This window comes from Aquabacterium sp. J223 (genome assembly GCF_024666615.1).
GTDB lineage: Bacteria > Pseudomonadota > Gammaproteobacteria > Burkholderiales > Burkholderiaceae_C > J223.
This window is the reverse complement of record NZ_CP088297.1, coordinates 833,471-1,059,145: the sequence shown is the minus strand read 5'-3', so window position 1 is coordinate 1,059,145 and position 225,675 is coordinate 833,471. Positions and strand designations below refer to the sequence as shown.

208 protein-coding genes, 4 tRNA genes, 3 rRNA genes and 13 pseudogenes (3 of these 228 cut by a window edge) are annotated in these 225,675 nt (G+C 68.6%); 92 read left to right on the top strand and 136 right to left on the bottom strand.

Annotated features, from left to right (window positions below):
- Nucleotides 1-5: the end of a DUF305 domain-containing protein gene (locus LRS07_RS05160; RefSeq protein WP_260500918.1), read on the top strand. The gene continues 694 nt to the left of window position 1, outside the view; only the last 5 of its 699 coding nucleotides appear in the window; its start codon lies off the left edge, out of view; its stop codon occupies nt 3-5.
- Nucleotides 1-384: the 3' portion of a DUF305 domain-containing protein gene (locus tag LRS07_RS05155; protein ID WP_260500917.1), read on the top strand. The gene continues 30 nt to the left of window position 1, outside the view; the window shows 384 of its 414 coding nt (coding positions 31-414); its start codon lies beyond the left edge, outside the window; it ends in the stop codon at nt 382-384. The genes LRS07_RS05160 and LRS07_RS05155 overlap by 35 nt, the downstream gene beginning before the upstream one ends.
- A 33-nt stretch (nt 385-417) precedes the next feature.
- Here LRS07_RS05155 and LRS07_RS05150 read toward each other — a convergent pair whose 3' ends face one another.
- The 4 genes from LRS07_RS05150 to LRS07_RS05135 form a co-directional block, all read right to left on the bottom strand.
- Nucleotides 418-1,323 carry a copper resistance protein B gene (locus tag LRS07_RS05150; protein ID WP_260500916.1) on the bottom strand — a complete coding sequence of 302 codons (906 nt, stop codon included), beginning with the start codon at nt 1,321-1,323 and terminating at the stop codon, nt 418-420.
- The gene (locus tag LRS07_RS05145) at nt 1,320-3,350 is read right to left on the bottom strand and encodes a copper resistance system multicopper oxidase (protein WP_260500915.1); all 2,031 of its coding nucleotides are present in this window, start codon (nt 3,348-3,350) and stop codon (nt 1,320-1,322) included. Before LRS07_RS05145 ends, LRS07_RS05150 begins: the two co-directional genes overlap by 4 nt.
- Before the next feature lie 76 nt (nt 3,351-3,426).
- Complete coding sequence (locus tag LRS07_RS05140; protein WP_260500914.1) at nt 3,427-4,854, bottom strand: heavy metal sensor histidine kinase; 1,428 nt, start codon at nt 4,852-4,854, stop codon at nt 3,427-3,429.
- Nucleotides 4,851-5,531 carry a heavy metal response regulator transcription factor gene (locus LRS07_RS05135; RefSeq protein WP_260500913.1) on the bottom strand — a complete coding sequence of 227 codons (681 nt, stop codon included), beginning with the start codon at nt 5,529-5,531 and terminating at the stop codon, nt 4,851-4,853. The genes LRS07_RS05140 and LRS07_RS05135 overlap by 4 nt, the downstream gene beginning before the upstream one ends.
- Before the next feature lie 169 nt (nt 5,532-5,700).
- On the opposite strand from LRS07_RS05135, the gene LRS07_RS05130 reads away from it, so the two are divergent.
- Entirely contained in the window at nt 5,701-5,994 is a 294-nt protein-coding gene (locus tag LRS07_RS05130; RefSeq protein WP_260500912.1) for a CopK family periplasmic copper-binding protein, read from the top strand.
- A 10-nt stretch (nt 5,995-6,004) separates the two neighbouring features.
- Here LRS07_RS05130 and fliE read toward each other — a convergent pair whose 3' ends face one another.
- Entirely contained in the window at nt 6,005-6,313 is a 309-nt protein-coding gene (gene fliE / locus LRS07_RS05125; protein ID WP_260500911.1) for a flagellar hook-basal body complex protein FliE, read from the bottom strand.
- Between the two features lie 373 nt (nt 6,314-6,686).
- On the opposite strand from fliE, the gene LRS07_RS05120 reads away from it, so the two are divergent.
- Nucleotides 6,687-7,193 (top strand): cupredoxin domain-containing protein, encoded by a 507-nt coding sequence (locus LRS07_RS05120; protein WP_409450601.1) that lies wholly within the window; start codon nt 6,687-6,689, stop codon nt 7,191-7,193.
- A 46-nt stretch (nt 7,194-7,239) separates the two neighbouring features.
- A complete protein-coding gene (locus tag LRS07_RS05115) occupies nt 7,240-7,605 on the top strand; it encodes a copper-binding protein (protein WP_409450600.1) in 366 nt (121 codons plus the stop codon).
- Nucleotides 7,606-7,759: 154 nt separating this feature from the next.
- On the opposite strand, the gene LRS07_RS05110 is transcribed toward LRS07_RS05115, so the two are convergent.
- The 15 genes and pseudogenes from LRS07_RS05110 to flgB all read right to left on the bottom strand — a co-directional run bounded on the left by LRS07_RS05110 (nt 7,760) and on the right by flgB (nt 22,522).
- Nucleotides 7,760-9,022: a type II restriction enzyme NmeDI-related protein gene (locus LRS07_RS05110; protein ID WP_260500910.1), complete on the bottom strand. Its 1,263-nt coding sequence runs from the start codon at nt 9,020-9,022 to the stop codon at nt 7,760-7,762.
- The gene (locus LRS07_RS05105) at nt 8,932-9,648 is read right to left on the bottom strand and encodes a class I SAM-dependent methyltransferase (RefSeq protein ID WP_312028358.1); all 717 of its coding nucleotides are present in this window, start codon (nt 9,646-9,648) and stop codon (nt 8,932-8,934) included. Before LRS07_RS05105 ends, LRS07_RS05110 begins: the two co-directional genes overlap by 91 nt.
- 41 nt (nt 9,649-9,689) lie before the next feature.
- Nucleotides 9,690-12,882: pseudogene (locus LRS07_RS05100) on the bottom strand (efflux RND transporter permease subunit).
- Nucleotides 12,879-13,061, bottom strand: a complete 183-nt coding sequence (locus LRS07_RS22420) for a copper-binding protein (RefSeq protein ID WP_509909128.1) — start codon at nt 13,059-13,061, stop codon at nt 12,879-12,881. Before LRS07_RS22420 ends, LRS07_RS05100 begins: the two are co-directional and overlap by 4 nt.
- Before the next feature lie 205 nt (nt 13,062-13,266).
- Nucleotides 13,267-14,169: pseudogene (locus LRS07_RS22415) on the bottom strand (efflux RND transporter periplasmic adaptor subunit); the annotation flags it as partial.
- Nucleotides 14,170-14,474: 305 nt separating this feature from the next.
- A complete protein-coding gene (locus tag LRS07_RS05090) occupies nt 14,475-15,764 on the bottom strand; it encodes a TolC family protein (protein WP_260500909.1) in 1,290 nt (429 codons plus the stop codon).
- 92 nt (nt 15,765-15,856) lie between these two features.
- Nucleotides 15,857-16,213, bottom strand: a complete 357-nt coding sequence (locus tag LRS07_RS05085) for a hypothetical protein (RefSeq protein WP_260500908.1) — start codon at nt 16,211-16,213, stop codon at nt 15,857-15,859.
- Between the two features lie 75 nt (nt 16,214-16,288).
- Nucleotides 16,289-16,636 (bottom strand): copper-binding protein, encoded by a 348-nt coding sequence (locus LRS07_RS05080; protein ID WP_260500907.1) that lies wholly within the window; start codon nt 16,634-16,636, stop codon nt 16,289-16,291.
- Nucleotides 16,637-16,647: 11 nt separating this feature from the next.
- On the bottom strand, nt 16,648-17,118 hold the full coding sequence (locus LRS07_RS05075; RefSeq protein ID WP_260500906.1) for a DUF411 domain-containing protein: 471 nt from the start codon (nt 17,116-17,118) through the stop codon (nt 16,648-16,650).
- A complete protein-coding gene (locus LRS07_RS05070) occupies nt 17,115-17,576 on the bottom strand; it encodes a cupredoxin domain-containing protein (RefSeq protein ID WP_260502043.1) in 462 nt (153 codons plus the stop codon). Before LRS07_RS05070 ends, LRS07_RS05075 begins: the two co-directional genes overlap by 4 nt.
- A 79-nt stretch (nt 17,577-17,655) precedes the next feature.
- Complete coding sequence (locus LRS07_RS05065; RefSeq protein WP_260500905.1) at nt 17,656-19,071, bottom strand: multicopper oxidase family protein; 1,416 nt, start codon at nt 19,069-19,071, stop codon at nt 17,656-17,658.
- A gap of 23 nt (nt 19,072-19,094) precedes the next feature.
- Nucleotides 19,095-20,468, bottom strand: coding sequence for a TolC family protein (locus LRS07_RS05060; RefSeq protein WP_260500904.1), 1,374 nt, complete (start codon nt 20,466-20,468; stop codon nt 19,095-19,097).
- A 72-nt stretch (nt 20,469-20,540) separates the two neighbouring features.
- Nucleotides 20,541-20,936, bottom strand: coding sequence for a hypothetical protein (locus LRS07_RS05055; RefSeq protein WP_260500903.1), 396 nt, complete (start codon nt 20,934-20,936; stop codon nt 20,541-20,543).
- A 583-nt stretch (nt 20,937-21,519) separates the two neighbouring features.
- The gene (locus tag LRS07_RS05050; protein WP_260500902.1) at nt 21,520-21,870 is read right to left on the bottom strand and encodes a CzcE family metal-binding protein; all 351 of its coding nucleotides are present in this window, start codon (nt 21,868-21,870) and stop codon (nt 21,520-21,522) included.
- Between the two features lie 184 nt (nt 21,871-22,054).
- The gene (gene flgB, locus LRS07_RS05045; RefSeq protein ID WP_260500901.1) at nt 22,055-22,522 is read right to left on the bottom strand and encodes a flagellar basal body rod protein FlgB; all 468 of its coding nucleotides are present in this window, start codon (nt 22,520-22,522) and stop codon (nt 22,055-22,057) included.
- Between the two features lie 204 nt (nt 22,523-22,726).
- On the opposite strand from flgB, the gene LRS07_RS05040 reads away from it, so the two are divergent.
- Entirely contained in the window at nt 22,727-23,086 is a 360-nt protein-coding gene (locus LRS07_RS05040; RefSeq protein WP_260500900.1) for a four-helix bundle copper-binding protein, read from the top strand.
- A gap of 73 nt (nt 23,087-23,159) precedes the next feature.
- On the opposite strand, the gene LRS07_RS05035 is transcribed toward LRS07_RS05040, so the two are convergent.
- The 16 genes from LRS07_RS05035 to cadR all read right to left on the bottom strand — a co-directional run bounded on the left by LRS07_RS05035 (nt 23,160) and on the right by cadR (nt 42,553).
- Nucleotides 23,160-23,486 (bottom strand): double zinc ribbon domain-containing protein, encoded by a 327-nt coding sequence (locus LRS07_RS05035; protein WP_260500899.1) that lies wholly within the window; start codon nt 23,484-23,486, stop codon nt 23,160-23,162.
- Between the two features lie 44 nt (nt 23,487-23,530).
- Nucleotides 23,531-24,040, bottom strand: coding sequence for a DUF6328 family protein (locus LRS07_RS05030; protein ID WP_260500898.1), 510 nt, complete (start codon nt 24,038-24,040; stop codon nt 23,531-23,533).
- Nucleotides 24,041-24,102: 62 nt separating this feature from the next.
- Nucleotides 24,103-25,587: an ArnT family glycosyltransferase gene (locus LRS07_RS05025; protein WP_260500897.1), complete on the bottom strand. Its 1,485-nt coding sequence runs from the start codon at nt 25,585-25,587 to the stop codon at nt 24,103-24,105.
- A 4-nt stretch (nt 25,588-25,591) separates the two neighbouring features.
- Nucleotides 25,592-26,593 (bottom strand): glycosyltransferase family 2 protein, encoded by a 1,002-nt coding sequence (locus LRS07_RS05020; protein ID WP_260500896.1) that lies wholly within the window; start codon nt 26,591-26,593, stop codon nt 25,592-25,594.
- Nucleotides 26,594-26,704: 111 nt separating this feature from the next.
- Nucleotides 26,705-27,055, bottom strand: a complete 351-nt coding sequence (locus LRS07_RS05015) for a CzcE family metal-binding protein (protein WP_260500895.1) — start codon at nt 27,053-27,055, stop codon at nt 26,705-26,707.
- Nucleotides 27,056-27,167: 112 nt separating this feature from the next.
- Nucleotides 27,168-29,744, bottom strand: a complete 2,577-nt coding sequence (locus tag LRS07_RS05010; RefSeq protein ID WP_260500894.1) for a heavy metal translocating P-type ATPase — start codon at nt 29,742-29,744, stop codon at nt 27,168-27,170.
- Nucleotides 29,741-31,144 (bottom strand): heavy metal sensor histidine kinase, encoded by a 1,404-nt coding sequence (locus LRS07_RS05005; RefSeq protein ID WP_260500893.1) that lies wholly within the window; start codon nt 31,142-31,144, stop codon nt 29,741-29,743. The genes LRS07_RS05010 and LRS07_RS05005 overlap by 4 nt, the downstream gene beginning before the upstream one ends.
- Entirely contained in the window at nt 31,141-31,821 is a 681-nt protein-coding gene (locus LRS07_RS05000; RefSeq protein ID WP_260502042.1) for a heavy metal response regulator transcription factor, read from the bottom strand. Before LRS07_RS05000 ends, LRS07_RS05005 begins: the two co-directional genes overlap by 4 nt.
- Before the next feature lie 31 nt (nt 31,822-31,852).
- Complete coding sequence (locus tag LRS07_RS04995) at nt 31,853-32,275, bottom strand: hypothetical protein (RefSeq protein ID WP_260500892.1); 423 nt, start codon at nt 32,273-32,275, stop codon at nt 31,853-31,855.
- A 37-nt stretch (nt 32,276-32,312) separates the two neighbouring features.
- Nucleotides 32,313-33,281, bottom strand: a complete 969-nt coding sequence (locus LRS07_RS04990; protein WP_260500891.1) for a cation diffusion facilitator family transporter — start codon at nt 33,279-33,281, stop codon at nt 32,313-32,315.
- A 10-nt stretch (nt 33,282-33,291) separates the two neighbouring features.
- The gene (locus LRS07_RS04985) at nt 33,292-34,959 is read right to left on the bottom strand and encodes a phosphoethanolamine transferase (RefSeq protein ID WP_260500890.1); all 1,668 of its coding nucleotides are present in this window, start codon (nt 34,957-34,959) and stop codon (nt 33,292-33,294) included.
- Nucleotides 34,956-38,135 (bottom strand): CusA/CzcA family heavy metal efflux RND transporter, encoded by a 3,180-nt coding sequence (locus LRS07_RS04980; protein WP_260500889.1) that lies wholly within the window; start codon nt 38,133-38,135, stop codon nt 34,956-34,958. The genes LRS07_RS04985 and LRS07_RS04980 overlap by 4 nt, the downstream gene beginning before the upstream one ends.
- A gap of 10 nt (nt 38,136-38,145) precedes the next feature.
- On the bottom strand, nt 38,146-39,747 hold the full coding sequence (locus LRS07_RS04975; protein WP_260500888.1) for an efflux RND transporter periplasmic adaptor subunit: 1,602 nt from the start codon (nt 39,745-39,747) through the stop codon (nt 38,146-38,148).
- Nucleotides 39,748-39,755: 8 nt separating this feature from the next.
- Nucleotides 39,756-41,063, bottom strand: a complete 1,308-nt coding sequence (locus tag LRS07_RS04970; protein ID WP_260500887.1) for a TolC family protein — start codon at nt 41,061-41,063, stop codon at nt 39,756-39,758.
- A 102-nt stretch (nt 41,064-41,165) separates the two neighbouring features.
- A complete protein-coding gene (gene czcI / locus LRS07_RS04965; RefSeq protein WP_260500886.1) occupies nt 41,166-41,534 on the bottom strand; it encodes a cation efflux protein, CzcI family in 369 nt (122 codons plus the stop codon).
- A gap of 530 nt (nt 41,535-42,064) precedes the next feature.
- The gene (gene cadR / locus LRS07_RS04960) at nt 42,065-42,553 is read right to left on the bottom strand and encodes a Cd(II)/Pb(II)-responsive transcriptional regulator (RefSeq protein ID WP_260500885.1); all 489 of its coding nucleotides are present in this window, start codon (nt 42,551-42,553) and stop codon (nt 42,065-42,067) included.
- 263 nt (nt 42,554-42,816) lie between these two features.
- Between cadR and LRS07_RS04955 the strand changes: the two genes are divergently transcribed.
- From LRS07_RS04955 to LRS07_RS04945, 3 genes are read left to right on the top strand one after another with little or no spacing between them, the layout of a single operon-like run.
- A complete protein-coding gene (locus LRS07_RS04955; RefSeq protein ID WP_260500884.1) occupies nt 42,817-43,422 on the top strand; it encodes a TlpA family protein disulfide reductase in 606 nt (201 codons plus the stop codon).
- A complete protein-coding gene (locus tag LRS07_RS04950) occupies nt 43,419-45,563 on the top strand; it encodes a protein-disulfide reductase DsbD family protein (protein WP_260500883.1) in 2,145 nt (714 codons plus the stop codon). The genes LRS07_RS04955 and LRS07_RS04950 overlap by 4 nt, the downstream gene beginning before the upstream one ends.
- On the top strand, nt 45,560-46,084 hold the full coding sequence (locus LRS07_RS04945) for a DsbE family thiol:disulfide interchange protein (protein WP_260500882.1): 525 nt from the start codon (nt 45,560-45,562) through the stop codon (nt 46,082-46,084). Before LRS07_RS04950 ends, LRS07_RS04945 begins: the two co-directional genes overlap by 4 nt.
- Nucleotides 46,085-46,209: 125 nt before the next feature.
- On the opposite strand, the gene LRS07_RS04940 is transcribed toward LRS07_RS04945, so the two are convergent.
- The 5 genes from LRS07_RS04940 to LRS07_RS04920 all read right to left on the bottom strand — a co-directional run bounded on the left by LRS07_RS04940 (nt 46,210) and on the right by LRS07_RS04920 (nt 52,056).
- Nucleotides 46,210-46,461: a hypothetical protein gene (locus LRS07_RS04940; RefSeq protein ID WP_260500881.1), complete on the bottom strand. Its 252-nt coding sequence runs from the start codon at nt 46,459-46,461 to the stop codon at nt 46,210-46,212.
- A gap of 62 nt (nt 46,462-46,523) precedes the next feature.
- On the bottom strand, nt 46,524-47,369 hold the full coding sequence (locus tag LRS07_RS04935; protein ID WP_260500880.1) for an undecaprenyl-diphosphate phosphatase: 846 nt from the start codon (nt 47,367-47,369) through the stop codon (nt 46,524-46,526).
- Between the two features lie 475 nt (nt 47,370-47,844).
- Nucleotides 47,845-48,339, bottom strand: a complete 495-nt coding sequence (lspA, locus tag LRS07_RS04930) for a signal peptidase II (RefSeq protein ID WP_260500879.1) — start codon at nt 48,337-48,339, stop codon at nt 47,845-47,847.
- Nucleotides 48,329-51,352, bottom strand: coding sequence for a heavy metal translocating P-type ATPase (locus tag LRS07_RS04925; RefSeq protein ID WP_509909127.1), 3,024 nt, complete (start codon nt 51,350-51,352; stop codon nt 48,329-48,331). Before LRS07_RS04925 ends, lspA begins: the two co-directional genes overlap by 11 nt.
- An 83-nt stretch (nt 51,353-51,435) precedes the next feature.
- Nucleotides 51,436-52,056, bottom strand: coding sequence for a cation efflux transmembrane domain-containing protein (locus tag LRS07_RS04920; RefSeq protein ID WP_260500878.1), 621 nt, complete (start codon nt 52,054-52,056; stop codon nt 51,436-51,438).
- A 460-nt stretch (nt 52,057-52,516) separates the two neighbouring features.
- Between LRS07_RS04920 and ccmA the strand changes: the two genes are divergently transcribed.
- The 11 genes and pseudogenes from ccmA (at nt 52,517) to LRS07_RS04865 (ending at nt 60,950) form a co-directional block, all read left to right on the top strand.
- Nucleotides 52,517-53,137, top strand: coding sequence for a cytochrome c biogenesis heme-transporting ATPase CcmA (ccmA, locus tag LRS07_RS04915; protein WP_260500877.1), 621 nt, complete (start codon nt 52,517-52,519; stop codon nt 53,135-53,137).
- On the top strand, nt 53,134-53,850 hold the full coding sequence (gene ccmB / locus LRS07_RS04910; protein ID WP_409450598.1) for a heme exporter protein CcmB: 717 nt from the start codon (nt 53,134-53,136) through the stop codon (nt 53,848-53,850). Before ccmA ends, ccmB begins: the two co-directional genes overlap by 4 nt.
- Before the next feature lie 27 nt (nt 53,851-53,877).
- Nucleotides 53,878-54,639, top strand: a complete 762-nt coding sequence (ccmC, locus tag LRS07_RS04905) for a heme ABC transporter permease CcmC (RefSeq protein ID WP_260500876.1) — start codon at nt 53,878-53,880, stop codon at nt 54,637-54,639.
- 1 nt (nt 54,640) lies between these two features.
- On the top strand, nt 54,641-54,802 hold the full coding sequence (ccmD, locus tag LRS07_RS04900) for a heme exporter protein CcmD (protein WP_260500875.1): 162 nt from the start codon (nt 54,641-54,643) through the stop codon (nt 54,800-54,802).
- A pseudogene (gene ccmE, locus LRS07_RS04895) lies at nt 54,799-55,212 on the top strand (cytochrome c maturation protein CcmE); the annotation flags it as partial. The gene ccmD and the pseudogene ccmE, both read left to right, overlap by 4 nt.
- A 52-nt stretch (nt 55,213-55,264) precedes the next feature.
- Entirely contained in the window at nt 55,265-57,259 is a 1,995-nt protein-coding gene (locus tag LRS07_RS04890) for a heme lyase CcmF/NrfE family subunit (RefSeq protein WP_260500874.1), read from the top strand.
- Nucleotides 57,256-57,777, top strand: coding sequence for a cytochrome c-type biogenesis protein (locus LRS07_RS04885; RefSeq protein WP_260500873.1), 522 nt, complete (start codon nt 57,256-57,258; stop codon nt 57,775-57,777). Before LRS07_RS04890 ends, LRS07_RS04885 begins: the two co-directional genes overlap by 4 nt.
- Nucleotides 57,774-59,051 carry a c-type cytochrome biogenesis protein CcmI gene (gene ccmI, locus LRS07_RS04880; protein ID WP_260500872.1) on the top strand — a complete coding sequence of 426 codons (1,278 nt, stop codon included), beginning with the start codon at nt 57,774-57,776 and terminating at the stop codon, nt 59,049-59,051. Before LRS07_RS04885 ends, ccmI begins: the two co-directional genes overlap by 4 nt.
- Nucleotides 59,052-59,189: 138 nt before the next feature.
- Nucleotides 59,190-59,828: a thiol:disulfide interchange protein DsbA/DsbL gene (locus tag LRS07_RS04875; protein ID WP_260500871.1), complete on the top strand. Its 639-nt coding sequence runs from the start codon at nt 59,190-59,192 to the stop codon at nt 59,826-59,828.
- A 414-nt stretch (nt 59,829-60,242) separates the two neighbouring features.
- Nucleotides 60,243-60,542: a hypothetical protein gene (locus LRS07_RS04870; RefSeq protein ID WP_260500870.1), complete on the top strand. Its 300-nt coding sequence runs from the start codon at nt 60,243-60,245 to the stop codon at nt 60,540-60,542.
- A gap of 177 nt (nt 60,543-60,719) precedes the next feature.
- On the top strand, nt 60,720-60,950 hold the full coding sequence (locus LRS07_RS04865; protein ID WP_312028355.1) for a helix-turn-helix transcriptional regulator: 231 nt from the start codon (nt 60,720-60,722) through the stop codon (nt 60,948-60,950).
- Between the two features lie 14 nt (nt 60,951-60,964).
- Here the strand turns inward: LRS07_RS04865 and LRS07_RS04860 are convergent, their stop codons facing one another.
- Nucleotides 60,965-61,264: a hypothetical protein gene (locus tag LRS07_RS04860; RefSeq protein WP_260500869.1), complete on the bottom strand. Its 300-nt coding sequence runs from the start codon at nt 61,262-61,264 to the stop codon at nt 60,965-60,967.
- An 858-nt stretch (nt 61,265-62,122) separates the two neighbouring features.
- Here LRS07_RS04860 and LRS07_RS04855 point away from each other — a divergent pair.
- Together LRS07_RS04855 and LRS07_RS04850 are read left to right on the top strand one after the other, a co-directional pair.
- Complete coding sequence (locus LRS07_RS04855; protein ID WP_260500868.1) at nt 62,123-62,866, top strand: helix-turn-helix transcriptional regulator; 744 nt, start codon at nt 62,123-62,125, stop codon at nt 62,864-62,866.
- A 27-nt stretch (nt 62,867-62,893) separates the two neighbouring features.
- The gene (locus tag LRS07_RS04850; protein ID WP_260500867.1) at nt 62,894-63,991 is read left to right on the top strand and encodes a fatty acid desaturase; all 1,098 of its coding nucleotides are present in this window, start codon (nt 62,894-62,896) and stop codon (nt 63,989-63,991) included.
- Here LRS07_RS04850 and mnmH read toward each other — a convergent pair.
- Complete coding sequence (gene mnmH / locus LRS07_RS04845; protein WP_260500866.1) at nt 63,981-65,057, bottom strand: tRNA 2-selenouridine(34) synthase MnmH; 1,077 nt, start codon at nt 65,055-65,057, stop codon at nt 63,981-63,983. The genes LRS07_RS04850 and mnmH overlap by 11 nt on opposite strands.
- 167 nt (nt 65,058-65,224) lie before the next feature.
- Here mnmH and LRS07_RS04840 point away from each other — a divergent pair, with 167 nt between their 5' ends.
- Genes LRS07_RS04840 through LRS07_RS04765 form a run of 16 tightly spaced genes read left to right on the top strand, consistent with a single transcriptional unit; the run spans nt 65,225 to nt 81,149 of the window.
- Nucleotides 65,225-65,869, top strand: a complete 645-nt coding sequence (locus LRS07_RS04840) for a hypothetical protein (RefSeq protein WP_260500865.1) — start codon at nt 65,225-65,227, stop codon at nt 65,867-65,869.
- 11 nt (nt 65,870-65,880) lie between these two features.
- Nucleotides 65,881-66,369 (top strand): lytic transglycosylase domain-containing protein, encoded by a 489-nt coding sequence (locus LRS07_RS04835; RefSeq protein WP_260500864.1) that lies wholly within the window; start codon nt 65,881-65,883, stop codon nt 66,367-66,369.
- Nucleotides 66,366-66,656, top strand: a complete 291-nt coding sequence (locus LRS07_RS04830; protein WP_260500863.1) for a TrbC/VirB2 family protein — start codon at nt 66,366-66,368, stop codon at nt 66,654-66,656. The genes LRS07_RS04835 and LRS07_RS04830 overlap by 4 nt, the downstream gene beginning before the upstream one ends.
- A gap of 15 nt (nt 66,657-66,671) precedes the next feature.
- Complete coding sequence (locus LRS07_RS04825; protein ID WP_260500862.1) at nt 66,672-67,004, top strand: VirB3 family type IV secretion system protein; 333 nt, start codon at nt 66,672-66,674, stop codon at nt 67,002-67,004.
- On the top strand, nt 66,988-69,471 hold the full coding sequence (locus tag LRS07_RS04820) for a VirB4 family type IV secretion/conjugal transfer ATPase (RefSeq protein ID WP_409450597.1): 2,484 nt from the start codon (nt 66,988-66,990) through the stop codon (nt 69,469-69,471). Before LRS07_RS04825 ends, LRS07_RS04820 begins: the two co-directional genes overlap by 17 nt.
- A complete protein-coding gene (locus LRS07_RS04815) occupies nt 69,468-69,875 on the top strand; it encodes a hypothetical protein (RefSeq protein WP_260500860.1) in 408 nt (135 codons plus the stop codon). Before LRS07_RS04820 ends, LRS07_RS04815 begins: the two co-directional genes overlap by 4 nt.
- A gap of 13 nt (nt 69,876-69,888) precedes the next feature.
- A complete protein-coding gene (locus tag LRS07_RS04810) occupies nt 69,889-70,989 on the top strand; it encodes a TrbL/VirB6 family protein (RefSeq protein ID WP_260500859.1) in 1,101 nt (366 codons plus the stop codon).
- 36 nt (nt 70,990-71,025) lie between these two features.
- Nucleotides 71,026-71,721: a TrbJ/VirB5 family protein gene (locus tag LRS07_RS04805; protein ID WP_260500858.1), complete on the top strand. Its 696-nt coding sequence runs from the start codon at nt 71,026-71,028 to the stop codon at nt 71,719-71,721.
- Nucleotides 71,722-71,777: 56 nt separating this feature from the next.
- The gene (locus tag LRS07_RS04800; protein ID WP_260500857.1) at nt 71,778-72,551 is read left to right on the top strand and encodes a VirB8 family type IV secretion system protein; all 774 of its coding nucleotides are present in this window, start codon (nt 71,778-71,780) and stop codon (nt 72,549-72,551) included.
- The gene (locus tag LRS07_RS04795) at nt 72,548-73,468 is read left to right on the top strand and encodes a TrbG/VirB9 family P-type conjugative transfer protein (protein WP_260500856.1); all 921 of its coding nucleotides are present in this window, start codon (nt 72,548-72,550) and stop codon (nt 73,466-73,468) included. The genes LRS07_RS04800 and LRS07_RS04795 overlap by 4 nt, the downstream gene beginning before the upstream one ends.
- Complete coding sequence (gene virB10 / locus LRS07_RS04790) at nt 73,465-74,919, top strand: type IV secretion system protein VirB10 (RefSeq protein WP_260500855.1); 1,455 nt, start codon at nt 73,465-73,467, stop codon at nt 74,917-74,919. The genes LRS07_RS04795 and virB10 overlap by 4 nt, the downstream gene beginning before the upstream one ends.
- Nucleotides 74,916-76,010, top strand: coding sequence for a P-type DNA transfer ATPase VirB11 (gene virB11, locus LRS07_RS04785; protein ID WP_260500854.1), 1,095 nt, complete (start codon nt 74,916-74,918; stop codon nt 76,008-76,010). The genes virB10 and virB11 overlap by 4 nt, the downstream gene beginning before the upstream one ends.
- On the top strand, nt 76,007-78,031 hold the full coding sequence (locus LRS07_RS04780; RefSeq protein WP_260500853.1) for a type IV secretory system conjugative DNA transfer family protein: 2,025 nt from the start codon (nt 76,007-76,009) through the stop codon (nt 78,029-78,031). Before virB11 ends, LRS07_RS04780 begins: the two co-directional genes overlap by 4 nt.
- Before the next feature lie 16 nt (nt 78,032-78,047).
- Nucleotides 78,048-78,701, top strand: coding sequence for an OmpA family protein (locus LRS07_RS04775; RefSeq protein WP_260500852.1), 654 nt, complete (start codon nt 78,048-78,050; stop codon nt 78,699-78,701).
- Between the two features lie 32 nt (nt 78,702-78,733).
- Entirely contained in the window at nt 78,734-79,876 is a 1,143-nt protein-coding gene (locus tag LRS07_RS04770) for an LPD7 domain-containing protein (RefSeq protein ID WP_260500851.1), read from the top strand.
- 10 nt (nt 79,877-79,886) lie between these two features.
- Nucleotides 79,887-81,149 carry a DUF1173 domain-containing protein gene (locus LRS07_RS04765; protein WP_260500850.1) on the top strand — a complete coding sequence of 421 codons (1,263 nt, stop codon included), beginning with the start codon at nt 79,887-79,889 and terminating at the stop codon, nt 81,147-81,149.
- Between the two features lie 222 nt (nt 81,150-81,371).
- Here LRS07_RS04765 and LRS07_RS04760 read toward each other — a convergent pair whose 3' ends face one another.
- The 3 genes from LRS07_RS04760 to LRS07_RS04750 form a co-directional block, all read right to left on the bottom strand.
- The gene (locus tag LRS07_RS04760) at nt 81,372-83,411 is read right to left on the bottom strand and encodes an ATP-binding protein (protein ID WP_260500849.1); all 2,040 of its coding nucleotides are present in this window, start codon (nt 83,409-83,411) and stop codon (nt 81,372-81,374) included.
- A 15-nt stretch (nt 83,412-83,426) separates the two neighbouring features.
- Nucleotides 83,427-85,220 carry a hypothetical protein gene (locus LRS07_RS04755; RefSeq protein WP_260500848.1) on the bottom strand — a complete coding sequence of 598 codons (1,794 nt, stop codon included), beginning with the start codon at nt 85,218-85,220 and terminating at the stop codon, nt 83,427-83,429.
- A gap of 728 nt (nt 85,221-85,948) precedes the next feature.
- Nucleotides 85,949-86,179, bottom strand: coding sequence for a hypothetical protein (locus tag LRS07_RS04750; protein ID WP_260500847.1), 231 nt, complete (start codon nt 86,177-86,179; stop codon nt 85,949-85,951).
- Nucleotides 86,180-86,444: 265 nt separating this feature from the next.
- On the opposite strand from LRS07_RS04750, the gene LRS07_RS04745 reads away from it, so the two are divergent.
- Entirely contained in the window at nt 86,445-86,645 is a 201-nt protein-coding gene (locus tag LRS07_RS04745) for a MerR family transcriptional regulator (RefSeq protein ID WP_260500846.1), read from the top strand.
- Complete coding sequence (locus LRS07_RS04740) at nt 86,642-87,979, top strand: DNA cytosine methyltransferase (RefSeq protein ID WP_260500845.1); 1,338 nt, start codon at nt 86,642-86,644, stop codon at nt 87,977-87,979. The genes LRS07_RS04745 and LRS07_RS04740 overlap by 4 nt, the downstream gene beginning before the upstream one ends.
- On the opposite strand, the gene LRS07_RS04735 is transcribed toward LRS07_RS04740, so the two are convergent.
- The 5 genes from LRS07_RS04735 to LRS07_RS04715 all read right to left on the bottom strand — a co-directional run bounded on the left by LRS07_RS04735 (nt 87,870) and on the right by LRS07_RS04715 (nt 91,296).
- On the bottom strand, nt 87,870-88,271 hold the full coding sequence (locus tag LRS07_RS04735) for a very short patch repair endonuclease (protein ID WP_260502038.1): 402 nt from the start codon (nt 88,269-88,271) through the stop codon (nt 87,870-87,872). The genes LRS07_RS04740 and LRS07_RS04735 overlap by 110 nt on opposite strands.
- A gap of 67 nt (nt 88,272-88,338) precedes the next feature.
- Nucleotides 88,339-88,623 (bottom strand): helix-turn-helix domain-containing transcriptional regulator, encoded by a 285-nt coding sequence (locus tag LRS07_RS04730; protein WP_260500844.1) that lies wholly within the window; start codon nt 88,621-88,623, stop codon nt 88,339-88,341.
- Nucleotides 88,624-88,644: 21 nt separating this feature from the next.
- Nucleotides 88,645-89,424 carry a restriction endonuclease gene (locus tag LRS07_RS04725; RefSeq protein WP_260500843.1) on the bottom strand — a complete coding sequence of 260 codons (780 nt, stop codon included), beginning with the start codon at nt 89,422-89,424 and terminating at the stop codon, nt 88,645-88,647.
- Between the two features lie 321 nt (nt 89,425-89,745).
- The gene (locus tag LRS07_RS04720; protein WP_260500842.1) at nt 89,746-90,705 is read right to left on the bottom strand and encodes a relaxase/mobilization nuclease domain-containing protein; all 960 of its coding nucleotides are present in this window, start codon (nt 90,703-90,705) and stop codon (nt 89,746-89,748) included.
- Nucleotides 90,706-90,720: 15 nt separating this feature from the next.
- Complete coding sequence (locus LRS07_RS04715; RefSeq protein ID WP_260500841.1) at nt 90,721-91,296, bottom strand: hypothetical protein; 576 nt, start codon at nt 91,294-91,296, stop codon at nt 90,721-90,723.
- Between the two features lie 419 nt (nt 91,297-91,715).
- On the opposite strand from LRS07_RS04715, the gene LRS07_RS04710 reads away from it, so the two are divergent.
- From LRS07_RS04710 to LRS07_RS04685, 6 genes are all read left to right on the top strand, one after another.
- The gene (locus tag LRS07_RS04710; protein WP_260500840.1) at nt 91,716-92,087 is read left to right on the top strand and encodes a hypothetical protein; all 372 of its coding nucleotides are present in this window, start codon (nt 91,716-91,718) and stop codon (nt 92,085-92,087) included.
- A 133-nt stretch (nt 92,088-92,220) separates the two neighbouring features.
- Nucleotides 92,221-92,463, top strand: a complete 243-nt coding sequence (locus tag LRS07_RS04705) for a phage protein Gp27 family protein (protein ID WP_260500839.1) — start codon at nt 92,221-92,223, stop codon at nt 92,461-92,463.
- Nucleotides 92,460-93,203 (top strand): StbB family protein, encoded by a 744-nt coding sequence (gene stbB, locus LRS07_RS04700; protein WP_260500838.1) that lies wholly within the window; start codon nt 92,460-92,462, stop codon nt 93,201-93,203. Before LRS07_RS04705 ends, stbB begins: the two co-directional genes overlap by 4 nt.
- Nucleotides 93,200-93,640, top strand: a complete 441-nt coding sequence (locus LRS07_RS04695) for a hypothetical protein (RefSeq protein ID WP_260500837.1) — start codon at nt 93,200-93,202, stop codon at nt 93,638-93,640. The genes stbB and LRS07_RS04695 overlap by 4 nt, the downstream gene beginning before the upstream one ends.
- Before the next feature lie 107 nt (nt 93,641-93,747).
- Entirely contained in the window at nt 93,748-94,032 is a 285-nt protein-coding gene (locus LRS07_RS04690; protein ID WP_260500836.1) for a ribbon-helix-helix protein, CopG family, read from the top strand.
- 6 nt (nt 94,033-94,038) lie between these two features.
- Nucleotides 94,039-94,338 carry a type II toxin-antitoxin system RelE/ParE family toxin gene (locus LRS07_RS04685; protein ID WP_260500835.1) on the top strand — a complete coding sequence of 100 codons (300 nt, stop codon included), beginning with the start codon at nt 94,039-94,041 and terminating at the stop codon, nt 94,336-94,338.
- Nucleotides 94,339-94,513: 175 nt separating this feature from the next.
- On the opposite strand, the gene LRS07_RS04680 is transcribed toward LRS07_RS04685, so the two are convergent.
- The 6 genes from LRS07_RS04680 to hrcA form a co-directional block, all read right to left on the bottom strand.
- Nucleotides 94,514-95,377 (bottom strand): DUF932 domain-containing protein, encoded by an 864-nt coding sequence (locus tag LRS07_RS04680; RefSeq protein WP_260500834.1) that lies wholly within the window; start codon nt 95,375-95,377, stop codon nt 94,514-94,516.
- 76 nt (nt 95,378-95,453) lie between these two features.
- A complete protein-coding gene (locus LRS07_RS04675; RefSeq protein ID WP_260500833.1) occupies nt 95,454-95,918 on the bottom strand; it encodes a single-stranded DNA-binding protein in 465 nt (154 codons plus the stop codon).
- Between the two features lie 581 nt (nt 95,919-96,499).
- Complete coding sequence (gene radC, locus LRS07_RS04670) at nt 96,500-97,015, bottom strand: RadC family protein (RefSeq protein ID WP_260500832.1); 516 nt, start codon at nt 97,013-97,015, stop codon at nt 96,500-96,502.
- Nucleotides 97,016-97,468: 453 nt separating this feature from the next.
- A tRNA-Ile gene (locus LRS07_RS04665) sits at nt 97,469-97,545 on the bottom strand.
- Nucleotides 97,546-97,577: 32 nt separating this feature from the next.
- A complete protein-coding gene (gene otnI, locus LRS07_RS04660) occupies nt 97,578-98,387 on the bottom strand; it encodes a 2-oxo-tetronate isomerase (protein WP_260500831.1) in 810 nt (269 codons plus the stop codon).
- 25 nt (nt 98,388-98,412) lie between these two features.
- Nucleotides 98,413-99,435 (bottom strand): heat-inducible transcriptional repressor HrcA, encoded by a 1,023-nt coding sequence (gene hrcA / locus LRS07_RS04655; RefSeq protein WP_260500830.1) that lies wholly within the window; start codon nt 99,433-99,435, stop codon nt 98,413-98,415.
- An 81-nt stretch (nt 99,436-99,516) separates the two neighbouring features.
- Between hrcA and LRS07_RS04650 the strand changes: the two genes are divergently transcribed.
- The 4 genes and pseudogenes from LRS07_RS04650 to LRS07_RS04635 all read left to right on the top strand — a co-directional run bounded on the left by LRS07_RS04650 (nt 99,517) and on the right by LRS07_RS04635 (nt 103,637).
- Nucleotides 99,517-100,392 carry an NAD kinase gene (locus tag LRS07_RS04650; RefSeq protein WP_260500829.1) on the top strand — a complete coding sequence of 292 codons (876 nt, stop codon included), beginning with the start codon at nt 99,517-99,519 and terminating at the stop codon, nt 100,390-100,392.
- A gap of 3 nt (nt 100,393-100,395) precedes the next feature.
- A pseudogene (gene recN, locus LRS07_RS04645) lies at nt 100,396-102,091 on the top strand (DNA repair protein RecN).
- Entirely contained in the window at nt 102,088-102,999 is a 912-nt protein-coding gene (rapZ, locus tag LRS07_RS04640) for an RNase adapter RapZ (RefSeq protein ID WP_260500828.1), read from the top strand. The pseudogene recN and the gene rapZ overlap by 4 nt, the downstream one beginning before the upstream one ends.
- The gene (locus LRS07_RS04635; RefSeq protein ID WP_260500827.1) at nt 102,996-103,637 is read left to right on the top strand and encodes an LON peptidase substrate-binding domain-containing protein; all 642 of its coding nucleotides are present in this window, start codon (nt 102,996-102,998) and stop codon (nt 103,635-103,637) included. The genes rapZ and LRS07_RS04635 overlap by 4 nt, the downstream gene beginning before the upstream one ends.
- 9 nt (nt 103,638-103,646) lie before the next feature.
- On the opposite strand, the gene mutY is transcribed toward LRS07_RS04635, so the two are convergent.
- From mutY to mutM, 3 genes are all read right to left on the bottom strand, one after another.
- Nucleotides 103,647-104,750, bottom strand: a complete 1,104-nt coding sequence (gene mutY / locus LRS07_RS04630) for an A/G-specific adenine glycosylase (protein WP_409450596.1) — start codon at nt 104,748-104,750, stop codon at nt 103,647-103,649.
- Nucleotides 104,747-106,747, bottom strand: a complete 2,001-nt coding sequence (locus tag LRS07_RS04625) for a dynamin family protein (RefSeq protein WP_260500826.1) — start codon at nt 106,745-106,747, stop codon at nt 104,747-104,749. The genes mutY and LRS07_RS04625 overlap by 4 nt, the downstream gene beginning before the upstream one ends.
- 152 nt (nt 106,748-106,899) lie before the next feature.
- Nucleotides 106,900-107,736 (bottom strand): bifunctional DNA-formamidopyrimidine glycosylase/DNA-(apurinic or apyrimidinic site) lyase, encoded by an 837-nt coding sequence (gene mutM / locus LRS07_RS04620; RefSeq protein WP_260500825.1) that lies wholly within the window; start codon nt 107,734-107,736, stop codon nt 106,900-106,902.
- 89 nt (nt 107,737-107,825) lie between these two features.
- Between mutM and LRS07_RS04615 the strand changes: the two genes are divergently transcribed.
- The 8 genes and pseudogenes from LRS07_RS04615 (at nt 107,826) to LRS07_RS04580 (ending at nt 114,266) form a co-directional block, all read left to right on the top strand.
- Complete coding sequence (locus tag LRS07_RS04615; RefSeq protein WP_260500824.1) at nt 107,826-109,619, top strand: tetratricopeptide repeat protein; 1,794 nt, start codon at nt 107,826-107,828, stop codon at nt 109,617-109,619.
- Nucleotides 109,616-110,152, top strand: a complete 537-nt coding sequence (locus LRS07_RS04610; protein WP_260500823.1) for a lipoprotein insertase outer membrane protein LolB — start codon at nt 109,616-109,618, stop codon at nt 110,150-110,152. Before LRS07_RS04615 ends, LRS07_RS04610 begins: the two co-directional genes overlap by 4 nt.
- An 8-nt stretch (nt 110,153-110,160) precedes the next feature.
- Nucleotides 110,161-111,066, top strand: a complete 906-nt coding sequence (gene ispE, locus LRS07_RS04605; RefSeq protein WP_260500822.1) for a 4-(cytidine 5'-diphospho)-2-C-methyl-D-erythritol kinase — start codon at nt 110,161-110,163, stop codon at nt 111,064-111,066.
- A gap of 40 nt (nt 111,067-111,106) precedes the next feature.
- Nucleotides 111,107-111,183: transfer RNA gene (locus tag LRS07_RS04600), tRNA-Gln, on the top strand.
- Between the two features lie 115 nt (nt 111,184-111,298).
- The gene (locus LRS07_RS04595; protein ID WP_312028354.1) at nt 111,299-112,261 is read left to right on the top strand and encodes a ribose-phosphate pyrophosphokinase; all 963 of its coding nucleotides are present in this window, start codon (nt 111,299-111,301) and stop codon (nt 112,259-112,261) included.
- A gap of 105 nt (nt 112,262-112,366) precedes the next feature.
- Nucleotides 112,367-112,996 (top strand): 50S ribosomal protein L25/general stress protein Ctc, encoded by a 630-nt coding sequence (locus tag LRS07_RS04590; protein WP_260500821.1) that lies wholly within the window; start codon nt 112,367-112,369, stop codon nt 112,994-112,996.
- A 101-nt stretch (nt 112,997-113,097) separates the two neighbouring features.
- Nucleotides 113,098-113,713, top strand: a pseudogene (gene pth / locus LRS07_RS04585) (aminoacyl-tRNA hydrolase); the annotation flags it as partial.
- Between the two features lie 82 nt (nt 113,714-113,795).
- Complete coding sequence (locus tag LRS07_RS04580) at nt 113,796-114,266, top strand: hypothetical protein (protein WP_260500820.1); 471 nt, start codon at nt 113,796-113,798, stop codon at nt 114,264-114,266.
- A gap of 8 nt (nt 114,267-114,274) precedes the next feature.
- Here the strand turns inward: LRS07_RS04580 and LRS07_RS04575 are convergent, their stop codons facing one another.
- The 17 genes and pseudogenes from LRS07_RS04575 to LRS07_RS04490 all read right to left on the bottom strand — a co-directional run bounded on the left by LRS07_RS04575 (nt 114,275) and on the right by LRS07_RS04490 (nt 127,278).
- On the bottom strand, nt 114,275-114,565 hold the full coding sequence (locus LRS07_RS04575; protein WP_260500819.1) for a YfhL family 4Fe-4S dicluster ferredoxin: 291 nt from the start codon (nt 114,563-114,565) through the stop codon (nt 114,275-114,277).
- Between the two features lie 51 nt (nt 114,566-114,616).
- A complete protein-coding gene (coaD, locus tag LRS07_RS04570; RefSeq protein ID WP_260500818.1) occupies nt 114,617-115,135 on the bottom strand; it encodes a pantetheine-phosphate adenylyltransferase in 519 nt (172 codons plus the stop codon).
- A gap of 14 nt (nt 115,136-115,149) precedes the next feature.
- A complete protein-coding gene (gene rsmD / locus LRS07_RS04565) occupies nt 115,150-115,731 on the bottom strand; it encodes a 16S rRNA (guanine(966)-N(2))-methyltransferase RsmD (RefSeq protein ID WP_260500817.1) in 582 nt (193 codons plus the stop codon).
- On the bottom strand, nt 115,728-116,507 hold the full coding sequence (hisF, locus tag LRS07_RS04560; RefSeq protein WP_260500816.1) for an imidazole glycerol phosphate synthase subunit HisF: 780 nt from the start codon (nt 116,505-116,507) through the stop codon (nt 115,728-115,730). The genes rsmD and hisF overlap by 4 nt, the downstream gene beginning before the upstream one ends.
- Before the next feature lie 66 nt (nt 116,508-116,573).
- The gene (gene hisA / locus LRS07_RS04555; RefSeq protein WP_260500815.1) at nt 116,574-117,320 is read right to left on the bottom strand and encodes a 1-(5-phosphoribosyl)-5-[(5-phosphoribosylamino)methylideneamino]imidazole-4-carboxamide isomerase; all 747 of its coding nucleotides are present in this window, start codon (nt 117,318-117,320) and stop codon (nt 116,574-116,576) included.
- 47 nt (nt 117,321-117,367) lie between these two features.
- A complete protein-coding gene (hisH, locus tag LRS07_RS04550) occupies nt 117,368-118,024 on the bottom strand; it encodes an imidazole glycerol phosphate synthase subunit HisH (protein ID WP_260500814.1) in 657 nt (218 codons plus the stop codon).
- 2 nt (nt 118,025-118,026) lie between these two features.
- A complete protein-coding gene (gene hisB, locus LRS07_RS04545) occupies nt 118,027-118,614 on the bottom strand; it encodes an imidazoleglycerol-phosphate dehydratase HisB (RefSeq protein ID WP_260500813.1) in 588 nt (195 codons plus the stop codon).
- Between the two features lie 26 nt (nt 118,615-118,640).
- Entirely contained in the window at nt 118,641-119,723 is a 1,083-nt protein-coding gene (gene hisC / locus LRS07_RS04540; RefSeq protein ID WP_260500812.1) for a histidinol-phosphate transaminase, read from the bottom strand.
- The gene (locus LRS07_RS04535; protein ID WP_260500811.1) at nt 119,720-120,181 is read right to left on the bottom strand and encodes a PIN domain-containing protein; all 462 of its coding nucleotides are present in this window, start codon (nt 120,179-120,181) and stop codon (nt 119,720-119,722) included. Before LRS07_RS04535 ends, hisC begins: the two co-directional genes overlap by 4 nt.
- A gap of 38 nt (nt 120,182-120,219) precedes the next feature.
- Entirely contained in the window at nt 120,220-120,456 is a 237-nt protein-coding gene (locus LRS07_RS04530) for a CopG family transcriptional regulator (protein ID WP_260500810.1), read from the bottom strand.
- 43 nt (nt 120,457-120,499) lie between these two features.
- Nucleotides 120,500-121,816, bottom strand: a complete 1,317-nt coding sequence (hisD, locus tag LRS07_RS04525; RefSeq protein WP_260500809.1) for a histidinol dehydrogenase — start codon at nt 121,814-121,816, stop codon at nt 120,500-120,502.
- The gene (gene hisG / locus LRS07_RS04520; protein WP_260500807.1) at nt 121,813-122,490 is read right to left on the bottom strand and encodes an ATP phosphoribosyltransferase; all 678 of its coding nucleotides are present in this window, start codon (nt 122,488-122,490) and stop codon (nt 121,813-121,815) included. The genes hisD and hisG overlap by 4 nt, the downstream gene beginning before the upstream one ends.
- Nucleotides 122,487-123,753: pseudogene (murA, locus tag LRS07_RS04515) on the bottom strand (UDP-N-acetylglucosamine 1-carboxyvinyltransferase). Before murA ends, hisG begins: the two are co-directional and overlap by 4 nt.
- A 100-nt stretch (nt 123,754-123,853) precedes the next feature.
- Nucleotides 123,854-124,123 carry a BolA family protein gene (locus LRS07_RS04510; protein ID WP_260500806.1) on the bottom strand — a complete coding sequence of 90 codons (270 nt, stop codon included), beginning with the start codon at nt 124,121-124,123 and terminating at the stop codon, nt 123,854-123,856.
- A 72-nt stretch (nt 124,124-124,195) separates the two neighbouring features.
- Nucleotides 124,196-125,352 (bottom strand): annotated as a pseudogene (locus LRS07_RS22180) (DUF3734 domain-containing protein).
- Nucleotides 125,353-125,443: 91 nt separating this feature from the next.
- Nucleotides 125,444-126,250: an ABC transporter permease gene (locus tag LRS07_RS04495; RefSeq protein WP_260500803.1), complete on the bottom strand. Its 807-nt coding sequence runs from the start codon at nt 126,248-126,250 to the stop codon at nt 125,444-125,446.
- Between the two features lie 76 nt (nt 126,251-126,326).
- Nucleotides 126,327-127,278: pseudogene (locus tag LRS07_RS04490) on the bottom strand (ABC transporter ATP-binding protein).
- Nucleotides 127,279-127,386: 108 nt separating this feature from the next.
- Here LRS07_RS04490 and LRS07_RS04485 point away from each other — a divergent pair.
- Together LRS07_RS04485 and LRS07_RS04480 are read left to right on the top strand one after the other, a co-directional pair.
- Nucleotides 127,387-128,049 (top strand): TetR/AcrR family transcriptional regulator, encoded by a 663-nt coding sequence (locus LRS07_RS04485; protein ID WP_260500801.1) that lies wholly within the window; start codon nt 127,387-127,389, stop codon nt 128,047-128,049.
- A complete protein-coding gene (locus LRS07_RS04480) occupies nt 128,046-128,300 on the top strand; it encodes an acyl-CoA-binding protein (protein WP_260500800.1) in 255 nt (84 codons plus the stop codon). The genes LRS07_RS04485 and LRS07_RS04480 overlap by 4 nt, the downstream gene beginning before the upstream one ends.
- Here the strand turns inward: LRS07_RS04480 and LRS07_RS04475 are convergent.
- Nucleotides 128,281-129,442 (bottom strand): annotated as a pseudogene (locus tag LRS07_RS04475) (aminopeptidase). The gene LRS07_RS04480 and the pseudogene LRS07_RS04475 sit on opposite strands and share 20 nt — an antisense overlap.
- A pseudogene (locus tag LRS07_RS04470) lies at nt 129,439-131,471 on the bottom strand (molybdopterin-containing oxidoreductase family protein). Before LRS07_RS04470 ends, LRS07_RS04475 begins: the two co-directional pseudogenes overlap by 4 nt.
- 139 nt (nt 131,472-131,610) lie before the next feature.
- On the opposite strand from LRS07_RS04470, the gene LRS07_RS04465 reads away from it, so the two are divergent.
- A complete protein-coding gene (locus LRS07_RS04465; protein ID WP_260500799.1) occupies nt 131,611-132,813 on the top strand; it encodes a M20 aminoacylase family protein in 1,203 nt (400 codons plus the stop codon).
- Nucleotides 132,814-132,830: 17 nt separating this feature from the next.
- Nucleotides 132,831-133,916, top strand: coding sequence for a M14 family metallopeptidase (locus LRS07_RS04460; RefSeq protein WP_260500798.1), 1,086 nt, complete (start codon nt 132,831-132,833; stop codon nt 133,914-133,916).
- A gap of 31 nt (nt 133,917-133,947) precedes the next feature.
- Here LRS07_RS04460 and LRS07_RS04455 read toward each other — a convergent pair whose 3' ends face one another.
- The 3 genes from LRS07_RS04455 to tal are packed head-to-tail and all read right to left on the bottom strand — an operon-like array spanning nt 133,948 to nt 137,121.
- A complete protein-coding gene (locus LRS07_RS04455) occupies nt 133,948-134,568 on the bottom strand; it encodes an HAD family hydrolase (protein WP_260500797.1) in 621 nt (206 codons plus the stop codon).
- A 4-nt stretch (nt 134,569-134,572) separates the two neighbouring features.
- Entirely contained in the window at nt 134,573-136,171 is a 1,599-nt protein-coding gene (gene pgi / locus LRS07_RS04450) for a glucose-6-phosphate isomerase (RefSeq protein WP_260500796.1), read from the bottom strand.
- Nucleotides 136,168-137,121: a transaldolase gene (gene tal / locus LRS07_RS04445; RefSeq protein ID WP_260500795.1), complete on the bottom strand. Its 954-nt coding sequence runs from the start codon at nt 137,119-137,121 to the stop codon at nt 136,168-136,170. Before tal ends, pgi begins: the two co-directional genes overlap by 4 nt.
- A gap of 181 nt (nt 137,122-137,302) precedes the next feature.
- Here tal and zwf point away from each other — a divergent pair, with 181 nt between their 5' ends.
- Nucleotides 137,303-138,751, top strand: a complete 1,449-nt coding sequence (gene zwf, locus LRS07_RS04440) for a glucose-6-phosphate dehydrogenase (protein ID WP_260500794.1) — start codon at nt 137,303-137,305, stop codon at nt 138,749-138,751.
- Here the strand turns inward: zwf and LRS07_RS04435 are convergent.
- The 25 genes and pseudogenes from LRS07_RS04435 to LRS07_RS04310 form a co-directional block, all read right to left on the bottom strand.
- Nucleotides 138,748-139,071: an STAS domain-containing protein gene (locus LRS07_RS04435; protein WP_260500793.1), complete on the bottom strand. Its 324-nt coding sequence runs from the start codon at nt 139,069-139,071 to the stop codon at nt 138,748-138,750. The two genes, zwf and LRS07_RS04435, sit on opposite strands and share 4 nt — an antisense overlap.
- A 91-nt stretch (nt 139,072-139,162) precedes the next feature.
- On the bottom strand, nt 139,163-139,792 hold the full coding sequence (locus LRS07_RS04430) for an MlaC/ttg2D family ABC transporter substrate-binding protein (RefSeq protein ID WP_260500792.1): 630 nt from the start codon (nt 139,790-139,792) through the stop codon (nt 139,163-139,165).
- A 95-nt stretch (nt 139,793-139,887) separates the two neighbouring features.
- Nucleotides 139,888-140,512: pseudogene (locus LRS07_RS04425) on the bottom strand (MlaA family lipoprotein).
- Between the two features lie 128 nt (nt 140,513-140,640).
- Nucleotides 140,641-141,138, bottom strand: a complete 498-nt coding sequence (gene mlaD / locus LRS07_RS04420; protein WP_260500791.1) for an outer membrane lipid asymmetry maintenance protein MlaD — start codon at nt 141,136-141,138, stop codon at nt 140,641-140,643.
- A gap of 16 nt (nt 141,139-141,154) precedes the next feature.
- On the bottom strand, nt 141,155-141,937 hold the full coding sequence (gene mlaE / locus LRS07_RS04415) for a lipid asymmetry maintenance ABC transporter permease subunit MlaE (protein WP_260500790.1): 783 nt from the start codon (nt 141,935-141,937) through the stop codon (nt 141,155-141,157).
- The gene (locus tag LRS07_RS04410) at nt 141,937-142,743 is read right to left on the bottom strand and encodes an ABC transporter ATP-binding protein (RefSeq protein WP_260500789.1); all 807 of its coding nucleotides are present in this window, start codon (nt 142,741-142,743) and stop codon (nt 141,937-141,939) included. The genes mlaE and LRS07_RS04410 overlap by 1 nt, the downstream gene beginning before the upstream one ends.
- Before the next feature lie 149 nt (nt 142,744-142,892).
- On the bottom strand, nt 142,893-143,297 hold the full coding sequence (locus LRS07_RS04405; protein WP_260500788.1) for an energy transducer TonB: 405 nt from the start codon (nt 143,295-143,297) through the stop codon (nt 142,893-142,895).
- 284 nt (nt 143,298-143,581) lie between these two features.
- Complete coding sequence (locus LRS07_RS04400) at nt 143,582-147,610, bottom strand: pilus assembly protein (RefSeq protein WP_260500787.1); 4,029 nt, start codon at nt 147,608-147,610, stop codon at nt 143,582-143,584.
- Nucleotides 147,611-147,633: 23 nt separating this feature from the next.
- On the bottom strand, nt 147,634-148,260 hold the full coding sequence (locus LRS07_RS04395; RefSeq protein WP_260500786.1) for a hypothetical protein: 627 nt from the start codon (nt 148,258-148,260) through the stop codon (nt 147,634-147,636).
- A 68-nt stretch (nt 148,261-148,328) separates the two neighbouring features.
- Entirely contained in the window at nt 148,329-149,471 is a 1,143-nt protein-coding gene (locus LRS07_RS04390) for a PilW family protein (protein WP_260500785.1), read from the bottom strand.
- Nucleotides 149,464-149,889, bottom strand: coding sequence for a type IV pilus modification PilV family protein (locus tag LRS07_RS04385; RefSeq protein ID WP_260500784.1), 426 nt, complete (start codon nt 149,887-149,889; stop codon nt 149,464-149,466). Before LRS07_RS04385 ends, LRS07_RS04390 begins: the two co-directional genes overlap by 8 nt.
- 11 nt (nt 149,890-149,900) lie before the next feature.
- Nucleotides 149,901-150,503: a GspH/FimT family pseudopilin gene (locus LRS07_RS04380; protein WP_260500783.1), complete on the bottom strand. Its 603-nt coding sequence runs from the start codon at nt 150,501-150,503 to the stop codon at nt 149,901-149,903.
- Nucleotides 150,504-150,515: 12 nt separating this feature from the next.
- Nucleotides 150,516-150,977, bottom strand: a complete 462-nt coding sequence (locus LRS07_RS04375; protein ID WP_312028353.1) for a type IV pilin protein — start codon at nt 150,975-150,977, stop codon at nt 150,516-150,518.
- 184 nt (nt 150,978-151,161) lie between these two features.
- The gene (locus LRS07_RS04365; RefSeq protein WP_260500782.1) at nt 151,162-152,628 is read right to left on the bottom strand and encodes a glutamate synthase subunit beta; all 1,467 of its coding nucleotides are present in this window, start codon (nt 152,626-152,628) and stop codon (nt 151,162-151,164) included.
- 78 nt (nt 152,629-152,706) lie between these two features.
- On the bottom strand, nt 152,707-157,461 hold the full coding sequence (locus tag LRS07_RS04360) for a glutamate synthase-related protein (protein WP_260500781.1): 4,755 nt from the start codon (nt 157,459-157,461) through the stop codon (nt 152,707-152,709).
- A 116-nt stretch (nt 157,462-157,577) separates the two neighbouring features.
- Entirely contained in the window at nt 157,578-158,276 is a 699-nt protein-coding gene (locus tag LRS07_RS04355; RefSeq protein ID WP_260500780.1) for a transposase, read from the bottom strand.
- A complete protein-coding gene (locus LRS07_RS04350; RefSeq protein WP_260500779.1) occupies nt 158,276-159,457 on the bottom strand; it encodes a deoxyguanosinetriphosphate triphosphohydrolase in 1,182 nt (393 codons plus the stop codon). Before LRS07_RS04350 ends, LRS07_RS04355 begins: the two co-directional genes overlap by 1 nt.
- Before the next feature lie 25 nt (nt 159,458-159,482).
- Nucleotides 159,483-160,546 (bottom strand): annotated as a pseudogene (gene aroB, locus LRS07_RS04345) (3-dehydroquinate synthase).
- Nucleotides 160,547-160,626: 80 nt separating this feature from the next.
- A pseudogene (locus tag LRS07_RS04340) lies at nt 160,627-161,141 on the bottom strand (shikimate kinase).
- Between the two features lie 39 nt (nt 161,142-161,180).
- Nucleotides 161,181-163,130, bottom strand: coding sequence for a beta strand repeat-containing protein (locus LRS07_RS04335; RefSeq protein WP_260500778.1), 1,950 nt, complete (start codon nt 163,128-163,130; stop codon nt 161,181-161,183).
- Between the two features lie 52 nt (nt 163,131-163,182).
- Nucleotides 163,183-165,363 carry a type IV pilus secretin PilQ gene (locus tag LRS07_RS04330; RefSeq protein WP_260500777.1) on the bottom strand — a complete coding sequence of 727 codons (2,181 nt, stop codon included), beginning with the start codon at nt 165,361-165,363 and terminating at the stop codon, nt 163,183-163,185.
- A gap of 17 nt (nt 165,364-165,380) precedes the next feature.
- A complete protein-coding gene (locus LRS07_RS04325; protein WP_260500776.1) occupies nt 165,381-165,929 on the bottom strand; it encodes a pilus assembly protein PilP in 549 nt (182 codons plus the stop codon).
- A complete protein-coding gene (locus LRS07_RS04320; RefSeq protein WP_260500775.1) occupies nt 165,926-166,621 on the bottom strand; it encodes a type IV pilus inner membrane component PilO in 696 nt (231 codons plus the stop codon). Before LRS07_RS04320 ends, LRS07_RS04325 begins: the two co-directional genes overlap by 4 nt.
- 15 nt (nt 166,622-166,636) lie before the next feature.
- Nucleotides 166,637-167,248 carry a PilN domain-containing protein gene (locus tag LRS07_RS04315; RefSeq protein ID WP_260500774.1) on the bottom strand — a complete coding sequence of 204 codons (612 nt, stop codon included), beginning with the start codon at nt 167,246-167,248 and terminating at the stop codon, nt 166,637-166,639.
- Entirely contained in the window at nt 167,245-168,282 is a 1,038-nt protein-coding gene (locus LRS07_RS04310; RefSeq protein WP_409450627.1) for a pilus assembly protein PilM, read from the bottom strand. Before LRS07_RS04310 ends, LRS07_RS04315 begins: the two co-directional genes overlap by 4 nt.
- 311 nt (nt 168,283-168,593) lie before the next feature.
- On the opposite strand from LRS07_RS04310, the gene LRS07_RS04305 reads away from it, so the two are divergent.
- Complete coding sequence (locus LRS07_RS04305; protein ID WP_509909126.1) at nt 168,594-170,942, top strand: penicillin-binding protein 1A; 2,349 nt, start codon at nt 168,594-168,596, stop codon at nt 170,940-170,942.
- A gap of 7 nt (nt 170,943-170,949) precedes the next feature.
- Here LRS07_RS04305 and cyaY read toward each other — a convergent pair whose 3' ends face one another.
- Nucleotides 170,950-171,303, bottom strand: coding sequence for an iron donor protein CyaY (cyaY, locus tag LRS07_RS04300; RefSeq protein ID WP_260500772.1), 354 nt, complete (start codon nt 171,301-171,303; stop codon nt 170,950-170,952).
- A 27-nt stretch (nt 171,304-171,330) separates the two neighbouring features.
- On the opposite strand from cyaY, the gene lptM reads away from it, so the two are divergent.
- Both lptM and lysA read left to right on the top strand, forming a co-directional pair.
- Nucleotides 171,331-171,561 carry an LPS translocon maturation chaperone LptM gene (gene lptM, locus LRS07_RS04295; RefSeq protein ID WP_260500771.1) on the top strand — a complete coding sequence of 77 codons (231 nt, stop codon included), beginning with the start codon at nt 171,331-171,333 and terminating at the stop codon, nt 171,559-171,561.
- Nucleotides 171,562-171,571: 10 nt separating this feature from the next.
- Nucleotides 171,572-172,861, top strand: a complete 1,290-nt coding sequence (gene lysA / locus LRS07_RS04290) for a diaminopimelate decarboxylase (RefSeq protein ID WP_260500770.1) — start codon at nt 171,572-171,574, stop codon at nt 172,859-172,861.
- A gap of 37 nt (nt 172,862-172,898) precedes the next feature.
- On the opposite strand, the gene LRS07_RS04285 is transcribed toward lysA, so the two are convergent.
- The 7 genes from LRS07_RS04285 to LRS07_RS04255 form a co-directional block, all read right to left on the bottom strand.
- Nucleotides 172,899-173,759, bottom strand: a complete 861-nt coding sequence (locus LRS07_RS04285) for an ATP-binding cassette domain-containing protein (RefSeq protein WP_260500769.1) — start codon at nt 173,757-173,759, stop codon at nt 172,899-172,901.
- Entirely contained in the window at nt 173,756-174,736 is a 981-nt protein-coding gene (locus LRS07_RS04280) for an ABC transporter ATP-binding protein (RefSeq protein ID WP_260500768.1), read from the bottom strand. Before LRS07_RS04280 ends, LRS07_RS04285 begins: the two co-directional genes overlap by 4 nt.
- Nucleotides 174,733-175,632, bottom strand: a complete 900-nt coding sequence (locus tag LRS07_RS04275) for an ABC transporter permease (protein ID WP_409450626.1) — start codon at nt 175,630-175,632, stop codon at nt 174,733-174,735. Before LRS07_RS04275 ends, LRS07_RS04280 begins: the two co-directional genes overlap by 4 nt.
- A 35-nt stretch (nt 175,633-175,667) precedes the next feature.
- Nucleotides 175,668-176,645 carry an ABC transporter permease gene (locus LRS07_RS04270; protein WP_260500767.1) on the bottom strand — a complete coding sequence of 326 codons (978 nt, stop codon included), beginning with the start codon at nt 176,643-176,645 and terminating at the stop codon, nt 175,668-175,670.
- Nucleotides 176,646-176,688: 43 nt separating this feature from the next.
- Nucleotides 176,689-176,922, bottom strand: coding sequence for a DUF3047 domain-containing protein (locus tag LRS07_RS04265; protein ID WP_409450595.1), 234 nt, complete (start codon nt 176,920-176,922; stop codon nt 176,689-176,691).
- A complete protein-coding gene (locus LRS07_RS04260; protein WP_260500765.1) occupies nt 176,828-177,331 on the bottom strand; it encodes a DUF3047 domain-containing protein in 504 nt (167 codons plus the stop codon). The genes LRS07_RS04265 and LRS07_RS04260 overlap by 95 nt, the downstream gene beginning before the upstream one ends.
- 151 nt (nt 177,332-177,482) lie before the next feature.
- Nucleotides 177,483-178,475: a porin gene (locus tag LRS07_RS04255; protein ID WP_260500764.1), complete on the bottom strand. Its 993-nt coding sequence runs from the start codon at nt 178,473-178,475 to the stop codon at nt 177,483-177,485.
- A 231-nt stretch (nt 178,476-178,706) separates the two neighbouring features.
- Between LRS07_RS04255 and coq7 the strand changes: the two genes are divergently transcribed.
- A complete protein-coding gene (gene coq7, locus LRS07_RS04250; protein WP_409450594.1) occupies nt 178,707-179,339 on the top strand; it encodes a 2-polyprenyl-3-methyl-6-methoxy-1,4-benzoquinone monooxygenase in 633 nt (210 codons plus the stop codon).
- A gap of 71 nt (nt 179,340-179,410) precedes the next feature.
- On the opposite strand, the gene LRS07_RS04245 is transcribed toward coq7, so the two are convergent.
- The gene (locus LRS07_RS04245) at nt 179,411-179,836 is read right to left on the bottom strand and encodes an OsmC family protein (protein ID WP_260500763.1); all 426 of its coding nucleotides are present in this window, start codon (nt 179,834-179,836) and stop codon (nt 179,411-179,413) included.
- A 275-nt stretch (nt 179,837-180,111) separates the two neighbouring features.
- Here LRS07_RS04245 and ilvA point away from each other — a divergent pair, with 275 nt between their 5' ends.
- The gene (gene ilvA, locus LRS07_RS04240; RefSeq protein WP_260500762.1) at nt 180,112-181,689 is read left to right on the top strand and encodes a threonine ammonia-lyase, biosynthetic; all 1,578 of its coding nucleotides are present in this window, start codon (nt 180,112-180,114) and stop codon (nt 181,687-181,689) included.
- 78 nt (nt 181,690-181,767) lie between these two features.
- Complete coding sequence (locus LRS07_RS04235; RefSeq protein ID WP_260500761.1) at nt 181,768-182,877, top strand: nicotinate-nucleotide--dimethylbenzimidazole phosphoribosyltransferase; 1,110 nt, start codon at nt 181,768-181,770, stop codon at nt 182,875-182,877.
- A gap of 16 nt (nt 182,878-182,893) precedes the next feature.
- Here the strand turns inward: LRS07_RS04235 and LRS07_RS04230 are convergent, their stop codons facing one another.
- A complete protein-coding gene (locus tag LRS07_RS04230) occupies nt 182,894-183,484 on the bottom strand; it encodes a type II secretion system protein N (RefSeq protein ID WP_260500760.1) in 591 nt (196 codons plus the stop codon).
- 167 nt (nt 183,485-183,651) lie between these two features.
- Between LRS07_RS04230 and gspG the strand changes: the two genes are divergently transcribed.
- The 15 genes from gspG to LRS07_RS04155 all read left to right on the top strand — a co-directional run bounded on the left by gspG (nt 183,652) and on the right by LRS07_RS04155 (nt 197,897).
- Nucleotides 183,652-184,098, top strand: a complete 447-nt coding sequence (gspG, locus tag LRS07_RS04225) for a type II secretion system major pseudopilin GspG (protein WP_260500759.1) — start codon at nt 183,652-183,654, stop codon at nt 184,096-184,098.
- A complete protein-coding gene (locus tag LRS07_RS04220) occupies nt 184,025-184,555 on the top strand; it encodes a pilus assembly FimT family protein (protein ID WP_260500758.1) in 531 nt (176 codons plus the stop codon). Before gspG ends, LRS07_RS04220 begins: the two co-directional genes overlap by 74 nt.
- Complete coding sequence (gspI, locus tag LRS07_RS04215) at nt 184,552-184,926, top strand: type II secretion system minor pseudopilin GspI (RefSeq protein ID WP_260500757.1); 375 nt, start codon at nt 184,552-184,554, stop codon at nt 184,924-184,926. The genes LRS07_RS04220 and gspI overlap by 4 nt, the downstream gene beginning before the upstream one ends.
- Entirely contained in the window at nt 184,923-185,600 is a 678-nt protein-coding gene (locus LRS07_RS04210; RefSeq protein ID WP_260500756.1) for a prepilin-type N-terminal cleavage/methylation domain-containing protein, read from the top strand. The genes gspI and LRS07_RS04210 overlap by 4 nt, the downstream gene beginning before the upstream one ends.
- Nucleotides 185,597-186,550 (top strand): type II secretion system minor pseudopilin GspK, encoded by a 954-nt coding sequence (gene gspK / locus LRS07_RS04205; RefSeq protein WP_260500755.1) that lies wholly within the window; start codon nt 185,597-185,599, stop codon nt 186,548-186,550. The genes LRS07_RS04210 and gspK overlap by 4 nt, the downstream gene beginning before the upstream one ends.
- Nucleotides 186,551-186,656: 106 nt before the next feature.
- On the top strand, nt 186,657-188,021 hold the full coding sequence (gene gspL, locus LRS07_RS04200) for a type II secretion system protein GspL (protein ID WP_260500754.1): 1,365 nt from the start codon (nt 186,657-186,659) through the stop codon (nt 188,019-188,021).
- A complete protein-coding gene (locus LRS07_RS04195; protein WP_260500753.1) occupies nt 187,951-188,421 on the top strand; it encodes a type II secretion system protein M in 471 nt (156 codons plus the stop codon). Before gspL ends, LRS07_RS04195 begins: the two co-directional genes overlap by 71 nt.
- 25 nt (nt 188,422-188,446) lie before the next feature.
- Complete coding sequence (gene gspN, locus LRS07_RS04190; protein ID WP_260500752.1) at nt 188,447-189,367, top strand: type II secretion system protein N; 921 nt, start codon at nt 188,447-188,449, stop codon at nt 189,365-189,367.
- Between the two features lie 4 nt (nt 189,368-189,371).
- On the top strand, nt 189,372-191,708 hold the full coding sequence (gene gspD, locus LRS07_RS04185; protein WP_260500751.1) for a type II secretion system secretin GspD: 2,337 nt from the start codon (nt 189,372-189,374) through the stop codon (nt 191,706-191,708).
- A 12-nt stretch (nt 191,709-191,720) separates the two neighbouring features.
- Nucleotides 191,721-193,142, top strand: a complete 1,422-nt coding sequence (gene gspE, locus LRS07_RS04180; RefSeq protein WP_260500750.1) for a type II secretion system ATPase GspE — start codon at nt 191,721-191,723, stop codon at nt 193,140-193,142.
- A 17-nt stretch (nt 193,143-193,159) separates the two neighbouring features.
- Nucleotides 193,160-194,380, top strand: a complete 1,221-nt coding sequence (gspF, locus tag LRS07_RS04175) for a type II secretion system inner membrane protein GspF (RefSeq protein ID WP_260500749.1) — start codon at nt 193,160-193,162, stop codon at nt 194,378-194,380.
- Between the two features lie 192 nt (nt 194,381-194,572).
- Nucleotides 194,573-195,544, top strand: coding sequence for an AAA family ATPase (locus LRS07_RS04170; RefSeq protein WP_409450593.1), 972 nt, complete (start codon nt 194,573-194,575; stop codon nt 195,542-195,544).
- Nucleotides 195,545-195,605: 61 nt separating this feature from the next.
- Nucleotides 195,606-196,526: a 5'-nucleotidase gene (locus tag LRS07_RS04165; protein WP_260500747.1), complete on the top strand. Its 921-nt coding sequence runs from the start codon at nt 195,606-195,608 to the stop codon at nt 196,524-196,526.
- On the top strand, nt 196,523-196,813 hold the full coding sequence (locus LRS07_RS04160) for a hypothetical protein (RefSeq protein ID WP_260500746.1): 291 nt from the start codon (nt 196,523-196,525) through the stop codon (nt 196,811-196,813). The genes LRS07_RS04165 and LRS07_RS04160 overlap by 4 nt, the downstream gene beginning before the upstream one ends.
- A gap of 112 nt (nt 196,814-196,925) precedes the next feature.
- Entirely contained in the window at nt 196,926-197,897 is a 972-nt protein-coding gene (locus LRS07_RS04155; RefSeq protein ID WP_260500745.1) for a tripartite tricarboxylate transporter substrate-binding protein, read from the top strand.
- Between the two features lie 158 nt (nt 197,898-198,055).
- Here LRS07_RS04155 and tyrS read toward each other — a convergent pair whose 3' ends face one another.
- Nucleotides 198,056-199,312: a tyrosine--tRNA ligase gene (tyrS, locus tag LRS07_RS04150; protein ID WP_260500744.1), complete on the bottom strand. Its 1,257-nt coding sequence runs from the start codon at nt 199,310-199,312 to the stop codon at nt 198,056-198,058.
- Between the two features lie 250 nt (nt 199,313-199,562).
- On the opposite strand from tyrS, the gene LRS07_RS04145 reads away from it, so the two are divergent.
- Together LRS07_RS04145 and LRS07_RS04140 are read left to right on the top strand one after the other, a co-directional pair.
- Complete coding sequence (locus tag LRS07_RS04145) at nt 199,563-200,939, top strand: peptidoglycan DD-metalloendopeptidase family protein (protein WP_260500743.1); 1,377 nt, start codon at nt 199,563-199,565, stop codon at nt 200,937-200,939.
- An 81-nt stretch (nt 200,940-201,020) separates the two neighbouring features.
- Nucleotides 201,021-202,142 (top strand): anhydro-N-acetylmuramic acid kinase, encoded by a 1,122-nt coding sequence (locus tag LRS07_RS04140; RefSeq protein ID WP_260500742.1) that lies wholly within the window; start codon nt 201,021-201,023, stop codon nt 202,140-202,142.
- Nucleotides 202,143-202,234: 92 nt separating this feature from the next.
- On the opposite strand, the gene erpA is transcribed toward LRS07_RS04140, so the two are convergent.
- From erpA to rplM, 3 genes are all read right to left on the bottom strand, one after another.
- The gene (gene erpA / locus LRS07_RS04135) at nt 202,235-202,606 is read right to left on the bottom strand and encodes an iron-sulfur cluster insertion protein ErpA (RefSeq protein ID WP_260500741.1); all 372 of its coding nucleotides are present in this window, start codon (nt 202,604-202,606) and stop codon (nt 202,235-202,237) included.
- 179 nt (nt 202,607-202,785) lie between these two features.
- Nucleotides 202,786-203,178, bottom strand: a complete 393-nt coding sequence (gene rpsI / locus LRS07_RS04130; protein WP_260500740.1) for a 30S ribosomal protein S9 — start codon at nt 203,176-203,178, stop codon at nt 202,786-202,788.
- A gap of 9 nt (nt 203,179-203,187) precedes the next feature.
- A complete protein-coding gene (rplM, locus tag LRS07_RS04125; protein ID WP_260500739.1) occupies nt 203,188-203,616 on the bottom strand; it encodes a 50S ribosomal protein L13 in 429 nt (142 codons plus the stop codon).
- Nucleotides 203,617-204,116: 500 nt separating this feature from the next.
- Between rplM and LRS07_RS04120 the strand changes: the two genes are divergently transcribed.
- Both LRS07_RS04120 and LRS07_RS04115 read left to right on the top strand, forming a co-directional pair.
- Nucleotides 204,117-204,899: a DUF2726 domain-containing protein gene (locus tag LRS07_RS04120; protein WP_260500738.1), complete on the top strand. Its 783-nt coding sequence runs from the start codon at nt 204,117-204,119 to the stop codon at nt 204,897-204,899.
- Between the two features lie 33 nt (nt 204,900-204,932).
- Nucleotides 204,933-205,964, top strand: coding sequence for a serine/threonine protein kinase (locus tag LRS07_RS04115; protein ID WP_260500737.1), 1,032 nt, complete (start codon nt 204,933-204,935; stop codon nt 205,962-205,964).
- 34 nt (nt 205,965-205,998) lie between these two features.
- On the opposite strand, the gene htpG is transcribed toward LRS07_RS04115, so the two are convergent.
- Nucleotides 205,999-207,885 (bottom strand): molecular chaperone HtpG, encoded by a 1,887-nt coding sequence (gene htpG, locus LRS07_RS04110; RefSeq protein WP_260500736.1) that lies wholly within the window; start codon nt 207,883-207,885, stop codon nt 205,999-206,001.
- Nucleotides 207,886-208,141: 256 nt separating this feature from the next.
- On the opposite strand from htpG, the gene LRS07_RS04105 reads away from it, so the two are divergent.
- A complete protein-coding gene (locus tag LRS07_RS04105) occupies nt 208,142-208,912 on the top strand; it encodes an HDOD domain-containing protein (RefSeq protein WP_260500735.1) in 771 nt (256 codons plus the stop codon).
- A gap of 21 nt (nt 208,913-208,933) precedes the next feature.
- On the opposite strand, the gene LRS07_RS04100 is transcribed toward LRS07_RS04105, so the two are convergent.
- The 10 genes from LRS07_RS04100 to LRS07_RS04055 all read right to left on the bottom strand — a co-directional run bounded on the left by LRS07_RS04100 (nt 208,934) and on the right by LRS07_RS04055 (nt 218,732).
- A complete protein-coding gene (locus tag LRS07_RS04100; protein ID WP_260500734.1) occupies nt 208,934-209,884 on the bottom strand; it encodes an esterase/lipase family protein in 951 nt (316 codons plus the stop codon).
- A gap of 147 nt (nt 209,885-210,031) precedes the next feature.
- Nucleotides 210,032-210,144, bottom strand: a 5S ribosomal RNA gene (gene rrf, locus LRS07_RS04095).
- 181 nt (nt 210,145-210,325) lie between these two features.
- Nucleotides 210,326-213,200, bottom strand: a 23S ribosomal RNA gene (locus LRS07_RS04090).
- 282 nt (nt 213,201-213,482) lie between these two features.
- Nucleotides 213,483-213,559: transfer RNA gene (locus LRS07_RS04085), tRNA-Ala, on the bottom strand.
- A 22-nt stretch (nt 213,560-213,581) separates the two neighbouring features.
- Nucleotides 213,582-213,658 (bottom strand) — tRNA-Ile (locus LRS07_RS04080).
- A gap of 118 nt (nt 213,659-213,776) precedes the next feature.
- Nucleotides 213,777-215,305, bottom strand: a 16S ribosomal RNA gene (locus LRS07_RS04075).
- Together the 16S, 23S and 5S rRNA genes with 2 tRNA genes alongside form the textbook arrangement of a ribosomal RNA operon.
- 549 nt (nt 215,306-215,854) lie before the next feature.
- Nucleotides 215,855-217,624: a phosphoenolpyruvate--protein phosphotransferase gene (ptsP, locus tag LRS07_RS04070; RefSeq protein ID WP_260500733.1), complete on the bottom strand. Its 1,770-nt coding sequence runs from the start codon at nt 217,622-217,624 to the stop codon at nt 215,855-215,857.
- A gap of 61 nt (nt 217,625-217,685) precedes the next feature.
- On the bottom strand, nt 217,686-217,955 hold the full coding sequence (locus LRS07_RS04065; RefSeq protein WP_260500732.1) for an HPr family phosphocarrier protein: 270 nt from the start codon (nt 217,953-217,955) through the stop codon (nt 217,686-217,688).
- Entirely contained in the window at nt 217,924-218,373 is a 450-nt protein-coding gene (locus LRS07_RS04060; RefSeq protein ID WP_260500731.1) for a PTS sugar transporter subunit IIA, read from the bottom strand. The genes LRS07_RS04065 and LRS07_RS04060 overlap by 32 nt, the downstream gene beginning before the upstream one ends.
- A 47-nt stretch (nt 218,374-218,420) precedes the next feature.
- Nucleotides 218,421-218,732, bottom strand: coding sequence for a hypothetical protein (locus LRS07_RS04055; protein ID WP_260500730.1), 312 nt, complete (start codon nt 218,730-218,732; stop codon nt 218,421-218,423).
- A 496-nt stretch (nt 218,733-219,228) separates the two neighbouring features.
- Between LRS07_RS04055 and LRS07_RS04050 the strand changes: the two genes are divergently transcribed.
- The 3 genes from LRS07_RS04050 to purT all read left to right on the top strand — a co-directional run bounded on the left by LRS07_RS04050 (nt 219,229) and on the right by purT (nt 222,267).
- The gene (locus LRS07_RS04050) at nt 219,229-220,410 is read left to right on the top strand and encodes a sensor histidine kinase family protein (RefSeq protein WP_260500729.1); all 1,182 of its coding nucleotides are present in this window, start codon (nt 219,229-219,231) and stop codon (nt 220,408-220,410) included.
- A 121-nt stretch (nt 220,411-220,531) separates the two neighbouring features.
- Nucleotides 220,532-221,050, top strand: a complete 519-nt coding sequence (locus LRS07_RS04045; RefSeq protein WP_260500728.1) for a TlpA family protein disulfide reductase — start codon at nt 220,532-220,534, stop codon at nt 221,048-221,050.
- The gene (gene purT, locus LRS07_RS04040; protein WP_260500727.1) at nt 221,050-222,267 is read left to right on the top strand and encodes a formate-dependent phosphoribosylglycinamide formyltransferase; all 1,218 of its coding nucleotides are present in this window, start codon (nt 221,050-221,052) and stop codon (nt 222,265-222,267) included. Before LRS07_RS04045 ends, purT begins: the two co-directional genes overlap by 1 nt.
- 24 nt (nt 222,268-222,291) lie before the next feature.
- On the opposite strand, the gene LRS07_RS04035 is transcribed toward purT, so the two are convergent.
- The 4 genes from LRS07_RS04035 to LRS07_RS04020 form a co-directional block, all read right to left on the bottom strand.
- Complete coding sequence (locus LRS07_RS04035) at nt 222,292-222,813, bottom strand: pyridoxamine 5'-phosphate oxidase family protein (protein ID WP_260500726.1); 522 nt, start codon at nt 222,811-222,813, stop codon at nt 222,292-222,294.
- Nucleotides 222,814-222,909: 96 nt separating this feature from the next.
- A complete protein-coding gene (glmS, locus tag LRS07_RS04030) occupies nt 222,910-224,736 on the bottom strand; it encodes a glutamine--fructose-6-phosphate transaminase (isomerizing) (RefSeq protein WP_260500725.1) in 1,827 nt (608 codons plus the stop codon).
- 71 nt (nt 224,737-224,807) lie between these two features.
- Entirely contained in the window at nt 224,808-225,275 is a 468-nt protein-coding gene (locus LRS07_RS04025; protein WP_260500724.1) for a cyanophycin metabolism-associated DUF1854 family protein, read from the bottom strand.
- Nucleotides 225,272-225,675, bottom strand: the 3' end of a protein-coding gene (locus tag LRS07_RS04020; protein WP_409450592.1) for a cyanophycin metabolism-associated ABC transporter. It continues 1,960 nt past the right edge of the window; 404 of the gene's 2,364 nt are visible here — the last part of the coding sequence; its start codon lies beyond the right edge, outside the window; it ends in the stop codon at nt 225,272-225,274. The genes LRS07_RS04025 and LRS07_RS04020 overlap by 4 nt, the downstream gene beginning before the upstream one ends.

Sequence of the window (225,675 nt, the reverse complement as noted above, 5' to 3'; positions counted from 1 at the left end):
GCTGATCGCGTCTTCGACGCTTCAACAGGACTGCTCATGAACCTCTTTTCACTTCCCTCTGTTGCCGGCCTGACGACGCTGTTGCTTTCCAGCAGCCTCGTGCTGGCTCAAAGCGCCGCGGCGCCGATGGGTTCGGGCTCGCGGCAGATGCACGAGCAGATGTTGGGCGGCATGCAAAAGATGCAGTCAATGCAGTTCAGCGGCGATACCGACAAGGACTTCGCTATGCTGATGCGCACGCATCACCAACTGGCAATCGACATGGCAAAGGCGGAAGTTGAGAACGGCAAATCGCCCGAGATGAAGGCAATGGCGCGCAAGACCATCGCCGAGCAGCAGAAGGAGATCGCGCAGATCGACAAGTGGCTGAGCGTGAACAAGTAGAGGGGCGGCGCTGACGCCGCGCTGCGGTCGCTTTCAGAACCAAATGCGCACCCCCGCAACCCAGCGCAGCTCTGAGGTGCGCTCGCCTGCGGCACGCGCCAGTTCAGCGGTATTGCCCGCGAGCCACGACCGCGACAGGCCGATGTACGGCGCGAACTCGCGGCGTATCTCGTAGCGCAGCCGCAGCCCAGTGTTCACGCTCGACAAGCCGCTGCCGATGCCGGCCGCCGGCTCCGAGCGGCTGTATAGGTCTGCCTCAATCTCGGGCGTCAGGAACATGCGCTGTGTGAGCACGAAGTCATACTGGGCCCGCAGGCGCGCGGCGGCCCGGCTGCGGGCGAAGTATGCCGTCGCCTCGATGTTGAAGAAGTAGGGCGCTAGGCCCTGCACGCCAAAGGCGCCCCAGGTGCGCTGCGACCCTTGCCCGAAATCGCGGCGAATGCCGGCCTGCAGGTCCCAGAACGTCGCGACCGGCTTGGACCACAACAGGTCCGCACTCGCGTCCTGGGTGCGGCCGTCCTGCCGCTCGCCCCGTGCCTTCAGCCAGACGCGGTTGTAATCGCGGCCGTACCAGGCTTGGGCGTTCCAAGAGAGCGCATTCGCTCCGCCCCGTGCGCGGCCGTACTCGAACTCGTCGATCAGCACCTGACCAAATGACATGTCATCGGACACCGGTGACGACATGGGGCCGCGGGTGTTGGTCGCCATGGGGACCTCGCCGTCGGCGCGTGACGCGGCCGGGGAGCTGGGCCGGCCGGGCGTGACCGCCGGGGTGTCGCGGCTCGGCATCGGCATGCCCCTCCCCATCCCGCCGCCCATGCCACCCATGCCGCCCATGCCAGCAGGCCCTTGCTGCGCAATGGCCGAAGCCGCTGTCAGCAGCGCCGCTGCGGCGATCGCGGGAACGAGGCCCCTTCCCTGCGCGCTGTGCGGGTTCATTCGACCACCACCTTCCTGAACATGCCGGACTCCATGTGATAGAGCAGATGGCAGTGGAATGCCCACTGGCCGGGCGCATCGACGCTCACGCGGTAGCTCAAGCGGCTGCCCGGGTTGACGTTGACGGTGTGCTTGCGCACCAGGAATTGGCCGTCGGCGTCCTCGACCTCGCTCCACATGCCGTGCAGGTGGATCGGGTGCGACATCATGGTGTCGTTGATCAGCGTGATGCGCACGCGCTCGCCGAAACGCAGCCGGATCGGCTCGGCCTCCGAGTACTTCTTGCCGTCGAATCCCCAGATGAAGCGGCGCATGTTGCCGGTCAGGCGAAGCACGATCTCGCGCCCTGGTGGCCGCGGATCGATCGGCCCGCCGACGGTGTGCAGGTCGGCGTAGACCAGCACGCGGCGGCCGTTGTCGCGCAGCCGCGGGCCTGGGTCGTTGACTGAAGGCCCGGGGTTCATCGCGCGGTTGTCGATGGCGACGCTGGGCTGCTCCATTTTCATCGCACCCATGTCGCTGCCTTGCATGCCCTGCATGCCCTGCATGCTGCCGCCTTGCATACCGGGCATAGACGACATGTCGTGTCCCGCGCGCGCCGCTGCCTGCTTTGACGCGGAAGCAGCAGAAGCCGCAGCGGCAGGGGCGAGGTTCTTTTCCTGCATGCCGTCCATGCGATGCCCGCCTGGCGCCGGCATGCCCCGCATGCCAGGCATCGACGACATGTCGTGCCCGGCACCAGCGCCGGAGTCGGGCGCAGCCGCAGTGGAAGCTGCCTTGTCAGCGCTGCGGACGGAGCCGCCGCCCATGCCCTGCATGCCTTGCATACCCTGCTTCCCGCCGCCTTGCATGTCGCTCATGCCCGGCATGCCGGCGTCCATCTTCATGCCGCCCATGCCCATGTCGGCCATCGTCAGCCAGGTGCGTGGGTCCAGCGGCGGCACCTCGGCCTGCAGGCCGGCGTGAGGCGCGAGCGTGGCCCGCGCATAGCCCATGCGGTCGATCGACTGCACGAAGACCGTGTACGCGCGCTCCTCGGGCAGTTGCACGATCACGTCATAGGTTTCGGCGGTCGAGATGCGGAACTCGTCCACCGTCACCGGCTGAACGTCCTGTCCGTCGGTGGCCACGACCGTCATCGGCAGCCCGGGGATGCGCACGTCGAAGATGCTCGACGCCGAGCCGTTGACGAAACGCAACCGCACGCGCTCGCCGGGGCGCGCAATGGCGGTCCAATTTGATGTCGGCGGATGGCCGTTGACGAGGTAGGTGTAGGCTGCCGATGACACATCGACGGTGTCGGTCGGGCTCATCCGCATCTGGTTCCATTCCTTGCGCCGAGCCCATGCCGCTTTCCAGCCCATCTGCGACATGTCGCGCATGAAGTCGCCGACTGTCGGCACCTGGAAGTTGTAGTAATCGGACTGGATCTTCAGCTTCGCGAACAGCCGCTCCGGCGTCTCGTCCGTCCAGTCACTCAGAAACATCACATGCTCGCGGTCACTTGTCACCGGGTTAGCGCCTTCGGGGTCGATGACGATAGGCCCGTACAGCCCGAGCTGCTCCTGAAACGCGCTGTGGCTGTGATACCAGTAGGTACCGCTCTGCACCACCGGAAAGCGGTAGACAAAGGTCTCCCCAGGCCGGATGCCATCGAAGCTGATGCCCGGCACGCCATCCATGCGGAACGGCAGCAGCAGGCCATGCCAATGAATCGACGTCGCCTCAGCCAGCGTGTTGGTGACACGCATCGTCACCGTGGTGCCCTGCTTCCAGCGCAGCACCGGCGCAGGCAACGAGCCGTTGACCGTGATCGCTGTGCGTTGGGCACCGGTAAAGTTGACAGCAGTGGTCCCAATGCTCAGGTCGAACTCGGTGCCCGAGAGCATGGGCGGGGCGCCGCTCGCGGGCCGGCCATCAGGCGCTTGGGCCGCAGCGCGTTGTGCAGCGAACCCGCCCGCGGCCACCCCGCAGGTCGCAAGGCCCACTCCGATCGAGAAGCGGCGCCGTTGATGGTCGATCGTCATGTCGGCTAATCCTGAAGGCCAGGCGGGTCTGTCAGCAACGACCGTGCCTAACTTCTAGTTGTACTGAACATAGTCGTCAGCCAGTGCCTGCCCTGGATTGAAGAGGGAACACAAGTGAGAAGGTCGTCGTCCCGTTCAGCTCGCTTGTGACTTCGACGTCCCCGCCATGGAGGCGCATGATTGACTTGACGATCGCCAAGCCCAGCCCAGTGCCGGCCCCCCCGCTTCGGTCGCGCCCAGTGTCCAGCCTAACAAAGCGGTCGAATATGCACGTGAGCTGGTGCGCTGGAATGCCCGGGCCACCGTTCGACACATCGACGACGACGCTATCACCGTTCATTCGGGTATTGATGGTCACGGTACTGTGCGCGTCAGCGTGTCGTATCGCGTTTGTCAGTAGATTGGTGATCGCCCGCTCCACCAGGAGTTGATCGGCTCGGACAGTCGCGCTGCCGGTCACTTCCACTCGGACGTCTCTCTCGTCGGCCACGACGGACAGGAACTCGGCCACCTTGGCGGCCTCGCCTGCCAAGTCAACATCCGCGCGCGTAGACGCCAGATCCCCTTCTTCGGCGCGCGCCAGGAACAGCATGTCGGCAATCAACCGCGTCAGCCTGTCCAGTTCTTCGACGTTGCCGGCCAGCACTTCACGCAAGTCGTCGATCGAACGCGATTGCGACAGCGCGACTTGCGTGCGACCAAGCAAGGTGGCCACGGGCGTGCGCATCTCGTGCGCCAGGTCGGCAGAAAACTCCGATAGGCGATGCACACCCGCATCGATTCGGTCGAGCATGGCATTGAGGCCAAGCGCCAGCATCCTGAGTTCTGCCGGCAGACCCCGCGGTTCGATGCGTTGCCGGAGGTTGTGCGTCGTGACGTGAGAGGCGACGGAGGTCAGCCGGTTCAAGGGGGCTAGGCTGGTCCGGGCGACTACCCAGGTGCCGAGCACGACCAGGGCCAGCAGCACTGGCAACGTCAGCAATGTAGCGCCGACGATTCCGCTCTTGAGTTGTTGATCTTCATCCAAGTCCAGCGACAACACGACCCGAACTGCCTGCCCGTCGCCAACCGCGGCAGGACCGGAAACAGACACGTAGCGCTTTTTGTCGGGGCCTTGCCAACGAAGCGTCGCGGTGCTCACAGCATCCTTTATTCGGGACAAGGACTCCGCGGCGGTCGCCGAAAAGGTTGCCAGCAGGTGGTCCGTGCGGGGATCGACGACCGCAAGGTGAAGGCCCTTGTGCCCGATCAGCAGATCCCCAAACCGATGTCCGTTCGCAGGAATCTGCTCTACGCTCGGAATCTCGGACAGAACATGCTGCAGCAAGCTTTGTTTGCCCGCCAGTTCAGCGTCCAGACGGGCGTCCAGTTGACGCGACAGACCCCAGTAACCCAGGCCTGCAGCTGCGCCCGCAACGACCACGCCGAACACTCCAACAGCCAGCGCGAAGCGCACAGCGAGCGGCGCCTCGGCGAGTCGCAATTGCCAGGCGGCGATGGTCATGCTTCCGGGCGCTCTTCGAGCACATAACCGACACCACGCACCGTGTGGATCAGCCTGGTCTTGAATGGCTCATCCACTTTGGCACGCAGGCGCCGGATCGCCACGTCTACGACGTTCGTCTCGGAATCGAAATGGATGTCCCAGACGAGAGACGCGATCTCGGTGCGCGACAGCACCTCGCCTGTGCGCTGCACGAGCAGCGCGAGCAGCGCAAACTCCTTGGCCGTGAGTTCGATGCGATGGCCTGCACGAACGGCGCGGTGGCGAATCGGGTCGACTTCAAGGTCGGCGATGCGCTGTACGAGATCGACTTGCTCCGGCCTACCGCGCTTGAGCAGTGCCCTTATCCGGGCCAGCAACTCGGGGAACTGGAAGGGCTTGACCAGGTAGTCGTCGGCACCGAGGTCGAAGCCACGCACCTTGTCATCCGTCTGTCCACGGGCGGTGAGCATCAGAACCGGCATCTGCTTGGCCGTGCGCACCGCGGACAGAACCGCGAAACCGTCCACGCCGGGCAGCATCACGTCGAGGATGACCAGGTCGTGGTCACCCGTCATCGCCGCGTGGAGGCCATCAGCACCGTTCCGCGCTACATCGACGGCATAGCCGCTCTCGGTCAGCCCTTGCCGCAGGTAGTCCGCAGCGCGCCGTTCGTCTTCAACCACAAGGATCTTCATGCCCGGATTCTCCATGGGCGCGATGGGCGCAGATCGATCAAGCGGCGAGGTTGCAGGATTGTCATGAAGTGGAAAGCCGACTGACCGCCGCCCATCCCTAAAGTACATCCCATGCCCTTCGGCATCGCATCGGCAAACAGGCCCATGCGACACTCTTTAAGGACCGACCATGAAACTCAATCTCATCGCAATCGCCCTGACCGCCGCGCTCGCTGGAGCGGCGCTCCCCACTTTCGCCCGCGACGCGCTGCAGCAGTCCGCACCGCAAGCCGTCAGCCTCAAGGACGGGTCGACCGTGTACATCTTCAAGGACGGCAAGATGGCGCGAGAGGACAAGCTCGGCCAGCCGCGGGTCTTCAAGAAGAACGAAGTACTGGAAACCGCAGACGGCCGCAAGCTGACGCCCGTCGGCAACGAGGTGGCGCGCCTGGACAGCCTGCTGCGGGACGGCCACGGGAATTGAGTGACATGACTCACACCTGCATGTTCATGATGTCCGTGTAGGCTTGAACGACTTTGTTGCGCACCTGCAGAGTAGTCTGGAAGGCAATGCTCGACTTGACGCCGGCGATCATGGTCTCTTCGAGGCTGACGGTCGGATTGTCGAGCGAGAACTCCTTGCTCAACCGTCCCGATTCGGTCTGCAGGGCGCTGGTCGCCTGCAAGGCTTTAAGCATCGCGTTCTTGAAGTTGCCGCCTTGGGTCGCGGACGCCTTTTCGCCGGGTGGTGCAATGCCCGCGGCCGGCTTGGTCAGATCGAGCGCCTTGATCGAGAAGTCCATAGCCACCGCCTTCATTGATCTGTTCAACCGCTCCCTTCGGCAATGTCTCGGCATTGGACAGGGGTCCGGAGCAGCATGCGCGATCGGCGGCACTGCGAGCCCTTGAAGTGGCAGTCGTTTCCCGTCCCGTTCTCAGCTTCTAGCGTGGCGCTCACTACGCCGTGCAGTGGTGGAGGGTGTCTACCAGAGGTCAACACCCTCCGCTCCGTCGGAGGCTCGAACTCAAGACATGGAGCCCCGCGGCGCTTGGTTAAACCAGATGGCAGATGACGGGCTTGTAATGTGTTCGTCCATGCTGTGTCGGCCGGCATTCAACACACTTGGGCATATGCCGCTGCTTTGGTTGGCATCCCAACGCTATAAGGAGTTTCCGATGACCCCGAAATCCCTTCGTCCGCTGCTGCTCGTCCCGATGCTGCTTGCAGCATCCGTGGCAATGGCAGCCCCCGGCCACGGTAGCAGCCCGGTCGGTGAGCCGGGCAAGGCCGCACAGGCCACCCGCACGGTGCAGGTAGACATGACCGACAACATGCGCTTCACGCCCGCTGAAATCACGGTACAGCAGGGCGAGACGGTACGCTTCGTCGTGAAGAACTCCGGCGCCGTCAAGCACGAACTGGTGCTCGGCACCCCGCAGGAACTGAAGGAGCACTACGAGATGATGATGAAGATGCCAGGCATGGAACATGCCGACGATAACATGGTCGCCGTGGCACCGGGCAAGACTGGCGAGGTCGTTTGGCGCTTCACCAAGGCAGGCAAAGTCGACTTTGCCTGTCTGCAGCCCGGCCATTACGATGCCGGCATGAAGGGCCTGGTCAACGTTGCGCAGAATGGCGGCGCGCCCAAGACCCCCAGCCAGGGCGGACACAAGCATTGAGTGACCGTTGGCAGAGTTTTTTCACAACCCTTACGGAGCAATCCCCATGAAGACTCTCAGACCTTTCCTCGTTGCCCTGGCCTTCGCCGCCTCGGTGCCGTTTGCCATCAGCGCTCACGCGCAGGCGATGGATCACAGCAAGATGGGCGGCATGAACATGCCCGGCATGAAGATGGACGGCATGCCCGCCTCGATGACCGACGGCGAAGTTCGCAAGATCGACAAGGAAGCGAAGAAGATCACCCTCAGGCACGGCGACATCAAGAACCTGGACATGCCCGGCATGACCATGGTCTTCCAGGTCAAGGACGCTGCACTGCTGGACAAGGTCAAGGCCGGCGACAAAGTGATGTTCACGGCAGAAAAGGCCGACGGCGCGATCGTTGTCACCGCGATCGAAACTGCGAAGTAAAGGAATCGTGCTGCCTTGCTTGGGTGCAGTCGGCGCAGCGTTGACCGACGGCATCGGCTGACGCTGAGAAGTAGGCCACGCCGGTGGCGTCGGAGTAGGACGGAAAGGCCAGTGCAGTCCGATCAAATGGAGCCGAGCTGAAGAAGCGCGCCTGCTACAGCCGTTCGGACACATCGAGCACCGGCTTCAAGCCGCTGCCGAAACGCGCCATCGACTCGCGGTGCTTCGACAGCTCGCCATAGGGTAGATAGCGGATGCCAAGCGACGCCACGCGTGAGAAGGCAGGGCGTCGCAACTGCTGCGCCACCTCATCGCGCCGCTCGTCGGGCGCCACCAGGAACAAGGCGGTCCGCTCGCCAATCGGGCTGCCAAGCGCGAGGTCGAGCATGCGCACGATGCCCGAGTGGATTGAGGTCGAATGCTCGACCTCGAACGCCGCCGCGGCATGGCCGTCGTCCCGCTCGAACCACACCACGTCGATCAGGCGCACCCCACCGGCGGCGCCGTCGAGCGCGGCTGGCAGCCGTTCCAGACAGCCGTGCGCGAGCGCCGCACCGTCATAGACGCGGCTGCGGTCGTTGGCCGCAATCCACACGTCGAAACCCAGCGCGTGCCCCAGATCGCGCAGCCAGCCCTGAATCTCGGTGTGCGTGGTGTCGCTGTCGCGGGCCTCGGCCGCCCGCCGCGCTTGCACCGCCGATTCTTCGCGCACCCGCGCCAAGTCGGCCAACCAGGCCGCCTGCGCCGCAGCATCGTCGGCGCGCGGCGGCGCCTCGAAGCGGCCGCTGCCCACATCAAACAGCAGCCCGGCGACCGCACGCAAGTCGTTGGACAGCTGCTCGCGGTGCCTGGCGTTGAGCTGCAGGGCACCTTCGCGCATGGACAGGTAGTGCTCCCAGCGCCCAAGCTTGACGTTGCTACCGGTGATTGCGTTGTAGCCCCTCACGATGGCGGTGTTGAACGGCAGCACCAAGGTCGGGTGGATGAAGTACAGCAGGTTGGCCACCGCAGGCCCCAGGCCCTTGATCGCGTGCGAGTCAAGGCGACGGATGGCGTCGATCACGGCATCGGCGGTGTCGCAGCAATCACAGGCGTGAAGCAGCCGCGCGAAGGCGCGCTGGTTGTCCGCGTTCTCGTAGATGTCCGGAATGCGCAGCTTAGGCTTCCAGAGGAAGGCGTGGTCGGCGCCCCTGAAGATCTGGCGCTGCTCGGCCACCGACTCGACCACCGTCTCCAGCGCCGAGCCGCGATAGGCGTTGCCGAAGGTGCCGCGGTCGATCTCCTCGACCACCTGGTTCAGCCCTCGCCTGATCGAGCGGAAGTTTTTCAGCCGCTCGGGCCACAGAAACCAGCTGCGGTAGGTTGCGTGGGGGTCGGATTTCCAATGGTCGATGAGGACCTCGAGCGCGGCAGGCATGCGACCTCGCTCAATGCACCAGGCAGTGGCAATACACGAACTTCTGCACGGCGCCGCTCGGCGTCACATGCGATTCGCTGAGGTGGTCGAGCAACTCGAAGGCACCGCCGAACTCCGCGTGCAGCGCCTCGGGGGGCGAAGCGCACGACGGGCAGGCCGCTGCAGCGCAGGGGTCCGTCCGGACCGAACGCGGCGACGATGACGTGGCCACCCGGTCGGACCGCTCGGCGCACCTGCGCAACATAGGCTTCGCGTTGTGAACGCTCGGTGAGGAAGTGGAACACCGCGCGGTCGTGCCAGATGTCGAACGATTGCTCCGGCAACGCGACGTTGGTAATGTCGCCGACCAGCCATTGAACGCTGCGCGAGCGTGCACCCAGCCGGCGCTTGGCGACGTCGAGCGCCGCCGACGAAAGGTCCAGGACGCTGACCTGGAATGTCCTGCGGTCCAGCAGGTCGTCGACCAAGGTGGAGGCACCGCCGCCGACATCGATCACGCGGCTGGATTGCCCGTTGCAGATGCGGCCGATCAGGTCGAGCGACTGCTGCGCGTGGGGCTGGAACCAGCTCACATCTTCTGCAGACTGGTTTTGGTAGACGCGATCCCAGTGGGTCTTGTCGCTCATCGTTCGGCTCCTCAAGGGTTTGCACTTTTGATGCCATGCGATCAGGCCATGTCGCCAACCGGCGCGCCTTCGCCAGCCGGGTGTGGCGCTTCGGGCTTCGCCGCCCGCCGACGGCGCATCAAGCGGTAGGCCGCCGGGATCACGAGCATCGACAGCAGCGGCGCCGTGATCATGCCGCCGACCATCGGCGCGGCAATGCGCTGCATCACTTCCGATCCGGTGCCCGCGCCCCACATGATCGGCAGCAGGCCGCCCAGGATGACGGCCACCGTCATGGCCTTCGGCCGCACGCGCAGCACCGCGCCTTCGCGGATGGCATCGAGCAGGTCGGCATCGCTGGCCTGGCCCGCCTTCGTGCGGTCGTCCCACGCGTGCTTCAGGTACAGCAGCATGATGACGCCGAACTCCGCCGCCACGCCGGCCAGCGCGATGAAGCCCACCGCACCGGCCACCGACAGGTTGTAGCCCAGCAGCCAGAGCAGCCAGATGCCGCCGACCAGCGCGAACGGCAGCGTCGCCATGATGAGCAGCGCCTCGTCGAGGCGCTTGAACGTCAGGTACAGCAGCACGAAGATGATCAGCAGCGTGAACGGCACGACAACCTTCAGCTTCGCGGTCGCACGTTCCAGGAATTCGAACTGGCCCGACCAGGAGACCGAATAACCGGGCGGAAGCTTCACCCGCTCGCCGACGACGCGCTGCATGTCCTGCACCGCCGAGCGCATGTCGCGCCCGCGGATGTCGACATACACCCAGCCGGACAGGCGCGCGTTCTCGCTGCGCAGCATCGGCGGCCCGTCGGTGATGCGGATGGCGGCCACGTCGCCCAGCACCAGGCGCGCGCCGCGCTCGCTGACGATGGGCAGCCGGCGCAGCTTGTCCAGCGAGTCGCGCGTCTCCCTTGGATACCGCAGGTTGATCGGAAAGCGCTGCAGGCCCTCGACCACCTCGCCTCCCGCTCCGCCGACGTTGTCGCCGCCGACCGCTGAGCTGATGACGGACTGCACGTCGGCGATGCTCATGCCGAAGCGCGCCGCTGCGTCGCGGTCGATGGTGACGTCCACATAGCGCCCGCCGGTCAGCCGCTCGGCCAGCGCGCTGCTGACGCCGGGCACGTCCTTCAGCGCCCTCTCAATCTCGCCGGTCAGGCGGTCGATCGTCGGCAGGTCGGTGCCCGCCACCTTCACGCCCACCGGGCTCTTGATGCCGGTGGCCAGCATGTCGATGCGGTTGCGGATCGGCGGCACCCAGATGTTGGCCAGGCCGGGCACCTTGACGATGCGGTCGAGCTCCTCGACCAGCCGGTCGGGCGTCATGCCGACGCGCCACTGGTCCTTCGGCTTGAACTGGATCGTCGTCTCGAACATCTCCAGCGGCGCCGGGTCGGTGGCAGTCTCGGCGCGGCCGGCCTTGCCGTAGACGCTGGCGACCTCGGGCACGGTCTTGATCAGGCGGTCGGTCTGCTGCAGCAACTCGACGGCCTTGCCGGCGGACAAGCCCGGCAGCGCCGAGGGCATGTACAGCAGGTCGCCCTCGTCGAGCGGTGGCATGAACTCGCCGCCGATGTGCTGCAGGGGCCACAGGCTCGCGACGAGCAGCACGCCGGCCATGGCCAGCGTGAGCTTCGGCGCCCGCAGCACCCCGTCCAGCAGCGGCCGGTAGATCGCGATCAGCAGCCGGTTCAACGGGTTCTTCGTCTCGGCGGGGATGCGCCCGCGGATGAGGTAGCCCATCAGCACCGGGATCAGTGTCACCGCCAGGCCCGCCGACGCCGCCATCGCGTAGGTCTTCGTGAACGCCAGCGGCGAGAACAGGCGTCCCTCCTGGGCCTCGAGCGTGAACACCGGAACGAACGACAGCGTGATGATGAGCAGCGAGAAGAACAGTGCCGGCCCGACCTCCGCTGCGGAGTCCCCGATCACCTTCCAGCGCGCCTCGCCTTCCAGCGTCGCGTCGGGGTTGGCGTGCGCCCAGCGTTCGAGGTGCTTGTGCGCGTTCTCGATCATCACCACCGCTGCGTCGACCATGGCGCCGATGGCGATGGCGATGCCGCCGAGCGACATGATGTTGGCATTGACGCCCTGCCACTGCATCACGATGAAGGCGGCCAGGATGCCCAGTGGCAACGAAACGATGGCGACGAAGGCGCTGCGCAGGTGGAACAGAAAGGCGAAGCACACCAGCGCGACGACGATGAACTCTTCGACCAGCTTGTCGCGCAGGTTGGCCACCGCGCGTTCGATCAGGCCCGAGCGGTCGTAGGTCGGGACGATTTCCACGCCTTGCGGCAGGCTGCCCTGCAACTCGCTGAGCTTGACCTTCACCGCCTCGATGGTCGCCAGCGCATTGCGGCCCGAGCGCATCACGATCACGCCCCCCCACCGCCTCGCCCTGCCCGTCGAGTTCGCCGATGCCGCGCCGCATCTCGGGGCCGACCTGGATGCGCGCCACGTCGCCCAGGCGCACCGAGACGCCGGCGTCGGTGGTGACCAGCGGCACCTTGCGGAAGTCGTCGAGCGACTGCAGGTAGCCGCTTGCGCGCACCATGTACTCGGCCTCGCCCAGTTCGAGCACCGAGCCGCCGGCTTCCTGGTTGTTCCTGCGGATCGCCTCGGCCACCCGTGTGTGCGGCAGGTTGTACGCGGCCAGCTTGTCCGGGTCGAGCAGCACCTGGTACTGGCGCACCATGCCGCCCACCGTCGCCACCTCGGCCACGTCGGGCACGGTCTTCAGCTCGTACTTCAGGAACCAGTCCTGCAGCGCGCGCAACTGTCCCACGTCCATGCGCCCGCTGCGGTCTACCAATGCGTACTGGTAGATCCAGCCGACGCCGGTGGCATCGGGCCCGAGCGATGCGGTGGCCCCCGCCGGCAACCGCGACTGCACCTGGTTCAGATACTCCAGCACCCGTGACCGCGCCCAGTACAGGTCGGTGCCGTCCTCGAACAGCACGTAGACGAAGCTGTCGCCAAAGAACGAGTAGCCGCGCACCGTCTTCGCGCCCGGCACCGACAGCATGGTCGTCGTCAGCGGGTAGGTGACCTGGTTCTCGACGAGGCGCGGCGCCTGGCCCGGCCAGGGGGTGCGGATGATCACCTGCACGTCGGAGAGGTCGGGCAGCGCGTCGAGCGGCGTGCGCTGCACCGACAGCACGCCCCAGGCGGCAACCAGCGCCGTCGCGATCAGCACGAGAAAGCGGTTCGCAATCGACCAGCGGATCAGCCTAGCGATCACTTGCCGCCCCCGCTGCGCCGCACCGCGGTGAGCTGCGGCAGTCCGTCGCTGTCCATGAAGAACTCGAAGCTCACCGTCTCACCCGCCTTCAGGCCGGCCGGCAGATCGCGCGCGGGCGGCTTGAACTCCATCATCATCGGCCCCCACTTCAAGGACGGGATCGGGCCGTGCGACAGCATCAACCCGTCGCGGCCGACGCTCTCGACCTTGCCCTCGCCCTGGTGGCGGGGGTGCGGTGGCCGCAGCTTCCGGTTTCGGTTGGGGCTGGGGCTGGGGCTCGACGTTCAGCCTTGCCTCCACCCCGCGCAGGCTGGCCTCGGAGTCGATCAGGAACTGCGACGACACCACGACCCGCTGACCGGCCTGCAAGCCCCGCCTGATCTCCGTCTGCCCGCCGGACTCGGTGCCGATCTCAATGTCCACCGGTCGGAAGCGGCCGTCGGCCTCCGCGACGATTGCGACGGTGCGCCGGCCGGTCTGGATGACGGCCTCGGTCGGCATCAGCAGCACCTTGCCGGCGCCCATGTCGACGAACTGCATGCGAACGAACATGCCGGGCACGAGCGCGCCGCGCGCATTCGCCAGCTCCATCCTCGCTTTCACGGTTCGCGTCGTCGGGTTCACCTCGGGCAGCAGCGCCTGAACGCGGCCCTCGAACGTGGCGCCCGACAGCGCCGGGCTTTGTGCCTGCACCTTTGCACCGGGCCGCAGCAGCGCGGCCTGGCTCTCGGGCACTTCCGCATGGGCCCAGACGGTGCCCAGACCGTTGATGCGCAGCAGCGTCGCACCGGCCGTCACCGTCATGCCTTCGCGCAGCGCCAGCTCGGTGACCACGCCGCCAATCGGCGCGACCAGGGTGAAGCGCGCCTGCGGCTGGCCGCTGTGCTCGACCAACGCCATCTGCGCCTCGCTCATGCCGGCCTGGCGCATGCGCTGACGCGCGCCATCGACCAGCGGGGCGAGCTCGCTGCCGTGCATGCGCCGCACCGAAAGAAACTCTTCCTGCGCCGCCACCCATTCGGGCACGTAGAGCTCGGCCAGCGCCTGGCCCTTGGCGACCCGGTCGAGCGTTGCCCGCACCAGCAGCCGCTCGACGTAACCCGTCGCGCGCGATTGCACGATCACCTGGTCGCGTTCGTTGAAGGCGATGGTGCCGACCGCGGACAGATCCGGCGCGAGGCGGCCCTCGGTCACCTCTGCCGTGCGCACGCCCAGGTTCTGCTGCACACGCGGGCTCACCGTCACCTGGCCGGCATCCCTGTCGCCGCCGGCATAGACCGGCGACATCATCATGTCCATGAAGGGCGACTTGGCCGGCTTGTCGAAGCGGTTGGCCGGCACCATCGGGTCGTGGTAGTAGAGGATGCGCTGGCCGTTTGCCGGGTCGACATCGCCGGCCTTCAGGCCCGCGGCCATGTGGCGCCGCGTGGCGTCCTCGCCTGACTCGCGGCTACCCGCCGCGCGGGCCGCGGGCGCCGCGCCGGGGCCGCCGGTCACCTGCATGCCTTCGCGCTTGCCAAGCGAATACGCGCCCCAGCCGCCTGCGGCCGCGAGCAGGACGAGCCCGACGCCCGCCGCCATCCAAGTTTTCTTCATGGCCGTGTCTCCCCTTGGCTCGGCACCAGGTACGCCAGCTGCGCCCACAGCGCCGCGGCTTCCATCTCCAGCTTCAATCGATCCATGCGCGCGTCGAGCTCGGCCGCGCGGGCTTCAAGCACCGCGGCCAGGTTCGCGCCGCCGCCCCGATAGGCGGTCAACGCGGCGCGGGTGCGTTCGGCCGCCAGCGGAATGAGCGTGTCGCCGTGCAGGGCGATGCGCTGCCGGCGACTTTGCCACTGGCGCAGCGCCACGCGCGCATCGGCCAGCGCCGACCGCGCAGCGTCTTCGCGCTGGGCCTTCATCTGGTCGGCCTGCGCCAGGCGCGCGGCCAGTTCGCGGTCCTGCCGGCCGGCGCGGTCGATCTGCAACGGCACCGACACGCCCACCGACACCATGTTCGAGTACGCCGGCCCGCGCTGGCTGAACATCAGCTCGACGCTCCAGTCGGCCCGGCGAGCCGCTCGCGCCACGTCCGCATCGGCGAGCGCGGCGGCCTCCTGGCTGGCCGCGAGTGCCACCAACGGCTGGCGGTCGATGCCGGCCGCGAGCAGCGCTTCGTCGGTCGGCGCCCGAGCCAGGTCCGGCATGTCGTCCAGCGGGCTTTCGGCCGCCTGACCGATCAAGCGCGACAGGCGCGCTGTCGCGGTCTCGATCTGCGCCTCGACCTCGCGTGCACGGTCGTCGATGCGCGCGACCGACGACCGCGCCGCGAACACGTCGGCCTGCGAGCCGCGCCCGGTGCGGTAGGCCGACTCGGCGGCATCGATCTGCAGCGCCGCCTCGGCCCGCTGTTGCGCCACCAGCTCACGCATCTGCTCGTACAGCCGCCGCTCAAGCCACGCCGCCGCGGTCTCGCGCTGCAGCGCCGCCAGGGCTTGCTCACGGCCGGCACGCGCCAGGTCGATCTCGCGCTCGGCTCGCGCGGCACGGGCGCGCAGCTTGTCGTCGTTCGTCCACTCCTGCATCACGCCGACCGAGCGCATCGTCATGAAGTCCCGCGTCAGGCTGAAGCGCTCGCCTCCGTCGATCGGCAGGTTGGTGATGCCGGCCTTGAGCACCGGATCGGGCCGCTGGCCGGCGGCGACCGCCAACTCGCCCGCTGCCTGTGCCTGCGCTTGACCCGCGGCCAGCAGGCGCGACTGCTCAGCCGCCATGCGCACCGCGGCGGCGAGGGACAGCGGGCCCTGTGACCACGCGGTGATGGGGATGAAAGCTGCGGCGACCACCGCAAGCCGAATGGCCGACGGACACAGCCGCCGCAGCGGCGACAAAGAAGCGTGCATGGGAACTCCTGAAAGCTGGAAGACCAGGTCCGTCCACCGCGATTCACCGTGGGATCGCCGACGGCCCTGCTCAGGCCGGAAGCTTCAGTCGTTCAAATGCGCCAGCAGCAGTGCAGGACGCTGAGGGGCTGGGGCGGCGCTCGTTCGCGCACCTGCTGGTGCTTCGTCCAGTTCGGCACCACTCCGGTGGAGTGGTCGGTTGGCGCCAGGACAAACAGCAGCGCCAGCGCCGGCATGAAGGCGGCCGCTGAGGGCGTGGCGTCCGCTGAGGGCTGCGCCGCATCGTGTTGGCAGTGCTCGGCGCAGAGCGCCGGCTGCTGCGAGTCCATGTCGGCACCGGGCGCCATCATCTCTGCACAAGGCATGTCGGCGCTGGACGCCATGGTGGCCTGCACGGGGCAGGCATAGGCGGCGACCGCCAGCTGCGCGAACAGCAGGCAGGCGGCCACGAGGGCCGCCAGCCATCGCCGAGGTGATGCCGAGCGCTTCATGGCGCCAGGTTAGCCGATGCCGCCCAAGTCTGTTCAGGGAGCGACCTGAAGCTCGGTGACGGTGAACTTCCCGGCGTCGCTCACCGCCTTGAACTTGACCTTGTCGCCGGCCTTCACCTTGTCGAGCAGTGCCTTGTCCTTGACGTTGAACACCATCGTCATGCCAGGCATGTCGAGGTTCTTGATCTCGCCGTGCTTGAGGGTGATCTTCGCTGCGTCCTTGTCGACCTTGCGCACCTCACCGTCGGTCATGTCGCCGGCTGTTGCGGCCTGGGCCAGCAGCGTCGGGGCGCCATGACCGCCAGCGGCAAGGAGCTGCGGCGTTGCCAAGGCACTTGCGACGGCGGCAAGGGCGACGGCGACGGATTTGAGGCTGTTCATTTCGGTTCCTTTCACTTGAAGTAGCTTGAAAAAACGCGGGTACCGCCATCGGCGGTGACCAGCAGCACGTCGTAGGGGTCACGGCTGTCGCCGTAGTCGGGCCCATCCATGCCGGGCGAGCCCACCGGCATTCCCGCAACGGCAAGGCCCACGGCGCGCGGGCGCTCGCGCAGCAGCCGCAGCACGTGCTGAGCCGGCACATGGCCTTCGATCGCATAGCCTGCGACCAATGCGGTGTGGCAGGAGCCCAGCCGCGCCGGGATGCGCAGCTTCGCGCGCATGGCGGTGTTGCCCACGTCGTGGACCTTGACGCGAAAGCCGCTGGCCTCGAGGTGGGTGACCCATTCCTTGCAGCAACCACACGTGGGGCTCTTCCACACCTCGGCCAGGACCGCTGGGCGTTGCTGCGCCTTCAGAAAGGCCGGCACCAAGAGCAGCGCGGCGGCGCCGAACACCGAGCCCAGCGCGCGGCGGCGGCTCATCCCTTGCCACCTGCCAAGACGTTGATCGTGCCAACCATGCCGGCCTGGTAGTGCCCGGCAATCAGGCAGGCGAACTCGAACTCGCCGGCCCGGTTGAAGTGCCACACGATCTCGCCCGTCTTTCCCGGCGACACATGGGCCATGTACGGCTCGTCGTGCTCCATGCCCGGGAACTTGACCATCATCTCGGCGTGCTTCACGTTCTCGGCCTTGGTGCCGATGACGAACTCGTGCATCACCTTGCCCCTGTTGCGCACGACGAATCGCACCGTCTCGCCCTGCCGCACCTCGATGCGGTCGGGCGTGAAGCGCATGGTGTCGGTCATGCCGACCTCGATGGTGCGTTTGGTGGCCTTGGCGTCGCCGGCAATGCCCCAGTCCTTCTGCTCCTTCTTGACCGCCGCGCCCTTTGCATGCGGCTTGTCGCTGTGCGCGCGGGCCACGCCCTGCAAACCCATCAGGCCCGCGACGGCGCCAAGGAAAAGCTGTCTCTTGCGTTGCTGCATAAAAGTCTCTCTTTCTGAAGTGGTGAATCGGTCAGTGGCCCGAATGGCCACCGGCCGGCTTGCGCACCTTGACCTCGGTGGGCGTGGTGGGCCGCTTCAGCGCCGGCATGGAGCCCGGGCCTTCGGCTTTGAAGCGCGCGGGCTCGGGCAGCGCGCCGCCGAACTCGTAGGCCACGGTGCCCGGCGGGTGCTGGTACCAGCCTGGGTCGGTGTAGTCGCCGGGCTTCTGGTCCTTGCGCACCTTGACGACGCTGAACATGCCGCCCATGCCCACCGAGCCGAACGGCCCGCGGCCGGCCATCATGGCCGCGGTGTTGTCGGGCAGCGGCATCTCCATCTCGGTCATGTCCTTCATCCCGCGCTCGCCCATCACCATGTAGTCGGGGATCAGCTTGGTGATCTGGCGCGCAACGCCCCGGTGGTCGACGCCGATCATCGTGGGCACGTCATGGCCCATCGCGTTCATCGTGTGGTGGCTCTTGTGGCAGTGGAAGGCCCAGTCGCCCTCCTCGTCCGCAAGGAAGTCGATCTGCCGCATCTGGCCGACCGCGATGTCGGTGGTCACCTCGTACTGGCGTGTGCTCTTGGGTGTCGGCCCACCATCGGTACCCGTGACCAGGAACTCATGCCCGTGCAGGTGGATCGGGTGGTTCGTCATCGTCAGGTTGCCGATGCGGATGCGCACCTTGTCGTTCTTTCGCACGACCAGCGGGTCGATGCCCGGGAAGATGCGGCTGTTCCAGCTCCACAGGTTGAAGTCGAGCATCGTCATGATCTTGGGCGTGTAGCTGCCCGGATCGATGTCGTAGGCGTTTAGCAGGAATACGAAGTCACGGTCCACCTCGTCGATGAGCGGGTGCTTCGCTTTCGGATGCGTGATCCAGAAGCCCATCATTCCCATCGCCATCTGCACCATCTCGTCGGCATGCGGGTGGTACATGAAGGTGCCGGGGCGGCGCGCGACGAATTCGTAGACGAAGGTCTTGCCGGGCGGAATGCCGGGCTGGTTGAGGCCGGTCACACCGTCCATGCCGTTGGGCAGGCGCTGGCCGTGCCAGTGGATGCTCGTCAGCTCGCCGAGCTTGTTGGTCACGAAGATGCGCACCCGGTCGCCTTCGACCACCTCGATGGTCGGCCCGGGGCTCTGGCCGTTGTAGCCCCACAGGTGCGCCTTGAAGTCGGCGCTCATCTCGCGCACGACGGGCTCGGCAACGAGGTGGAACTCCTTGACGCCGTTGTTCATGCGCCAGGGCAACGTCCAGCCGTTGAGCGTGACGCAGGGGTTGTAGGGGCGGCCGGTGCTGGGCACCAGCGGCGGCATGGTGTCGGGCCGGGTCTGCAGCACGGGTTCGGGCAAGGCGGCCATCGCCACCCGGCTCACCGCTGCGGCACTGGCGGCGGCGGTGATGGCACCGGCGCCGCGAAGAAAGTTTCGTCGCGAGGACATCGTGGGTTTCCTTGAAAGGGTGTTCAGTGGGCAGCGCCGCCTCCGGCCATGCCGCCGGCCACCGGGCCGGTCGGCAGCGAGAGCGAAGCCCTGCCGACGAGCGCCATGTCCAGCTCGGCCTGCGCGAGCCAGAAGTCGCGCAGTGAATTGATGTAGCCGTTGACGCCGGCGACCTGCGCGCGCGCATCGGCCAGCAGCTCGAACACGCCGATGATCATTCCGTTGTAGCGAAGCTGCTGCTCTTCAGAGATGCGCTTGCGCACCGGCACCACCTCGTCGCGCTGGTGGAGTGCAATGTCGTAGGCCGTGCGGTAGTTGCCGTAGGCCTCGCGCACTTCGCTGCGTGCGTCGATGGCGGCCCATGCCGTCAGCTGCACCGCCTGCATGTAGATGGCCTCGGCCCGCGCCACCCGCGCGCCGCCCCAGTCGAACAGCGGCAACTCCAGCGCGATGTCGTAGCCGGTCTGCCGCGCGCCGTCTTCGAGCTTGTTGCGCGCCAGCCCGAGTTCGAGCACGTTGATGAAGCGCGTCGTGCGCGTCAGGCCCAGGTTGCGTGCCGTCTGCTCGGCGGCAAGTCTGGCCGCCTGCACGTCGAGGCGCTGGCTCATCGCCAGGCGCTCGATGTCGGGCTGGTCCTTCGGCTGTGCAGGCAGGTCGGGCAACCGTTCGGGCAGGCGGAACTGGGTCTGCGCGCCCCACAGGCCGAGCAGCCGCGTCAGGCGCTCGCGCGTCGCGCGTTGTGCCCGGTCTGCGCGTGCCAGCCCGAGTGCAGCATCGGCGTAGAAGCTCTGTTCACGGGCGCGGGTGAGCTTGTTGAAGTTGCCGGCCTGTTCCATGCGCCGCGCCAGTTCGGCGCTGGCGTCAGCCGCTTCCTTGACCTGCTGCATGTAGCGCAGCGTCTCGTTGGCCGCCACGGCCTGCACCCACGCCCGGCGCGTCTCGGCGGCGAGCGCCAGCATGTCCATGGTGACCTCGCGCTTGACCCGCTCGAAGCGGCGCGCCTCGGCCCCGTAGATCAGCGGCATGGCAATCAGCCGCGCCAGGCTGAGGTGGATGCCGCGTTCGATCTCCACGCCATCCACGCTCTTCAGACGCCCGAACGTGAAGCCGGGATTGGCCATGCGGCCGGCCTGCACCAGCTCGGCCTCGGTGATGCCGAGCTCGGTGAAGCGGGCCTGCAGGCCGCGGTTGTTGAACAGCGCGAGCTGCACCGCATCGTCCGGCGAGAGCGCGGGCTGCGCCAGCAACTCCGCCACACGCTGCGCCATCATTTCACCGTCGGCCGCAGTGCGCGCCCAGCGCACGTCCTTGCCAAGCCGGTCCTTCGCCGCCGCCTCGACCGGAGCGAAGCCTCCGTCCGGCGAAAAGCTGGCGCAGCCGGCAAGGCCTGCGGTCAACAGCAGTGCGGCCCAGGCTGCCGGGCGCTTTGGGAACAGTCGGGGTTTGTGGGTCATTTGCGCCACCATCCCTTAGTTCGCCTTGTGGCCGCCGTGAGCGGCCGGCCTACCGGGCGTCGTCGGGGCGGAGCTCGCACCCGCTGGGCTGGGTGCACCGGCCGCGGCAGGAGCGGCCTCGGGGGCGGCCGCTTCGCGTGCATAGACCCGCCAGCCGCCGATCTGCCGCACCTGGTCGTTGAGGGCGGACCAATCACCCACCGGCTGTTCGGTGTGTTTGCGGTATGGCCCCAGGGCCGATCGGTACTGCATGGCGGGTACCGGCGCGTTGGCGTCGGTCGGGTCCGCGGTGGGACGTTGCGCGGGCGCGGCGTGCGCCTGCGCCTGCGCCTGCGCCTGCGCCTGCGCTGTGGCCAAAGCCAGCGCCATGGCCGCGATGGAACGCGCGGCCGTCGTAGAGAAACTGAACATGAGATCCTCGCTGCTTCGTCATGACCCCGGGCATGCCGAGGCCACTACCGTTGCGCGTGTCACCTCGGTTCGCCAGCGAACCGCACGGCGACACGGGCGCCGTTCGTCAGGCGAGGAAGGTTCGAGGGGGGCGTTCGGGCCCGTCGAGGGCGAGAGTCGCAACTCGGGCCGTCAGAAGGGGCCTCAGCGTCTCTGCGGAAAGCGCGGCAGAGACCAAGGAGCCGTCACCAGCAGGCAGCGCGGTGCCGACGCAGCACGCTGCACATGCGCTGCATTTGAACCGTGCCGGTTGATCCGACTTTTCCACCGCGGCATCGTCCGCCGGGACATCGGCGTTGGTCGCCGCAGCCGCATGGGACGAGTCGCCGTGCGACGAGTGGGGCTGCACCAACGACGACGCCATCCGCTCATGACTCGGTCCGCACCCGACCATGGACGAGGCCGCGTAACCCTGCACAGGCAGGGCCGCGACCAGCAGCCAAAGGACGAAGGTTTTCAGGGCTCGAAGCATGAGGCCCGGTATCGTAGCACAGGGGGGCACCAACCCGGTTCGCCGGCCCCACGCGACCTCAGCCAAGCAACGTCAATTGATGTAGAGCGGATTGGCCTGCACGTTGACCATCACCCCCGCTGCGGGGAAGTCCGCTGGGGCGACCTTGGCGAGGCTCACGGCGGTGCGGCCCAAGCCGTTGAAGGTCCACTTGAACTGCTTGCCTCCTAATGCCTGGAACGTGATGGTGTCACCTTGCTCGACCGCCACCCACTTGGTTCGGGACACATCGACGACCTGCGTCGAAGGCGCGCCCGCCACGGCCGGCTGGCCATACATCGACTGGCCGTTGCGGAAGACATCAGTGCCCATGGCCATGCCGTGCAAGGGCAGCGCCGCGGCGATGGTCAGCGCGGCAACACGAAAGATTCGAGAGGTGTTCATGACAGTCCTTTGGGGTAAGGGGTTGGCTCTACAAGCCCGCATTGATCGGGTGGAAGAAATGTAGAAACCGGGCCCTGACGGCACATGAACGCGCAGATGACCGTTGTGTCATTCAGGCAGACAACGGGCTGAGGGGCACACCCTCCAGTCGGCTCGTTTTGAGGAGCGCGACAGGCGAAGGGTCTCAGCGTCGTGGATCGGACGATGCGAGCTTGAACTCCTTGGCTTCATCGTCCAACATGGCGGAAGCTAGTTGGTACAAGATGGCGTTGCGAGCGAATTCGCCGCGCTCGCGATCCATGTCGACCGAGTTGCCATCCAGGCTGGACTGCGCAGGCAGCGAAAACTCAGCCAGCGCGGCAGTGCTCATCTGAAAAGACGCACCGCTCAGGTGGCTGGCGTTCGTGCCGGCCAAAGGGACCTGAGCCTCCATTGCGCTTTGGAGCGCATCTCGAAAGTTGATGTCGGTGGCGTTGTAGCCAGGCGTATCGGTATTGGCAATATTGGAAGCGAGCATGACCTGCCTGCTCGCTCGCAACATCAACGCGCGGGCCTTGAAGTCGCCATCGTCTCTGGGGGCCCCCCGAGACGGGCCGCTCCGGTTGTCAAGCTCAACGTATCCATCGTTCCTCCTGCCGATGCAGGGCACCATCGCCGAAGTGTGGGTGGTGCGCTATCTGCGGTCTGAAGAATCAGCACCGCAAACCGCCTGCTTGTCTGAGGATCTGGCGTTGCAAGGCAGGCACTGGCTTTGCCCCCGACGGCCCTACGGGATGCAAAGGTGCCGACGCCTTCGACACGAGCCCCCGTCGAGGCATCGCCGATGCCTCTGCCCACAATTCGCAGGAGAAATGTGATGTCCTCCACCAGCGAACGACACTTTGACGACTGCATTGAGGCCTGCGAGGAGGCGCTGCATGCCTGTCAGAACTGCGCCGCGCATGACATACGCGACGGAAATCATGGCGACCAGGGGGCGTGCGCGCTTCTGAACCTGGACTGCGCCGACATCTGCGCCGCCACGCTGAACCTGCTTGCGCGTGGATCACCGCACCATGGTGAGATGTGTGCTCTGTGTGCGCACGTCTGCCGACTTTGCGCTGAGGAATGCGCGAAGCATGCAGATCAGCACGAGCATTGCGCACGTTGCCAAGCCGCCTGCGAAGCCTGCGCCACCGCTTGCAGCAAGCATTCCGCCGAGCGGCATGATCTGTAGTTGCCGGGCCGACAAAAATGGACTCAGAGCGCCCCTGCAGAGCTCCACTGCGCTCCCGCCCTGCTGAAAGCCATCAGGTTGCCGGCTGTCCGCACTGAGCGCAAAACTTCGCATCAGGGGCAAGCGCTGTCGCGCATTTTGCGCATGCGCGCGGTGCAATAGGGGTTCCGCATTGCTGACAAAAGCGCGCAGACCCAATGTTTGAAGCCTGACATGCGGGGCACACCACAAGCCCGGCGCCGGCGCGTGAGCCGGGTGGTGTCTGAGCCCCAACGCCCGACGTCTCACCGTGGGTCGGCCAATACGGGCTGTCATGCCGGGTCTCGCGGTAGGGATTGCCATGGTGACCGCCTCGGCCGTGCCTGCCATGTCCACCAAAGATTTTTTCGAGGAAGCCCATCGCACCACTCCTTTCGTTGACAAGCTCGTTTGATCCACCAGTCTCTACAGAATTCCCCGGCGGCGCCAACCTTGCGGAACCATCCACCAGACGCCGCCAGCAAACAACGCTATTCCCGCAGCAGCGATGTTGCCGACAAGATGCCCGAGGACGGCAGAGAGCACAAGCTGGGTGGCCAGCACCAATGCCAGTGCCATGGCTGAAGCGCCGAGCACGATCTGCCGCGTCGCCAAGGTCTTGAAGGAAGCCCGGTTGGCGAGCGGACGCAGCAACCGATGCTGGACCGCCGGTGCGGAAAGCAGTACCAGGCTCGTGATTGACAGCAAGAACGTCGCCAAGAATACGCCCTTTTCTGCCCCAACCAGATCGTTGAATCCTGGCGCAAATGGCACCGCGATGAGAAAGGCGGACAACAACTGCGCTGTGGGCAGCAATATTCGCAACTCGCCCAGCATCTCTGCAAGATCTCCATCTTCGGTTTGGCGGTTGCTGCGCATCGACTCATCTGTCCAAGGCATAGTCGCGTTGCGCTCCAGCCGCTCGTGTTCTCCCATTTATTGACTCCTTTGACGCAATTTTTCAGTACAGGCGCGCAAAGCGAATAGCGGGGCCGCAGTCACCGTTGTGCTGCTGCATAAATTGGGCGGAAGAAAAGCCGGTAGTTCCCCGCGTCGCCTATGGTCTGCAGGCATTCAGCAGCCGCGGCGGGCAATTGCCCCAGTGTGGGATGGGGTACCGCAACGAACATTTCGGACTGTTGATGTTCGGTCAGCAATTGCCGTGGATCGGTCACTTGCATTGCTTGCCCTCGGGAGTAGAAGGCTGCCGAGAACATGCGATGCTGAACGAAGATAAGCGGAATCTCTGGACGCTGTTGTGCTTGGTACAGCCGCTGCACAGCGCGTGCTGACCTTGCCTCCGCGCGGCCGCCAACCGTCAGGTTCAGCAGGACGCCGCCGAACAGCAGCGTCGCCGCGAGCGTCCCGGCAAAGAGCGTTCGGCGCGCCGCGGTGTCGTTGCCGGCGCCCAGCCAGACGGCAGCCAAGAGCGCCAGCGGTGGCAGCCCGGGAAGCACGTAGGTCCACAAGATGTTTCCCGACCCCGTGAAGAACACACCAGGCGCAAGACCGCAGATGAGCAAGTACTTGACGAAGGGGCGTTGAGATGCGGGAGCACCTTCTGGTGACGTCGGACGGTCAAGGCGACGTGCACGCCAAGCTGCGATTGGCAGCACCACGCTCCAAGGGAAAATCGCTCCTGCAAAAAAAAGCCAGATCGCACCGCGTGGAAACGCATGCGCAGAGCCGTACCGATCGCCCTGCCAACCGCTTTCGGCGAACCGCTTCCAGTGCTCGCCGACAAGGAAGTAATCAAGGAAACCGGGCGTGCGGACCTCGGCAATTGCATACCACGGCGATGCCGTGGCGACGAGCAGCGCGCCGCCACGCAGCCATGGCACAGCGTGCCAAGCCTCGCCCATTTTTCCTGTCCACAAGGCCCAGATGCCAACCGGCACAAGGATGAGGACCAACCCCACCGGGCCCTTCGCCAGAAGAACGATCCACAGGCCGGCGAAGATCAGCCACGCCTCGCGTCGCCGGTGTTCGACCGGTCCATGTAGCGCGAGCCAAAAACATCGCATCGACAGGACTGTGCCCAGAGACAACGCCATGTCGGTCGTCATTGCGCCGGACACCACAATGAAGAGGACGGTGCCCGAGAGCAACGGCAGCACGTAGGCAGGGCGGCGCATGCCAGCCCGCCGCGCCCAGTCGAATGTCAGGGCGAGGATTGCCATCGCCGCCAGAAAGTGCGGCAAGCGCACTGCAAACTCGTTGAAGCCCAGCACCCGCATGCTTCCCGCGGAAAGCCAGAACGCCAGCGGTGGCTTTCCCCAGAATGGCAGGCCGTCGGTGAACCATGGCGTCACCCAGTCGCCAAGCACGGCCATCTTTCGCGCGATCTCGCCATAGCGTCCTTCCGTGGTATCCATAAGCGGATAGGCGGCCAAGGACACCAGCCTCATCAGCACCAGCAGGAGTAACGTGTAGGTGGCAGCGCCGCCAAGTGTCCTCTGCGCTTCTTTCCAAAGACGGATCATCTTGTCAGTCGGTCTGGCGGGCCAGGGCTGTTGCAGGGCGGTAGGTGTCGATCAAGTAGATCGGACGCCGCTTGGTCTCCGTGAAGATTCGCGCCACATATTCCCCCAGCACGCCGATGCAGAGCAGTTGCAACCCGCCCAGGAACAACAGGCTGACGATCAAGGTCGGGAAGCCCTGGACCGTATCGCCCACCCACAAGGCCTTGGCCAAGAAGAACATCGCGTAAGCGAAAGCGCCGCCCGCGCTGGTCAGGCCGAGCCATGTGGCCAGCCTCAGCGGTGCAGCCGAGAACGCGGTGACCCCATCAAAGGCAAGACCGACGAGCTTGAAGAGAGGCCACTTGGTCTTGCCGGCGGCGCGACCGGGACGGTCGTATTCGATCGTCACCTGGGGAAAGCCGATCCAGGAAAATAGGCCTTTCATGAACCGGCCGCGTTCCGGCAACTCGTTCAGCGCGTCAACGGCACGGCGGCTGAACAGACGGAAATCACCCACGTTGCGTGCAATCGGTACGTCGCTGACGCGCTCCATGAGGCGGTAGAAGGTGACGGCGGTCGTGCGTTTCCACCAAGGTTCGCCCGATCGTTGCCGGCGCCTCATGTTCACCACGTCTGCGCCACTGCCCCATGCAGAAATCATGGCCGGAATCAGTTCAGGCGGGTCCTGCAAGTCAGCATCAATGATGACCACGGCCTTCCCGCCAGCGAGCCGCAACCCGGCACTCATTGCAGCCTCCTTGCCGAAATTTCGGGTCAGGCGCACGTACCCCGTCCTCGGGTCTTTCGCCTGGAGCTGCTGCAGCAGCTGCGGCGTGTGGTCGGTACTGCCGTCGTCGACGTAAATTACTTCGTAGCTCACGTCGGCACCCGTCAGTACCGCGCTCAATCGACGCTGGAACTCATCCAATACCGCCTGCTCATTGAACACAGGAACCACGACACTCAACGTCACGGTGGACAGCGAACCGGCCGTCAGAATGCTGAAGTGACTCACCGACTGGTCCATCAGCGACGGGCCGGTGAAGCGAACTGCGTTGAATCCGGGGCCCAAGGGGCACACAGAGCGCGTCGTGTCCGCTTCACAAGCTGACGACCGCGGGCCCTTGCAAACCGGAGATCAATTGACTGCCAGTGGATTTGCTTGCACATGGATGGTCGCCTTCGTCGAGGGAAAGCCGCCGGGGGCGATCTTGGTCACGGGAACCGATAATCCATCCAAGCCATTGAAAGTCCACGAGAACTGCATCCCACTGGGTACTTGGAAGGTCACCGTGTCGCCATAGGCCACCGTCAGGCTCTTCAAGGTGGACACATCCACGACCCGAGCCGAAGGCGCGCCAGCCGCGGCCGGTTGACCGTACTTCGACTGGCCGTTGCGGAAGACATCAGTGCCCATGGCCATGCCGTGAAAGGGCAGCGCAGTGGCAAGGGTCAGCGCGGCAACACGAAAGATTCGAGAGGTGTTCATGACAGTCCTTTGGGGTAAGGGGTTGGCTCTACAAGCCCGCATTGATCGGGTGGAAGAAATGTAGAAACCGGGCCCTGACGGCACATGAACGCACAGATGACCGTTGTGTCATTCAGATGGACGACGTGCTGATCCCCGCTGACGGCCCCTCCTCCAGTCGGCGCTCCTCGAACGCCAACAGCCGCAGCGCATTGACCACCACCAGCAGCGTCGAGCCTTCGTGGAAGAGCACCGCCACGCCGATGTTGAGACCGAGGATGGTGGCCGGTATCAGTAGCGCGACCACGCCCAGGCTGACCCACAGGTTCTGCTTGATGACGCGGCTGGTGGCGCGGGAAAGGCCCACCGCCAGCGGCAGTTGCGCCAGGTCGTCGGCCATCAGCGCGACATCGGCCGTCTCCAGCGCGACGTCGGATCCGGCAGCCCCCATCGCGATGCCCACGGTGGCGTTGGCCATGGCCGGGGCGTCGTTGACGCCGTCGCCGACCATGGCCACCTTGCGCTGGGCGCCGCGCAGTTTCTTGATCGCGTCGACCTTGTCGTCGGGCATGAGGTCGCCCCGCGCCTCGGTCAACCCGACCGACTGGGCCACTGCATCGGCCACGCGTTGGTTGTCACCGGAGATCATGATCAAGCGCTCGATGCCCAGCCCCTTGAGTGCTCGCATCACCTGCGGTGCGGAGGACCGCGGCGTGTCCATCACGCCGAGGATGCCCAGGTAACGGCTGCCGTGGCGAACCAGCATCGTGCTGCGCCCCTCCGAGACAAGGCGGTCGTTCGCCGCCATCATGTCCGGCGGAATCGGCGGCCCGGCGACCTCTCCAAACAGCGCGGCCTTGCCGATGTGGACCACCTCGTCGTCAAGCCGTGCCTGGACGCCCCGGCCGGTGATGCTCTGCACAGCGCGCACTTCGAGCGCAGGTCGATCGGCGCCAAGCCGCTCCTGCGCCCCCGTCACGATGGCCGCGGCCAGCGGGTGGTCGCTGTGCTGCTCCACGGAAAGCGCCACGGACAGCAGTTCCGCTTCACTCGACTGGCCGGACGCCACGACGTCAGTGAGGCGAGGCCTGCCCTCGGTGAGCGTGCCGGTCTTGTCGAAGGCGATGGCGGTCAACGTGCCCAGGTTCTCCAGTGGTGCGCCGCCCTTGACCAGCACGCCGCTTCGTGCCGCGCGCGCCACACCGCTCAGCACGGCGCTCGGCACCGAGATCGCCAGGGCGCAGGGGCTGGCCGCCACCAGCACGGCCATGGCCCGGTAGAAGGTGGCGCTGAAGGGCTCGTCCACCACCAGCCCGGCCCCGAGCAGCAGCACAACCAGGATGAGCACGGCCGGAACGAAGACCTTCTCGAATCTGTCGGTGAAGTTTTGGGTCGGCGAGCGTTGCGTCTGAGCCTCGGTCACGAGTCGGACCACCCGCGCCATGGTGGATTCGCCCGAGCGCTTGGCGACCATCATCTCCAGGGCACCTGAGCCGTTGACGGTGCCGGCGAAGACCCGGTGCTCCGGCGCCAGTCGATCGAACGAGGCCAACGCGGCTTCGGGGTCAGCAACAGGTTGCTTGTCCACCGGCAGGCTTTCGCCGGTCACCGGCGCCTGATTGACGCTGCTGGTCCCGAGCACCACGATGCCGTCGGCCGGCAGCCTTTCGTTCGGCTTCACCAGCACCACATCGCCCGGGTTCAGCGAGGCGACACCCACCTCCACGACTTGGCCGTTACTGCGCACCAGCGCCCGCTCGGGCGCCAGCTTCGCCAGCGCCTCGATGGCCCGCTTGGCACGGCCCATTGCATAGTGTTCGAGCGAATGGCCCAGGCTGAAAAGGAAGAGCAGCAGCGCGCCTTCCGCCCATTGACCCAGCGCCGCGGCGCCGGCCGCTGCCACCACCATCAACGTGTCGATCTCGAAACGGCGGGCGCGCAGGTTCTCCAGCGCCTCGCGCACCGTGTAGAAGCCGCCGAAGCCGTAAGCCGCAACAAAGAAGCCCAGGGCGATCGAGCCGGAGATCAGCTGCGTGCGCTCCAGCAGCCAGCCCGCCAGCAGCAGGGTACCGGACAGCAGCGAAAAGATGAGCTCGGAGTTGGCACCGAACACCCCGCCGTGGTGGTGGTCGTGGTCCTGGTGGGACGGCTCGTCCGCATGCGAGTGGTCGTGTTCGTGTCCGTGTCCGTGCTCGCCCTCGGCGTGGTTGTGTGCGGATGCGCGGTGTTCTGGCCTCGTTGGCATCGGGCTCGCCATCGCGCCGGCATCCACCAGCCGCAAGTCGAAGGCACGCAGGCGCTTGTGCAGTTCCCCGTCGGGCAGAACGGTTCGGTCGTACTCCAGCCGTGCGGCGCCCGCCGGCGAGGCATCGGCTTCCAGCACCCCAGGCATTGCGCGCAACTGGTCTGCGAGACGCCTCGCGCCGCGGGCGTGCGTGGGCCCGTGCTCCGCCGTCACATGCCCATAGCGCTCGGTCAGCCCCGCGCCGGTGTTCAGCGCCAGTTCCCGCACCTTGCGAAGCGGCACCTGCGCGGGGTCATAGTGGATGCACAAGCGAGGCTGGTCGCCCTCGACCTTGACATGCGCCTTGTCGATGCCGGGCTGGCCCTGGAGCGCCGTGGTCAGGCGCTGCACACAACCGTCGCGCTCATCCGAGACTGAAGGCAACACGATGGAGAGCTCGAGGCTCAGTCGCTGCGGATCGCTCATACTGCGACCTCCTGGTTGGTTCGGGAGTCGGACCATTCGGCCGGAATCGGCTGGCCGGCTGCGTCGGATGGCGCTGCCGACCGCCGAAGACTGAAACCGACCACGGTGCGGCCTTGCGCGGACCGCGCGAAGCCGCCGCCACCGTGCATCCGCGCAATCGCCGCCACGATGGACAGTCCCAGACCATGGTGGCGATCAGCGTTCTCGCGGGAGTGTTCTGCCCGGTAGAAACGATCGAAGATGCGATCCAGTCGGTCGGCCGGAACGGTGTCCCCCTCGTTCTCCACCTCGACGTGGATTTCGTCCCGACGCGTGGACACCACCAGCTTCACCACCGACCCGGGCCATGCATACCGGGTGGCGTTGGACAGGAGGTTCGACACGGCACGCTCGATCAACGATGCGTCAACCGCCGCTGCCGATTCTCCTTGTATCTCAAGCGTCAGCGACCGCTCGGCCAGCGGAGCTTCGTGCAACGACGCCACACGCACCAGCAGTCGCGACAGGCTGGCAACGGGCGCCCTGCGCGCCTGGGTGCCATGGTCCGCATGAGCGAGGAACAGCATGTCCTGCACGATGCTGGCAAGCCGCTGCAGTTCCTCGAGGTTGCACTCCAGCGCCCGGCGCAGTTCCTCCGCCGGCCGCTCCCGGCGCAGCGTGATCTCCGTTCCGCCGATCAGCGTGGACAGAGGCGTCGCCAGTTCATGGGCGACGTCGGCGTTGAAGGCCTCGAGCCGGTCGAAGGCGAGCTGCAGCCGATCCAGCAGTTGGTTGAACTGCTGCACCAGCGGTGCCAGCTCTTTCGGCTGGGCCGATCCATCCAGACGACGATCCCGCGTCTGCGCCGACAACGCACGCGTCTGGTCGGCCAGCCGGCTCACCGGCTGCAATCCCCGACGCACCAACACCGACCCGCCCGCCGTGATCAGCAAAGTGCCGACTCCCGCCGCGGCCGCCAGTGCCGCGGCCAGCAGGTTCAGCGTGGCCATGTCGGCGCTCACGTCCAGCGCCAGCTGAATCGGCCAGGCCGCAGCGCTGACGTTCGGTGCCGGCAATCTGAAGTCGAGCAGCCGTTGCGTCTTCCCCAGGCCATTGCCCGACCACCGAAAGAACAGACTCGCGTCGTCGCGCAGCACCTCGACCGACAGCAGGGTCTGGCCGACCAGCATGTCGCCGAGCTTGTGGGTCAGCAGACGCTCGTCGCCTGCTTCGCGCGCCTCGCCGAACAGGTGTTCAAGCTGAACCCGCTGGCGCTCGAGCCGATCGCGCTGCTGCACGCTCAGCCCGTGGTGCGCCCAACTGTAGACGGCAGTGCAGACTACCGCCAGCACCGTCAGGCTCAACAGTGCAAGCCGCACCGACAGCCGCCGGGCCAGCGACCGGGGCGCGACCTCCTTCACCCTCGGTCCTCCAGCACGTAGCCAAAACCACGCACGGTGTGCAGCATGGGACGCTCGAAGGGAGCGTCCAGCTTGTGGCGCAGGCGGCGCACCGCCACGTCGATCACGTTAGTCCCGCCGTCGAAGTTCATGTCCCACACCTTCTCGGCAATCTCAGTGCGCGACAGCACTTCGCCTTGCCGGCGCATCAGCAACTCCAGCAGCTGCAACTCCTTGGTGGTCAGGTCCAGCCGATGCCCGGCACGGACAGCCCTGCGCTTGAGCAGGTCGAGCTCCAGGTCGGAGAGCCGTAACGTGGTGTCGGTGACCGCCTGCGTCGGACGGGTTCTCCTGAGCAACGCCTGCAGCCGCGCCACGAGCTCGGAGAACGCGAACGGCTTGACGAGGTAGTCGTCCGCGCCGGCCCGCAGCCCTTCGACGCGGTCGTCGGTGTGCTGCCGTGCCGACAGCATCAGCACAGGAATGGGCTTGACCTTGCGGAGCGCCGCCAGCAGCGTCAGGCCGTCGATGCCGGGCAGCATGCGGTCGAGCAGCAGCAGGTCGTAGTCGCCTTCGGTGGCGAGGTGCAGGCCGTCGATGCCGTTGTTTGCGACGTCAACGACGAAGCCCTCCTCGCTCAAACCCTTGCGCAGGTAGGCGGCGAGCTTGCTTTCGTCTTCGACCACAAGAATCTTCATGGGTGGCAAGACGGGTGCGGCCGGCGATGGATCACTTGAGGGTGAAGCGAACGTTCGTTGGCGCGCCACCAGGCAAGGTCACCTGCCCAGCCACCTTCGTGCCCGGGGCAACCTTGAAGCTGCCCTTGGCCTCCAGTCGCTCGCCGACAGGGCCGAGGGTCACGTCGGCCTTGTCGCTGGCCGACAGCAGCGTGAGCCTGGCGCTGGCGCCCTTCAGGTCCACCGGCTTGCCATGGTCGCTGACATAGAGCGTGAGGCTGTCCGATTTGGCCACCAACTCATAGTTGATGTCCTTGACCACAGTGACCACACCGCCGTAAGCCGGCTTGATCTGATCCGAATGGCTTGCGGCCTTGCCGCCGTGGTCGTGACCCTTATGATTGTCAGCGGCCACGGCGGGCGCACTGCCGGCGCCGAGGCAGGCGAAGAGGAGGGGAAGAAGCAAGGTTTTCATGGAGTTCCTTTCCTAGTTTGAAGAGCGTCGCGAGCGATCAGCCTTGACGTGCGGGCGGATTGCCCGAGGCCGCCTCGGCCCGGGCCGCCAGGGCGGTGCGCGGCTCGGTCCAATGCGGGTTGTCCAGCGCGTCCGGGCAGGGGGTCACCTCGCATTGGAGCGTGACGTGCTGGAGCGTGAAGCGGTCGTGGAGCAGCGTGCGGAGGATCGTGATCAGCTCCTGGGGCACGACCGTGTCCCGGTGCACCACATGCGCGCTCATGCTGGCCTTGCCGCTGGTCAATGCCCAGATGTGGAGGTCGTGGATGCCCGTCACACCCGGAACGTCCAGCATCGCCTGGGAGACGGCTTGCGGGTCGATGCCCTCGGGCACACCCTCCAGCAGGATGTTCAAACTTTCCTTGAGCAGCACCCAGGTCCTCGGCAACACCCACAGGCCGATGGCCACCGCCACCAGACTGTCGACCCACGACCAGCCGGTGTAGCGGATGACCACCGCCGCAACGATGACCCCGATCGAGCCCAGCAGGTCGCTCCACACCTCGAGGTAGGCGCCCTTGATGTTGAGGCTCGCGTCCTTGCCGCTGGCCAATAGGCGCATGCTGATCAGGTTGACGATCAGGCCCAGCGACGCCACCACCAGCATGCCGGTCGACTCGATGGCCGCCGGCCGTTGGAAGCGTTGCCACGCCTCCACCAGGATGTAGATCGCCACGCCGAACAGCAGCAGCGCATTGAAGGCCGCCGCGAGGATCTCGAACCGGTGGTAGCCGAAGCTGCGCTTGAGGTCGGTCGGCCGCCTCGCCACGCGGATAGCGGCCAGCGCGATGGCCAATGCCGCCGCATCGGTGAACATGTGGGCCGCGTCGGAAATCAGCGCCAGGCTGCGCGTCAGGACACCGGCGACCACTTCGGCGATCAAGAAGCCGAAGGTCAGCGTGAAGGCCAGCCACAAGGCCTTCTCGTTGTTGAAGCCGGACGGTGCGTGTTGGTGATTCGAGCCCATGTCGTTGGTCCTATGGTCGGCGGTGTGGGAGCGCCAGCGCGGAAGCCGCCGGGCATTCGGCTTCGCCCCGCGGCGCCGCCAACAGGTCGAGCGCGGCTTGGTAAGCAGAGGAGCGGACGCCGAAGGTGCCCAGCAGCGTGTGGAACAGCGCGTCATGCGTCGCCGGCGACTGCGCCACCTTGCCGAGGCAGGCTGAGTCAGGTGCCAGCCGGGATTGAGCGCCCGCGTTCATCCACATCAGCAGCGGCACATGGAGTTGCTCGTGGGGTGCGATCCAGCGCGGCAGGCCGTGAAGGAAGACGCCGCGTTCGCCGAGCGATTCGCCGTGATCGGACACATACAACAGAAGCACATCGCGCTCTGCAGTCAACCCGTCCAGCCGATCGATCGCACGGGCCAGGGTACGGCTGGTGTAGGCGATGGAGTTGTCGTAGGTGTTGACCAGGCTTTTCGGATCGCACTCCTGCAGGCGGTTGGTCTCGCAGGTGGGCTGGTAGGGCCCGGGGTTGGGGTATCGCTTGAAGTAGGCTGGACCGTGGCTGCCCTGCTGATGCAGCACCACCAGCGCATCGCGTTCGGGAGCTGGCCACTGGGAGGCCGCCACCTCGATCAAGGACTCGTCGAAGCAGACATCGCCTTCCGTGCAGAAGGCGCTGCCGCGCACCGAGCCCGTGGGGACGCGGTCGCACACCCCTTTGCAGCCCGAGTTGTTCTCGATCCAACGCACCTGAACCCCCATGCGCTGCAGGACGTCGAGCACGTTCTCGCGCTGGGCGGCCTGCTGCAGATCGAACCGATCGGCGCCCAGGTCGGAGAACATGCATGGCAGGGAAGTGGCGGTGTCGGTCCCGCAGGACATCACCGATGAGAAGTACACCACCGGTTTGCCGTCCAGCGCCGCATTGGTGGGTCGCGGGTAGCCGCCAAGAGAGAAGTTGTCCGCCCTGGCGGTCTCGCCCACCACGAGGACGACGAGCAATGGGCGTTGGGCGGAGGACTCCCGATACGCATCCGGCGCGATGCGCTCCATCGTCTGGTTGGCGCGAGGCTTCAATGCGCCATACAGTCCTCCCACTAGGTTGGACGGCACCAACTGCAGCCGCAGTTCACGGTGGTTGCGAAATGTCGACGCGTAGACCGGGTAGAACGCGGCCAGTGCGGCCGCCAGTACCAGCACGGTGACCAGCGTCAGGCCGAGCACAGAGCGAAAGCCGCCCACCACCGTCGCCGGTTGAACCGGCAGCCGCCAGAGAAGCGCTGCCGGCAACACGCCTCGGACAAGCACGTCGAGCAACAGACCGGCGCTGAGCAGGTCGGCGGCCTCGGCAGCGTCGGTCTGCAGCACGTTGCGCATCATCGACTTGTCGAGAAGCACGCCCCAGGTGTCGATGAAATGCGCAGCCACGGCCGACACCAGCAGCACCACGGTCCAGACCGGCTTGGCCAGCCGGCCCACCCCCAGCAGGCACAGCACCGCCGTGGCGCAGAGCCACAGGACCAGCGCAAGCGCGATGGTGGCGCCCGCCGCCGATGCAGAGGGGCTTTGGGCGCTCAGAAAGGTGCGCCAGAAGCTCACGTTGTCGGCTACCACGACAAGCAGCCCGACGCCTGCAGCAGCGACGGTCGGCGATGCACCGGCACGCGGCAGGCGGGACCAGTGCCCCAGGCTTGCGTTCATGCAGGTACATCCAACACGGCAGGCGCAGGCGCGCCATTCGCGTCGTCCTCGTCCTCGTCGCGCCGGTGCGCGATCCGGTACAGCACGGGCAACACCAGCAGCGTGAGCGCGGTCGAGGACAGGATGCCGCCGATAACCACCGTGGCCAATGGCCGCTGCACCTCGGCGCCGGTGCCGGTGGCAAGGGCCATCGGCACGAAGCCGAGTGACGCCACCAGCGCCGTCATCAGGACCGGACGCAAGCGGGTGACGGCACCTTCATGGATCGCGTCGTCCAGGCGATGGCCGTTCTCACGCAGGCTGCGGATGAAGGACAGCATCACCAGGCCGTTCAGCACTGCCACGCCGGACAGCGCAATAAAGCCCACCGCGGCCGAGATCGACAGTGGAATGCCGCGTAGCCACAGCGCCACGATGCCGCCGGTCAAGGCGAAGGGAATGCCGGTGAACACCAGCAGGCCGTCCTTGAGGTTGCCGAACATCATGAAGAGCAGCACGAAGACCAGCAGCAGCGAGACCGGCACCACCACCTTCAGGCGCTGGGTGGCCGACTGCAGGTTCTCGAACTGACCGCCCCAGGTCATCCAGTAGCCGCTCTGCAGCTTGACCTGTTGGCCGATGGCCTGCTCGGCTTCCGTCACGAAGCTGCCGATGTCGCGGTCGGCCACGTTGGTGCTGACCACGATCCGGCGCTTGCCATTTTCACGACTGACCTGGTTCGGCCCCGGCGCCAGCGACAGCGTCGCCACCTCGCTCAGCGGGATGAAGCGTTGTGCGTTGTCGGCGCCCTTGGGCAGCGCAATCGGCAGGCGGCGAATCGCCTCCTGGTTGGACCGCAGGTGATCGGGCAGCCGAACCAGGATGTCGAAGCGGCGGTCGCCTTCGAAGAGCGTGCCGGCTTCGCGACCGCCGATGGCGGTGGCCAGCGTATCCTGCACATCCTGCACGTTGAGCCCATAGCGCGCGGTCTTGCTGCGGTCGATCTGCACCGTGAGCATGGGCAGACCGGTGGTCTGTTCGATGTTGACTGCGGCCGCGCCCGAAATGCCCTGCAGCACCCCGGCGATCTGGGTCGCCGTTTCGTTGAGGACGTCCATGTCGTCGCCGAACACCTTGACCGCAACGTCCGCCCGAACGCCCGAGATCAGTTCGTTGAAGCGAAGCTGGATCGGCTGCGAAAACTCGTAGTTCTGTCCCGGCAGCTTGGCCACCTCGGCCTTCACCGCGGCGACCAGTTCCTCGCGGGTCTTGCGGGGCTCAGGCCAGTCGCTCTCCGGCTTGAGCATCACATAGCCGTCGGAGATGTTGGGCGGCATCGGGTCGGCCGCGATCTCGGCCGTCCCGGTGCGCGCGAACACGCGCTCGATCTCGGGGAACTTGGCCTTCAGCGTGTTTTCAAGCTGCTGCTGCATGGTCACCGACTGCGACAGGCTGGTGCCGGGAATGCGCAGCGCCTGGATCGCGAAGTCGCCTTCGTTCAGGCTGGGCACGAACTCGCTGCCCAGGCGCGTCGCCAGCAGTCCGGTGAGCACGATGGTGATGGCCGCAAAGGTCAGCACCAGCGGCTTGGCGTGCATCACCCGCTCCAACAGCGGCTCATAGGCGCGGCGCGCCCAGCCCATCAGGCGGTTTTCCTTCTCGCCGACCTTGTTGCCGATGAAGAGCGCCACCGCGGCGGGCACGAAGGTGACCGACAGGATCATGGCGCCGACCAGCGCGATGACCACCGTGAAGGCCATGGGGTGGAACATCTTCCCCTCGACCCCGGCCAGCGCAAAGATCGGCAGGTAGACGATCATGATGATCAGCTGGCCGAAGATCAGCGGCCGGCGTGCCTCCTGCGACGCAAGGAACACCTCTTTGAAGCGTTCGGCTCGCGTCAACGCACGTCCGTGGTGGGCCTGTGCATGGGCCAGTCGACGCACACAGTTCTCGACGATGACGACGGCCCCATCGATGATGATCCCGAAGTCGAGCGCGCCAAGGCTCAGCAGGTTGGCGCTGATCTTCTGCTGGACCATGCCGGTGAAGGTGAACAGCATGGCCAGCGGAATCACCATCGCCGTCAGCACGGCCGCGCGGATGTTGCCAAGGAACAGGAACAGGATCACGATGACCAGCACTGCGCCTTCGAGCAGGTTCTTCCTGACGGTGCTGATGGCCTTGTCGACCAGCACGGTGCGGTCATACGCCGTCACCGCCTGCACGCCGGCCGGCAAGTTGCGGTTGATCTCCGCCAACCGCTTGTCCACCGCCTGCGACACGGTGCGGCTGTTCTCGCCGATCAGCATGAAGACGGTGCCCAGCACCACCTCGCGACCGTTGTCGGTGGCCGCGCCGGTGCGCAGCTCGCGGCCGATCTCGACAGTGGCCACATCGCGGATGCGCACCGGCACGCCGGCCTCGTTGCGCAGCACCACGTCCAGGATGTCGTCGATGGAGCGCACCTGGCCCGGTGCGCGGATCAGGTACTGCTCACCCTTGCGCTCGATGTAGCCGGCGCCGACGCTGGCGTTGTTGCGCTCCAGCGCGTTCACCAGATCGCCCAGCGTGAGCCCATAGGCCGACAGCTTGATCGGGTCCGGCGCGACGTGGTACTCCTTGGCGAAGCCGCCGATGGAGTTGATCTCCGTCACCCCCGGCACCGTGCGCATCTGCGGCCTGATGATCCAGTCCTGGATGACACGCAGGTCGGTCGGCGTGTAGGGGTTGCCATCCGGCCGCTTGGCGCCCTCCTGCGCCTCCACCGTCCAGTGGTAGATCTCGCCCAGGCCGGTGGAGATGGGGCCGATGGCGGGCGTCACGCCTTGCGGCAATTGGTCGCGGGCGGTCTGGATTCGCTCGTTGACAAGCTGGCGGGCGAAATAGATGTCCGTGCCGTCTTCGAAGATCACCGTCACCTGCGACAGCCCGTAACGGGACAGCGAACGGGTCTGCTGCAGACCCGGCAGGCCGGCCATCACGGTCTCGATCGGGTAGGTGACGCGCTGTTCGGTCTCCAGCGGCGAGTAGCCGGGCGCCTCGGTGTTGATCTGCACCTGCACGTTGGTGATGTCGGGCACGGCGTCGATCGGCAGCCTCTGGTAGCTGAAGACGCCGAGGGCCGCCATGCCCAGCACGCCAAGCAGCACCAGCCATCGTTGCTCGATGGCGAATCGGATGATGCGTTCGAACATGCGGCGCCCTTCAGTGACCGTGGCTGGCCGAGGACTTGCCGGCCTCGGCCTTGACAACGAAGCTGCCGGCGCTGGCGTGGCGCGCCCCGGCCTGCAGCCCCTTCAAGATTTCCACCCGCTTGCCATCACTGCGGCCGGTCTGCACCGGCTGTGCGACGAAGCCGTTTGGCGTCTGCAGGAAGACCACGGTCTTGTCGCCTTGCGTCTGGACTGCATCGGCTGAGACGGTGACGGGCGCCGTGGCATCGTTGGCGGTGAGTTCCACGGTGACGAAAAGTCCCGGGCGCCAGACGGCGTCCGGGTTCTGCACCACCATCCGCGCCGGCGCGGTTCGGGTCTGCTCGCCGATCAGCGAGCCGACATAAGCCACCGTGCCACTGGCCGTCTGGTCGAACGCGGTGGAGCGGATGGTGACCCGCTCCCCCACCCGCACCTGGGGCAGTGCATTGGCCGGCACGTTGATCTGCGCCCAGACGGTGCGCAGGTCGGACAAGGTGAAGACCTGAGCGTCTTCCTTCACTTGCTCCCCTAGCGCGATGTGCTTCTCGACGACGGTGCCGTCGAACGGGGCGCGTAGCTCGAACCGGTTGAGGCTTCCCACGCCGGTCCCGGCCCCTACGGCCTGCAGCTTCTGCCGCGCGTTGTTGATGGCGATCTCGGCTTCACGCAGTGCCTGCTCCGCCTGCAGCACGTCCTGCTGCGGGGAGATCTTCTCTTCGAATAGCTTCTTTTCGCGCTCGTAGGTGGTCCGCGCCAGTTGCTGACGGGCAAGCGCCCCCTGCAGTTCGGCGCGCTGCTCGGAGACGGTCGGGCTGCTGATCACGGCCAGCACCTGGCCTTTGCGCACCGGCTGCCCCAGCGACACCAACACCGCTTCGACCACTCCAGCAACCCGGGGCACGACGTGCGCCGTGCGGTCTTCGTTGAAGCGGATCTCGCCGGGGAGCTGCAGCGTCGAACGAATGCTGGCCGGCCCCGCGGCTTCCAAGCCCACGCCGGCAGCCTTCAACTGCTCGGGCGAAAGGGCGATCACGCCTTCTCGCTCGGAGAAAGTGAAAAGGAACGGCTCCTTGGGCGTCTGCACGGCCAGCGTGCCTTCGAACACATGCGGTTCCGGGACCGGCTGGGCGCTGACGAGGGCGTCCTTCTCGAGGTTGAAGCTGAGCTTCTCGACCTCGCCGCCGGGGCGCGTGAGCTCGCCAGTGACCTTGCCCGCAGTGGGTGCAACGGCCTTGCCGCCCTGGGAGAGCCAGAGCTTCATGCGCGGCACGCCGCCTTGCTCCGTCAGCAGCAGTTCCACGCCGAAATCGCCCTCGGTCAACATCTGGCCGCCGTTCGGTCCCTTGGCCGCCTTTTCATGGTGCTCGGTGTCGGCATGGCCGGCCGAGTCGCCATGGCTGTCCTTGCCCTTGCCGCCGTGGTGTTCCCCGTCGGCATGTCCCTTTGCCTCGTTGTGGCCGCCGCTCTCTTCGCCAGCAGGCTTGGCGCCGCCCATGTTGAGGATCGCCACGGCGCCCGCGCCGCCCAGCGCCAGCAGCACCACGATGGCCGCAAGCTGCTTCTTGCCCACGCCGGCGCGCAGGCGCCGAGCAGGATTCATCTTGGTGTTCATGGTCGCTCTCAAGGTTGAGTGCCCGCGTCCGGGCGATCGTCGGGGTTGCCGAGGCGGCGTTCGAACTCCGCCGCAGCCCGGTTGAATTCAGCCAGGGACCGCAGGTACTGCGTGCGGGCCTGCAGTAGCGTGCGCTGTGCGTCCAGCACGTCCAGGAAGCCGAACTTGCCGAGTTCGAAGCCTCGGCTGGCCGCCTCGTAGGCGCTCTGTGCGCCAGGCAGCACCTCCTGCCGCAGCACCTGGGCCTCGCTGGCGCGCGCCTGCAGCATGTCAACGATCTGCTGCACTTCGGTGCGGACGCGTTGTTCCTCTGCTTCCGCGATGGCCTGGGCCGCATCACGACGGCGCAGCGCTTCGAGCTGAGCGCCTTGGTTGGTATTGAAAATCGGCAGCGGGATCGAGACACCGATCAGGGGTTGCGTGCGACCAACCTCCTGCGCCCGCGTGGCCCCCAGGCTCACCACGACGTCAGGGATGCGGCGTGCCCGTTCCAGCGCATAGGCTGCGTCGGCGCGCTGCACCTCGCGCTGTGCACGGCGCAGCATCGGCGCCTGCGACACACGCTGCGCCAGGCCATCGCCCGCAGGCGGCGCCGGCAGGGCATCGACGCTGCCGTCGAGCGGACCCAGGGCGGCTTCGGCCACGCCCATCACCAGGCTCAAGGCGCGTTGTGCGACCTGGCGGTCGGCCTGCGCCTGCCGCAGCTCGATGCGCGTCGTGGCCTCCGCCACGCGGGCGCGGGTCTCCTCCGTGGGCGAGACCTTGCCGGCGGCGACCCGGCGTGCGGCGGCAGCGGTGCCACGGGCGGCAATGCCCACAGACTCCTCGGCAGCCCGGACCCGCTCCTGCGCGATCAGGGCTTCGAAGAAGGCATAAATGGTGCCGGCGCGGACCTCGGCTCGGCGGATGGCGAGGTCGGCCAGCGCCACCTCTCGCCCTCGGCGGGCCAGCTCGACGCGAGCGGCACGCTTGCCGCCGAGCTCGAACGGCTGGCTGAGTACGACCGTGCTAGTACGGGTCTCGCGCCGGGTGTCTTCCTGATCGACCCCCAGGGTTGGGTTCGGACGAACCCCGGCCTGGTCGATCGTGCCGCGGCTGGCGGCGACTTCGGCTTCGGCCGCGCGCAACAGTGGGTTCTGGCGCAGCGCTGTCTGCAGCGCAGCATCAAGCGTCAGTGTTGCACCCGCAGTCGATGCCGACGCGGCCGGCGTGCTTGCGGGCGGGGCAGGGGGAACAGCCACAGGCGTGGCAGCCTGGCCGTGAGCAAGAGGGGAAATCAATGCCGCGCACAGCAGCGGCACGCAGGTTCTGCGCATCGAACACTCCAGAGGTTGCTAAGGCAGCCGGAGAGATTCGACGCGGGCAGCAGTGATCAGGTCAGAGGAGGGTCCTGCCTGGAGATGGGTGCGCGCGCCGAATCAGGCGCGGCGCCAATTGGGGCGTTCGTGGCGGTCCGGATCGCGCGTTGGCAGCGGCCCAACCGCGGCGTCCTGGATGGCAGGTCCCTTCAAGGTGGGAACCTCAAGCGACTGCACTTGCAACGTCTTGGCGACGCTCAAATGGCAGTAGCCGCAGTCATTGTCGACCGACAGTCCACCGCCCTTGGCAGGATCCTGGCCATCGGCATTGGTCCCGCAGGTGCCCGAAGCAGCCTTGTGTTCGTGCTGGTGGTGACCGAAGTGACGCGCCTCGGACGAAGTCTCATGCTGGCAGTACACCGCTGCCGACGCCCAGCTGAACTGGAGCGGCAGCATGGCGAGCAGACAGAGGATCAGCCAACGGCGCATGGGCCCGAGTATACGGGACTGCGTTTGGTCATTGCTCGTATTGGCAGCACCGCATCACGATCGACAATGCTTGTCCCTACCTCGACACATGCGCACAAGCACCTCCAGTGCGATGACGGAACGAAGCAAGCCTCTTTCGAGGCTCGAGCGCCAGATTCAGTTGCCCAGGGCTGTCGTCTGGACGCTGCTCGGCGGATGGGCTGTCCTCATTTGCTTGGTCGCAGTGCTTCTCTGGCTTCTTAAGCGCCGACAGAACACGGTCGGGAAGACCAAGTCCAAGCGGACACAGCGAGGAAAGCGAATACGAGGAGCCAAGCGCTGACTGCTCCAATGGCCAGAGCGCAATTCCGGCGCCGCCGCACGACCCGCAGCAGTGCCAACGCACTCCATTTGACCCCTCAGTCCTCAGGTATAACAGGCGGGGCTTCCGTATCACTCAGTACGTGCCGAGGAGCGGCGGCGCTGCCCTGTCGTCCCTGCCTGAGCCGTCTTAATGCCAAGCTGAACATGGCCGGGGCAGCGACTTCGACTCAAGGTGAAGCAACAAGTCGTCTAGGAGGCTGCTTCCTTTGCACTCGACCAGGCGGGCGGGAGGAAGCAGGCAGTGCTCGGCCCTCCACAGGACGAAGCGGGGTCGCGAGGCCCTCGAGGATCCCGCAATCTTTAGCCTGGCGCGAGCGGCCGCACTGGCCGCGAAGTTCCTTAAGCCCACGCTCCAGGGTTTTCAACTCTCGGACGCGGTAAGCGACGTGCGCGATGTGCGCCTCAAGCAATGCATTGACATCGTTGCAGTCCGCCTGCGGTGCGTCCTTGAACCGCAGGAGTGTGCGGATCTCGTCCAGAGTCATGTCCAACGACCTGCACTGCCGGATGAAAACCAGACGCTCGAGATGCTCGGGCGCGTAGACCCGGTAGTTCCCAGACGACCGTGCTGGAGCCGGTAACAGACCCTCCCGCTCGTAGAAGCGGATGGTTTCCACGCCGGTCGCTGTTGCTTGTGCCAGGGTGCCAATTTTCATGTCTATGCCGTCAGCTATCGCTGTGTTGACTCTAAACCAACTTCATGGTTTCCAATGCCGATCATGGCTCAGCGGCTCTGACCGAGTCTACGATTCCCATGCCGTTGATGCTCACGAAGCGTTGGCTCGTTGCGGCCGGCGGGCCGACCCAAAGACGCAACAGGTGGCGTCCTTCCGCGCCGCGATCCGTTGCTTGCGACGCTGTCCGGGTATGCCGTACGACCGAGGCAAACGCGCTTGCTCAGGAAAGCAAGGGAAGGACGATGAAGATCCAGCGCAGGAGTGAAGGACGCGTGGGTGCGACCACATGGCGCCACCGGTGGACCATTGTCGTGGTCGTGGTTGCTGCCATGGCCGCAGGCGCTGTCCTAAACAACCTTCGTCATGGGCCGGGCGGTGCCCTTATTGGCGCACAGCGCTTTGTCATGCTCCCTCAACCGAAGAAAACCGCCCCTGTCTCGTTCGTCAACAGCGACGGTGCGCCAATGCAACTTGACCACCTTCAGGGGAAGGTTTTGCTGCTGAACATTTGGGCAACGTGGTGTACCCCTTGCAGGCAGGAGATGCCCGCGCTCGACCGATTGCAGGCCAGCCTTGGCGGCCGCGACTTCGAGGTGGTGGCGTTGTCCATCGACAATGATGTCAAGGGCCTTACCAAGGTCAAGGCCTTCTACTCTCAGGTCGGCATCCGCCATCTCCGCGTCTTCCAGGATCCAACCGCGACCGCGGGCTTCAAGCTCGGAACGTCCGCCGTTCCGACAACCCTGTTGATTGATCGGCGAGGTCGCGAAGTCGGGCGGCTGACAGGCGCGGCGGAGTGGGACAGCGAGGAAGCGATGAACCTTGTCCGCAGCACCATTTCTCCATGACGCGTCGATCTCTGCTTCAGACGATTACCGCGATTGCCCTCGGTATCTGCGCAACCCTCGCCCAAGCGCAACTGTTTAAGAGTGCTGCGGACGGCCCGAGCGTCGTTACCACCGAGCGCACGCGCGCAGAGTTGCTGGTGCACGCTCCGGATGGGCTTGGACCGGACAAGCAAGTCTGGCTCGGACTTCGATTGACGCATCGGCCAGGCTGGAAGTCGTACTGGCTGAACCCCGGGGACGCCGGCTTGCCGACCCGCCTGCAGTGGAGCCTTCCTCGCGGCGTGTCGGCCGGCGAGGTTCGCTGGCCGGTGCCAAGCAAGTTTCTGTTGGGCTCGCTCGTCAACTACGGCTATGCCGGCACCGTGCTGCTGCAGGCGCCCGTGCGCTTCTCGCCCGAGTTCTCGCTCGCCGACTACGCGCATTCAGAACTGGAGGTGAAGCTCAAGGCCCAATGGCTTGTGTGCAAAGACGTGTGCATACCTGAAGAAGGCGAGCTCAGCTTGCGCATCGCTCCCTATAGCAGCCATGCATCCGATGTCACGGCGTTCCAGGGGAGTTGGGCCTTGCTGACGCGAGAGTTCACGGGCAGCAGTCGCATCGATATCGAAGGCACTTCGCTCGCTGTCCGTGTCACCGGGCTCCCGGCTTCTCTCGTCGGGCAAAAACTCGACCTTTTTCCAGAGACACCGGGTGTCATCGATGCCTCGGCGCCGTGGTCTCAGCGGTGGGACGGCAGCGAATGGACCGCGCGAGTGCCGTTGTCCGCGCAGCGCCTAGAGAGTCCGCGAACCCTGCCGATGGTTCTGACCAGCCCGCAAGGAGGGTGGCGGACAGAGGCTGCGGTCTTCGGCGCCTGGCCTGCGCCGGGGGCGGTCAGCACTGCAGTGCCTGCGTTCGGCGAAGCCGTAGGCACGCCGCAGTCCGCGGAGCAACGTCTGACTCTCGGCCTGGCGCTGCTCGGCGCCTTTGTCGGGGGGCTCATGCTTAACCTGATGCCCTGCGTCTTTCCCGTGCTTGCGATCAAGGTATTCGGCTTCGCCCGGCACGGCCAGGACGCCGCGGGAAGGCGCGTCGATGGTGCGGCCTATGCTGGGGGGGTCGTCACTTCTTTCGTCGCACTCGGTGTCGTCCTCGTCGCGCTGCGGGCGGCCGGCGAACAGGTGGGTTGGGGCTTCCAACTTCAGAGCCCTTCGATGGTCGCTGCTTTGGCCGTGCTGTTCACGATCATCGGCCTGAACCTGGCGGGCGTCGTTACGTTCGGGCGCCTGCTGCCAGCATCGTGGCTGGCCAATGAAGCCCGCCACAGGACGATGAACGCGTTCCTTTCCGGCGTCCTGGCCGTGGCCGTTGCGTCGCCGTGCACGGCGCCGTTCATGGGGGCGGCCCTCGGTTTTGCGGTGGCCATGCCCACGGAGCAAGCGCTCGCGACCTTTGCCGCGCTGGGGCTCGGAATGGCAATGCCCTATCTGGTCGCCAGTTGGACTCCAGCGGCGGCGAAGCTGCTGCCCCGGCCAGGGGCTTGGATGGATACGTTCCAGCGACTGCTGGCATTTCCGATGTTTGCAACCGTCGTGTGGCTGCTTTGGGTCCTGGGCAAGCAGACCGGCATCGATGCGCTGATCGCCACCTTGGCGCTGCTGGTCGCGACAAGCCTGCTGGCGTGGGCGGCCAGTCTGCGCGGCACCGCGCGCGCGACCGTCGGGCTGCTTGCCGTGGCGGCCCTCGCATCGACGGCGACAGTGGCGTTCCGCGAGATCCAGGCAGGCGTGGTCGCTCCGCCGGGAGACGCTCAAGTCGCCGGCTGGGAAGCCTGGAACGCCGGCAAGGTCGACTCGATCCTGGCCACGGGCAGGCCGGTGTTCGTCGATTTCACGGCAGCGTGGTGCGTCACCTGCCAGTACAACAAGAAGACAACGCTTTCCGACCCGGCCGTACAGGCGTCGTTTCAAGCGCGGAACGTCGCGCTATTGCGTGCCGACTGGACCCGGCGCGAAGCGAGCATCACGGCGGCGCTGGCCAGCTTCGGCAGGACCGGCGTGCCGCTGTACGTGCTGTACTCGCCTGGCAAGCCTCCGCAGGTACTGTCCGAGCTGCTGACCACCGCCGAGCTGACCTCCGCCCTCTCGGGCCTTCCGCAATGAAGCGCTACCTCGTTCCGCTGTTCATCTTCGTGGTGATGGCCGGCTTCCTCGCCGTGGGCCTCCAGCGCAATCCGCGTGAGGTGCCTTCGCCGCTCGTCGACAAGCCGGCACCGGCGTTCGACCTGCCGCAGTTGCACGACCCGGCGGCGAGGCTCACGGCCGAGCAGATGAAGGGCCGGGTCTGGGTGCTCAATGTCTTCGCGTCGTGGTGCACGCCCTGCCTGGCGGAGCACCCGTACGTGACGCAGCTGGCCAGGCAGCCGGGCGTCATGGTGATCGGGCTCAACTACAAGGACCGGCCGGAGGATGCCAAGGGCTGGCTGCGCAAGCACGGCGACCCCTACGCGAAGATCGCCGTCGATGCCGAAGGCCGCGTCGGCATCGACTACGGCGTCTACGGCGTGCCCGAAACCTACCTGATCGACAAGAAAGGCGTGATCCGCCACAAGCACATCGGCCCCATCACGCCGGAGGCGCTGAAGCAGACCTTTTTGCCCATGCTGGTCAAACTCAATGGGTAACTCCAACTGCGCCGATGCCCATCCTTCTTAGGTTTGGCTTGCAACCTGGTAAATCACCTAGCTTGGGCTATCGGTCATCGCGCGTTCGATCCGAGTGCCCGCCGCAAGGATCTGCCTGTCACGCCTTAAGGCTGTCCATAACGCTGGCGCAGGGCTGTCTTTAATGCTCCGACCTTGACCAAACCCTGTTCGCCTTCTGGACTTTGTTGCTCGATGAGGCTGATGCAATCCTCGACAAGCACACGTGCAAACGCGTCAAGATTGAGCTCGCTCCACGTTTCGCTTTGACCCGAACAATGATCGCTTGCTTGCTTGATCTCCGTAGCTTGAAATGCCAACGCTCTAATCTTTTCATTCGTGGGTTCAGTAGCTTGCATTGACGCCCTCCTGGGTTGTGAGTTTAGGATTTACTCTGGTGCGAAGTTTCATTGGCCTATATTCAGGTCGGCGAGGCGATCCAGCCTGCTTCAAAGGCGAACAGAATCAGTGCGCCGAAGGCAATCCGGTACCATCCGAAGGGGCTGAAGTCGTGCGTCGACACGTACCGTAGGAGCCAGCGAATGCAGGCCAGCGCACTGATGAAGGCCACCACGGTACCACTGACGAACAGCGCGACATCCTCAGCGCGCAACGTGTCGCGGTGCTGATACGTTGAATAGACAGCCGCCGCGAAGAGGGTGGGAATGCCGAGGTAGAAGCTGAACTCGGTGGCCACCTGCCTCGGCAGCCCGAGCAGCATCGAACCGATGATCGTCGCCCCGGATCGGCTGGTGCCCGGGATCAATGCCGCGCATTGCACGAGACCGATGCGCAATGCGTCTTTCGGAGTCAGATCGTCCACGGTGCCAATGTCCGCCCGTCGCGAGGTGCCGCGGGGACGCCTCCGCTGCGAACGCTCCACCAGCAGGATGACCACTCCGCCAAGCACAAACGCGATTCCAACCGTGGTCGGGTTGAACAAGTGGCCCTTGATGAACGAACCGAACAGCAGGCCCAGGACGGCCGCGGGAACGAAGGCAACCAACAGATTAAGCGCAAACCGCCGACGCGCCGGGTCGGAGGTCAGGCCGAAAGCGGTGGCCGCCAACGGCGCCCGGTAGTGCCAGACCACGGCGAGCATCGCGCCGGCCTGGATCGTGATCTCGAACACCTGCGCGGCATGGTGATCAAAGCGCAGCAATGACGCCGCGAGGATCAGATGACCGGTGGAAGAGATTGGAAGGAACTCAGTCAGACCTTCCACGATGCCCAGCACTGTCGCCTTGGCCAGCAGCATCAAGTCCATGCTCAGTTCGCCCGATGTTCAGGAGGCGTCTACAAGTGCCAGCCCGTGCGGCCTGAGCGGCGGCGTGACGTGGTCGGCGCAGACAATGCGTGCCCGCGCAATGGCGCCGGACGCACGCCGAACGTGGCACCGCCCGGTCGAGCGCCTGCTCGTGCCAAGCGAGGTCGGCGGCCCAGACAGCGCCGCGGCACCCGCCGCAAGGTGTCGGAAAGGCTCGTGCCTCCGCATGGTCGGATCACGGGACACCATGCGCAAGGGCTGAGCGGCCACGAGCAGGAGATGCGGCACGAAGGCAGGCAGGAAGTGGCCGGACTTGTCTAGCACGCCCCAGCCGCCTACAGCCTCAAGGTGCCGTGAGAACACCATGCCAGCTACGGTCGCCCGGTGCCGGTGCAGCCGGACGGGCTCCACCGGGCCGGCGTAGACGGCCCAACCTCGGCCCATGACCCACAACGGCCGGCCGGATGCGTCGAGTTCATCCATTCGCTTCGTGCAGCCGCTTCCTGCCGAAGACCTCGTGGACCACGATCAACACCGCGCCGATGCTGATGCCGACGTCCGCCATGTTGAACGCCGGCCAGTGATGCGGACCCCAGTGCACGTCGATCCAATCCACCACGGCGCCGCGCATGAGGCGGTCGACCATGTTCGCCAAGGCGCCGCCGAGGATTAGTCCGAAGCTCGTACGCTCGACAATCGACATCCCGGGGCGCCGGATCATGACGACCAGGAGGACCGACGCAGCCAGCGCGATCGCGATGAAGAAGTAGCGCTGCCAGCCGCCCGCGTCGTGCAGGAAGCTGAACGCCGCGCCGCGGTTGAGCACGTGCACGATGTTGAGAACCGGCAGCCACTCGTGCACCGAGCTGTACTCGACCCACGCGACGATCGCGGCTTTGGTCGCAACGTCGGCGGCCAGAATCAGGCCCGCCAGCAGGAAGCCCAGGCGCACGCCGCGCTCAGCCGGCATGGTGACGATCGGTGGGTGCCGAACGGCCCAGCAGGCGCAGCCCGTTGAAGACGACGACCAGACTCGCGCCCATGTCCGCCAGGATCGCCAGCCACAGACTGGCGTGACCCGTAAAGGCGAGCACCATGAAGACCGCCTTGGTACCGATCGCGAACGCGATGTTGGCCTTCAGGATGCCGCCGACCCGGCGCGACAGGGCGATGAACTCGGGCAGCTTGCGCAGGTCGTCCTGCATGAGCGCCACGTCGGCGGTCTCGATCGCGGTGTCGGTGCCGGCGGCGCCCATGGCGAACCCGATGTTCGACTTCGCCAGCGCCGGTGCGTCGTTGACCCCGTCTCCGACCATGCCCACAGGACCCCGGGCCGCTAGTTTCTCGATGGCCTCCAGCTTGTCCTGCGGCAGCAGGTCACCGCGCGCGTCCGTGATGCCGACCTGCGCCGCCACGGCTTGGGCCGTCTTGCTGTTGTCGCCGGTGAGCATGACCGGCTCGACGCCGAGCCGCTTCAGCTCGGCCACCGCCAGCTTGCTGCTGTCGCGCACCGTGTCGGCCACCGCCAGCACGGCCAGCGCCTGCTTGTCCGTGGCAAGGACCACGGCGGTCTTGGCCTGCGCTTCGAACTGCTCCAGCAGCGCGCGCACCGGCTCGCTCGCGATGCCCAGCTCGGTGGCCAGCCGCTGGTTGCCGATGTAGTAGGTCTGGCCGTCGATGTCGCCCTTGACGCCACGCCCGGCCAAGGCTTCGAAGCGCTGCACGGTGGCGTGCGGCCGGTCGCCGTAGCCGTTGACGATGGCGGTCGCAACCGGGTGCTCCGACAGGGCGTCGAGGCTCGCTGCGACCCGCAGAACCTCTTCGCGTGACATCGAGGCCACGGGCACCGTCTCGGTCAGTGCCGGTCGGCCGTGTGTCAAGGTGCCGGTTTTGTCCAGCGCCACCGCGCGCAGCAGGCGCCCCTGTTCCAGGTACAGGCCACCCTTGACGAGGATGCCGCGCCGCGCCGCTGCGGCCAGGCCGCTGACCACCGTGACCGGCGTCGAGATGACGAGCGCGCAGGGGCACGCGATCACCAGCATCACCAGCGCCTTGTAGACCCAGTCGAACCAGATGCCGCCGAAGAACAGCGGCGGGATCACGGCGACGGCAAGCGCGAGCGCGAAGACGGCCGGCGTATAGAAGCTGGCGAAGCGGTCCACGAAGCGCTGCGTCGGCGCGCGCTGGCCCTGCGCGTCCTGCACCGAGCGGGCGATGCGGTCGAGCGTGGTCTCGCCCTTGCGCGAGCGCACTTCGAACTCGAGCGTGCCGCGCTCGTTGATGGTGCCGGCAAAGACCGTGTCGCCTGAGTTCTTCTCCACCGGCATGCTTTCACCGGTGATGGGCGCTTGGTTGACCGCCGAGGCACCGGAGACGACGACGCCGTCGAGCGCGATGCGTTCGCCGGGCCGCACGCGGACCAGGGCGCCGAGCGGCACCGTCTCCGCCTTGACCTCGTCCCAGCGTCCGTCGGCCTGCTTCACGAGTGCCGTTTCCGGCGCCAGGTCCATCAGCTTGCGGATCGCGTTGCGGGCGCGGTCCAGGCTCAGCGCCTCGATCATCTCGGCGATGCCGAACAACCAGATCACCACCGCGGCTTCCGGCCATTGGCCGATCAGCGCGGCGCCGATGACGGCGACCGTCATCAGCAGGTTCATGTTGAGCGATCGGGTGCGCAGCGCGATCCAGCCCTTCTTCAGCGTGTCGATCCCGCCCAGGGCGATGGCCGCGAGCGAGGCGCCCACCACCGGCAACGACGATTCGCCCATGCCGGAAAACGCCATCACTTCGGCACCGATCGCCAGCACACCGGCGGCCGCCATGCGCAGCCACTGGCTCTTCGAGATGCCGCTGCCGAACTCACGCGTCACCGCCGGTGCGGGCTGGCTGCTGTCCCGAAGGACCGGCGCCATGCCCAGGCGCTCGATCGCCGCGGTGATCGGCGCCTCGTCTTGTAGCGAATGGCTGACGATCAGCGTGCGGCTCATCAAGTCGAACTGCAGCGCCGCGACGCCGGGCAGGCCCTCCAGGGCCTTGCGCAGCAGCGCCTCCTCGGTGGGGCAGTCCATCTTCTCGATCAGATAGGTGGCCTGTCCTTGGGGGCTGGCGCCGGCCTCGCGTTCGACGGTGGCCTCCATGCCGATCTCGCGCAGTGCATCGAGCACGGGTGCGGGGTCGACTAGCCGGTGCTGCACCGCCAGGCGGCGCTTCATCAGGTCGAAGTCGAGCCGGTCGATCGCGTCGAGCTTGCCCAGGCGCTTGCGGATCAGCGCTTCCTCGGTCGGGCAGTCCATGTTGGTGATCAGGAACTGCGTGGTATTGCCGCTCGCCGCAGGCACCAACGCGAGCGTTGGTGCGGGCTTGCCGCAGGGGCCGCAATCGGCGTCTGCATCGGGGCTCGAGGGCGGTGCCGCCTCCGTCGTGTTGCTCAGGTGTGCCCGCATGCCGATCGCCTGCAACTGCTGCAGGATCGGCTCGGCGGACGGCAAGGTGTGCACGACCGACAGCCGGTGCGCCCGAAGGTCGAATTCCAGCGAGTTGACCCCGTCGAGTGGCTCCAGCCGCGCTCGGATCGCCGCTTCTTCGTTGCGGCAGTCCATGTCCGGGACCGTGAAGAAGTGCGTCGAAGGCACGCTCACACTGCCGCCGCAGGCCGAAGAACAAGCCGAGCCGCATGCGTCGCCGTCAGCGACCGTCTCTTCCGCTTCCAACGATGCGGACATGCCGATCTCGGTCAAGGCGTGAAGCAAGGGCTGCGAATCGGGCAACCGGTGCTCGACCACGAGCCTGCGAGCCGGCAGGTCGAACGAGAGTGCCTCGACCTCGGGAAACTGGGCCAACCGGACCTGGATCGCTGCTTCCTCGTTGCGGCAGTCCATGTTCGCGACGCGGAAGGCCGTCCGCTGCGAGGTCAGCGTCGAGGCGGGATCGCGGTCGTCAGTGCGTGGTCGCGCACCTGTGTCGTGAGTGATACTTGTCTGCACGTTTCTGCCTTTGCGGTGTCAGGATTTGGCAACCTGTAGCGAGTACGGGGTCAAGCGTCGTCCCGTTACCAGCGCAGAAAAAGTCACTTTGGTTCGGAGTCCACCTTCTCCGCAGCCTCACGAGCCTCGGCCAGGATCTCCCGACCGCCGTTGCCGGCGATGGCGGCTACCACCAGGCCGAGCACGAGGTCCGGCAGGTTCGAGCCCCACAACATCACGAGCGCGCCCGACAGGACGATCGCCAGGTTCACGATCGAATCGTTGTTGGTGAAGATGGCAGATGCCTTAAAGTTGACGTCTTCCCCGCGGTGACGCTTGAGCAGGCGCAGACAGACGATGTTCAGCGCGGCGTTGATGGCAGCCATCCCCATCATGGCGGGACCGATCGGCGCTTCGCCGCCGAAGAAGCGGCGCAGCACTTCCACCACCAGCATCGCCGCCAGCCCGATCAGCAGCCAACCCGACAGGCGCGCGGCCCGCACCTTGATGGACGCTGCGCGGCCGACCGCGTAGAGACTGACTCCGTAGACCGACGCGTCGGCCAGGTTGTCCAGCGCGGCTCCGATCACAGCCGTGGAAGCCGCCCAGAGGCCCACGGCGACGCCAGCCAGGCATTGGCCGACGTTGATCAACAGGACCCACCACAGGATGCGGCGGTCAGCAGCCTGGTTGGCGTCGAGGCCGTGTTCGTCTTCGTCGCTCATTTCTGTGTCCAAAATCGCCTGCGGACGCAGGCCGTGTCCTGGTTCGTATTGCAAGCCCTGCAGCCGATACAGAGTCAAGGCGCGGCGATCGGCAGCATGTTTGTTCAAGCGCGACCGTGAGCGCTTCCCAACACTGGGGTCCATGAATAGCGGCGGAGAGGCAATGAGAGCACTTTCTATGGTCCGGTACAGGGCTTACCCGGGAGTGATGGCACTGGTGCTCACGGGCGTTGCATCGGCCTGTTGGTCTTGCATGCGGTGCTCGGCTTCGTCTTGCTGCGCGTTTGGGCGGGTTGGGAGGGACTGTAGTGGCCCAGCGACTGGCCCTTCCTGGCACAGGTGTTCCTGGCAGGCGTGCTGCTGGACCTGTCGCTGTACGCCGTGCATCGAATGAGCCACCGCTATGACTTCCTATGGCGGCTGGGGCTGGCCTGAAATGCGCCCGGTTACAGTGCAAACCATGTTGGAAGTGGAGGCTTTAGAGGCCCGTCGCGGCCGTCGCGCGCTGTTCACCGATCTCGCGTTCACAGCGCGGCCCGGGCAGTTGGTGCGTGTGACTGGCACCAATGGCGCGGGCAAGACCACGCTACTGCGCATGCTGGTGGGCCTCGCGACCCCCACTCAAGGCCAAGTGCGCTGGCGCGGTGCGCTGATCGCCGCGCAGCGCGAAGAGTTTCATCGCCAACTCGTCTGGTGCGGGCACGCCGCGTCGCTGAAGGACGACGCAAGCGCGATCGAGAACCTTCGCGTGGCCGCGGCGCTCGCGGGCGATGCGATCGAAGCGAGCGCCGCACGACAGGCGCTCGGCGAAGCGGGGCTCGCCGGGCGCGATCATCTGCCGGCGCGGGTGCTCTCCGCCGGCCAACGCCGTCGTGTCGGGCTCGCGCGCCTCTTGCTCGCTGCCCATCGGCCGCTGTGGGTGCTAGACGAGCCGTTAAACGCGCTCGACGCCGCCGCCACGCAGTGGCTGGGCGCGCTTCTGCTCGCGCATCTGGCGCGCGGCGGTATCGTCGTGCTGACAAGCCATCAGGCGCTCGCGCTCGACGACGGCGCAGCGCAGGCCGTGACGGTGGCGCTGTGAACGCTGAGACCGGCGTGGCTGGCGCCACGCTCGCTCGCGCGGGCACGTTGGCCGCGCTGATCGCCCTGTTCACGCGCGACGTGCGCCTGGCGCTGCGCCGCAAGGCCGACACGCTGGGCGCGGCGATCTTTTTCGTCATCGTCACCAGCTTGTTCCCGCTGGGCGTCGGGCCTGATTCCCAACTGCTCGCACGCATGGGGCCGGGCATTGTCTGGGTGGCAGCGCTGCTGGCGTCGATGCTGGCAATGCCGCGCCTCTTCGCCGAAGACGCAGCCGACGGCACGCTCGAGCAGTTGCTGCTGTCGGCGACGCCGTTCCCGCTCTTGGTGCTGGCCAAGGTAGCCGCGCATTGGCTGGTAAGCGGCTTGTTGCTGGCGGTGGTCGCGCCGCTGATTGCGCTGCAGTACGGTCTGCCAAGCTCGCAAGTCGGGGTGCTGGTGCTGTCGTTGCTATTGGGCACTCCCGTACTAAGCTTGGTCGGCTCCATCGGCGCTGCGCTTACCGTAGGCGTGCGGGGCGCTGCGGTGTTGCTTGCTCTGCTGGTCTTGCCTTTGATCACGCCTGTGCTGATTTTCGGTGCCGGTGCGGTCGAGGCCGTGGGTGCGGGTCTGTCGCCGAAGCCGCACCTGTCCCTGCTGGGTGCACTGCTGGCGCTCGCGCTGTTCGGCGCACCCTGGGCGGCGTCGACCGCGCTGCGCATCAGCGCCGATTGATAATCCGCGTTGACTCCTCACTTGCCGATGGCACGCTTCGTCTGGTCCTATTTCGCGGCGCCGCAACGCTTCTACAGCCTGGCCGGCCGGCTGGTGCCGTGGTGCGCAGCGGCCGCGGTCGCCCTTGCGGCCTACGGCCTTTATCTGGGCCTCGGCGTTGCGCCGGCGGACTTTCAGCAGGGCGACAGCTACCGCATCATCTTCATCCACGTGCCTGCGGCGTGGATGGCAATGGTGCTGTACGTGGCGATGGCGTTCTGGTCCGCGATCAGCCTGGTGTTCAATGCGCGCCTGGCGGCGATGCTCGCGCAGGCGATCGCGCCTACCGGCGCAATGATGGCGTTCCTCGCGCTGTGGACCGGCGCGCTGTGGGGCAAGCCGACCTGGGGCACCTGGTGGGTGTGGGACGCGCGGCTGACGTCGACGCTGATCCTCTTGTTCCTGTACATCGGTTATCTCTCGCTGCGCGCGGCGATCGACGACGAGCGCCGCGCCGACCGCGCATCGGCCGTGCTCGCGATCGTCGGCGTCATCAACGTGCCGATCATCTACTTCTCGGTCAAGTGGTGGAACACGCTGCACCAGGGCGCATCGGTTAGCTTGAACCAAGCGCCGTCGATGGCGGCGATCATGCTCGAAGGCATGCTGGTGATGGCGCTCGCGTTCTGGGCCTACTGCTTCGCGGTGGTGTTCGTGCGCGTGCGCCACGTCATCCTCGAACGCGAGCGTGGCGCGGGGTGGACGCGCGAGCATTTTCCGCAGATTCAAGGCCTGGGGCAGGGTGCTTGAGATGAACTTGTACTGGTCGAGTTGGTCGCAATTCCTGGGGATGGGCGGCTACGGGCCATATGTCTGGGGCTCGTTCGGTGTCGCGGCGCTGGCCATCGCGATCGAGTTGTGGAGCCTGCGCGCGCGGCGCAAGGCGCTGATGATGGAGAGCGATCACCCATGAAACCGCGGACCAAACGCGCGTTGGCCATCACGGCGGGCATCGCCACGCTCGGCATCGCCGCCGCGCTCGTGCTCAACGCCTTCCAGAGCAACCTCGTCTTCTTCTTCAGCCCGACGCAGGTGGCGCAGGCCGAGGCGCCGAAAGACCGCGCGTTTCGCATCGGCGGGCTGGTCGAAGCAGGCAGCGTCAAGCGCGACCCCAATGGCCTCACGGTCACCTTCGTCGTCACCGATACCGCGAAGACCGTGCCCGTCACCTATACCGGCATGCTGCCCGACCTGTTCTCCGAGGGCAAAGGCGTGGTCGCGCAAGGCAAGCTGCGCGCCGACGGCGTGTTCGTCGCCGACCAGGTCCTCGCCAAGCACGACGAGAACTATATGCCGCCCGAAGCGGCCGAGGCATTGAAAAGGCCAAGCACGGGCGGATGCCGTCGCTGGTCAAGCATAGTCAGGGCACGCCCAAATGATTCCAGAAATCGGCCATTTCGCATTGATCCTTGCGCTCGCGGTGGTGCTGTTCGCGCAAAGCGTGCTGCCGCTTGCGGGCTCGTTCAACGGCCAAGCCTCCTGGGTAGCGCTGGCGCGGCCCGCGGCGCTGGTGCACTTCGCGCTCGTGCTGCTGGCCTACGGCGCGCTGACCTCGGCCTTCATCGACAACGACTTCTCGGTTCAACTCGTCGCGGAGAACTCGAACACCGCGCTACCCCTGCCGCTGCGCGTGGCAGCGACCTGGGGCAACCACGAGGGCTCGATCCTGATGTGGACGTTGATCCTGGCGGGCTGGACGGTGGCGGTCGCGCTGTTCTCGCGCCAGTTGCCCACTGTGATGGTCGCCCGCGTGATCGCGGTGATGGGGTTCGTCTCCACCGGCTTTCTGCTGTTCACGCTGTTCACGAGCAACCCGTTCGAGCGGCTGCTGCCCGCGGCGGAGAACGGGCGTGACCTCAACCCGCTGCTTCAGGACCCAGGGATGATCTTCCACCCGCCGTTGCTCTACATGGGCTACGTCGGTTTCTCGGTCGCTTTCGCCTTCGCCATCGCCGCGCTTATCTCCGGTCGACTCGACAGCACGTGGGCCCGATGGTCCCGCCCGTGGACGACGGTGGCGTGGGTCTTTCTCACATTGGGCATCGCGCTGGGCAGCGCCTGGGCCTACTACGAACTCGGCTGGGGCGGCTGGTGGTTCTGGGATCCGGTGGAGAACGCGTCGTTCATGCCGTGGCTCGTCGGCACGGCGCTCATCCACTCGCTGGCGGTCACGGAGAAGCGCGGCGGCTTCAAGATGTGGACAGTGCTGCTGGCGATTCTGGCTTTCGCGTTGAGCCTGCTGGGCACCTTCCTCGTTCGCTCCGGCGTGCTGACCTCGGTGCACGCCTTTGCCACCGACCCGACGCGCGGTGTCTTCATTCTCGGCTTTCTCGTGCTCGTCGTCGGCGGCTCGCTCGCCCTGTTTGCCTGGCGCGGCCCACGCGTAGGCATCGGCGGCGCCTTCGAGCCGGTCTCGCGCGAAGGCATGCTCCTGGCCAACAACCTGCTGCTGATGGTGGCGACCGCGGCGGTGATGCTCGGCACGCTGTACCCGCTGGCGCTTGATGCGCTCAACCTGGGCAAGATCTCAGTCGGTCCGGCGTACTACAACGCCGTGTTCGTACCGTTGATGGTGCCGGCGCTGTTCCTGATGGGCGTCGGCCCGATCTCGCGCTGGAAGAAAGCGACGCTGCCTGAGTTGGCGGTGCAACTGCGCTGGGCGGCAGCGGCGGCGTTTGTCGCCGCAGTGATCGCGCCTTTCGTGCTCGGCAAGTTCACGCCGCTGATCGGCTTCTTCCTCTTCGTTGCCGCATGGATCCTGGCCACGACTGCGAACACGCTGTGGCTGCGTGTGCAGGGGCAGCCGCTGGCGCTGTGGGGCCAGCGGCTCGCCACGCAGACCGGGAGCTGGTACGGAATGCTGCTCGCTCATGCCGGCGTGGCGGTGTTCGTGATCGGCGTGACCATCGTCGGCGGCTTCCAGACCGAGCAGGATCTGCGCATGGAGGTGGGCAGCAGGGCGCGCGTCGGCGGCTACGACTTCAAGCTCGTCGGCTTGCGCGAGTTGCCCGGCCCGAACTACCAGGCGGTTCAGGCGACCTTCGAAGTGTCGAAGGACGGCCGGCTGGTCGACAAGCTGTACCCCGACAAGCGCCTTTACAGCGTGAGTCGCAGTCCGACGACCGAAGTGGCGATCGACCGCGGCGTCACGCGCGACCTCTATGTCTCGATGGGCGAGCCGCTCGACGACGGCCGTGCCTGGGTCGTGCGCCTGTACGTCAAGCCCTTCGTCAACTGGATCTGGGGCGGTTGCGTGCTGATGGCCTTGGGCGGGTTGCTCGCGGTGGCGGACCGTCGCTATCGCGTGACGAGCAGGCAGCATCAGAACGAAGGTGCGTCCGCCGGCGGCGCTCGCTCAGCCAGCGCATGACCATCGGATTCTTCATCCCCGGACTCTTGGCCGGCTCGACGCGCTCGATGGCTGGCTTATTCGTCAGCTTGGTCGCGGTGTTCGCGGCGGCATCGATACACGCCCAGGAAGCCCGCCTCTTGGCCGCCGACCCGGCGCTCGAGGCGCGCGTGCTGGCCGTCGCCGCCAACCTTCGCTGCCTGGTGTGCCAGAACGAAACCATCGCCGCGTCCAACGCCGACTTGGCAAAAGACCTGCGCAACCAGGTGCGCGAGCAGTTGCGCGCCGGCCGCAGCGAGCGCGAGATCCTCGACTTCATGGTGCAGCGCTACGGCGACTTCGTGCTGTACACGCCGCCGGTCAAGCCGACGACCTGGCTGCTGTGGGCCGGGCCGTTCGTGCTGCTGGCGGTGATGGCGTTTGTGCTGGCACGCGTGCTGCGGCAACGCCGAGCGCTACTCGCGCCCGCGCCGCTGACGGAGGCCGAGCACGAGCGCGCACGCAAGCTCCTGGGCGAGGATGGGGAGCCGCCGCGATGACCGGCCAACTTGCGGCGTTTGTCGTCGTCGCGGCGCTGCTCGTCGTCGTGGCACTCTGGGTGCTGCTGCGGTCGCTGTTGCGCGGCGGCGGTGCTGCGCCGCTGGCCGACGACACCGTGCAGAGCAATCTGCGCATCCTTCGCGCGCAGCTGCGCGAGCTCGACGACGAACTGGCGGCCGGCAGCCTCGACACGCCGCAGCATGCCGCGGCGCGCGCCGAGCTCGAGCGGCGCGTGCTCGACGAGACCGCCGCGCCTGCGACTGCGCAGCGCGCCACGCGTGGCCGCAAAAGCGCGATTGCGCTGGCGCTCGCGGTGCCGCTCGCGGCGACGGTGCTGTATGCGCATCTGGGCAGCCGCGACGCACTGAACCCCTCCATTGTTGCCGGGAGCGCCGCGCCGACGCCAGCGATTCCAGCCTCGCCGGTCGACATGGAGGCCGCGCTGAGAACCCTGGCTGAGCGCTTGAAGGCCGAGCCCGGCAACGTCGAGGGCTGGGCGCTGCTTGGCCGATCGCTGCTGCAGCTCGATCGCGCCGAGCCCGCGCGCGACGCATTCGCGCAAGCGCTGAAGCACCGCGGAGACGATGCCGGTCTGCTCGCCGACTATGCCGACGCGCTCGCGCGTGTGCAGGGCCGCAACCTCGCCGGTGAGCCGGAGACGCTGCTGCAGCGCGCGCTCGCGATCGACCCCGACCACGGCAAGGCCTTGGCCCTGGCCGGTGCGGCGGCCATGGCGCGGCAGGACCATGACGCCGCGCTCGCGCACTGGACCCGACTGCGTGCGCGCCTGCCGCCGGACACGCCAATGGTGAACGACCTCGATGCAGCGATCGACAGTGCTCGTGCGGCCAAGGGCTTGCCACCGCTGGCAGAACGGTCCGCGTCACGAGCGCCGGCGGCATCGGGCGCGGCCGCCGCCGGCAGCGGCGCGCTGCGCGTCACCGTCACCGTCGCGCCTGAACTCGCCGCCAAAGTGCGTAGCGGGGACACGCTGTTTGTTTTCGCGCGTGCCGCAGAAGGCCCACGCATGCCGCTGGCCGTGTCGCGCCAGACGCTCTCGGCAGCACCGACTGCGCCAATCGTCGTGCAACTCGACGATTCGCTGGCGATGACGCCGCAGGCGAAGCTGTCGGCGGCGAGCCGCGTCATTGTCGCGGCGCGCATCTCGCGTGGCGGCACTGCAGCGCCGGCCCCCGGTGATCTCGAAGCTCAAAACGTGCCGACCAAGCCGCGCGGCGAGCTCGCGCTCGTGATCGATCGCGAGCGAAACTGAGTTTCACGCAGCAGGCGCTGGGACAGCGGCATAGCGAAAGCGCGGTACCGGGGGAGGGGTCAACCTGCGATCGGCACTTGACTCCGTAGTTGGTACAGGCCCAAGAATGTCGGGCTTCTGCAACTTCCAACGCTGAGCATGGATCGCCGCCAGTTCGCCAAATCTGCCGCCGTGCCCCTTGCCACCATGCCGTTGCTTAGTTGGGCGCAGGAACGAATAGTGGAAGGAAAGCACTACCTGACGGTCTCGCCTCGTCAGCCCACCCGCGATCCGAAGCAGGTGGAGGTGCTCGAGTTCTTCGCTTACGGCTGCTCGCATTGCAACGCGTTCGAGCCGGCCATCGACGCTTGGCAAAAGAGGCTGCCCGCCGACGTCCTGTTCCGCCGCATCCCGGTGGCCTTCCGCGAAGTGCCCTATGTGCTGCATCAGAAGTTGTTTTTCGCGATCGAGATGCTCGGTTTGGTGGAGCAGCTGCATCGCAAGGTGTTTATAGCAGTTCATAACGAGCGCCAGCGTCTTGAGAAGCCGGAAGAGGTAGGTGACTTCGTAGCGAAACACGGCGTGAACCGCGCCCGCTTTTTAGACGCGCTAAATTCTTTCGCCGTCGCCACGAAAGCGAAGCAGGCCACTGCGCTGACTGCTGGGTACAGGATTCAAGGCACCCCGTCCCTCGGGATAGACGGCCGGTGGGTGACGACAGGATCGATGGCGGGAACGAATGAGCGCTCCTTGGCGGTCGCGGAGTATCTGGTCGGTGCGGCCAAGAAGAGTGGTTGAGATACGACGCTTGAGGAGCGTACTTGGCTTGCCTGTGGAACCGTCTACCGAACACAGTGAGCTGCATTGGCGGGACGGCACTGCTGGCGCTTAACTTGGCACACGGTTTCTCGCCGACAGCGCAAGGAATCTGAAGCTGCTGGCTTCGTTCATTGGACGAACGCCCCTACCATCGAGCGCGAGCGAAAGCACTTCATGACCTTCGAGCGGCACACTCGACGCACCCTCGTCCTCACTGCCGTACGTTGTCGTTTATGCCGTGCGACATCGCGACCTGCGCGACAGACGCGCCTGGCTCGCCGCATTGCGCCAGCACCATCGCCTTGAACTACTCGCCCTAGCGACGCCGCGTCTTGCCACTCTCGCTTGTCATGGTGCCCACGTATCCCTACGTAGACAGGATCCTTCAGGGCCGTGATTCGCTATTCAAGATGCCTTGGCTGGACGTATACCGGCCAGCAGCCGGACACCGCCAACGGCGTCATCTTCGTGTCGCTGGAGGGCGAGACCGGCACGGTGCAGGTGATCTGCTGGAAGCGCATCCGCGCGCAGCAGAGCACGCCACTGCTTGGGTCACGGCTACTGGCGGTGTACGGGACGTGGCAGCGCGCGGGCGAGGGGTGCAGCCGACGCGCGAACCGGCTGGAGAACCTGACGCCGCTGCTGGACGGGCTGCAAAGCGGGTCGATGGATTTTCACTTTGACTTTGCTTGAGGACCGCGCGGTGCCCTCCCCCGCTCACGGAGCCAGAAGTAAGTTCAACGGGCAACGCGTACGGGAGAGAAGTGGTGCAGCAGCAATTAGCCTCTTGCCAGTTTTTTCCTTGGAATCAGCAGTGCATCCGCTCGCATCCGGCTTAATCTATTCAGCATCGAGTGCACAGAGGTCCACATGCGCCGAGCCATAGCCCCCTCCACTGCATCGGTACTTGAAGTTCACGATGCCGAGTTTCTTCGCATGCCATCGGTGGTTAGACGTACCGGTTTGGGCCGCTCAACCATCTATCGCCTCGTGGCAGAACGCAAGTTTCCTTCGCCCGTCAAGCTAGCCGCTCGCGCGGTCGCTTGGCGCAGGAGTGACCTCGATCGGTGGAGCGAGTCTCGGTCTTCGGTCGAAGACTGATCGCACCAGGGGCATCAGATGCTGGCCTTCAAGATCATTCCGAAGAGCATGAGGGTGAGGGTGGGCCGACCCCAACGCCAGGTGGTGAAGGCGTACCACTCATTCAGCCATATCGCCCTATGAAGTCTCGGTACGATCGCAATGGCGCACAGCGAAATGGCCACCGAGCCGACGAACTCGGTCGGCCACGGCGCATTCAGCAAGGCGATGACCATGAGGACTGGCCAGGCCACCGCGTCGATGGCCGACAGCAGTCGCTGCCCAGGCCAGTACGGTGCATCTGGACGCGCCTGTCGCTGCAGCAGAACCAACATGGCATCCCTCCTAAAGCAGTTTCTCAGCCTATTCGTCGTCAAGGCGAAATGGGCAGCTCACAGTATCGGGATGTCACTGGACCGGCCTATCACAAAAGGGCCGGTGCGGCCCGCGGCCTGCTCTCCGTCCACTCGTCCTGCACCGCTTACCCATTGAAACTAGGCGCCGCTGGACAGTGCCCCACTTCTCTCGCTATCAATAGCGGTGTCGACCATGGGGCTGGGAAGCGACTCAGACGGTCCGGTCGACCACGGCGTCGCATAGAGCGGCAGTTCGAGCTTGGGGAACGCCATGGATCTAAGCCTCCCGCTGGAGTCGTCATTGGTCACTCACTGCCCGCACTGCGGGCACCACGAACCCGACGAGTTCGAGACGCTCATGACACGCGAGATCGCGGCAATGCGGTGCGCGGAGTGCAGGCGTTACTTCCCAGCCGTGTTGATGGAGTGCGATGTATGTGGCGAGGAGCATGTCTTCGCCTGGGAGCACGAGCCACCTGCGTTCGTTGTCGACCACCTTACCTGCCCTGCCTGCACGCGTAGCTATGTCTACTCCGAAGCAGACGGCTGCCGATCCGAACTCCACGGTTAGGCCGATGACACAGTCGATTCGCAGCGACGACGGCAATGTCAGCTTCACCCTCGCTCACTTTGCCGCACGCCTTTTCGTTGAGCGTGTCCAGCTTCACGGTGGCCGCCATCGAACGGTTCACGTCACTCTGTTCGAAGACGAGCGAAGCTTCGACAGCTGGTGCAACTCGGACCCGGTCCGGTTCGACTATCCGCTGGTCCATGTGAGGCTGAGGAGAGATGGCGTCAGGCTGCTCCGAGGAGAAGACTAGCGTCGCCTCAGCGCTCGTGGACTTCACCGGCCGCCCCGATTTCCTGTCGCTGGCCGGCGAGGTCATCCGCCGCATTCCAGAGGCTGCGGATGAGACGCAGGCGCTTACGCTGTTGTGCAAGGCCACCGAGCGGCTGGGCGCCGACGCGTCCGCGTTCGTCAGCTTCATCCGGGACGACGTGTCGCACGAGTCCTATCGATTTCTGCTCGCCTGTGATCCGACCTGGTGTCTGGAGTACGAACGCCAGTCCTGGTACGCGAACGATCCGTGGCTGGCGTACGCCCTGGGCCACAGCGAACCGGCGCGCGCCAGTGAGATCCCGGTCACTTCTCGGCAGCAGCGCGACGCGGTCGAACTGGCAGCACAGTTCGGCTTCCGGTCCGCTGCCATCATCCCAGCCCCGTCGAGTGGCGGTCTCTCCCGGCTGGGCGTGCTTTGCCTCGGATCGGCAACGCCCGGCTTCTACGAGGGGGAGGGGTTCACGATCCTCAAGCTCGCGGCCCGTCCTTTGGCCATGGAGTTGCACGAGTGGTGGATCGCCCGGATACGAGCCGAACTCATCGCCACCACCAGGATCACTGAGGAGGACGTGCTCCTCCTTCGTCTCGAACGACAGGGACGAAGCACCAAGTACATCGCCGCCGAATTGAACATGTCGAAGAGTGCGATTGACTCCCGCTTCCAGCGCTTGAACGTCAAGCTTGGGGTCCCGAACCGCCGGACGGCTGCCGCGCTTGCTGCCGAGTACGGACTGATCTGAAAGGCGCCGCCTCGGAGTGCACCACCCATGCTGCGACAGACGATTCAGGCGGGGGGATTCTTCTGCGTCCTTCTCGTGCCGGTCTTTCTGGGGATCGGCATCGCCGCCGACACGCCGATCCTTGCCTTCGCGGTCGTCATGCTCGGCCTGCCGCTGTTGCGGCCCGTCGTGGGTCCACTGCCCAGTAAACCGATTCCGTGGCGGGAGTCGATTGCCACTGCGCTGCACCTGCTTCCGATGGTCTACGGCGCCCTGCTGCTGGGGACGATCACCTTCGTACTCCACCATCTGCAAGCCCACGGCATCTCATCCTTCGGGTATGGCTTGGCCATGGCGCTCAGCTTGTGGATCACGCTCCTGCTGTCCACCTGCGTATCGCATGAGTTGATCCATCGTCGCGGTCGTCTCCACATGTCCCTTGGCACTTTGCTGGCCGGCATGGCCGGCTATCCGGTTCTGCTGCAGGAACACATCGCGCACCACGCGCAACCTGGTAACACCACGGGCGCAGCCTGGCCGCGGATGGACGAGTCGGCGTGGCGTTTCGCCCTGCGGCGCAGCAAGGTGGTTCTGGTGGCGGCCTATGGCAGGGACTCGCCCTTCTGGAGAGCAACGTCGTCGACCCGGGTCACCACTACTCTGCACCTGGGAACAGGGGCGTGCTTGGCTGCAGGCACCGCGTTCTGGTTTGCGGCCGGCTTGAGTGGCTTGGTGCTATATGCCTCTGTGGCCGTGTCCGTCTGGTTCGGTGTTCAACTCATCACCTACATCCAGCATTGGCGTTTGGGTGAAGATCGACAGGGCGAATCGGCGAGGCAGGGCCTGGGCTGGGAGGACGACTGCCGCCTGCAGGCCTGGTTGACGCTTGGCGTCAGCTTGCACCACCGCCATCATCAGCGAACTCATCAGCCGTACTACCACCTGACCCTTGCCGACGACTCGCCTCGGTTGCCCGCCAACTACGTGATCCTGCTCGTCCTGTGCCTCTTCCCTCCGCTGTGGAGGCGATCAATGCAGCCGGCACTCAGCCACTGGGAAGCGGACCCCTCGTCGCCGCGATCCTCGGGTCGCCGGATCACCTGCTTCTATCTCTACGAGAAGGGCAGCTCGCCCGTCAACGGCTGAAGCGATCCACAAGGTGTCGCACCGCACCGCTCAACGCTTCACGGTCCAGGCAGTTGAGCTCGACGGTCTGATCGTCGAGCTTCGCACCATAGTGCCCTCGGCTCGATCGCTCATAGCACGGGTCGTAGTGCTTGCGCATGACACTCTCAAAAAGCGCGTCGATGCGGCCCTGCGTAGCATGTGCCGTCCATTCTCCAAGCGTCTCCTTGCCGACCAGCGGCTTGAGCGGTTCCAGCTTGCGCACCATGGCCACGGGATCAGCCGCGAAATGCGGATAGTCCTCCCGCCACAGCTTGACGCGCTCGCTCATGGGAACGGCCAGGTTGATGACTGGCGAACGGTGCATTGCCTCGTACAAGCCATCGGGTAGCTGCAGGTTTCCAATCTTCTTGCTTTCTGCCTCGATCCATACCGGTTTCTCTGGGTCGAACGTTCTGAGCAGATCAACCAGGTGCGTGTCGAACAGCTTCTGTGTGGGTTGCGGCTGGCCTGGCAGGTCACCGAGCAGAGACCCCCGGTGGCTGGCGAGGCCCTCGAGTTCGAGAACTTGATGCCCTTGCCGCTGCAGCTCCTGCAACACGCGCGTCTTGCCACAACCAGTCGGGCCGCATAACACGCGAAAGCTGAAGGCCCTCGGCAGGGCATCCAGCCCAGAACGGACCCACCTGCGGTAGTTCTTCCAGCCGCCTGACAAGACGTCGACCTCGAATCCGATGGTCCTCAAATTGTCAGCCCAGAGCCGGCTCCGCTTGCCACCGCGGAAGCAGTACACGAGGAACCGGTCGTTCGGCGAGTACCTCGAGATCAGCGGCTTGATCTGGGCCGCAATGTTGCGCAGCGAGTACTCGACGCCGATCAGATAGGCCGCGTGCTTGTCCGTCTTGTGCTGCGTACCGACCACTGCGTACTCGTTGTCGTCCACCACAGGCAGGTTGACGGCGCCCGGGATGTGATCTTCCGCGTACTCGTGTGGAGACCGAGCGTCGATGATCAACGAGTAGGACGAGAACTCCTGCACCTCCAGCTGGTGCGGGTGAACAAGCGCGGCCGCGGATTCCAACTGCATCGGCAACTCCCTTGGCCGCGTCCATGGCCTGAATCAAGCAGAGCATGGTACGCCGCCCCACTGGGCAGAGGCGTCTTCCGACCCTTCGCGTCCATCCTGCACGGGAACACCTCCCTAGCCGTCAGCCGAACCAACCACTGCTGATTTCCGGTTCGAAGTCATCGGTCATGCCCCTGCGCTACAGCCCTAGAGTTCAAACATCAGCTCAAGCATGGCGTGTCAACGGCAAGACCAAGTCGGCTTCCTCCAGAACCATCATGAACAGCATTCGTCACCTCCAGACGGCACTGGTTGCTACCGCTTCCAGGCCAGCAGCCGCTGCCTGCGTCGCCATATTGGCCCTAGTAGGGCCTGCAAGGCCCGCAGGTGCGGCAGATGGCTGCCTCGTGCTGCTGTGCCTCGCTGCGCCAAGCTGGCGCGCCATCCCTCAATGCGTACCGCCGGTCAAGCAAGTGCTGCGCGACTTGGCACGCGGCAAGCCTTTCCCAGCTTGCGTGATGGCCGGCGCCGGAAACTCGGCAAGCCACGCGTGGGCCAGCGCCCCGGCCTCCTGTCCACCTCAGTACACACGGGTTTTCGAGGGAGAGGGCGGCCCGATCTACACCTGCGACTACACCGGTGCCGTGTCCGTCACCGTCAATGGCACCCCCTTCTCGCGCACCTGGTGGACGTTGTCTGGGGAGACGGTGACCGAATTCAGCCCAGCGGCCAAGGCCCAACTCGGCACCTGGGACACGCGCTTTGATGACGACTACGCAGCATGGCTCGCTGCGCTTCCACCGCCGGCCCCCACGATCAACTCGGGCTACTGAGGCTGCACACCATGGATGCATCCGTCTTCCTGGCGCTTGCGCTGGCGTGCGCGCCTCAGGTGCACCCCGGTACTGCGAGCGCACTGGTCAGTGTCGAGAGCGGCTTCAACCCCTGGGCGATCGGCGTTGTCGGTGGTGCGCTCCTGCGCCAGCCTCGGCATGGCGCAGAAGCGCTCGCCACGGCCAAGGCGTTGCGTGACGCCGGCTGGAACTTCAGTGTCGGCCTTGGGCAAATCAACGTCGGCAACTTCGAGCGGCTCGGCCTGACCCTTGAGTCCGCCTTCGAGCCCTGCGCGAACCTGGCTGCCATGCAGGCCGTGCTTGCCGAGTGCTTCGACCGGGCAAGCGCCTCAGCCTCAGGGCATCAGGAGACCCTGCGGCAGGCGCTCTCCTGCTACTACAGCGGCAACTTCACCACCGGCTTGCGCCACGGCTACGTGCGCAAGGTTGCGGTCGCGGCGCGTTCCTTTCCAAACCCTCAACCGAAGGAGAAATCATGAGACACCTCGCATCGACCCGGCGCATCGCGCCGGTCTTGGCAGCACTGACGCCCTCCCTGTTGTCGCAAGCAGCTTTCGCACAGGGCTTCGACAAGGTCAACACCACGGTTACGAACGTCAACGCCATCCTCGTGACGATCTCCATCGCAGTGGTAACGATCGCGATCATCTGGGCTGGCTTCAAGATGATCTTTCAGGGCGCCCGCCTCGCCGATGTCGCGAACGTGCTGATCGGCGGCACCTTGGTCGGTGGCGCCGCAGCCTTCGCCAGCTACATCGTGACCTGACCGGTGGGCGCGACCATGCAAGGCGAAGCCATCTACAAGGGCGCGACGCGCCCGGCCATGAAGCTGGGCATCCCGCTCGTGCCGCTGGTAGTGCTGTTTGGCGCGGGCATGCTGCTCATCATGTGGGGCGGCATCCTGGTCAGTTGGTGGATCGCCCTGGCCGTCCTGCTGACCTTCGTGCCAGCACTGCTGTGGATGCGCTTCGTCACCTCCAAGGACGACCAGCGCTTCCGCCAGATGTTCGTCGCCATGAAGCTGCGCCTGCACGACCGCAATCGCCGCTTCTGGCATGCGCGCAGCTACGCGCCCACCTTCTACCGGGGAGCCCGAGATGCTTGGCATGTCTAGGTCCAACGGCGCTGCCACGCGGCCGGGCCGAAGCGGCTTTAGGCCTCGGCACTGGGCCCAGGTCAAGGCGGAGAACCCGCTCGCCCGCTTCGTCCCGTTCTCGTCGCTGGTCAGCCCGCATGACGTGATCACGCGCGGTGGCGACTACCTCCGGGTTTGGCGGCTCGATGGTGTGGCCTTCGAGTGCGCCGACGAACACCAGATCGGTGAGCGGCACGAAGCGCTCTGCAGCCTGCTGCGCAACCTGGCCGGCGGGCAGTGGGCGGTGTGGACGCATCGCCTGCACCGCGTGGTCAGCGACAGCCTGCAGGACCCGGCGCAGCCCGGCTTTGCACGCGACCTGTCGCAGGCCTACCAGGCCAAGCTGGGCGAGCGCCGGATGATGAGCAACGAGCTCTTCCTGACGCTGGTCTACCGGCCTAATGTGTCCCGCGTGAGCCGTGCCTTGCAGTCGACGCAGCGCACGCGAGCCGCGATTGCGGAAGCCCAGGACGAGGCCCTGCGGGTGATGGAAGAGCGCACCGCCCTGGTCGGCCGGGTGCTGCGCGGCTTCGGCCCGGGCCTGCTCGGCACACGCCAGCGGCGCGGCCGGACCTACTCTGAGGTGGCCGAGTTCCTTGGCTACCTGGTCAACGGCTGCTGGCGGCCGGTTCCCATGACCGCCGGGCCGCTGTACCGGACGCTGCCGACCGCACGCCTGTCCTTCGGCGGCGACAAGCTGGAACTCCGCCAGGGCGACCAACGCCGCTACGCGGCCCTGGTGGACATCAAGGAGTACGCCGACGCGGCCGAGCCCGGCATCCTCAACGCGCTGCTCTACGAGGCCAGCGAGTTCATCGAGACGCAGAGCTTCTCGATCCTGCCGCGCCGCGAGGCCATGCGCGCCCTCGAACTGCAGCGCGACCAACTCATCGCCAGCGACGACGTGGTGGCCAGCCAGGTGGCCGAGATGGATGTGGCGCTGAACGAACTCGGCGATGGCCAGTTCTGCATGGGCGAGTACCACTACAGCCTGGTCGTCTTCGGCGAGGATGTGGCCGATGCCGGCCGCCGCGCGGCACAGGCCATCGGCGCCGTCGGCGAGGCCTCCAGCCTACAGATGTCCCCGGTGGACCTGGTGGCCGATGCCGCCTGGTTCGCGCAGATGCCGGGCAATTGGCAGTGGCGCCCGCGGGACGCCAAGCTCAGCTCGCGCGCCTACGCGGCACTGTCGAGCGGCCACAACTTCGCCCGCGGCAAGCGCGACGGCAACCCCTGGGGCGAGGCGCTGGCCTTGCTGCGCACGCCCTCGGGCCAGCCCTTCTACCTGAACCTGCACAGCAGCCCGGAAGGCGAGGACTCCGCCGACAAGAAGCTGCCGGGCAACACGCTGATCATCGGCTCGACCGGCGTCGGAAAGACGACGCTGGAGATGTTCCTGCTGACGCTGACGCGCAAGTGGGACCCAGCGCCGCGCCTGGTGCTGTTCGACCTGGACCGGGGCTGCGAGATCGCGATGCGCGCCCTGGGTGGCCGCTACTTCACCTTGGAGGCCGGCAAGCCGACCGGCTGCAACCCGCTGCAGCGCGAACCAACACCGGCGCGCATCCAGTTCTGGGAGCAGCTGATCCGCACCTGCATCGCGACGCCGGCCATGCCGCTGCTGCCGGCCGACGAGCGCGCCATCGCCGATGCCGTCAAGGCGGTGGCGATGATGCCCGCGCAGCTGCGCCGTTTCTCGACCGTGCGGCAGAACCTGCCCAAGGCGGGCGAGAACAGCCTCTTTGAGCGCCTGGGCCGCTGGTGCCAGGGTGGCGCACTCGGCTGGGTCTTCGACCAGGCCGACGACCGCCTGCTCGACCTGCACGCGGCCAACGTCATCGGCTTTGACACCACCGAGTTCCTCGACCTGCCGGAGGTCCGCACGCCGGTGATGATGTACCTGCTGCAGGTGATGGAAGAGCTCGTCAACGGCGATCGCCTGATCTACGTGATCTCAGAGTTCTGGAAGGCGCTGGACCACGAAATCTTCAGCGACTTCGCCAAGCAGAAGCAGAAGACGATCCGCAAGCAGAACGGCTTGGGCATCTTCGACACCCAGAGCCCGTCCGACGTGCTGCGCCACCCCATCGGCCGCACGATGGTCGAACAGAGCGTGACGAAGATCTTCCTCGCCAACCCGGAGGCGGTGCGCGAGGAATACGTCGACGGCTTCGGCCTGACGCAGGCCGAGTTCGACATCGTGCGCAGCCTCGGCGCTCAGGGCGGCCGGCGCTTCCTGGTCAAGCAGGGCCACGCCAGCGCGATTTGCGAGCTGGACCTGGCCGGGCTCGAGGACTTCATCACCGTGCTGTCGGCCACCACCGACAACGTGGCCCTGCTCGATGCCGTTCGCGAACGGCACGGCAACGATCCGTATCACTGGCTTCCAGTGCTGCTTCGCGAGGTTCAGGATCGGAGGTTTCGTACCTCCAGGAGAGCCGCATGAATGCTGTTCGTCATCTCCTCGCGCTGGGCGCACTGGCACTCGCCGCCACTTCCGCCAGCGCCCAGTTCGTCAAGGGCAACGAGGCCGTCAAGGTGTTGCCGGACGGGATCAAGAAGGTGGAGACACCGCCATTGCCCGCCGCGACGCTCGGTACGCCCTGCGCCGCAGACAAGCCGGCTTGTACAGCCAGCGGTTGGCGGATGGTCGAGACCCGGGATGGCCTTCGCGAGTGCACAGAGATTTACGCGCGTCCTGAGACCTGCCGCCCGTCGACCTTCGGCACCGAGAAGCGGCCGCGGCTGTGGATCGTCAAGACGCGAGGTCAGTGGATGCAGTGTCAGTTGCCCGAGATCGGCAGCAAGTGCGTGAGCACGAAGGCGCTGCCGTACAGCGCCATCCAGTGATCGAGGCGACGCAATGTTCTCCTGGGTTGGCTCTCAGTTCGACGGTGTGCTGAACACCTACGTGCTCAGTGTCGTCACCGCGTTGATGGCGAGCATCGCCCCCATCGCGCTGACCGCGATGACGCTCTGGGTGGCGCTGTACGGATGGGCGGTGCTGCGCAATGAGGTCTCGGAGACGTTGCCAATCTTCATGTGGAAGGTCTTCAAGATCGGCCTTGTGTTGGCCTTTGCGCTGCAATCGGGCTTCTATATCAGCAACGTCTCAGACACGGCGAATGCGCTTGCAACTGGCGTCGCTTCGACCTTCCTGCCCGCGGCCGCGAATCCGGCGACGATTGCGACGCCGTACGCCATCCTGGATGCCTTCAACGACAAGGCTGGCCAGCTCGTTCTTGACCTGCTGAAGGAGGCTGGGATCATGCGTCTCGACCTCGTCTTCGCGGCGGTCATCACGGCCATCGGAAACGTGATCTTCCTGTGCATCGCGTTGTTCGTCGTCACCCTTGCCAAGGTGTTCTTGACGTTCGTGATCGCCGTCGGCCCGCTGTTCGTTCTCTGCCTGGCTTGGCGACCCACCGCTCGGTTCTTCGACAGCTGGCTGTCGATGATCCTGAACGCTGTCGTGCTGGCGTGGTTTGCGTTCTTCGCGCTCGGCCTGAGCGCATACATGGGTGATGCACTGGTCCAGGCGATCCAGGACCAAGGCGGCTTCCTCGGCCCGACCTTCAACGTCGTCGGCGAGAGCCTGAAGTACTGCGTCGTCATGATCCTCATGGCCATCATCTGCTTTCAGGCGCCAAGCCTCGCCTCCGCACTCACTGGCGGCGCTGCGGTCCAGCAGGGCATCCAGATGATCCAGAACGCGATGATGGTCTCGGGCCTGCGCTCGGCCTCCTCCGCGCGCAGCGCCAGCGCCGCAGGCGCGGCCGGTGGCGTCGTCCGGGCCGGTGCCGGCCTGCCCTATGCGGCGGGCCAGGCCACCGGGGCTGCCGCGGTCGCGACCGGTCGCGCCGCGGGCGCCGTTGCCACCGGAGCCGGCGCCGTGGTCCGCCAGGGATACGGCGCGGTGCGCACCGCCGCCTACAAGCTCGCCGCGCTGCGCGGCCGGGCGTGAACGTCAACCAGCGTCAATCAGAACAGGAGCGTCAACATGCACACACGTCTCAAGGTCGCTGCCGCCGTCCTCATCGCCTTCGGCGCGAGCGACGCCCGTGCGCAGGGCATCCCAGTTATTGATGTCGCGAACCTGATCCAGACCGTCCAGCAGGTGCTGAACGACATCACCGAGATCAACAACCAGGTCCAGCAGATCACCCAGCTGCAGAACCAGCTCAACAGCATCAACGGCACCCGTAACCTCGGCAACGTCTTCAACAACCTGATGCTGCGGAACTACGTGCCGGCCGAGGCGTACACCTACCTCAACGCGATCAACACCACAGGCTACTCCGGCCTGAACGCCACAGCCAAGGCGCTGCGCGACGCGGGCATGGTCTACAACTGCATGGACCTCGGCGGCGACGCTCGCACCAGTTGCCAAGCGGCGCTGGCGCAGCCGTACCAGCAGAAGGGCCTACTGCAGGACGCGATGAAGTCGGCTGCGGGGCGCCTCTCGCAGATCCAGTCTCTGATGGGCCAGATCAACGCCACCACCGACCAGAAGGCGGTGCAAGAGGTCCAGGCCCGTATCGGCGCAGAGAACGCGCTGCTGGCCCACGAGATGTCCCAGTTGCAGATGCTGCAGGGCATGGCTGACAGCGAGGAGCGCATCGCCCGATCGCGGGAGCGCGAGCGCCAGTACCAGATGCTCACCCGCACGGGGAAGGTGGCCGACTACCTGCCCTGACGCCCGTTCCCTGAATCGCTGCGCCGGGCCACCGACGCAGTCCCACGGAGGTCCCCATGAGTGCCGTCCTGACGCCAGGAAGAGCCGCTGCATTGCCTGAACGCTTGAGAGACCGAGCGCAGACCGAGCCCGAAACGACGGCGATCGAAGCCAATCGCGCTTGGGAAGTCGACCGCGCGCTGATGCTCGAACGCTCGGAACGTCGGGCGTGGTGGGTCGCCATCGCCGGCCTGGTGCTGGGCCTGATCGGCATCGCCGCGGTGTTCGTCCAGGGTCCGCTTCGCCGCGTGGTGGAGGTTCCCATCGTGGTCGACCGGGTCACCGGCGAGGCCACGGTCCAGCAGCGGCTCTCCGTCGAGACCATCCCGCCAATGGAGGCACTGGACAAGCACAACCTCGCCACGTTCGTGCGGGCACGCGAGGGCTACAGCTGGATGTTCCTGCAGCGCGATTTCGATCAGGTGGCGCGCATGGCGGTGCCGGCCGTGTTCGCCGACTACAACCGTCAGTTCGAGGGTGATGGCGCGCTCCAGAAGAGGATCGGCGCCGCCGAAGACTGGCGCATCAACGTCATCGGCGTGCGCCTGGCTGCTTCCGGCCGCCCTGGCAACCAGGGCGAGGCCACGGTCACCTACGACAAGGTGGTCCGCCTGACGGACCGCAACCTGCCCGAGGTCACCACGCGGCACGTGGCCAGCGTCGTCTACGAGTACCAGCCCAAGGTGCTGGCCAAGGAGCGCGACCGGCTCGAGAACCCGTTCGGCTTCGTCGTCACCGCCTACCGGTCCGATCCGGAGATCAACACCGCCGCACCGGGGGCCAAGCCATGAAGTCGCGCGCCCGGCTGGCCTCCCTGGCCTGTGTCGCGGCATGCAGCTCCACGGCGGTCGCTGCGGAGCCTGCGGATCCGCGTCTGCGCGAGGTGGTCTACGACCCGCGCTCTGTCGTCACCGTCCCGGTCAAGCGCGGCGTCGTGACGCTGGTCGTGCTCGATGCCGACGAGGCGATCACCGAGGTCGCAGCCGGCCTGGGTGGCGACTGCACGAAGGCCGATGCCGCGTGGTGCATCGCGGCCCAGCCGGGAGGCCGGAACCTGTTCGTCAAGGCCAAGAGCTCGGCCAGCGCCGCGAACACCCTGGCCGTGGTAACCGACCGCCGAACGCACAGCTTCCGCTTCGTCGTTCTGGCAGACGGCGACCCGAAGCCGCCGGTCTACCGGCTCGTCGTGAAAGCACCGGCCCCAGTAGCACCTCCGGCGCGCCTCGCGCTGCGCGACGCGGCACCACTGGTGGCGATGCCTGTCGTCCCGTCACCCCCGTCACCGCACCAGGTCGTCGCCGAGCGCCTGCAAGCCAAGCCACAGGTGATGAACACCCAGTACTCGATCGCCGAGGGTGCCGGCTCGCAGGACATCGTGCCGACTCTGGTCTACGACGACGGCCGATTCACCTATCTGCGCTTCCCGGGCAACCGCGAGGTACCGGCCGTGTTCCATGTCCTGGGCGACGCCACCGAGACGCTGGTCAACGCCCGCATGGAGGACGACCTGTTGGTGGTCGATCGCGTCAGCCGGCGGCTGATGCTTCGGGCCGGCTCGGCCGTCGTCGGCCTGTGGAACGAAGCCTTCGATCTCGACGGCAGGCCACCAGGTGATGGCACCACGGTGCCAGGCGTGCAGCGCGTCCTGAAGGCCGACGTCAGTGGCAGCAACGCGCCTTCCGAAGCGCGCAAGGGAGCGGCACCATGACGCACGACCCGAACCATCCGCGGGACCGCGATCCAAACCTGGGCGCCGAGATCGAGCCCGACGGCAGTGGCATCTCGCCCCTGCCCGGCGAGCCCGGCATTCCCGATGTCGCTGCCCGGCAGCGCGCTTCGATGTCGAAGAAGGGGCTGCTGGCCGTGGCGCTGCTCGTCGGCTCCCTGGTCGCGGTGGCCGCCGTCACCATCCAGCGCTTCTCTGCCAGCGGCAAGAAGGCCGACGAGGCCGAGTCGAAGCTGGTCCGGGACAGGCCCACCGCCGCCACGGCCGAGCCCCGCAGGATCGAGATGCCACCCGCCTCGACCGCCAGCGCCGCAGTGGCGACCGCGCCGCGCATCCCCGCCCTGACGCCTACGAGCGAGGAGCTGGCCGAGCCCATCGGGGTGCGGCGCACCGGATCGGCGGCACCCGCACCGGGTGGCCCGAAGGTGGTCCCGCCGGAGGATGCCCCCGTCTTGCTGGTCACCACCCGGCCGGAGGCACTCCCTCCGCAAGTAGCGTCCACCCGAAGGATGGATGCTGGTGCACCGCCTGACGAGGGCCCGACGGCGGCCGAGCCCGCCGACGCGAACGATCCGCTCGCCGCAACCTCCCGCAACCTGCAGGGCTATCAGCGCCAGCTCCAGGGCCTGCTCGACAACCTCACCAGGACCGCGGCGCTGGCCACGGGCCAGGCCACCGGGCAGATGCCATCGGGGGCGCTTCTTGGTGGGCCCCCGGCCGCGGGCACCCCACCCGTCGGAACTCCCGCCGCCGGAGGGGGCCTGTTCGGGGGCCAGCTTCAGGGGTCCTCCACCCCGAAGGTGGCGGCCTCGATGCTTGGCAACCGCAGCCTCACGCTGCCCAAGGGCACGGCGTTCACCTGCGCGCTGAAGACCAAGGTCATCAGCGCCACCTCGGGCCTCGTCGGCTGCCAGGTGCAGCGCAACGTCTTCAGCGACGACGGCCGCGTACTGCTCATCGAGCGCGGCTCGCACCTCGACGGCGAGTATCGGATCGCCTCGGTCCGGCCCGGCACCGTCCGCATTCCCGTGCTCTGGACCCGCATCCGCACGCCGCTGGGCGTCACGGTGGACATCGACTCGCCCGGCACCGGCCAGCTTGGCGAGTCCGGCATCGACGGCTACGTGGACAACCGCTGGGGCGAGCGCATCGGCGCGGCGATGCTGCTGTCGCTGATCGACGACTCGGTGAAGCTGGTCATCCAGAACCAGGCCAGCGACAGGCAGGCCGACACCATCGTGCTGCCATCTACCACGGCCAACACCAGCAAGCTGGCCGAGAAGGTGCTCGACAGCACGATCAACATCCCGCCGCTGATCTACCAGAACCAGGGCGGCATCGTCGGCATCTATGTCGCCCGCGACGTGGACTTCTCGTCGGTCTACGAACTGAAGCCCACGGCCAGCGCGCCGGCTCGCGAGGGCACGCAATGAACCTGCACGCCTGCGAGCACGAGGACCTGGTGAACCTGGATGGGGGCTGGTGCGGCGACGCCACTTCGGTCGTCGAGTTCCTGCGCCCGCTGCGCGATCAGCTCGATGCGCCCGGTGTGCTCGAAGTCTGCGTCAATCGGCCCGGCGAACTGCTCGTCGAGACGGTGCGCGGCTGGCAGACCGTTCCGGCGCCGGAGATGACGCAGGAGCGCTGCCTGTCGCTGGCGACCGCGGTGGCCACCTTCTGCGACCAGCAGGTCAACCAGGAACGGCCACTGCTCTCGGCCACGCTGCCCAGCGGCGAGCGCATCCAGTTCGTCATCCCGCCAGCGGTGCCGCGCGGTACGGTGTCGATCACGGTGCGCAAGCCATCGCATCTGATCAAGCGGCTCGATGACTTCGAGCGCGAGGGCCTGTTCGAACGCACTGCCACGGTGACGCGCACCCCGAACGCGGAACTGCTGCCCTTCGAGCGCGAACTGGTAGACCTGAAGGACGCCGGCCGCTATGCCGAGTTTCTGCGCCTGGCGGTGCGTAAGCACCAGACCATCGTAGTCAGCGGCAAGACCGGGTCGGGCAAGACCACGTTCATGAAGGGCCTGGTCGAGGAAGTGCCGAAGCACGAGCGCCTCATCACGATCCAGGACACGGCCGAGCTGACGCTGCCCAACCACCCGAACGTGGTCCACCTGTTCTACAGCAAGGACGCCCAGGGAACGGCCCGCGTGACGGCCAAGTCGCTGCTCGAAGCCTGCCTGCGCATGAAACCCGATCGCATCTTCCTGGCCGAGGTGCGCGGCGACGAGTGCTTCTACTTCGTGCGCCTCGCGGCCTCGGGCCATCCCGGCAGTATCACGAGCGTTCACGCGGGCAGCTGTGCGCTGGCCTTCGAGCAGATGTCGCTGATGATCCGCGAGACCGGCGCCGGCGGTGGCCTGCGCATGGACGAAATCAAGTGGCTGCTGAGTGTCGTGGTCGACGTTATTGTGCAATTCGATCGTGACGAGCGCGGGCGCTTCATCTCCGAAATCCTCTACGAGCCCCGTCGCCAAAGGCTCGGGCGTTGGGATCAACAGGCAGCAGCGACATGAGCGGCGTCGCAGCCCTGCCGTTCTCGGCGTGGCCGATGAGCCGCAAGGTCGCGGCCGTCGCCTTCGCCGTCCTCGGCTACGCGGCGCTGGCCTGCGCAGCGGTCTACCTGGCCGGCGTTCTGTTCCTGGTGCTGAACAAGGCGAACCCGAAGCAGGCGCAGTTCACCAGCATCGTCCACTATTGGGCCCTGTACGCATACGACACCCAGCTGCGCAAGAAGCTGCAGTTGGCAATCGGCATCTCGGCGATCGGCCTGCTGGTCCTGCTGCCGGCCGGCCTCGTCGCCGCCGCGCGGCCGCGGCGGGCACTGCATGGCGATGCCCGCTTCGCCAGCTCAGCCGAAGTCGATCGCGCGGGACTAACCAGCGGCGACGAGCAGCCGGGCATCCTCATCGGTCGCCACCGGGGCAGGTTCCTCTCGCTGCCGGGCCAGCTCTCGGTGATGCTGTCGGCGCCCACACGCAGCGGCAAAGGGGTTGGGGTCGTGATCCCGAACCTTCTGAACTGGCCCGACTCGGTCGTGGTGCTCGACATCAAGGGCGAGAACTACGACATCACGGCAGGCTACCGCGCGGCTCACGGCCAGGCGGTCTACGCCTTCTCGCCCTTCGACGAGGATGCGCGCAGCCACCGCTGGAACCCACTGACCGCCGTTCGCTCCAGCCCGCTGCACCGCGTGGGCGACCTGCTCACCGTCGGCCAGGTCTTCTTCCCCAACGATGGCGGCGGCACCTCGTCGGAGGCCTTCTTCAACGACCAGGCGCGCAACCTGTTCCTGGGCCTGGGCCTCGTCCTCCTCGAAACCCCGTCCCTTCCCCGCACCATCGGTGAGATGCTGCGCCAATCCTCGGGCAAGGGCCGGTCACTGAAGGATCACCTGACCGGCCTGATCAAGCAGCGTCGCGAGGAAGGCAATCCTCTCTCGGACGAGTGCGCGGATGCCCTGCAGCGCCTGCTGTCGAACTCGGATAACACGTTGTCCAGCGTGGTCGCCACCTTCAATGCGCCGCTAACGATCTTTGCGGATGCGGTGGTGGATGCGGCGACCAGCGCCGATGACTTCCGGCTCGAGGACGTGCGCCGCCGCCGCATGTCGGTCTACGTGCGGATTCCGCCGAACCGGCTGGCCAACGCCCGGCCACTGCTGAACCTGTTCTTCTCGCAGCTCGTCAGCCTCAACACGCAGGCCATTCCCGAGCAGGACCCAACGCTGAAGGTGCAGTGCCTGCTGGTCAACGACGAGTTCACGGCGATGGGCCGCGTGGGCGTGATCACCACCGCTGCTGCCTTCCTGGCCGGCTACAACCTGCGCCTGCTGACCGTGGTGCAGGCCATGTCGCAGCTCGATGCGGTTTACGGCGACAAGGAAGCCCGCACCTTTGCCACCAACCACGGTCTGCAGATCCTCTATGCGCCGCGCGAACAGCGCGATGCCGACGAGTACAGCGCCATGCTCGGCCACTTCACCGAGCGCGCCACCTCGCGCGGGCGCAGCCGGTCGTTCAGCGGCCATGGGTCGAGCACCGTCAGCCGCAACGAAAGCGAACAGCGCCGCGCGCTGCTGCTGCCGCAGGAGTTCAAGGAACTCGGCAGCGAGCGCCTGGTGGTGATCTTCGAGAACTGCAAGCCGATCCTCGGCGAGAAGATCCGCTACTACCGCGACAAGGACTTCACGTCGCGCCTGCTGCCAGCGCCTTCGGTCCCGCGCATGAACATGGACCTTCACCTGGCCCGCGTGCAGGAGCGCTGGCGCTACGCCGACGACGAGTTCGGCGTCGGCGATGGCCTGGACTACGAGCAACTGGCCTACGACATGAGCCGGCTGCCCGCACTCGCCGACGGAGAGCCCGGCCAAGTCGCCGAAGGCATCCTCGATTTCATGGTCGGCCCTCGGCCAGGCGGAGCCTCGATCGGTGGCGCGATCGAAGCCGTCGCCGACGAGGACGGCGTCCTGCTCGGCGAAGACAGCGGCATGGTCATCGCCGATCCGTACGCCATCGAGCGCGCCGACATCACCTAGCCACGGAAGCAACGCCATGCGAACCCGCCTCGCCCTCACACCCTTCGTGCCCTGGCTCTTGGCGCTGGCCTCGTGCAGTTCGCCGCCGAAGCCGCCGACCGTGGACGAGTCGCAGAAGCGGCCCGTCAACTCCCAGATGGCCGTCGAACTGCAGGTCTGCAAGAACGACCTGCAGAACACGCGCATCCTTGCCGCGGAGTCAAGCCGGATCGCCGAAACCACCGCAGCCACGTTAGCGAACATGGCTGCGCGCCAGCAGCTCCTGGCCGCCATGCAGGCCCCGGCCATCCAGCAGGTCAAGGCCAACAGCGTTTTCACCGTGCGGTTCGACTTCGGCAGCACGCGCGTCGCCATCCCGCCCGATGTCACGGCCGCACTGGTCGAGGACGCGAAGAACTCGCCGCTGGTCCTGCTGCGCGGGCGCACCGATGGCACCGCCGACGCGCCGGCCGAGAGCCGCATCGCCCGCGAGCGGGCGGCGGCGGTGCGTGACTACCTGGTGGCCGCGGGCGTGGACCCGGCTCGCATCCGCGCCACCTACCAGCCTGCCGGCGACCACGTGGCCGACAACGCAAGCGCTGGCGGTCGCGGCCTGAACCGCCGCGTCGAGATCGAGCTGTACCGCGCGCTGCCTGTGGCACTCAGCGCGACAGCCGTCGCCCGGCCCTGAACTTCCACCTCACCCAACGTCGCGAGGTCACCATGGATGCAGACAACTCCCCTGTCCGCCAGGCTGTGCCGGCGCAGGGCGGCACCGTCGAGCCCGCGAACCGGGCCCCCGTGGCCATCACGAAGTTCCAAACGCCGGAGCCGGAGCCCGGCGAACGCTTCGAGCTGCGAGACCCGTTCGCCGAGGTGACCTACCGGGCGAACACCTTCCCTGAGATGGTCGCGAAGGCGGATCAGCTGGACAGCACGCGCTTCGTCGCGGTGGCCGAGGACGGCAAGCGCACGCCAATCCAGAAGGTCGATGGCGAGTGGCAACGCGGTGAGCAGCGTCCAGCGCCGCCCGAGCGCCCGGTGGACCCGGGTCCGGCGCGCGACGAGGTTCCAGAGGCCGCAAGCACGGCCTCAGCACGTGGTGCCAGCAAGGCCACGCCGCAGCCGGAACAGGACGTTGGCAAGTCTGTGGCGAAGATCGACGCCCAGGCCGAACGCGCGGCGCTCGTCGCGCGCCTTGAGGCCGTGCTGATGGACCGCTACATCATCAAGCGCGCACCAGTGACGATGGGCGACGTGACCATCGGTCGCACCGAGTACCGCTTCCGCGGCGACACCTCGCGCGTGGCCTTCACCGAGTCGACCTTCCGTCTGGCCACCGACACCAACAGCCCCTCGGTCGCCCGCTCCATGGTCGACGTGGCAGAAGCGCGCAACTGGAAGGCGCTGCGCGTTTCGGGCAACGAGGACTTCAAGCGCATGGTCTGGCTCGAGGCCTCGGTGCGCGGCGTGAAGACCCTGGGCTACGAGCCGAACCCCGGTGACCTGGAAGTGCTCAAGCGCGAGCGCGAGGCGCGCCAGGTCAATCGCATCGAGCCGGCCCGGGATGCGAGCAGCGGTGCTGCGGCAGCGCCAGCCGAGAAGGCATCCGCCCGCGGCAGCGGCGGCCGCAAGGTCGTACTCGCCGCCATCGAAGCAGTGCTGGTCGCCAAGAAGGTGCCTGAGAAGCAACGTGCCGCCGTGATGGCCGCTGCGACCGAGAAGCTGGCCCAGCGCATCCGCGACGGTCAGGTGCCCAAGGTGAAGGTCTACGACAAGGCGGCGCCGTCGCAGCGCCCGGTTCTCGTCCCGACGCCTGAGATGCAGCGCACTCGCGACCGCGCAACGCCGGTACCCGTGCGATGAGGCAAAACCCATGGAGACTTCGGCCCAGGGCATCACGCCGCCGGCTGCGGTCTACGAGATCGCCGGCCGTCGGTTCGAGGTCGGGGCGCGAGGGTTCGCAGATGCCGTCGCAGAAGCGCACGCGGCCCACCAACGCCCCCGCTGCATGTGCCTGGTCGTAGGCGTCGAGATGTACGTGGCGCGCCTTGGCGGTGGCTACATCGTCAAACGCATGCCGGGCACGGGAAGCCACCACGCGCCCGACTGCCCATCGTACGAACCACCGGCCGAGTTCTCCGGCCTGGGGCAGGTGCTGGGCAGCGCGATTATCGAAGACCCGGCCGCCGGCGAGACGACGCTGAAGCTGGACTTCCCGCTCACCAAGATGCCGGGCCGGTCGACAATCCCTCCTACTGGCAGCGAGGGCGACAGTGTTTCCTCCACCGGCACAAGGCTCTCGCTGCGCGGCCTGCTGCACTACCTCTGGGACCAGGCCGAGTTGACGCGCTGGCATCCCGGCTTCGCTGGCAAGCGAACCTGGGCGACAGTGCGAAGGCACCTACTTCACGCAGCCGAGCACAAGATCGCCCGCGGCGAAGCCCTGCTAGCCCGGCTCTACGTGCCGGAACCGTTCTCGATAGAAGAGCGCGACGCGATCAACTCCCGCCGCCTGGCTCAGTGGCAGTCCGCCGTGCCCTCTCCTGGGAAGCCGCAGCAACTGATGCTGCTCATCTGCGAGGTCAAGGAGATCGTGCCGGCACGCTACGGCTGCAAGGCAATCGTGAAGCACATTCCCGACCAGGCCTTCGCGATCGACGAGCGGCTCTACAGACGGCTCGGCCGTCGCTTTGAGGCTGAACTGGCGCTGTGGGGTGCCAGCGACGATGTGCACATGGTGATGATCGCCACCTTTGGCGTGTGTAGTGCCGGCCTGCCGGCAATCCATGAGTTGTCGCTCATGCCGGTAACGGCGCAGTGGTTGCCGATCAAGAACTCTTTCGAACACCAGCTGGTCGGGCAGCTCGTGGCAGACCGCCGAAGCTTCATCAAGGGAATCCGCTACCACCTGCAAGGTGGTCGGGGCCTTGCCACGGCCGTCCTGACAGATTCAGGCGACGCCGTGATGCCCATGTTCATTGGGCTGGCCGAGGAAGGGAAACTACCGAAGGCCGAGGCTGTTGCCAATGCGGTCGGCATGGGTGCAGCGGCGGCTTGGATATGGCGCCCTGGAGTAGGGCCAATGCCACCGTTCCCGCCGATGCAGCGCGCCCGCTCACTCATACGCTGCGCGTAGGCCGAGTCGATGCAATCGCCAGCGATCCTTGGCTGCCGTAGCGCGTGGACCATGAGGACCAGCAACAGACTGAATTCAGACGTTCAGACCAAATGGATTGAGTGACGGTCTGCGCGCACAGAGCAGACGAAGCGCGTGCGCTCTCACTTCGCCCTCGCTCGCGACGCTGCGGCTAATAACGTCGTTTATCCGTTACAGGCTAACAAAGGCGACTGGCTCCTTTCAGCCCTCGGTCTTCCCATCGGATGTCGTCGTCCCGCCTGTCGGCTCGGGGGCAGCTGGCGGCGGAAGCGCCAGCGATCGGACCCGTGCGTCGTCGGGCGAACGAGCCGCGAGCGCATCGAGGAATTCGGACCACTTCGCTTCCGCTTCTCCCAGCAATACCTCCCACTCGCGGCACACCATGCCGTCTGCCGCCATCCGATCGATTGCACCTTTGTCCTGCGGCCTGATGTGCAGCTTGTCGGCAACGAGCATGCCGCGAATCGAGCGAAATCCTAGGCCGGTATTCGCACCGACGCGGGCCCGCATAGTGTCCATGTAGAGCTGGAAGCGGTTAATGTGGTCTCGATCGACGGTGAGTCCGGGTCGCATGAATTCCAGTACGAGCAGCTGATCCCCGGACGACAGCGTGAGGTCTACACGGCCATCCCAGTCGTTGTCGGTATCGACGCCTGCCTCTGTGGCGACCTGCGCCGCCAGCTTGTCGATCCGACGTTCGACTGCGAAGGTCTCCCACTCCGGGGCGATGAGCCAGGGGTTCTTCGCGATGTAGTTGCGAATGGCGTTCTCAAGTTCGCGGGCTCGGATCCGGCGTTTCAATCCCTCGATCACGTCAGCCTTCAGCCGTACCGCCTCGCCGACGTGAAGCGTCGTCAGCACCTGCTGTTCCGCAAGCAGGCCCAACAGTGGCCCCGCTTCCATGCTCTCCAATCGAGCGACTTCCCGAATGATTTCCTGTAGGCGCCCGCCTTCCCACGCCGTCAAGATGGCGCGCGCGAGGTCTTGAAAGCGTTCGTCGTCGAGCTGACCGATGCGGGCCATCTGTCGCAGGGCCTGCTTCACGACCTTCGCTTCGGACGGCGGCAGCGCGGCGAGCCGTTCGCTGAAGCCTGCAAGCCGAGCATCGATGGCTGCGAGTTTGGCTTCGGCGCGGCGTGCTTGCCATAGCTGCAGAAGCTGCTTTACGCGCGTCTGACCCCATTCCAGGAGCGCCTTCGCCTGCGGGTCTTCCCAGTTGATTCGCTGCCGTTCGGTGGTGATCACGTCCGCGCCGAGCCTGTCGAGGTAGTCCGCGCGGACACGCCCCGTCATGTATTGCTGACCGTGCTGACCCGCCAGGCCCCCCGAGAGCTGGAAGAAGAAGGGCGTTTGCGCAACCTTGATGCCGCAGTAGATCGCGACACCGCGGAATTCTTCCTCTCCGATCGGCTTGCCGGTGAACTTGACCTGCCACTGGACCCGATGATCGCCGGACACCACTTCTTCGGCCCACCCGTCCGCGATCACGTTCAGGCCCTCGGGCTTTTCGTCCGCCGCGTAGTCTCTCGGGAAAACGAATTCGACGGGATTGCCGATGGGATCGGCGTCGGGCGGAAGAGCGTTTCCGTTGATGGCGACGGCGAATCCCGAGGATGCTTGCGCGAACACGAAGCGCCGGGCCATCGACTGATTGAACTGGGCTTGCGTAGGCCGTCGCGAAAGCGCCAACGTCTTGAGCTTGATCGTCGTTCCATGCTGCGGCTTTACGGCATCGTCCGGCCCCGTTGCCTGCAGAACATCGATCTCGCGCTTTTCGCTGCTCACAAACTCTTCGGATCGAAGTACATCCAGATCGAGCCGAAACACGGTGCGCTCGCCAGTCTCGACGCTGACCGTTTCGATCTCCATCACCCGCGCGATACCGAAGCCGGCGAACTTTCCGATGCCCTTGCGCCCGAGAAGCGGGCGACCGTTCCGCGAGGCTTCCCGCTCGAGGCGCCGGTTCCGGCCGACGTTGAGGTAGTGCTGTTGACACTCCAGGAAGGTCATGCCGCCGCCGTCGTCGCGCACGATGATCTCGGCGTCCGGACCAAGCTCGGTCGGTAGCGTGACGGCGACAGCCGTGGCGTCGGCGTCCCATGCGTTCGCGATCAGCTCGGCAATGGCGGCCACGGGGCTCTGATACATCTGAATCCCGAGGGAGTCGATGATCCGCCCGTGGAAATTCAGATAGAGCTTCCTTTCCCCGTCCGTCGTCACGTTTTCACTGTCCGTCGTCACGCGCTTGCTCCCGGGTTACTCGACTTCCGCCGTGACGGATGAGGTGTCCACAATCTTCGGCAGGTTCTCCGCAAGGGCCAGCACGGTCGAGGCCGCGCCGCGCGCCGCCATACGGCGGAACTCATCGAAAAACTCGGTCATGCCGTCCCCTGAAGCGTCGCGCATGGCGCGCAAGGCATGCTCATAGCCAAGCATCAGAATGCGCATGCCCAGGATGTACTTCTCGGTCACGACCTCGCGCGCAATATCGCCCCGCTGCTGTTGCCGGTAGCGCAGGTGGTACGCGTTGTCGTAGTTGATCTGGTAGATCAATCCATCGTCGCCAAGGTCGCTGATCGCTCCGCCGTCATGCTCCGAAAATCCGTCGGGCCACTTCTGCGTCTCCGCCTCGCCGACGTTTCGGCCGTCTTGGGTCAGAAGGACATAGCGGGGCAAGCCGTGCGTCGGCGCGTCGTTGCCGTTCCCCTTCTTGTTCTTGCCGTCGCCACCGTTCGGCGGGTTCGGGCCGGGCTTGGGCTTCACCTTTGTTTGTGGCAGTTCCTCATCGAGGATTTCGACCGTCAGCTTGTCTTCGACGGGAATCGCCATCGCCGGGTCCACCAGGCCGATCTTGAACGTGAATCGGTCTCCGATATGGTTCGCGCCCTCGACCGGGTCGAGATACATGGTGAGGCGGCCATCCATCAGCTGCACGCTGATGGTGAACCGCGCCGCGATGTCGCTCGGCACGACGAGACGCCCGCAGTTGTCGGCTCGATCGAGATAGCCGTTCGCAGCGTCGGTGCGGGCCGAAACCGGTCGCCGGCGATTGAGAGGTATGCCGACTGCCTTTGACTTCTCATCCACACGAAGGAACGACGGGCTGTACTTGCCCTGAAAGCTTCCTTCACCCTTGTCGTCGCCGCTCTTGCCTCCGGCCGAAGGCAGGCGGATCTCCGGATCGCGATCGGTCAGCAGAACGGCCAGGTTGCGGTCGGCATCGACCAACTTCTGAAACAGGTCATTGCGTCCGCTCTTGGCGGCCCGTTCCATCTCTTCGGCGGCAACCTGCTGCTGAAGCTTCTTCAGGGCTTCCGACTCCTTGATCTGCGCGGTCACCAGCTCGCGATAGCGCTCGCCAACGATCGTGTTGCGGATGTGCTCGCGGTCGCCCTTCCACACGTCGTTATGGGCGCCGAAGCTGAGGTTGCTCGCGTCGATGATGAGCACGACGCGGTCCTTCAGCGCAGGAAAGCCGCAGGAGGTGAGGTAGCCGCGCGTTTGCTTGAACTGGACTTGGCCATTAACCGCATGGAAGACCCGATTGTTGGTCTTGTCCAACCAATCGGGCAGCTTCCGCTTCAGCTTGATCGCGCTGATGAAGATTTCGCCGATCTCGGGGTCTTCGATCTTGCCGACCGAAAGCCGCGCCTCTCCCGAGACGACTTCGTCATCATCCGGATCGTCGGCTGCTTCGCGCTCTTCTTCCTTGTGCGAACGCAGCAGCAGGTACTCCATGCCGTAGAAGGGCCGAGGATCGATGCCCTCGGCTCGGTCGCCGCCGCGCTTCTTGTCGGGGGTCTGCCGAAAGTCAAGCAACCGGAACGGCAGGATCGTCTCGACCAGATTTTCGTTGAGCGCTTCGCGCGAACCCTTGAAGCTGAGGAATTTCGCGCCGATCTGGTAATCGAACAGCTTCACGACAGTGCCGGTGCGTAGATGCAGTCCGTCGTAGCGATTGCCGTCGCCCTTCGTGAACGGGTGCAGCACGTCGGCGTCGAATGACGGCATGGAGCCGTCGGGCAGCACGAAGTAGTCGGCGACGGGCATGCCGTCGCCAGGCCGCCTGCGCATCAGCGTCCACCCCCACGGGCTTTCGCCGTCGAACCGGCGCGACACGATCAGCTTGAACCACTTCCGACCGCAGTAACCGAGGACGCCGGACGAGCCCATGTTGTACTTGCCCTGCACGAAGGGGATGCTCTTCTTGTTGCCCTCGCTCAGCGAGAGGAACGTGCGCTCGAAGTCTTCCGGCCTCTGTCCCTCCCCCGTTGTCCACGAAGGTATAGCAGGGCAACCCCTCCTTCTTGTTCTTCGCGCCGGTCACGCCGATCACGAGGTTCTTCGACGCGAAATCGCGCAGCCACGGATCGTTCGGATCGAGGTTAACGAGCTTGCCGCCATGCAGAGGCTTGATGAGCTTGTCCACCGCCTCGTACATCGTCTTCGGCGCCTTGGAACCTTTCGGGTCGATGCCCCGCTGCAGCGCGTGCTTCATCAGCACCGCATCCACCATGTTGGTCATCAGCTCCGTGAGCGCCTTGCCGCCGTCCGACGCCTGGTTCGAAGTCACGTTGAAGTTGGTTTCGCGCTTGTCGAGAGGGCGCCAGTTCTTCGGATTGCGCAGTTCGGGTGACGTGTCGATCACATGCTGAACATCCACTTCCGACTTGCAGGCCAGCAGACGCAGGCAAAGCTCTCTGGTGTCGGTTGCTGCGGCCCGCTTGCGCGCAGGCGCAATTTCGATCGCTGCGTTTGCCATCCCCGTACTCTCCCCCTTAGTCGAGCGTGAATCGCGTACCACTTTGCCGCTTGTTTGCAAGCTCGAACTTCTTGCGGCACGCGCTGAGCTCGTCTTGGAGGGCGCGGAAGATTTTTTGGACGTCTTCTTCGGTGTAGTCATAGTTCGAGCGGTTGGACAGGTTGCCGATCAACTGGATCGATTTGAGGGCGCTAGACACCCGACTGTTGGCCAGCCTTACGAACTTCTCTCGGTCTTCCTGTCTCATGAAACCCGCCTAGTCCTCTCTCGCTTGGTTGGTACGCGTACATTCAGAATTTATACGCGTTTCTTCGGCCTTGCAAGAGGTTCGGAATGCAAGTCAACGCTCTCCGCCGCTTTGGTGGGCGCTTTGGGCCTCGTATGAGCGCTATGTACGAGTCTCCATCCGTTGGCTACGCGCCGATGCTGTGCCGGCCCTGTGGGCGCTCGAAAACGTTGTCTTGCCCTTTGGTCTGTATATACTTAAGCATACTCAGACGCACGCTGGAGCAATGCCGAAGGTCGTAGACGGGAAGCAGTTCTATCTGGCGCATGAGACCGCAAAGGTCGCTGGGGTCTCCAAGCAGACTCTGCTGCGCTGGATCACCGAGAACCGCATCAAGGACGCTGCGAAGCGGGACCGCAACGGCTGGCGTCTCTTCACCGAACCCGAGGTGAAGGCGATCACTCGGTTTGCGCAGGACGGATCATGACGAACAAGAAGACCTCGGCGGTTGCCAGCGCCGCATCCCTGCCCACGCCGAAATTCATCGCGGTCGATTTCTTTTGCGGCGCGGGCGGTACGACCCGCGGCCTGATCGATGCGGGCGGCTACGTTATCGCAGGGATCGATAAGGACACGCGCTGCGCGACGACCTACTCGAAGAACAACGTCAACAAGGCAATCGACGGCGCTGAGGCGCGCTTTCTGCACTACGACATTTTCCCGAAGACCCGTCTGTACAAGGACGGCCAGCAAGAGGACCTGCTTGCAGAACTGAAGAAGCTCGTCCCGAGCTATCGCGCCAAAGCGCCGAGGGCTCCTTTGCTTTTCGCGATTTGCGCGCCGTGCCAGCCGTTCACGACACTGTCCAAGAAAGAGTTGAGCGAAGAGCGCACCGCTGGTCGCCGTCGTGACAAGAACCTGTTGCGCGAGGCAACCAAGTTCGTCGCGCATTTCAATCCTGAGATGGTGCTGTCGGAGAACGTCCAGGGCATCGGCGATCAGCGCTACGGCGGCGTGTGGGATGCCTTCCGCAAAGGCCTGGATAAACTCGGGTATGCGACCGGCACGAAGGTAGTCTGCACATCCAAATTCGGCATCCCGCAGTATCGGAAGCGGTCCATCCTGATCGCCGTTCGCAAGGACATCGTCCTGCCGGAGCGCTACGCCGATCTGCTAGGCGATACCTTGCTGGTTCCCGAGAACGATCCTGACAGCGTGATGGTGAGCGTGAAGCAAGCTATCGGTCATCTTCCGCCGCTTCGCGCCGGAGAAGAGCACGCACGCATCCCGAACCATCGGGCGCGGCAGCTTCAAGAGATCAACTACAAGCGGCTTTCGGGCGCGCTGCCGGGCGAATCAAACGCCTATATGAGAGACCTACCTGACGGCGATCTCACACTCGATTGCCATCGCAAGGTCAATGCGAAGCTCAAGGACCAGTGCTTCGGTGATGTGTACACGCGCATGCACCCCGATCGTCCGTCGCCCACAATTACGACGAAGTGCCACAGCATTTCAAACGGACGCTTCGGTCACTACGACACTAAGCAGGTGAGAGCGATCACCCCGCGCGAAGCAGCGATCCTGCAGTCGTTTCCGGAGGACTACGTCTTCTTTCCGACCGACCAGCTGGAACCGGTCGCGCGAATGATCGGCAACGCAGTTCCGCCGCGTCTCGCGTCCTTCTATGCCGCGTACCTGGCTCGCTCTATCAAGGAAAAGGACTTCGTCCGCGCGTCCCGACACCAGGTTTCTCGGCCTTCAGCTTCCGCACTAGGCGCGAACTGGCCCTTTGAAGGTCGCACTGCCAGATCACGATAGAGCGCCACCCCGCGGCCTTTAGCGCGGCGCGGTTGCGTCGATCTCGGCGTATGTTTGCATCGAGCTTGGTGTTCCAAAAGTCCGTATTGGAGCCTGGGCGCTTGCCGCGCGCGCATGAGTGGCCGTGCCAGAAGCAGCCGTGAACGAAGACGACGGTCTTGTGGCGTGGCAAAACGATGTCGGGCTTGCCGGGCAGGCCAGCGACATGCAAGCGAAAGCGAAAGCCGGCGGCAAAAAGAAGCTTGCGTAGATACCGCTCGGGCGCGGTGTCTTTGCAGCCCACGGCCGCCATCATCCTGGATCGGTCTGACGGCGTGACGCGGTCCATCATCAGCTACCCATGCGACTGTTTAGCTAGCTCAGGCCGCAACGTGAAGGGTGAGGCCAGCGTGGCGTTGGAGATGGCGGATGACGCTGAACAGATTGCGCGTTTGCGGGTTGCCGGTCGGGCCCAACATGCGGATCAGGGTCGTCGTCGATAAACCAGTCTTGGCGGCGAGCTGCTCGAAGCCGACTGTCGCCTTATTACTGTAGTCACGCAAGATGGCCTTGCCGGTGTCCACTTCGCCAAAGAGCGCGGTCTCGATGCCTTCCTTGAGCAGTGAATCGTGGAATTTGGGGTCGACCTGGACGCGTGCCAGCACCGTTTCCTTGAGAGATTGCGGTCACAGGGATCGTCGATCGACAGTCCATATCCGGTCGGCACCGGCGATCAAATGCAACTCTACGGAACGTGTGCCGTTCATATCAGACTCGATCGAGGCCAGCCAGAACCATGGGAGCCGGCAACTGCAGGTCACACCGCAATCCTCGTCGGACTCGTAGGTCGGCGAGAACATGTCGCCGCAGGTCGTGCACTTGACGTGAAAGCGCCCGCAGCGGTCGCACTTACCGACGTAGTGCACGAAAGTGGCGCGGCGGGGGGCCGAGGTCGGTGCCTGGGCTGGCGCAAGCATCACATCAAAGGCAGGGTAACCGTCCCAGAACACCCGGCCATTTCGACAACTGGCTGTTAGACACCTTGGCCAAGTCGAGGGGTCAAAGTTTTCCAGGCGATCGAGGGGCAGCAGTCGGATGGAGACGGCTTCTTGCGCACGGCGTTCGGCTGCCGGTGTATAGCCATGCGGACAGACGAGATAGCCGTGGGTCGCTTCCACGTCTTCCATGAGACCGCGAAACGCCTCCACATGCGTCACATCGATCTGCCGGGCGCGCGCCTTTGCGTCGATGATGATCCGCTGCCGGTTGTCCGTGTCGTGGCGTGCGTCAATGAGCACGTCGATCTGCCGGCTGCGCTCGCTGATCTTGCCCTGAACCTTCGCGTTCAGCGTGACGCAGTAGACCGTAGAAAGCTGGTCGGCCACGAGCCGCGCAACGAGGCGTTCGTAGCGCTCCCACTCCGGCATCTTGCGCGCGCTGGCCCAGTCTTCGTGTTCTGTTCCCATGGCACCCGACTGTTGGCATGATCAGGTCGCTCGTGTCCATCGCCGAAGGACCTCAGCCTGACTTTGCCATGTTTGGGCCTTGGCGAGGCTGGGATGCGGGGTGGCAAGCGCCGCAGGCGGTTGGTTCATAAGACATCCGGGGCGGCGCCGAACGTCTCATAAGACTTCGGTCGTCGACGACTCTTGAGTGACCGGTGCTCTCGTGAGCAGTCCCCTGACACGTTGGGCCCGAGCGTCGCAACCGCTGCATAGCTTACGTCCCGGCGCCCTATCCCTAAACGCAAGGAAGCGGAATACTGTACTTATATACAGTATTGTGCGCTACCGGTGCCTGTCCGACGTCGATCCCTGCTGATCGCGGCTCCGCGCCTGCGTAGCGCCAGGCTGCCGGGTCATGGCCACGGCGAAGGCCTCGATCGAGCGCGCGAGTTGCTGGTCGGCTTCGCTACCTGTGGCCGCGAGGGCCTTGGCGAGCTCGCGCCACGACTGTTGCGCTTCCTCGCGGCTAGCCTGCCCGGCCACGCTGAGCTTCCCGGGCACCGGACGCTTGAGCAGCCGGCCGTCGTCGCGCGCCTTGACCTGCCAGAGCTCTGGATAGCGCCGCGCAGCGCCCCGAGTCGCCTGCCGCGTCGCCTCGGCTTCGATCCCGCGCTCGTGAAGCTTCGCCGCGAAGGTCTCGCGCCAGCGGTGCAGGTCGGTCTTGCGAGGGTTCAGGCGCCGGCCACGCACCGACTCGGCCCGCACGCTGATGTGCACGTGCGGGTTGGCCTGGTGGTCATGCAGCACCATGACGTACTTATGGTCGGACAACTCGGACTTCGCAAACTCCCGTGCCGCCCAATGCACACTGGCCGAGTCTGTACCTCGCGGCATCGACAGCATGATGTTAAAAGCCTCACGCCGGCGACCGGGTTCGCCTTCATCCGGGATCAGTGAGCCACCGAGCCGCCACTCGTCGGCCAAGTCGTGCAGCGTGTCCTTGCCCCGCATCGTCTCGCCGCGCTGGTCCTCAATCTCCAGCCTGCCGTTCTTGCTGATGTAGCGGAAGTGCGCCGCGATGGCCTTCATGCCCCGCCCGCCGCCCGTCACCTTGACCATGACCTGGGGCGCACGCCGCACCACAGTGGCCTCGATGCGTCGACGGATCGCTGCCGCCCGCTGCCGTGCAGCTGCACCACTGAGCCGCGGTTGAGGCTGGCCCTTGACGATACGGTTGCCCGGATAGAAGAGCCGATCGCCCCAGGTGATCAGGATGCCGTCGATGTTGGGGGCTTGAGTCATGGGGAACTCCATTTGTCACTGGCCTGATCGAGCCGTGGGCCGAGCCCTGCGGCTCTTCGGCTGCAGGTCGGACAAGACGCGGGCGGCCAGCTCAAGGTGGCGGCGCACGTCGCTGGCCAGCGTGTCCAACATTGCCCGATAGGGCCTGGCCGGCTCCACGTTGGCCTGGCGCAGCAGCGCCGTCAGACGGTGGACGTTGCGGCTGAGGGTCGAAAGTTCGGCGCAGGACGCCATCAAGGTGGCGATGTGCTCGGGCCGGCCGCCGCCGGCGGACAGTACAGGCACGTTGGCGATCAGGCCGGCCAGGTAGGCGCCACGCGACAGGCCCGCAGCGCGAGCCCCGGCTGCGAGCCGGCGAGCCTCCTCGGCGGACATTCGAATCGACAGCTTGACGGTCGTCGCGCTCGATGGACGCTCCGTTGCCTGATCCATTCGGCTGGCCACGCCATCCGCTGCAAGCCCGAGATCGCGCGCCACCGCGCCGCGGACCAGCACCGACACGCTGACCCGCTCCGCCTGCGCGCGCGCCACCAGCGCGGCCTTCAAGCCGCGCATATCGACCGTGACGAAGTCATGGGCAGTGGTGTTCATGAGCCGACGAATGGAGGGTCGCGAAGCGCTTGTGAAACCGGCGGCAAGTCGCCTATCTCTGCACTCACCAATGCCTTCAGTGTTGGCTCCGATCAAGGTCAGTAGACCGATGATTTCGGGCCGCAAATCATCGCGGTGCCAACACCTGGGCCGGCCTTGGCACTCCCCCGTGGCCCGTACGCGGCCGAGACTCGGCCGATCGGCGGCCAAGGCTCGGACCGAAGGCGGACCGAGGCCACTCGCTCAACCCCCGTAACCACCAAGCTGGCTCAAGTTCGGCCGAAGCCCCGGCCCTCATTCGGCCTGGACTCGGCGGCAATGCGACCCTTGTTTGGCAGCGTTCCCGGACCACGATCGATGATTCAACGGTCGAAATCGTCGGGGTCGAGACACACGACCGACACGACACTGCGCCCACGATGTCGACGTCGAACAGCAAGCCGTTGCAGCCGCCGTTGCCGCCTGGGCATGGCAATCGCAAAGCGCTGGCCTACACCAGCGAGATCCAGCGACTGCGCCGACTCGGCTACAGCTTCGACGCCATCCGTCTGGCCCTGCTGGATGTCGGAGTGGTGGTCGGCCTGAGCACTGTGAAGCGCGAAGCCGCTCGCGAACTCGGCGCAGTGCGCTTGACGCCGGGAGGGCGAACGCCCCCAAGCACCCGTGAGCCGGCATCAGCGGCATCCGCGCAGATCAACGTGGGCGCGCCGATGTCTTCTCGCCGAACCGGCAAGGAGATCGCTGAGGCGTTCGCGCAGTCCCACATCAGCCATCCGCTGGTGAAGGTCTGATCGGCGTTGACAACAGGCGATAAAGGTCCGCGCTGAAGTACATCGCGGTTGCCGATGATTCAGCGGCTGAAATCATCGCGCTGGAAGACCACTCCTGCTCCGAAACTGGTTCATCGCCCTTCGCAGCACCACCATGCAACTGACTCCCCGACTGCCCCCCGGCCGCAAGTCGCGCAAGGCGCTGGCCTATGCCAGCGAGATTCAGCGTCTGCGGGCGCAGGGCTATACCAACGAGGCCATCCGCGAGGCACTGGCCGACGCGGGCATCAAGGTCAGCAGAAGCACCGTCCACCGCGAGGCCAGCCGTCAGGCAGTCGCAGATGGTCCTACGCGGCCGAGCACGTCCATGGCCAACGCAGCAAAGGAGACATCATGAGGATCGCCGTCATCAACTTCTCCGGCAATGTAGGCAAGACGACTGTCGCTCGGCATCTGCTCCTGCCGCGCATTCCGGGCGCCGACTTCATTTCTGTCGAGAGCCTAAACGCCGGAGAGGATCAAGGCCCGGCCCTGCGCGGCAGCCAGTTCCGCGAGTTGCAGTCGTACCTGCAGACCGTCGGGAGTGCCGTGGTCGACATCGGCGCCAGCAACATCGAAGACCTCATCGACCGCATGCATCGCTATCAGCGAAGTCACGAAGACTTCGACTGCTTCGTGGTGCCGACGGTCCCGCCGCGGAAGCAACAGCAGGACACGATCGCGACAATCGCCGAATTGTCCGAGCTTGGCGTCTCACCGGCAAAGCTTCGCATCGTCTTCAACATGGTCGACTACCGCGCAGAGGTGCAGCAGTCATTCGGCATGCTGTTGGCCTTCCTGCAGGAGCGGCCCCTGGCAACGGCAGACCATCGCTGCCGGCTCGGACAGAACGAGTTGTACGAGCGCATCAAGGCATCCGGCACCGAGGTGGCTGAACTGGCGGCCGACACCACCGACTACCGACGCCGGATCGTCGAGGCCGGTTCGATGGCCGAGAAGTTGGCCTTGGCCGACCGGCTGGCGAACGCACGGCTCGCTGGCGGGGTGCTCAAGGAACTGGACGCGTGCTTCGCTGCGTTGGGCTTTGCGACCATGACCAGCGACGCGCTCGATGCGTCGACGCAGGAGAGGTCATGAACGAGATCGGGACGGTGAAAGGCGCATGGTTCGTCGAGGCGATGGGCGAGTTCTCGAGAACGCTGGATCGCGTCGATACGCTGATCGTCGCCCTGGCGGAGTGCACGGATGCGCAGAACGCCGCGGTGGATCGAATGAACGAACGGTTGGCTGCATTCGATCGGCACATGTCGGCCATCACGGAGAACGCGAAGACCAAGACCCTCAAACACATTGCCACCAGGACCGATGAAGCAGCGCGACGCCTCATCGAGCGACAGCGCGGGGAAATCGCCGAAATGGTGCGAGGTGCATTCGGCAGAGAACTGGAGGTCAAGCTCTCCCGCGTGGACGTCGCCCTTCAACGACTGTCCGAGCGCCAACCACGGAGTTGGGAGGATTGGCTGCTTTACGCTGCCGCTGTTGGCCTCGGATCAGCACTCACCCTGGCGATTTAGGAAAGGCCACCGGCATGACGACTTGGACAGTCGCCGCTGAGGGCCGCCTAGGTGACGACCGCTGTAGCACTCTTGTGCTACTCTGCTGTCTTGCCGAGGAGCACCGCATGAGCACCACCACCATCCGCCTGGAAGAGGAGCTCAAGGCCCGCATCGCAGCGGCGGCTGAACGAGAGGGGAAGACGGCTCACGCCTTCATCGTGGACGCCATCGCGCAGACGGTAGAGCAATCGGAACTCGACGACGAATTCCAGCGCATTGCCGAAGAGCGCTGGGTCAAGGTCCGGGCCACCGGCAAGTCGGTTCCCTTCGACAAGGCGCGCGCGTACCTGGAGGCCAGGGCGCAGGGTCAGCGCCCTGCCCGCCCCGCGGCGCGAAAGCTGACCGGCTGACGCTCTATGGCGCGCCTGGAACTCGCGCCCGAGGTCCTGGACGACTTCGACCGCTTCTTCGACCACCTGCAGGCGTTCGAGGTTGAGGACATCCCGCAGCGCATCCGTGAGATCCTGGACGCGCTGCAGATCCTGACGCACAGCCCGCTGATCGGGCGCAAGGTACGCGGCGGGCTGCGCGAACTCGTGATCGGCCAGGACGCGCGGGGCTACATCGCGCTGTACCGCTACATCCCCGGCATTGACACCGTCTTCGTGTTGGCCGTCAGAAGCGAGCGGGAAGAAGGCTTCAAGCGGTCACCCTGAACCGGCTCGGCGGTTCGGGTGCCTGTGCCGTTCGCTGCCGTCGACAATCGCGCCGGCATTCACGCGCGGCCGGCCATGGCCGACCGCGCGGTTCCTTCGCGGCCCGGCACACAAGCGGTCGGCCCTGCTGGCGCGTCGGCCTCGGCCGTTGACTTCGGCGACCCGGCCTGCCGCGTCACCCCTTCAACCTGCGCATCTCCTCGGCGAGCATCCACAGCGCGCGGTTCAGGCTCACGCCCCGGTCGATGCTGCCCACGGGTCGCGTCTGCAACCGCCGACCTTGTGCACTGCGGCCCGACTGGCCGCCACGCATCACGTTCTCCTGCACCCGCTGGAAGGTGCTCCACAGGCTGTGGCCGATGTCTTCATGCCGGCGCGCCTCGATCAGCTGCTCGGCCGTCACGGGCGCCGGCCGGTGCCCGCGGGTCTCCTCTACGCTGCGCTCACCAAAGCGCAGGGCCAGGGCGGCGGTGGCGAAGGCCATCTCCTCTGGCGGCCTGAGCTGCAGCGCCTTCATCGCCTCGGTGTGCTCCTCCACTGCTTCAAACTCCTCAAGGACGCGGAAGGCGCCATCGATCACCTTCCCTTGCACGTTGCCCCGGTGCGGGATACGGATGTCCTCCACCACGTCGCCCACCACGAGGCCGTTGCAGCAGACAAAGCGGAAGAGCCCGGCCAGCATCTGGTACGAGCTGGCACCGTCGTGGCTGTTGACAAGGATGATCTCGTTGGCCTCCGGTCGGGTCTGCACTTGCCCGGCGTGGCGCAGGCGGATCATGTGCTTGGTGAACTCCGCCTTGCCTTCCACCCGGCTGGCGCCTTGCGCGACCATGAAGGGCTCGAAGCCCTCCTGGCGCAGGCCGCGCAGGACCTCGATGGTGGGGATGTAGGTGTAGCGCTCGGAGCGGCTGGCGTGCTTGCCCTCAGCAAAGATGGACGGCGCCGCAGCGCGCATCTGGTCTTCGCTCAGGGGCTGGTCACCTCGCAACATCCGGGTGTTGCGGGCGAAGCGGGTCGACAGTGTCGGGGTCGAGTCCATGGTGGTTTCCTTCAATGCTTGGAAGAGGCTTGATGGGGTGGGCGTCGCTCAGTGGCTTCGCACCCACCCGTGGGGCTCAGGCGTGGGCCTGCCTGTGCTCCCGCAGCCGGGACGGCCTGCGGGGGCTGGCAGTCGGTGCAGAGACGTCATCACCGCTGCTGCCGCCCTGTGCGCCCGGGCCACCGTGGCGGCGCGCTTCGGATTCAACTCGGCTGTCGAGGTAGTCGATCTCCTCGACGGTGAACGTCAGGGCGTAGACGACGGAGCCGTCTTTCTCGTAGTTGTTGTTCTGCAGGCGCCCGACGACGTTGACGTGCGAGCCCTTGACCAGGTACGCCGCCGCGTTCTCGGCCTGCTTGCCCCACAGCGTCCACTGGATCGCGGTGGCCTCTTCGTCCTGCGCTTCGGCCGAACTCCGGCGGGTGTTGCTGATAGCGATCAGCACCGCCTTGGCGACCCTGCCTTCTCGCCCCTTGACGTAGCCCAACCGGACAGGACCGGCGAGGTGAGCGTTACGCTGGATGACTTGAACGTTGGCCATGGCCAATCTCCTTGCGTGAGTGACCAGCCGGCCCGGACGGGGGTCCTGAAAACTGATCCTCTCGCTCGGACTTCCTCGCTCCCGCCCACGGGCGGGCGGGGGGGGCAAGGCCCCTTTCCTCACGGGAAGGGGTGGGGGGATGGGTGGTGTTCCTCGCAGCCCGAAGCGGTGCGCCGGTTTCCCGGCCCACCGCTCGAAGATCCCCCCACAAGTCCCCCTCACGGGTTGACGGGGGCGCAGCTGGGGGAGCGCGGTGGGCCCACCGGCGCACGGGTTGCTACTTCGCAAAGACGACGCAGCGTCGCGGCCGATGTGCCAGCTGGCCTGGCGAAGCGGCTGCAGCGAAGGCGGCTCAAGGCACACGAGCTGCGGCGGCTCTGCGGACGGCGTGACACCAAGCGCAGCGACTGGCGCGACGGTCGAGCCGCGGCGAGCACTTCGAGAAGTGAGCATCCTGCCCAGCTTGACCAGTGCGGTTCTGATGGACCAGAGAGCTGCATAGCGCCGGGCACCAAGAACCGGCGCCAAGCCTCTGCAACTTGCCGCATGAAAAGAGCGGCTCCGAGGCCGCCCACCGTCACTTAGATCAGCCCGCGCTCGGCGAAGGACACCAGGTCCCCGGCGCCGACGACCATGTGATCAAGCACCCGCACATCGACCAACGCGAGTGCGGACTTGAGCGTCTGTGTCAGGACCTCATCGGCCCGGCTCGGCTCGGCCACACCGGACGGGTGGTTGTGCGCCAGGATCACTGCTGCTGCGTTGAGTGCCAGGGACTCCTTGACAACCTCGCGCGGGTACACAGACGTTTGCGCCACGGTGCCGCGAAACATCTGCCTGAACTCGATGACGCGATGCTGTGCGTCCAGGAAGAGAACGCAGAAGACCTCGTGTTCCAACAAGCCGATCTGCACCTGCAAGTAGTCCTTGACCGCTTTCGGTGAGGACATCGTGGAACCGCGTCGCACCTGCTGCGACAACACCCACCTCGCCTGCTGCAGCACCTCGTGGGCATTGGCCGGCCGGTACTGCCCATCGACCTCGCGCACCAGCAACGATGCAACTGCGTCAACGGTAGAAGTGGAAGACAGCGACATGATGAACTCCGGTCTGTGTCGGGCGGATTGCCCGAGACCGGAGCACCACGGCGCAGCGCAGCTGTCAGGGTTCGAAGACGGCCAAAGGCCGCAAGTGGTCGCGCAGCGAACGCGCAGACCTTGACGGCGAGAACGCCGTGGTAGCGTGGGTCAACAAGGCAACCCCCTCCACCCTCGCCACCTTCCCTCGGCCAAGGCGGCCGGCACTGCCGGCCTGACCGGGTTGCGTGAGGGATGGCCGTCCGGCAGGAGCGAGACGGCAGCGAAGCTGATGGCTCGACGCGAAGCGCAACAGCCCGGCCCCGCGTAGCGCGGACACGCTCGCGGCTCTGAGGCGATCAACATGCTCAACGCATGAGCAGAGCAGTGCAGCGACTCAACTATGGCGACCGGTATGGCGACCACTTTGTAACAACGACGATGCCACGTCCGTGGCATGCTGTCGAACTTCGCTGGTAGGCCGTGTTGGACTTGAACCAACGACCAAAGGATTATGAGTCCTCTGCTCTGACCAACTGAGCTAACGGCCCGCTTGTGAAGCGCCGCGGATTGTAGGCAGCGGTCAACCGACCGGGCGGTCGCGGGCGGCCCGCCAGCCCAGCCCGTCGGAGGTGCCGCCGGGCACCGCACCGCGCCGGGGGCGGTATTCGCAGCCGATCCAGCCGTCGTAGCCCAGGGCGTCGATGAGGTCGAAGAGGTACGGGTAGTGCACCTCGCCGACGTCGGGCTCGTGCCGCTCCGGCACCCCGGCGATCTGCAGGTGGCCGACGCGGCCGGTGGGCAGCCAGCGGCGCAGGTTCGTCGCCAGGTCGCCCTCGACGATCTGCGCGTGGTACAGGTCCATCTGCACCTTGAGGTTGGGCTCGCCGACCGCGTCGAGCACCGCATGCGCCTCCTCCTGCCGGCAGAGGAAGTAGCCCGGCATGTCGCGCCGGTTGATCGGCTCGATCAGCAGGTCCACGCCCAGCGGCCTTGCGGCCCGGGCGGCGCGGCGCAGGTTGTCGATGTACACCGATGTGGCGGCGTCCCGGTTTGCATCCGGCGGCAGGCGCCCCGCCATCACGTGCAACCGCGGGCAGCCGAGCACGGCCGCGTATGCCAGCGCCTGCGCGATGCCGGCGTCGAACTCGGCCTCGCGCCCGGGCAGGCAGGCCAGCCCGCGCTCGCCGGCGTCCCAGTCGCCGGGCGGCGCGTTGAAGAGCACCGTCTGCAGCCGGTGCGCCGCCAACCGCTCGGCGATGGCCTGGGCGGGCCAGGCATAGGGGAACAGGCACTCGACGGCGGCAAAGCCGTCGTGCGCGGCGGCGGCAACGCGGTCGAGGAAGCCGTGCTCGTTGTAGAGCAGCGTGAGGTTGGCCGCGAAGCGGGGCATGGCCGGGGTCGTGCGGCGGCCGTCGCTACTTCTGGCTCAGCGCGTTGGTCACCAGCCGGGCGGTGATGTCGACGATCTGGATCATGCGGTCGTAGGCCATGCGCGTGGGACCGATGACGCCCAGCGTGCCGACCACCTGACCGTCGACCTCGTAGGGCGCGCTCACCACCGACAGCTCCTCGTACGGCACGACGCCGCTCTCGCCGCCGATGTAGATGCGCACGCCCTCGGCACGGCTGGACCCCTCCAGCAGGCGCATCAGTTGGGTCTTCTGCTCGAAGAGGTCGAACAGCCGGCGCAGCGAGCCCATGTCGTGCCCGAAGTCCTGCACCGCCAGCAGGTTGCGCTCGCCGCTGACGACCACCTGCTCCTGGCTGTCGGCCGCTTCGGTGCCCGCGTCCACCGCGGCGCGCATCAGCGCCGCGATCTCGCCGCGCAGCGCCTCCACCTCGTGCTTCAGCCGCTCGCGCACCTCGTCGAGCGTCAGGCCGCCGTAGTGGGCGTTGACGTAGTTGGTGGCCTCGATCAGCTGTGACTGGCTGAGGTCCTGCGCGGTGAAGAGCACCCGGTTCTGCACGTCGCCCTCGGGCGTGACGAGGATGACCAGCACCCGCCGCTCGGCCAGGCGAAGGAACTCGATGTGGCGGAAGACGCCGCTCTTCTTCGGCGCCGTCACGACGCCGACGAAGCTGGACAGGCTGGACAGCAACTGCGCGGCGTTGGCGATCACCCGCTGCGGCTGGTCGGGGCGCAGCGCCTGGCGCGCCTCGGGCGGCGCGACGGCGCCGGCGAGGTCGGGGTTGCGCACCGTGAGCAGGGTGTCGACGAAGAGCCGGTAGCCGCGCGGCGTGGGAATGCGGCCGGCCGAGGTGTGCGGGCTGGCGATCAGGCCCAGCTCCTCCAGGTCGGCCATCACGTTGCGGATGGTGGCCGGCGACAGGTCGAGCCCGGAGGCACGCGACAGGGTGCGCGACCCCACCGGCTGGCCCTCGGCGATGTAGCGCTCGACCAGCGTCTTCAGCAGGGTTTTGGCGCGCTCGTCCAGCATGATCTTTCATTCTACGGAGAGGGCATCCCACCCGGTCCGCCGAGGGCGGCCGGCCGATACCCCTGTGGTGTAATCGTTCGCATGCCCGCCCGCTTCTCCCATGTCGCGCTCGTCGGCAAGTACCAGGCGCAGGGCATCCGCCCGCTGCTGCAGGAGATTGCGGACTTCATGATGCGCCAGGGCGTCCAGGTGTCGCTGGACGCGGGCACCGCGCAGGCCACCGGGATGGAGGGGCTCGGCGGCCTGACCATCGCCGACATCGGCGCGCAGTGCGACCTGGCGGTGGTCATCGGCGGCGACGGCACCATGCTCGGCGTCGCCCGGCAATTGGCCCGCCACCAGGTGCCGGTGGTCGGCATCAACCAGGGCCGGCTCGGCTTCATCACCGACATCGCGGCCAACGCCTGGCGCGAGGCGCTGGGACCCATCCTCGACGGCCACTTCGAGGATGAGTCGCGCACCATGCTCGACGGCAGCGTGTGGCGCGACGGGCAGCAGATCTTCGAGAGCGTCTCGCTCAACGACGTGGTGGTCAGCCGCGGCGCCACCGCCAGCATGGTGGAGCTGTCGGTGCAGATCGGCGAGGAGTTCATGGCCAACATCCGGGCCGATGGCCTGATCCTGGCCTCGCCCACCGGCTCCACCGCCTATGCGCTGTCGGCCGGCGGGCCGATCCTGCACCCGGCCATCGCCGGCTGGGTGCTGGTGCCCATCGCCTCGCACACGCTGTCCAACCGGCCGATCGTGCTGCCCGATGCGGCCGAGGTCACGATCGAGATCGTCGCCGGCCGCGACGCGTCGGCCAACTTCGACATGCAGAGCCTGGCCAGCCTGCTGCACGGCGACCGGGTGCGGGTGTGCCGCTCGGCGCACCGGGTGCGCTTCCTGCATCCCCGCGGCTGGAGCTACCACGCCACCCTGCGCCGAAAACTCCGCTGGTACGAAGGTGGGGTCTGACCGATGCTGCGCCGCCTCGCCCTGCGCGACTTCGTCATCGTCGACGAACTGGACCTGTCGCTGGAGTCCGGCTTCACCGTGCTCACCGGCGAGACCGGTGCCGGCAAGTCCATCCTGATCGACGCGCTGCAGCTGGCGCTCGGTGGCCGCGGCGACGCCGGTGTCGTGCGCGAGGGCGCGCCGCGCGCCGAGATCAGCGCCGAGTTCGACGCCCCCGCCTCGCTGGCCGGCTGGCTGGCCGACGCCGGCTTCGACGCCGACGACGGCAGCCTGCTGCTGCGGCGCAGCCTCGACGCGCAGGGCCGCAGCCGCGCCTGGATCAACGGCAGCGCGGCCACCGTCGGGCAGCTGCGCGAGGCGGCCGAGCACCTGGTCGACATCCACGGCCAGCACGCCTGGCAGGGCCTGACGCGGCCGGCCTCGGTGCGCGCGCTGCTGGACGCCCAGGCAGGCGTCGACACCGCCGCGCTGGCGGACCTGTGGCAGCGCTGGAAGGCCGCCGGCGACGCGCTGGCCGAGGCCGGCGCCCGCCAGGCCGAGCTGCAGCGCGAGCGCGACCGCCTGGCCTGGCAGATCGCCGAGCTGGACAAGCTGGCGCCCGGCACGGACGAATGGACCGAGCTCGATGCCGAGCACCGCCGGCTGGCGCACGGCCAGGCCCTGATCGACGCGGCCCAGGCGGCGCTGCAGCAGGTGAGCGAGGCCGACGTCAATGCGGAGTCCCTGGTCGCCCGCGCCGCCGACGCGCTGGACGCGGTGGCCGAGGTCGACCCGCGGCTGGGCGAGGTGGCCCGGGTGCTGCGCGACGCCGGCGTGGCGCTGCAGGACGCGGCGCACGACCTCAACGGCTACCTGCACCAGGTCGAACCGGACCCCGACCGTCTGGCCGCGGTCGAGGCCCGGCTGTCGGAATGGATGGGGCTGGCGCGGCGCTGGCGCCGGCCGCCGGCCGAGCTGCCCGCGCTGCTGCAGCAGTGGCGCGAGGAACTGGCCGCGCTGGACGCCTCGGCCGACCTGCCCGCGCTGGAACGGGCGCGCGACGACGCCGAGGCCGCGCTGATCGGCGAAGCCCGTCGTGTGTCCACGTTGCGGGCCGCGGCGGCGCCGCGGCTGGCCGAGGCCGTCACCACCGCCATGCAGCAGCTCGGCATGGCCGGCGGCCGTTTCGAGGTGGCGCTGCAGCCGCTGCCGGCGCCGCAGTCGCACGGGCTGGAGGCGGTCGAGTTCCTCATCGCCGGCCATGCCGGCGCCACCCCCGCGGCCGCTGGCCAAGGTGGCCTCCGGCGGTGAACTGTCGCGGCTGGCGCTGGCCATCGCCGTGGTCACCGCGCGGCAGGACGCCGACGGAGCCGGCACGCTGATCTTCGACGAGGTCGACGCCGGCGTCGGCGGCACGGTGGCGGACACCGTCGGACGGCTGATGAAGCAGCTCGGTCGCGAGCGCCAGGTGATGGCCGTCACCCACCTGCCGCAGGTGGCCGCCTGTGCCGACCACCACCTGGTCGTCGCCAAGCAGTCCGTTGGCGAGGCCACGCTCAGCCGGCTGGCGCCGGTGACGGGCGAGGCGCGCGTCGGCGAGATCGCCCGCATGCTGGGCGGCGGCGAACGCCTGTCCGGCGCCAGCCGCGCCCATGCCGAGGCCCTGCTGACCGAGGGCGCCGCCGGCACGCCGGCCAAGGCCAGGCGGAGCAAGGCATGACGGGGCCGGCCAGTGGCCTGCGCGAGTTGGTGCTCGTCACCGGCATCTCCGGCTCGGGCAAGTCCATCGCGCTGCACGCGCTGGAGGACGCCGGCTTCTTCTGCGTCGACAACCTGCCGCCCGAGCTGCTGCGCGAGTTCGTGCGGGTGGAGCGTCAGCGCGCCGCCGAGCAGCACCCGGACCGCCGGGTGGCGATCGCGGTGGACGTGCGCAGCGCCGGCTCGCTGCCGCACCTGCTGCCGCTGCTGGCCGAGCTGAAGGGCGAAGGCGTGGCGATCCGCTCGTTCTTCCTCGACGCCAGCACCGAAGCGCTGGTGCGCCGGTTCTCCGAGACGCGGCGGCCGCACCCGTTGTCGCAGACCGACGACGGGCCCGGCGCCGGCGACGGCCGGCGCGCGCTGGTCGACGCCATCGAGCTGGAGCGCGAGCTGCTGACCGACCTGCGCGAGGCCTCGTCGGTGCTGGACACCAGCCACCTGCGCCCGGCCCAGCTGCGCGCCTGGGTGCGCGACCTGGTGCAGGCCGACCGCTCGCGGCTGACGGTGGTCTTCGAGTCCTTCGCCTTCAAGCACGGCGTGCCGCGCGACGCCGACTTCGTCTACGACCTGCGCGTGCTGCCCAACCCGCACTACATCCGCGAGCTGCGCGCCCTCACCGGCCGCGACGCCGCGGTGGCCGCCTACCTGGAACAGCAGCCGGAGGTGGGCGAGATGCTGTCGCAGATCGAGACCTTCCTGCGCCGCTGGCTGCCGGCCTTCGCGCAGGACCAGCGCGGCTACCTCACGGTGGCCATCGGCTGCACCGGCGGCCAGCACCGCTCGGTCTACGCGGTCGAATGGCTGTGCCGGCGCTTCGGTGCCGAGGTGTCGGCCCTGGTGCGGCACCGCGAACTGGATGCGCGCGAGTGACACCGGACGTGCCCGACGACGCGCCGTCGCTGCCGCTGTTCCCGCTGCGCAGCGTGCTGTTCCCTGGCGGGCTGCTGCCGCTGAAGGTGTTCGAGGCACGCTACCTCGACCTCATCGGCCGCTGCCTGCGCGGCCAGGAGCCCTTCGGCGTCGTCTGCCTGCGCCAGGGCACCGAGGTGCAGCTGCCCGGCCGGCCGCCGGCGCGCTTCGAGGCCGTCGGCGTGCTGGCCGAGATCCTCGAGGTGGACAGCGAGCAGGCCGGCATCCTCAAGGTGCAGTGCCGCGGCGGGCAGCGTTTCCGCATCGGTGCGCCGACGCAGGCCGCCGATGGCCTCTGGCAGGCGCCGCACCGGCGGCTGCCCGCCGACGCCACGCTGGCGCCGCCGCCAGAACACCTGCCGACCGTGAAGGCGCTGGCGCAGGCCATCGCCTCGCTGAAGGGCCAGGGCGCGGCGCCCTTCCTGGAGCCCTACCGCTTCGACGATGCCGGCTGGGTGGCCAACCGCTGGTGCGAGCTGCTGCCCATCCCGATGAGCGCGCGGCAGCAGCTGATGGCGCTCGACGAACCGCTGGTGCGGCTGCGGCTGGTGGACGAGTTCCTGCGTTCGAAAGGCGTGCTGAGCGACCCCGAGCCCTGAGGTCGCGCGTCAACCGCCCAGCAGCTTGCGCACCGGCGCCGGCAGGCCCAGCGCCAGCGCGTCGTCGCACGACACCCAGCGGCCGGGCGGCAGCGCTGCCTCGACCTCGAGCACGGCGGCCGCCGGCACGTCGTCGGGCAGGCGGTGGCACCACGGCGCCAGCCGCCAGTCGAGGTGGGTCAGCACATGCTCGATCGCCGGCAGCGGCCGGCCCTCGCCGGGCCAGGTGCCGGTCAGCGCCTGCAGTTCGGCCTCGCTGGCGTAGTCGGGCAGGCTCCACAGCCCGGCCCACACCCCGGTGGCCGGGCGCTGCGACAGCCACAGCGTCGACCCCCGCTGCAGCCACAGCAGGCTGCTCTCGCGCCGGCCGCGCTTGAGCTTGCGCGTCTTCACCGGGTAACGCTCGGGCGCGCCCTCGCGGCGGGCGATGCAGCGCGCCTGCCAGGGGCACAACAGGCACTGCGGCCGCCGGGCCAGGCACACCGTGGCGCCCAGGTCCATCAGGCCCTGGGTGTAGGCGGGCATGTCGGCGGCCCATGGCGGCAGCAGCGCCTCGGCCTGCGCCCACAGCCGGCGCTCGGCCGCCGGCTGCGCCAGGTCCTCGCCGAAGCCGAGCAGCCGCGTCAGCACCCGCTTGACGTTGCCGTCGAGGATGGCCGCGCGCTCGCCGAAGCAGAAGGCGGCGATGGCCGCCGCGGTGGAACGGCCGATGCCGGGCAGCGTGGCCAAGGCCGCCGCCGTCGTCGGGAAGGCGCCGCCGTGCTGCTCGACCACGACCTGCGCGCAGCGGTGCAGGTTGCGCGCGCGGCTGTAGTAGCCGAGGCCGCTCCAGCGCGCCAGCACGTCGTCCAGCGGCGCGGCGGCCAGCGCCCGCACGTCGGGGAACCGCTCGAGGAAACGGTCGTAGTAGGCGAGCACCGTGCTCACCTGCGTCTGCTGCAGCATGACCTCGGACAGCCAGACCCGGTAGGGCTCGCGGCTGGCCTGCCACGGCAGGTGGTGGCGGCCCTGCCGGCGTTGCCAGTCGACCAGTTCCGCGGCCGGCGTTCCCGCCCGGGGCCGGGCGACCGGTTCGGCGGCCGGCGTCGCCGCCTCCGGCGTGACCCGGCTCACCGGCCGGCGCGGCCGGCGCTCACCAGCGTCAGCACCGGCGGCGCGGCCCAGGCGGGGTCGTCCTCGGCACCCTGCGGTGCCTGCGTCGCTTCGTCGATGGCGGCGGCGAGCGCGGTCAGGCGGGCCTGCAGCCGCTGCAAGTGCTGCTCCTCGGACTGCAGCTCGCCGATGCGCTGCTCCAGCTCGCCGGCGGCCTGGCGGATGCGCAGCAGCGCCTCGCGGCGGCGCTTGAAGCCGCGGCGGCGCTCACGCAGCTGCGCGTCGACCTGCGCCGCGGCGTTCTTGCTCCACAGCTCGAGCTCGGCGCTGGCGCTCTCGAAGACCATGCGCAGCTTGGACAGCAGCATGCGGCGGAACTGCTCGCGAAAGCGCGCATCGGCCAGGCGCAGGGCCTGGGTCGGGCCCAGGTAGTGGCCGTAGTTGCGGGCGATGAGGTCGAGCTCGCGGCGGTAGCGCTCCAGCCCCGGCGTGCTGCCGAGGGTCAGGGCGAAGCCGAACTCGCTGTTGAGCTGCTGGAAGGTGGCCTGCAGCATGGTGCCCACCTCCTGCGCGCCGACGCCGGCCTGTGCCAGCAGCGCGTGCAGCCGCTGGCACAGCGACTGGAAGGCCTTGCGGGCGCCCAGGCGCAGCAGGCCGCTGTCGAGGTCGGCCTGCAGCCGCACCACCTCCTCGCGCAGGCGTTCGCTGGCCAACGGCAGCAGCGCTTCCTTCAGCAGCCGGGCGTGCACCGAGCGCATCGCGGTCAGCCGAGCGGTGGAACGCTCGAAGTCGGCCGCCTCCTGCTCGACTCGGCGCAGCAGCGCCTCCGTGCGCACCGCGCTCTTGCCGCGCAGGCCCTTCAGCTCCAGCAACTGCTCGGCGTTCTGCCGGCGCTGGTCGGTCAGGCGGCGCAGCACGGCCGACTGCACCCGGTCGCGGCCTTCCACCACCGCCTGGGCCAGGATCTGCCGGCGCAGGGGCAGCAGCTGGCGGCCGATGGCGGCCTCGAGCGCCGGCACGCCGCTGGCGTGCAGCAGGAGCTCGTCGCCGGCGATGCGCGCGGCCAGCGCCTGCCGGGCCGACAGCGGGAACACCCGCTGCAGGTCCAGGCCCAACGCCTGCGCCGCCGCGGCGCGCTGGGCGGCGACCTGTTCGCGCACCTGCTCGGCGGTGGCCAGCGGGTCGGCCAGCGTGTCGACCTTGTTCAGCACCGCGTAGCGCACCAGCGACGGCGAACCGAGGTGCTCGCGCCAGACGGCCAGGTCGCTGCGGGTGACGCCGGTGTCGGCGCCGAGCAGGAAGATGGCGGCATGGGCGCTGGGCAGCAGGCCCAGCGTCAGCTCGGGCTCGGCGCCGATGGCGTTCAGGCCGGGCGTGTCCAGCACCACCAGCCCGCGCTTGAGCAGCGGGTGCGGGTAGACGATGCGGGCATGGCGCCACGCCGGCACCTCGACCAGGCCGTCGTCGCCCTGGGGCGGGTTGTCCTCGGGCCGCTCGTCGTCCCAGAAGCCGAGGGCCTTGGCGTCGGCGACCGGCACGCGCAGCGTGCGCGTCACCTCGCGCAGGGTGGTGGCCAGCCGGTCCGGCGAGCCGTCCAGTTCGTGCCGCGTCCACGCGTCGGGGCGATCGCGCAGCTCGGCCAGCGACAGGCCCTGCAGCCGCGTCTGCACCGGCAGCAGCGACAGGCCGGGCGCCTCGCCCTCCTCGTGGAGCAGCTCGACCGGGCACATGGTGGTCCGGCCGGGCGTGGCCGGCAGCACCCGCTGGCCGGTGTCGGCGAAGAAGATGGCGTTGATCAGCTCCGACTTGCCGCGCGAGAACTCGGCGACGAAGGCCAGCACCAGCTTGTCGCCGGCCAGCCGCTCCTGCAGCGCGGCAAGACCGGTCTCGGCGCCGTGTTCCAGCAGGCCGTGCTCGGCCAGCAGCCGGCCCCAGTCCGCCAGGTGCCGCTGCAGCCCGGCGCGCCAGTCGGCGAGGGCGTCGAGGCGGGCGGCGAAGGTGGGCAGGACGGCGGGCATCGGGCGGGTGGGAGACGGGGTCACCGGGAGGCGGGGCATGCTAGCGCAGGGGGTGGCGCGGGGTGTCACGCCTGGCAACACCGGGCGCCGCGGGTGGCCGGAAGCGGCAGTCCTGCACTGCAGACGCTGCCTGCAGCGCCCGTCAGCGCCGTTCAACGCTTCTGGCAGCCCGGGCAGAAGAAGCTGGACCGCTGCTGCTGGACGATGCGCCGCACCGGCGTCCCGCAGCGTGGGCAGGGCTGGCCTTCCCGCCCGTAGACGCCCGCCGACGACTGGAAGGCACCGGCCATGCCGTGGGCGTCGCGGAAGTCGCGCAGGGTGGAGCCGCCGAGCGCCAGCGCCCGGTCCAGCGTGGACCGCAGCGAGACCAGCAGCCGCTCGGCGCGGGGCCGGCTGAGCCGGTCGCTGCGGGTGCGCGGGTCGATGCCGGCCGCGTGCAGCGCCTCGCAGGCGTAGATGTTCCCGGCGCCGACGACGATGTCGCCCGCCAGCAGCGCCGCCTTCACCGCGCTGCGGCGGCGCCTCAGGCCGTCGTGCAGCAGGGCGGGCGTGAGGGCCGGGTCGAAGGGCTCATGGCCCAGGCGGGCCAGCAGCCCGGCGGCCGGCGGCTGGTCCAGCGCTGCCGACCACACCACCGCGCCGAAGCGCCGCGGGTCGGTCAGCGCCAGCAGCCCGCGGTCGGTGAGCAGCTCGAAGTGCACATGCCGCGGCCGCGGCTCGGGCAGCGCGCGGGCGGCCTCGTCGAGGTGCAGCGAGCCCGACATGCCCAGGTGCAGCAGCAGCCCGCCGGGCGCCGGGCCGTCCAGCGGCAGCCAGAGGTACTTGCCCCGGCGCTGCAGCGCACCGGCCAGATGGCCGGGCAGGCTGTCGACCTCACGGCCCAACGGCCACCGCAGCGGCGCGCCCAGCCGGGCGGCCAGCACCTGCGCGCCCTGCAGCCGGTCGGCCAGGCTTCGTCTCGTGACCTCGACCTCGGGCATCTCGGGCATGCCGTGCATTATCGAAGGGCCGTCCCGACCGCTGCCGCGGCCGGGACAACACGCTCCATAGAATGGTCCGGACCCTCCCAGGAGAGCCGATGTCCCCGCCTTCCCCGCGCCGACCGTTCCGCAACGCCGGCGCTTTCCGACCGACGACGCTGGCCGTGGCCCTGGCCCTGTGCCTCGGCGCCAGCGCGCCGCTGCGGGCGCAGGCCCCGGCCCCGGTGACCGAGGCCGCGCCGGCGGCCACCGCCGTGCAGCCGTCGGGCCTGGACGCGCCGCTGTTCTACCAGCTGCTGGTCGGCGAGATGGAGCTGCGCAGCGGGGAGCCCGGCACGGCGTTCCAGCTCCTGCTCGACGCCGCCCGGCGCACCCGTGACCCGGCGCTTTTTCGTCGCAGCGTCGAGATCGCGCTGCAGGCGCGGGCCGGCGCGCAGGCGCTGGAGGCCACCCGCGCCTGGCGCATCGCCCTGCCGGTCGATCCCGAGGCGATGCGCTTCGAGGCGCAGCTGCTGGTCGCGCTGAACCGGCCGGCCGAGGCGGTGGTGCCGCTGCGCGCGCTGCTGTCGGCCAGCACCGGCGACGAACGCGGCGGCCTGATCGCCTCGCTGCCCGGACTGCTGCTTCGCGGCAGCAACCGGCAGGAGGCCGCCACGCTGGTGCAGGACCTGCTCGGCCCCTACCTCGAGGCACCGCCCACGGCCGCCGCCGCCCGCACCGCGCTGGCGCGCGTGTGGCTCGGCGCCGGCGACAACGCCCGGGCGCTGGAGGAGGCCACCAAGGCGCAGGCGGCGGACCCCGGCGCACCGGGTCCCGCGCTGGTGGCGATGGACCTGCTGCCGGGCCTGCCGGCCGCCGAGGCGGTGGTGCAGCGCTACCTCACGCAGCCCGATGCGCAGGAAGCGGTGCGGCTGGCCTACGTGCGGTTGCTCGTCAACGCGCAGCGGCATGGCGAAGCCGCCGCGCAGCTGGAACGGCTGACGCGCAGCACGCCGGACCGCCCCGGGCCCTGGCTCAGCCTGGGCGCGCTGCAGGTGGAGCTGAAGCAGAGCCAGGCCGCGCAGCAGTCGCTGCAGCGCTACCTGCAGCTGGTCGAGTCGGCGCCGGACAGCGAGGATCTGCGTGCCGAACGCACGCAGGCCTGGCTGCTGATGGCCCAGGCCGCCGAGCAGCGCGGCGACCTGGCCGGCGCCGAGGGCTGGCTGTCGCGCATCGCCGACCCGCAACAGGCGCTGACGGTGCAGCTGCGCCGGGCGATGCTGAAGGCCCGGGAGGGCGACGTGCGGTCCGCCCGGGCGATGGTCCGGCAGGTGCCGGAACGCAACGACGACGACGTGCGCGCCAAGCTGCTGGCCGAGGCGCAGGTGCTGCGCGAGGTCAAGCGCTGGCGCGACGCGGCCGAGGTGCTGGCCGCGGCCAACAAGCGCTTCCCCGACAACCCGGACCTGCTGTACGAGCAGGCCATGATGGAAGAGAAGCTGGAGCGCAACGAGGCGATGGAGCGGCTGCTCAAGCGGGTGATCGAGCTCAAGCCCGACCACCAGCACGCCTACAACGCGCTGGGCTATTCGCTGGCCGATCGCAACCAGCGGCTGCCCGAGGCCAAGGCGCTGATCGAGAAGGCGCTGTCGATGGCGCCCGGCGATCCCTTCATCACCGACAGCCTGGGCTGGGTCGAGTTCCGGCTCGGCAACCGCCAGGAGGCGCTGCGCCTGCTGCGCCAGGCCTACACCGCCCGGCCCGACGTCGAGATCGCCGCCCACCTCGGCGAGGTGCTGTGGGTGGAGGGCCAGGCCGACGAGGCGCGCCGGGTGCTGCGCGACGCGCGGGCCAAGGAGCCCGACAACGAGGTGCTGCGAGAGGCCGTGCGGCGGCTGAAGATCGACCTGTGAACCTTGCACGTCGCCCGCTGCTGGCGCTGGCCGGCGTGTTGCTGCTGGCCGGCTGCACCAGCGTCCCGCGGCAGCAGGACGGTGCGCCCGTCGAGCCGCTGAACGGCCGGCTGTCGCTGGCGGTGGACGCCACCGGCGAGCAGCCGGCGCAACGCATGAGCGCCGCCTTCGAACTCCAGGGCGACGCCCGCAACGGCACGCTGCGCCTGGCGACACCTTTGGGCAACGTGCTGGCCGAGGCGCAATGGACCGAGCGCCGCGCGGTGCTGCGCGACGGCAGCGGCGAGCGGCAGTTCGAGTCGCTGGCCGCGCTGGCGCAGGCGCTGCTGGGCGAGCCGCTGCCGCTGCAGGCGCTGGTCGACTGGCTGCGCGGCATGCCGTGGCCGGGCGCCGCCAGCCGGCCGGTGGACGGCGGCTTCGAGCAGCTGGAGTGGCGGGTGGACACGCAGGGCCTGAGCGAAGGACGGCTCGACGCACGTCGGGAGCGGCCGCCGGCCGTGCAGCTGCGTGTGCGGCTGGACCGGTCGTCATGAGTGCCGCCATGAACTCGCCGCTCGGCCTGTACGAGCTGCCGGCGCCGGCCAAGCTCAACCTCTTCCTGCACGTGACCGGCCGGCGCGACGACGGCTACCACCTGCTGCAGTCGGTGTTCGTGCTCCTCGACTGGTGCGACACGGTGCACCTCGAACTGCGCCGCGACGGTGCCCTGCGGCGCCACGACCTCGCCGAGGCGGTGCCCGAGGACGACCTCTGCCTGCGCGCCGCCCGCGCATTGCAGCAGGCCAGCGGCTGCGCCCTCGGCGTGGACATCCACCTGCACAAGCGGCTGCCCAGCGGTGCCGGGCTGGGCGGCGGCAGTTCGGACGCGGCCACCGTGCTGCTCGGGCTGAACCGGCTGTGGGGCCTGCGCTGGCCGCGCGAGCGGCTGCTGGCGCTGGGCCTGACGCTGGGCGCCGACGTGCCCTTCTTCATCGGCGGCGACAGCGCTTTCGTCGAGGGCATCGGCGAACGGCTGACGCCGCTGCCCACGCTGGCGCCCATGCACTTCGCGGTGGTGAAGCCACCCGCGCACATCGCCACCGCGGACATCTTCCGCAGCCCGCAGTTGGTGCGGAACACCGAGCCTGTTATAGTCACGGGCTTTCCCGCAGACGCGAGTGGTTTCGGTCGAAACGACCTGGAGCCGGCCGCGAAGGCGCTCGAGCCGCAGGTCGGCCAGGCGCTGGAGTGGCTGACGGCGCGCTTCGGCAACGCCCGCATGACCGGTTCCGGCAGCGCGGTGTTCGCCAGGCTCCTGCCGACGGCGCGGTATGCGGGGGAAGGCGGCACAGCCGATGCTTCATCGGCGACCGGACCGGCAAAGCGGTTGCAAGACCTGCCGCCGGGCTGGGTGGGTCGGATGTGCCGCAGTCTGGACCGGCATCCCTTGCGGGACTGGTCGGACTGAAGGGTTGTGAAGGCGTGGGCTGCGAAGCCGGCGCCTGTGTAGGGGAGTCGCCAAGTTGGTTAAGGCATCGGATTTTGATTCCGACATGCGAGGGTTCGAGTCCTTCCTCCCCTGCCAAAGCTTCTCGACGTCGCCGGTCCGTTCCCGTTCCAGCATCCGCCGGCGCTGACCTTTCCCGGTGCGGGGCACCGCGTCGAGCGTCCCCTCCATCGCCTTGCCACGAGAGTCCACCGTGCTGTTCAACACCGTGCTGTTCACCGGCAATGCGAATCCGGCGCTGGCGCAGGAGATCGCCACCCACCTGGGTGTCGAACTGGGCCGGGCGCAGGTGGGCCGCTTCTCCGACGGCGAGGTGACGGTAGAGATCCAGCAGAACGTGCGGGCACGCGACGTCTTCGTCGTCCAGCCCACCTGCTGCCCGACCAACGAGAACCTGATGGAACTGCTCATCATGGTCGATGCGTTGAAGCGCGCCAGCGCCCGACGCATCACCGCGGTGATGCCGTACTTCGGCTACGCCCGCCAGGACCGCCGTCCGCGCTCGACGCGGGTGCCGATCAGCGCCAAGGTGGTGGCCAACCTGCTGGAGACCGTGGGCGTCGAGCGCGTGCTGACGATGGACCTGCACGCCGACCAGATCCAGGGCTTTTTCGACATCCCGGTGGACAACATCTACGCGTCCCCGGTGCTGCTGTCCGACCTCAAGAGCAAGGCCTACCCCGACCTGGTGGTGGTGAGCCCCGACGTCGGCGGCGTGGTGCGCGCCCGCGCGCTGGCCAAGCAGCTGGGCTGCGACCTGGCCATCATCGACAAGCGCCGGCCCAAGGCCAACGTCTCCGAGGTGATGCACGTCATTGGCGAGATCGAAGGCCGCAACTGCGTGGTCATGGACGACATGATCGACACCGCCGGCACGCTGGTGAAGGCGGCGGAGGTGCTGAAGGAACGCGGCGCCAAGCGCGTCTTCGCGTACTGCACCCATCCGGTGTTTTCCGGTCCGGCGATCGAGCGCATCAAGGCCTCGCAGCTCGACGAGGTGGTCATCACCAACACCATCCCGTTGAACGATGCCGGCCAGGCCTGCCCGAACATCCGCCAGCTGTCGGTGGCCTTCCTGTTCGCGGAGACCATCCGCCGCATCTCCGATGGCGAATCGGTGACGTCGCTGTTCGCGGAGCAGAACAGCAACTTCTGATGAGACAGCGGGCCCCGCGTTGCGAGGCCCTTTTCGGTGGGCGGGCCGTTGGCCCGCTTCTAACTAGGGCGCCTGGTCGCGGGCGCCCCAACATGGAGTTGAACCATGAAGTTCGTCGCTTTCGAGCGCACTCAGCAGGGGACCGGAGCGAGCCGCCGCCTGCGCCATGCGGGCAAGGTGCCCGGCATCGTCTATGGCGCCGGCGAGCCGCGCATGATCGAGCTCGACCACAACGCGCTGTTCCACGCGCTGAAGAAGGAGGCCTTCCACGCCTCCATCCTCGAGATGGAACTGGCCGGCGCGACCGAGAAGGTCCTGTTGCGCGACTTCCAGATGCACCCCTGGAAGCCCATCGTGCAGCACATCGACTTCCAGCGCGTGGACGCCACCACCCGCATCACCAAGAAGATCCCGCTGCACTTCACCAACGAGGAGAACTCCCCCGCGGTGAAGACCGACAAGTGCCTCGTCAACCACGTCGCCACCGAGCTGGAGATCCAGTGCCTGGCCTCGCAGCTGCCCGAGTTCCTCACCATCGACCTCGGTGAACTGCAGAAGGGCAGTTCGCTGCACGTCAACGACCTCAAGCTGCCCGCCGGCGTGAAGGTGGTGACGCACGGCAAGCCGAACCCGGTGATCGTGTCGGTCACCGAGCCGGTGGTCGAAGAGGAAGTGGCGCCCGCCGCCGCGGCGCCGGCGGCCGCCCCGGCGAAGAAGGCCAAGGGCAAGAAGTAAGCCCCGCCTCCGGTCTCCCTCCTGCAGGGGGGACCCTCCCGCCCCAAAGCCCCACCTCGGTGGGGCTTTGTCTTGTGGGCCGTCGCTGAATAATCCCCATCATGATTCGACTGCTGGTCGGCCTGGGCAACCCGGGCCCCGAATACGACGACACCCGCCACAACGCCGGCTTCTGGTGGGTCGATGCGGTGGCGCGCCGCCTCGACGCCCGGCTGGTTCCCGACCGCAGCTACCACGGCCTGGTGGCGAGGGTGAACCGGCCGGCCGGGCCGGTCTGGCTGCTGCAGCCGCAGACCTACATGAACCTGTCCGGCAAGTCGGTGGCGGCGCTGGCGCGCTTCTTCAAGATCGCCCCGCACGAGGTGCTGGTGGCCCACGACGAACTGGACCTGCTGCCCGGCCAGATGAAGCTCAAGCAGGGTGGGGGGCCACGCCGGACACAACGGGCTGAAGGACATCCACGCCCAGCTGGGCAGCGCCGACTTCTGGCGGCTGCGCCTCGGCATCGGCCACCCCGGTGTCAAGGCCGAGGTGATCCACTACGTGCTGCGCAAGCCGCCGCTGTCCGAGCGCGAGCTGATCGACGGCTGCATCGACCGCTCGTTGTCCTCGCTCGACGGCCTGCTGGCCGGCGAGATGGAACGCGTGGCCATGCAGCTCAACGCGCGCCCGGCGGCGCCGAAGCCACCGAAGCCGCCACGGCCCGCCCCCCGGCCCCCGTGCCGGTGGGCACCGACGCCGAGCCACCGCCGCCCACGCCCACGCCCTGACCGATCACCTTGCTCCGCAGGAGGCCGTCATGTTCCGTCTGCCCCTCTTCCTTGCGACAGCGGTCCTCGCCCTGGCCGGCGGCCCGGCGCTGGCCACGACGGTCTACCGCTGCGGCCCCGAAGGCCGCATCTACCAGCAGACGCCCTGCGCCGGCGGCGTCGGCGTGGATGCCGCCGACGCGCGCAGCGTGCAGCAACGGCAGGCGGCGGCCGAGACCCACCAGCGACTGGCGGCGACGGCGGACGCGCTGGCACGGGAGCGGCAGCAGCGGGAACGGCTGCAGTCCCGGCAGCTGGCGCTCGCCGCCTCCGCCGAGGCGCCCGGCATCCCCGCCCGCCTGCCGTTCGCGCAGGCACCCGCGGTCCGGCCGGGACCGGTGCTGCCCTGGCGGGCGCCGGGCGTTGGCCCCCGGGTGATCCGACCGCTGGACGGCGTTGCGCCGATGTCGGCCCCTTACCGGGCGACGCTGCCGGGGCAGGCGCCGGCCGCCGGGCGCTGAACGGCGCCTCAGCCGACTTCGGTCGTGCCGGTCGTCGCGTTGCTGGCGGCCACGCCGGACTGCAGCCGACGGTACTTCGCCCAGAGCACCGGCTGCGGCTCCACCCGCTGCGGGTTCAGCGGGATGCACTCCACCGGGCACACCTGCACGCACTGCGGCTCGTCGAAGTGGCCGACGCATTCGGTGCAGCGGTCGGGGTCGATGAGGTAGTGCTCCTCCCCCATGGCGATGGCCTGGTTGGGGCACTCGGGCTCACAGACGTCGCAGTTGATGCACTCGTCGGTGATCATCAAAGCCATGGTGGGCGGGTCCGGTCGGCGTGGAAGGGAAGAAGCGCGAAGCGGTCCGACTCAGGCGCGGCCGACTCGTTCCTTCAGCCGCTGCAACACGGTGGGCGCGACGAACTTGGAGACGTCGCCGCCCAGCGTGGCGATCTCGCGCACGAAGGTGCCGGAGACGAACTGGTACTGGTCGCTGGGCGTGAGGAACAGCGTCTCCACGTCGGGCATGAGCTGGCGGTTCATGCCCGCCATCTGGAACTCGTACTCGAAGTCGCTCACCGCCCGCAGGCCGCGCACCACCACGCTGGCGCCCTGCCCGACCACGAAGTCGCGCAGCAGCCCCTCGAAGGGGGTGACGTCGACGTTGCCATAGGGCCGGGCCAGCTCGCGCACGATGTCCAGCCGCTCGTCGAGGTTGAACATGGTGCGCTTGTGGTGGCCGGCGGCCACCGCGACGATGACCCGTTCGAACAGCCGGGCAGCGCGCCGCATGAGGTCGACGTGGCCGAGGGTGAAGGGGTCGAAGGTGCCGGGGTAGACGGCGGTGATGCGCACGGCGGTGGTCACGTTGGCGGCTCCGGCGGTCATGCGGCGAAGGCAGTTTAGCCCTCGCGTTGCAGCAGGTGGAAATGCACCGCCCCGGCGCGGCCGTCGCGGTGCAGGCGCCAGCCGGTCGCGCCGGGCGCCACGGTCGGCAGCGGCTCGGGCGCTTCGAGGTAGGCCCAGCCGCCCGGCGGCAGCAGCCGCGCGGCGGCGTCGAGCGCCGGAGCGAACAGCCCGGCGTCGAACGGCGGGTCGAGGAAGACCAGGTCGAAGCGGTGGGCGGGCTGGGCGGCCATCCACTTCAGGGCGTCGGCGCATTCGATGCGCACCGGCGGCCCGGCCTGCAGCCGCTCGCGCACCTGGCGCAGGCTGGCGGCGAGCGCCGCATCGCGCTCCAGCAGCACCACCTCCACCGCCCCGCGGGAGGCGGCCTCGAAGCCCAGCGCCCCGCTGCCGGCAAAGGCGTCCAGGCAGCGCCAGCCGGTGAGGTCCTGGCCCAGCCAGTTGAACAGCGTCTCGCGCACCCGGTCCGGGGTGGGCCGCAGGCCCGGCCGGTCGGCCACCGGCAGCTTGCGGCGCTTCCATCGCCCGCCGATCAGCCGCACCTCGCGCGGCACGGTGCGGCCGGCGGCCGGTGTCACTGGCGCACCGGCACGCCGCGTTCGGCCAGCAGCGCCTTGGCCTGGCCGACGGTGAACTCGCCGTAGTGGAAGATGCTCGCCGCCAGCACGGCATCGGCACCGCCGACCTGGATGCCCTCGGCCAGATGCTCCAGCGCGCCGACGCCACCGGAGGCGATCACCGGCACCGGCACCGCGTCGCTGACCGCGCGGGTGAGCTCGAGGTCGAAGCCGACCTTGGTGCCGTCGCGGTCCATGCTGGTGAGCAGGATCTCGCCGGCGCCGTGCTCGGCCATCTGCCGGGCCCAGGCCACCGCGTCCAGCCCGACGTTCTTGCGCCCGCCATGGGTGTAGACGTCCCAGCCCGGGCCACGGGCCGTGAGGTCGTCGGCCTGCCGGCGCTTGGCGTCGATGGCCACCACGATGCATTGCGCGCCGTAGCGGTCGGAGGCGTCGCGGATGACCTGCGGGTTGGCCACCGCCGCCGAGTTGAAGCTGACCTTGTCGGCACCGGCGTTGAGCAGCCGGCGCACGTCGTCCACCGTGCGCACGCCGCCGCCCACGGTGAGCGGGATGAACACCTGCGAGGCCACCGCCTCGATGATGTGCAGGATCAGGTCGCGGCCGTCGCTGGTGGCGGTGATGTCGAGGAAGGTCAGCTCGTCGGCGCCCTGCTCGTTGTAGCGGGCGGCGATCTCCACCGGGTCGCCGGCGTCGCGCAGTTCGACGAAGTTGACGCCCTTGACCACGCGGCCGCCGGTCACGTCGAGGCAGGGAATGATGCGTTTGGCCAGCACGGCGGGGCTTTCACCGGGCGCACCGGCCCGAAGGGAGAGGAGGCGGAGGACGCGTCGCGCGTGGCGTCAGGCGACGTCGCTCAGTTCGTCCGCGCGGGCCTGGGCCTCGGCGAAGTCGAGCGCACCGGTGTAGATGGAGCGGCCGCAGATGACGCCGGTCACGCCCTCGCCCTCCACCGCGCACAGGCGTTCGATGTCGGCCAGGTCGGACAGGCCGCCGGAGGCGATCACCGGGATGGTCAGCGCCTGCGCCAGCTTGACCGTCGCCTCGATGTTGATGCCCGAGAGCATGCCGTCGCGGCCGATGTCGGTGTAGATCACGCCCTCGACGCCGTAGTCCTCGAACTTCTTCGCCAGGTCGACCACCTCGTGGCCGGTGAGCTTGCTCCAGCCGTCGGTGGCCACCTTGCCGTCCTTGGCGTCGAGCCCGACGATGATGTGGCCGCCGAAGGCGGAGCAGGCGTCCTTGAGAAAGCCCGGGCTCTTCACCGCGGCGGTGCCGATGATGACGTAGCTCAGGCCGTCGTCGAGGTAGCGTTCGATGGTGTCCAGGTCGCGGATGCCGCCGCCCAGCTGCACCGGGATCTCGTCGCCCACCGCCTTGATGATGGCCTTGATGGCCGGCTCGTTGACCGGCTTGCCGGCGAAGGCGCCGTTCAGGTCCACCAGGTGCAGCCGGCGGGCACCGGCTTCGACCCAGCGCCGTGCCATGGCGGCGGGGTCCTCACCGAAGGTGGTGCTGTCGTTCATGTCGCCCTGTTTGAGGCGCACGCACTTGCCGTCTTTCAAATCGATCGCCGGGATCAGCAGCATGGCGGGGGTCGTTGGGACAGGGGCGCCGAGAAGGCGAGAAACTGTGCTCAGGGCTTCCAGAAAAGGAAGTTGCGATACAGGGCCAAACCGTGCGCCGCGCTTTTCTCGGGATGGAACTGGGTCGCAAAAATGTTATCCCGGGCCACCGCACTGGTAAAGCGCGCCCCGTAGTCGGTTTCCCCCGCGCTGTGACAGGTGTCCGCCGGGACCGCGTGATAACTGTGGACGAAGTAGAAATAGGCACCGTCGGGCACGCCGGCCCACATGGGGTGCGGGCCACCGCCATGGTCGCGCTGGAACACCCGGTTCCAGCCCATCTGCGGCACCTTGTAGCGGCTGCCATCCGGCTGGAGCTGTCCCTCGAGGCGGAAGCGTGCCACCACGCCGGGGATCAGGCCCAGGCCCGGCGTGTCCTGCTCCTCGCTGTGGTCGAGCAGCATCTGCATGCCGACGCACACACCCATCAGCGGCTTGCCGGCGGCGGCTTCCAGCACCGCCTCCTTCACGCCGGATTCGGCCAGACGCGCCATGCAGTCGCGCATCGCGCCCTGGCCGGGCAGCACCACACGTTCGGCGGCGCGCACCTCGTCGGGCCGGTCGGTGACGACCACCTTCGCGCCGGTGCCGGCCGCCGCATGCAGCACCGCCTGCGACACCGAGCGCAGGTTGCCCATGCCGTAGTCGACCACCGCCACGAAGCCCATGGCTACAGGCTGCCCTTGGTCGAGGGCACCACGTTGGCGGCGCGCGGGTCGATGGCCAGGGCCATGCGCAGCGCACGGGCGAAGGCCTTGAACACCGTTTCGCACTGGTGGTGCGCGTTCACGCCCTTGAGGTTGTCGATGTGCAGCGTCACCAGCGCGTGGTTGGCGAAGCCCTGGAAGAACTCGAAGGCCAGCTGCGTGTCGAAGCCGCCGATCATGCCGGCGGTGAAGGGCACGTCCATGTGCAGGCCGGGCCGGCCGCTGAAGTCGATCACCACCCGCGACAGCGCCTCGTCCAGCGGCACGTAGGCATGGCCGTAGCGCACCAGGCCCTTCTTGTCGCCGACGGCCTTGGCCACCGCCTGGCCCAGCGTGATGCCCACGTCCTCCACCGTGTGGTGTCCGTCGATGTGCAGGTCGCCTTCGACCTGGATGTCGAGATCGACCAGCCCGTGGCGCGCGATCTGGTCGAGCATGTGGTCGAAGAAGCCGATGCCGGTGTGCAACGTGGCCGCGCCGGTGCCGTCGAGGTTGACGGTGACGCTGATGCGCGTCTCTTGGGTGTTGCGGGAAACCTGGGCGGTGCGCATGGCGGATCTGTACCGGAGGGCGGGGGTCAGGAATCGGTGGGCGCGCCGAGCACCCGGTCCAGCGCGGCCAGCAGGGCGTCGGTCTGCTCGTCGGTGCCCACGGTGATGCGCAGGAAGGGAGCGATGCGCTGCGGGCGCGCGAAGTGTCTCACCAGCACCCGCTGTTCACGCAGGGCCGCGGCCAGCGCCGCCCCATCGTGCCCGGGAAAGCGGGCGAAGACGAAGTTCGCCGACGAAGGCAAGACCTCGGCGCCCCGCCGCGCCAGCGCGGCCGTCATGCGCTCGCGGGTGGCGATGACCCTGCGGCGGGTGGCGTCGAACCAGGCCTGGTCCTCGATCGCCGCCACACCCCCGGCGATCGCCAGCCGGTCGAGCGGGTAGGAGTTGAAGCTGTCCTTGACCCGCGTCAGCGCCTCGATGAGTGCCGCGTCGCCCAGCGCATAACCGACCCGCAGGCCGGCCAGCGCGCGCGACTTCGACAGCGTGCACACCACCAGCAGTTGCGGGAAGCGGTCGACCAGCGTGGCCGCCGACTCGGCGCCGAAATCGACGTACGCCTCGTCGATCACCACCACCGAGTCGCGGTTGCCCTCCAGCAGCCGCGTCACCTCGGACAGCGGCAGCGCCACGCCGGTGGGCGCGTTGGGGTTGGGCAGCACGATGCCGGCGTTGCGACCGGCCGCGAGGTAGTCGTCGACGCGCACCGAGAAGTCGCCGGCAAGCGGGATCTCGCGCGTGTCGATTCCGTACAGCCGGGCGTACACGGGGTAGAAGCTGTACGAGATGTCCGGGTACAGCAGGGGTGCGGCGTGGCGCAGCAGCGCCATGAAGGCATGCGCCAGCACCTCGTCCGAGCCGTTGCCGACGAACACCTGCGCCGGCTGCAGGCCGTGGTGGCGGGCGATGGCCTGCTTCAGCGCCAGCGCCTGCGGATCGGGGTACAGCCGCAGCGCTTCGGTGGCCTGCGCGGCGATGGCCTTCAGCACCAAGGGGCCGGGGCCGTAGGGGCATTCGTTGGTGTTGAGCTTGACCAGGCCCTCGATGCGCGGCTGCTCGCCCGGCACGTAGGGCGTCAGGGTGTGGACCACCTCGCTCCAGTAGCGGCTCATCGCAGGGCCTCCGGCTGGTCCAGCAACTCGGGGCCATGGCCGAACGGGCTGACGACCTGCACGGAGCCGTAGTCCTGGCCGTCGGCCATGTCCTCGCTCAACACGTAGCGGCAGCCCATGTGCTGGGCGGCGGCGATGACCAGGCTGTCCCAGAAGTGCAGGCCGAACCGGCTTTCCACCGCCCATGCCGATTCGAGCGTGGCCGCGTCGATCTGCCAGGGCTGCCAGGCGGCGAAGCGGCGCACCTTGGCGCGCGCCTCCCCGGCCGGCAGGGCCGGTCGGATCTTGCGCGTGGCGTTGACGTAGAACTCGCTCAAGGTCTGGCTGGACAGCCGGCCGCACTGGCGCTGCCACAGCGTGTCCAGCCACTTGAGGGCGGCCTGCTGCTTGACCGGGTCGCGCCCGTCCTCGCTGTAGAGCAGCACGTTGGCATCGACGAAGACGGACGCGGCGCTCACAGGGGCCCCCCGGTTTCGGCGCGACGGTGCGCAAACGCTCACTGCCCACTCCGTTCGTAGGTCTGCTCCCGGCTGGGGTAGGGGGTGCCGTCGCTGACCCAGGTGCGGGTGTCGGACTTCCAGGCCTCGTAGGCGCGCAGGTAGGCGTCGTCGCGTCGCCGCATCTCGGAGATGAAGCCACCGACCAGGCGAGAGACGCTGGTGCCCTGGCGGGCCGCCTGGATGCGCGCCCACTCCAGGTCGGGGTCGTCGACGGTGATGGTGAGGTTTTTCATGTCGTCTCCAAGGACACAATCTTCGTGTTGCACGAATTTCGTGTCAACCTTTGAGGCGAAGTTCCGCCGCCCGGGCGTGGGCCTGCAGGCCCTCGCCGTGGGCCAGTTCGGCCGCGATTGGCCCCAGCACCTGCGCGCCCGCCTCGCTGACGCCGATGAGGCTGCTGCGCTTCTGGAAGTCATAGACCCCCAGTGGCGAGGAGAACCGCGCGGTGCCCGACGTGGGCAGCACGTGGTTCGGTCCCGCGCAGTAGTCGCCCAGGCTTTCGCTGGTGTAGGCGCCGAGGAAGATGGCGCCGGCGTGGCGCAACAGTGGCTCCCAGCGCTCGGGTTGGGATGCGCTCACTTCGAGGTGCTCGGGCGCGATGCGGTTGCTGATCTCGCAGGCCTCGTCCATGTCGCGCGTGAGGATCAGCGCCCCGCGGCCTTCGAGCGATGCGCGGATGACGTCGCGCCGCGGCATGTCGGGCAGCAGGCGGTCGATGGCCCGCTGCACCGCGTCCAGGTAGGCGGCGTCGGGGCAGAGCAGGATGCTCTGCGCCAGTTCGTCGTGCTCGGCCTGGCTGAACAGGTCCATCGCCACCCAGTCGGCCGGTGTGCTGCCGTCGGCCAGCACCAGGATCTCGCTCGGGCCGGCGATCATGTCGATGCCCACCTGACCGAAGACCCGTCGCTTGGCGCTGGCGACGTACGCGTTGCCCGGTCCCGTGATCTTGTCCACCGCGGGAATGGTGGCGGTGCCGTAGGCCAGTGCGCCGACGGCCTGCGCGCCGCCGACGGTGAAGGCGCGGTGCACGCCGGCCACCGCGGCGGCGGCCAGCACCAGGGGGTTGCGCTCGCCTCGGGGGGTGGGCACCACCATCACGATGTCGGGCACCCCGGCCACGTGCGCCGGGATGGCGTTCATCAGCACCGACGACGGGTAGGCCGCCTTGCCGCCCGGCACGTAGATCCCCACCCGGTCCAGCGGCGTCACCTTCTGGCCGAGCAGCGTGCCGTCCTCGTCGCGGTACTGCCAGCTGCGGCCGCAGGCCTCGAGCTGCCGCTCGTGGTAGCGGCGCACCCGGTCGGCGGCCGCCTGCAGCGCGCGGCGCTGGGCGGGCGTGACGAGGTCGAGCGCCGCATGCAGTTCGGCCTGCGGGATCTCCAGCGCGGCCACCGACGCGGCCTGCACGCCGTCGAAGCGCGCGGTGTACGCCAGCACCGCCGCGTCGCCGCGGGTGCGCACGTCGGCCAGGATGTCGGCCACCCGCTGCTCGATCGCGGCGTCGTCTTCGGCCGACCAGTGCTTCAGCGCCTGCAGGTCGGCGTCGAAGCCGGCGTCCGCGGTGGACAGGCGGCGGACCTTCACGCCGTTCACGACGGCGCCCCTTCGCGCCTGGCGATGGTGGCCGCGAAGGCGTCGATCAACCGCCGGATCGGCTCGCGCTTCAGCTTCAGCGAGGCCGGGTTGACCACCAGCCGCGAGGAGATGTCCATCACCTTCTCCACCTCCACCAGGTGGTTGGCCTTCAAGGTGCTGCCGGTGGACACCAGGTCGACGATGGCGTCGGCCAGGCCGGTCAGCGGTGCCAGCTCCATCGAGCCGTAGAGCTTGATCAGGTCGACGTGCACGCCCTTGTCGGCGAAGTGCTGCCGCGCCGTGTGGGTGTATTTCGTCGCCACCCGCAGGCGCGAGCCCTGGCGCACCGCCCGCGCGTAGTCGAAGTCGGCGCGCACCGCCACGCTCATGCGGCAGCGGGCGATCTGCAGGTCCAGCGGCTGCACCAGCGCGATGGCGTCCGACGCCGCGGCGTGTTCCAGCAGCACGTCGCGCCCGGCCACACCCAGGTCGGCCCCGCCCTGCTGCACGTAGGTGGGCACGTCGGTGGCGCGCACCAGCACCACCCGCAGGTCGGGCCGGTTGGTCGGCAGGATGAGCTTGCGCGAGGTCTCGACGTCCTCGCCCACCTCGATGCCGGCGGCCGCCAGCAGCGGCAGCGTCTCGTCGAAGATGCGGCCCTTCGAGAGCGCGAGGGTCAGTTGTGGGCTCATTGGATGCGCTCGATGTCCGCGCCCAGCCGGCGCAGCTTGGCTTCCATGCGGTCGTAGCCGCGGTCCAGGTGGTAGATGCGGTCGACCACGGTCTCGCCCTCGGCCACCAGGCCGGCGATGACCAGGCTGGCGGAGGCCCGCAGGTCGGTGGCCATCACCGTCGCGCCGGACAGCTGTGGGATGCCGTGCACCACCGCCGTGTGGCCGTCGATCTCGATGCGGGCGCCCAGGCGGATCAGCTCGTTGACGTGCATGAAGCGGTTCTCGAAGATGGTTTCGTCGATGCGCGCCGTGCCGTCGGCGATGCAGTCGACCGCCATGAACTGCGCCTGCATGTCGGTGGGAAAGCCGGGGTACTCGCGGGTTCGCAGGCTCACCGCACGCGGCCGGCCGTCGGCGCGCACGCGCAGGCCCCCCGTCCACCGCCTCCACCTGCACGCCGGCCTCGACCAGCTTGTCGATCACCGCGCCCAGGTGCGCGGCGTTGGCGCCCAGCAGCCGCACGTCGCCGCCGGCCGCGGCGACCGCGCAGGCGAAGGTGCCGGTCTCGATGCGGTCCGGGATGATGCGGTGCGGTCGTTGCGGCGGGTGCAGCGCGTCCACGCCCTGCACATGGATGCGGCCGCTGCCGTGGCCCTCGATGCGCGCGCCCATGGCGATCAGCAGCTCCGCCAGGTCGGTCACCTCCGGCTCCTGGGCGGCGTTCTCCAGCACGGTCTCGCCGTCGGCCAGCACGGCGGCCATCAGCAGGTTCTCGGTGCCGGTGACGGTGACCATGTCGGTGGTGATGCGCGCGCCCTTCAGGCCCCGCGGCGCCTCGGCGACGATGTAGCCATGCTCCACGGCGATGGTCGCGCCCATCGCCTGCAGTCCCTTGATGTGCTGGTCCACCGGCCGCGAGCCGATGGCGCAGCCGCCGGGCAGCGACACCCGGGCGCGGCCATGGCGCGCGACCAGCGGGCCCAGCACCAGGATGGAGGCACGCATGGTCTTGACCAGGTCGTAGGGCGCCTCCGGCCGGTCCAGCGCCGCAGCGTCCAGCACCACCCGGTCGCCGTCGCCCTCGCGTTCGGCCTTGACGCCCATGTTGCGCAGCAGCTTCAGCGTGGTGGCCACGTCCTGCAGGCGCGGCACGTTGTCCAGCACCACCGGTGCGCCGACCAGCAGCGCCGCGCAGAGCTCGGGCAGGGCGGCGTTCTTGGCGCCGGAGATCGGCACCTCGCCTTGGAGGCGGCGGCCGCCTCGGATGAGCAGTTTGTCCATCGGTGCTGGTCGGTGGCGCCGAAACCGCAGGCCGGGAACCGTCAGGCGCTGGCAGCGCCGTGGCCGGTCACCCGCCGCGCGAGGCCGGCAGGTGATCGGGTCAGTGGGGGTGGTGGCTGGGGGCGACGGCCTCGGCCGACCATTCGGCGGGGGTCAGCGTCTTCATCGACAGCGCATGGATCTGCTCGCGCATGCGGTCGCCGAGCGCCGCGTAGACGCGCTGGTGGCGACGCACACGCGACAGCCCGTCGAACTCGGCCGAGACGATGGTGGCGAAGAAGTGCCGGCCGTCGCCCTCCACCGCCAGGTGCGTGCAGGCCAGGCCCTGCGCGATGAAGCGCTGCACGTCGTCGGCGGTGGGGTCGGCCATGGGCCCGATTCTAGTGGCGCGGGCGGCCGCGGCCCGGGGCGAGGGGCATGCGGGGCCGTCCGCCGCGGGGCGTCACCCGCCCTCGCTGCGCCGGCGGTGGACGTCGTGGGTGACGAAGGGCTGGTGCTCGGGCGGCAACTGCAGCCAGTCCTGGTGGGCCAGGGTGCGCCTCACGTCCTCCAGCCCGCTGTCCCAGTGGTTGCGCATGGTCAGGGCGCCGAACTCGTAGTCCTTGGCCAGGCCGTCCCACTCCTTGTCCTGGTAGATCAGGTGCAGCACCGCCACGCGGGCCACCTGCAGGCGGCGCTGCAGTTCCCGGCAGGTGGCGTCGTGCTCGCGGCGTTCGGGCGGGATCAGCTCGATCAGCCGCTTCAGCAGTTCGCGCTCCTCGTGCTCGGTGCGCAGCCGGTCGGTGATCTGCCGGGTGCGGCTGGAGTACTGGATGTCCTTCGCCCGCTCCTGCGCGTCCAGCAGGTGGCGCGGCATCGCGCCCTTGGCGCTCCACAGGTCGACCTGGAAGACCAGCGTGTCGCGCCGCGGCTCGTCGTCCAGCACCAGCGACAGCGGGGTGTTGGACAGCAGCCCGCCGTCCCAGAACCAGCGCAGCCCGATGCGCACCGGCGGGAAGCCCGGCGGCAACGCGCCGGAGGCCAGGATGTGCTCCGGCCCCAGCCGCTGGCGGGCGCTGTCGAAGACCTCCAGGTTGCCGCTCTCGACGTCCACCGCCAGCACCGACACCCGGGTCGGCCCGCGGTTGAGCAGGTCGAAGTCGACCAGCCGCTCCAGCGTGGCCTTCAGCGGCGCGGTGTCGTACAGGCTCACCTGCGACGGGTCGTCCGACGGCCACCAGGCCACCGGCCCGCGCGGGGTGAAGAAGCCGCGCTGGCCCTCGGTGACCGCCCGCCACGCGTGCAGCCCGTTGAACCACAGCCGGGCGATGCCCCCAGCGGCTCGACCGCGGCCTCCAGCGTCGACGAGGTGGGCTGGCCGTAGGCCGGGCGGCAGATCGTCTCCCAGAACTCGCGCAGCCGGGCCAGCCGGCGCTCGGGCGGGTTGCCGGCGATCAGCGCCGCGTTGATGGCGCCGATCGACACGCCGGCGACCCAGTCGAGGTGCAGGCCGGCCTCCAGCAGTCCCTGCGCGACGCCGCCCTGGTAGGCCCCCAGCGCGCCCCCGCCCTGCAGCACCAGCGCCACACGCTGGAACGGCAGGCCGTCCTGACGGTTCATGACAGCCCCCCGTCCGTCGGGTGCGCCGGCCGATCCCCCATGGGGATGCGGGCCGGCTTGGGAGCGGCCCGGCGCTCGGCCCGTGACGCCCTCATGCCCGCAGCTTGTACCCGCGCCGCAGCAGCGACAGCGCGAGCGACGCCACCAGCAGGAAGCTGCCGCCGACGATGGCCAGGCTGAGCCAGGGGGAGACGTCGCTGGCGCCGAAGAAGCCGCGTCGGAAGCCGTCGATCATGTAGAAGAAGGGGTTGAGGTGGCTCAGGCCCTGCCAGAACGCGGGCAGCGAGTGCACCGAGTAGAAGACGCCGGCCAAGAAGGTCATCGGCATGATGATGAAGTTCTGGAAGGCGGCCATCTGGTCGAACTTCTCCGCCCACAGCCCAGCCACCAGCCCGAGCGATCCCAGCATGGCGGCGCCGAGCACCGCGAAGGTCAGCGTCCACCACGGCTCGGCGAAGGGTGGCGGGCCGAACCACAGCGTGACCGCCAGCACGCCCAGGCCGACCATCAACCCGCGCACCACCGCCGCGCCGACGTAGGCGGCGTACCAGGCCCAGTGCGACAGCGGGCTGACCAGCAGGAACACCAGGTTGCCGGTGATCTTGCTCTGGATCAGCGACGACGAGCTGTTGGCGAAGGCGTTCTGCAGCACGCTCATCATCACCAGCCCCGGGATCAGGAAGGCGGTGTAGCTGACGCCGGGGAACACCTCCACCCGGTCCTCCAGCACATGGCCGAAGATGAGCAGGTAGAGCACTGCGGTGAGCACCGGCGCGGCCACCGTCTGGAAGCTGACCTTCCAGAAGCGCAGCACCTCCTTGCGGAACAGCGTCGAGACGCCGGCAAAGGGACCCGACACCCGGTCGAGCGCGTCCGCCGCTTCGGTCTTCACGCTCATGGGCGCCCCCCATCGCTTCGCTGCGTCCCGCCAAGGGCGACGCAGCGCTCCTCTTGGAGCGGCCGTGCGGGAGCGCTCATACCGCCATCTCCATCGGCGGCGTCGGCTGCGGCGCCACGGCGGGCGGCGTGCCGCCCTGCATGATCTGCAGGAACACGTCCTCCAGGTCGGCGCGGCCGATCTCCAGGTCCTCGACGCGCACCTCGTGTTCGCGCAGCAGGCGCAGCACCGCCTCCACCTCGGACGCGTCGTGCGCCGTGATCTGCACGATGCGCCCGGTGACGCGGGCCTGCGCCTGCAGGGCGACGGGCAGCGGCTGGTCGGTCTTGAAGGTCAGCATGGTGCTGGCGGTGCCGGCGAGCAGGTTGGCGGTGCGGTCCAGCGCCACGATGCGGCCCCTGCTTGAGCATGGCGATGCGGCTGCACAGCGCCTCCGCTTCTTCCAGGTAGTGCGTGGTCAGCAGCACGGTGTGGCCTTCGCGGTGCAGGCGGGCGATGAACTGCCACAGCGTCTGCCGCAGCTCGACGTCCACGCCGGCGGTGGGCTCGTCGAGCACGATCACCGGTGGCCGGTGCACCAGCGCCTGCGCCACCAGCACCCGCCGCTTCATGCCGCCGGAAAGCTGGCGCATGTTGGCGTTGGCCTTGTCGGCCAGGCCGAGGTGGGTGAGCAGCTCGTCGATCCAGTCGTCGTTGCGCTTGACGCCGAAGTAGCCGCTCTGGATGCGCAGCGTCTCGCGCACGCTGAAGAAGGGGTCGAACACCAGCTCCTGCGGCACGATGCCCAGCCGGCGGCGGGCGCGCGCGTAGTCGGTGCGCACGTCGTGGCCCATGACGCTGACGCGGCCGCTGGTGGCGCGGGTCAGCCCGGCCAGGATCCCGATCAGCGTGGTCTTGCCGGCGCCGTTGGGGCCGAGGAGGCCGAAGAACTCGCCCTCCTCGATGCGCAGGGTGACGTCCTGGAGGGCAATCACCGGCCGGCCGCCGCTGTCGTAGCGCTTGCCGACCTGCTCGAAGGAGACGGTCATAAGCGGTCGATTCTAGGAGGCCGGCCCTGCCCCTGCGCCCGGAAGCGCCTTGTCGACATAGTGCAGGCCCCATGGCGGGGCCCGGGGCGCTCCACTAGTGTCCGGCCGGTGACCCCGAAGCCGCCCCGCCGCACCGCCGAACGCATCCTGCTGGTCACGCTGGACCTGTTCAACCGCTTCGGCGAGCCGAACGTCTCCACCACGCTGATCTCGGCGGAGCTGAACATCAGCCCCGGCAACCTGTACTACCACTACCGCTCGAAGGACGAGCTGATCGACGCCCTGGCCGCGCGCTACGAGCAGGCACTGGCCCCGGTGCTGGCGCAGGCGCCGGCGGTGGAGGACGAGGCCGGCGCCCGGCGCTTCGTCGCCGCGCTGCTGCAGCAGGTGTGGGCGCACCGCTTCCTCTACCGCGACCTGAACGACCTGCTCGGCCGCAGCCGCGGGCTGGAGCAGCGGGTGCAGGCGCTGGTGCAGCGCCAGCAGTGCGCGCTGCGCACGCTGCTCGACCGGCTGGCCGACGCCGGCGTGCTGGCCCTGCCCCAGGCCCGCCGCGAGCCGCTGGCGGAGGCGATGCTGGTGCTGCTCAGCCACTGGCTGAGCCATGCGTACGTGCTACAGCCGCGCCAGGCGCTGGAGCCGGCGCATGCGGCCGACACGCTGGAGCGCGGCACCGACCAGGTGATGGGGCTGCTCGAACCCTGGCAGGCGATGCTGCCGGGCGGGCCTGCCACACTGGCGCACCTGTCCCAACCCTCGACCCCACGATGAGCGATCTGCAACGCCGTTTCGAGCAGGCCTTCGCCGAGTCCAAGCAACTGCCCGAGAAGCCGGACAACATGACGCTGCTCAAGCTGTACGCGCTGTACAAGCAGGCCACCCAGGGCGACGCCCAGGGCGAGCGGCCGGGTTTGACCGACTTCGTCGCCCGCGCCAAGTTCGACGCCTGGTCGCAGCTCGGCGGCACCGTCCGCGAGCAGGCGATGCAGGACTACGTCGACCTCATCGAATCGTTGAAATGAGGCCCCCACGCTCACGCTGTTCGCTGCCCCCCGCGGGGGCGCTCAGTGCCTTCGGGCGGCCGGGCGGCACTGAAGTGACGTTCGCCTCGTCCAGCGCCTGCATCGCCTTGTCACGCGCCGGCCGCGGCAGGTCGGCCAGGCGCTTGACCTCGGCGTAGAAGCGCCTGAAGTCGCCGCCCTCGCGGGCGAACAGCCGCTCGAAGCGCGGCACCTGGTCGTCGTAGGCGCCCAGCACCGCCAGGGAGGCGTTGTTGGCGCGCTCGAACCAGGCGTCGTAGCCGGCGAAGCCGCGCCATTCCCCAGCCTTCAGCGCCTGGTGCTGCGCCCGCAGCCGCGCGAAGACCGCGGCCTTGGCGGCGAGCTTGTCCGCCTCCGGCCGATCGCTGTCGTACACCGCCTGCAGCGCCTCGCGGGCCTCGCGGGCCAGCGCGCGGAACTGGCGGCGCCGGCCGTCGTAGCGGGCGTAGTCCTCGCGCGCCGGCTCGCCGGCCCGGCTGCGCAGCCAGCGCTCGCCGCCGAGGCGCTCCACCGTGGTGGCGAAGGACTCGTTGAAGGGCGTGTCGCCGGCCGCGTAGACGACCTGGTGCGCCAGCTCGTGGAACAGCAGCCGCGCCAGTTCGCCCTCGGGCAGGCCGAGGAAGGTGTTGAGCAGCGGGTCGCCGCCGAACCAGTTGGTCCAGCCCAGGGTGGAATAGGCCGGGACCGGATACACCGCCACCTCGAGGCCCTTGGCGCGCAGGCGCTCGGCCTCGGCCTGCGCGTCGGCCAGTGCGTAGTAGCCGCGGTAGCCGACGCAGCCGACCACCGGGAAGCAGTGGTTCTCCAGCTTCAGCGACAGCGGCGGCGCGGCGACCACGTTCCACACCGCGGCCGGCCGCTTCAGGTCGGCGTAGCGCCGGTAGCTGTTGTTGTCGGGCAGGTGCAGCTCGGCGATGGCGTATTCGCGCAGGCGCTGGGTCAACTGCAGCCGCTCGCGCAGGGCCGCCGGGGGTGGCGGGGTCGTCCAGCCAGTCCTGCACCGGCCGGGCGGCCTGCATCAGCGCCAGGTGGCCCTGCACCGACTGCGCCAGGTAGCCGACGGTGCTGCAGCCCGCGCTGCCGAGCACGGCGGCCGCCGCGGCCGCCCAGACCAGGCGCCTCATGTCGCGGTCCGCACCTCGACCAGGCAGTCGTAGAAGGCCGGCGCGCGGCCCAGGTCGGTCAGCCGCTGGTGCGTCAGCTCGTTGACGTTGCGGCCGTCCAGACCCAGCTTGCGCCACCACACGCCCAGGCCGACCACCAGCCCGGCGCGGGTGCGGTCGGTGACCTGGGCGACGCAGCGCAGGCGTCCGCGGTCGTTGAAGGCCTCGACCGCGTCGCCGTCGGCGATGCCGCGGGCGCGGGCGTCGTCGGGGTGGATCTCCAGCCGCGGCTCGCCCTCGATGCCGCGCAGGCTGGCCACGTTGACGAAGGTGGAGTTGAGGAAGTGCCGCGCCGGCGGCGAGATCATGGCCAGCGGGTAGCGCGCGGCCAGCGCCGGGTCGGACTCGGCGCTTTCATGGTTGGGCAGGTGGGTCGGCACGCCCAGGCCGGGCGCCGTGACCCGCGCCTTGCCCGACGGCGTGGGAAAACCGCCCTCGGCGAACGGCAGCGCGGGCAGCGCCAGCGGCTGCCAGCCCTGCGCGCGCAGCCGCTGGAGGTCCACCGTGCCGGGGCGGAAGGCCTGTTGGGCGAGCTGCTCGTCGGTGTCGGCGAAGCAGGGCTCCTGGAAGCCCAGGCGCGCGGCCAGTTCACGAAAGATCTGGCTGTTCGGCTTGCACTGCCCGGCCGGCGGCACCACCGGCTCGTTCCACACCACGTCGGTGTGGCCGTAGGTGGTGTGCACGTCCAGGTGCTCGGGCTGCATGGTGGCCGGCAGCAGCCAGTCGGCGAAGTCGGCGGTGTCGGTCTGGAACTGCTCCAGCACCACGGTGAACAGGTCCTCGCGGGCCAGGCCGCGCGCCACCTTGGCCGACTCCGGCGCCACCGCCAGCGGGTTGCTGTTGTAGACGACCAGCGCCTCGATGCGCGGGCCGAAGTCGGGCGACGCCTCGCGCAGCAGGTCGTTGCCCAGCGTGCTCATGTTGACCGTGCGCGGCTGGCGGCCGGCCAGCAGGTCGGGCCGCTGCAGCGCGGCGTCGTCGCGCGGGAACCAGCCGCTGCTGGACATCAGCAGGCCGCCCCCGGCGCCCGCCAGGCGCCGGTCAGGCAGGGCAGCAGCGCGACCAGCCGGGTGGCGTTGCCGCCGCCGCGCGCGCGCTGCATGCCGTAGTTCAGGCGGATCGCCGCCGCGCGCGTGGCGCCGTAGTCGTGCGCCAGGTCGCGCACCTGCTCGGGCGCCAGGCCGCAGACCTGCGCGGCGCGCTCGGGCGGCCACTGCAGCGCCTCGGTGCGCAGCGCGTCGAAGCCCTCGACGTGGCGGTCCAGGTAGTCGTGGTCCAGCCGGTCGTGGGCGATCAGCTCGTGCATCAGGCCGAGCGCCAGCGCGCCGTCGGTGCCGGGCTTCAGCGCCAGGTGGCGGTCGCAGTGGGCGGCGGTCTCGCTGCGCCGCGGGTCGATGCAGACCAGCTTGGCGCCCTGGCGCTTCGCCTGCTGCGCCAGCCGCCAGAAGTGCACGCTGGAGGTGATCGGGTTGCTGCCCCAGATCAGGATCAGCCGGGCGTGCACGACGTCGCCCACGTGCATGCCCACCTTGCCGCCGTAGGTGGCCGTCATCCCGGCGCCGCCGGCGCTGGCGCAGATGGTGCGGTCGAGCTTGGACGCGCCCAGCCGGTGGAAGAAGCGTCCAGCCATCGCCTCGCCCTGGATCAGCCCCATGGTGCCGGCGTAGCTGTAGGGCACGATGGCCTGCGCGTCGCGCGCGGCGATCGCCTTGAGCCGGGCGGCGATGTCGTCCAGCGCCTCGTCCCAGGTGGCCGCCTCGAAGCGGCCCTCGCCCTTGCGGCCGATGCGTTTCAACGGCGTGAGCAGCCGGTCCGGGTGGTTCACCCGCTCGGCGTAGCGGCTGACCTTGGTGCACAGCACGCCGGCGGTGTGCGGGTGGTCCGCCGCGCCCTGCACCTTCACCACCCGGTCGCCGTCGGCGGTGACGATGAGCGCGCAGGTGTCGGGGCAGTCGTGCGGACAGGCGCCACGGGCGGTGCGAAGGCTCATGCCGGCGACTATTGCACAGGCCTCCCGCCGCCGCCCACGGCCACCCCCCAACAGCCGCTTTTCCCTCGCCCCGATCGGGCACGGGCCGCCGCGTAAACTGGTCCGCCCAGGGGGAGACCTCAGTCCCAGAGGATTGGCAATGGAACTGCTCGAACCCATCGTGAACGACAGCGCCGAGATCGCCTGCCTGCGGCGCGACCTGCACGCCCACCCGGAGCTGTGCTTCCAGGAACACCGCACCGCCGACGTCGTCGCGCGGCAGTTGCAGGCCTGGGACATCGAGGTGGTGCGCGGCCTGGGCCGCACCGGCGTGCTGGGCATCGTGCGGGGCCGGCCGTCGCCGCGCACCGTGGGCCTGCGCGCCGACATGGACGCGCTGCCCATCACCGAGGGCAACACCTTCGCCCACGCCAGCCGCCACCCGGGGAAGATGCACGCCTGCGGCCACGACGGCCACACCGCCATGCTGCTGGCGGCGGCCCGCCACCTGGCGCGCACCCGCGACTTCGACGGCACCGTCTACCTCATCTTCCAGCCGGCCGAGGAGGGCGGCGGCGGCGCCCGAGAGATGATTGCCGACGGCCTGTTCGACCGCTTCCCGATGGAGGCGGTGTTCGGCGCCCACAACTGGCCGGGCCTGCCGGCGGGCGACTTCGCGGTGGCGCCGGGGCCGGTGTTCGCCTCCAGCAACGAGTTCAGGATCACGGTGCACGGCAAGGGCTCGCACGGCGCCATGCCGCACCTGGGCATCGACCCGGTGCCCGTCGCCTGCCAGCTGGTGCAGGGCCTGCAGACCATCATCAGCCGCAACAAGCGGCCGATCGACACCGGCGTCATCTCGGTGACGATGATCCACGCCGGCGAGGCGACCAACGTGGTGCCCGAGCGCTGCGAGCTGCAGGGCACGGTGCGCACCTTCACCACCGAGGTGCTGGACCTGATCGAGCAGCGCATGCGCACCATGGCCGATGCGACCTGCGCCGCCTTCGGCGCCACCTGCAGCCTCGAGTTCAGGCGCAACTACCCGCCCACCATCAACCACCCCGCCGAGAGCGAGTTCGTGCGCCGGGTGATGACCGGGGTGGTGGGTGCCCATCGGGTGCACGCCTTCGAGCCGACGATGGGCGCCGAGGACTTCAGCTTCTTCCTGCAGCAGGTGCCGGGCTGCTACTTCGTCATCGGCAACGGCGACGGCGACCACCGCGACGGCGGCCACGGGCTGGGACCCTGCATGCTGCACAACCCGGCCTACGACTTCAACGACGCGCTGATTCCCGTCGGCGCCACGCTGTGGGTGAGGCTGGCCGAGGCCTGGCTGGCCGCGCCGCGGCCCGGCCCCTGACGCCCGCGGGCGCCGGGATGGACCGCTTCTTCTGCCATCGCTACGCGCAGGCGCGCGAGCGCTTCCTGGTCGAGGCGCAGATCGCGGGCGCCGAGCTGCAGTCCATCACCCACCCGCTGCCCGGGCGCGACGGCGAGGTGCTGGCGCTGGACGTGGCCCGGCTGGGGCCGGCCGACGCCAGGCGCCGGCTGGTCGTCTCCAGCGGCTGCCACGGCGTCGAGGGCCCGGCCGGCGGGGCGGTGCAGCTGGCGCTGCTGGCCGAGGCAGCGCCGCTGCGCGAGGCGCTGGACGGCCGGGGGGTGCGGCTGCTGCTGCTGCACGGGCTGAACCCGTGGGGCTGGTCGCACGGCCGGCGCCAGGACCACGAGAACATCGACCTCAACCGCAACTTCGTCGACTTCGAGGCCGCCGTGCCGCCCAACGGCGGTTACGACGCGCTGGCCGCGCTGCTGGTGCCGGGGCAGTGGCCGCCGCCGCCGGACCGCGAAGCGCAGCTCTTCGGCCGCATCGCCGAACAGGGCGAGCGCGCGGTGCAGCAGGCGGTGAGCGCCGGCCAGTACGACCACCCGGGCGGCCTGTTCTACGGCGGCCGGGCGCCGAGCTGGGGCCGGCTGGCGCTGCAGGCGCTGCTGGACGCCGAGCTGCGGGGCGTGGACGAATGCCGCTGGGTCGACCTGCACACCGGGCTGGGCCCGCGCGGCAGCGGCGAGCGCATCCACGCCGGGCCCGACACGGCCGAGGCGCTGGCCCGTGCGCGGGCGGTGTGGGGGCCGTCCATCACCTCCACCGCCGACGGCAGCTCGGTGTCGGCCCTGCTGCACGGCGAGCTGCAGCCCTGGTTCGCCGTCCGCCACCCGGGCCTGCGCTTCGCCGGCCTCACGCTGGAGTTCGGCACCCTGCCGCTGCTGCAGGTGGTGCAGGCGCTGCGCGGCGAGGCGTGGCTGCGCCAGCATGGCGACGCGCCGGCCGCGGTGCGGGAGGAGGCCATCGACGGCGCCCTGCGCGACGCCTTTGCGCCGGCCGACGGACAGTGGCAGGACGACGTGCTGCGGCAGGGCCTGGACGTGCTGCAGCAGGCGCTGCACGCCCGCTGGGGGCGCTGACGGCGGCCGGGCCCTGGCGGGCCCGCCGACGCTACAGCCAGCCGGTCTCGACGAGGATCCGCTGCGCCGCGGCGGCGTCGCTGAAGTGCACCGCCTGCCAGCCGGCACGACGCGCCGCCTCGACGTTGGCCAGCACGTCGTCGAGGAACACCGTGCGCGCGCCGTCGAGCGCGAAGCGCTCGGTCATGTGATCGAAGATCTGCGGCTCCGGCTTCAGCCAGCCCACCCGCGACGAGAAGACGCCGCCCTCGAAGCGGCGCAGCACCGGGCTGTCGCGCTCCAGCGCCTCGGCATAGGGCTTGGGCATGTTGGACAGGAAGAGCAGCCGGTGGCCGGCCGCCGCCAACCGGTCGATCAGTGCCACCGTGTCGGGCAGCGGCTGCAGTTCGGCCATCACCGCCCGTTCGACCAGCGCCAGCACGCCGTCGCGCGGCAGGCCGGTGCGCCGGGCCAGCCGGTCGATGAGGTCCGGCACCTCCACCGTGCCGCGGTCGAACTCGCCCCAGTCGCCGCCGAAGCCGAGGAAGAAGCGCTGCGCCCACTCGACGGCGAGTTCGGGCGTGCTCGCATGGTCCGGGAAGCACTGCGCCATCAGCACCGCAGGGCGGAAGCGGTAGACGACGGCCCCGAGGTCGAAGACGACGGTCCGCATCGACTCACTCACCTCGCAGGCGCTTCAGCAGCCCGGCGGTCGAGGCGTCGAGACCGGCCACGTCACCCGAGGCCAGCCGCGGCAGCAGGTCGCCGGCCAGCGCCTTGCCCAGCTCCACGCCCCATTGGTCGAAGGAGTTGATGCCCCACAGCGCGCCGCTGGTGAAGACGCGGTGCTCGTACAGCGCGATGAGCGCGCCCAGCGCCGCGGGCGTCAGCTGCTCGGTCAGCAGCGTGGTGCTCGGCCGGTTGCCGGGGAAGCTGCGGTGGCGGGCCAGCACCTGCGGGTCCAGACCCGGCGCGGCGGTGGGCGCCTTCTCGGCCAGCGCCTGGTCGGCCGTCTTGCCCAGCATCAGCGCCTGCGCCTGCGCCAGGCCGTTGGCCATCAGCTTGGCCTGCAGGTCGGCATGGCCGTGGGTGGGCCGGCGGGCCAGGATGAACTCCACCGGGATGACGTCGGTGCCCTGGTGCAGCATCTGGAAGAAGGCGTGCTGGCCGTTGGTGCCCGGCTCGCCCCACACCACCGGGCTGGTGGCGAAGGGCAGCGGCCGGCCGTCGGCGTCCACGCACTTGCCGTTGGACTCCATCTCCAGCTGCTGCAGGTAGGCCGGCAGGCGCTTCAGGCCCTGGTGGTAGGGCGCGACGCAGCGGCTGCCGAAGCCGTGGAAGTTGCGGTACCAGACGTCGAGCAGGCCGAGCTGGGCCGGCAGGTTGGCCTCCAGCGGCGCCTCGGCGAAGTGGCGGTCCATGGCATGGGCGCCGGCCAGCAGGTCGCGGAAGTGGTTCTCGCCGATGGCGATGGCGATGGGCAGGCCGATGGCCGACCACAGCGAGTAGCGGCCGCCCACCCAGTCCCAGAAGCCGAAGGTGCGGTCGATGCCGAAGGCCGCGGCCGCCTTCACGTTGGTGGTGGTGGCCACGAAGTGCCGGGCCACATCGTCGCCGCCCTGCTGCAGGAACCAGTCGCGTGCCACCTGCGCGTTGGCCATGGTCTCCTGCGTGGTGAAGGTCTTGGAGGCGACGATGAACAGCGTGCGCGCCGGCACCAGCCGCCGCAGCACCGGCTCGATGTCGTGGCCGTCGACGTTGGAGACGAAGTGCAGCCTCAGGCCCGGGTGCACGAACGCGTCGAGCGCCGGCACCACCATCTGCGGCCCGAGGTCGGAGCCGCCGATGCCGATGTTGACGACGTCGGTGATGCCGCTGGCCGCGGTGTCGCGCACCTCTTCGGCAAAGGCCAGCAGCGGCGTCAGCACGCCCTGCACCTCGGTGCTGAACAGGCCCTGCCCGGCCGGCGCGCGCAGCGCGGTGTGCAGCACGGCGCGGCCCTCGGTGCTGTTGATGGGCTCGCCGCGCAGCATGGCGTCGCGCCGGGCTTCCAGGCCGCACTCGCGCGCCAGCTCCAGCAGCAGCCGGCGGGTGGCGATGTCCCAGCGGTTCTTCGACAGGTCGGCGAACCAGTGCGGCGCCTCCAGTCCGAAAGCGTCGAAGCGGCCCGGGTCGCGGGCGAAGGCTTCGCGCAGGTCGAGCTCGCGGCCATGGGCCTCGAAGTGGCCCTGCAGCGCGGTCCACGCGACGGTTTCGTCACAGCGACGGAAGCTCATTGCAGGCCCTCGATCAGCTTGTCCAGCTTCACCGCATCGGCGGCGAAGGCGCGGATGCCCTCGGCCAGCTTGTCGCTGGCCATGGCGTCCTCGTTCAGCGCCCAGCGGAAGCCGGCCTCGTTGAACAGCACGGCGTGCAGGTCGCCGTCGGCCTGGGCCTCGGCCGCGTCGAGCTGGCGCGGCACCGGCCCCTCGGCCTGCTGCAGCCTGGCCAGCAGGTCCGGGCTGATGGTGAGCAGGTCGCAGCCGGCCAGGGCCAGGATCTGCCCGGTGTTGCGGAAGCTGGCGCCCATGACCTCGGTCTCGACGCCGAACTTCTTGAAGTAGCGCCAGATGCGGCGCACCGACTGCACGCCGGGATCGTTCGGTCCGGCGTGGGCCGCCTCGTCCCACGCCGCGCCGGCGGCCTTCTTGTGCCAGTCGTAGATGCGGCCGACGAAGGGCGAGATCAGCTTCACGCCGGCCTCGCCGCAGGCCAGCGCCTGCACGAAGGCGAAGACGAGCGTCAGGTTGCAGTGGATGCCCTCGTGCTCCAGCGCCTTGGCCGCCTGGATGCCTTCCCAGGTGGCGGCGATCTTGATCAGCACCCGGCCGCGGTCGGTGCCGGCGCGTTCGTACAGCTCGATCAACCGGTGCGCCCGCGCCACCGTGGCGGCGGTGTCGAAGGACAGACGTGCGTCGACCTCGGTGCTCACCCGACCGGGCACCACCTTCAGGATCTCGCTGCCGAAGCGCACCAGCACCTCGTCGACCACGCGGTCCAGCGGCTCGCCGCGGTGGGCGGCGACGGCCTCGGCCAGCAGCGGCGCGTAGTCCGGCTGCTGCACCGCCTTCAGGATGAGCGACGGGTTGGTGGTGGCGTCCTGCGGCGCGAAGGCCGCGAGCTCCTTGAAGTTGCCGGTGTCGGCGACGACGGTGGTGTGCTGCTTGAGCTGTTCGAGCTGGTTCATGGCGTTGGGCGGTGCTTCAAGGGTCGCGCGGCGCGCAACCGCGATTAGAGCAAGCCGGTGGCGGTGCCGTCGGCCCGCTGGCAAGCGGAAGTCGTGCCCGCGTCGGCGCCGGCGTCGCCGGGCGGGCATCGGGCTTGCGGCATGATGACCGCTCCCACCCACGCCCCTCGCCTGCACCCGCATGTCCTTCGACCTCGTCCTCTTCGGCGGCACCGGCGACCTGGCCTGGCGCAAGCTCATGCCGGCGCTGTTCCAGGCCCACCGCCACGGCAAGCTGCCGCCCGGCGGGCGCATCCTCGGCGTGGCGCGCGACGACCGCGACGACGAGCACTACCGCCGGCTGATGGGCGAGCGGCTGCAGGAGGTGGACCCGGGCAAGCGGCCGTCGGCCGAGGAGTGGTCGCGCTTCGCCGAGCGGCTGCACTACCGCCCGATGGACCTGTCGCAGCCCAAGGACTACGCCAAGCTGCGCGCCTGGCTGGCCGAACGCGACGCCGACACGGTGGTGTTCTACCTGGCGACGGCGCCGCACCTCTTCCCGGTGGTGTGCGAGCAGCTCGGCCGCGCCGGGCTCAACGGCGACCGGGTGCGGGTGGTGCTCGAGAAGCCGCTCGGCCACGACCTGGCCAGCGCGCAGGAGATCAACCGGGTGGTGCGCTCGGTGTTCAACGAGCGGCAGGCGCTGCGCATCGACCACTACCTGGGCAAGCCGGCGGTTCAGAACCTGATGGCGCTGCGCTTCGGCAACGCGCTGTTCGAGCCGCTGTGGCGGCGCGAGGCCATCGCCAACATCCAGATCACGCTGGCCGAGAGCCTGGGCGTGGGCACCCGCGGCGACTTCTACGACCGCACGGGGGCGCTGCGCGACATGATCCAGAACCACGCGCTGCAGCTGCTGACCATGATCGCGATGGAGCCGCCGCCCAGCTCCGACGCCTTCGCGGTGCGCGACGAGAAACTCAAGGTGCTGCGCTCGCTCAAGCCCTTCACCCGCGAAAGCGTGCTGCGCGACGTGGTGCGCGGCCAGTACCGCGCCGGCAGCATCGACGGCACCAAGGTGCCCGGCTACCTCGAAGAAGAGAAGGTGCCCGCGGGCAGCCGCTGCGAGACCTTCGTCGCCCTGCGCACCGAGGTCGACAACTGGCGCTGGGCCGGCGTGCCCTTCTACCTGCGCACCGGCAAGCGGCTGGCGGCGCGCGACGCGCACATCGTCGTCAACTTCCGGCCGGTGCCGCATGCCATCTTCCCCGGCGCGCTGCCGGCCAACAAGCTGGTCATCAAGCTGCAGCCGGAGGACGGGCTGGAGCTGCACCTGATGGCGGCCAAGGGCGGTGCGGCGGGCGAGGCGCTGGCGCCGGTGCAGCTCGACCTGGACTTCGACAAGGCCTTCCCCACCGAGCGGGTGGGCGCCTACGAGCGGCTGCTGCTGGACGCCATCGCCGGCCGGCTGAACCTGTTCGTGCGCAGCGACGAGCAGGAACAGGCCTGGCGCTGGGTGGAGCCCATCCTGGACGCCTGGCGGCAGGACGACGGCCAGGGCCCCAAGCCCTATGCCGCCGGCACCTGGGGACCGGCCGCCGCCAGCGCGCTGGTGGCGCGCGACGGCTTCGCCTGGGATGAAGAAACCTAGACCGACACGGGGCTGCGGTCGTCGTGTTCGGCGACGCCGGCGCTGCGCAGGTTGAGCAGCACGTCCACGCCGTAGAGGCCGGCCAACGACACCAGCTGCGCGGGTGGCGCCTGCACGGTGAAGGCCTTGCCCCAGTCCTGCGCCAGCCGGCGGCAGGCCAGCAGCACCGCCAGCGCCGCGCTGTCGAAGTCGCGCAGGGGGGCGGCGTCGACCACCACGCTGTCGGTGCCGTCGCGACGCAGCGCCTGGCGCAGCATGCGCAGGGTGTCGCGCGCCTCGCGCACGGTCACCGTCGCCGGGAGCACGAGGACACCGGTCATGGCATGAGCCCCTCGCCCGAGGAGGGCGTCGGACGATCCCCCGTGGGGATGCGGGCCGGCTCGGGAGCGGCCCGGCGCTCGGCCCGCGCCATCAGCTCTTGGCGCCGCCGGCGCCCTTGTTGCGCTGGGCGAGCTTGGAGATCAGGCCGTCGATGCCGTTGGCGCCGATCTCCTGCGCGAAGCTGTTGCGGTACTGGTCGACCAGCCAGACGCCGAGCACGTTGACGTCGTAGATCTTCCAGCCGTCGCCGGCCTTCTCCAACCGGTAGTCGAGCTGGATCGGGTCGCCCGAACCGCGCACCTCGGTGCGCACCACCACCTCCTGGTCGCCGGGGTTGCCGCGGAAGGGCTTCAGCTGCACGGTCTGGTCCTTGACCTGGGTCAGGGCGCCGGCGTAGGTGCGCACCAGCAGGGTCTTGAACTCGGTCTGCAGGCGCTGCTGCTGCTCAGGGGTGGCGGTGCGCCAGTGGCGGCCGACGGCCGAGGCGGTCATGCGCTGGAAGTCGACGTGCGGCATCACCTTGCTGTCGACCAGCGCGTTGATGCGCTGCACGTCGCCGGACTGGATGGCCTTGTCGGACTTGACGGTGTTGATGACGTCGTCGGACAGCGTCTTGATCAGCGCGTCCGGCGCGGTCTGGGCCCACGAGGCGGCGGCGACCAGGGTCATGGCGACGGCCAGCAGCAGGCGCCAGCCCTGGGATTTCAACGACAGCAACATTCGGACTCCTTCAATGAAAAGCCGGTGCTTGACCGGCGCTGGCCGTTCGACCGCCGGGGCGCCCCAAGGTTCAACGCCGGCACCCGGCGCCGGGCCTACCGCGCCGGTGCGCTGGCCGCGGCCGGCGGCGGCGCGGGCTCCTCGTCCTCGGGCGGGTTGCCGTCGAAGACCAGGCTGCGCCGGCGCGTCAGGTAGGCGTCGCGCACGAAGCTGTACTTGTCGAGCGCGATGTCGTCGAGCAGCCGGGTGGCGTCGAGGTAGTTCGCCCGGGTGTTGATCAGCTGCAGCGCGAAGAAGCCGGCCGCCGGTCGCACGTCGAGCACGGTGCCCGGCGAGGCGGACAGGTCCAGCGGCAGGCCGATGGAATCGCGCACCGACGAAGGGCCGAACAACGGCCAGACGATGTACGCGCCGGCCCCCCATGCCCCAGACGCCCAGCGTCTGGCCGAAGTCCTCGGGCCGCTTCTCGAGGCCGGCCTCGGTCGCCACGTCGGCGATGCCGGCGAACCCGAGCACGGTGTTGGTGGCCACCCGCATCACCATCAGGGTGCCGCTTTCGCCCTTACCCTGCAGGAAGTGGTTGACCGCCGACCAGCCGTCCTGGATGTTGCCGATGAAGTTGCCGAAGGACTGGCGCACGAAGGGCGGCACCACCCGCTTCCAGGCGGTGGCCACCGGCTTGATGATGGCCTCGTCGAGCTGCTCGTTGAAGCCGAACACCTTGCGGTTCCAGTTCTCCCACGGGTCGAGGCGGTCGGCCTCGGTAATGCGCGGCGAGGTGGTGGCGCAGCCGGCGAGCACCAGCGCGGCGAACAGCGGCGCCAGGCGCAGGCCGACGGTCTGCCGCCTCACTTCTTGCCTCCCGCGGCCGGCGCGGTGGAGCCGGCATCGGCCGCCTTGCTGAACAGGAACTGCCCGATCAGGTTCTCCAGCACGATGGCGGACTGGGTGCGGGCGATGGTGTCGCCAGCGGCCAGGGTCTTCTCGTCGCCGCCGGGCTCGATGCCGACGTACTGGTCGCCGAGCAGGCCGGAGGTGAGGATCTTGGCGCTCGAGTCGCGCGGGAACTGGTAGGCCTTGTCGAGGTCGAGCGTGACCAGGCCCTGGAAGGTGGTGCCGTCCAGCATGATCGAGGTGACCCGGCCGACGGTGACGCCCGCGCTCTTGACCGGCGCGCGCACCTTGAGCCCGCCGATGTTGTCGAAGCGCGCCTGCACGGTGTAGCCCGCGCCGCCGCGGCCGAAGCCCTGCGTCAGGTTGGCCGCCTTGAGGGCGAGGAACAGCAGCGCCAGCGCGCCCAGCAGCACGAACAGCCCGACCAGGGCCTCGGTTCCTTTTTTACTCATGGTCGGCCGGAGTGTGTCATGGGGTGGAGAACATCAGCGCGGTGAGGACGAAGTCCATCGCCAGCACCCCGAGCGATGCGAGCACCACGCCGCGGGTGGTGGCGTAGGACACGCCCGCCGGCGTGGCCTCCGCGTGCGCCCCCTGGTAGAGCGCCGTGTAAGTGCACAGCACGCCGAACACCACGCTCTTGAGCATGCCGTTGCCGACGTCGCGCCAGACGTCGACCCGGTTCTGCATGATCGCCCAGAAGTTGCCGTCGTCCACGCCGATGAGCAGCACCGCGACGACGTAGGCGCCGAGGATGCCGACCGCGGTGAACCAGGCGGTGAGCAGCGGCAGCGCGATGCTGCCGGCCACCAGCCGCGGCACCAGCACCCGCGAACGGGGGTCCACGCCCATCATCTCCATCGCCGCCAGCTGCTCGCCCGCGCGCATGAGTCCGATCTCGGCGGTGAGCGACGTACCGGCCCGCCCGGCGAACAGCAGCGCGGCGACCACCGGCCCCAGCTCGCGGGTGAGCGACAGGTTGACCACCAGGCCGAGCTGCTCCGCCGCCCCGTAGGTCGCCAGCGCGTAGTACATCTGCAGCGCCAGCACGAAGCCCACCGCCAAGCCGGACGCCCCGATCAGCGTCAGCGAGCGATTGCCGAGCACGTAGAGCTGCTGCGCCACCAGCGAGAAGCGGCCGAGGGCCAGCGGCACCCGACGCAGCAGCTGCACGAAGAACTGCGCGGCGTGGCCGAGCGCGGCCAGCCAGGCCAGCGTGGCGGCGCCGAGGGCGGTCAGCGGCGTCAACATCAGCCGGTCAGCCCCAGGTCCTGCGCCAGCGTCGGCGCGGGATGGTGGAAGCCCACCGGGCCGTCGGGCTCGCCGCGGATGAACTGCCGCACCAGCGGATCGGTCGACTCCAGCAGGTCGGCCGGCCGGCCCTGTGCCGCGATACGCCCGCCCAGCAGCAGCACCACGTGGTCGCAGATCTGGAAGCACTCCTGCACGTCGTGCGTCACCACCAGCGAGGTGGCGCCCGTGGCGTCGTTCAGACGCCGGATGAGCTGCGCGGTGACGCCGAGGGCGATCGGGTCCAGCCCGGTGAAGGGTTCGTCGTACAGCATCAGGTCGGGGTCGAGCGCGATGGCGCGGGCCAGCGCCACCCGGCGAGCCATGCCGCCGGACAGCGACGCCAGCTTCATGCGCGCCGCGCCGCGCAGCCCCACCGCCTGCAGCTTCATCAGCACGATGTCGCGCACCATCGGCTCGTCGAGGTCGGTGTGCTCGCGCAAGGGAAAGGCCACGTTCTCGAACACGTCGAGGTCGGTGAACAGCGCACCGAACTGGAACAGCATGCCGATGCGCCGGCGCAGGGTGAACAGCGCCTGCGGGTCGTCCACCGGTACCGGCCGGCCGTCCACCCGCACCTCGCCGGCGGTGGGCCGCACCATGCCGCCGATCAGCCGCAGCAGCGTGGTCTTGCCGCCCCCGGAGCCACCCAGGATGCCGCTCACCTTCCCACGCGGGAAGGCGAGGTCGATGCCCTGGAGGATGAGGCGGCTGGCGTCGTAGCCGAAGCTGACGCGCTCGAAGCGGATGAAGGCGTCGTCGGGCACTCGGGTGGTGGGGTGGTGGGTCGACCGGATGGCGCAAGGACCAAGGCGACCCAGAAGGAGAACCGGCACCGCGGCAGATCCCTGCCGACGGCGAGGTCATTCTCGCATGGGGGCTGTCCGTCCGCCGACAACCGGACGGAGCCGGCGGCTCACCAGGGGACGCCGGCGTCCCGTGCTTCGAAGGCGACCTCCACCCGCAGCCGCGAGCGCACCGGCCGCCCGTCCAATTCGCCGGGCCGGAAGCGGGCTTTCAGAAAGGCACTGCGGGCCGCCTCGCGAAACACGGGCGGCAGGCTGTCGTCCTCGGCGTGCACCTCCCGAACGAAGCCGGACTCGTCGATGAACAATGCCAGCGTGCCGGTCAGGTGCAGGCCGACCGCGCCGCCGAGTGCCGCGTCCTCGGGCCAAGGCAGTTGCACCTCGTCGAGGGCCACCGGTCCGGCGCTGAGCAGCGACCGAGGCAGGAAGGCCGCGGGCTCCACCGACACGGTCGGCACGGCGTCGCTCGAGATCCCATCCAGCGCAGGTCCGGCGACCGAGACGACCTCGCTCACGGGCAGGGCCGGCGCTTCGACGGGCGGCGAGGAACCGCGGACCGACCTCGACGGGGTCGCCGTCCCCGGACGACCCGGCGACGCCAAACCAGGATCCCGCTCCACGGTCGCCGTGCCGACGGCAAGCTCGGGTTGACGGGGAACGGGTCGCAGTTGCACGACCCGCGGCGCACCCGCGGCGACGCTCAGCGCGTCCCGCGACGGGCCGGGGACCACCGCGGACAACAGCGCCGCGTGTCCGGCCAAGGACAGGACCACGAAGGCGCGCAGACGTCGAGCGGAGTTCAATCCGCCAGCTCCCGCCAGGCCGTCCGGCGCGTCTGCGCGATGCCACTGCTGCCGGAATGCAGCTTGAGCGTGATGCCCAGCTTGGAATCGTTGACGTACGTGCCGCCCTGGTTGCCACCGGTGCCGTCCGAGTTCGAGCCCAGGATCACCGAGGTCATGCCGACCACCAGCGCGCCGGTCTTGAACTCGCCTCTGGTGTCGCCCGAGGCGACATCCAGCTCGTACAGCCAGGAGTCGCCGCCGACGGCGCAGGGCTCATCGGAGGGCACGTTGGCACCGGCGGTGAGGGTGTTGAACGCCAGGCTCATGTCCACGTTCACCCGTTCGCCGGCCGGCAAGTCCACGTACCACCCGCGCTTCTGGCTCCAGTCCACCGGGTTCAGGCTCGTCACCCGCCGCACGGTGCTGCCGGTGTCCAGGGTCTGTCGCACCAGCACGTTGGCCTGACGCACGTCGCCGAGGCCGTTGACCTCGCTTTTGTCTTCAATGGCGTAGATGCTCTGCACCGAGGTGTCGGACAGGTCCGCCGTGCCCAGGTAGCGCCCGGTGGCGACGAACACCACCTCGCGGTCGGCGCCATTGGCCGTCACCATGCCCAGAAGGGGCCGGGTGGTGATGGGCTGCGGCCGCGGCGCACTGGCGACCTGGAACTTGGCCAGCTTCTGGACCGCGTAGGACGGGGAGGTGCTGCGGTCGAGGTCGAAGCGCCACAGGTTGCCCTCCATGTCGCCGCCATAGAACCGCCGTGCCGTGTTGTCGATCGGCGAATCGATCCAGGCGTTGATCTTGGCCAGGCCGAAGCCTTCGGGCGTGGCCAGGTGGTTGACGCCCCCGAAGGTGTGCGGCGTGCCGGTGTTGGCATTGAGCACGAACAGCTTTCCGGGGTTGGTTCCGTTGTAGCCCGATGCGAACACCACCACCCACTCGCCCGAGGCGCGCTTGGTGATGATGGGGTTGCCGAAGCTCAGGCCCAGGTTGGCGTCGGTGAACTCCCACAGCAGCTGCGGGGTGGTCGGGTCCGTCACGTCGAGCGCGTAGTACCCGCGACCGCCGCCATTGAATCCGCCCACCAGAATGGTCTTCCAGCCCACGCCGGGCACGTGGATGTCGGCGATGGTGGGGGTGCCGTCGACGAAGTACTCGTGGTGCGCGGGGTAGCTGCTGTCAGCCAGGCGGTAGAGCTTGGGCAGCATGAGCGAGGGCACGAACGCCCAGCGCTCCTCGCCGGTGGCCGCGTCGAGGGCATGGAGCATGCCGTCGTTGCCCCCGAAGAAGACCGTCCGCGCTCGGTTCGCCTTCTGGCTCTTGAATGTCCCATACCCGTTTTCCGTGTACAGGAAGCTCGGCTTGCTCAAGTGGACCGGCGCACCATTGACGACGTCACCCAGCACGGCCGTGCGCTGTCGGTACAGCGGGTTGGCCTTGCCGCGCAGCCAGGCGACCAGGTTCGCGCCGTCGTTGGCGGCCGCGACGTTGAAGTTGTCGCCGGTGCATTGCCCCGGTCGGGCCGCGCCGCCCACGCCGGGTTTGTTGCAGAAGCCATCGAAGTGGCCGGTCGCCTGCGCGTTGGCGTGGGTGAAGGGCTGCAGGCCGCCGCTGGCGCCTCCGGCCATGTAGATGGTCCGTGACTCGACGCTGCTGGTCGAATCCGCGCTCACCCGGGCGCCCAGCTTGTCGCGCGCCGACCAGAGCACGACGTTCTTGTTCACCGACCCGGTGTTCGGATCGATGTCGTAGGCCTTCACATCGCCGATCCATTCGCTGGACTTGAACTCGGCCACGAAGATCTTGTTGTCACCTTGCACCGGCCGCAGCGTGCTGGTGGCCGCGGAGGAGGCGCCACCGGTGATCGCGTTGATCGAGATCAGCGCATCGGTCAGGCTGCGTGCCAGGCCCTGCGGATCCTTCGCGTTGAAGTACTTCCCTCGGCCGTTGACCGCGGCATGCCACAGGTCATCGACGTTCTTGATGGTGTTGTTGGCCGGCGTCGGCCAGTTCAGGGTGCCGTCCTTGAGCCGGTTGAAGTCGGCGGAGCCGCCCTGGTCGTAGTTGCTGGTGTAGCCCAGCAGACCATCCAGTCCCAACCCGAGGGTGAAGGTCTTCATGTGCTGCCACGTCGCGGGATCCGCGGCGCTGCCTTCGATCTTGTCGTTGGCCGCCACGTTGAGACCGCGAGAACCCATGGCATTGCCCAGTTCGGCGCTGCGCAGGTCCGTCTTGTAGTAGTACATGGCCACGTCGGCCAGGGTGTTCGTCGCCCCGTTGGCCGTGCTGCTGCTGCTGCTCGGTGTGCCGGCCACCGCCGTGCCTTGGGCCGTCGGCGAGTAGGTGTAAGAGGTGGCGCCGCTGGTCGACGGGCCGGAGATGCGTTCCTCGGCGCTGGGGGAGGCGGGCGCGGCGTTGAAGGTGCAACTGCTCTGGCTCGGCCCGTTGCGGTCCGCCCAGCCCGTCGGGCTCACCGCCCCCGCATCGAGCACGGTGGTCGTCGCCGGGTTCAGGTCGGTCCAGGAGCCACAGACCGGCGTGCCGTTGGTGTCCGAGTTCGGCACGCCGTCGACGACGGTGCTGGTGCGGATGTAGTAGCAGCTGCGGCGCTGCTGAAGCACCACCTGCTCGCGACGCTGCGTCGTCTGCCGCTGCTCCTGCGTCACGTTGCGGTGTCGGCCGCCCGTGCAGTTGGACGGGATCTCGCTGTACAGGTAGCGGCGGTAGGTGCTGGTCGTGACCGGCAGTGCGGTCCGTTCCCGGGTCTCGTTGTAGTCGTACCGGGTCGTCGTGGTGACCGTGGTCGTTTCACCGTCGTACATCGGACGGGCGGTGCCGCCTCCGTCCTGCTGCCCGATGTCGGTGGTGCCGTCCAGCTGCTTCGGGCTGCCGGATTCGTTCCAGTAGCCGTCCGTCGACAGCAGCGTGACGTTCTTCTGGCAGGCGTACTGCACCGGGTCCGCGGTCTGACCGCTCGCCTTGTTCGCGAAGTACTGCCCGGCGCGTGACAAGGCGCCCCGCAGCGGTGTCGCGCCGCCCGGGTTGGCCCCATTCAGCTTCGAGTAGAAACTGTCCTTCTGGGCCTGGTCGAAGTCCGAGACGTTGAGGAAGTTCGACCCCGACGCGCTGGTGTTGTTGATGGTGGTGAAACCCACACGGAATTGCGAGTCGAGCGTTCGGAACGCCCGGCTCACCGCCGTTCGCATGGTGAGCATGCGCTTGCGGTGGTAGGTGTACCAGTTGGCGTAGTTCTGCGCCTCGGCCGCATCGGCGGCGACGATCACTTGCTGGAAGTTGCCGGTCCCGGTGGCACCGCTGCACTCACGGTAGAAGTCGGTCGTGGTGACCGGAGCGCCGCTGGCGGTGTAGGTGTAGCCCAGCGCCGGGGTGAGCGCGCCGACGTAGCGGTAGTAGGTCCGCGCCGGCGAACCGACCTGCACGCGGATGTTGGACAGGTCGCCGCTGCCCAGGGAGCCCGTGACCTGCATCGTCAGCGTGCGGGGGTTGCCCGACGTGGTCCAACCGGTGATGGTGCCGATCATCCAGCGGTTGGTGTCGCCGTTCTGGTAGACGGTGACCGCGTCACCCACCGAGAAGAGATTCGAGCTGGTGTTGAAGCTGAAGGTCAGCGTGCCGCCCGAGGAGATGGCCACGGTGGTCGCCGTCGGCGCCTGGGCGGTGCCCGCATCGCGCAGGAAGGCGGTCGGCAGGGTGCCGGCGGCCACCTCGACGCCGTTGGAGGCCAGCGGGAGTTGGTAGGTGACCGCCGGGTTGTAGGCCAGACCGTTGCACTGCGCGGACAGCCGGGCCGCGGCCGAGGTGACATCGCCGGCGATGTCCGGCAGGTAGTTGAAGTCCATCGACCCCGAATCGTCCAGCACGAACAGCAGGTTCGGCTTGACCAGGGCGTTGGACGAGGTGAACAGCGGCACGTTGGCCAGGTCCACCGTGCTGGCCACCACGCCCTGGCAGGCGATGCAGGAGGCCAAGAGCGCCGCCAGGGCTTGCTTGCCGTTCAAGGAGCGTCGGGCAGCTGTCATGGAAGGACCCTCGGTCGTCGGCATCAGAATCGGACCAGTGTTTCGGTGAAGCTCACCGTGCCGCGCCCGCCCTGGGTGCGCACGAGGATGCGGTAGTAGGGCGACGCGGGCGTCGGGTTGCCCACGGGCTCGGGCATGCTGGCGTCGATCGCACCGCGGCCGATGGCGGCGGAGGTGCTGACCGCCGCAGGCCGGCTGCACACCACCGGCGCGCCGGTGGCGTCGGTGCCGCTCGGCGGGCCGTCCGCGCTGCACAGGCGGGTGATGAGGTAGTGCGAACGGTAGTTGGTGTCGCCGGCCGGGTTGAACGGCCCGAACGGCGTGATGCAGGCGCTGTACTCACTGGCCGAACGGCCCAGGCAGCTGCCGTCCCAGTTGACGATGGCCCGCGTCGCGTCGCGCGTCGCGCCCGTCACATCCAGCTGTGCCAACGCGCTGGCGGAGTAGCCGCTGCCGGTCGAGCTGGTGTTGAGCGCACTGGCATTGGCCCGCAACCAGTCGATCGCCTGCTCGGCCGCCGCGGCGCTCGCGGTCGTGGCGTCCTGCTTGAAGCCCAGGTTGCCGAGCAGCAGCGTCGTCGTGTCCACCGAACGGACCAACGCCACCGAGCCCAGCGCCAGGATGGCCAGCGCCATCAAGGCGAACAGCATGGAGGAGCCCTTCTGGGTCTTCCTGACGACATGCGGCGGGACTTGTTGGTGGTGCATGGCTTGCCGCCTCACGAGCGCCACAGCAGGTTGACCAACGGCACCACCGTGTCGTAGACCTTGTAGCGGTAGTGCCGTGCTTCCGAGCCGGCGGTGTCGGCGCCCACGTCCAGCGTCACGCACTTGCTGCTGCCGCAGGTGACAGCACCGTCGACCTCTGCCGCCGTGCCGACGTCCCACACCGGGTTGCTGGTGGTGACCTCTTCCTTCTCGTAGTGACCGCTGCGGGCGACGATGGCGATCCGAACCGACAGGAGGCGCTGCCAGTCCGCCGCTGTGGTGGGAACCTTCGCCGCGTCGAGGGTGTAGGTGTCGACGCGGGTCTGTCCGGTCCCCGCCGCCAGCTGGGCGGCCGTCGCCGCACGGTCCAGGCCGTAGAAGGCCCGCATCAGCACGATGCCGGGTTGCACGTCGGTCACCACCTGCGTGCGGGTGGTGGTGTCAAAGGACACGCGCTGCAGCACGGCGCGAGCCGCATCGACGCGGTAGGTGTGGTCGAGCAAGGTGCCCAGGTTGATGAGCTGGCTGCCCTCGGCGATCTCGACGTTCGGTTGCCCGGCCCCGTTCCAGCCCGCATCGTCGGCGCGCGGGATCTGCGCGACGCTGCCGGTCGGGTTGGCCGTGACCCGGAAGAGGTGGCAGGGTTCGCCGGTGGCCCGGAAGGCCAGCATCAGGTCGTTCTGCGCCACGCCCAGCGTGGACGCCACCGAGAACCACTGGTCGTTCGGCTGGTACCGGGGCGGCATGACCCGGATCGGCACCGAGAACCCGGCCTTGTTGCTCGCGAGGATCCGAAGCGTGTCCGAAGCACCGCCTGCGCCCGCAGTGATGCTCACCGGCAGAAGGGTGGTGGGCATGTTGGCCACCACGGCGCCGTTGTAGCGGGCGGTGATGGCGCAGGCCAGGGCTTCGCGGGTGCTCGACAGGCCATAGCCCGCACTCTTGAGGTCGCGCTCCAGCGCATAGAGACCCAAGGCGCCGGACACTTGCGCATCGGCGCCGCTGGTGGTGGTGCGGCGCTGGCCCTCCGACACCGCCAGCACTTGGACGACGGCCAGCGTGGCGATCAGGCCGAGCGCGATGCCGACCATCAGCTCCACCAGCGTCAGGCCGCGCGCGGCACGGGCGCCGTGGCAGGGGAACGTCCTAGGCATTGAGGGCGCTCCGCGTGGTGTAGGCATGGGCGGCGTCGCCCGGTGGCGTCCAGCGGATGGTGATCACAACGGTGCCGCTGTTGACCGTCACCTCGGCCTGGCCTTGCGGCAGCGTGCTCGCCACTTTGCGCGCCCAGTCCAAGCATCGGGTCGCCGTGCAGGGCGTGGCGCCGTCGCCGGCGTACTGCGACAGATTGCCCAGGTCCGACCACATCAGGCCGACGAGTTCGGCGGCCAGGTACGCCGCGTCGCCGCGGTACTTGGCCGCCCCCTGGGCTTGGACCATGCTGGCCTGGGTGCCGACCAGGCCGAGCACGCCAACGGCCAGGATGAGCAGACCGACCAGCACTTCGATGAGGGCGAAGCCGCGGCCGGCCGACACGGCGCGGCGCGGCGCGCGACGAAGGACACCGTGCATCGCCCGGCTCCTCACAGCATGCAGCGACGGGGATCGTCGCTGGCCACGTGGGGATCGCACATGCGGATGCTGCCGCCGGGCAGCACCTCGACGCGCAGGGTGCGAGCGTCGGCGTCGGCATGTGTCAGCGAGATGACAACCTGGCGCAGCGGCGTGGCCGACCCCGGCAGCACCAGTTGCCCGAAGCCGTTGAAGGCGATCCGGCTGGCATTGCCAGCAGCGCCGTCGGTGGTGGTCTGCACGGACGCCACGGTCACGCCCGTGGCGGTGGCAGCACGGCCTTGCTTGTTGACCACCGCGGTGCTAGCGCACGCCGTTGCCGGGTTGGCGGTCGACACCACCCACGATGGTGACGCGGACGACGCGCTGCAGTCGGCCGCGTCGGCGTCCGAGACCAGCCACAGCGACACCACCTCGTTGCTGCGCAGCGCCTCCATGCGGGCCAGTTGCAGGCCGTTCTGCAGCGACTCGGCCACGCCGCGAATGCGAAGGTCACGCAGCCAGGCGGCGAAGCTGGGCAGGACGGCGAAGAGCAGCAGCGCCGAGACGGTCAGCACGACCATCATTTCGATCAGCGTGAAGCCTCGTGGTCGACGCAGGAGGTGGCGGGACATGGCCATCCCTCCTCAGCAGTCGCCGTCCTTGGACGCCCAGCAGGTCTTGCTCACCTCCACGTTCTTGAGCTTGGTCGTGCGCTTGGCGTTGCTGGAGTCCAGGGTGTAGACGTGGCCGACGGCAGCACCCGTGGTACCGGTGGCGGTCAGCACATAACCCTGCCCGCTCGAGGTCAGCGCGCAGGTGAAGCCGAAGTACCGGGCATCCGCCGGCGCGAAGGTCCTCCACGTCGGGGCTGGCGTGCCGTCGGCGCAGTCGCTGGCGCCGTAGTTGCGGTGATCCTGGTAGTACTGCTCCATCTTCACGCGGTAGTCCGCGAGGGCGCTGAACGCCTCCGGCAGCGTGCCGCGCCGCACATAGTCCGAGTAGGACGGCAGTGCGACGCTGGCCAGGATGGCGATCACCGCGACGGTGATCATCAGCTCCAGAAGCGTGAAGCCGCGAGCGATGAACGATGGGATTGGGCGTGTCACGGGAAGGACCTCGCAGGGTTGCTGCGGATTCTTCGGCACCCCCCCTCATCCTCGCCGTGTCGGATTTCGCAGCTGGCCGGCGGCCGCCGAAGAGCGGTCCTTGACAGCCGATGAGCGGCGGCGCAGACACAAAGAGAAACGCGGGCCCGAAGCCCGCGTCCGCCGTGAACGGTGCAGCGGCGACTCAGCGCGGCAGGTCGCTCTCGCCCATCAGGTGCTCGTCCACCGCCCGCGCGGCCTGGCGGCCTTCGCGGATGGCCCAGACCACCAGGCTCTGGCCGCGGCGCATGTCCCCGGCGGCGAACACCTTGTCGACGTTGGTGCGGTAGCCGCCGGCGGCCTCGGTGCCGGCGCGGGCATTGCCGCGGTTGTCCTTGGCCACGCCGAAGGCGTCGAGCACGCTGCCGACCGGTTGCACGAAGCCCATGGCCAGCAGCACCAGGTCGGCCTTGAGCACCTGCTCGCTGCCGGGCACCTCGACCATCTTGCCGCCCTGCCACTCCACCCGCACCGTCTTCACGCCGGTGACCTTGCCGCCCTCGCCGAGGAACTCCTTGGTGGCGATCGCGAACTCGCGCTCGCAGCCCTCCTCGTGGCTGGAGGAGGTGCGCAGCTTGTACGGCCAGTAGGGCCAGGTCAGCGGCTTGTCCTCGGTCTCGGGCGGCATGGGCATCAGCTCGAACTGCGTCACGCTCTTCGCACCGTGGCGGTTGCTGGTGCCCACACAGTCGCTGCCGGTGTCGCCGCCACCGATGACGATGACGTGCTTGCCGGTGGCCATGATCTGGTCGGGCACGGCGTCGCCGGCGACGACGCGGTTCTGCTGCGGCAGGAACTCCATCGCGAAGTGGATGCCGGCCAGGTCGCGGCCGGGCACCGGCAGGTCGCGCGAGACCTCCGAGCCGCCGGTGAGCAGCACGGCGTCGAACCGGGCCTTCAGTTCGTCGGCGCTGATGGTGGTCTGCGCGTGGTTGGTGACCTTGCTGCCCTCGGGCATCGCGCCGACCAGCACGCCGGTGCGGAAGACCACGCCCTCGCCTTCCATCTGCTTCACCCGACGGTCGATGTGCGACTTCTCCATCTTGAAGTCGGGGATGCCGTAGCGCAGCAGGCCACCGATGCGGCTGTTCTTCTCGAACACGGTGACGTCATGGCCGGCGCGGGCCAGCTGCTGCGCGGCCGCCAGGCCGGCCGGGCCGGAGCCGACCACCGCCACGGTCTTGCCGGTCTTGACCTTGGCCGGCTGCGGCTTGACCCAGCCTTCTTCCCACGCACGGTCGGCGATGGCGTGCTCGATGGACTTGATGCCCACCGGATCGTCGTTGACGTTCAGGGTGCAGGCCGCCTCGCAGGGGGCGGGGCAGATGCGGCCGGTGAACTCGGGGAAGTTGTTGGTGGTGTGCAGCACGCGGATGGCGTTGAGCCAGTCGTTGCGGTACACCAGGTCGTTGAAGTCCGGGATGATGTTGTTGACCGGGCAGCCGCTGTTGCAGAAGGGCGTGCCGCAGTCCATGCAGCGCGCGCCCTGGATGCGCGCCTGCTCGGCGTTCAGGCCGATGACGAATTCCTTGTAGTTCTTCAGCCGCAGCTCGACGGGCTCGTAACCCTCCTCCAGCCGGTCGTACTCCAGGAAGCCGGTGACTTTTCCCATGGCGATGTGTCCGTGTCGTGTCGTTCGAGGCCCAGCCCTCGGGGGCCGCCGCGGCCAGCGCCGCGGCGGGGGCTCCAGTTACTTGGCGGCGACCGTCTTGCCGCCCTTGGCCTTGGCCTTCGGCGCCTCGGCCGGTTTGGCCGCGGGCGCGGGCACCGGCTTGGCTTCGCCCTTCATCTCGCCCAAGGCGCGCTTGTACTCGTGCGGGAACACCTTGACGAACTTCGGCAGGCTGGCCGCCCAGTGGTCGAGGATCTCGCGGGCGCGCAGCGAGCCGGTCCAGCGGTGGTGGTCCTCGATCTTCTTCTTCAGGATCAGCTCGTCGGCCGCCTGCAGGTGCCAGGTGGCCGCCTCGCCGGGCTGTTCCTTCTCGGGCAGCAGCTTCTCCAACGCCACCATGCTGGTGTTGCAGCGCTGGGCGAAGCTGCCATCCTCGTCGTAGACATAGGCCACCCCGCCGGACATGCCGGCGGCGAAGTTGCGGCCGGTCTTGCCCAGCACGACCACGGTGCCGCCGGTCATGTACTCGCAGCCATGGTCGCCGGTGCCTTCGACCACCGCCGAGGCGCCGGACAGCCGCACCGCGAACCGCTCGCCGGCCACGCCGCGGAAGAAGGCCTCGCCGCTGGTGGCGCCGTACAGCACGGTGTTGCCGACGATGATGTTCTTCGTCGTGTCGCCACGGAAGTCGATCGACGGCCGCACCACGACGCGCCCGCCGGACAGGCCCTTGCCGGTGTAGTCGTTGGCGTCGCCGATCAGGTACAGCGTGATGCCCCGGGCCAGGAAGGCGCCGAAGCTCTGGCCGCCGGTGCCTTCCATCTGGATGAACACGGTGTCGTCGGGCAGGCCCTCCGGCCGATGCCGCACCAGCTCGCCCGACAGCATCGCGCCCACCGTGCGGTTGATGTTGCGCACCTGCTCGATGAGCTGCACCCGCTCACCGCGCTGAATCGCCGGCTGGCACTTCTCGATCAGCCGCATGTCCAGCGCCGAGGCCAGCCGGTGGTCCTGCTGGTCCATGTGGTGGCGCGCCAGCGGCGAGGGGCCGTCGGGCTGCCAGAACACCCGGCTGAAGTCCAGGCCGCGCGCCTTCCAGTGGGCGATGCCCTTCTTGGTGTCCAGCAGGTCGGCCCGGCCGATGAGGTCGTCGAACTTGCGGATGCCCAGCTGGGCCATGATCTGGCGCGCTTCCTCCGCCACGAAGAAGAAGAAGTTGACGACGTGCTCGGGCTGGCCGGTGAACTTGGCGCGCAGCACCGGGTCCTGCGTGGCCACGCCCACCGGGCAGGTGTTGAGGTGGCACTTGCGCATCATGATGCAGCCCTCGACCACCAGCGGCGCGGTGGCGAAGCCGAACTCGTCGGCGCCCAGCAGCGCGCCGATGACCACGTCGCGGCCGGTCTTCATCTGGCCGTCGGCCTGCACCCGGATGCGGCTGCGCAGGCGGTTGAGCACCAGGGTCTGCTGCGTCTCGGCCAGGCCCAGCTCCCACGGCGTGCCGGCGTGCTTGATCGACGACCAGGGCGAGGCGCCGGTGCCGCCGTCGTGGCCGGCGATCACCACATGGTCGGCCTTGCACTTGGCCACGCCCGCGGCGATGGTGCCCACGCCCACCTCGGAGACCAGCTTGACGCTGATGTCGGCCCGCGGGTTGGCGTTCTTCAGGTCGTGGATGAGCTGCGCGAGGTCCTCGATCGAGTAGATGTCGTGGTGCGGCGGCGGGCTGATCAGGCCCACGCCCGGCACGCTGTAGCGCAGGAAGCCGATGTACTCGCTGACCTTGCCGCCAGGCAGCTGGCCGCCCTCGCCGGGCTTGGCGCCCTGCGCCATCTTGATCTGGATCTGGTCGGCGCTGACCAGGTACTCGGTGGTCACGCCGAACCGGCCCGACGCCACCTGCTTGATCTTTGAGCGCAGGCTGTCGCCTTCCTTCAGGGTGTAGTCGACGGCGATGACCTTGCTGCCGACCACGTCCGACACCTTGGTGCCGGCGGTGATCCGGATGCCCTTCAACTCGTTGCGGTAGCGCGCCGGGTCCTCGCCGCCCTCGCCGGTGTTGGACTTGCCGCCGATGCGGTTCATCGCGATGGCCAGCGTCGAATGGGCCTCGGTGGAGATCGAGCCCAGCGACATGGCGCCGGTGGCGAAGCGCCTGACGATCTCGGCCGCCGGTTCGACCTCCTCGATGGGAATGGCCTTGGCCGGGTCGACCTTGAACTCGAACAGGCCGCGCAGCGTCATGTGCCGGCGCGACTGGTCGTTGATGATCTGGGCGTATTCCTTGTAGGTGTCGAAGGTGTTCGCCCGCGTGCTGTGCTGCAGCTTGGCGATCGCGTCCGGCGTCCACATGTGCTCCTCGCCGCGGACACGCCAGGCGTACTCGCCGCCGGCGTCCAGCATGCCTTCGAGCAGCGGGTCGTCGCCGAAGGCGTCGCGGTGCATGCGAAGCGCCTCCTCCGCCACCTCGAAGACGCCGATGCCGCCGATCTGCGAGGCGGTGCCGCGGAAGTACTTGTCCACCAGGTCGCGGTTGAAGCCGATGGCCTCGAACAGCTGGGCGCCGCAATAGGACATGTAGGTCGACACGCCCATCTTGGACATGATCTTCGACAGTCCCTTGCCGATGGCCTTGACGTAGTGGTAGATCGCCTTGTCCGCCGACAGGTCGCCCGGCAGGTCCTTGTGCAGCGACGCCAGCGTCTCCATCGCCAGGTAGGGGTGGACGGCTTCCGCGCCGTAGCCGGCGAGCACCGCGAAGTGGTGCACCTCACGCGCCGAGCCGGTCTCCACCACCAGGCCGGCGGTGGCGCGCAGGCCCTCGCGCACCAGGTGCTGGTGCACCGCCGACAGCGCCAGCAGCGCCGGAATCGCGACGCGGTCGCGGTCCATGTGGCGGTCGGTGACGATGATGATGTTGTGGCCGCCCTTGATGGCGTCCACCACCTCGGCGCACAGTGAGGCCAGCTTGGCCTCGACCCCCTCGTGTCCCCAGCCCACCGGGTAGGTGATGTCCAGCTCGTAGCTCTTGAACTTGCCGGAGGTGTGCGCCTCGATGGCGCGCAGCCGCGCCATGTCGTCGAAGTCGAGGATGGGCTGGGTCACCTCCAGCCGCATCGGCGGGTTGACCGCGTTGATGTCCAGCAGGTTGGGACGCGGGCCGATGAAGCTGTTCAGGCTCATCACGATGGCCTCGCGGATCGGGTCGATCGGCGGGTTGGTGACCTGGGCGAACAGCTGCTTGAAGTAGTTGTACAGCGGCTTGTTCTTGCTCGACAGCACCGCCAGCGGGCTGTCGTTGCCCATCGAGCCGATGCCCTCCTCGCCGGCCTGGGCCATGGGCGAAAGCAGGAACTTGATGTCCTCCTGGGTGTAGCCGAAGGCCTGCTGCCGGTCGAGCAGCGTTTCCTTGAACTGCAGCGGCTCGCCCGGCACGTCCAACGTGTCGAGCTTGATGCGCACGTTCTCGATCCACTGCCGGTAGGGCTTGGCGGCCGCGAACTGGTTCTTCAGCTCCTCGTCGTCGACGATGCGGCCCTGCTCGAAGTCGATGAGGAACATCTTGCCCGGCTGCAGGCGCCACTTCTTGACAATCTTGTTCTCAGGGAACGGCAGCACGCCGGACTCCGACGCCATCACCACCAGGTCGTCGTCGGTGACGAGGTAGCGTGCCGGGCGCAGGCCGTTGCGGTCGAGCGTGGCGCCGATCTGCCGCCCGTCGGTGAAGACCATCGCGGCCGGACCGTCCCAGGGCTCCAGCATGGCGGCGTGGTACTCGTAGAACGCGCGGCGGCGCTCGTCCATGCCCTCGTGCTGCTCCCAGGCCTCGGGAATCATCATCATCGCCGCCTGCGCCAGCGGGTAGCCGGCCATGGTCAGCAGCTCGAGCGCGTTGTCGAAGGTGGCGGTGTCGCTCTGGCCCTCGAAGCTGATGGGGTACAGCTTGGTCAGGTCGTCGCCCAGCACCGGCGACTTCATCACGCTCTCGCGGGCGCGCATCCAGTTAAAGTTCCCCTTGACGGTGTTGATCTCGCCGTTGTGCGCGACCATCCGGTAGGGGTGCGCCAGCGGCCACTCCGGGAAGGTGTTGGTCGAGAAGCGCTGGTGCACCAGGCCGAGGGCCGACACGGCGCGCGGGTCGCGCAGGTCCAGGTAGTACTGGCCCACCTGGTCGGCCAGCAGCAGGCCCTTGTAGATGATGGTGCGGCAGCTCATGCTGGGCACGTAGTACTCGCGGCCGTGCGTCAGCTGCAGGTTCTGGATGGCGCGCGAGGCCGTCTTGCGGATGACGTAGAGCTTGCGTTCCAGCGCATCCGGCACGATGACGTCGGGGCCGCGGCCGATGAAGATCTGGCGGATCACCGGCTCCTTGGCGCGCACGGCCGGGCTCATCGGCATGTCCCGGTCCACCGGCACGTCGCGCCAGCCGAGCAGCACCTGGCCCTCGGCCTTGACCGCCCGTTCCAGTTCCTGCTCGCAGGCCAGCCGAGAGGCATGCTCCTTCGGCAAGAAGATCATGCCCACGCCGTACTCGCCGGGCGCCGGCAGCTCGACGCCTTGCGCCGCCATCTCGGCGCGGAAGAACTCGTCGGGGATCTGGATCAGGATGCCGGCGCCGTCGCCCATCAGCGCGTCGGCCCCCACCGCGCCGCGGTGGTCCAGGTTCTCCAGGATCTTCAGGCCCTGCTGGATGATGGAATGCGCCTTCTGGCCCTTGATGTGGGCGACGAAGCCGACGCCGCAGGCGTCGCGCTCGTTCTTCGGGTCGTACAGGCCCTGCCCTTCGAATAGGTCACGTTCGGCTTGAGAAGGTCCGGCGAGGGCGTCGTGCATGGGAAGCTCCGGGGCACTGGGGTTAACGCGCAAGCGTACCCGAGCAAACGAGCGCGCTCAACCGATATCAAATGGGGTCAGACACCTTTGATCACCAGCCCCGCAGAATTAAATCTCTAAACGGGGACAGTCTTCTTTCCGCGCGGGCGTCCGGGCGCTCGCGGAAGCAAGGGCCGGGCCGTCGCGGCCTGGAGCGCCGAGACGAAGGCGGCGGAGCCGTACGCCCAGCCGTGCAAGGTGGCGCTCTCCAGCGCACGCGCGTCGTCCTGCGACTCGCCTTCGGCCAGCCACGCGCGGTACGCCGCCTCCCGTTCGAAGGGGGTGTTCCCCAGGCCCCAGTAGCGGGCGTGCGGCGCCAGCAGCGGGTCTCGCCGGACGCCGAGGTGGGCCATCGCACTGCTCCAGGGCCAGTCGGCGGCCGTGGCAGCCAGCCCGGCATGCACCGCCGCGAGGTCCAGGTGGCGCAGGGCGCCCAGCACCCGCTCATCGTCGACCACCGTGGCGCGGTAGCGGCCCTCCCACAGGGTGCCGCGGGCACCATGGCGGCGGTTGAACGCCGACACGTACCGGCGGCCGAAGCTCTGCAGCGTGCGCCCGAGCGCGGGCCCCTCCGGCGGCGTCACCAGCAGCCACAGCGACTCGGTGAGCAGCGCGTAGCCGTGCACCGCCACGCCGGTGACCCCGGCCGCCTCGCGCAGCATGTCGATCGCCGCCTGCCGGTCGTGGTCGTCCTCGGCGATCGGCCGACCGCTGTGACCGCGCAGCGCCACGCAATGGGCCAGGCCGGCCACCGCCAGCCGCGGCAGCCGCGCCATCAGAACTCCCCGGGACGCTGCACCAGGTCCCCATCAAAGTGCATGCGCCCCGTCAACCGCCGGTGCTCGCGGATCGCGAAGCGGTCCGTCATGCCGGCGACATAGTCGGCCACCGCGCGCGCGGGGTCGGCCCGTTCGCGGTGGTCGGGCGGCAGTTCGCCCGGCGCCCGGCGGTAGGCGTCGAACAGCTCGGCCACCGTGCGCCGGGCGGCGTCGGTCATGCGCAGCACCTGCGGATGGCGATAGAGGCCGTGCAGCAGGAAGCGCTTGAGCCCGTCGACCTCGGCGCGCATGGCGACGCTGAAGCACACCAGCGGCCGATGCTGCCGCACGCCGTCGACGTCGGCCGGGGCCGCCTCGCGCAGCCGTTCGGCGGTGGCCTCGATCAGGTCGTGCACCTGGGCCGACAGCATGCGGCGCAGGGTTTCGGCCAGCAGCCGCTTGGCCAGCGCCGGGGACGCCAGCGCGGGGTGTTCGGCCAGCGCCGCGACACGGCAGCGATCGAACAGCGGCACCTGCCCGGCCAGCTGAGACTCGGTGAGCAGGCCCGAGCGAACACCGTCGTCGATGTCGTGTACGTTGTAGGCGATCTCATCGGCCAGGTTGGCCACCTGCGCCTCCAGCGAGGGCTGGTGGCCGTCGAGGAAGCGCCGGCCGACGCCGCCGGGCTCGGCCGCCTCCAGCGCCCGGGCATGGCCGGCCGAGCAGTGTTTGAGGATGCCCTCGCGCGTCTCGAAGCACAGGTTCAGGCCGTCGAAGTCGGCGTAGCGCTGCTCCAGGCGGTCGACCACCCGCAGGCTCTGCAGGTTGTGCTCGAAGCCGCCCTGTCCGCGCATGCAGGCGTGCAGCGCGTCCTGGCCGGCATGGCCGAACGGCGTGTGGCCGAGGTCGTGGGCCAGGGCGATGGCTTCGACCAGGTCCTCGTGCAGCCGGAGCGACCGCGCCACCGAACGCGCAAGTTGCGCCACCTCCAGCGAATGCGTGAGCCGGGTGCGGAACAGGTCGCCCTCGTGGTTGATGAAGACCTGCGTCTTGTAGACCAGCCGGCGGAAGGCGGTGCTGTGGACGATGCGGTCGCGGTCGCGCTGGAAGTCGTTGCGGTCGCGCGCCGGCGGCTCGGGCCGGCGACGGCCCCGGCTGCGCGCGGGGTCGCAAGCCCAGGGGGCGAGCGCGGTCTGCATGGTGGGCGGAAGGAAGCCTGGCCGGTCAGCCGGCGTGGGCGGCGATGACCTCGCGCACCAGCGCGTCCGGCGCCGGCCGCATGGCGGCCCGGCCGGGCGACTCGATCACCACGAAGCGGATCTCGCCGTCCTGCGCCTTCTTGTCGAGCCGCATCAACTGCAGCCAGCGGTCGGCACCCAGCGCCGGGCCGCGCACCGGCAGGCCCGCCGCCTCGATCAACGTGCGCAGCCGCTGCACGAACGCCGCGGGCACCAGGCCCAGCCTCGCCGACAGGTCGGCGGCCATCACCATGCCGCAGCCCACCGCCTCGCCGTGCAGCCATTCGCCGTACCCCAGGCCGGCTTCGATGGCGTGGCCGAAGGTGTGGCCGAAGTTGAGGACGGCGCGCAGCCCGCCCTCGCGCTCGTCGGCTCCGACGACCGCCGCCTTGATCTCGCAGGAGCGGCGCACCGCGTGGCGCAGGGCGTCCTTGTCGCGCCGCCGCAGGGCGCCGATGTTCCGCTCGGTCCAGTCGAGCAGCGCCATGTCGGCGATGGGGCCGTACTTGATCACCTCGGCCAGGCCCGCCGACAGCTCGCGCGCGGGCAGCGTGTCCAGCGTGTCGAGGTCGCAGACCACGCGCTGCGGCTGGTAGAACGCGCCCACCATGTTCTTGCCCAGCGGGTGGTTGATGCCGGTCTTGCCGCCCACCGACGAGTCCACCTGCGCCAGCAGCGTGGTCGGCACCTGCACGAAGGGCACCCCGCGCATGAAGCAGGCCGCGGCGAAGCCGGTCATGTCGCCCACCACGCCGCCGCCGAGGGCGAACAGCACGGTGCGGCGGTCGGCACCCCCTCCAGCAGCGTGTCGAAGACGCGGTTCAGGGTCGGCCAGTCCTTGTGCGACTCGCCGTCCGGCAGGGCCAGCTGCAGCACCCGCTTGTAGTGGGGCGCCAGCGCCGCCTGCAAGGTCTGCGCGTACAGCGGTGCGACGGTGGTGTTGCTGACGATCAGCGCCGTGCCGGCCTTGGGCAGGCCTTCGTAACTCGCCGGATCCCCCAACAGGCGGCTGCCGACCAGGATGTCGTAGGCCCGGTCGCCGAGCGGAATGCCGACGACCTCGGTCGAGGCGCGGGGGGGGGCACAGCGGTCATGCCGCCAGTGTAAGAAACGCGGCCGTGCGGGGGCGCTCAGCCGCCCGGCGGCTCGTTCGACAGCGCCGCCATGTCCAGCTGCATCTGGATCATGTGCACCAGCGCCGGCACCGACGGCCGGCCGGTCTCGATGACGAAGTGCGCGCATTCCCGGTACAGCGGGTCGCGCTGATGGTAGAGCTCGCGCAGCTTGCGCAGCGGGTCGGGCACCTGCAGCAGCGGGCGCTGGGTGTCGTGGCGCAACCGCCGGAACAGTTCCTCCGGCGAGGACCGCAGGTAGACGACGCTGCCGGCGGCACGCAGGACGCGCCGGTTGGCCTCGCGCAGCACCGCGCCGCCCCCGGTGGCCAGCACCCGCCCGCCACCGTCCGCCGCCAGCGCGGCCAGCACCTGCTGCTCGATGTCGCGGAAGCGGGCCTCGCCTTCGGCCGCAAAAAGTCACGGATCGGCATGCCGAGGCGCTTCTCCACCTCGGTGTCGGCGTCGACGAAGGACCGGTGGAGCTGCCGCGCCAGGTGACGCCCGACGGTGGACTTGCCGCCGCCGGGCATGCCGATGAGGGTGATCAGGCGACCTCCGTGGCAACGGCCTCAGTTGACCTGGCTGCAGCTTGGCCTTTGGCCAAACGGACTGACCAAGCCGGCCGGCGGGCCACCCGTCTTGGTGAAGTCCGACCGCAGGCCCACCACCCAGAAGGTCGACTGGTTCGACGACTCGGTGCCCGCGACGGTCGCACTGCCCCTGAGCGTCACCTCCACCCAGGAGGCGTAGGACTCGGCGTACTTCAGGTCGACGTAGGCGAAGCCGTTGGCGTCGGTGGTCACCGTCGTGACGCTGCTGTTGTTGGTGAAGGTGATGACGTTGCCGGGCTCCAGACGATTGCTGCCGTTCGTGTCCTTCGCTCCGGTGAGCACGCCGCTGTAGTCGGTGTCCTCGTTCGCGCAGGAGATGTAGCTGCCGGCCGGGAGGTAGCCGTCCGCGGTCAGGGTGACACCGTCCCAGGGGCCGTAGACGTAGTCGTCGCCCGACAGGATGTAGCTGCCCTTGCGGTAGCGATTGGGCAACAGCGAAATGGTGACCGTTTGACTTGGCACCGGCGCCCCGCTGGCGTCGGTCACGTACACGGTCCAGTTCTTCACGTAGATGGTGTCGTTGCTGCCGGCCAGGTTGGTGATGGTGTTGCCGGTGCCCAGCGCCACGAAGAGGGCGCTCTGGTTGACGGTGAGCGTGACATCGCCCTGCACCGACGTGCCGGCCACCGTCGCGCGCAACCGCACGGCGTTGGCCGAGGTCGCGGTGGCGCCGGCGATGTACTGCACCGACGCCTGGCCGTTGGCATCGGTCAACGCCGACGCCTGGCTGAGGTTGCCCCCGCTCGGGTCGGCGACACGGGAAAAGTTCACCGTCTTGCCCTGCACCGGGTTGCCATTGGCATCGACCACCGTGGCGCGCACCAGCGCTTGCTTGGCCGTCGAACCCGCGCTGTTGGTGCCCAACGCAGTGGGTGTCGATTGCAGGGTCAGGGTGTTGGGCGTGTCGGCGACGAACTGCACCGCGACCGTCGCCTTGGCCAACACGGCGGTGGTCGTGGTGTTGATCAGTTCGGCCTGGACCGTGGCGGGGCCGGCAAAGGTGGATTGCAAGTCCGCCGACGCCACGCCGCCGACCAGGGTCACGCCGGAGGCCGCGCCTGCGGGCGAGAAACTGCCCGCGGTGGAGGTGAAACGCACCGCATACGGACCCGACGCCGGGGCCCCATTGATGCGGTAGCGGGCGGTGATCGTTTGCGCCGTTCCGATCGGAATGGCCTGACCCGCGGTGGCCGGGGTGATGATGCCGAAGTCCTCGCCGCTGACGGTTATTGTGGGCGCCACCGTGGCGCCCAGCGCCGAGAAGGTGATCTTGTCCGCACCGGAATTGGTGGCCGTGTAGGTCACGCTGACATTGCCCGCCGCATCCGTGGTCGCCGTGGCGACGGACAGGCCGTTGCCCAGGCTGCTCGTGATCGCGACAGGCCTGCCGGAGATCGCTGCGCCATTGGAATCGGCCAGCTTGGCGCTGAGGGTGGCCGTGCCGCCGATCTGCAGCGTCGTGGGGCCGGAATAGGCCAGCGTGGTGCCGTTGATGTCCACCGCCACCGTGCCCGTCACGCTGCCCGAGGTGACGGTGATGGTGGCCGTTCGGTTGCTCTTGTCGGCGCCGACCGAGAACTTGGCGGTCGCCACGCCGGAGGCGTTGGTCGTCGCCGGATAGTCGCTGACCGTGCCGCTGCTGGTCACGAAGCTGATCGGAGCCGATGCCAGGCTGGTGTTGCCCGCGCCCTTCACCGTCGCGGTGATGGTCACCGGAACACCGCCACTGCCCACCGCCGTGCTGTCCGCAACCACGTCGATGGTGGCGGCACCGCTGCTGGACGAGGGCGTCCCGCCCGTCGGCGCCCCCAGCGACGGCGTCCCGGCGCTGCCGCCGCCACCGCCGCAGGCGGCCACCGCTGCCACCAGCACGGCCGCCAGGCCGCGCTTGAGCCACGTTCCCATCATGAGCTTGCCCTCACCTCGACATTGCATTGTTCGAAGACCGACGACGTGGCGTTCAACGCAGCGCCGCCGTCGACCGATTGTCCGTCACCACCTTCGGCGTGATGAAGATCAACAGCTCGGTCTTGTTCTGCTGACGCGTCGTATTTTTGAAGAGGTTGCCCACCACCGGCACATCGCCCAGAAGGGGGACCTTGTTGACGTCGTTGCGCTCGGTGACGGTGAAGATGCCGCCGATCACGACGGTACCGCCGTTCTCCACCAGCACCTGCGTCTGCACGTGCTTGGTGTTGATGGCGAAGCCGGCGTTGGTGACGCGGCCGACGCTGTCCTTGTTGACGTCGACGTCGAGGATCAGGTTGCCTTCCGGGGTGATCTGCGGCACCACCTCGAGCTTCAGGTTGGCCTTGCGGAACTGGATCTGCGTGGCGCCGCTGGAGGTGCCGGCCTGGTAGGGCAGCTCCTCACCCTGCTCGATCAGCGCCTTGATCTGGTTGGCCGTGATGACGCGCGGGCTGGAGACGATCTTGCCGCGGCCCTCGGCCTCCAGCGCCGACAGCTCCAGGTTCAGGAAGCGGTTGGCCGTTGGGCTGAACAGCGAGATGGCGAAGTTGGCGGCATTGGCCGCACCGAGCGCGCCCGCGTTGGCCGGCAGGTTGACGAACTGCGTGTTGGTGAAGTCCACCTGCGGCGACTGGCCGGTCTGGTAGCCGACGGCGCTGTAGTTGCCGCCGATGGTCACGTAGTTGCTGCCGCCGATGTTGTAGCCGGGGATGCCGCCCTGCAGGCCGCGGTTGTCGGCGGCGCCGAGGCGGGCACCGAGCGATCGGCCGAAGGTGTCGTCGGCCTCGACGATGCGTGCCTCGATCAGCACCTGGCGCACCGGGATGTCGATGCGGGTGATCAGGGCCTGCACCTCCTCCAGCTTCGACGGGATGTCGGAGACGAAGAGCTGGTTGGTGCGCGCCTCGAAGAACACGCTGCCGCGCGGCGAGAGGATGCGGGTGACCGACGACTGGGCGCCCGTCACGCCGGGCAACGGGGCCGCGACGGCAGCGCCGCCACCCGGCGCACCGGCCACCCGGCCGAGCAGGCCGTTGGCCACGTCCTGCGCCTTGGTGTAGTTGAGCTGGAAGGCCTGCGTGCGCACCGGTTCCAGGTCGGAGATCTTCTTCTTCGCCTCCAGCTCCACCTGTTCCTTGGCCAGCAGTTCATCCTTGGGCGCGATCCACAGCACGTTGCCGGTCTTGCGCACGCCCAGGCCCTTGGCCTGCAGGATGATGTCCAGCGCCTGGTCCCACGGCACGTCCTTCAGCCGCAGGGTGACGTTGCCGGTGACGGTGTCGCTGGTCACGACGTTGAAGTTGGTGAAGTCGGCGATGACCTGCAGCAGCGCCCGCACCTCGATGTTCTGGAAGTTCAGACTGAGCTTCTCGCCGCTGAAGCCGGGGCCCTGCACCAGCTTGTTCGGGTCCACCGCGAGGGGGCGCACCTCGACGACGAACTGGTTGTCGCTCTGGTAGGCGCTGTGCTCCCAGTTGCCGCGCGGCTGGATGACCATGCGCACGCGGTCGCCGGATTGGGTGGTGGTGATGGTCTGCACCGGCGTGCCGAAGTCGGTCACGTCCAGTCGGCGGCGCATCGGCTCCGGCACGCTGGTGCGCAGGAACTCCACCACCAGCGTCTGGCCCTGCTGGCGGATGTCGACACCGATCTGGTTGCTCGGCAGCGAGACCATGACACGGCCGGCACCGTCGTTGCCGCGGCGGAAGTCGACGTCTCGCAGCGCCTGCGGATCCTGGTTCAGGCTGGGGGCGAAGTGCTCGGCCGGCGTGCCGGTCGAGGCGGCAACCGTCGGCGATGTCAGCACCACGAGCAGCGTCTTGCCCTCGAGGCGCGTGGTGTAGGTCGCCGCCTGCTTGAGGTTCAGCACGAGGCGGGTGCGCTCGCCGGCCTGTGCCACGCTGACCGAACGCAGGTTGCCCTGGTTCAGCTCGACGTTCGGCCGGCCCAGCGCGCTGGCGACGTTGGGCAAGTCGAGCGCGATGCGCGGTGGCGCCTGCGTGGCGAAGCCGGCCGGCACGGCGGCCAGCGGTTCGCTCAGCTCGATGCGCAGCAGTTCGCTGCCGCCCTGCTGCTGGCTGGTGATCGACTGGATCATCGCTTGCGCCCAGCCGCTGCCGGGCAGCGCCAGGCCGACCAGCATGGCGAAGACGGCACTGCGCCAGTTCCTCATGGTGCCCCTCGTGTGTGTCATCGTGCTCGCCCCTGCTGCTCCTGCAATTGCAGGGTCGTCATGCGTTCGATCCATTCGCCGGCGGCGTCCTGCACGATCTCGCGCAGCGCCACCTCGGTCTCGGTGATGCGGGTGACGCGGCCGTAGTTCTGGCCCATGTAGTCGCCCACCTTCACCTGGTAGAGCAGGTTGTCCACCCGCAGCAGCGCCTGGGGCCGTCCTTCTTTGGCGACGCTGCCCACCATGGTCATGCTGTCCAGCGGGAAGGCCTCCAGCGGTTCGCGCCGGCGGTTCATCTCGCCGGCGAGCAGCGAGCTGGGCTGACGCGCTTCCTGCTTGATGGCCACCGTCAGCTTCTGCGCGCTGAACGGTTCGACCCCTTCGGCCGTCGCATAGGGCTCCGGCGTGAACTTCTTCGGCGGCACCAGTGGCGGAACGTTCGGCTTGACCTCGCGGCGCTGCTGCTCCATCCACTGCTGCAGTTCGTCCTCGTCCGCGCTGCAGCCGGCCAGACCGGCGACCAGCAGGGCGGCGGACAGCACCGCCACACGACGCCGCGCGCTCATTTCTTCGCTCCCTTGGCCGCGGCCGCCGACTTGCGCTGCGCCGCCTGCTCCGCCTCGTCGAGGTAGCGGTAGGTGCGGGCGGTGGCGTCCATGCTCAGCATGCCGTTGGCGTCCTTCGCCGTCGCCGGCTGCACGCTGAGGTTGTGCAGCGTCACGATGCGCGAGAGGTTGGCCACGTCGGCGGCGAAGGCGCCGACGTCGTGGTAGCGGCCCGACACGCGGATGGCGATCGGCAGCTCGGCGTAGTAGTCCTTCACCGCCACCTGGCCCGGCCGGAACAGCTCGAACTGCAGGCCGCGGCCGAGGCCCGCCTGGTTGATGTCCGACAGCAGCGCGTCCATCTCGGCCTTGCCGGGCAGCTGCTTCTCAAGCTGGGTCACGTACTCCTGAACCTGCTGCTTCTGCTTGACCAATTCGGCCAGGTTGACGGCCTGCACCAGCTTGCTGCGGTAGTCGGTCTTCAGCGCGGGCTCGCGGTTGCGCTCGGCCTCCAGTTCGTCGGCGGTGGCCGAGACGAGGCCGAACCAGCCGGCGATCACCGCCACCAACGCCACCGCCGAGAAGGCGGCCAGCTTGGGCAGCAGCGGCCACTGGCCGGGCTCGTTCATGTTGAGGCCGCGGAACTGGCCCTGCGCGTCCTCGAACCATCGGGTCAGCTCGAAGCTGCGGGGTGTCTTGCTGGAGGTCGCCATGGCGCCGTCTTCCCGTCAGGACTTGCGCGCCGCCGGGGCGGACGCGGCGGCGGCCGCCGCGGCGGCGCCGGGGCGCTTCAGCGTCAGGCGCATGGAAAAGTCGAACAGCCGGCGCTGGTCGCGGCCGGCGGTCGTCACGTTGGCGGCCTTGATCTCCACCAGCTCGGGCCGCTCCAGCCAGGGCGAGTTGTAGAGCGCGTTGCGCAGGAACTCGCTGACGCGCTCGTTGGTCTGCGCGACGCCGGTCACCGACACCACCTGCTCGCTCTGCTTGATGGAGGTGAGGTAGACGCCCTCCGGCGTCTGCCGCACCAGCTCGTTGAGCAGGTAGACGGGGATGTTGCGGTCGGTCTGCAGGTCCTCCACCGCCTTCTGGCGCGCCTTCAGCGCCTCGATCTCGGACTTGAGGTTGGCGACTTCCTTGATCTGCGTGTCGAGCTTGGCGATCTCGGCCGTCAAGAAGGTGTTGCGCTGCTGCTGGCCGTCGATCAGCTGCTGCAGCACCGTGTACCAGACGCCGGTGATGGCGGCGCCGGCCAGCACCGAGATGCCGATGCCGGTGTAGAAGGCCGCCTTGCGGCGCTTGCGCCGCTCTTCGCGGTGCGGCAGCAGGTTGATGAGGATCACTGCACGAATCTCCGCATCGCCAGGCCGCAGGCGGTCAGGTAGGAGGCCGCCTCTCGGCGCAGCTTGGACTCGCGCACGCTGCGGCCCAGCTTCATGTTGTCGAACGGATTGACCACCATCGACGCGAAGCCGGTCAGCTCGGTCACCCGGTCCTTCAGGCCGGGCAGGGTCGCGGTGCCGCCGGCCAGCATCACGTAGTGCACCTTGTGGTGCGGCGTGCTGGTGAAGAAGTACTGCAGCGCGCGGCCGATCTCCTGCGACAGGCTGTCCACGAACGGCTCCAGGATGCCGCCCTCGTAGTCCTCGGGCAGGTCGCCGGCCAGCTTCTTGTGCTCGGCCTCCTCGTACGAGAAGCCGTACTGGCGCGAGATCAGGTGCGTGAGCTGCGACCCGCCGAAGGCCTGGTCGCGGTCGTACAGCATCTCGTCGTCGCGCAGCACCTTGAGGCTGGTGGTGTCGGCGCCGATCTCGAAGAGCGCGACCAGTGCGTCCTTGCCCGCGTTGGGCAGCGCGCCGATGACGCGGCCCATCGCCAGCCGGGACGCATGCGATTCGATGTCGAGGATGACCGGCTTCAGGCCGGCCGCTTCGGCCAGGCCCTGCCGGTCCTGCACGCGGTCCTTGCGCGACGCGGCGATCAGCACCTCGACGTCGCCGGCCGAGCTGGCACTGGGACCGATGACGCTGAAGTCCAGGCTCACCTCGTCGAGCGAGAAGGGGATGTACTGGTTGGCCTCGGACTCGACCTGCAGCTCCATCTCGTCCTCGCGCAGGCCGGCGGGCAGCATGATCTTCTTGGTGATGACGGCCGACTGGGGCATCGCCATCGCCACGTTCTTCGTCCTGGTCCCGCACTTCTGCACCAGCCGCCGCACGGCGTCGGCCACCTCGTCGAACTTCTCGATCTGGCCGTCGGTGATCCAGCCCTGTTCAAAGGGTTCGGAGGCGAAACGCTCCAGAACCACCTCGCCGCCCGCCGTCTGGTCCAGTTCGACCAGCTTGACGCTCGACGAGCTGATGTCCAGACCGATCATCGGCGGGTGCTTGCGACCCAGCAATGTGTCCAGAAAGCTCAAGCGGCGCCCCTCCAGGCAGTCGTGCAAAACGTCGCACAACTGTTAATAAGTTACTTCAATGCTAGCAGTAAAGCCTTTGTGGAACCACGAAAAATGCCCGGTGTTGTGGGCGCCTTACCTCGTGAAACCAGGCCGCTGCAGACCCGTTTTCGGCCGCCGCTGGACGGGTCTCAAGGCGTCTTTCGCGTCAGATTGAAACCGGCGCCGACGGGCCGTCGCGACAGGACCCGGTTTCTATAATCGACGGCCGTCACCCCCGCACAGCGCCCTTGACCAAGACACCTCCCGCCCCCGCAGGCGGCCGCCCCTGGCTCCGCCGCCTGCTGCGCTGGGGCGGCATGGTGCTGGGGCTGGCCGCCGCGGCGACGTTCGCGGGCGCGGCCCTCCTGGCGGTGGCGCTGGCGGTGGCCTACCCCAACCTGCCGGAGGTCAGCGGCCTCACCGACTACCGGCCCAAGCTGCCGATGCGGCTCTACTCCGCCGACAACGTGCTGCTGGGCGAATACGGCGAGGAGCGGCGCAACTTCGTGCCCATCGGGCAGATCCCGAAGGTGATGCAGGACGCGGTGCTGGCCATCGAGGACGCCCGCTTCTACGAGCACGCCGGCGTCGATTACCTCGGGGTCCTGCGCGCCGGCCTGGCGAACTTCGGCGAGGTCCGCAGCCAGGGTGCGTCCACCATCACCATGCAGGTGGCGCGCAACTTCTACCTCTCCACCGAGAAGACCTTCACCCGCAAGATCTACGAGATCCTGCTCGCGCTCAAGATCGAGACGCTGATGAGCAAGGAGCAGATCCTTGAGGTCTACATGAACCAGATCTACCTGGGGCAGCGGGCCTACGGCTTCGCCGCCGCCAGCGAGACCTACTTCGGCAAGCCGCTGGCGCAGCTGACCGTCGCCGAGGCCGCGATGCTGGCCGGGCTGCCCAAGGCCCCTTCGGCCTACAACCCGGTCGTCAACCCCCGACGCGCCACCGTCCGCCAGCGCTACATCGTCGACCGCATGCTGGACAACGGCTTCATCACGGCGGAGCAGCACGAGCAGGCGCTGAACCAGACGCTGCGCTACCGGCCCCCGCAGACCACCGTGGTGCACGCCGAGTACGTGGCCGAGACCGCGCGCCAGCTGGTGTTCAGCCAGTACGGCGACGAGGCCTACACCCGCGGCCTCAACGTCTACCTCACCGTCAATGCCGAGGAACAGGCCACCGCCTACCGGGCGCTGCGCCGCGGCCTGCTCGACTACGAGCGGCGCCAGGTCTACCGCGGGCCGGAGGCCTACGTCGAGCTGCCGGGCGACCCCAAGCAGCTGGACACGCGCATCGCCGAGGCCCTGGTCGACCACCCCGACAACGACGAGCTGAAGGCGGCCGTGGTGCTGGAGGCCTCGCCGAAGAAGGTGGTGGCGGTGCTGCAGTCGGGCGAGTCGGTGACCGTCACCGGCGACGGCCTGCGGCCGGTGGCGTCGGGCCTGTCGGAGAAGGCCGGCCCGAAGGTACAGATCCGCCGCGGCGCGGTGGTGCGCGTGGTCAAGGGACCGAAGGACGCCTGGACGCTGACGCAGGTGCCCGAGGTCGAAGGCGCCTTCGTCGCGCTGGACCCGCGCACCGGCGCCATCCGTGCGCTGGTCGGCGGCTTCGACTACAGCAAGAGCAAGTTCAACCACGTGACGCAGGCCTGGCGGCAGCCCGGCTCCAGCTTCAAGCCCTTCATCTACTCGGCGGCGCTGGAGCGGGGCTACACGCCGTCGACCGTGGTCAACGACGCGCCGCTGTTCTTCGACGCCGGCTCCACCGGCAGCCAGCCCTGGGAGCCGAAGAACTACGACGGCACCTTCGAAGGTCCGATGACGCTGCGCCGGGCGCTGGCCAAGTCGAAGAACATGGTGTCCATCCGGGTGCTGCAGGGGGTGGGCCCGCAGAACGCGCAGACCTTCCTCACCCGCTTCGGCCTGGAGCCGGAAAAACACCCGGCGTACCTGACGATGGCGCTGGGCGCCGGCTCGGTCACGCCGATGCAGATGGCCACCGCCTACGGCGTCTTCGCCAACGGTGGCCACCGGGTGGCGCCGATGCTGATCACCAAGCTCACCGACACCAAGGGCCGGTTGCTGCACGAAGCCAAGCCGCTGCCGCTGGACGAGGAGAACCGCACGCTGGACGCGCGCAATGCCTTCGTCATGAGCAGCCTGCTGCAGGAGGTGACGCGCAGCGGCACCGCGGCCAAGGCGCAGGCCACGCTGAAGCGGCCGGACCTGTACGGCAAGACCGGCACCACCAACGATTCGATGGACGCCTGGTTCGCCGGCTACCAACCCAACCTGGTGGCGGTGGTGTGGATCGGCTACGACACGCCGCGCAAGCTGGGCGACCGCGAGACCGGCGGCGGGCTGGCCCTGCCGGTGTGGATCGAGTACATGCAGCAGGCGCTGCGCAACGCGCCGGTGCAGGAACTGCAGCCGCCCGAGGGCGTGGTCAACCTCAACGGCGAGTGGTACTTCGAGGAATACGCGCCCGGCCGCGGCGTGGCCAGCGTGGGCGTGGAACCCACCCCGGCCGCGCCCGCCGCGTCACCGGAAGAGGAGCGGAACAGCATCCTCGACCTCTTCCGCCGCTGACCGAAACTCAAGTCGGGCTGAACCGCAGCGGCTGACCCGCCTGGGCGCTGGCCTGCTCCGACAGCAGCTCGAAGAACTCGCGCCCCGTGCGCTCGCGCCAGACGCCGTCGGCATGACGGAAGTGGTAGCCGCCGCCGCGCGTGGCCAGCCAGAGCTCGTGCAGGGGCGGCTGGGTGTTGACCACGATCTTGCTGCCGCCGGGCAGGCTGAGCTCCAGCAGGCCGCCGGTGCGGCGGGTGTCGATGTCCACCACGTCGTCCTGCAGCCAGCGGTCGGCCTGCGCCTCGACGCGGGCCAGGATGGCGTCGGTGAGGCGGTGGTACTCGGCGTCGGTGAGCGGGGCGGTGGTGGGATCGGTCATGGCGGGTCGAAACTAGAATGGCCGCCCATGCAACAGCACAGCGGCCGAACCAGTTTAGCCAGCGGCGCCCGCCCTTCCGGGCGTCGGGGCGTCGGCCTCATCGCTGCGGCGGCGGCCCTGGTGCTGGCCGGCTGCGGCCAGAAGGGCCCGCTGGAGCTGCCGCTGCCGGCAAGGCCGGCCCCCGCCACGGCCGACGTCCCACCGCCCCCGGTGCTGCAGCCCTCGACGCCCGCCTCGGCGCCCTCGTCCCGCCGCTGACCACCACCCCATGACCCTTCCCGGCGCGCCCTTCGTCGGCTGGCGCGGCGATGCGCTCCACCTCGAGGACTGCGACCTGCAGGCCCTGGCCCGTGAGCACGGCACGCCGCTCTACGCCTATTCGCGCAGCGCGATGCGCAGCGCCCTGGCGGCGTACGAGCAGGCGCTGGCCGGCCGGCCGCACCTGGTCTGTTATGCGATGAAGGCGAACTCCAGCCTGGCGGTGCTGCAGACCTTCGCGCAGGCCGGCGCCGGCTTCGACATCGTGTCCGGCGGCGAACTGGCGCGCGTGCTGGCCGTGGGCGTCGAGGGCTCGCGCATCGTCTTCTCCGGCGTCGGCAAGACCCGCGCGGAGATGCGCCGGGCGTTGCAGGCCGGCGTGCGCTGCTTCAACATCGAGAGCGAACCCGAGCTTCGTGTGTTGGCCGAAGTGGCGCGGGACCTGGGCGTGCGGGCCCCGGTGAGCCTGCGCGTGAACCCCGACGTCGACGCCGGCACGCATCCCTACATCTCCACCGGCCTGCGCGACAACAAGTTCGGCATCGCGCACGAGCGGGCGCTGGCGGTCTACCGCGAGGCGGCCTCGCTGCCGTCGCTGCAGGTGGTCGGCATCGACTGCCACATCGGCTCGCAGATCACCGAGACCAGCCCCTACCTGGACGCGCTCGACCGCGTGCTGGACCTGGTCGAGGCGCTGGCCCGCGACGGCATCGCCCTGCAACACCTCGATGTCGGCGGCGGCCTCGGCATCACCTACCGCGACGAGCAGCCGCCGGCCGCCGGCGACCTCGTGCGCCAGGTGCTGCAGCGGCTGGACGCGCGTGGCCACGGCGCGCTGGAGCTGCTGCTCGAGCCGGGCCGCTCGCTGGTCGGCAACGCCGGCGTGCTGCTCACCGAGGTGCTGTACCTCAAGCCCGGCGCCGAGGCGGGCACGGCCGGGCAGGGCAAGAACTTCTGCATCGTCGACGCCGCGATGAACGACCTGATGCGCCCGGCGATGTACGAGGCCTGGATGGGCATCGTGCCCTGCCGACGCCGCCACGAGCCGGCGGCCACCTGGGACGTCGTCGGCCCGGTGTGCGAATCGGGCGACTGGCTGGGCCGCGACCGCGAGCTGGCGGTGCAGCCCGGCGACGTGCTGGCGGTGCTGTCCGCCGGCGCCTACGGCATGACCATGGCGAGCAACTACAACACGCGCGGCCGGGCGGCCGAGGTGATGGTCGAAGGCGACCGCCAGTGGCTGATCCGCGAGCGGGAAGACGTGAAGTCGCTGTTCGCCGGGGAGCGGCTCATCGACTGAATCGGACAGGCCTCTCCACCTGCGTGGAGAAGCCTGCCTACGAAGGCCTGGTCTCTCTGCGGTCCTGGCTGAGCCGGCGGGGATCGGGCACCGCCTCGATCAGGGCGCGCGTGTAGGCGTGCTGCGGCCGCTCGAACACCGCCTCGGCGGTGCCCGCCTCCACCAGCCGGCCGCGCAGCATCACGCCCACCTGGTCGCTGACCTGCCGCACCACCGCCAGGTTGTGCGAGATGAAGACCAGGGTCAGCCGGTGCTCCTGCTGCAGCTCGCGCAGCAGCGCCAGCACCTGGGCCTGCACCGACACGTCGAGCGCCGAGGTGGGCTCGTCGCAGACCAGCAGCGCCGGCGCGGTGATCAGCGCCCGGGCGATGGCGATGCGCTGGCGCTGGCCGCCGGAGAACTCGTGCGGCCACCGATGGCGGTCCTCGGCCGCCAGGCCCACCCGCTGCAGCAGCGCCACCACGCGGGCCTCGCGCTCGTCGGCCGGCAGCGCCGGCTGCAGTTCCAGCAGCGGCTCGCCGACCAGCGCGCCCACCCGCCAACGCGGGTTGAGGCTGGCCATCGGGTCCTGGAAGACCATCTGCAGGCGCCCCCGCAGCGCCGGGTTGGGCCGACGTCCCAGGTGCAGCGGCTGGCCGTTCACCTGCACCTGCCCGGCGTCGGGCCGCTCCAGGCCGACCAGCAGCCGGGCCAAGGTGCTCTTGCCGCTGCCGGATTCACCGACCACGCCCAGCGTGCGGCCGGCGGCCAGCCGCAGGTCCACCTTGTCGACCGCCTGCAGCCACTGGCGCCGGAACCGGCCCCGCAGCCAGCGCTCCAGCCAGGGGCCGGACAGCTCGTAGCGGCGCACCAGGCCGTCGGCCTGCAGCAGCGGCGCGTCGTTCGCCGGCGTGGTCACGGCGCCGCGCCCCCGCCCTCGTGAAGCCAGCACGCCGCATGCGCCCCACCGGCCGCGAGCAGCGGCGGCACCTGCTGCACGCAGCGCTCGAAACGGTGGGGACAGCGCGGATGGAAGGCGCAGCCCGGCGGCCGGTCGCCAGGCGCCGGCATGCGACCGGGGATGGCGGTCACCGGCCCACCCTGCAAGGTCGGGATCGCGGCCATCAGCGCGGCGGTGTACGGATGGGCTGGCAGGCCGACCACCGACGCCACCGGACCGGTCTCGACGACGCGGCCGGCGTACAGCACCGCGACGCGGTCGCACATCTGGGCGATGACGCCCATGTCGTGGCTGACCAGCAGCAGCGCCACGCCCTGCTGTCGGCACAGCCCCTGCAGCAGCGCGAGCACCTGCGCCTGCACCGAGACGTCGAGCGCCGTGGTGGGCTCGTCGGCGATCAGCAGCCGCGGCCGCCCGGCCAGCGCCAGCGCGATGACCACCCGCTGCCGCATGCCGCCGGAGAACTGGTGCGGGTACTGGCCGAAGCGCGCGGCCGGCTCGGACAGGCCGACCGACGACAGCAGCGCCAGCGCCTCCTCGCGCGCGGCGTCCGCGCCCAGCCGGTGGTGCACCCGCAGCGTCTCGACCAGCTGCGCGCCGATCGACTGCAGCGGGTTCAGCGCGGCCAGCGGGTCCTGGAAGATGGCGCCGATGTGGCGCCCGCGCAGGCGTGCCCAGTCCTTCGGCGGCAGCCCGTCCAGGCGCCGGCCGTCGAAGCGGATCTCGCCGGCGGCCTGCCGCACCCCGTTCGGCAGCAGCCCCAGCACCGCCTGGCCGGTCAGCGACTTGCCGGCGCCCGATTCCCCCACCAGGCCGAGCACTTCGCCGGCCCGAAGCACCAGGTCCACGTCCTGCAGCAGCGGGCGCCTTCGAGGGCCGTCGACCGCCTCCAGGTGCAGGCCCCGCACCTGCAGCAGCGGCTCGGCGCGGCTCATGGTGCCCGCCCCAGCCGCGGATCGAAGGCGTCGCGCAGCGCATCGCCGATCAGGTTGATGCTGACCGCCACCAGCAGCAGGGCGGCCCCCGGCACCGCGAAGATCCACCATTCGCCGGAGAACAAAAAGTCGTTGCCGTTGCGGATCAGCGTGCCGAGCGACGGCGCCGTGGGCGGCACGCCCACGCCGAGGAAGGACAGCGTGGCCTCCAACACGATGGCCGACCCCACCTGCAGCGTGCCCAGCACCAGCACCGGCTGCAGCACGTTGGGCAGCACGTGCCGGCGCAGCAGACGCACCGGCCGCAGCCCCAGCAGGCGGGCGGCACTCACGTAGTCCTTGCCGCGCTCGATGCGGGTCGCGGCGCGCACCGTGCGCGCGTAGGGCACCCAGCCGGTGAGCGCGATGGCCAGCACCAGCACCGCCAGCGCCAGCGCGGTCGGCGCCTCGGGCCACAGCGCGCGCGCCACCCCGTCGACCAGCAGCGCCACCAGCAGCGACGGGAACGACAGCGCGACGTCGCACAGCCGCATCAGGACGGCGTCGACCACGCCGCCCGCCCAGCCGGCCCACAGGCCGACCGCGATGCCGACCAGCAGCGACAGCAGCACCGCGGTCACCGCGACCGCCAGCGAGACCTGCAGCCCGAACAGCACCGCCGACAGCAGGTCGCGTCCCTGGTCGTCGCTGCCCAGCGGGTAGGCGGCCAGGCCGTCGGCCATCCAGGCCGGCGGCCGGCGGGCGTCCATCAGGTTGAGCGAGGCCAGTTCGGACGGGTCCTGCGGTGCCAGCCAGGGCGCGAAGAGCGCGCCGACCACCGCGCACAGCAGCAGCGCGGCCGCCAGCGTCGGCAGCACGCCCCAACGGCGGCGCCACCCGTCGATGCGCGCGGCCAACGGGAGCGGCGATGCGGAGACCGCGGCCGGGTCGCTCACGCCGTGGTCCCGCGCCAGCCCAGCCGCGGGTCGACCGCCGCATAGAGCAGGTCGACCACCAGGTTGATGGCGACGAACACCGCCCCGATCAGGCAGAGGTAGGCCGCCATCACCGGGATGTCGGAGAACTGAACCGCCTGGATGAACAGCAGGCCCAGCCCGGGCCACTGGAACACCGTCTCGGTGACGATGGAGAAGGCGATCAGCGAGCCCAGCTGCAGACCGACCACGGTGATCACCGGCACCAGGGTGTTGGGCAGCGCATGGCGCAGCAGGATGCGGCCCTCCGGCAGGCCGCGGGCGCGGGCAAAGCGGATGTGGTCGCGCTGCAGCACCTCCAGCATTTCCGCGCGCACCAGGCGCAGCACCAGGGCGAGCTGGAACACCGCCAGCGTCACCGCCGGCAGCAGCAGGTGGCGCCAGCCGTCGGCACTCAGCAGGCCGGTGGTCCAGCCGCCGAGTGCGACCACCTCGCCGCGGCCGAAGCTGGGCAGCCAGGGCAGCAGCACCGCGAACAGCAGGATCAGCACGATGCCGATGAGGAAGGTGGGCACCGACACGCCGAGCAGCGACAGCGCCATCACCGCCTCGGCCAGCGGCCGGCCGCGCCGCACCGCGGCGTAGGCGCCGAGCGGAATGCCCAGCAGCAGGGCCAGCACGGCGGCCAGGCCGGCGAGCTCCAGCGTGGCCGGCAGGCGTTCGGCCAGCAGCGTGGCCACCGGCCGTCCCTGGCGCAGGCTGATGCCGAAATCGCCCTGCAGCGCCTGGCCGACGAAGCGGGCGAACTGCACCGGCACGGGCTGGTCCAGTCCCAGCTCCGCGCGCAGCGCCTGCCGCTGCTGCGGCGTGGCCTCGGTGCCCAGCACCTGCAGCACCGGGTCGCCGACGAACTGGAACAGCAGGAAGGCGCCGAAGGCCACCACGAGCAGGACCGCCGCACCCTGCAGCAGGCGGCGGATCAGGAAGGCGAGCATCGGCAGGGTCGATGCAAAGCGCGGGCCGAGGCCGTCGACGGCCTCACGGCAACAACTCGACCTCGCCGTACCAGGCCTCCGCGCTGGTGCCGGTGTTGTCGCTGTCGGTCATCAGGGCGATGCCGATCAGGGGGCCGGGCTCTTCGTCGAAGGCCGCGCGGAAGTCGGCGGCGATGTCGCGTTCATGGCGCTGCCAGCGGCCGAGCCGGGCCCGGCCGCTCTCGACGACGATCTTGCGGATGCGGTCCGAGCGGCCGCTGCGCACCACGCTGCCCACCGGCAATTGCTCCGACCAGACGTACATCATGGTGGCGTAGGGCGGCTCCTCCCCCGCTCACGGCCTCGGCCAGTTCGAACAGCATGCGGTTGCGCGCGGACAGGCGCGAGCGGTCGCCGTCGAAGGCCAGCACCAGGTTGACCGGCGAGTCGGAGCGGTCGACGTCGCGCAGGTCGGCGCCCGGCACCAGACGGTCCACCAGCCATTCGAAGCGCACGCGGCCGAGCGCCTGCGGTGGCACCCTCAGCCGCTTGCGCCACATGCTGGCCGACGCCTGCGACCGGGCCCGCACCACCGAGCGGCCGTCCAGCGACAGCGGCTCGTAGACCGTCGGCCGCTTGCCGGGCAGCGGATAGTGCTTCCACTGCTCGGGCTGCGGCAACGCCACGGCGGCCGGCCGCTTCGGCATCGGAGCGCAGCCGGCCGCGCCGATCGACGCCGCCGCCGCGAGCCAGCGGCGCCGCGCGAGGGAAATGGGGTTTGCGCTCATCCAACAAAAAGGGCTGCCCGAAGGCAGCCCTGCAACCTGCATCGAAGGCCCGCGGGACGCGGGCTTCCGATCAGAAGACGTGCTTGACGCCGGCTTCGACGCCGGTGGTGCGGGTCAGGTTCTGGGTCTTCGCGGTGCCAACGTCGGCGTGGACGCTGGTGCGCTTGCTCAGGAAGTACTCGTAGCCGAGACCGAACTTGGTGGTGTTGTTGTTGCCACCGTCCGGGTTCTTGCGGGCCGCGACCGCCTTCAGGCGACCACCACCCAGGGGCGCGGTGGCGCCGACCAGGTACGACGTCGTGTCGACGGTGCCGACGGTCGTGCGGGAGTAGGCGACCACCGGGCGGACGAAGCCCAGGTCATAGGCGACGAACGAGTTCCAGTAACGCTGGGTCGCCACCGTGTCGGTGTCGTTGTAGCCAACGCCGGCAGACAGAGGGCCGCCGCTGTACATCACGTTCGCACCGACGTTGCGACGGTTGCTGATCTCGGCAGCGCTGCCTTCGCCGGCCGCGACCTGGACTTCAGCCGTGAAGCCGCTCAGGTTCGGCGTCCGGTAGCCGACCGCGTTGGGCGAGCGGGTGACATCCGTGCCGCCGGTGGCGCCACGGGTGAACAGGTTGGCACCCGCCACGTTGTAGTCGTAGCCCCAGGGATCCGACGCCAGGCCGATGTAGAAGGCCGGCACGTACTGACGGCCGAGGCGCACTTCACCGAAGTTGCCGCTCAGACCCACCCACGATTGACCTTGCCAGAAGGTCGTCGAGGATTCGAGGGTGCCGTCATCCGGACGGAAGCGATGCTCGATGACGAAGTTCGCCTTCAAGCCGCCGCCGAGGTCTTCGGTGCCACGGAAGCCAAGACGGTTGCTGGTGGACGGCTTCACGGAGTAGCCGTCACGGATACCGATGGTGCCGGCCGGGCCGCCGTTGAGCACGCTCGTGCCGCCGTTGAGCTTGGACACGCCGACATCGATGATGCCGTAGATGGTGACCGACGACTGGGCCGAGGCGGCGCCGGCGAACGCGCCGAGCGCGGCGAGGGCGATCAGGGATTTTTTCATTGCACTATCTCTCCAGGTTGGAACAACAGAGGTCCCGAACGGCACGCCCTTGGCAGGGTGGTCGGGCCGACCTCCTTTGCGGAAGCTGGCCCTATTCCAACAGAGCACTGAACGGCTTGGAAAGCGCCGAGGCCGTTTGGGCCCTCGGTTTGTTGCCTCCCCACAACGGTGCCTAGGGTTCACCCTGGGTCACCGCTGCACCATATTGCACCGCCGACTATCCTCAATCGAATGCCTACCACCCTGAGCGACCACCTCCTGAGCCAGCTCGACGCCGCCCTCCGGGCAGTCTCCGGCGGCACGCGGGCCGTTCGGCCGACGCCGTCGGCCGAGGTGTCGGACCTGCCGCTTGCACCGGGGGCGCGGCGCGAATCCGGCACCCTGATGCGCGTCAACCACGTCGGCGAGGTCTGCGCGCAGGCGCTGTACCAGGCTCAGGCGCTCACCACCCGCTCGCCCGCCCTGCGCGAGCAACTGCTGGCGGCGGCGCGCGACGAGCAGGACCACCTGGCGTGGACCGAGCAGCGCCTGGCCGAGCTGGGCAGCCGGCCCAGCCTGCTGAACCCGCTGTGGTACGCCGGCGCCTTCGCCATCGGGGCGGTGGCGGGCCGGCTCGGCGACCGGGTGAGCCTGGGCTTCGTGGTGGAAACCGAGCGCCAGGTCGAGGCCCACCTGGACGGACACTTGGCACGACTGCCCGCGGAAGACATGCGCTCGCGGGCCATCGTCGAGCAGATGAAGCGCGACGAAGCCGGACACGGCCAGGCGGCGCGGGCCGGCGGCGGGGTCGACCTTCCAGCCCCCGTGCGCTGGGCGATGCGGGCCGCCGCGAAGGTGATGACGGCGACCGCGCACCGGATCTGACCGGCGCCCGGATGTCCGGGGCCCGGGCATCCGGGCGGGTCGAAGGGCTCAGCCTTCCGGGGACGGGACGGTCAGGGCAGTTCGACCACCTCGTGGGTGGTCACGATCTCGGCCGTCTTGGCGAGCATGATGGTCGCCGAGCAGTACTTGTCGTGTGACAGCTGGATCGCGCGGGCCACGGCGTCGGCGGGCAGCTTGCGGCCGGTGACGGTGAAATGCAGCGCGATGCGGGTGAAGACCTTCGGGTCGCTCGGCGCCCGCTCCGCGTGCAGGCGCACGCTGCAGCCGGTCACGTCGTGGCGTCCACGCTTCAGGATGAGCACCACGTCATAGGCGGTGCAGCCGCCCGCGCCGGCCAGCAGTGTCTCCATCGGCCGCGCGGCCAGGTTGCGACCGCCCCCGTCGGGGGCGCCGTCCATGGTGATGAGGTGCCCGCTGCCCGTTTCGGCGACGAAGCCCATGCCGGTGGCCGGCACCCAGTTGACCGTGCAGTCCATCTGCGTCCTTCTTCACGAGGGGAATCACGGGATTGTGCCGATGGCCCAACAGCGCCGCCCGTGGTGCGACAGGGATATTGCAGCGCAGCATGACGACGCCTACAATCACCTCAACGCATCAGGCTGACCTGGCCCACTGCCAGGCGCCCCGGGAAGCCAGTTCCCCGACCGGTTGTCTCCTCCACCCCCCAAAGGTGGTTTGAGCCCGGGACCTCACGGTCCCGGGCTTTTTTCTGTCCCGCTTTCGTATCATCCGCGGCCCTGCTCGAGACCCCATGCCCCGCGCCGCCGACCGCCCCTCGTCCCGCCCCGCCGCCGCCGCGCGCCGCCGCACCGGTACCGCGTCCCAGGACTACCTGCGCCGCATCCTCACGGCCAAGGTCTACGACGTGGCGATCGAAACGCCGCTGCAGCGGGCGCCGTCGCTGTCGCAGCGGCTGGGCAACGAGGTGCTGCTCAAGCGCGAGGACGAGCAGCCGGTGTTCAGCTTCAAGCTGCGCGGCGCCTACAACAAGATGGCGCACCTGCCGCGGGAGGCGCTCAAGCGCGGCGTGATCTGCGCCTCGGCGGGCAACCATGCGCAGGGGGTGGCGCTGTCGGCGGCGCGGCTCGGCTGCAAGGCGGTCATCGTGATGCCGGTGACGACGCCGCAGGTCAAGGTCGACGCGGTGCGGCAGCTCGGCGGCCAGGTCGTGCTCGAAGGCGAAAGTTATTCCGACGCCTACCTCCACGCCAAGCAGCTGGAGGCGGCCAAGGGCCTGACCTTCGTCCATCCGTTCGACGACCCGGACGTGATCGCCGGTCAGGGCACGATCGCGATGGAGATCCTGCGCCAGCACCCGGGCCGGCTCGACGCCGTGTTCGTGGCCATCGGCGGCGGCGGGTTGATCTCCGGCGTGGCGGCCTACCTCAAGGCGGTGCGGCCGGAGGTGCAGGTGATCGGCGTGCAGACCACCGACTCCGACGCCATGGTGCGCTCGGTGCGCGCCGGGCGCCGCGTGCAGCTCCACGATGTCGGCCTGTTCTCCGACGGCACCGCCGTCAAGCTGGTCGGCGAGGAGACCTTCCGCATGACGCGCGAGCTGGTCGACGACTTCGTCGTCGTCGACACCGACGCCGTCTGCGCCGCCATCAAGGATGTGTTCCAGGACACCCGGCGCATCGTCGAGCCGGCCGGCGCGCTGGGCGTGGCCGCGGTCAAGCAGTGGGTGCAGGAGAAGAAGGCCAAGGGGCAGACCTTCGTCGCCATCACCTGCGGCGCCAACATGAACTTCGACCGCCTGCGCTTCGTCGCCGAGCGGGCCGAGTTCGGCGAGCAGCGGGAGGCGCTGTTCGCCGTCTCCATCCCGGAAGAGCGGGGCAGCTTCCGACGCTTCTGCGAGGCCGTCGGCCCGCGCAGCGTGACCGAGTTCAACTACCGCATCGCCGACCCCAAGGTGGCGCATGTGTTCGTCGGCATCGCCATCGGCGAGCGGGCCGAGGCCGACAAGCTCGAACGCACCTTCACGCGCCAGGGCTTCGCCACCGTCAACCTGACGGACAACGAGATGGCCAAGGAGCATGTGCGCCACATGGTCGGCGGCCGCTCGCCGCTGGCCGTGGACGAGCAGCTCTTCCGCTTCGTCTTCCCCGAGCGTCCGGGGGCCCTGATGCGATTCCTGAGCGCGATGCACCCGGACTGGAACATCAGCCTCTTCCACTACCGCAACCAGGGCGCCGACTACGGCCGCATCCTGGTCGGGCTGCAGGTGCCCAAGGCCGACCGCCGCGGCCTCAAGCGCTTCCTCGACGGGCTGGGCTACCCCTTCGTCGAGGAGACGGACAACCCGGTGTACCGCGGGTTCCTGCGCTAGCGAGACGCCGGTCTTGTCGCCGCCGGTGCCGGGCACCGACAATCCGGCCGCCACCACGTCCGGCACCGGCCGGCCCCGATGACCACCTCCCCGCACTCGCTGATTTCGCCGACCGCCAACCCGGTGCTGGAGCGGGCCTTGCGCGACAAGCTGCGCCGGCGCAGCCAGGCCGCCGGCAGCCTGGGTGAACTGGAGCCCCTTGCCATCCGGCTCGGGCTGATGCAGAACACGCTGAAGCCGCGACTGCACGAACCGCAGATCGTCGTCTTCGCCGCCGACCACGGCCTGGTGGTCGACGGCATCGTGCCGCCGGAACAGCCGCCGACGCACGAGACGGTGCGCCGGCTGCTCGCCGGCCGGCTCCCCCTGCCGGTGTTCGCCCGGCTGCAGCACATGCGGCTGACGGTGGTGGACGCCGGCATGGCCGACGCCGTCGCCCTGCCGCACGAACACCTGCTGGTGCGCAAGATCGCCCACGGCACTCGCAACTGCCGCGTGGGCGCGGCGATGAACCTCGACCAGGCGCACGCCGCCCTGCGCGCCGGCATGGAGATCGGCGACGCGCTGGACGGCAACGCGGTGGCGTGCGCCGGGCTGGGCGTCGGCGCCTCGGAATCGGCGGCGCTGGTGCTGTCGCGGCTGTGCGATCGGCCGCTGCGCGAGCTGCTGCTGCGCTCGCCCGACATGCCGGCCGAGGAACTCGACCACCTGCTGCTCGTCGGGCAGGCCGCGCAGGCGCGCCACCGGGAGGTGCAGGACGCGATCGAGGTGCTGGCCAGCTTCGGCGGTTTCGAGATCGCCATGATCACCGGCCTCATGCTGGTGGCCGCCAGCAAGCGGCACCTCGTCCTGGTCGATGGCCTGCCGGCGCTGGCGGCGCTGGCCGTCGCCTGCCGCGTCGCGCCGCCGGTGATCGACTACTGCGTCTTCAGCCGCAGCCACGGCCGGCCGTCGCTCGACCATGCGCTGCAGTGCCTGCACGCCAGCGCGCTGCTGGAAGTCGGCCTGGACAGCGTCGACGGCACCGGCGCGCCGCTGGCCTGGCCGCTGGTGCGCGGCGCCGCGGCGCTGCTGACCGAGGTGGCGGAGGGTGAAGAGGCGGGGCCGTCGCGGCCCGGCGTGAGCGCCTCGCTGATGCCGACGCTGTCCGACGAGTTGCCGACCGTGGGCGTGCCGACGGTCGCTTGACCACCGGCCGAGGCCGTCAGCGAACCGCTTCGGGACGCGGCGGCGGCACCAGGATCGGTTGCCCCGCGCCGGGCGGCAGCGAGCCGATCGGCGACGGCGGCACGGACGGCGGCACCGACGGCACCCCCGAGGCCAGGCCGGACGCGCCCGGCAGGCTGCCGGTGGCCGGCGGCGGCAGCGGCGGCAGTTCGAGCTGCACCTGGGCCTGGCCCTCGCGCGGACCCAGCGCCGCGCTGCGGGCGGCCACCGTCTGCAGCACCATGTCGCCATCGACCACCGCGCCGATGCGGTAGGCGCGCGCCGGCTTGTTGTCCACGGCGATCAGCGCCACGGCGACAGACGTCGCCGAGCCGCGCGGCGCGACGACGCCGACCAGCTTGAAGCGGCTGGACGCGGGCGAGGCGGCCGGCGCATCGGGGGTCGCGGCCACCGGCAGGGCCTCTTCGCCCAGCACCCGCGACAGCGGCCCGCGCTGGGCCACGGTGGACGGGGCCACGCTGGCGTGCGCCGGCACCGACGGGCCGCCGCCGGCCAGGCGGGCGAGCCAGAACATCGCCCCGGCTCCGACGACCGCCCACACCAGAAACGCCAGCCAACGTGCCGCCATGATGCGGCGATTATCATGGACGGCATGCCGGGCAAAGGCCGGATGTGGCGGCCTTCGGCGCGTCATATGCCGCTGCCCGCCGCCCGCGCCGGCGCCACACTGTCGGCCCGGCCTGCGCCTCGCGCCTTCCTCTCCTGCAGCCGATGGGGCCACCCGCCCGCCATGCGATGACGTTTTCCCGTGCTTTCCTTCTGTCGCCCCGGCGGCTCGGCCGCGGCTTCACGCTGATCGAGCTGATGGTCGTGGTGGTCATCATCGGCGTGCTGGCCGCGCTGATCGTGCCCAACGTGCTCGACCGGGCCGACGACGCCCGCGTCACCGCCGCCCGCACCGACGTCAACAACCTGATGCAGGCGCTCAAGCTGTACCGGCTGGACAACCAGCGTTACCCCAGCGGCGAGCAGGGCCTGCAGTCGCTGGTGCAGCGGCCGACCGCCGGGCCGGTGCCCGCGAACTGGAAGCCGTACCTGGAGAAGCTGCCCAACGACCCCTGGGGCCGGCCCTACCAGTACCTGAACCCGGGCGTGCGCGGCGACATCGATGTGTTCAGCTTCGGCGCCGACGGGCAGGCCGGTGGCGAGGGCAAGAACGCGGACATCGGCTCCTGGCAGTGACGCCCCGCGCCGCAGGGCGCGCGGCTTCACGCTGGTCGAGCTGATCGTCGTCGTCGCCTTGATCGCCATCGCCGTCGGCGTGGCGTCCCTGGCCTTGCGCGATCCGGTGGCCGGCCGCCTCGAACGCGAGGCGATGCGCCTGGCGGCGCTGCTGGAATCCGCCCGCACCGAGGCGCGGTCCGCCGGCCTGGTCGTGCGCTGGCGGCCGGTGCCGGCCGACGACCGCGGCACGCCGGCCGGCTTCCGCTTCGAAGGCCTGCCGCCGCAGCTGAAGCTGCCCCAGCGCTGGCTGGCGTCCGAGGTCCGCGCCGAGGTGATCGGCCGCCCGGTGCTGCTGCTCGGCCCAGAGGCGATGATCCCGGCGCAGCGCGTGCTGCTGCGGCTCGGCGCCGAGCAGCTGCTGCTGGGCACCGACGGGCTGGCACCCTTCGCCGTGGTGCCGGAGACCGCGCCGTGACGCCGCACCATCGCCAGCAGGGCTTCACGCTCGTCGAGGTGTTGGTGGCGCTGGCCATCGTCGCCATCGCCCTCGGCGCCGGCATCAAGGCGGCCGGCGCGCTGACCGACAACGCCGAACGCCTGGCCGACATCACCGGCGCGCAGTGGTGCGCAGACAACCAGCTGACCGGCCTGAAGCTGCTGCGCGGCCAGATGCCGGGCGTCGGCGACAGCGACTTCGCCTGCGAGCAGCTGGGCCGCACCTACCGCGGCCGGCTCATCGTGCGGCCCACGCTCAACCCGAACTTCCGCCGCGTCGACACGCAGATGAGCGACGCCGAGGGCCGGGTGCTGCTGACGCTGTCCACCGTGATCGGGCGCAACCAGTGACCGCGCCGGCACGGCACCGCGCCCGCGGCTTCACCCTCGTCGAGGTGCTGGTGGCGCTGATGGTCATGGCGGTGATGGCGGCGATGGCGCAACGGGGCGTGCAGGCGCTGCAGACGGCCAACCGCGCCGGCCAGGACCGCATGGAGCGCAGCCTGCGCCTGGCCACCGTGCTGACCCAGTTCGAGCAGGACCTGGCGGCGCTGTACGACGCGGAGGCGGAGCGGGCCCCACCCGCGGTGGCCTTCGACGGCGCCACGCTGCGCCTGCTGCGGCGGACCGCGGACGGTGCGCAGCTGGTGGCCTGGAGCTTCAAGGGCGGCCGCTTCCTGCGCTGGGCCGGGCAGCCGCTGCTGAGCTTGGGCCAGCTCGACCAGGCCTGGCAGCGCAGCCAGCTGCTGGACGGCAGCGAACGCGAGCAGGTGGTCGCGCTCGACGGGGTGCAGGCCGTGCAGGTCTACTTCTGGTGGGGCAGCGCCTGGAGCAACGCACAGTCCACCGGCAACCTGGCGGTGGCCGGTGGCAGCGTGCAGGCGCCGCCACCGCCGGCCTCGGGGGCGTCCGCGCCGCGCCCGCCGACCACCCGCCAGGGCGTTCCCCGCGGCGTGCGGCTGGTGCTGACGCTGGCCGGCGGCGGGCAGGTCACCCGCGACGTGCTGATGGGGCCGCAGCCGTGAGGCGCACCGCTTCCCGGTGGCCGGCACCGACGGCCCAGCGCGGCGCCGCGCTGCTGGTCGCCATGGTCGTGCTCACGCTGGTCACCACGCTGGCGTCGGCGATGGTCTGGCAGCAGTGGCGCGGCGTGCAGGTCGAGGCTGCCGAGCGTGCCCGCACGCAGGCCGCCTGGATGCTGATCGGCGCCGCCGACTGGGGCCGGCTGCTGCTCAGCGAGGACGGCAAGACCTCCAGCGTGGTCGATGAACTCGGCGAGACCTGGGCCACGCCGCTGGCCGAGGCGCGGCTGTCCAGCTTCCTCGCCACCGACGGCAACGCCGCCGGGGACGGGCCGGAGGCCTTCCTGTCCGGCCGCATCGTCGACCTGCAGTCGCGCTACAACCTGCGACGGCTGGCGCGGCCGGGTGCCTTCGAGGAAGAGCGCCGGGTGCTGCGCCGGCTGTGCGGGATGGCGGGACTGTCCGCCGCCGATGCCGACCAGTTGGCGCAGCGGCTGGCGCAGGCCTGGGACCTGCAGGCCACCGACGGGCCGCTGCGCCCGCGCTCGGTGGACCAGCTGGCCTGGTTCGGCGTGCCGCCGGCCGCCCTCGCCCGGCTGTCACAATGGACGACGGTCCTGCCTCGCGACGACACCGCCGTCAACGTCAACACCGCCTCTCGTGAGGTGCTGCTCGCGGTGGTCGAGAACCTGGACCCGGCCACGGCCGACCGCCTCATCGCCAGCCGACCCCACAAGGCGTTGCCCGCGCTGCCGCCGACGGCGCAGGTGGGCGCCGGTCAGCTCTCCGTCAACACCAGCTTCTTCGAGATCCTCGCCCAGCTGCGGCTGGACGACCGGGTGCTGCGCCAACGCACCGTGATCCAGCGCAGCGGCAGCACCGTCACCGCGTTGTCGCGCGAACCGCTGCCGCTGGAGGCCGAGGTCGACGTGCCCGGCTGGACACCCCGCTGACGCCCGCGCGCCGCGCCGAAGAAGCTGCAACAACACGGTTTAAGTCGTTGATTTGCCTGCATTCAAGATTGCCGCTGTCAGACAAAGTCGATAGCCTCGGTTGTTCATGTCCACCCTCGTCGTCCTCCTTCCGCCACGCGGCCGCCTGAGCGCCGCCGAGGCGCCCGCGTCCGCGCCGGCGCGCGAGCTGGTCTACGCCCTCAGCCAGGACGGCCTGCTCGTGCACAGCAGCGGCCGCTGCGCGCCGTCGCTGCTGCCGCGGGCCGACACCGTCGTCGCCGTGCTGGCCGACGCCGACGTCGCCTGGCACCGGGTCACCGTGCCGAAGGCGCCGGCCGGCCGGCTGCGCGCGGCCCTCGGCGGCCTGCTTGAGGACGGGCTGCTCGACGAGCCCGAGCAGGTCCACCTCGCCCTCGCCCCGGACGCCGACGCCGGCAGCAGCGCCTGGGTGGCGGTGGTCAACCGGCCCTGGCTGGCCGGCGAACTGGCCGCCCTGGAACGCAACGACCGGGTGGTCGACCGCGTGGTGCCGATGTCCTGGCCGGACGAACTGGCGCAGGGCCACTTCGAGGCCCTCGACGAGGGCGCCACGCCGGACAGCGTGCACCTGCGGCTGGTCTGGTCCGACGCCAACGGCGTCGTGCCCATGCGCCTGCAGGGCACGCTGGCCCGCGCGCTGCTGTCGCCCGAGGTGACGCAGGCCGCCCGCTTCACCGCGGCGCCGGCGGTGGCCGCCCAGGCCGAACGTTGGCTGGGCCTGCCGGTGTCGGTGATGAGCCCGGAAGAGCGCGGCCTGCAGGCCACCCGCTCGCTGTGGAACCTGCGCCAGTTCGACCTCGCGGTGCGCCACCGCGGCGTGCGCGCGCTGCGCACCGCCTGGCAGCGCTGGCGCACGCCGGCCTGGCGTCCGGTGCGCTGGGGCCTGGCCAGCCTGGTCGTGCTGCAGCTGGTGGGCCTCAACGCCTACGCCTGGCACCAGCGCGGCGAGGTGGCGCAGCGCCGGGCCGCCATGGCCGACCTGCTGAAGCAGGCGCATCCGCAGGTGCCGGTGGTGGTCGACGCCGCCGTGCAGATGCGCCGGGAGACCGAACTGCTGCGCGCCGCCGCCGGGCGCAGCGGCGAAGACGACCTGGAGGCCCTGCTGCAGGCCGCCGCCGCCGCGTGGCCCCCCGGCAAGGGACCCACGGACGCCCTGCGCTTCGAGCCCGGCCGGCTGACGCTGGGCGTGGCCGGCTGGTCCGACGCCGAGGTGCAGCAGTTCGCCAGCCAACTGGCGGCGGCCGGCTGGCGGCTCGACCGCTCCGCCGAGCAGCGCGTGACGCTGCAGCGCCCCCAGCCGCGAAGGTTGCGTTGTGAGCAGCAGGTTCCCCCCGTCCACGTTCTCCGCGCCGCGCCGTCCGGTGCTGCCGCCGGCGCTGGCCGCGCGCCAGGCGCAATGGCAGGCGCGCTGGCGCCTGCTCGCGCCGCGTGAGCGCCGCCTGCTGACGATCGCGACCACCGTCATCGGCCTGCTGTTGCTGTGGAGCCTGTTCGTGCAACCGGCCTGGCGCACCGCGCAGGCCGCGCCGCTGGAGCTGGCCCGCCTGGACACCGAACTGCTGCAGATGCAGCGCTTGGCCGCCGAGGCGCGCGAGCTGCGCAACACGCCGCCGCTGCCGCCCGGCCAGGCGGTCGGCGCGCTGCAGGCAGCCACCGCACGGCTGGGCGAGAAGGGTCGGCTGCAGGTGCAGGGCGACCGCGCGGTGCTCAGCGTCAACGGGGCCGGACCCGGCCCGCTGCGCGACTGGCTGGCCGAGGCGCGCAGCGCCCGCGCGCGCGGCCGGTGGACGTGCAGCTCAGCCGCGGCCCGAACGGCTTCTCCGGGACCCTGACCGTCGCGATGTCGGAGGGCGGGCGGTGAAGGCCGGCTGGCTGGTCTCGCGGCTGCCGGTGCGCCGCCGCACCGTCGCGCCGCAACGCGCGGGGGCGCGCAGCGCCTTCGCCGAATCCACGCTGATGGAGCTGGCCTGGCAGAAGACGCGCAAGGCGGCCTTCCACGCCGGCCGCTGGGGGCTGATCGTCGGCCTGCTGGTCGGGCTGCTCGCGTTCGCCCCGGCAAGCTGGCTGGCCGCGGCGGTCAACCGGGCGACGGAAGGCCGGCTGCTGCTGACCGAGGTGCGCGGCAGCGTCTGGTCGGGCAGCGCCCTGCTGGTGCTGACCGGTGGTGCCGACAGCCGCGACGCCACCGCCCTGCCCGACCGCCTGCACTGGCGGCTGGGCACCGAGGGGCTGGCGCTGGCGCTGCGGCTGACGCAGGCCTGCTGCCTCAACGGCGAGCCGCAGCTGCTGCTCAGGCCGGGCTTCGGCCGCCTGCAGTGGACCCTGGTGCCGCCGCCGGCCTCCCGCGAGGCGGGCTGGGTGGTGCAGGTGCCGGCGTCGCTGCTGTCGGGGCTGGGCACGCCGTGGAACACGCTGCAGCTGAACGGCCTGGTGCGGCTGTCCTCGCCCGGCCTGGTGGTGGAGACGGTGGAAGGCCGCTGGCGCGTCGACGGCCGCGCCGACCTGCTGCTCATCGACGTCGGCTCCCGCGTCTCCACGCTCGAACGGCTGGGCAGCTACCGCCTGACCGTGCAGGGCGAGAACGAAGGCGGCGCGGCCGTCTCGCTGACGACGCTGGAAGGCGCGCTGCAACTGCAGGGCGACGGCCGCATCACCGCCGGGCGGCTGCGTTTCCGCGGCGACGCGCGGGCCGCCCCGGGCCAGGAAGCGGCCTTGAACAACCTGCTGAACATCATCGGCCGGCGCCAGGGCGCGCTGTCCCTCATTTCGATCGGATGACCGCATGACCCAGCGCCCGAAGCAACCGCCGGCCGGCCGCCGACACCGATTCACCGCGGCCGCGCTGGCCGCCGCGCTCACCCTCGCCGCCGTGCCGCCGGTGCTGGCCCAGGGGTCCGCGCCGCGTGGCCGCGTGGCGCCGGCCACGCCGTCGGTCACGCTCAACTTCGTCAACGCCGAGATCGACTCGGTGTCGCGCGCCATGGCCGCGATGATGGAGCGGCCGATCGTCGTCGACCCCCGCGTCAAGGGCCAGATCACGCTCTACAGCGAGCAGCCGCTGACCGTGCGCGAGGCCTACCTCAACTACCTGTCGGCGCTGCGCGGCCTGGGCTTCGCGGTGGTGGAGAACAGCGGCCTGCTCAAGGTGGTGCCGGAGGCCGACGCCAAGCTGCAGGCCGGCACGGTGACGGTGGGGCCGACGACGCCGATGCGCGGCGACCAGATCGTCACGCAGGTGTTCCGACTCAACTACGAGAACGCCAACAACCTGGTCACCGTGCTGCGGCCGCTGATCAGCCCGAACAACACCATCAACGCCAACCCCGGCAACAACTCGCTGGTCATCACCGACTACGCCGACAACGTGCAGCGGCTGGCGCGCATCGTCGCCGCGCTGGACGTGCCCGCGGGCACCGACGTCGACGTGGTGCCGCTCAAGCACGCGGTGGCCGCCGACATGGCGGCCCTGGTGCAGCGGCTGGCCGACGGCGGCGCCGGCGGTGCTGCGGCCGCTGGCGCGGCGCCGACGCCCGGGACCGGCGGCGGTGCGGTGTCGGTGTTCGCCGACGCGCGCAGCAACGCGCTGATCCTGCGCGCGGCCAATCCCGCGCGCCTGGGGCAGCTGCGCGCCATCGTCGAGCGGCTGGACCAGCCGCAGGGGCCCGGCAACGCGGCGGGCAACATCTACGTCGTCTACCTGCGCAACGCCGACGCGGTGCGGCTGGCCACCGTGCTGCGCGCCGCCTTCAGCAGCTTGAACACCGGCGGCGGCGCGGCCGGCGGCGGCACCTCGCCGTTCGGCGGCGCCGGCACCGTGCCGACCACCGGCTTCGCCAGCAACGCCTCGCTGGCCGGCGGCAACGTCACCTCGCTCGGCGGCACCACCGCCGGCGGGACCGCCTCGGTGCAGAGCAGCTCGCCGGTGGCGCCGTCGGCGCAGCCGTCGGTGGGCGGCTTCGTGCAGGCCGATCCGGCGACCAATTCGCTGGTCATCACCGCGCCCGAGCCGCTGTACCGGCAGATCCGCGCGGTGATCGACCAGCTCGACTCGCGGCGCGCCCAGGTGTACGTCGAGGCGCTGATCGTCGAACTCGACGCCGGCAAGGCGGCGGAGCTCGGGCTGCAGTGGCAGCTCGGCGGCCAGTCGAACAACGGCAACACCACCGCGGCCGGCGGCACCAACTTCGGCACCGGCCTGACCAACATCTTCGGCGTCGCCGGCACGCTGCTGTCGGGCACCACCGCGGCCGCCCAGGCGGCGGCCAACGCGCCCAACGGCTTCAACTTCGGCCTGCTCAGCCGCAACGGCGGGCTGGCCGTGCTGGCCCGCGCGCTGGAGACGAACACCGGCGCCAACATCCTGTCCACGCCCAACCTGCTGACGCTGGACAACGAGGAGGCGAAGATCGTCGTCGGCCGCAACGTGCCCTTCATCACCGGCCAGTTCACCTCCACCGGCACCGGCACCACCAACCCGTTCCAGACCATCGAGCGGCGCGACGTCGGCCTGACGCTGCGCATCAAGCCGCAGATCGGCGAGAACGGCACGGTGCGCATGACGATCTACCAGGAGAACTCGCAGCTCTCCACCGAGTCGATCGTCGGCGCCACCAACGCCGGCCCCAGCACCACCAAGCGCTCGATCGAGTCGACGGTGGTGGTGGACGACGGCGAGGTCATCGTGCTGGGCGGCCTGATCGAGGACAACTACCGGACCGACCGCGCCAAGGTGCCGCTGCTGGGCGACCTGCCGGGCGTCGGCGCGCTGTTCCGCTCCGAGAGCCGCAGCCGCAACCGCACCAACCTGATGGTGTTCCTGCGGCCGGTGGTGATGCGCGACCAGGTGGCCAGCAGCGCCATCTCGCTGGACCGCTACGACATGATGCGCAACCTGCAGATCCAGGCCCAGCCCGAAGCGCGGCGCCTGCTGCCGGTCAACGAGTCGCCCGTGATGGCGCCGGCGACCAGCAACCTGCCCGGTGCCCGCAACGGCGCGCGGCCGGTGCCCGCGCCGCTGAACCCGCCACGCGGCAACGAGCCCGATGCGCAGGTGCCGTCGTCGTCGCAGGTGCCGACGACGGCCGAGCCGGTGCCGCCGCCGCTGCCGGCCTCGCGGTAACAGGAGTCCCCCATGGCCATGCGCCATCCCCTGCCCTACGCCTTCGCCAAGGCGCACACCCTGCTGCTGGAGAACGACGGCCAGGCGCTGACGCTGTGGGCCGGCGAGGGCACGCCGCTGGCCGCGCTGTCCGAGGTCACGCGGCTGTACGACATCGACCGCTTCGAGCGCGAGCCGTCGGCCACGCTGGCGCAGCGCATCGCCTCGGCCTATGCCGGCGGCGAGTCCAGCGCGGCCACGGTGGTCGGCGAGGTCGAGAGCGCCGTCGACCTGTCGCGCCTGATGCAGGACCTGCCCGCGGTGGAGGACCTGCTCGAAGCCGCCAACGACGCGCCCATCATCCGCATGTTGAACGCGCTGCTGACGCAGGGCGTGAAGGACGGCGCCAGCGACATCCACATCGAGCCCTACGAGCGCAGCTCCAGCGTGCGCTTCCGCGTCGACGGCACGCTGCGCGAGGTGGTGCAGCCCAACCGCGCGCTGCACGCGGCGCTGATCTCGCGCCTGAAGATCATGGCCGAGCTGGACATCGCCGAGAAGCGCCTGCCGCAGGACGGCCGCATCTCGCTGCGCATCGGCGGCCGGGCGATCGACGTGCGGGTCTCCACGCTGCCGTCGGCTCACGGCGAACGCGCGGTGCTGCGCCTGCTCGACAAGACCGAATCGAAGTTCAGCCTGGAAAGCCTGGGCATGAGCGGCGAGACGCTGAGCCGCTTCAACCGACTGATCAACCAGCCGCACGGCATCGTGCTGGTCACCGGGCCCACCGGCTCGGGCAAGACGACGACGCTCTACGCCTCGCTGGCCCGCATCGACACCGCCACCACCAACGTGCTGACGGTGGAGGACCCGGTGGAGTACGAGCTGCCCGGCATCGGCCAGACGCAGGTCAACGCCCGCATCGAGCTGACCTTCGCCAAGGCCCTGCGCGCCATCCTGCGCCAGGACCCGGACGTCATCATGATCGGCGAGATCCGCGACTACGAGACCGCGCAGATCGCCATCCAGGCCTCGCTCACCGGCCACCTGGTGCTGGCCACGCTGCACACCAACGACGCGCCGTCGGCGGTGACGCGGCTGACCGACATGGGCGTCGAGCCCTTCCTGCTGTCGTCGTCGCTGCTCGGCGTGCTGGCGCAGCGGCTGGTGCGCAAGCTGTGCGGCGAGTGCAAGCGCCAGGACGACCGCGGCCGCTGGCACCCGGTGGGCTGCGAGGCCTGCGGCCAGACCGGCTACCGCGGCCGCACCGGCGTCTACGAGCTGATGGTGGCCGACGACAAGGTGCGCTCGCTGATCCACAGCCGCGCCGCCGAGAGCCAGCTCTTCGTCGCCGCCGAGGGCGCCGGCCTGAAGCCGATGCGCGAGGACGGCGAGCGCCTGGTGGCCGAGGGCATCACCTCGCCGGAAGAGGTGATGCGCGTGACCCGAGAGTGACGGCCTGAGGTCGCCGCGTGCCCGCTTACAAGTTCGAAGCCCTGGACAGCCAGGGCAAGACCCGCAACGGCCTGCTCGACGCCGACAACGCGAAGGCGGCGCGCGCCCAGCTGCGCGGCCAGGGCCTGGTGCCGCTGTCGGTGGAGCAGGTGGCCCACGGCCGCGCCGCGGCCAACTCGGGCCAGCTGTCGCTCAGCCGCCGCGTCTTCAGCCCGACGACGCTGGCGGTGTGGACACGGCAGATGGCCGGCCTGGTCGGCGCCGGCCTGCCGCTGGAGCGCGCCTTGACGGCGCTGGCCGACGAAGCCGAGGACCCGCGCCAGCGCGAGCTGCTGTCGCACCTGCGCAGCGAGGTCAACGCCGGCTCGCCCTTCGCCCGCGCGCTGGCCGGCGCGCCGCGCGAGTTCGACGAGGTCTACCGCGCGGTGGTCGCCGCCGGCGAGCAGAGCGGTGCCCTGGGCAACGTGCTGGAACGCCTGGCCGACGACCTGGAAGAGCGCCAGGCCCTGCGCGCCAAGCTGCTGGGCGCGATGCTGTACCCGGCGATCGTCTCGCTGATCGCCATCGTCATCGTCGTCTTCCTCGTCAGCTACGTGGTGCCGCAGGTGGCCTCGGTGTTCACCAGCAGCAAGCGCGCGCTGCCCACGCTCACGGTGGTGATGATCGCCATCAGCGACTTCGTGCGGGACTGGGGCTGGCTGGCGCTGCTCGGCCTGCTGCTGGGCGGCGGCGGGCTGGGCCTGGCCCTGCGCAACGAGGGCTTCCGCCAGCGCTTCGACGCCGGCTTCCTGGAGGTGCCGCTGATCGGCCGCCTGGCCCGCGGCTACAACGCCGCGCGCTTCGCCGGCACGCTGGCCATGCTGGCCGCCGCCGGCGTGCCCATCCTGCGCGCGCTGCAGGCGGCGGCGGAGACGCTGTCCAACCGGGCCATGCGCGCCGACGCGATGGACGCGCTGGTGCAGGTGCGCGAGGGCGCGCCCCTGGCCTCGGCCCTGGGGGCCAAGAAGCGCTTCCCCGGCCTGCTGTCGATGTTCGCCCGCCTGGGCGAGCAGACCGGCCGCCTGCCCGCCATGCTGCAGCGCGCGGCCGCGCAGATCAGCCAGGAGGTGCAGCGCCGCGCCATGGCGGCGGCGACGCTGCTGGAACCGCTGCTCATCGTCGCCATGGGGCTGGTCGTGATGCTGATCGTGCTGGCGGTGCTGCTGCCGATCATCCAGCTCAACACCTGGGTGAAGTAGGTCCGCGCCGCGGCCCCGGCCTCGGGCCCCGGCCTTGATTTCGGGCCCGGGCCTTGCTACACATCGGCACAGAGAAGCGGCGGCGTGCGCCCGCTCATCTGCCCGTGGCGCCGCCGACCGTCTGCTCGAATGAACCGTCAACGACGAAGGAGCAGGCAAGCAATGAGCGTGTCGTCGACCGACCTCGTGCCCATGGCGCGATCCCAGGCCATCCCCATCGCGGCCATGCGCCGCGTCTACCGGGTCGAGGAAGTGGAGCGGCGACTGGGCAAGCTGCCGCCGAAGGAACATGAAAGCCTGCGCTCCACCTACGAGCGCATGATCGAGAAGGGGCCGGAGCGCTTCCAGGTCAAGCCCAACGGGCTGCCGGCGATGGAGCACCTCTACGAGGAGCTGCCCAACTTCCACGAGGTGCTCGACGACGTGAAGCGGCAGCTGGCGCTGTGCCAGGACAGCCGCGACGCCCTGCAGATCACGCCCATGCTGCTGCTCGGCCCGCCCGGCGTCGGCAAGACCCATTTCGCGCGCGAGATCGCGCAGCTGCTCGGCACCGGGATGGGCTTCGTGTCCATGAGCTCGCTCACCGCCGGCTGGGTGCTGTCGGGTGCGTCCAGCCAGTGGAAGGGCGCGCGGCCCGGCAAGGTGTTCGAGACGCTGGTCGAAGGGCAGTACGCCAACCCGGTGATGGTGGTCGACGAGATCGACAAGGCCCGTGGCGAACACGCCTACGACCCGCTGGGTTCGCTGTACAGCCTGCTCGAGATCGACACCGCCGGCAGCTTCACCGACGAATTCGCCGAGGTGCCGATCGACGCCAGCCAGGTGGTGTGGCTGGCCACGGCCAACGACGAGCGCGCCATCCCGGAGCCCATCCTGAACCGGATGAACGTCTACGAGGTGCAGGCGCCGGACGCCGAGGCCGCCCGCGCCATCGCCCGCCGGCTCTACGAGGGCATCCGCAACGGTCACGACTGGGGGAGCCGCTTCGAGCCGTCGCCCTCGTCGGCCGTGCTGGACCGGCTGGCGGACATGGCGCCGCGCGAGATGCGACGCGCCTGGATGACCGGCTTCGGCAACGCCAAGCTGGCCGGCCGCGACCGCATCGAGCTGGCCGACCTGCCCGACGCCACCGCGCGCCGGGCCCCCATCGGCTTCGTGCAGTAGGCCCGCGTTCTCGGCGACGGCCCTGCCGGGGCGCCGCGCGTCTTTCTGCCTATCATCGGCCATGCCCGCCTCCCTGGACGGCCGCCTCGTCGTCGCGATCTCGTCGCGCGCCCTCTTCGACTTCGAGGAGGAAAACCTGCTGTTCGAAGCCGGCGACGACCGCGCGTACATGCGGCTGCAGCTGGAGCGGCTGGACCGGCCGGCGCTGCCCGGCGTGGCGTTTTCGCTGGTCAACAAGCTGCTCGCCTTCAACGCACAGGCACCGCTGGTCGAGGTGGTCATCCTGTCGCGCAACGACCCGGTGTCCGGCATGCGGGTGTTCCGGTCGGCCCAGCACTACGGGCTGCCGGTGGAGCGCGGGGTGTTCACCCGCGGCACCAGCCCCTGGCGCTACCTGAAGCCGCTGAAGGCGCACCTCTTCCTGTCCGCGAACGAGGCGGACGTGCGGTCGGCGCTGGCCGCCGGCGTGCCGGCGGCCCGGGTGTATCCGCAGTCGGCCCGGGCGTCCGACGCCCACCCGCGACAGGTGCGCATCGCCTTCGACGGCGATGCGGTGCTGTTCTCGGACGAGGCGGAGCAGGTCTTCCAGCAGTCGGGCCTGCAGGCCTTCCAGTTGCACGAGCGGGACCAGGCCGGCACCCCGCTGGCGCCGGGGCCGTTCAAGCCGCTGCTGCAGGCGCTGCACCGGCTGCAGCAGCTGTCGCGCGACGGCATGGGGCTGCGCACGGCGCTGGTGACCGCGCGCAGCGCGCCGGCGCACGAGCGCGCCATCCGCACTTTGATGAACTGGCAGATCGACGTCGACGAGGCGATGTTCCTCGGCGGCCTGTCCAAGGGCGAGTTCCTGCGCGAGTTCGAACCGGACTTCTTCTTCGACGACCAGACCGGCCACATCGAGAGCGCCGCCCTGCACGTGCCGGCCGGACACGTGGCCGCCGGCATCGCCAACCGGCGCGGCGCCGAAGCGGCGCTTGTCCCATGAACGACGACTTCCTCGCGCCGCCGCCCTTCCAGCCGGACGCGGCCCTGCAGCGCCTTCACCGCGAGCTGCGCGACCTCGGCCTCACGCAGCGGGCCGACGCGTGGGAATGGAAGGGGCGGCCGGTGTTGACGGTGGTGGTGGTGGACGGTGTCCTGAGGGCCAGCGTGGCCAAGCGGCCTGCGCGCACCCCCGACTGGCAGGTGCACCGGCTGGCGGACCATGCCCGCGTCCGCTGGCTGGTCGAGCACCTGCGGGTGTCGATGCGCGGCTGGCAGCCGGACGACTGACACCAGCCTGACACGGAGGCCTCGCCGCGGGCTAGGCCTTACGTAGTTCCCGGCACATCCGGACCTGCAGCGCTGCCTACCATGGACGGGCCTGACCACCCTGGAGTTGCAGATGAAGAAAACCGTCCTCCTTGCCGCCGTCGCGACCCTGGCCAGCGCCAGTGCGTGGGCCGAGTTCCCCGAGAAGCCGGTGACCATCGTCGTGCCGTTCGCGGCCGGCGGCCCGACGGACAAGGTCGCCCGCGACTTCGCCGACGTGCTGCGCAAGTCGCTGAACAACCAGACCATCGTCATCGAGAACGTTGGCGGCGCCGGCGGCACCCTGGGCGCGGGCAAGGTGGCGAAGGCCGCACCCGACGGCTACACCCTGCTGCTGCACCACATCGGCATGGCGACCTCGCCGGCGCTGTACCGCAGCCTGCCGTACAAGACCGAGGAGTTCGAGTTCCTCGGCCTGATCAACGAGGTGCCGATGACGCTGATCGGCAAGTCCACCCTGCCGGCCAACAGCTATGCCGAGCTGAGCAAGTGGATCAGCACCAACGGCGCCAAGGTCAACCTGGCGAACGCCGGCCTGGGCTCGGCGTCGCACCTGTGCGGCCTGCTCTTCCAGAGCACGATCAAGGTCGACATGACCACCGTCCCCTACAAGGGCACCGCGCCGGCCATGACCGACCTGCTCGGCGGGCAGGTGGACATCATGTGCGACCAGACCACCAACACCACCTCGCAGATCGAAGGCGGCAAGGTCAAGGCCTTCGCGGTGACGACGAGCAAGCGCCTCACGTCGCCCGCGCTGGCCAAACTGCCGACGCTGGACGAATCGGGCCTGAAGGGCTTCAACGTCAGCATCTGGCACGGCCTGTACGCGCCGAAGGGCACGCCCAAGCCGGTGGTCGACAAGCTGAACACGGCGCTGAAGGCCGCCCTGAAGGATCCGGAGTTCATCAAGCGCGAGGAAGCACTGGGCGCCGTGGTCGTCACCGACAACCGAACCAACGCGGCCGAGCACAAGCGCTTCGTCGAGTCCGAGATCGCCAAGTGGACGCCGGTGATCAAGGCCGCCGGGCAATATGCCGACTGAGGACGAGCGGATGGGCCAGTGCACACGTCCGAACGCCTGAGTCGGGGCCTGAGCTCCGCGAAGGCGCGGCCGGCAAGGCCGACCGACCTGCCGGCCACCTGAACGAAGAAGCCGCCCTCGGGCGGCTTCTTCGTTGGCGGGTCGCGTCGCAGGCCGGCTCAGCTCAGCGTGACGCGCGCGAACTTACGCTTGCCGACTTGCACCACGAAGCGGCCCGGTGCGAGCTTCAGCGCCTTGTCGCTCACCGTGTCGCCATCGACGCGCACGCCGCCCTGCTCGATCAGGCGCAGCGCCTCGCTGGTGGACGGCACCAGGCCCGCCTGCTTGAGCAGGGCGCCGATGGCCAGCGGCGCACCGGACAGCGTGACCTCGGGGATCTGGTCGGGAATGCCGCCCCGGGCCCGGTGCTCGAAGTCCGCCAGTGCGGCCTCCGCGGCCGCAGCGCCATGGAAGCGCTCCGTCACCTCCAGCGCCAGCATCACCTTGGCGTCCTTCGGGTTGCGGCCGCCGTCGACGTCCGCCTTCAGCCGCGCGATCTCCGCCTCCGGCCGGAACGACAGCAGGGTGAAGTACTTCCACATCAGCGTGTCGCTGATGGACAGCAGCTTGGCGAACATGGTGTTGGCCGGTTCGCTGATGCCGATGTAGTTGCCCTTGCTCTTGGACATCTTCTCGACGCCGTCCAGCCCTTCGAGCAACGGCATGGTGAGGATGCACTGCGGCGCCTGGCCGTACTCCGACTGCAGGGCCCGTCCGACGAGCAGGTTGAACTTCTGGTCGGTGCCGCCGAGTTCCAGATCGCTTCTCAGGGCCACCGAGTCGTAGCCCTGCATCAGCGGATACAGCAGCTCGTGCACGCTGATCGGCGTGCCGGCCTTGAAACGCTTGGTGAAGTCGTCGCGCTCCAGCATGCGCGCGACGGTGTACTTCGCGGCCAGCTCGATCATGCCGCGCGCCCCAAGCGGGTCGCTCCACTCGGAGTTGTAGCGGATCTCGGTGCGCGCCGGGTCGAGCACCAGGCTGGCCTGGGCATAGTAGGTCTTCGCGTTGGCCTCGATCTGCTCGCGCGTCAACGGCGGCCGGGTGGCGTTGCGTCCCGACGGATCGCCGATCATCGAGGTGAAGTCGCCGATCAGGAAGATGACGGTGTGGCCCAGGTCCTGCAGCTGACGCAGCTTGTTGAGCACCACCGTGTGGCCGAGGTGGATGTCGGGGGCGGTGGGGTCCAGGCCGAGCTTGATGCGCAGCGGCTGTCCGGTGGCTTCGGAGCGTGCGAGCTTGGCCACCCACTCCGCCTCCGGCAGCAGTTCGTCGCAGCCGCGCCGGGTGACGGCCAGCGCATGCCGCACCTCGTCGCTCAGGTCGGGCGCAGGATCGGTGGTTCCGCCGGGAGCAAGGGGGCTGCGTGGGGACATGTCAAGCGGCGGAATTCCGAGAAGTCAGGCCGGTTTCCGCAGGAAAGGCGGTTGTTATACTGGTCAAGGCTTTGCGCCAGGTGCCGAAGCCCTCTGTAGCAGTACCGGAGCAGCCGACGATTCTAGGTCAGCCCTCCGTTCATCGCGGCGCCGCCGCCTGCTGTGATCCCGAGCGCTGTCGTCGCCTCACCGGCACCGGCAGCTTCTCCCAACCTCCACCGGAAGCCCGCCGGCTTCCCACAAGGTACTCGTGACTGGAGTTGACCCTCTGGCCGGAGCGCTGTCCTGGGCCTTGCAGCATGCGCAGCAGCATCGCCGCGCGCTCGTCGGCATCGTCTTCACCCTGCTCGCCGGAACCGGCATCACGGCCTTCGGCATCGCCCCGTTCGCGCCGGACGCCAGCCAGTTGCCGCGCCGCATGGTCGAGCAGTCGATCGCACCGGGCGACCTCAACGCGCAGCTGGAGGCCCTGGCCGCCGAGACCCTCAAACTCACGCGCAACGACACCACCCGCGCCGGCGACACCGCCGACACGCTGCTGCGGCGGCTTGGCGTCAACGACCGCCCCGCGGCCGACTTCCTGCGGCGCGACGCGGCCGCACGCATGCTGCTCGAAGGTCGCGCCGGCAAGCTGGTGCAGGTCGAGGCCAGCGAAGACGGACGCCTGCTCAGCCTCGTCGCCCGCTTCCCGGCGCTGAAGCCGGAGCTCGTCGACAGCCATTTCACCCGGCTGCGGGTCGAGCGGGGTGAACGCGGCCTCCAGGCCTGGATGGACACCGCGCCGCTGAAGGCCCAGACACGGTTGGGCAGCGGCACGATCAACACGTCGCTGTTCGCCGCCATCGACGAGTCCGGCCTGCCCGATGCGATCGCCGGCCAGCTGGCCGAGATGTTCGCGGCGGAGATCGACTTCCACCGCGACCTGCGCCGCGGCGACACCTTCAGCATCGTCTACGAAGCCATGACGGCCGACGGCGAACCCATCCCCTGGAACGCCGGCCGCGGCCGGGTGCTGGCCGCGGAGTTCGTTAACGACGGCAAGGCGCACCAGGCGATGTGGTGGAGCGATGCCACCGGACGCGGCGCCTACTTCGGCTTCGACGGCCAGAGCAAGCGGCGCGCGTTCCTCGCCAGCCCGATGGAGTTCTCGCGCATGACGTCGGGCTTTGCGATGCGCTTCCATCCGATCCACCAGACCTGGCGGCAGCACCTGGGCGTCGACTACGCGGCGCCGGTGGGCACACCGGTGCGCACGGTGGGTGCCGGGATGGTGGAGTTCGCCGGCGTGCAGAACGGTTACGGCAACGTGGTGCAGATCCGCCATGGCAGCAACCGCAGCACCCTGTACGCCCACCTGAGCCGGGTCGACGTGCGCAAAGGGCAGGCGGTGGAACAGGGTCAGCGCATCGGCGCCGTCGGCGCGACGGGCTGGGCCACCGGGCCGCATTTGCACTTCGAGTTCCGCGTCGGCACCCAGCACGTCGACCCGCAGCGCATCGCGCGCGAGGCGGAGACGGTGGCGGTCAGCCCCTCGGCACGGCCGCAGTTCCTGGCCCAGGCGAGCGGCGTGCGGTCGCAGCTGCAGACGGCGCGCAACGTAGGCGCGGCACGCAGCCACGCCGATTGAGCCTGACGTTCCGGCGCACCGAGCCTCGTCGGTCCGACGCGCCGCTCAGCCTCGACGTGGCACCCACCACCCTCTGATCCCGTGGAGCGGTACATCGGCCTCATGTCCGGCACCTCGCTGGACGGCGTGGACGGGGTGCTGGCCGTTTTCGAGCCGCAGCTCCAGGTGCTGGCGCATGTGCACCGCCCTTTCAGCCAGCCGCTGAAGCAGGAACTGCTGTCGCTGGTCCGCCCGGGCGGCGTGGACGAACTCCACCGCGCCGCGCGCGCCGGCATCGCGGTGAGCGAACGCTATGCGCAGGTCGTCCAGGCCCTGCTGTCGGATGCAGCGCTGGTGCCGGGCGACGTCCACGCGCTCGGCGCGCACGGGCAGACGGTGCGCCACCAGCCTGCCGACTCCGGGGCGAACGAGCCGGGCTACACCCTGCAACTGCTGCAGCCGGCACTGCTGGCCGAACGGACCGGCATCGACGTGGTGTGCGACTTCCGTTCGCGCGACGTGGCGGCCGGCGGCCAGGGGGCGCCGTTGGTGCCGGGGTTTCATGCCGCCGTCTTCGCCCGCGCCGGTGAGGCGGTTGCGGTGCTGAACCTCGGCGGCATCGCCAACCTGACCCTCGTCGACGAAGGCGCCCGGGTGCAGGGTTTCGACTGCGGGCCGGGCAACGCCTTGATGGACGAGTGGGTCCAGCGGCACCGCGGCGAACCCTTCGACGCGCACGGCGCATGGGCGGCCAAGGGTCAGGTGCTGCCGGCACTGCTGGCGTCGCTGCGGTCGGAGGCGTTCCTGCAACTGCCGCCGCCCAAGAGCACCGGCCGCGAGCTGTTCCATGAGGCGTGGCTGGCGCCGCACCTGCGACGCCACGCCGACGGCGCCAGGACGCAGGACGTGCAGGCGACGCTCGCCGAGTTCACCGTCTGGTGCGCCGTCGACGCGCTGCATCGTCATGCGGCCCCCACGACACGGCGACTGCTGGTGTGTGGCGGCGGCGCCCTGAACCATCACCTGATGCACCGGCTGGTGGCGCTGCTGCCCGGCTGGCAGGTGACCGACACCGACGCCGCCGGCCTTCCCGCCCAGCAGGTGGAGGCCGGCGCCTTCGCCTGGCTGGCCAAGGCCTTCGTCGAGGCTCAACCGGCCAACCGGCCGGAGGTCACCGGCGCTCGAGGCGCGCGTCGGTTGGGCGCGTTGTACCCGGCGCGCTGAACCGGAACGCAGCGCGCCGGGCCATGAAAAAGGCCACCCGAAGGTGGCCTGGTCGCCGATGTCGCCGCGGGCGAATCGCCCCGCGCGTGGGCTCAGACGGAGAAGCTCGAGCCGCAGCCGCAGGTGGTGGTGGCGTTGGGGTTCTTGATGACGAACTGGGCGCCCTGCAGGTCTTCCTTGTAGTCGATCTCGGCGCCGACCAGGTACTGCAGGCTCATGGCGTCGATCAGCAGGGTGACGCCGTTCTTCTGCATCTGCGTGTCGTCCTCGTTGACCACCTCGTCGAAGGTGAAGCCGTACTGGAATCCGGAGCAGCCGCCGCCCTGCACGAAGACGCGCAGCTTCAGGTCCGGGTTGCCTTCCTCGGCCACCAGGTCGGCCACCTTGGCCGCCGCGCTGTCGGTGAAGACCAGCGGGACGGGCATCTGTTCGGTTTGCGGCAGGGCTTCGGCCAAGGCGCTCATGTCGTCATCTCCATCGTCGGCAGTGGGGCAATGATGGCACGGCCGCCATCCCCTTGGAGGGGCTGCGGCCTTGCCACCCCCATGCAAGAGCGGCGAAAGCCGCGCAGCGGCGGCTTTCGATCAGCCGAACCCACCGGCCGGCACAAAGGGCCGGGCGTTGAACCGCCCGGCGTCCGAGATCAGCGCTTGCTGAACTGCTTGCGGCGGCGGGCGCCGTGCAGACCGACCTTCTTGCGCTCGACCTCGCGCGCATCGCGGGTCACGAAACCGGCCCGCGACAGGTCCGGCTTGAGCGTCGCGTCGTAGTCGATCAGCGCGCGGGTGATGCCGTGGCGCACCGCGCCGGCCTGGCCCGACTCGCCGCCGCCATGGACGTTCACCTTGATGTCGAAGGCTTCGACGTTGTTCGTCAAGAACAGCGGCTGCTTGACGATCATGATCGACGTCTGGCGGCCGAAGTACTGCTCCACCGGCTTGCCGTTGACGACGATCTGGCCCGAGCCTCGCTTGATGAACACGCGAGCCACCGAGGACTTGCGACGGCCGGTACCGTAGTTCCAATTTCCGATCATCGCCGCTCCTTAGATGTCCAGCGTCTTGGGCTGCTGGGCGGTGTGCGGGTGCGATCCACCGGCATACACCTTCAGCTTCTTCACCATGGCGTAACCCAGCGGGCCCTTGGGCAGCATGCCCTTGACCGCCTTTTCAAGGGCGCGGCCGGGGTGCTTGGCCTGCATGTCCTTGAACTTGGTGGCGTAGATGCCACCGGGGTAGCCCGAATGCCGGTAGTAGATCTTGTCGTTGGCCTTGTTGCCGGTGACACGGAGCTTGTCGGCGTTGACGACGATGATGAAGTCGCCGGTGTCCACGTGAGGCGTGTAGATGGCCTTGTGCTTGCCGCGCAAACGGAGTGCCACTTCGCTGGCAACACGTCCGAGCACCTTGTCGGTGGCGTCAATCACAAACCACTCGTGCTTCACTTCGGCCGGCTTGGCGCTGAAGGTCTTCATGAGGGACTTTCTGAAACCGTCCGACCCGCAGGCCGGCGGCAGTTGGGGACCGGCCGCCACAAGGCGACCGCCGTGCACCGCGGCATCGGTGCCGCTTGTCGGCCGCCCCACGGATGGAAGCGACCTGCGGCCTCTCAGCGGGAAGGCGCTCCGGCGCTGACCGGATGTGCCCTCCTTGCGGTGTCTGCTGACTGCCACGTCGTTCGTGGCCCATGCAGCCCGCAATGGGCCGCTGGAACGCCAGCAAAGCCCGCGAGTATAGCGCACGCGACCGACGTTTGGCCGGGATCGCCGGCGGCACCGGGCGCAGCGGCCCGCCGACCACATCCTGCGGACGCAAAGCACGGCGGCGATCGGTGCGTCCTCGCCGCAGTAAGCTCCCGGATCCGCCATCGAACCCCGGTGTCTCGGGGGATGCGGCGCCGTCCAGCCCGCCGCTAACATGGGGAATTGAAACCACATGTTGCCGCAGGGCCTGCGGCGATGGCCGGCGAATTCCGATGCAGCCGATGCTCCCCTGGATTGTTGCCCTCGCAGCGGCCGCACTGGCCGTGGTGCTCGCGGGGCTTCTGCTGCTCGCCCGCAGGGCTCCCCGGCCCAAGCCGCTGCCCACCGAGTGGGCGCTGACCCCGCGGCCGGTGTTCAGCGCCGAGGAACGCCGGGTGTACCGTCAGCTGCGCGAGGCGCTGCCGCACCACATCGTGCTGTCCAAGCTGCCGCTGGTGCGCTTCTGCCAGCCCGACGACCCGGAGGAAGTGCGCTACTGGTACGAGCTGCTGGGCAGCACGCACGTGACCTTCGCCGTGTGCAGCGCCAACGGCCGCGTCCTGGCGGCCGTCGACCTGCACAACGACCGCGCCAACTCCCGGCGCGTGCTGCAGATCAAGCAGGCCGTGCTGGCGGCATGCCGGGTGCGGTACCTGCGTTGCCCGGCCGACCACCTGCCCTCGATCCCCGAGCTGCAGTTGCTCGTCCCCAGCGGCGCCAACGCGACGCGGGGTCCGCAGCCGGCCCCCAGCGTTCGGCCCGCACGCGAGCCGTCGGGCGAGATCGCCGGCACGCGACGTCGAGAGCGGGCCCCGTTGTGGCAGGACTCGACCGCATTCCAGGATTCCTTCTTCAGCCCGGACCTGCGGCAGGACGCTGGTGGCCCGGGAAGCGCCGGCTTCGGCCCGTCGACCATGCCCTCGACCCCCGCCCAGCCGGTCCCGGGCGAGAGCCCCGACGACATCGTTGGCATCGTCGTCGACTCGCCGCGCACACCGCCCGCCGGACGCGCCTGAAGGGCCAACACCGCCCCGTCGTAGCATGGGGCGATGGACGCCCATCCGCCCACCACCAGCACCCGGCCGGCGTCGTCGCCACGCGACAGCTATGCGGGACTGACACCGCCCAAGGTCCTCGACGCTTTGGAACAGGTCGGCCTCTACGGCGACGGCCGCCTGCTGCAGCTCAATTCCTACGAGAACCGCGTCTTCCTGCTCCACCTCGAGGACGGCTCAGCGGTCGTCGCCAAGTTCTACCGCCCGGGACGCTGGAGCCGGCAGCAGATCCTGGAGGAACACGCGCTGGTGCGCGAACTGGCCGACGACGAAGTGCCGGCGGTGCCGCCACTGGCGCTGCCCGACGGCGGAACGTTGGGCAGCGTCCGCCTGGGCGACGGGGTCGACATGCTCTTCAGCATCAGCGCCCGCCACGCCGGCCGCGCGCCGGAATTGGAAGACGACCAGACCCTGCGCTGGTTGGGCCGCTTCATCGCCCGTCTGCATGTCGTCGGCGGCCGGCGGCCCTTCGAGCACCGGCTGACCCTCTCACCGGCCACCTGGGGCCGGCGCGCCCAGGCACTGTTGCTCGACAGCCCCTGGCTGGACGAACCGCAGCGGCGGCCCTGGGCGGCGGCCTGCGAGGCCGCCTTGCAGGCGGTCGAAGGCGCCTTCGCCGCCGCGGCCGACGTGCCGCGCCTGCGGCTGCACGGCGACTGCCATCCCGGCAACGTGCTGTGGCGTGAGGCGGAGGGGCCGCACTTCGTCGACTTCGACGACGCCTGCACCGGCCCGGCGGTGCACGACCTGTGGATGCTGGCTTCACCCGGCGATCCGGTGCAGTGGGCGGCGCTGCTCGACGGCTACACGCAGATTCGTCCGCTGTCGCAGCGCGAGCTGACGCTGGTGGAACCGCTGCGCACGCTGCGGATGGTGCACCACGCCGGCTGGCTGGCCGCGCGGTGGGACGACCCGGCCTTCCCGGCCGCCTTCCCCTGGTTCGGCACGCCGGCCTACTGGAGCCAGCAGACCCAGCAGTTGCAGGAGCAACTGGAGGCGATGTCCGCCCCGCCCGTCGCGCCGTGACCGGCCGCCGCTGGCCGGCCTCAGGCCGGCGGCGTCAGCCGCTAACCGGCTCCAGCAGCAGCCGGGTCACCCGCCGGACATGCGCCGCGGGGTCCTCCAACTGCCCGCCCTCGGCCAGCCAGGCCTGGTCGAACAGCAGGTGCGCCAGGTCGTCGAACCGGGGATCACTCTCCAGCCGCTTGACCAAGGGGTGCTCGGCGTTCACCTCGAGGATGGGCTGGCTGGCGGGCGCCTGCTGCCCCGCCTGCTTCAGCAGCCGCGCAAGGTGCGCGCTCATGTCGCCCTCCTCGACGACCAGGCAGGCCGGCGACTCGACCAGGCGGCCGGTGACGCGGACGTCCTTCGCGCGGTCCTTCAACGCCGTCTTCAGCCGCTCGATCACCGGCTTGATCGCCTTGGCCGCCTGATCGGCCTGCTGCTTCTCGCCTTCGTCCTGCAACGCGCCCAGGTCCACGGCGCCCTTGGCCACGCTCTGCAGCGGCTTGCCGTCGAATTCGTAGAGGTGGCTCAGCATCCACTCGTCCACGCGGTCGGTCAGCAGCAGCACCTCGATGCCCTTCTTGCGGAAGATCTCGAGCTGGGGGCTGCTCTTCGCCGCCGCCAGGGTGTCGGCGGTGATGTAGTAGATCGCCTCCTGCCCCTCCTTCATGCGGCCCGCGTAGTCGGCGAAGGACACGCCGGCGTCGGCGTGCGTCGAGGCGAAACGCAGCAGCTTGGCCAGCCGCTCGCGGTTGGCGTTGTCCTCCCCGATGCCCTCCTTCAGCACGGCGCCGAAGTCCTCCCAGAACTGGGCGTAGCGGTCCTTCTGGTTCTCGGCCAGGTCCTCCAGCATCGTCAGGACGCGCTTGGTCGAGCCTTCGCGGATGGCCTTCACGTCGCGGCTTTCCTGCAGCAGCTCGCGGCTCACGTTGAGCGGCAGGTCGGCCGAGTCGATGACGCCCTTGACGAAGCGCAGGTACACCGGCATCAGCGCCTCGGCGTCGTCCATGATGAAGACGCGCTTGACGTACAGCTTCACGCCGCCGCGCTTGTCGCGGTTCCAGAGGTCGAACGGCGCCTTGGCCGGGATGTAGAGCAGCTGGGTGTACTCGCTGCGGCCCTCCACACGGTTGTGGGTGTAGGCCAGCGGCGGCTCGGTGTCGTAGGTGAGCTGCTTGTAGAACTCCTGGTACTCTGCATCGGTGATGTCGGCCTTCGAGCGGGTCCACAACGCGGCGGCCTTGTTGACCGTCTCCCATTCGTCGGTGTCGCGCTGCTCCCCCTTGTCGCCGTCCCAGACCTGCTTTCGCATCAGGATGGGCAACGAGATGTGGTCCGAGTAGCGGGACACGATGGAGCGCAGCTTCCAGGGCTGCAGGAAGTCCTCTTCGCCCTCGCGCAGGTGCAGGATCACGTCGGTGCCACGGGTGGCCCGGGTGATCGGTTCGACATCGAACTGGCCGGTGCCATCGGAGGACCAGCGCACGCCTTCCTCCGGCGACAGCCCGGCGCGCCGCGACTCGACGGTGATGCGGTCGGCGACGATGAAGCCCGAATAGAAGCCCACACCGAACTGGCCGATCAGGCTGGCGTCCTTCTTCTGGTCGCCTTCCAGGCGGGACATGAACTCCCGCGTCCCGCTCTTGGCGATGGTGCCGAGGTGGGCCACGGCCTCGTCCCCGCTCATGCCGATGCCGTTGTCTCGGATGGTCAGCGTCCGCGCCGCCTCGTCCACCAGCAGTTGCACCTTCAGGTCGGGCGCGTCCTCCAGCAACTTGGCCTCGTGCAGCGCCTCGAAGCGGAGCTTGTCGCAGGCGTCGGACGCGTTCGAGATCAACTCGCGAAGGAAGATCTCCTTGTTCGAGTACAGCGAGTGCGTGACGAGGTGGAGGATCTGCTGCACCTCCGCCTGAAAGGACAGGGTCTGTTTCGGTTGGGTCATGGGCACGCGGTGGTGTTGAGGGACACGACTGGCGCCGGACATGAGGACGCCGCCGCACCTTTCAAGTGGTGATGTCTTGGGGGCATGGCCGGCTGGGCTCTCCGGGATCGCCCGCACTCAAGTGTCGGCGCAGACGACCGAAGTAATGGCGTCACCCGTGGAAGTGCCATGACGTCTCGATCGCTTCCCCCTGCTGGACCGACCGCTGCCCGACCTGGCCGCATGGACGCGCCATTTCGAAGCGGCCGACATCCCGGTGCTGCGCACCACCGCCGAAACGCTGGAAGGGCTGGCGGGCCGGGAGGATGCCGTCGACGCCAACCTGCTCGGCGAGACCATCGCGGACGACCCGTTGATGGCGCTGAAGGTGCTCGTGACCGTCGCCCGGCTCCACGGCGACCGCATGGTCACCAGCGCCGAGACGGTAACGGCCGCGCTCGTCGTCATGGGCATCTCGCCGTTTTTCCGGGAGTTCGGCGCCCTGGCGACGGTGGAGGAGCGGCTGGCCGCCGCCGGCCCGCACGCCCTGGCAGGGCTGCGGGCGGTGTGGCGGCGTTCTGCGCGCGCCGCGCGGTTCGCGCTGGGCTTCGCTGTGCACCGGCTCGATCACGACGCCGCCGTCATCCACCAGGCGGCGCTGTTGCACGACTTCGCGGAGATGCTGTTGTGGTGCCATGCCCCCGCGCTGGCACTGGCCGTCGTCGAACAGCAGCGCCTTCGTCCCGGGCTGCGATCGCACGAGGCCCAACGGGAAGTGCTGAAAGTCGAACTGGCCGACCTGCAGCAATCGCTCATGAAAGCCTGGCGCCTGCCCGAACTGCTGGTGCGCATTGCCGACGACCGGAAGGCCGATGCGCCGCAGGTCCGCAACGTTCAAGTGGCCATTCGCCTGGCGCGGCACAGCCGGGACGGCTGGGAGCACCCCGGGTTGGCCGACGATCTGCGTGACGCAGGAGAACTGCTGCACCTGCGCCCCGATGCCGTCCTGGCGCTGGTGTGCGGACTGGACGACGACCTGCCGGCGTAGCGGCCGAGGCCTCGAACCGGCTCAGGCGGGCCGGGCGAGTTCCAGCACCGTCCTCAGCACGTCCGGATGCCACGCGAGCTGAATGTGGGCCTGCCCCGGCAGGTGGCGGTTGTCGGCTCCTGGAAGCGCGCCGCACGCGGCAGGGAAGACGACGTTGTCGCAGTTGCTGAAGAAGCAGACCCAGGGGAAGCTGCGCGCCGGCCGCCGCGTCTCGCGGCGATGCAGTTCTCGAAGCCAGTCGCTGCCGAGCCGCATCTGCCGGCCGTTCGGTTGGCGACTCCAGCGGGCCAGCCACGTTCCTTGATGAGGAGATCCGATGGTCACCACGGCGGTGGGTGCGACGACCGACGGCGGCCTCGAGGCCAACCAGTCGCGAACGGCCAGGCCTCCCATGCTGTGCGCGACGATGACCGGCGGGCAGCCCGTCAAGCCGATCAGGTGCTCGAACGCGGCGTCGATGGCCTTGCGGTGCTGTTCTATCGGTACGAAGGCCGGTGCCAGGGTGATGGCCATGCTGCCATGGCCTGCGTCGAGCAATCGACGCCGCCATGGATTCCAGAATCCCCGATTGCACAGGTACCCATGGATGAGCAGGACGGCCGGAACTGAGTGCTGACGGCCGGCCACGCAATGCGGGAACGCATCGAATCGAAATGGCTGCTCCCAATAGAACACCCGTGTCGACGCCCCGACTTCATGCAGCCACGCGGTGAGCCGTGTCGTCCGACGTGCCGCAGGGACCTGCCCGCCGTCTTGCGACAGCGCGGCGGACGTCAACTGCTCGATCAGCAACGCGGCCGCGTGCAAGAACGGAATCAGTGACACAACGACGAGAGCGGTGAACCAGCGTCCGCTGTGGACCAGCCAGCCTGCAGCACCGCCAATCGCCAGAAGGGTCAGCGCCGCGACAAGCCGCTGTTGCTTTTCCAAGGCGCTGGCCGCCGGCTCGTGGCCTGGGAGTTCCCGGTTCATCTTCGGCGTCGGCCGTGCCGGCCATTGCGTGACGAACCGAAACGGCTGCGTGACCTTACGTCAGGAAGCGGTCGCTGCATTATCCCAAGCCGCCAAAAACAAAACCCCGGTTCATCAGTGATGTACCGGGGTTTTGGGGAATAAATAGCCTGACGATGACCTACTTTCACACGGGAATCCGCACTATCATCGGCGCTGAGGCGTTTCACTGTCCTGTTCGGGATGGGAAGGAGTGGGGCCACCTCGCTATGGTCATCAGGCTTGACTTGTTGCTGCGTGGCGTTCTTGAGCGCGCCGCGGCAGCCAATTCACAGAATCGAATTCAGCGTTCAGGCCGTCACCGCTGTGGTGAGGGTCTGGGTATTTGATTGCGTCGCCTTTTGGGCATAACGTCTGACTCACGGTCTTTGGCCTGTGCGCTGGGCACGGCATCAAAGTTATAGGGTCAAGCCTCACGGGCAATTAGTACTGGTTAGCTTAACGCATTACTGCGCTTCCACACCCAGCCTATCAACGTCCTGGTCTCGAACGACCCTTCAGGGGGCTCAAGGCCCCGGCAAGACTCATCTTGAGACGAGTTTCCCGCTTAGATGCTTTCAGCGGTTATCTCTTCCGCACTTAGCTACTCGGCAATGCCACTGGCGTGACAACCGATACACCAGAGGTGCGTCCACTCCGGTCCTCTCGTACTAGGAGCAGGCTCTCTCAATCTTGCAGCGCCCACGGAAGATAGGGACCAAACTGTCTCACGACGTTTTAAACCCAGCTCACGTACCTCTTTAAATGGCGAACAGCCATACCCTTGGGACCGGCTACAGCCCCAGGATGAGATGAGCCGACATCGAGGTGCCAAACACCGCCGTCGATATGAACTCTTGGGCGGTATCAGCCTGTTATCCCCAGAGTACCTTTTATCCGTTGAGCGATGGCCCTTCCATACAGAACCACCGGATCACTTTGTCCTACTTTCGTACCTGCTCGACTTGTCAGTCTCGCAGTCAAGCACGCTTATGCCAATGCACTATCAGCACGATTTCCGACCGTGCCTAGCGTACCTTCGAACTCCTCCGTTACGCTTTGGGAGGAGACCGCCCCAGTCAAACTGCCCACCATACACTGTCCCCAACCCGGATCACGGGCCAAGGTTAGAACCTCAAACACACCAGGGTGGTATTTCAAGGACGGCTCCAAGGCACCTAGCGGCACCGCTTCAAAGCCTCCCACCTATCCTACACAGATCTGTTCAAAGTCCAATGTAAAGCTACAGTAAAGGTTCATGGGGTCTTTCCGTCTTTCCGCGGGGAGATTGCATCATCACAAACATTTCAACTTCGCTGAGTCTCTGGAGGAGACAGTGTGGCCATCGTTACGCCATTCGTGCAGGTCGGAACTTACCCGACAAGGAATTTCGCTACCTTAGGACCGTTATAGTTACGGCCGCCGTTTACTGGGACTTCAATCAAGAGCTTGCACCCCATCATTTAATCTTCCAGCACCGGGCAGGCGTCACACCCTATACGTCGACTTTCGTCTTTGCAGAGTGCTGTGTTTTTAATAAACAGTCGCAGCCACCGATTCTCTGCGGCCTCATTGGGCTCCCCTTGTACAGGTTCACCTACTAAAGGCACACCTTCTTCCGAAGTTACGGTGTCAATTTGCCGAGTTCCTTCTCCAGAGTTCTCTCAAGCGCCTGAGAATACTCATCTCGCGCACCAGTGTCGGTTTGCGGTACGGTCGTGTGCAGCTGAAGCTTAGTGGCTTTTCCTGGAAGCAGGGTATCACTCACTTCGGCGGCAAGCCGCCTCGTTATCACCCCTCATCTAAGACCCCCGGATTTGCCTAAGGGCCACGACTACAGGCTTGAACCGGGATATCCAACACCCGGCTGAGCTAACCTTCTCCGTCCCCACATCGCACTGCACATCGGTACAGGAATATTGACCTGTTTCCCATCAGCTACGCATCTCTGCCTCGCCTTAGGGGCCGACTCACCCTACGCCGATGAACGTTGCGTAGGAAACCTTGCGCTTTCGGCGAGGGGGCTTTTCACCCCCCTTTAACGCTACTCATGTCAGCATTCGCACTTCTGATACCTCCAGCAGCCTTCACAAGCCACCTTCACAGGCGTACAGAACGCTCTCCTACCACGCACATTGCTGTGCATCCGCAGCTTCGGTAACTGGCTTAGCCCCGTTACATCTTCCGCGCAGGACGACTCGATCAGTGAGCTATTACGCTTTCTTTAAATGGTGGCTGCTTCTAAGCCAACATCCTGACTGTTTTAGCCTTCCCACTTCGTTTCCCACTTAGCCAATTTTGGGGACCTTAGCTGGCGGTCTGGGTTGTTTCCCTCTTGTGTCCGGACGTTAGCACCCGGTGCACTGTCTCCCAAGCTGTACTCATCGGTATTCGGAGTTTGCAATGGTTTGGTAAGTCGCCATGACCCCCTAGCCATAACAGTGCTCTACCCCCGACGGTAATACTTGAGGCACTACCTAAATAGTTTTCGGAGAGAACCAGCTATTTCCAGGTTTGTTTAGCCTTTCACCCCTATCCACAGCTCATCCGCTAGTTTTGCAACACTAGTCGGTTCGGACCTCCAGTGCGTGTTACCGCACCTTCATCCTGGCCATGGATAGATCACCTGGTTTCGGGTCTACACCCAGCGACTGAACGCCCTATTCGGACTCGATTTCTCTGCGCCTTCCCTATTCGGTTAAGCTCGCCACTGAATGTAAGTCGCTGACCCATTATACAAAAGGTACGCCGTCACCCTTGCGGGCTCCGACTTTTTGTATGCATGCGGTTTCAGGATCTATTTCACTCCCCTCCCGGGGTTCTTTTCGCCTTTCCCTCACGGTACTGGTTCACTATCGGTCGATTACGAGTATTTAGCCTTGGAGGATGGTCCCCCCATCTTCAGACAGGATTTCACGTGTCCCGCCCTACTTGTCGCACGCCCAGTTCCACACCCGACATTTCTCATACGGGGCTATCACCCGCTATGGCCGGCCTTTCCAAACCGTTCTGATATGCCAGATGCTAAAACGTGCAGGCTCCTCCGATTTCGCTCGCCACTACTTTCGGAATCTCGGTTGATGTCTGTTCCTCGAGCTACTGAGATGTTTCAGTTCGCCCGGTTCGCCTCGCATGACTATGTATTCATCATGCGATACCCTTGCGGGTGGGTTTCCCCATTCGGAAATCTCCGGATCAAAGCTAATTTGCCAGCTCCCCGAAGCTTATCGCAGGCTATCACGTCCTTCGTCGCCTGTAATCGCCAAGGCATCCACCACATGCACTTAGTCACTTGACCCTATAACTTTGATGCCACAAGGCACCCGGATCCAGGACCGTCGAGCCGACCTCTCGGCTCGTTTGAGTATTACGCGTTATGCCGTTCAACCCTCGTTCGAGTTGAAGTTTGGTGACGCAATCAAAATGTCGCCAGCAGCGCACCCTCAGGGCACGTCGCCGACAACGCTGATTCGACTCTATGAATTGTTAAAGAACGACAGTCGGTCTTCGAGGACCGAACACCCAAGCCCTTGATCCAAGGGCTTGGGTGTTCGAACGTCAAAGACGCAGGCACCAGGCGTGGTGGAGGTGAACGGGATCGAACCGATGACCCCCCTGCTTGCAAAGCAGGTGCTCTCCCAGCTGAGCTACACCCCCATCGAAGCGCGATGCTTTCGGGTGGTGGGTCTGGTTGGATTCGAACCAACGACCCCCGCCTTATCAAGACGGTGCTCTAACCGACTGAGCTACAGACCCTTGATGCCTGTCGTCAACGTACAGCCGATAAGTGTGGGCGCCCAAGACTCGCGACCCATGTGGACTCAGCTCTCAAGCAGCGCTGCAAGCAGCGTCGCTTCGGCTTCGTCATTTCCAGAAAGGAGGTGATCCAGCCGCACCTTCCGATACGGCTACCTTGTTACGACTTCACCCCAGTCACGAACCCTGCCGTGGTAATCGCCCTCCTTGCGGTTAGGCTAACTACTTCTGGCAGAACCCGCTCCCATGGTGTGACGGGCGGTGTGTACAAGACCCGGGAACGTATTCACCGCGACATTCTGATCCGCGATTACTAGCGATTCCGACTTCACGCAGTCGAGTTGCAGACTGCGATCCGGACTACGACCGGTTTTCTGGGATTAGCTCCCCCTCGCGGGTTGGCAGCCCTCTGTACCGGCCATTGTATGACGTGTGTAGCCCTACCCATAAGGGCCATGAGGACCTGACGTCATCCCCACCTTCCTCCGGTTTGTCACCGGCAGTCTCATTAGAGTGCCCTTTCGTAGCAACTAATGACAAGGGTTGCGCTCGTTGCGGGACTTAACCCAACATCTCACGACACGAGCTGACGACGGCCATGCAGCACCTGTGTTCTGGCTCTCTTTCGAGCACTCTCGCATCTCTGCAAGATTCCAGACATGTCAAGGGTAGGTAAGGTTTTTCGCGTTGCATCGAATTAAACCACATCATCCACCGCTTGTGCGGGTCCCCGTCAATTCCTTTGAGTTTCAACCTTGCGGCCGTACTCCCCAGGCGGTCAACTTCACGCGTTAGCTTCGTTACTGAACAGCAAGCCGTCCAACAACCAGTTGACATCGTTTAGGGCGTGGACTACCAGGGTATCTAATCCTGTTTGCTCCCCACGCTTTCGTGCATGAGCGTCAGTGCAGGCCCAGGGGATTGCCTTCGCCATCGGTGTTCCTCCGCATATCTACGCATTTCACTGCTACACGCGGAATTCCATCCCCCTCTGCCACACTCCAGCCGTGCAGTCACAAGTGCAGTTCCCAGGTTAAGCCCGGGGATTTCACACCTGTCTTGCACAACCGCCTGCGCACGCTTTACGCCCAGTAATTCCGATTAACGCTTGCACCCTACGTATTACCGCGGCTGCTGGCACGTAGTTAGCCGGTGCTTATTCTTCAGGTACCGTCATCCCTTCAGAGTATTAGCCCAAAGGATTTCTTCCCTGACAAAAGCGGTTTACAACCCGAAGGCCTTCTTCCCGCACGCGGCATGGCTGGATCAGGCTTGCGCCCATTGTCCAAAATTCCCCACTGCTGCCTCCCGTAGGAGTCTGGGCCGTGTCTCAGTCCCAGTGTGGCTGGTCGTCCTCTCAGACCAGCTACAGATCGCAGGCTTGGTAGGCCTTTACCCCACCAACTACCTAATCTGACATCGGCCGCTCCAATAGCGCGAGGCCTTGCGGTCCCCCGCTTTCACCCGTAGGTCGTATGCGGTATTAATCCGGCTTTCGCCGGGCTATCCCCCACTACTGGGCACGTTCCGATGTATTACTCACCCGTTCGCCACTCGTCGCCAGGTTGCCCCGCGTTACCGTTCGACTTGCATGTGTAAGGCATGCCGCCAGCGTTCAATCTGAGCCAGGATCAAACTCTTCAGTTCGATCTGCTGTTTTCACTCAAGGAATCGAAGTGAACTTCACTTCTGTTTCCATGAGCGTTCGAAGCGCCAGAAGTCCGAAAACTTCCAACCCCTCAGGCTTTGCAGCCTTCGGGTCACTCGCCTCAAACGCCCACGCTTATCGGCTGTATGTTTTTAAAGAACTGCTTGCTCGGACCCGCAGCCTAAGGCCGCTTTGTCTTTCACAAGAGACGCTGCGTTTTCAGCAGCGAAGCCCGCTATTGTGGACCGAATCGGAAACCATGTCAACCAGTCGGTCTTCACGATCACCCGCCCCATCCGCCAGCCACCCTTTCAGGCAAACCCGCCCAGCAGGCGCGCCAAACACCGCAACACGGCATCTGGCATCACTCCCCTCATCCCCCGACAAACGTCAGGCGTGAAGAGCGAAGTCCATGACTATAGCAGGAAGCAGGCAGGGGCAGCAAGTGCGCTGATGCCGAACGGGAGGAGGTACCCGGCCAGCAGCACCACGCCGCCGACGGTCTCGTCTCCCGTTCCGTCCAGGCGGGGCGGCCCTTGGACCCGACGCTAAGCAGCCGCTTCCAACGGCACCAGCGCCAGCCGCCACGCCTGCTCGGGTTCGTCCGATGCCAGGACCTGCGAGAGGCAAGTGCGCAGCCGCCGGGTATCCGCCCGCAGGACGCGTTGCTTGACGGCGGCGATCTGCGACGGATGCATGGAGAAGCTGCGCAGACCCATCGAGAGCAGCAATTCGGTGAACGCGGGGTCGCCCGCCATCTCGCCACACACGCTGACCGGCTTGCCGGCTCGTGCCGCCTCTTCGATCGCCCGGGCGAGCAACTGCAGCACCGCGGGGTGCCACGGGTCGTACAGGTGCGCCACGGCCTCGTCGGCCCGGTCGATGGCAAGCGTGTATTGGATGAGGTCGTTGGTGCCGATGGAGACGAAGTCGAAGTGCTGCAAGAACAGCGGCAGCACCAGGGCGGCCGCGGGCACCTCCACCATGGCCCCGACCATCACGTCGCCCGCAGGTTGTCCGCTCAGGACCAGCGCCTGCCTGGCACGGGCCACCGCCGCCAGCGCCGCTTTCGCTTCGCCGAGGTGCGCGACCATGGGGATCAGCAGCCGCACCGGCCCGTGGGCCGCGGCCCGGAGGATGGCGCGCAGCTGCTGCATGAACATCTCGGGCTCGGACAGGCTCCAGCGGATGGCGCGCCGGCCCAATGCCGGGTTGAGGGCATGCTCGTGCCGCAGCTCCTGCAGCGACATGCGCTCCAACGGCTTGTCCGCACCGACGTCGACTGTCCGAATGGTGACGGGCAGCCCCTTCATCGCCAGCACCGCGTCACGGTAGGCGGCGTACTGTTCGTCCTCGTCGGGCAGGTGGCCGTTGCGATTCATGAACAGGAATTCGCTGCGGAACAGGCCGACACCCACCGCGCCCGCCGCCAGCGCGGCCGGTGCATCGGTGGGCAGCTCGATGTTCGCCATCAGTTCGACGACCTGCCCGTCCAGGGTGACCGCCGGCGTGTGGCGCAGCCGATCCAGTCGCGCCCGCTCCAGGTCGCTCTGCCGCTGGCGGAACCGGTATTCCTCCAACACGATGGGCGAGGGATCGACGATGACGACGCCGGCATCACCGTCGATCACGACCCAGTCGTCCTGACGGATGAGCCGGCTCGCCTCCCGCGCGCCGACCACCGCCGGAATGTCCATGCTGCGCGCGACGATGGCGGTGTGCGACGTGCGACCGCCCACGTCCGTGATGAACCCGGTGAACACGCTGCCCTTGAACTGCAGCATGTCGGCCGGGGCGATGTCGTTGGCCACCAGCACCAGCGGGTCCTCACCGGCGAAGTCGCGTGGATGGGCCGTCGTCGCCACCAGCGAGCCGGCGCCACGCGACAGGGCACGCAGCAGCCGCTCCACCACCTGCTCCACGTCCGCCTTGCGTTCGCGCAGGTAGTCGTCCTCCATCTCGTCGAACTGGCGGGCCACCACCTCCAGCTGGGCCGCCAGCGCCCATTCCGCGTTGTAGTGGCGCTCGACGATCCACAGCTTGGTGGCGTCCGCCAGCAGCTCGTCGTGCAGCAGCATGATGTGCACGTCCAGCAGCGCGGACAGCTCGGCGGGCGCATCGGCGGGCAGCTCGCGCTGCAGCGCGGTCAGTTCCCCCGCGACGACGTCGCGGGCGTGCCGGAGACGGCCGATCTCGTGCTCGACCTGGGTCGCCTCGACGAAGTAGTGCGCGACATCGATCGGACTCGACGCCACCAGCACCGCGCGCCCGATGGCGACGCCACGGGAAACCGGTAGACCGAAGACCTGCAGACTCATGCAGGCCAATTTAGCAGTGCAGGGTGACCGGCGGCAGGCGGGTTGACCGCAGGCCCATCGGCTACTCGCCCTCGCCGAACTTGTCCTCGATCAACGCCACCAGCGCGTCCATGGCCGCCTGCTCGTCGACGCCCTCGGTTTCCAGCACCACCTCGCTGCCCAGACCCGCCGCCAGCATCATCACCCCCATGATGCTTTTGGCATTCACCCGCCGCCCCGCGCGGCTCATGAAGACCTCGCAGCGGAAGCTGCCGGCCAGCTTGGTGAGCTTGGCCGAGGCGCGGGCATGAAGGCCGAGCTTATTGCTGATGCTGATGGTTCGACGGATCATGGATCGATGGCTTCTGCGCCTGGTTCTGCGGCCGCACCACTGCGACCTGCATCACGCCCTGCGTGGCACCGGCGATGGCACGGGTGACCACCGCGTCCAACGGCTCACCGGCGTAGCACAGCGCGCGCCAGAGCATCGGCACGTTGACGCCGGTGACCACCTTCACCCGCTGGCCGTCCGCCAGGCGCTGCGCCACGTTGCTCGGCGTGGCACCGAACACGTCGGTGAGGATCAACACCTCGTGCGGTGCCAGGCGTCGCAGCGCCTCCTGGCCCGCCGCCTCGACGGCCTCCGGCGACATGTCCGGGCGGACGTCCACCGCCTGCAGCAGGTACTGCGCCTCGGGATAGGCATGGCAGGCCACCTCGCGCAGCGAGCTCGCCAGGGGCGCATGGGCAAGAAGGAGAAGGCCGGTCATGGAAAGGGGCGAGCCCATTATGTGGGGCCGTCACCCCGGGTTGGCCGTCAGGGTCGTCGGCCCAGGCCGATGCCCGAGAAGAACCCGTCGACGCCCTGCTCCGACAACTGCGTGCCGAAGACCGTCGCCTGGTAGACCGTGCCGCCGGCGCGAAACGTGAGCAGCTGCTGGCGGACCGCCACGCCATCGGGTGTCCGCCCGGACAGCTGAAGCCGCTGCGCCGCTGCGCCGTTCAGGCCGGCCGGCGTTTCGGCAGACACCACCGGCTCGCCAGCCTGAAGCGTCCGCGCCGCCGCCCGGTGCAGCACCGCCTCGGCCCGCTGCGCCCGAGCAGGGTCGCCGGCGTCCAGTCGGCTCAAGGCATAGTGGCTGCCCCCCGGCCTCGCAGACCCACACGGTCATCGGCAGGCCCTGGCCTTCCAGCGCCACCGTCCGACTTTCAGTGGTCGGCCGGCAGGGGAAGAGCACGACAAGCCCGCTGCCGTCGGGGCGCAGCTCCCGCCAGTTCAGGGTGGGCGAGCAACCGGTCAGGGCCGCGAGCAGGCCGAGCATGGCCGCGGTGAGCGAGGGGCAGGGGCGCACCGGAGGATTATCGGCAGTGGCCCAACGCGACCGACGGGCCACCGGTCATCGCCGCCGGGCGGCCCGGCACGCGCAGTGCCGGACGAACCCCGGGTGCGCCCCTCGCCCGTGAGCCGCCGCACCCGTCAGACGTCGGGCCACCGTGCGGTTGTGCCGCTTCAGGCGCCTGGGCAACGGCCTCCCCGGGGTCACGGGATGGACCGGGGCGGGTCGCCACTTCGACCATCGCCTCCACTTCGGTTACATCAGGAAACGTTCGCTCTCACCAGCGCCATGGACATGTCCGAGTTCGACGCCACGGATCTCGACGACGCTGACGATCAAGGCGCGAAACGCCTTGGCGACGGCTCGCGCCGCGGCATGGACGGGCATTGGCACGAGCTGCTGACCCAGGTCGGCCGCGAGATCGCCTCGCCCCTCACGTCCGCACTGGACCGCCTGCAGGCCCTGACCGCCACCGGCCGCATCGACCGCCAGAACCTGCGTGCCCTTCGCGAGGAGGTGGAGAGCGCACGGCGGGCCGGCATCGCCGGCCAGCAGCTGGCGCGCTTCGCGTCGGGACGGGTGCGCCAGGCGCCCGAGCGGCTGCCGCTGGGCCGGTTGTTGGGCGAGCTGGTGCAGCAACGACGCGCCGACCTGCAGGCCAGGGGCGTGGTCGTGCGCCCGTCGCTCAAGGACGTGGACGTCGTCACCGACCCCGCCCTGCTGTTCGGACTGTGCAACGCGCTGCTCGACTGGGGCGGCGAATGCGCGCGCAACGCCATCGACCTGCGGGTGTCGCTCAAGGCCTGGCCGGTGCAGGCCCAGCTCACCTGCCGCTTCGCCTGGCGCAGCGCCGACGACGACGCCCTGCCGGTCGACCCCGCGGTGCTCGACAGCCTGAACTGGCGGTTGGTGCAGCACATGGCATGGGCCATGGGCCTGCTGGTCGACCGCGACGACACCGGCATCGAGACCATCGCCACGCTGCAGTTTCCGCGGGCGCTGCGGGACGACGTCGACGCCGACGATGGCCTTGCCGCCGCCTCGCCCCCGCCGTCGGCCGAGGCGGCGCCGTCCACCCTCAGCTCGCGGCCGCTGGCGGGCAGCGTGGTGCTCACCATTGCGCGCGACGCCGCCCTGCAGGCCGCGGTCCGCGAGGCCGTGGCCCACATGGGACTGCTGCTCGACTTCGCCGACGACGCCGGCGAGGCTCGCCGCTACTGCGCCGAGGGACCGCCGCATGCCGTGGTCTACCTCGCGCCGGTCTCGCCCGAGGAAGCCGAGGACATCGAGGACCTGCGCCAGTCGCTGCGCGCCCACATGCCCGACCTGCCCTTCATCGAGCTCGCGCCGGACATGGACGGCATCGACCTGGCGCACGTCGCCGGTCAGCCGGTCACCCGCGTGGGGCTGACGTCGCTGCGCGGGGGTCTGCCGTCGGCGCTGATCCTGGAGCTGTCGCGCGCCACATAGGGCCGCGGGGCCGGGCGTGCCGGCCGATGCCCCGCATCGACCCGCGCCGCAGCGGGCGTCCTACACTCCCGCCTGGCCCGGCGTGGCCGCCCAACGCCTACCCGCACCCGGAACGCGCCCGATGAAACCGCTCCTCACCCGCCCCTTGCCCCTGCTCGTCGCCGCCGTGCTGCTGGCCGTGGCCGGTTGGCTGGGTTGGCAGACCCTGGCCGCCCGAGAGCCGCTGCCCGAGGTGGCCTACACCCGCTTGGACGGCAGCCGCAGCGGCACGGCCGACCTCAAGGGCCAGGTGCTGCTGATCAACTTCTGGGCGACCAGCTGCACCACCTGCGTGGCCGAGATGCCGCAGATGGTCGCCACCCACCGGCGCTTCGAGGGCCGCGGCCTGCAGACGCTGGCGGTGGCCATGCAGTACGACCCGCCGGCCTACGTCGCCCGCTTCGCCGAGACCCGCAAGCTGCCCTTCCAAGTCGCGATCGACAACACCGGCGAGATCGCCAAGCGCTTCGGCGACGTGCAGCTCACGCCCACCACCTTCGTCGTCAACCGTCGCGGCGAGATCGTCAAGCGCTACGTCGGCCAGCCCGACTTCGCCTCGCTGCACGCACTGCTCGACAGCCTGCTCGCCGAACCGGCTTGATGGCGGCCGCCCCCGCTCCGGTGTCGCTGGGCACGCCGCTGTCGTCGGCCGCCACCCGCGTCCTGCTGCTGGGCGCCGGCGAACTCGGCAAGGAGGTGCTGATCGCGCTGCAGCGCCTGGGCGTGGAGACCCTCGCGGTCGACCGCTACGACCATGCGCCCGGCCACCAGGTGGCGCACCACGCGCACACCATCGCCATGAACCACCCCGCCGCGCTGGAAGCCCTGCTGCGCCGGGAGCGGCCGGCGCTGGTGGTGCCCGAGATCGAGGCCATCGCCACGCCGGTGCTGCAGGCGCTGGAGGCCGAGGGGCTGCTGCGCGTGGTGCCCACCGCCCGCGCGGTGCGCCTGACCATGGACCGCGAAGGCATCCGCCGGCTCGCCGCCGAAACGCTCGGCCTGCCGACCAGCCCCTACCGCTTCGCCTCGTCGCTGGACGAACTGCGGGGCGCGGCCGAGGCCATCGGCTTCCCCTGCATCGTCAAGCCGGTGATGAGCAGCTCCGGCAAGGGCCAGAGCTGGGTCGATTCACCGGCGGACGTCCACGCGGCGTGGGACGCCGCCATGGCCGGCGGCCGCGTGAGCCACGGTCGGGTGATCTGCGAGGGCGTGATCCGCTTCGACTTCGAGATCACGCTGCTCACCGTGCGGGCGCTGGGGGCCGACGGCCAGGTCGAGACCCGCTTCTGCGAAGCCATCGGGCACAAACAGGTGGCCGGCGACTATGTCGAAAGCTGGCAGCCGCAGCCGATGTCCGCCGCGGCGCTGCAGAAGGCGCGCGACATCGCGCTGGCCGTGACCGCCGACCTGGGTGGCCTGGGCCTGTTCGGCGTCGAACTCTTCGTGCAGGGCGACGAGGTCTGGTTCAGCGAAGTCAGCCCGCGCCCGCACGACACCGGCCTGGTGACGCTGGTCACGCAGTGGCAGAACGAGTTCGAACTGCACGCCCGCGCACTGCTCGGCCTGCCGGTGGACACGTCGATGAAGAGCCCCGGCGCCAGCGCCGTGGTCTATGGCGGGGTGGATGCCGGCGCGCTGGTCTTCGACGGCGTGGCCGACGCGCTGCGGGTGCCGGGCACCGAGCTGCGCCTGTTCGGCAAGCCGGAGAGCTTCGTCAAGCGCCGCATGGGGGTGGCGCTGGCGCACGACGAGGACCTGGCGACCGCCCGCTCGCGCGCCAAGGAAGCGGCCGGCCGCGTCCGACCGCGGCCGGCTTGACGCCTCCCGTCGGCCACCGCCGACTCAGTGCATGCGCACCTGGCCGCGGTCGCCCATGTCGGTGGGCGGATGGCCGGTGACGGCGGCCTTCGCCATCTTGAACAGCTGCACCACCTTGCTCTGCTTCACGTCCCAGTAGTCGGCATGGGTGATGCGCACCCGCACCAGCGCCACGTCGGGGTCGTCCGGGCCGTTGGGGAACCAGGCCTCGTTCATCGAGGACCACAACGCCTTGCGTTGCTGTGCGTCCTCCACCGGCTCCGCCACGCCTGACACCGAGACGTAGCTGTCGCTGCCCGGGTCGGCGTAGCCCACGTTGACCTGCGGCTCGCGCTGCAGGTCCGCGAACGGCTCGCTGCTGCGCGACATGAAGAACCACAGGCTGTCGTCGGTGTCGCCGCGGCGGTTCTGCGTCGTCATCGGCCGCGAGTGCAGGTGGCCATTTTCGTGGCGCGTGGTGAACATGCCGAAGCGCATGTCCTTGATCAGCTTCCACAGGCGGTCGGTGTCGTGCGCCTCGTGGGCGGCGTCGTGGTCGTGGTGCATCGGGGAGCTCCAGAATGAATGGGCTCGAAAGCCCGGTCCCCCCCGGGGCGGCAAGCCCCGTTCCTGTCGGGATGCGCTGACGACTCGGCGCCCTGGCTACTCGACGGTCACGCTCTTGGCCAGGTTGCGCGGCTTGTCCACGTCCGTGCCCCGCGCCACGGCGGTGTGGTAGGCCAGCAGCTGCAGCGGCACCACGTGCAGGATGGGCGACAGCGCACCGTAGTGCTCTGGCATGCGGATCACGTGCAGGCCGGGTTCGCTGTCGATGCGGGTGTCGTTGTCGGCGAAGACGAACAGCTCGCCGCCGCGGGCCCGCACCTCCTGCATGTTGCTCTTGAGCTTCTCCAGCAGCTGGTCGTTGGGCGCCACGGTGACCACCGGCATGGCGGCGGTCACCAGCGCCAGCGGGCCGTGCTTCAGCTCGCCGGCCGGGTAGGCCTCGGCGTGGATGTAGCTGATCTCCTTGAGCTTGAGCGCCCCTTCCAGCGCCACCGGGTAGTGCAGGCCGCGGCCGAGGAAGAGCGCATGGTCCTTGGCCGCGAACTCCTCGCTCCAGGCGATGACCTGCGGCTCCAGCGCGAGCACCGCCTGCACCGCCACCGGCAGGTGGCGCAGGTCCTTGAGGTGGCGCGATTCGTCGCCGGCGCTGAGCCGGCCGCGGCCCTTGGCCAGCGTCAGCGCCAGCAGGAACAGGCCGACCAGCTGGGTGGTGAAGGCCTTGGTGGAGGCGACGCCGATCTCGACCCCGGCCCGCGTCAGGAAGGCCAGCCGGCATTCGCGCACCATGGCGCTGGTCGGCACGTTGCACACGGTCAGCGTGTGGGGCATGCCCAGCGACTGCGCGTGCTTCAGCGCCGCCAGCGTGTCCGCCGTCTCGCCGCTCTGGCTGATGGTGACGACCAGCGTGCGCGGGTGCGGCACGCTGTCGCGGTAGCGGTACTCGCTGGCGATCTCGACGCTGGTCGGGATGCCGGCGATCGACTCCAGCCATTGCCGGGCCACCAGGCCGGCATAGGCGCTGGTGCCGCAGGCCAGCACCAGCACCCGGTCGATGTCGGCGAACACCGCCGCGGCGCCTTCGCCGAACAGCTCCGGCGTGACCTCGGTGATCTCGTCCAGCGTGTCGCCGATGGCGCGCGGCTGCTCGAAGATCTCCTTCTGCATGTAGTGGCGGTAGGGCCCGAGCTCGGCCGCGCCGCTGTGGGCCTGCACGGTGCGCACCGGGCGCTGCACCGTCCGCCAGCCGCTGCCGTCGTGCGCGGTGACGCGGGCGGCATCACGCTGCACGTCGACCACGTCGCCCTCTTCCAGGTAGACGATCTGGTCGGTCACGCCGGCCAGCGCCATGGCGTCGGAGGCCAGGTAGTTCGCGCCCTGGCCCAAGCCCAGCACCAACGGCGAGCCCTTGCGCGCGCCGACCACGCGCTGCGGCTCGTCCTTGGCGAACACCGCGATGGCGTAGGCGCCGCGCAGCCGGCGCACCGCCCGCTGCACCGCGTCCAGCAGGTCGCCGTCGTAGAGCTGGTCGACCAGGTGCGCCAGCACCTCGGTGTCGGTCTGGCTTTCGAAGGTGTAGCCGCGGGCCTTCAGCTCGGCGCGCAACTCGTCGTGGTTCTCGATGATGCCGTTGTGGACCAGCGCGATGCGGCCGTTGGAGAAGTGCGGGTGCGCGTTGTGCACCGCCGGTGCGCCGTGGGTGGCCCAGCGGGTGTGCGCAATGCCGGTGCCGCTGGCCAGGTGCTCGTCGGCCACCGCCTGCTGCAGCTCGGCCACGCGGGCGGTGCTGCGGGCGCGCCTGAGCCCGCCGTCCTGGTGCACCGCCACGCCGCAGGAGTCGTAGCCGCGGTACTCCAGCCGCTTCAACCCCTCGACGAGGATGGGGACGATGTTGCTCGGGCCGACGGCGCCGACGATGCCGCACATGGTGTGCCTTCCCTCGGTTCGGAAATGTCAGATCGTAAGCCCCCGCCCGGCGGGCGCAGGCCGCGAAAAGCTCAGAGAAAGCGCTCCAGCAACCGCCGCGAGGGCCGGTCGAGCGCAAAGCGGTCGGTCACCGAGAACAGCACCCCGCTGCCGGCGCTGATCAGCAGCGCGCCGCCGGGCAGCCGGCGGATGTCCTCTTCGGCCTTGAGCTGGAAGTCGGTCGGCCCGCGGTCGGTCTCCACCGTCCAGGTGCAGGGCGTGATGAAGCTGCTCACCGCCACCAGACGCTCGATGCGCGGGATGAACTCGCGCGGGGCGAGCTCCTCCTCCAGCAGCCGGCGCTGCCCGGCGTCGAGCTCCGCGAGGCGGTGGACCCAGGCCACCTCGCGGCCCTCGGCGCTGACCAGCGACAGGCCCTCCTCCGGCGCCGCCAGCGGGAAGGCCCGCACCGGCACCACCCCCTCGTGGCGGGTGCCGTCGGGCAGCGTCAGCACCAGCCGGCCGAGGGCGTTGCGGTGCAGCGTCAGCGCGGCGGTCATGGCGTGTTCTCCATCGCCTCGGCGGCGCCGTGAGGCCGGGGCGCCGGTGCCAGCGGCGGGGCGGCGGGTGCGTCGGCGTCCACCCGCGCGTCGACGCCGTCGTCCTGTGTCTCCGCGGTGCGGGCCTGCGCCTCGTACAGCCGCCAGTAGGCGCCGCGGCGGGCCATCAGCTCGTCGTGCGGGCCCACCTCGACGATGCGGCCGCGGTCCATCACCACCAGGCGGTCGGCCTTGCGCAGCGTGGACAGCCGGTGGGCGATGGCGATGGTGGTGCGGCCCTGCACCAGGTTGTCCAGCGCCTTCTGGATCTCCTGCTCGGTCTCGGTGTCCACCGCGGAGGTGGCCTCGTCGAGGATGAGGATGCGCGGGTCGATGAGCAGCGCGCGGGCGATGCTGATGC

Coding starts and splice junctions, on each gene's coding strand:
- LRS07_RS04220 (WP_260500758.1), top strand. CDS start 184,025: ATGTGTTCAGCTTCGGCGCCGACGGGCAGGCCGGTGGCGAGGGCAAGA.
- LRS07_RS04160 (WP_260500746.1), top strand. CDS start 196,523: ATGAACGACGACTTCCTCGCGCCGCCGCCCTTCCAGCCGGACGCGGCC.
- rpsI (WP_260500740.1), bottom strand. CDS start 203,178: ATGATCGGAAATTGGAACTACGGTACCGGCCGTCGCAAGTCCTCGGTG.
- LRS07_RS04170 (WP_409450593.1), top strand. CDS start 194,573: ATGGCGCGATCCCAGGCCATCCCCATCGCGGCCATGCGCCGCGTCTAC.
- flgB (WP_260500901.1), bottom strand. CDS start 22,522: ATGGTGCCCTGCATCGGCAGGAGGAACGATGGATACGTTGAGCTTGAC.
- virB10 (WP_260500855.1), top strand. CDS start 73,465: ATGACGCACGACCCGAACCATCCGCGGGACCGCGATCCAAACCTGGGC.
- gspE (WP_260500750.1), top strand. CDS start 191,721: ATGGCCATGCGCCATCCCCTGCCCTACGCCTTCGCCAAGGCGCACACC.
- LRS07_RS04685 (WP_260500835.1), top strand. CDS start 94,039: ATGGCGCGCCTGGAACTCGCGCCCGAGGTCCTGGACGACTTCGACCGC.
- LRS07_RS04745 (WP_260500846.1), top strand. CDS start 86,445: ATGCCGAAGGTCGTAGACGGGAAGCAGTTCTATCTGGCGCATGAGACC.
- LRS07_RS22420 (WP_509909128.1), bottom strand. CDS start 13,061: ATGCTGTCGCACGGCCCGATCCCGTCCTTGAAGTGGGGGCCGATGATG.
- LRS07_RS04510 (WP_260500806.1), bottom strand. CDS start 124,123: ATGGCCGACCCCACCGCCGACGACGTGCAGCGCTTCATCGCGCAGGGC.
- LRS07_RS04480 (WP_260500800.1), top strand. CDS start 128,046: ATGAGCGATCTGCAACGCCGTTTCGAGCAGGCCTTCGCCGAGTCCAAG.
- ccmA (WP_260500877.1), top strand. CDS start 52,517: ATGTTGGAAGTGGAGGCTTTAGAGGCCCGTCGCGGCCGTCGCGCGCTG.
- LRS07_RS04060 (WP_260500731.1), bottom strand. CDS start 218,373: ATGACCGGCCTTCTCCTTCTTGCCCATGCGCCCCTGGCGAGCTCGCTG.
- LRS07_RS04365 (WP_260500782.1), bottom strand. CDS start 152,628: ATGGGAAAAGTCACCGGCTTCCTGGAGTACGACCGGCTGGAGGAGGGT.
- LRS07_RS04495 (WP_260500803.1), bottom strand. CDS start 126,250: ATGAGCGTGAAGACCGAAGCGGCGGACGCGCTCGACCGGGTGTCGGGT.
- hisB (WP_260500813.1), bottom strand. CDS start 118,614: ATGCGCACCGCCCAGGTTTCCCGCAACACCCAAGAGACGCGCATCAGC.
- LRS07_RS05070 (WP_260502043.1), bottom strand. CDS start 17,576: ATGGGTTTGCAGGGCGTGGCCCGCGCGCACAGCGACAAGCCGCATGCA.
- LRS07_RS05110 (WP_260500910.1), bottom strand. CDS start 9,022: ATGCCTGCCGCGCTCGAGGTCCTCATCGACCATTGGAAATCCGACCCC.
- LRS07_RS04825 (WP_260500862.1), top strand. CDS start 66,672: ATGCAAGGCGAAGCCATCTACAAGGGCGCGACGCGCCCGGCCATGAAG.
- gspL (WP_260500754.1), top strand. CDS start 186,657: ATGTCCACCCTCGTCGTCCTCCTTCCGCCACGCGGCCGCCTGAGCGCC.
- LRS07_RS04100 (WP_260500734.1), bottom strand. CDS start 209,884: ATGAACCGGGAACTCCCAGGCCACGAGCCGGCGGCCAGCGCCTTGGAA.
- LRS07_RS04255 (WP_260500764.1), bottom strand. CDS start 178,475: ATGAAAAAATCCCTGATCGCCCTCGCCGCGCTCGGCGCGTTCGCCGGC.
- cyaY (WP_260500772.1), bottom strand. CDS start 171,303: ATGACCGATCCCACCACCGCCCCGCTCACCGACGCCGAGTACCACCGC.
- LRS07_RS04990 (WP_260500891.1), bottom strand. CDS start 33,281: ATGGGCTCGAATCACCAACACGCACCGTCCGGCTTCAACAACGAGAAG.
- lspA (WP_260500879.1), bottom strand. CDS start 48,339: ATGCCGGCTGAGCGCGGCGTGCGCCTGGGCTTCCTGCTGGCGGGCCTG.
- LRS07_RS04115 (WP_260500737.1), top strand. CDS start 204,933: ATGGACGCCCATCCGCCCACCACCAGCACCCGGCCGGCGTCGTCGCCA.
- LRS07_RS04770 (WP_260500851.1), top strand. CDS start 78,734: ATGGATGCAGACAACTCCCCTGTCCGCCAGGCTGTGCCGGCGCAGGGC.
- LRS07_RS04280 (WP_260500768.1), bottom strand. CDS start 174,736: ATGAGCCGCGCCGAGCCGCTGCTGCAGGTGCGGGGCCTGCACCTGGAG.
- LRS07_RS04780 (WP_260500853.1), top strand. CDS start 76,007: ATGAGCGGCGTCGCAGCCCTGCCGTTCTCGGCGTGGCCGATGAGCCGC.
- LRS07_RS04805 (WP_260500858.1), top strand. CDS start 71,026: ATGCACACACGTCTCAAGGTCGCTGCCGCCGTCCTCATCGCCTTCGGC.
- lysA (WP_260500770.1), top strand. CDS start 171,572: ATGACCCTTCCCGGCGCGCCCTTCGTCGGCTGGCGCGGCGATGCGCTC.
- LRS07_RS04740 (WP_260500845.1), top strand. CDS start 86,642: ATGACGAACAAGAAGACCTCGGCGGTTGCCAGCGCCGCATCCCTGCCC.
- LRS07_RS05105 (WP_312028358.1), bottom strand. CDS start 9,648: ATGAGCGACAAGACCCACTGGGATCGCGTCTACCAAAACCAGTCTGCA.
- LRS07_RS04380 (WP_260500783.1), bottom strand. CDS start 150,503: ATGTCCCGCCACCTCCTGCGTCGACCACGAGGCTTCACGCTGATCGAA.
- stbB (WP_260500838.1), top strand. CDS start 92,460: ATGAGGATCGCCGTCATCAACTTCTCCGGCAATGTAGGCAAGACGACT.
- LRS07_RS04755 (WP_260500848.1), bottom strand. CDS start 85,220: ATGCCCGTCGCCGACTACTTCGTGCTGCCCGACGGCTCCATGCCGTCA.
- LRS07_RS04705 (WP_260500839.1), top strand. CDS start 92,221: ATGCAACTGACTCCCCGACTGCCCCCCGGCCGCAAGTCGCGCAAGGCG.
- hisA (WP_260500815.1), bottom strand. CDS start 117,320: ATGCTGCTGATCCCGGCGATCGATTTGAAAGACGGCAAGTGCGTGCGC.
- LRS07_RS04720 (WP_260500842.1), bottom strand. CDS start 90,705: ATGACTCAAGCCCCCAACATCGACGGCATCCTGATCACCTGGGGCGAT.
- LRS07_RS04715 (WP_260500841.1), bottom strand. CDS start 91,296: ATGAACACCACTGCCCATGACTTCGTCACGGTCGATATGCGCGGCTTG.
- LRS07_RS04680 (WP_260500834.1), bottom strand. CDS start 95,377: ATGGACTCGACCCCGACACTGTCGACCCGCTTCGCCCGCAACACCCGG.
- LRS07_RS05150 (WP_260500916.1), bottom strand. CDS start 1,323: ATGAACCCGCACAGCGCGCAGGGAAGGGGCCTCGTTCCCGCGATCGCC.
- LRS07_RS04970 (WP_260500887.1), bottom strand. CDS start 41,063: ATGCGCAGAACCTGCGTGCCGCTGCTGTGCGCGGCATTGATTTCCCCT.
- LRS07_RS04165 (WP_260500747.1), top strand. CDS start 195,606: ATGCCCGCCTCCCTGGACGGCCGCCTCGTCGTCGCGATCTCGTCGCGC.
- LRS07_RS05115 (WP_409450600.1), top strand. CDS start 7,240: ATGAAGACTCTCAGACCTTTCCTCGTTGCCCTGGCCTTCGCCGCCTCG.
- LRS07_RS04865 (WP_312028355.1), top strand. CDS start 60,720: ATGCGCCGAGCCATAGCCCCCTCCACTGCATCGGTACTTGAAGTTCAC.
- LRS07_RS04950 (WP_260500883.1), top strand. CDS start 43,419: ATGACGCGTCGATCTCTGCTTCAGACGATTACCGCGATTGCCCTCGGT.
- LRS07_RS04310 (WP_409450627.1), bottom strand. CDS start 168,282: ATGATCGGTCTGGACATCAGCTCGTCGAGCGTCAAGCTGGTCGAACTG.
- LRS07_RS04360 (WP_260500781.1), bottom strand. CDS start 157,461: ATGCACGACGCCCTCGCCGGACCTTCTCAAGCCGAACGTGACCTATTC.
- czcI (WP_260500886.1), bottom strand. CDS start 41,534: ATGCGCCGTTGGCTGATCCTCTGTCTGCTCGCCATGCTGCCGCTCCAG.
- LRS07_RS04695 (WP_260500837.1), top strand. CDS start 93,200: ATGAACGAGATCGGGACGGTGAAAGGCGCATGGTTCGTCGAGGCGATG.
- fliE (WP_260500911.1), bottom strand. CDS start 6,313: ATGGACTTCTCGATCAAGGCGCTCGATCTGACCAAGCCGGCCGCGGGC.
- LRS07_RS04465 (WP_260500799.1), top strand. CDS start 131,611: ATGGAACTGCTCGAACCCATCGTGAACGACAGCGCCGAGATCGCCTGC.
- LRS07_RS04920 (WP_260500878.1), bottom strand. CDS start 52,056: ATGAGCGACGAAGACGAACACGGCCTCGACGCCAACCAGGCTGCTGAC.
- LRS07_RS04245 (WP_260500763.1), bottom strand. CDS start 179,836: ATGGACTGCACGGTCAACTGGGTGCCGGCCACCGGCATGGGCTTCGTC.
- LRS07_RS04155 (WP_260500745.1), top strand. CDS start 196,926: ATGAAGAAAACCGTCCTCCTTGCCGCCGTCGCGACCCTGGCCAGCGCC.
- erpA (WP_260500741.1), bottom strand. CDS start 202,606: ATGAGCGCCTTGGCCGAAGCCCTGCCGCAAACCGAACAGATGCCCGTC.
- LRS07_RS04590 (WP_260500821.1), top strand. CDS start 112,367: ATGAAGTTCGTCGCTTTCGAGCGCACTCAGCAGGGGACCGGAGCGAGC.
- LRS07_RS04830 (WP_260500863.1), top strand. CDS start 66,366: ATGAGACACCTCGCATCGACCCGGCGCATCGCGCCGGTCTTGGCAGCA.
- LRS07_RS04840 (WP_260500865.1), top strand. CDS start 65,225: ATGCCCCTGCGCTACAGCCCTAGAGTTCAAACATCAGCTCAAGCATGG.
- LRS07_RS04945 (WP_260500882.1), top strand. CDS start 45,560: ATGAAGCGCTACCTCGTTCCGCTGTTCATCTTCGTGGTGATGGCCGGC.
- LRS07_RS05080 (WP_260500907.1), bottom strand. CDS start 16,636: ATGAACAGCCTCAAATCCGTCGCCGTCGCCCTTGCCGCCGTCGCAAGT.
- LRS07_RS05075 (WP_260500906.1), bottom strand. CDS start 17,118: ATGAGCCGCCGCCGCGCGCTGGGCTCGGTGTTCGGCGCCGCCGCGCTG.
- LRS07_RS04775 (WP_260500852.1), top strand. CDS start 78,048: ATGCGAACCCGCCTCGCCCTCACACCCTTCGTGCCCTGGCTCTTGGCG.
- LRS07_RS04385 (WP_260500784.1), bottom strand. CDS start 149,889: ATGCACGGTGTCCTTCGTCGCGCGCCGCGCCGCGCCGTGTCGGCCGGC.
- glmS (WP_260500725.1), bottom strand. CDS start 224,736: ATGTGCGGCATCGTCGGCGCCGTCGGCCCGAGCAACATCGTCCCCATC.
- LRS07_RS04850 (WP_260500867.1), top strand. CDS start 62,894: ATGCTGCGACAGACGATTCAGGCGGGGGGATTCTTCTGCGTCCTTCTC.
- LRS07_RS05035 (WP_260500899.1), bottom strand. CDS start 23,486: ATGGGCTTCCTCGAAAAAATCTTTGGTGGACATGGCAGGCACGGCCGA.
- lptM (WP_260500771.1), top strand. CDS start 171,331: ATGCAACAGCACAGCGGCCGAACCAGTTTAGCCAGCGGCGCCCGCCCT.
- LRS07_RS04035 (WP_260500726.1), bottom strand. CDS start 222,813: ATGCACCACGACCACGACGCCGCCCACGAGGCGCACGACACCGACCGC.
- gspG (WP_260500759.1), top strand. CDS start 183,652: ATGACGTTTTCCCGTGCTTTCCTTCTGTCGCCCCGGCGGCTCGGCCGC.
- LRS07_RS04985 (WP_260500890.1), bottom strand. CDS start 34,959: ATGAACGCAAGCCTGGGGCACTGGTCCCGCCTGCCGCGTGCCGGTGCA.
- hisC (WP_260500812.1), bottom strand. CDS start 119,723: ATGAGCCGCTACTGGAGCGAGGTGGTCCACACCCTGACGCCCTACGTG.
- coq7 (WP_409450594.1), top strand. CDS start 178,707: ATGCCTACCACCCTGAGCGACCACCTCCTGAGCCAGCTCGACGCCGCC.
- LRS07_RS05040 (WP_260500900.1), top strand. CDS start 22,727: ATGTCCTCCACCAGCGAACGACACTTTGACGACTGCATTGAGGCCTGC.
- htpG (WP_260500736.1), bottom strand. CDS start 207,885: ATGACCCAACCGAAACAGACCCTGTCCTTTCAGGCGGAGGTGCAGCAG.
- ccmC (WP_260500876.1), top strand. CDS start 53,878: ATGGCACGCTTCGTCTGGTCCTATTTCGCGGCGCCGCAACGCTTCTAC.
- mnmH (WP_260500866.1), bottom strand. CDS start 65,057: ATGCAGTTGGAATCCGCGGCCGCGCTTGTTCACCCGCACCAGCTGGAG.
- otnI (WP_260500831.1), bottom strand. CDS start 98,387: ATGCCCCGCTTCGCGGCCAACCTCACGCTGCTCTACAACGAGCACGGC.
- LRS07_RS04330 (WP_260500777.1), bottom strand. CDS start 165,363: ATGAGGAACTGGCGCAGTGCCGTCTTCGCCATGCTGGTCGGCCTGGCG.
- LRS07_RS04935 (WP_260500880.1), bottom strand. CDS start 47,369: ATGGACTTGATGCTGCTGGCCAAGGCGACAGTGCTGGGCATCGTGGAA.
- LRS07_RS05140 (WP_260500914.1), bottom strand. CDS start 4,854: ATGACCATCGCCGCCTGGCAATTGCGACTCGCCGAGGCGCCGCTCGCT.
- ilvA (WP_260500762.1), top strand. CDS start 180,112: ATGCCCCGCGCCGCCGACCGCCCCTCGTCCCGCCCCGCCGCCGCCGCG.
- LRS07_RS05145 (WP_260500915.1), bottom strand. CDS start 3,350: ATGACGATCGACCATCAACGGCGCCGCTTCTCGATCGGAGTGGGCCTT.
- LRS07_RS04335 (WP_260500778.1), bottom strand. CDS start 163,130: ATGATGGGAACGTGGCTCAAGCGCGGCCTGGCGGCCGTGCTGGTGGCA.
- LRS07_RS04325 (WP_260500776.1), bottom strand. CDS start 165,929: ATGAGCGCGCGGCGTCGTGTGGCGGTGCTGTCCGCCGCCCTGCTGGTC.
- LRS07_RS04530 (WP_260500810.1), bottom strand. CDS start 120,456: ATGAAAAACCTCACCATCACCGTCGACGACCCCGACCTGGAGTGGGCG.
- pgi (WP_260500796.1), bottom strand. CDS start 136,171: ATGAGCTTCCGTCGCTGTGACGAAACCGTCGCGTGGACCGCGCTGCAG.
- coaD (WP_260500818.1), bottom strand. CDS start 115,135: ATGACCGCCGGAGCCGCCAACGTGACCACCGCCGTGCGCATCACCGCC.
- LRS07_RS04430 (WP_260500792.1), bottom strand. CDS start 139,792: ATGTTGCTGTCGTTGAAATCCCAGGGCTGGCGCCTGCTGCTGGCCGTC.
- LRS07_RS04320 (WP_260500775.1), bottom strand. CDS start 166,621: ATGGCGACCTCCAGCAAGACACCCCGCAGCTTCGAGCTGACCCGATGG.
- LRS07_RS04120 (WP_260500738.1), top strand. CDS start 204,117: ATGCAGCCGATGCTCCCCTGGATTGTTGCCCTCGCAGCGGCCGCACTG.
- LRS07_RS04350 (WP_260500779.1), bottom strand. CDS start 159,457: ATGCAGACCGCGCTCGCCCCCTGGGCTTGCGACCCCGCGCGCAGCCGG.
- virB11 (WP_260500854.1), top strand. CDS start 74,916: ATGAACCTGCACGCCTGCGAGCACGAGGACCTGGTGAACCTGGATGGG.
- LRS07_RS05015 (WP_260500895.1), bottom strand. CDS start 27,055: ATGAACACCTCTCGAATCTTTCGTGTTGCCGCGCTGACCCTTGCCACT.
- ccmI (WP_260500872.1), top strand. CDS start 57,774: ATGACCGGCCAACTTGCGGCGTTTGTCGTCGTCGCGGCGCTGCTCGTC.
- purT (WP_260500727.1), top strand. CDS start 221,050: ATGGCGGCCGCCCCCGCTCCGGTGTCGCTGGGCACGCCGCTGTCGTCG.
- LRS07_RS05065 (WP_260500905.1), bottom strand. CDS start 19,071: ATGTCCTCGCGACGAAACTTTCTTCGCGGCGCCGGTGCCATCACCGCC.
- LRS07_RS04675 (WP_260500833.1), bottom strand. CDS start 95,918: ATGGCCAACGTTCAAGTCATCCAGCGTAACGCTCACCTCGCCGGTCCT.
- LRS07_RS05025 (WP_260500897.1), bottom strand. CDS start 25,587: ATGATCCGTCTTTGGAAAGAAGCGCAGAGGACACTTGGCGGCGCTGCC.
- LRS07_RS05030 (WP_260500898.1), bottom strand. CDS start 24,040: ATGGGAGAACACGAGCGGCTGGAGCGCAACGCGACTATGCCTTGGACA.
- cadR (WP_260500885.1), bottom strand. CDS start 42,553: ATGAAAATTGGCACCCTGGCACAAGCAACAGCGACCGGCGTGGAAACC.
- LRS07_RS04980 (WP_260500889.1), bottom strand. CDS start 38,135: ATGTTCGAACGCATCATCCGATTCGCCATCGAGCAACGATGGCTGGTG.
- rplM (WP_260500739.1), bottom strand. CDS start 203,616: ATGAAGACCTTCAGCGCCAAGCCGGCCGAAGTGAAGCACGAGTGGTTT.
- LRS07_RS04800 (WP_260500857.1), top strand. CDS start 71,778: ATGAGTGCCGTCCTGACGCCAGGAAGAGCCGCTGCATTGCCTGAACGC.
- LRS07_RS04260 (WP_260500765.1), bottom strand. CDS start 177,331: ATGCCGAAGCGGCCGGCCGCCGTGGCGTTGCCGCAGCCCGAGCAGTGG.
- ccmD (WP_260500875.1), top strand. CDS start 54,641: ATGAACTTGTACTGGTCGAGTTGGTCGCAATTCCTGGGGATGGGCGGC.
- LRS07_RS04690 (WP_260500836.1), top strand. CDS start 93,748: ATGAGCACCACCACCATCCGCCTGGAAGAGGAGCTCAAGGCCCGCATC.
- LRS07_RS04050 (WP_260500729.1), top strand. CDS start 219,229: ATGGACATGTCCGAGTTCGACGCCACGGATCTCGACGACGCTGACGAT.
- LRS07_RS04810 (WP_260500859.1), top strand. CDS start 69,889: ATGTTCTCCTGGGTTGGCTCTCAGTTCGACGGTGTGCTGAACACCTAC.
- LRS07_RS04435 (WP_260500793.1), bottom strand. CDS start 139,071: ATGACCGGTGTCCTCGTGCTCCCGGCGACGGTGACCGTGCGCGAGGCG.
- LRS07_RS04025 (WP_260500724.1), bottom strand. CDS start 225,275: ATGACCGCCGCGCTGACGCTGCACCGCAACGCCCTCGGCCGGCTGGTG.
- LRS07_RS04890 (WP_260500874.1), top strand. CDS start 55,265: ATGATTCCAGAAATCGGCCATTTCGCATTGATCCTTGCGCTCGCGGTG.
- zwf (WP_260500794.1), top strand. CDS start 137,303: ATGTCCTTCGACCTCGTCCTCTTCGGCGGCACCGGCGACCTGGCCTGG.
- LRS07_RS05010 (WP_260500894.1), bottom strand. CDS start 29,744: ATGAGCGATCCGCAGCGACTGAGCCTCGAGCTCTCCATCGTGTTGCCT.
- LRS07_RS05135 (WP_260500913.1), bottom strand. CDS start 5,531: ATGAAGATCCTTGTGGTTGAAGACGAACGGCGCGCTGCGGACTACCTG.
- LRS07_RS05120 (WP_409450601.1), top strand. CDS start 6,687: ATGACCCCGAAATCCCTTCGTCCGCTGCTGCTCGTCCCGATGCTGCTT.
- LRS07_RS04045 (WP_260500728.1), top strand. CDS start 220,532: ATGAAACCGCTCCTCACCCGCCCCTTGCCCCTGCTCGTCGCCGCCGTG.
- LRS07_RS04815 (WP_260500860.1), top strand. CDS start 69,468: ATGAATGCTGTTCGTCATCTCCTCGCGCTGGGCGCACTGGCACTCGCC.
- LRS07_RS04795 (WP_260500856.1), top strand. CDS start 72,548: ATGAAGTCGCGCGCCCGGCTGGCCTCCCTGGCCTGTGTCGCGGCATGC.
- hisH (WP_260500814.1), bottom strand. CDS start 118,024: ATGGGCTTCGTGGCGGTGGTCGACTACGGCATGGGCAACCTGCGCTCG.
- tyrS (WP_260500744.1), bottom strand. CDS start 199,312: ATGTCCCCACGCAGCCCCCTTGCTCCCGGCGGAACCACCGATCCTGCG.
- LRS07_RS04750 (WP_260500847.1), bottom strand. CDS start 86,179: ATGAGACAGGAAGACCGAGAGAAGTTCGTAAGGCTGGCCAACAGTCGG.
- LRS07_RS04270 (WP_260500767.1), bottom strand. CDS start 176,645: ATGCTCGCCTTCCTGATCCGCCGCCTGCTGCAGGGTGCGGCGGTCCTG.
- LRS07_RS04710 (WP_260500840.1), top strand. CDS start 91,716: ATGTCGACGTCGAACAGCAAGCCGTTGCAGCCGCCGTTGCCGCCTGGG.
- LRS07_RS04230 (WP_260500760.1), bottom strand. CDS start 183,484: ATGGCGGCACGTTGGCTGGCGTTTCTGGTGTGGGCGGTCGTCGGAGCC.
- LRS07_RS04975 (WP_260500888.1), bottom strand. CDS start 39,747: ATGAACACCAAGATGAATCCTGCTCGGCGCCTGCGCGCCGGCGTGGGC.
- mutM (WP_260500825.1), bottom strand. CDS start 107,736: ATGCCCGAGATGCCCGAGGTCGAGGTCACGAGACGAAGCCTGGCCGAC.
- LRS07_RS04650 (WP_260500829.1), top strand. CDS start 99,517: ATGCCCGCCCGCTTCTCCCATGTCGCGCTCGTCGGCAAGTACCAGGCG.
- LRS07_RS04395 (WP_260500786.1), bottom strand. CDS start 148,260: ATGCTGTTCGCCTTGATGGCGCTGGCCATCCTGGCGCTGGGCTCGGTG.
- LRS07_RS04400 (WP_260500787.1), bottom strand. CDS start 147,610: ATGACAGCTGCCCGACGCTCCTTGAACGGCAAGCAAGCCCTGGCGGCG.
- LRS07_RS04735 (WP_260502038.1), bottom strand. CDS start 88,271: ATGGCGGCCGTGGGCTGCAAAGACACCGCGCCCGAGCGGTATCTACGC.
- LRS07_RS05050 (WP_260500902.1), bottom strand. CDS start 21,870: ATGAACACCTCTCGAATCTTTCGTGTTGCCGCGCTGACCATCGCCGCG.
- LRS07_RS04355 (WP_260500780.1), bottom strand. CDS start 158,276: ATGGCGCGGCTGCCGCGGCTGGCGGTGGCCGGCCTGGCCCATTGCGTG.
- LRS07_RS04955 (WP_260500884.1), top strand. CDS start 42,817: ATGAAGATCCAGCGCAGGAGTGAAGGACGCGTGGGTGCGACCACATGG.
- LRS07_RS05090 (WP_260500909.1), bottom strand. CDS start 15,764: ATGCACGCTTCTTTGTCGCCGCTGCGGCGGCTGTGTCCGTCGGCCATT.
- LRS07_RS04820 (WP_409450597.1), top strand. CDS start 66,988: ATGCTTGGCATGTCTAGGTCCAACGGCGCTGCCACGCGGCCGGGCCGA.
- gspD (WP_260500751.1), top strand. CDS start 189,372: ATGACCCAGCGCCCGAAGCAACCGCCGGCCGGCCGCCGACACCGATTC.
- ptsP (WP_260500733.1), bottom strand. CDS start 217,624: ATGAGTCTGCAGGTCTTCGGTCTACCGGTTTCCCGTGGCGTCGCCATC.
- ispE (WP_260500822.1), top strand. CDS start 110,161: ATGAACTCGCCGCTCGGCCTGTACGAGCTGCCGGCGCCGGCCAAGCTC.
- LRS07_RS04575 (WP_260500819.1), bottom strand. CDS start 114,565: ATGGCTTTGATGATCACCGACGAGTGCATCAACTGCGACGTCTGTGAG.
- rapZ (WP_260500828.1), top strand. CDS start 102,088: ATGACGGGGCCGGCCAGTGGCCTGCGCGAGTTGGTGCTCGTCACCGGC.
- LRS07_RS04580 (WP_260500820.1), top strand. CDS start 113,796: ATGTTCCGTCTGCCCCTCTTCCTTGCGACAGCGGTCCTCGCCCTGGCC.
- LRS07_RS05020 (WP_260500896.1), bottom strand. CDS start 26,593: ATGGACCAGTCGGTGAGTCACTTCAGCATTCTGACGGCCGGTTCGCTG.
- LRS07_RS05130 (WP_260500912.1), top strand. CDS start 5,701: ATGAAACTCAATCTCATCGCAATCGCCCTGACCGCCGCGCTCGCTGGA.
- mlaE (WP_260500790.1), bottom strand. CDS start 141,937: ATGTTGACGCCGCTGACCGCCCTCGGCGCCGCCACGCTGGCCTGGCTG.
- LRS07_RS04940 (WP_260500881.1), bottom strand. CDS start 46,461: ATGCAAGCTACTGAACCCACGAATGAAAAGATTAGAGCGTTGGCATTT.
- LRS07_RS04065 (WP_260500732.1), bottom strand. CDS start 217,955: ATGATCCGTCGAACCATCAGCATCAGCAATAAGCTCGGCCTTCATGCC.
- LRS07_RS05055 (WP_260500903.1), bottom strand. CDS start 20,936: ATGTTCAGTTTCTCTACGACGGCCGCGCGTTCCATCGCGGCCATGGCG.
- mlaD (WP_260500791.1), bottom strand. CDS start 141,138: ATGAGTAAAAAAGGAACCGAGGCCCTGGTCGGGCTGTTCGTGCTGCTG.
- LRS07_RS04860 (WP_260500869.1), bottom strand. CDS start 61,264: ATGTTGGTTCTGCTGCAGCGACAGGCGCGTCCAGATGCACCGTACTGG.
- LRS07_RS04235 (WP_260500761.1), top strand. CDS start 181,768: ATGACCACCTCCCCGCACTCGCTGATTTCGCCGACCGCCAACCCGGTG.
- LRS07_RS04460 (WP_260500798.1), top strand. CDS start 132,831: ATGGACCGCTTCTTCTGCCATCGCTACGCGCAGGCGCGCGAGCGCTTC.
- LRS07_RS04455 (WP_260500797.1), bottom strand. CDS start 134,568: ATGCGGACCGTCGTCTTCGACCTCGGGGCCGTCGTCTACCGCTTCCGC.
- LRS07_RS04765 (WP_260500850.1), top strand. CDS start 79,887: ATGGAGACTTCGGCCCAGGGCATCACGCCGCCGGCTGCGGTCTACGAG.
- LRS07_RS04885 (WP_260500873.1), top strand. CDS start 57,256: ATGACCATCGGATTCTTCATCCCCGGACTCTTGGCCGGCTCGACGCGC.
- LRS07_RS04835 (WP_260500864.1), top strand. CDS start 65,881: ATGGATGCATCCGTCTTCCTGGCGCTTGCGCTGGCGTGCGCGCCTCAG.
- LRS07_RS04995 (WP_260500892.1), bottom strand. CDS start 32,275: ATGAAAACCTTGCTTCTTCCCCTCCTCTTCGCCTGCCTCGGCGCCGGC.
- LRS07_RS04725 (WP_260500843.1), bottom strand. CDS start 89,424: ATGGGAACAGAACACGAAGACTGGGCCAGCGCGCGCAAGATGCCGGAG.
- LRS07_RS05000 (WP_260502042.1), bottom strand. CDS start 31,821: ATGAAGATTCTTGTGGTCGAAGACGAAAGCAAGCTCGCCGCCTACCTG.
- LRS07_RS04390 (WP_260500785.1), bottom strand. CDS start 149,471: ATGCCTAGGACGTTCCCCTGCCACGGCGCCCGTGCCGCGCGCGGCCTG.
- LRS07_RS04615 (WP_260500824.1), top strand. CDS start 107,826: ATGTCCCCGCCTTCCCCGCGCCGACCGTTCCGCAACGCCGGCGCTTTC.
- tal (WP_260500795.1), bottom strand. CDS start 137,121: ATGAACCAGCTCGAACAGCTCAAGCAGCACACCACCGTCGTCGCCGAC.
- radC (WP_260500832.1), bottom strand. CDS start 97,015: ATGTCGCTGTCTTCCACTTCTACCGTTGACGCAGTTGCATCGTTGCTG.
- hisG (WP_260500807.1), bottom strand. CDS start 122,490: ATGAGCCCACAACTGACCCTCGCGCTCTCGAAGGGCCGCATCTTCGAC.
- hrcA (WP_260500830.1), bottom strand. CDS start 99,435: ATGCTGGACGAGCGCGCCAAAACCCTGCTGAAGACGCTGGTCGAGCGC.
- LRS07_RS04625 (WP_260500826.1), bottom strand. CDS start 106,747: ATGCCCGCCGTCCTGCCCACCTTCGCCGCCCGCCTCGACGCCCTCGCC.
- LRS07_RS04875 (WP_260500871.1), top strand. CDS start 59,190: ATGGATCGCCGCCAGTTCGCCAAATCTGCCGCCGTGCCCCTTGCCACC.